Raw genomic sequence first — 228,317 nt, forward strand, 5'->3', positions numbered from 1 at the left:
CCCAACACCGGTCTTGGCGCCGGCTCGATGATCTACATGGTCGAAACCCAGATCGAATACATCCGCGGCGCGCTCGAATACCTCTTCGAAAGCGGCAAGATCATCGAACCCGACCGCGAGGCACAGGAGGCCTACGTGAAATCCATCCATGACCGCGCCGAGCGCACGGTCTGGATCACGGGCGGCTGCCAAAGCTGGTACCTCCACCCCCGCAGCGGCAAGCTCACCGCCATCTGGCCTGACTACATGTCGCAATTCCGCAAGGAAAACGGCACCTTCGCCACCAAGGGTTACATGGTTCGCGACGTCACGGTCCCGGCCTGAACGGCACTTAACAACGCGCACATATTACCGGGGGGCCGCCGATCATGTTCAGCTTTCAGAAGGGCACCGTTGTCGTCACCGGCGGCGGCTCCGGCATCGGGCAGTCCACCGCCATCGCCCTGGCTTCCAGCGGTGTTCCCGTCTGTGTCGCCGATATCGACGAGGCGGGCATCGAGACCACCGTGGCCGCCATCACCGGGGTAGGGGGGCAGGCGCTCGGCCTCGCGCTCGACGTCACCGACGAAACCTCTGTCGACACGGCCTTCGACATGGCCGAGAAATGGGCCGGCCAGGTCACCGGCCTCGTCAACAGCGCCGGTATCCTGCAAGTCGCGCCGATGGCCGAGCTGTCCGCCGACACCTTTTCGAAAGTGCTCGACGTCAACGTCCGGGGCAGCTTCCTGTGCGGCCGCCGCGCCGCCGTGGCGATGAGCGCCAACCGCTACGGCCGCATCGTCAGCCTTTCTTCCGTCTCGGGCTATCGCGCGGGCATCGGCCGGGGCGCCTACGGCACCTCCAAGGCGGCCATCATCGGCCTCACCCGCCAGCTCGCCCTCGAGTTCGGCCGCGCCGGCATCACCGCCAACGCCGTGGCCCCGGGCCCGACCGTCACCGCCATGACCGAAGAGCTCTACACCGAAGCCACGCGCGCCTCCGTCCTGCCGATGATCCCGGCGGGCACACTGGCCGGCGTCGAAGACATCACGCCCGCCATCCTGTTCCTGCTCTCCGAAGAGGCGCGCTACATCAACGGCATCACCCTGCCGGTCGACGGCGGCTACCTCGCTTCCGGCATGCTCCAGACCGGCGACCTCGCCGGGTGAGGCCCAGCCATCCGCACTCCGGCGACCCCGGGTCCGCGCGGTTGACAGCCACCGCCGGGGATGGTCTCGTTTCATGACACTTCACAAGACGCGTGGCCGCCGCAGCATGACCATCCGCAAACTGCCCGACCAGCCCGGCTTCATGATCCGCCGCCTGCAACAGGTCGCCATCTCGCTGTTTCACGAAACCCTCGAAACGGCCGAGATCACGCCGGTGCAATACACCATCCTGCAGATTCTCGCCCAGAACCGGCAGCTCGACCAGACGGCCATCGCCGCGCTCGCCTATCTCGACGCCTCCACCACCGGCGACGTGCTGCGCCGGCTGGAAAAGCGCGGGCTCGTCTGCCGCACCGTCAAGGAAACCGATCGCCGCTCCAAGGCCGTCGACATCACCGAAGACGGCAACAGCCTGCTCTCGCGCATCCGCGACCGCATCGTCGAAAGCCAGAACTACCTGCTCAAACCGCTCGACGAGGGCGAGAAATCCAACTTCCTCGACTACATTTCACGAATTCTCGCCTTCCACGAACCCCAGGGCGAGGCCGATTACCCCACCAGCCCTTGGCAGCGCGGCGCCTGACCGGCGATCAGGCCACCGCCTTCTGCACCCGCAGCGATTCCCGCCACCGCGCCAGCGCGTACTGCACCGCCAGCCCGCCGAAGATCAGCACCACATCCTGCAAAAGGCCCGCCGGGTGCAGCGTCTTCACAAGCTGCCCGCCGATCGAAAGCACCGTGCCCGTCGCGAACACCCAAAGCCCGTACTTGCCCAAAAGCCGGATCGGCGCGGCCACCCATGACCCCGTCACCCAGGGTATGAAGCGCGGCCAAGACAGCAGATAGGCCAGCGCCACGAAATGCAGCAACCGCGGCGCCGCCACGAAGCTCTTGTCGAACGACACGAACAGGAACATCGCCCCTTCTTCCCGCAGCGCCGCCAGCACCGAGCGCGAGAACGCCTTGACCGCGTCCACCTGCACCCAAAGCACGCAATAGGCCAGCCACACCACCACGATCGCCAGCAGCACGCGCGAGGCCGGTACGAACCGCCGCCCCTCCCGCAGGCCCAGCCCGGTCAGGATTCCCAGCGTGAACAGCAACTGCCACGAGAACGGGTTGAAGAACCACCCGCCCGGCAGGGGGTAGTTCGGCAGGTTGATCCGGAAATTCGCGGCCAGCACCCATATCCCGATCGACACGGCCAAAAGCGCCAGCGGCTTTCTCCGGCCCAGCCAGATCAGGCCCGGCGCCACCAGCATCAGCGCCATGTACATCGGCAGGATGTTCATATAGCCGAACTGGTGCCCCAGCGTGACGATCCCGATCGAGACGGTCCGCGGGTCCTCCCACAGCATCTCGAACGTGTTGTTCGACAGAACCTCCGGATCGCCGGTGTAAAGCACGGCGGCGCCCACCATCACGATCGCCAGCAGCGTCGTCAGGATATGCACCTGGTACAGCGTCCAGGCCCGCGCGGTCGTGCGCCGCGCCGTCTCCAGCACGGTCCCCGAACTGAAGGCCAGCGCCGCGGCACAGCCCGACATGAAGACAAAGCCCTCCGCCGCATCCGACAGCCCGAAATTGCGCGAGGTGACATGTTCGAAAATCGTGCCCGGCACGTGGTTGATGTAGATCATCACCAGGCACAGGCCCCGGAAGAAATCGAGCCGCGGGTCGCGCGGCCGCTTGGGCTTGGGCGGCGGCGCGGTGCCGGCCTCGTCCGTGCCCCCTGCCGCCGGAACGGCCCTCTCTACCAATGTGCCCATCTCAGACTTTCACCCCGACATTGGGCACGGTCGTCACGCTCTGAATGGAGGTCGGCCGCGGCCGGGCGCCCCACCGGGCCAGGACGATGTCGCAAAGCTGCACGACGCGCGGCGTCGCGGCATCGGCCGGCACGCGCATCAGCCGCCGGCGCGAGGGCAGGGAGGTCAGGCGCAGCAACGCCGGCGCCCCGATCATCGGCACCCCGATCGGCAGCAGCCACAGGAACAGTTCGGGCGTCAGGTACCACGCCGCCAGCATCCCGGCACAGCCCGTCAGCGTGATCCACCACGCCGCCGACACCGCCTCCGACCAGCTCAGAATTCCGTCGCCCCGGTTGTTCGTGGGCCAGCCCCCGTCGCGCCGCATCAGCACCTGCGACACCGAGCGCACGGCGAACATCATCAGCACCGGCGCGGTCAGTGACGACAGCGCCAGCTCCGCCAGCGTCGACAGGAACACCCGTCCGATACCGCCAAACCGCTTCGCCTCGCCAGTCACGGCCGAGCGCAGCGCGATCAGCAGCTTGGGCAGGAACAGCAGCCCGAAAATCCCGATCGCCAGCCCGATCGCCATCGACGCCTCCGAGGGCGGGAAATACGGAAACGGCCAGCCCGGCACCGGGAAATAGTTGGGCGGCGTCACCAGAAGCGGCGCCGCGATCGACGCCAGGATGAACCCCATCCAGAACAGCGGCGCGATATACGCCATGATCCCCTGCGCGAAAACGAAGCGCGACCAGGGCTTCAGCCCGGGCGCCCCGATGATCCGCATGTGCTGCAGGTTCCCCTGGCACCAGCGACGGTCGCGCTTGGCATGATCCACAAGGTTCTCGGGGCCTTCCTCATAGGATCCCTCGAGATCGTCATCCAGCCGCACGGTCCAGCCGGCCCGCGCCAGAAGCGCCGCCTCGACATAGTCGTGACTCATCACGTGACCGCCGAAAGGCGGCTTGCCCTTCAGCACCGGCAGCCCGCAGGATTGTGCAAAGGCCCTGACGCGGATGATGGCATTATGCCCCCAGAACGGCCCGGTGCGGCCCTGCACCATGGCCAGCCCGCGCGCAAAGACCGGCGAGAAAAAACTCGCCGAGAACTGCATCGCCCGCCCGAAATGCGATTGCGCCCGGATGATCTTGGGCAGCGTCTGCAACAACCCCAGCCCGGGCTCCGCCTCCATCCGCCGGATCATCCGCAGGATCGTCTCGCCTTCCATCAGCGAATCCGCATCCAGCACCAGGGCGTAATCATAGGCCGCCCCCGACCGGGTGATGAAATCCTCGATGTTTCCGGCCTTCTTGCCGACGTTGTTCTCGCGGCGGCGATAGAAGAACCGGCCGGCACCGCCGCACTCCCGCACCATCCGCTCGAAGACCTCGCGCTCCTGCTTGGCGATCGCCTCGTCGCGCGTGTCCGACAGGATGGCGAAATGAATATCCGCCGGGTCGCCCGTCTCCCGCAGCGAGGCCTCCATCGCGGCCACCCGCGACAGGCTCTCGACCGGGTCCTCGTTGTAGACAGGCATCAGGATGCAGGTCCGGCCCTTGATCGGCGCGACATTCTCCCCCTCCGGCGGCCGCGCGCGCGTGGTCATCCCCACGAACGCCGTCACCGCCCCCCACGCCAGCCACAGCGTCGAGATCAGGATTAGCACGGCGCGGAACACGTCGAGCCATGTCAGCCCGTCGGCATCGCCAAACTCAAGGAAAAGAAAAAACGCCCCGATCCCGGCAATCAGGCTGAGGGCGATCATTGCCGTTCTCAGAACGAACAGAACGGCAAAGGAACGGCGGTTCAGGACCATCGACCGATCAGGCGCTCACATCCACGGAACTCGCGGCGCGGCCGCTCATCCTCAGCCGCCGCCACAAACGGCGGACAGGTCCGCCATCCGTTTCGATGTCCTGGGTCGGCATCGCCAGCGGCGCCGTGGGAAGGCCATCGACCTCCCCCGCGCTCTGGGCAGGGCCATAAACAGATGTGCCGTCGCGGGCCATCATGATGGAATGGGCGATCTCGTCGCCAGTTGTTATTGTTCCGTCAGCCATTGAAAGAGCCATGTCTCCGTGAGCTTCTGACCATAACCTTCTATGCGCGCTGAAAGCTCGATCACGTTTCCCTGTGCGACCACGTCCAGGATCAGACGCCAGACATTGCTTTCAGGGACGTAATGCAGAACCTGTGTCGTTATGCTTCCGCCAACCGCCGACGCCACGATTGACAGGTCTTCAACGGCGTCCGCCGGCAAATGTTCCATCGGGCCACCGAAAAAATCGATGACGAACTTGCGCGATCCGTCCTCGTTCTCCACGCCCGACACGCCGCCGACCCCGGCGCGCGACGCGATCACATAGGCCACGTCGCCATCCTCTTCGGGGGGCAGATCACCCCAGTGCAGCCGATAGCTCAGCGTCATCTCGCTGCCCGCCTCGGCGGGTACTTCCGGGATCCAGAAGGCCACGATGTTGTCGTTCACCTCCAGCTCCGATGGGATCTCCACCAGCCGTATCGTGCCCCGGCCCCACTCCCCGATCGGCTCCACCATGCAGGACGGGCGCCGCTCATAGATCGCGGCGGCATCCTGGTAATGGTCGAAGTCGCGGTTGCGCTGGCACAGGCCGAACTTCAGCGGCGTCTCTTCCTTGAGATAGCTCGACGCCAGCCGCGGCGGGTTCGACAGCGGCCGCCAGATCCGGTCGCCGTTCCGCCGCTCGATCGCCAGCCCGTCATTGTCATGCACCGCCGGGCGGAAATCGTCGAACCTCGCCCGGTTCCGGTCGCCGTATAGGAACATCGAGGTCAGCGGCGCCACCCCGACCTGCCGCACATCCTCGCGGAAGAACAGCGTCGCGGTCACCTCGAACACCGTGTCCTTTCCCGGCAGGATCACGAACTGGTAGGCGCCCGTGACCGACGCGCTCTCCATCGCGGCCCAGACGGTGATCCGGTCGCTTCCCGGCGCGGGCCGTTCGATCCAGAACCGGGTGAAGCGCGGAAACTCCTCCTTCACGTCCATCGCCGTGTTCAGCGCCAGCCCCCGCGCAGAAAGCCCATAGCCCGACCCGCGCCCCAGCGCCCGGAAATACGACGCGCCCTGGAACGCCACCAGCTCGTCCATGATATCGGGGCGGTTCAGCGGCGTGTGCAGCCGGAACCCGGCCACCCCCGGCAGCGGCGCATGCTCGGGCACCTTGTCCCGCGACTCGCGCTCATAGATGAAATCGTCGGTGTCGAAATTCATCGGCGCCGCCCGGCCGTCGGCCACCTCGAAAAGATGCACCGGCGCCTTGAACAGCCACCCCATGTGGAACGCCTGAAGCTCGAACCGTGTGTTGTCCACCTCGCCGAACCGGGCCCGCTCCGGGTCGAACCGGATCAGCCGGTAATCGTCGTAATTCAGGTCGTTGAGGAAGCTGTCCTCGATCAGTTCGGGCTCATACTCGCGGCCAGCCGCCGCGCGCATGTCCTCGACGAGCCGCTCGAAACTGAAGGGCTGGCCGGCCTCGCCTTCGGCGTCGGAATCGATGGTCACCACGTCTTGCGCCACCGCACCACCGGCGCCCAGCATCAGAAGGGCGGAAGACGTAAGAAGAACCCCGCGGCGCGTAAGGCAGACAGTCTTTGATCTCATCGGGAACAGCATCCGTATCTTGTGCATTTCGCCAGCGAGATCGGCTCGCGCGGGCATTCGAGTCGCGTTTGGTTTACACAAAGTTGTGTAGTTAAAAACCGGGAATCGTTGGCTTTCCCCGGAAACTGTCCGAAATGCGCAAAACGGCGCGCATTGTGGCGTATACCTGCCAATCTACGAGGCACATATCGGCAGGTCGCCGCCAAACAGACCTCTCATACAGCCCTCCGGGCGATTCGATTGATCCCTGTGCAACCGAGCTGCCGGCCGCATGTGCCGGCCGGCGCCGTGCCCCGACACGTCCTTTCAAAAATGTTGACAGATGACAGAATTTTTGAAAGTTTGAGGCGACTGAACAAAGAGGAAGACAATGCGCGTAGCGGTACTGGACGACTATCAGGGCGTCGCCCTCAAGCTGGTGGACTGGGGCACGCTGCCCGGTGTCACCGTGGTTCCCTTCCGCGATCACGTGCATGACCCCGACCTCCTTGTCGCCCGGCTTCAGGGCTACGACGCGGTGATGCGGATCAGGGAGCGGACAGAGTTTCCGCGCTCCGTGCTGGAGCGCCTTCCCGACCTCAAACTCTTCCTTGCCACCGGCATGCGCAATGCACGTTCGCTTGATCTCGAGGCCGCCGACGACCTCGGTATCACCGTCTGCACAACGAATGCGCTTCACCAGACCACGGTCGAGGTCACCTGGGCCCTGATCTTCGAGCTGATGCGCAACCTGCCCGCCGAAACCGAATCGCTGCGCGCCGGCGGCTGGCAGGTGGGTCTGGGCCGCGGTCTTGCCGGCAAGACGCTCGGCATCGTGGGCCTGGGCAACATGGGCATTCCCGTCGCGAAGATCGGCCAGGTCCTCGGCATGAACGTCGTCGCCTGGAGCGCCAACCTCACGCCCGAACGCACCGCACCCCATGACGTCACCTGCGTCACCAAGGACGAGCTTTTCGCCACCTCCGACGTCATCACCCTGCACCTGCCGCACAGTGACACCACCGAAGGCACCGTCGGCGCCCGCGAACTCGGCCTGATGAAACCTCGCTCGGTCATCGTCAACACCGCCCGCCCGGCCCTCTGGGACGAGGCCGCACTCTACGCCGCGCTCCGCGAAGAACGCATCGGGGGCGCCGGCATGGATGTCTACATGGTCGAACCGCTCCCCGACGATCACCCGTTCCGCCATCTGCGCAACGTCGTGGCCACCCCGCATATCGGTTTCGTCACCGAAGAGAATTTCGAGATCTTCTACCGCCAGACACACGAGAACCTGCGCGCCTATCTCGACGGCTCGCCCATCAACGTCATCAGCGGCAGCCGCCCCTTCCTGCCCGACTCGCAGGTCGCCCAACAGATGCACGCGCAGAAGCTGGCAAGCTCGAAACGCGCCTGAACACGGCGGCGGCGCCCCGACGCGCCCCGCATCACCCGAACACGGATACCAAGGAAAGAAGGACGTCATGGAGGACTACGAACTGTTCATCGGCGGCGAATTCGTCAAAACCGCCGATCAGGAATACTTCCCCGCCATCAACCCCTACACAAGCAAGGCCTGGGCCAACATCCCGCAGGCCAGCGACGCGCAGGTGGCCGACGCCATCGCCGCCGCCCGCCAGACCTTCGAAGGGGCCTGGTCGAAAGTTTCCGGCGCCGAACGCGCCCGCCTCATGCACCGCCTCGCCGACCTGCTGCAGGAAAACGGCGACCGCATGGGCCTTCTCGAAAGCACCGATAACGGCAAGGTCATCCGCGAAACCCGCAGCCAGATGAACTTCGCCGCCCGGCAATACCGCTTCTTCGCGGGTTACGCCGACAAGCTCTGGGGCAAGGTCATCCCGCTCGATCAGCCCCAGATCTTCGACTACGCCACCCGTGAACCCATCGGCGTCGCGGTGCTCATCACCGCCTGGAACTCGCCCATGGGCCTCCTGTCGAACAAGCTCGCCCCGGCCCTGGCCGCGGGCAACTGCGTCGTCATCAAACCCTCCGAACACGCCTCCGCCACCACGCTCGAATTCGCCCGCTTCGTGGAACAGGCCGGCTTTCCGCCAGGCGTGGTCAACGTCGTCACCGGCGACGCCCGCGTCGGCAAGGCACTCCTGACCAGCGGCCGCATCGATCGGGTCAGCTTCACCGGCAGCCCGGGCGTCGGCCGCGAGATCGCCGCCAATGCCGGCCGCGCGCTGGTGCCCTCGACGATGGAACTGGGCGGCAAGTCCCCCAACATCATTTTCGAGGACGCCGATGTCGACAAGGCCATCATCGGCGCGCTCGCCGGCATCTTCGCCGCCACCGGCCAGACCTGCATCGCCGGCTCCCGCCTTCTGGTGCAGCGCGGCGTCTATGACCGCGTCTCCGAGGAACTCGTCCGCCGCGCCCAGCAGATCAAGATGGGCGACCCCACCGACAAGGCCACCGAGATGGGCACCGCGGCCAACGAACCACAGTTCAACCGCATCCTCGGCTCGATCAAGGGCGCCGTGGACGAGGGCGCCGAGCTTGCTGTCGGCGGCAAGCGCGCCGAAGGGGCCGACCTCGAAAACGGCTTCTTCGTCGAGCCCACCATCTTCACCGGCGTCAGCAACGACATGACCATCGCGCAGGAAGAGGTGTTCGGCCCGGTCCTCTCGATCCTCCCCTTCGACACCGAGGAAGAGGCCATCGCCATCGGCAACGACACCAAGTACGGCCTCGCCTCCGGCATCTGGACGACCGACCTCAACCGCGCCATGCGCGTGTCGAAATCGATCATGGCCGGCACCGTCTGGGTCAACACCTACCGCTCGGTCGCCGTCCAGGCCCCCTTCGGCGGCTTCAAGGATAGCGGCTTCGGCCGCGAACGCGGCGAATACGCGCTCGACGAGTTCACCAACACCAAGAACGTGATGATCGACTTTTCCGACGAAGAGCGGGACCCGTTCGCGATCAAGGCATGACCTCCGGGTCGGACACTGTGCTGAAGGAGGCTGCATAGATGGCAGAAGTAATGAAAATCGTCGTGGCCGGCTGTGGGATAGCCGGCCTCTCGGCCGCCGTTTCCGCGGCCGAGCAGGGGGCGTCGGTCACCGTGCTCGAACGCGCGGTCAAGGAGGAGCGCGGCGGCAACACCCGCTGGACCGAAGCCTTCATGCGCATGAAATCCGAGGAGGAAGTGGCCGACGATTTCGTCGATCACTTCATGGACAATGCCGGCTGGCACCTCGACCCCTCGCTCATGAACGAAACCGCCCGCGACTATGCCGAATGGCCGGCCATCGTGAAGGCGCTCTCCTTCACCGACCCCGAGATCATCGGCACCCTCGCCGCCGAAGCCGGCCCGACGCTTTCGTGGCTCAAGGAACACGGCATCCGCTTCTCCGACATGCCCACCTACCTGCTGACCCAGTCGACCACCCGCATCTGCCCCGTGGGCGGCGGTCAGGCACTGGTCGACGCGCTGGCCGCCCGCGCCGAAGAGCTCGGCGTCGACTTCCGCTACGAGACCACGGCCGTCGAATTCCTCCGCGACGACAGCGGCCAGGTCACCGGCCTCCGCGCCCGTACTGCCGACAACGGTGCCCTCATCGACCTCCCCGGCAAGGTCATCCTCGCCTGCGGCGGCTTCGAGGGGAACGCCGAGATGCAGTCGCAATATTACGGCGAACGCGCCCGCTACATCCGCCCCGTCGCCCGCGGCGGCTATTACAACCGGGGCGAGGGCGTGCGCATGGCACTGGCGCTGGGCGCCGCCACCTGCGGCGACTTCTCCGAATACCACGCCGAACCGATCGACCCGCGCTCCGGCGTCTCCGAGCCGATCGTCTTCAACTTCCCCTACGGCATCCTCGTCGACCAGTCGGGCAACCGCTTCATCGACGAGGCCTCCGCCACCGTCGACGCGATCTACGAAAACGTCGCCCGCACCATCAACAAGCTGCCGGGCGGCGTGGCCTACCTGATCTGCGACGAACGCCTGGATGAGGTCGAAAACTGGCAGCGCAGCGTGCGCAGCGACCAGAAGCCCGTGACCGCCGACACCCTGCCGGAACTCGCCCAGAAACTCGGCATCGAACCAACCGCCCTCGACCAGACGGTCACCGCCTACAACGCCGCCACCACCGAAGGCACCTTCCGCCCCTTCGAACTCGACGGTCTCGGCACCACCGGCCTCACCCCGCCGAAATCGAACTGGGCGCTGCCCATCGCCAAGGGCCCGTTCCGGGCCTGGCCCATCAGCTCGGCCAACTGCTTCACCTTCGGCGGCCTGCGCTGCAATTCCAGCGCCCAGGTCCTCGACGGCGAAGGCCGGGTCATCCCCAACATCTACGCCGCGGGCGAGACGATGGGCCTCTACTACAAGCGCTACACCGGGGCGACCTCGGTGCTGCGCGGCGCCGTCTTCGGGCGGATCGCCGGACAACATGCCAGCGGCGCGAGGGCCTGACCCTCGCGCCCCGCGCGCAACGCAAAAAACAGACAGGGAACCATAAGAAATGACGATCAAGCACCCCACGCCCGACACCGTCCGCGATCTCTCCGACCGGCTGGGCCTCAACCTCGCCGAAAAGGATCACCCCCTCTACGCCGAGCTGATGCAGGGCATGGTGGAAAGCTATGAACGTCTCGACGCGATGGAGGCTCCGGGTCCCGACCGGCCCGGCCGTGGCAAGGTGGGGCAGGCGCCCGACGAGGCCCAAAACCCCCACGCTGCCTGGACATGGATGGGTCCGATCGAACCCACCGGCAAGGGCGTGCTCGACGGCTACGAGGTGGGCGTCAAGGACGCGATCTGCGTCGCCGGCATGCCCGCCCCCAACGGCTCGGCCCTGCTGAAGGATTTCATCCCCGATTTCGACGCCACCGTCGTCACCCGCGTTCTCGCCGCCGGCGGCACCATCAAGGGCAAGACCGCCTGCGAAAACCTCTCCTTCTCGGGCCACAGCCACACCAGCAATCCGCCCGTCCAGAACCCCAACGCCCCGGGTTTCGCCGCCGGCGGCTCCTCCAGCGGCAGCGCCGCGGCCATTGCGGCGGGCGACATCTCCATGGCGCTCGGCTGTGACCAGGGCGGCTCCGTCCGCATCCCCGCCGCGTGGTCCGGCATCGTCGGCCTCAAGCCCACCCACGGCCTCGTGCCCTACACCGGCGCCTATGCCATGGACGCCACCATCGACCACTGCGGCCCGATGGGCGCCACCGTCGAAGACATCGCCCGCCTCCTGACCGCCATCGCCGGCCCCGACGGGCTCGACGTCCGGCAGGCGAACGTGCCCGACACGCCGGTGAACTACCTCGACGCCCTCTCCGACACCACCGCGCCCAAGCGCATCGGCCTCGTCAAGCAGGGCTTTGGCCGCCCCGAAAGCGAAGCCGACTCCGACGCGCTCGTCCGCGAGGCCGCCGACACCTTCCGCGCCGCCGGCGCCGTGGTCGAGGAAATCGACCTGCCCACCCACATGGACTGCTTCGACGTCTGGAGCGCCATCGTCGTCGGCGGCACCTCCGAACTGATGTTCAAGCAGAACGGCATGGCCACCTTCGAGGAAAACTTCACCGACCCTGCCATGCTCGAGGCCATCTCCGGCTGGCGCGCCAACCCCGAAGGCATCTCCCCCACCGCCATCCCGCCCTTCCTGATGGGCAGCTACATGGCGGAAAATTACCAGAACCGCTTCTACGCCAAGGCGCAGTCGCTCCTGAAATGGATGCGCGCGGGCTATGACAAGGCGCTGGACCAATACGACATGCTCGTCATGCCCACGATCCCCTTCCGCGCCACCGCCATGCCCGGCCCCGACGCCACCCTGCGCGAACGCATCGAACTGGCCCTGCCCATGGTCGGCAACACCGCGCCCTTCAACGCCGCGGGTCACCCCTGCCTCTCGATCGCCTGCGGCACGGTCGAAGGCCGCCCCGTCGGCATGATGCTGGTCGGCAAGCATTTCGGCGAGGCGGGCCTCATCTCTGCCGCCGCGCAGTACGAAAAAGCCCGGGGAGCCTGAGCATGACCGACCTGACAAAGCTGAGCGCCGTGGAAGCCGGCCGCAAGATCGCCGCCGGCCAGTTCAAATCCGTCGACCTTGTCGCGGCCGCGCTGGTCCGCGCCGAAACCCTCGACGACCGCTTGCACGCCTTCGCCCTGCGCCTCGACGAAGACGCGCTGGCCGAAGCCAAGGCGCTCGACGCCGAAACCGCCGAGGGCAAAAGCCGCGGGCCCCTCCACGGTGTGCCCGTCGCGGTGAAAGACCTCTGCGACATGGCGGGCCACCCCACCGCCGCCGGCCTGCCCATGTTCCGCGACCGCACCGCAAAGGCCGACGCCACCGTCGTCGAACGCCTCCGCGCCGCCGGCTGCGTCATCATCGGCAAGACCGAGCTCTCCGAAGGTGCCCTCGCGCTCCACCACCCCGACGTCACCAAGCCGGTGAACCCGTGGCGTGACGACCTCTGGACAGGCTCCTCCTCCTCCGGCTCCGGCGTTTCCGTGGCCGCCGGCATCGTCCCCGCCGCCATCGGCAGCGACACCGGCGGCTCCATCCGCTTTCCGGCGCTCTGCAACGGCATCGTCGGCCTCAAACCCACTTGGGGCCGGGTCAGCCGCCACGGCGTCTTCCCCCTTTCCTGGACCCTCGACCATGTCGGCCCGCTCGCCCGCACGGTCGAAGACGCCGCCGCCATGCTGCAGGCCATCGCCGGCCGCGACGACAACGACAGCACCACCATCCCCGCGCCGGTCCCCGACTACCTCGCCGCCACCGGGGCAGGGGTGAAGGGCCTGCGCATCGGCTTCGACGAGGGCTACGCCACCGACGGCGTCATCCCCGAAACCGTCGCCGCGATGAAAAAGGCGCTCGCCAGCCTCGAAGGGCAGGGCGCCACCATCTGCGACTACACCATGCCCGACACGTCAGCGGCCAACGCCGCCTGGACCCCCATCTGCCTCTCCGAGGCCTGGAGCGTCCATGAAGAGCTCGCGGTCGACACGCCCGAGGGCTATTCCGAAGGCTTCCGCGAGGCGCTTGCCGCCGGCAAGGCCTTCACCGGCGCCGACTATGCCCGCGCCAACCTTGCCCGCCGTGAATTCGTGGGCGCGCTCGACCGCGTCTTCGCCGAGGTCGACCTGCTCCTCGTCCCGGTCACCCCCAACCCGGTGCCCACGGTCGAGGAATTCGCCCGCATCTGCCCCGACCCCGAAGGGCTCGAACGGCTGATCCGCTTCACCTGCCTCTACGACGTCTCGGGCAACCCCACCATCACGCTCCCCGCGGGCCTGTCGGAAACCGGCGAACCGCTGGCCTTCCAACTCGTCGCCCCCCGCCTCGAGGAAGCCCGCCTCTTCCAGGCCGGCAAGGTAGTGGAAGAGGCCTTCGGCTTCGACAACCTCGCCCCGCTCGACTGACGGGGGCGACCGCACGATCGGGCAAACCGACCTCAGTGCCGGTTTGCCGACCCTACGCGACTGCGCGGAACAAGGGCGCGCCCCGCCACCCATCGGCGGGATGAATGACCGCGTCTTCCCGCTTGAAAGGCTCTGTCTCAAATATCGATTCACCTGTGCTCGTAACCGCGATTGTCGTGGTCCGCTGGCTGTCGCCTTTGCCTGATGCGACCACGCACTTGCCCGACGTTAACCTCTGCACTAACTGCACGGCGTACCAAATCGATACCAAGTTACGAGACCTTCAATGCGTAGTTTTCCAATTCCCTTTAATGAGCCTGAACGTCTGGCCGCAGTACAAGCTCTTTCCGTAAGTCCCGACGAGGAGCCAATTCTCAACGAGATTGTCGACATGGTTCGAAAGGAGCTCGACGTCCCGACAGCCCTGGTAAGCATCGTCGATCAAGACAAGCAATGGTTCGCCGCGCGGGATGGGTTCCCCCTTTGCGAAACGTCGAGAGATTACTCGATCTGCTCCCACGCAATCCTCCGCAGTGACCCGCTCGTGCTGTGCGATACGCTCGCCGACCCGCGATTCCGTGACCATCCCGTCGTGGTCAATCCTCCGCATGTCCGGTTCTACGCAGGCGCGCCCATTGTGCTGTCGTCCGGCCTCAGGGTCGGCAGCCTCTGCGCTCTCGACTACGTGCCCCGTGAACAGCCTTCAGCCTCATCGCTGGCAACGCTGATCGGGCTGTCTCACGTGGTCGCAAGGGCGCTGGAGCGCCCCGGCCGAAACGCCACGAACACCGAGGCAAGACAGGAAAACGCGGGCCGCGTGGCAAAATCCGAATTCATCTCGCTGATCGGTCATGAATTGCGCACGCCCCTGACGATAGCATTGGGCAGCCTGAAGCTGCTGGAGGGCACCGACAAGGCCTCTTCCGCCAATTCGCTGTTCACGTCGGCCTTGAAAGCGACCGAACACCTGCAAGACCTCGTCGAAAGGATCATTGAATTCGCCGATGCTTCAACCGGTGAGCTTCGGCTCAACGAGCAGGTATGCGATCTGACTGACATCGTCGCGTCGATTGCCGAACTGAAACTGCCGGGCGCAGACGGCGAAGCAAAATCGATAAGGCGAAGCGATCAGGAAACTTCGCTGAAAGCGCGCGTGGATTCCGACCAGATCAGACTGGCGCTTGACGCGTTGGTCATCAATGCCGTTCAGCACGGCGGGTCGGAAATCCTTGTGGGTATCGGCAGAGACGGTGACGGAAACATCGAACTGAATGTCTCGGACGATGGCGAGATGAACGACAACGTTGACCTGTCTTTCCTCGATGAACCGTTTGTTGTCGGTGGCAGTCTCGACAACCGGTCTACCGAAGGCGGTCTGGGCCTCGGTCTTCCCCTGACGCGGAAACTGGTCGAACTCCATGGCGGGGAATTGCAGATTTCCTCGTCCCCGGGCCGCACATCCGCCGTGATCCGCCTGCCTGCGTGGAGAGAGGAACTGGTCGGCTCCGGCCCATAAGCCGACCATGTCGACCGATCCGGAACGGGCCGGACAGCCGAGCAAGCTTTGCCCCGAACGTTCAAAGAAACGCGGGCATGGGGCCTGCAACCGTCAGGAGTGCCTCCCTGCCTGACCGCTGCGGCTTAAACCTCTTCCACCCGCACCGGAAAAACCTCTTCCGGCGCCGCGATATCCATCAGGTGAAACACCGTCAGTTCGTACACACGCCCCGCGTAGATCTCCGGAGGAGTGAACGGAAATGCCAGGTTCCCGGCCGTCGACTTCCGCCCCGGGAACCCGAAATGCAGCAGGTATTGCTTCGCCGTCCGCAACACCTCCGTCGCCCGCGCCTCTGTGGGTGCAAGGCATTCCACCACCACCCCGATCTCGCCGGGCTCCACATGCGGCACCACCGGCTTTCGCACCCCGTCCTTGCCGTAGAAGCGAAAGATCAGCCGGTAATCCTTTTCCTGCCCCTCGCAGACAAGGCTCTCCACCAGCGCTTCCAAGCCCTCGGCAATCTCGTCCGTGTTGGCGATGAAGGAGGGGTCCGCACTCGCCGCCAGCAGGATCGACCGATGCCCCAGCGCCGCGGCGCCCTCGAGCTTGATGCAATACCGATCCGTCGGCACGAACCGCGCGCCCTCGGCCCGCGTGCGCCGCGCATCGAGCGCCGCATAGGTCACCTCCGACAAATCCACCCGGCCCGCGGGTTCCAATATCGAAAACGGATCGGACTGTTCGTACAAGCTGTGCGCCGCCACCGAAGAGGGCGTCGCCGCCCGGTCCGGGTTCATGCTTTCCAGCTCGAACCCCTCGTCATCCAGCGTCGCCAGGATCGGGTCGCGCCCCCCCGGCACACAGCAGACCGACGCGCATTCCACGATCTTCGCCAGGTGAATCGCCAAACCTTCCGGAAACCCCAGCAGGATCGGCATCGCCGCGAAAATCCCCGTATCGCACGCCCGGCCCGCCACGATCACGTCGGCCCCGGCCTCGAATGCCCGCTGGAACGCTTCCATCCCCATCTGCGCCACCAAATGCGTGACGCCCCGCACCGTCTCGGCCGTCAGTTCCGGCATTCCGTCCAGCGACCGAACGCCACCGGCCTCGATCGCGGCAATACAGGCCTCCCGGTCGATATCCGCCGGAATGCTCGCCAGCCGGAACGACAACCCGTCCTCTGCCGCGATCTCGCGGATCAGCTCCAGCACGCCGTCCAGGTGCGGCGCCGCCCCGGCCGACCCGGCCGAACCGATGACCAGCGGAATATCCAGCCGCCTTGCCGCCAACAGCACCTTGCGCAGATCGCGCCGCGCACTGGCCCGCGACACCGCCATTTCCCCGCTGCCAAGGTAATAGGGCCCGATATCGAGCGATCCCATGTCACAGCCGATCATGTCCGGATCGCGCGCCAGCGCCGCCTCGAACGCGGCGGTCGGCACGCCATAGCCCAGCTGGCCAGAGGCGCCCACGATCCGGATCGGCCGCCGCCTGCCTTCGGCAAACGCGGCCCGAAGCGTGGCAAACCGGCTCATAGTTCGAAATCGAGCAGGGGGCGGTGCTGCTGCGCGCCGTAAACGTCCCGGTCGCCGAAACTGCCCGACACCGTCTCGCGCGGCATGGTCAGCTTTATCGCGCGCGCGGGCGCGAAGGAAAACATCCGCAGGTCGCCATCGGCCACGCCGTACTGCTCCCGCAGATAGCCGCGCAGGTCATCCTCGCGCGCGGCCACGCGCTCATAGCTTTCCGTATCCGGAAACAGCAGGTCTATCGTCAGGACGCACGGCCCCGCATTCTTGGATCTCACCGCCGTGGCAAGCTCGGAAAGTCGCATGTTTCCACCTTTTCTGCTCCGGTTCAAATAAGTTGGAAAACTGCTATCTGTCAACAGTTGACTGATTGGCGCGACTTCGTCTAATCTCGACCCGAGCCTAAGATGGAGACCTCATGGACACCGAGACCACGCCCCCGGACCGATCCTCGCTGACACGCCGTCAGCGCCTGCGCGCGCTGATCGACAGCAACGAGGCCTTCATCGTGCCCGGCGTCGCCAACGCGCTCGGCGCGCGGCTGGTCGAACAGGCGGGTTTCGGCGCCACCTACATCACCGGGGCAGGGGTGGCCAACAGCCATCTCGGCATGCCCGATCTCGGCCTGCTCACCCTCACCGAACTGGCCGAAACCACCGCCCGCATCGCCGATGCCTGCACCCTGCCGCTTCTGGTCGATATCGACACCGGCTTCGGCAACGCGGTGAACGTCAACCGCACCATCAAGGTGCTGGAACGCGCCGGCGCCTCCGCCGTCCAGATCGAGGATCAGGTCTTTCCCAAGAAATGCGGCCATTTCGACGGCAAGCAGGTCATCCCGCTGCCCGAGATGCTGGGCAAGGTCAAAGCCGCGCTCGACGCCCGTGTCGACCCCGACCTGCTGGTCGTCGCCCGCACCGACGCCGCCGCCGTCACCAGCATGGACGACGCGCTCGACCGCGCCCACGCCTTCATCGAAACCGGCGCCGACATCGTCTTCGTCGAGGCCCCCCGCAGCCGCGCCGATATCGAGCGCATCGCCGCCCTGCCGGTGCCCACGGTCATGAACATCGTCATCGGCGGCCGCACCCCGATGCTGTCGATGGAAGAACTCGGCGAACTGGGCTTCTCCATCGTGCTCTACGCCAATGCCCTGCTCCAGATCACCATCGCCTCCAACCGCGAACTGCTCGGCGTGCTGGGCCAGCAGGGCTCGCTGATCGGCTTCGAAGACCGGCTTGCCTCTTTCGACGAAAGACAGAAAGTTCTGGGCATGGACGACTTCACCGCGATGGAAAAACGCTACGCCGAGGGGTAACCACACGATGACATCCGGGGCCCGGCGCCTGCCGGCTGTCTACATGCGCGGCGGCACCTCCCGCGGCATCATGCTGAACCGCAAGGACCTGCCGCAAGACCGCGCCGAATGGGCGCCGCTCTTCCTCGCCATCATGGGCTCCCCCGACCCCAACCGCCGCCAGCTCGACGGCATGGGGGGCGGCATCTCCTCCCTCTCCAAGATCTGCGTCGTCGGCCCCTCCACCCGTGCCGGGGCCGATATAGACTACACCTTCGCCCAGGTCGACGTCACCTCGCCAACGGTCGAATTCGCCGGCGCCTGCGGAAACATGTCCTCCGCCGTCGGCCCCTTCGCCGCCCAGCAGGGGCTCGTCGACACCCCCGCCGACGGCCCCGTCACCCTCACCGTGCACGACACCAACACCGGCAAGCTGATTCGCACCCGCTTCGCCATGTCCGGCGGCTGGCCCGCCACCACCGGCGACACGGCCATCGACGGCATCGCCGGCACCGGCGCGCCCGTCTGGCTCGACTTCCAGGATCCCGCCGGCACCCGCACCGGCGCGCTTTTCCCCACAGGGTTGCGCAGCGAGCTTCTGGGGCAGGGCGCCGACACCGTCCGCGCCTCGCTGATGGACGTGGCCAGCCCCTGCGTCTTCCTGTCGATGAACGACCTCGGGTTGAAATCCCTGCCCACCCCCGACGCCCTCACCGCCGACGCGCAGCTCCTCGACCGCCTCGAAACCCTGCGCCGCGAGGCCTCGCAGCGCATGGGCCTCACCGCCACCGAAACCGAGGCCGCCGCCCTCCGCAGCGTCCCCCGCATCGGCGTCGTCGGCCCGCCCGCACAGCAAACCACCCTCTCGGGCGAAAGCCTCACCCCCGACGACATGACCATCGCCATCCGGATGATCTCGATGGGCGACCCGCACCGCGCCGTTCCCGTCACCGCCGCGCTCTGCCTCGCCGCCGCCGTGGGCATCGAGGGCACCGTGCCGGCCGATGTCGCCCGCCCGGGCGACGCGCCGCTGCGCGTCGGCCATCCGTCCGGCGTCACCGAAGTCGCCGCCGAGGTCGCCACCGGCCCCGACGGCACCCCGCATGTCGCCTCCGCCAGCGTGGTGCGCACGTCGCGCATCCTCTTCCGCGGCGAGGTTTTTTACTGAACACGGTAGACACGAGGCCGTAAACTGCTGACATTACGCAAATACGCGGGGAGGCGTCGGGCGACATGAGCAGACGGTCGCACCGCCCACAGATCCAAACGAAGCCTGCAGAGGAGAGCAAGGCGCAATGCTGAAACCAGTACAGGCGGAAAATCTCGGGCAGCTGGCCTTCGAGCGGCTGGAACATCTCATCCTGACCGGCGAGGTCGAACCGGGCGACAAGCTGAGCGAGGCCGACCTCGCCCGCCAGCTCGGCATCAGCCGCGGCCCCCTGCGCGAAGCCATCGGCCGGCTCGAGGGGCTGGGCCTCGTCACCCGCAAGGCCAACCAGCGGCCCCGCGTCACCGCGCTCTCCAAGGTACAGCTCATCGAGCTTTTCGTCTTCCGCGAGGCGGTCGAGGGCATGGCCGCCCGCTACGCCGCAATGAACGCCAAGCCGGCCGAGCTCAAGCGCCTCCGCAAACTGCTCGAATCGCACGGCGAAGACCCCGACCTGCGCCGTGGCGTCGGCTACTTCCAGGGCAGCGGCAACACCGACTTCCACCTCCAGATCGCCCAGGCGTCGCGCAACTCCCGGCTGCACGACTACCTCGCCGGCCCGATCTACTCGATCCTCCGCCTCTACCGCCGCCGGTTGAGCGAGGTGCCCGGCCGCGCCGGCGAGGCGCTGTCGGAACATATCGGCATCCTCGAGGCGATCGAGGCCGGAAACGCCGACCTCGCCGAAAGCCGCATGCGCGCCCATATCGGCGCCAGCCGCCAGAATGTGCACGACTTCATGCAGGACCCCGACTAGCCGCCCCGCGGCAGCGATTCCCTGCATCTTTCCCCGACATAAGGGCATCCGCCCGCCTGCAAATTGATCGCCCGCATGCGAACCGGGCGGCGTGACGCGCCGTCTGTCTGGTTCTTGTGCAAACGTCAGCAAAGATGGCTGTCGCGGCGATGCAAAACTGCCATCTGTTGACAGATTACATTTTATCGGCAACAGTTATCCCAGGCCCGGGGGAGTACCGGGTCTCCGCGGATGCGGGCCCAACAGAAAAACGCATTGAAACAGGGGAAACGAAATGACTCAGATCTCACGTCGCAGCTTGCTTAGAATGACCGGTGCCGCTGCCACCGCGCTGGCGGCGCCGGCGATCCTGCCCCGCCGGGCCTTCGCCTCGGACATGATCGAGGTGGGCGCCCTGCACGACAGCTCGGGCAGCCACAGCATCTACGGCAAGGAAATGGACGACGCCATGAAACTGGCCGTCGAAGAGATCAACGAGGCCGGCGGCGTCATGGGCCGCCAGATCAACCTCACCGCCTTCGACACGGGCTCGAACATGCAGAACTACGCCCAGTTCGCCCAGCGTCTCGTCACCTCGCAAGAGGCCGACGTGGTCTTCGGCGGCGTCAGCAGCGCCTCGCGCGAAATCATCCGCCCGATCTTCAACCGCTCGAACACGCTCTATTTCTACGACACGTTCTACGAGGGCGGCGTCTGCGACAAGAACGCCTTCGTGATGGCCGAAACCCCCGCCCAGATGATCGGGCCGGCCCTTGAAAAGCTGGTGAAAGACGGCGGCGTCAAGACGATCTACACCATGTGGGCCGACTACAATTACGGCTACATCTGCTCGACCTGGCTGGAAAACTTCGCCAAGCAATACGGCGCCGAGGTGATCGCCAAGGAATTCTTCCCGCTCGACGTGACAGACTTCTCGGCCACCATCACCAAGATCCAGAACGAAAGCCCCGACCTCGTGGTCTCGGGCCTCGTCGGCGGCAACCATATCGGCTTCTACCGGCAATGGCCGGCGGCCGGCATGCTGGGCCAGATCCCGCTGCACTGCACCGTCTTCGGGCCTTGGGAAAAGAACCTCCTCCAGCCGGAAGAGATCGAGGGGCTCACCACCTCCTACCACTACTACGAAACCATCGACACGCCGGAAAACGCCGCCTTCCTCGACAAGTGGCACGGCCGCTTCGGCGACGACTACCCCGAGATCGGCACGCTGGCGGTCTGCACCTACAACGCCGTCAACATCTGGAAACAGGCCGTCGAACAGGCGGGCTCGCTCGACCGTGACGCGGTCGTCGCGGCCATGGAAACCGGCATCAGCTTCGACGGTCCCGGCGGCACCATGCAGGTCGACCCCGAAACCCACCACGCGATCATGTCGACCGTGGTGGCCGAGGTGCAGAACGGCAAGTTCGAGATCATCGGCAAGAGCGAGAATGTCGAACCTCTCGACACCTCCGCCGTCTGCGACCTGATCGCCGACCCGAACCAGTCCACCCAGTACCAGCCGTAAAGGCAACACGACCCCGGCCCGCCGCGATCACAGGCGCGCGGGCCGGCCATACCGACCGGCAGGGAGTTAAGCGCATCATGGCGATCGCAACCATCCAGATTCTCAATACCATCGCCAGTCTCGCGCTCATCAGCGTCGGGCTGGCGATCATCTTCGGCATGATGAAAGTGATGAACTTCGCCCATGGCGAACTGCTCATGCTCGGCGCCTACAGCGTCCAGACCGCCTATTCCAACGGCGTGAACATCTGGATCGCCATGTTCGTCATCGCCCCGCTCTTCGTCGGGCTCGTCGGCATCCTCATAGAACTGCTGGTGATAAGGCACTTATACGGCCGGATGATGGATACGCTCCTCGCCACGTGGGGCATATCACTCTTCATCACCGGGCTGATCACCATGATCTTCGGCAACGTGACGCAGGGCATCTCCACCCCCCTCGGCTTCTACGAGATCGGCGGCATCCGCGACAGTGCCTACAAGTTCCTCATCATCGGCGTCACAATCGTGGTCTTCGGCGGCATCTACCTCGTGCTCAAGAAAACCCGCCTCGGCCTCATCGCCCGCGCCACCATGAACAACCCGGGCCAGGTCGCCGTGCTGGGCGTGAACCCCCGCATCGTCTACACCGTCACCTTCGCCGCCGGCGCCGCCATCAGCGGGCTCGCCGGTGCGGTGCTCGCCCCGGTCACCGGCGTCGTCCCCACCATGGGCGCGGCCTATATCGGCAAGGCCTTCATCACCGTGATCTGCGGCGGCGACGCGATCTTCGCCGGCACGGCCATCGCCTCCATCCTCTTCGGCTCGATCAACCAGGTGACCACCATCGTCTCCACCGCCGAGTTCGGCGAGGTCGCCCTCCTGATCGGCGCGCTCCTGATGCTCCGGCTCCTGCCCAAGGGCATCTCCAGCCTCGTCTCCAACCGGGCGGTGTGACCATGACCAGATCCCTGACGATACAACTCGGCCTCGTGGCGGTCATCGGCGCGGTCCTCGTGATGGTGCTGCCCCAGCTCATCGGCATCGACCGCGTGCTGCAGCTCACCCTCAACTTCGCCTTCTCGATCCTCGCCCTCAGCCTCGCCTTCATCTGGGGCTACGCCGGCATCTTCAGCTTCGGGCAGGCGGCCTTCTTCGGCGTCGGCGCCTATGCCTACGCGGCGGCCGCCATCAATTTCGGCGAAAGCACCTGGGCCATCCCGATGGCCATCATCGTGCCGGTCATCCTCGCGGTGCTGCTTGGCTACTTCATGTTCTATGCCCGCCTCACGGCCATCTACGTGGCGGTCATCACCCTCGTCGTCACCCTCATCATCTACAAGTTTATGGGCCAGACGGCGAAGCCCAGCTACATGATCGGCAACGCCTCCCTCGGCGGCTACAACGGCATCCCGGCCATCCCGCCGCTCAACGTCCCCGGCCGCCCCGATCTCTGGGCCGGCCCGACCGAAATGTTCCGCATCGCGGGCTTCGCCCTCATCGCGGTCTATATCGGCCTGCGCCTCCTCCTGGTCTCGCGCCTCGGCCGCGTCCTCGTCGGCATGCGCGAAAACGAGCTCCGGATGGAACTCCTCGGCTTCGATCCCCGCCTCCTCAAGGTCATCGCCTTCGCCATCAGCGCCGGCATCGCCGGGCTCGGCGGCATCCTCTTCGCCAACTGGAACGCCTTCATCGATCCGCATGTCTTCAACCTCGCCTTCGCGGCCCAGCCGATCATCTGGGTCATCATCGGCGGCGTCGGCACGCTATCCGGGCCGATCCTGGGCACCTTCATCCTCTCCACGCTCTCGCTGGAACTCGGCACCCAGAAAGCCCTCGACGTGAACCTCGTCCTCGGCGCGATCTTCACCATCTTCGTGCTGCTCGTGCCCCAGGGCATCATCCCCAGCATCCGCACCTTCCTCGAAAACCGCGGCATCGGCACGGGCGCCAGGAAAGAGGTGCCAGCCCATGACTGACACCATGACCGACACCGCCACCCCGATCCTCTCGACCACCAATATCGGCAAGCAGTTCGGTGGCGTGAAAGCCCTCGAAGGCATCGACTTCGCGCTGGCCGAGGGCGAGCTGCGCTGCCTCATCGGGCCCAACGGCGCAGGCAAGAGCACCTTCTTCCGCTGCCTCACCAAGCAATACCAGCCCACCACCGGCAAGGTCTTCTTCCGCGGCCGCAATGTCAGCCGCCTCAAGACCCACGAGATCGCCCGCCTCGGCATCGGCATCAAGACCCAGGTGCCCAACGTCTTCGACGGGCTCACCGTCCGCGAAAACCTCCACCTCGCCGCCTCCGCCCGGATGAGCGGCCACGAGGCCAGCACCGCCTGCGACGAGGCGATCGAGCGCATGGCGCTGCAACGCATCGTCCACGAACGGCTCGACCGTCTCTCCCACGGGCAACGCCAATGGGTCGAACTGGCGATGATCATCACCAGCCGCCCCTTCCTCATCCTGCTCGACGAACCCACCGCAGGCATGACCAGCGAGGAGGTCGGCAAGACCGTCGAGTTGATCCACGAGATCAACCGCGACACCGCCCTCGTCATCGTCGAACACGACATGAATTTCGTCCGCGCCATCGCCCGCAAGGTCACCGTCTTCCACCAAGGCAAGATCTTCGCCGAGGAATCCGCCGACGAAATCATGCGCGACCCGAAAGTCGGCGAAATCTACCTCGGCAAAAGGAACACGGTGCAATGACCCTGTTGGCGATCGAAGGCCTTCACGCCGGCTATGGCCGCATCCCGATCCTGCAAGGCATCGACATGGCCGTCGCACGGGGCAGCTTCACCGGCGTGCTGGGCCATAACGGCATGGGCAAGACCACCCTGATGCGCACCATCATGGGCCAAATCACCCCCACCGCCGGCCGCATCACCCTCGACGGGCAGGACATCACCCGCCTCTCGACCCATGGCCGCGCCGCCAAGGGGCTGGCCTATGTCCCGCAGGGGCGCGAGATCTTCTCGAACCTCACGGTCGAGGAGAACCTGCAGATGGGCCTCCTGGGCCTGCCCTCCCGCGCCGAACAGAAAACCGAGATGGCGCGCATCCTCGAAGACCTGCCGCGCCTCAAGCCCATCCTCACCCGCAGCGGCGGCGTGCTCTCGGGCGGCGAACAGCAGATCCTCGCCATCGCCCGCAGCCTCTGCACCAACCCGACGCTCCTGATCCTCGATGAACCCACCGAGGGCATTCAGCCCTCCATCGTCGAAGAAATCATCGACATCCTGCACGCGCTGCGCAAATCGCGCGACCTGACGGTGCTGCTCGTCGAACAGAAGCTGGATTTCATCGAGGCGCTGGCCGACACCACCTTCGTCATCCAGCGTGGCACGATCACCGGCACGCTCTCCCCCAAGGAAATGAGCGACCCCGACACCGTGCGCGAATTCGTCGGCCTCAGCTGACGAAGAAACGGGGCGCTCGGGTCTTCTCCCGCTCCGCGCGCCCCGCCAAAACTTCTCAGCAGATCTCGAACAACGCCGCGGCGCCTTGGCCGCCGCCCACGCACATCGTCACGACCGCGTATTTCACCCCGCGGCGCCGCCCCTCGATCAGCGCGTGCCCGGTCAGCCGTGCGCCCGTCATCCCGAACGGGTGCCCGATGGCAATCGCCCCGCCATTGACGTTCAGCCGCTCGCCCGGAATCCCCAGCTTGTCGCGGCAATAGATCACCTGCACGGCAAACGCTTCGTTCAGTTCCCAAAGCCCGATATCGTCGACCGACAGCCCGTGCCGCTCCAACAGCCGCGGAATGGCGTAGACCGGCCCGATCCCCATCTCGTCAGGCTCCAGCCCCGCCACGGCCATCCCGCGATAGACCCCCAGCGGCTCCAGCCCGCGCCTTTCCGCATCGGCCCGATCCATCACCACACAGGCCGACGCCCCGTCCGACAACTGGCTCGCATTGCCCGCCGTGATGAACTTCTCCGGCCCCATCACAGGCGCCAGCTTCGCCAGACCCTCCAGCGTGGTCGACGGCCTGTTGCCCTCGTCCTGCGCCAGCGTCACCTCCTCCTGCGTGACCTCGCCGGTCTCCTTGTTCTTGACGTCCTTCACCGTCGGCAGCGGCACGATCTCGTCATCGAACCGGCCCGCCTCCTGCGCCGCCGCGGTGCGCTGCTGGCTCTGAAGCGAGTACTCATCCTGCGCCTCGCGGCTCACGCCATATCGCGCGGCCACCACGTCGGCGGTGTCGATCATCGGCATGAACAGGTCGGGCTTGTTGGCCATCATCCAGGGCTCGTCCTTGAAGCCCTGCCGGCGGTTATGCGTCACCAGCGAGACATGCTCGATCCCGCCCGCCACGATCGGCCCCGTGCCCTCCATCGCCACCATCCTTGCGGCCACGGCAATCGCCTGCAGGCCGGAGGCGCAATGCCGCGACACCACCATGCCGCCCGCCGTCACCGGAACCCCGGCCCGAATGGCCGAGGCCCGCGCGATGTTGAACCCCGCCGGCCCCTCGGCCACGCCACAGCCAAAGACCACGTCCTCGATCTCCCCCGGCTCGATCCCCGCCCGCTCCACGGCATGCTTCACCACGTGGCTGCCCATCACCTGCGGATGCGTCGCGTTGAACGCCCCCCGGAACGCCTTGCCGATCGGCGTGCGTGCGGTCGATACGATCACGGCATCTCTACTCATTCTGAGGTCTCCTCTCCCATCCGGCCCTGCGCCTGCCCGAACCGGCCGGCACCGCGTGCGAAGGGGCCGGACATGCGGCTCTTCTCCCACCGGGCTGCATCTGCGCGGCAGACTTCCCCATCGGTCGGGGGATGTCGAGTCCCGCCACGCCTGTTGCCTGGCCGGCGCCACCGCGCGCTGCGTTAACCCGGGCCATGTCGGAAAACCGCACCGACAAAATACCGACGTTATACCGACGTGATACCGACGTCGCCCAAACGGAACTTTTCCCTTGTTAACCAGCCCTTTGCCCCCCGATTCGCCCCGGCGGACGATTTCGCTTTCCTTCCCCCCGTTTTCAGGCGACCAAAGGCCATGTCCTTATTCCATTTTCTCCGTGAAAACGCCCCCTGGCTGACGGCCGGGGTGCTGCTCACCTTTCTTTCCAGCTTCGGCCAGACCTTCTTCATTTCCATCTTCGCCGGTCACATCCGCGAGGCGTTCGACCTCACCCATGGCCAATGGGGCGGCATCTACACCCTCGGCACCACCACCTCGGCCCTGGTGATGGTCTGGGCCGGCGGCCTGACCGACCATTTCCGCGTCCGCGCGCTCGCCCCGATCATCCTGCTGATGTCCGTCGGCGCCTGCCTCGCCATGGCGCTCAACCCGGTCTGGTGGGGACTGTTCTTCGTCATCTTCGCCCTGCGTTTCGCGGGGCAGGGGATGCTCGGCCACATCGCCGTCGTCGCCATGTCCCGCTGGTTCGTCGCCATGCGGGGCAGGGCGCTCTCCATCGCCACGCTGGGTTTCGCCATCGGCGAATCCATCCTGCCGCTGCTCTTCGTCTCGCTGATGACGGTGATCGACTGGCGCTTCCTCTGGGGCGTCGCGGCCTTCCTCGCCTTCCTCGGCATCCCGGCTCTCATGCTCCTCCTGCGCACCGAGCGCACGCCCCAATCCTGGGCCGCCTCCGACCAGTCGCTCGGCATGCTCGGCCGCCACTGGACCCGCAACCAGACCCTCCGGCATTTCCTCTTCTGGTTCATGATCCCGGCACTTCTCGGCCCCGCCGCCTTCAACACCGCCTTCTTCTTCCACCAGGTCCACTTCGCCGAGGTGAAGGCCATCCCCCATGTCGAGCTCGTCGCCATGTTCCCCTTCTACACGGCGGTCGGCATCGGCTCGATGGTGCTGTCGGGCTGGGCGCTCGACCGGTTCGGCACGCCCCGGCTGATCCCCTTCATGCAGGTGCCGATGGTCGCGGCCTTCCTGATCTTCGCCGCCGCCGAAACGCCGATGGGCCTGCTCGCGGGCTTCTTCTTCCTCGCCCTGACCACCGGCGCCAACTCCACCCTGCCCAACGCCTTCTGGGCGGAATTCTACGGCACCGCCCGCATCGGCTCGATCAAGGCGATGGCGGCGGCGGTCATGGTCTTCGGCTCGGCCATCGGCCCGGGGCTTACAGGTCTCGGCATCGACCTCGGCCTGGGGATCGAGGCGCAATATGTCATCATAGCCGGCTACTTCGTCTTCGCCACGGTCATGATGATGATCGGCGTCGCCCGCGCCCGCCCGTTGCTGGAACAGACGGCCTAGGCGTCAGGCGCCGGCGTCCAGCCCCCGCCACTGCGTCGCCATCCAGTGGCGGGCCCCATCGAGCACGGCCGTGTAAACCGCCCGCCCGGCCGCCTCACCGATATCCGTGTGCAGCCCGGCATAGCGCTCCCGCCCCTCGAACGCGGCCACGGCCACGCAATCCGTGCCGGTGCCCGTCGCCCGCCCGGGGCCAAGCGGCATGTCCACGTCCATCACCGCCGCCGTCCGCGCCTCCACGGCGATACTCATGACCTCCAGCAAGGCCGCCTCGGTCAGGCTCCGGTTCAGCCGCAGCGCCACGTTGATCGTGCCCCAGTCATGACCGGTACGGTCGACCCGGCGCCCGACCCGCTCGGCATTGGAAAGACCCACCGTCGCCACCGCCTGCGCCTCGGTCGCGCCGGCCGTGGCGGTGGCGCGGGTAAACGCCCGGATATCCCGCGACGTCAGAAAGGTCACCGCATCGCCCGCCCCGCGCGCCGCAAGCTCCCCCGCAAGCCACGCCTCCACGTCCAGCTCTTCCGACAGGTCCGCATTGCGCACCTCCCGCCACAGGATCCGCCGCGCCCTGACCAGCCCCGGCCGATGCACCGCCCAGCTCAGCACCTGCATCTCCCGCCCGAGGTCGAACTCCAGCCACGGCCGGTCAAGCGTGACCGTGCTCACCGGATCACCTCCAGCGGCTGGTAGATCGGCCCGTCCTCGGTGTCGCGGTACCAGGCCGTGATGTGAAACACATGCGCCAGCCGCTCGGGCGTCAGCACCTCGGCCGGGGTGCCATCGGCCACCAGCCCGCCATCCCCCAGCATCACGATCCGGGTGCAATGCCGCGCCGCAAGGCTCAGGTCATGCAGCGAGACCAGCGTCGACTTGCCAGACCGGGCCAGCGTCGCAAACGTCTGCATGGTCGCGATCTGGTGCGCCGGGTCCAGCCCGGCCACCGGCTCGTCGGCCATCAGAAGCGGCGTATCCTGCGCCAGCGCCCGGGCAATCAGCACGCGCGCCTGCTCGCCCCCCGACAGCCGCGTCGCGGCCCGGTGGCGCATCCCGGTCAACTCCATCCACGCCAGCGCCTCTTCCGTGCGCTCGCGGTCCACCGCCGAGGGCCGGCGCCCGGTCATGTGCGGCATCCGCCCCAGCATCACCACGTCTTCCACGCTGACAGGCCAGGCAATCTCGCGCGCCTGCGGCATCCACGCCACCTGTCGCGCCCGTTCGGCCTGCGACAGGGCCGCCAGCGAGCTTTCCCCGGCAAACGGCAGCAACCCCAGCGCCGCCCGCATCAGCGTGGTCTTGCCCGCGCCGTTGGGCCCGATCAGCCCGACAAGCTCCCCCTCGCCGATCGACAGCGAAACATCGCGGATCACGTCGCGCCCGCGCAACGAAACCGACAGGTTCGACAGGCTCAGCACGCTCATATCCGTTCCCGCCGCAGCTTGAGGATCAGGTGCAGGAACAGCGGCGCCCCCACCAGCGCGGTCAGCACGCCAAGCTTCAGGTCCTGCGTCGGCAGGATCAGCCGCACGGCGATATCCGCCGCCAGAACCATCGCCGCGCCACCCAGCGCCGAGGCCCACAAAAGCCGCGAGGGCCGCGCCCCCACCAACGGCCGCAGGATATGCGGCACCACCAGTCCGACGAACCCGATCGCGCCCGCCACCGCCGTGCCGGCGCCCACCACGCAGGCCGTGCCCAGCACCAGTTGCAGCCGCAGGCGGGTCAGGCTCACGCCCATCGCCTCCGCCGCATCCTCGCCCAGCGTCAGCGCATCCAGCCCCCGGCCCAGCCCGGCCAGAAGCGCCAGCCCTACCACCATGAAGGGCAGCGTCAGCCACACGTGCGTCATCGACCGGTCGGCCAGCGAGCCCATCATCCAGAAGACAATCTCGCTGGCGGCAAACGGGTTGGGCGACAGGTTCAGCACCAGCGAGGTCAGCGCGCCGGCCAGCGCCGACACCGCGATCCCCGCAAGGATCAGCGTCAGCGATCCGCCCCGCGGCCCCGCCAGAAGCATCACCAGCGTGACACCCCCCAGCGCTCCGCCGAGCGCCATCAGCGGCAGGGCCAGCGCAACGACCGCCGACAGCCCCGTCTGAAGCGCCAGCACCGCCCCCAGCGCAGCCGACCCCGACACCCCGATCAGCCCTGGCTCGGCCAGCGGGTTGCGCAGGTAGCCCTGCATCGCGGCCCCTGCCAGCCCCAGCGATCCGCCGATCATCACCGCCAAAATCATCCGTGGCAGCCGGATCTCGCGCATCACCAGCGTCAGCGGCCCGCCATCGCCCGCAACCAGCGCCGACAGGCTTTCGCCCACGCCCAGCCCCGCCGGCCCGATCAGCAGCGAGGCCAGCGCCAGCGCCGCCACCAGCAGCCCGAGGGGGATCATCACGCGGCTCACTCCGCCGCCCCGGTGATCTCGCGCCGCGCCCCGGCCAGCCGGTCTATCGCGTCCAGCACATGCGGCGTGCCGCACACCCAGTCGGGGCCGGTCATCGCCGCCGCCGCGCCGCTCTCGCGAAAAGCCCGCACGGCAGGGTGATCCATGATCTCCTCCGAGCGCGACGCACCGGGATAGGCCTGCGAGGTGATCACCACGTCCGGGTCGATCATCGCCAGCATTTCCAGCGGCAGCTTCGCCCCCGCGCCATACCCGGCCTGCTCCGCCGCATTCTCGAACCCGGCCGCCAGCAGGATCTGCCCCGCCAGCGCCGTCGCCCCCGACGTATAGCCATTGGCATAGTAAAGCACCGCCGACGGCCGCGCCGCCACCTCGGCCCGCACCGCCGCCAGCCGCGTCTCGAACGCGGCCGCCATGTCCTTGGCCGCCGCCTCCCGATGCAGCACCTCGCCCATCCGCCTGATCCGGTCGGGAATGTCGTCCAGCGACGTCGCCGCCGGGATCACCGCCACCGGAATGCCCAGCCGTTTCAGCATCGCCGTCGTCGCCTGCGCGGCATAGGGCCCCGCCACCACAAGGTCGGGCCGCATCAGGTAGATTTCCTCCGCCAGCCCGTGATTGGCGACATACCCCGCCGCTTTATCGGCCATGGCCGACACCCGCCGGTCGGTCGCGATATGGCTGACCGAATGAAGCTGGCCGTCACCCGCCAGCATCATCGCCAGCTGATCGGTGCAAAGGTTGATCGACACCACCCGCGCCGGCGCCTCCGCCCGTGCCAGGCCCGCCCCGGCGACCACGGCCGCCAGGGCAACAGGCGCAAGCCGACATATCCAGCCCGCGCCCTTCACCTCAATACGTGCTCGTCACGCCAAAGAACACCGTCCGCCCCTGCGTCGCATAGCCATCAAGCTCCTCGTAACGCTCATCGGTCAGGTTGTGAATGCCGGCGCTCAGCCGCACGCTGTCGGTCACGTCATGGCTCATCCCGAGATTGACCAGCGTGTAATCCGACAGCCGCACCACGCTGGCCCCCATCGACGCCGCCGTGAAATCGGTATCGTAATTCCCCGACACGTGCCGCACATCCAGGTTGAACCGCGTCCGGTCATTCGCCATCAGGTAGCCCAGCTGCAACAGTGCCTCATGCTCCGGCCGCCGCACCTCGACCGAGCCGTTGGGGTTCGTCGCGTCAAGCCACGTATAGCTCAGCCCGACATCGAACCGGTCCGTCACCGCCACGTCCGCCGACACCTCGACCCCGCGCCGGTCGCTCTTGCCGGGCTGGTTCACCGGCGTCGAAATCCCCGTCGCCGGGTTGAAGACCGAGGTGATCTCGTTCGTCAGCTCGTCGTCGAAATAGGTCACGTCGACAAGGCCCCGCCCGCCAAGGAACTGCTGCTCAATGCCGATATCCCACCCCTCGCTCTGCTCCGGCTGAAGGTTCGGGTTGCCGGCAAAGTTGGCGAAGAAACCGAACTGCTCGATCAGCGTCGGGTTCTGCACCCCGGTGCCATAGGAGGCATGCACCCGCGTCATCTGGTTCGGCAGGGTATAGGAGGCGCCCACCGCATAGGTGGTGAAATCCTCGAACTTGTCGTTGAAATCATGCCGCACGCTGCCCTGCAGGTCGAACCCGTTGCCAAAGCTGCCCTGGTATTCGATCACCAGCGCGCTCTGCTCGCGCGTCCGCTTGATCAGCTCGCCGGGGCCAAAGAACGCCTGGTTGCCCTTGTAGGTCAGGTATTCCCATTCCGCGGCAAAGGTCAGCGTATGATCGGCCGTATCCACGCTGTCGGAATCCAGCGCCACCGTGCCCCGATAGCTCGCCTTGGCGCGAGTCGCGGTATTGTCCTGGTTGCGCAGGCCGGTGCCGCCGCGCCCCTGCTGGTCGATATTGGCGAAAGACAGGTCCACCCGGTTCTGCAGGCGGCCATCCAACATCCCAAGCTCGGCATAGACCGAGCCGAAGGTCTCCTGCATCTCGATATTCGAGGCATCGTCAACCACCAGCCCCGCCCGCGTCGGCGCGCCGAACACGAAGCCGTCCGTGTCCGACACCCGGTCGACATGGCGCAGCGACCCACCGACGGTCAGCGCGTCGCTGACGAAGAACCGCCCCGTCAGGTTGTAGGTCCGGTTCAGGTCGCCGTCATCCTCGCCCCCGGGCGTTCCGGATATGTCGAACCCGTCGGTCTCGCGCCGCGCGGCCGAAAAGCTCAGCTGCCCCCGTACCGATTGTTGGCGAACGGCGATCCGGCCTTCATAGGTGCCGTCCGAGCCCACCTCGAACCCGACCTCGCCGCTGATCCCCGGTTCCGTCGGCCGCTTGGTGGTGATCGAGATCACCCCGCCGATGGCGTTCGACCCGTACAGCGCCGATTGCGGCCCGCGGATGATCTCGATCCGTGCGATATCCGCCGTCAGCAGCCCGGCGAAATCGTATTCGCCCTGGTCCGGCGCCGCCACCTCGACCCCGTCGATCAGCACCAGCGTATGGTTGCTTTCATGCCCCCGCAGCCGCACCTGCGTGCGCCCGCCGAACCCGCCGGTGCGCGACACCGCCACGCCCGGAAGCGAGCGCAGCACATCGGCCACGTACTGCTCGCCGCTCTCCTCTATTTCTTCCTCCGTCAGCACGGTGGCGGCGCGGCCGTACTCCCGCGCCTCCACGGGGGTCAGCCCCCCGGAAATGACCAGCGTGCCGAGGTCATAGGTCTCCTCGGCCGTGGCAGGTGTGGCAAGAATGGTGGTGGCCAGCAGGCCAAGACGCGCGTGGCGTTTCATGTCGGTCCCTCCGATCGCACCGCATCGCGGCGCAAATCAACGTGTTTGGTCTCGGAGGAAAGGCCCCCGCAGACGGTGAAACGTCACCTCTACGGATAGCTCCGTTGCCCATGCGCGCCCCGCGCCCGGACAGGGTGATCACCTCGGCAGGTCTCCTGACTTGCGGGTCATCGCTTGGCCGGGTCTTCCCACCGCGCTGACGCACGGCAGTGACATGTTCCGGCTTCGCTCGCCGCCTACAGTTGCGGGGGCAGTCACGGAATTGGCGCCATATGGCGAAACCTCACCGTGTTCCCTTTTCACCGGGCGGCGCACCGCCCGGACCGAAGCAAGTTCTGCCTAGCGCGGATCGCGCGCGGTGAAAAGGCGATTTCTTAACGGTCTGACCCTAGACAACCGTTTCGCGCGCCGGCGGGCGGGCAAGCGATCAGCCCACCCGAAACCCACGCCGGGGTTCCGTCCCCGTGTTAATCAATTGTTAACCGTTGCGGGGGAACGCACGCCGTCTGGCAGCCCCGTCAGTCATCCGCCTTCGCCTACTGGATCCGGGCGCGCAGCTTGTCGGTGCAGATCTCCATTACCAGCACGATCAGGAAAATGGCCAGAATGATCATCGAGGCATTGCGATACTGAAAGAGGTCGAAAGCCACCTTCAGCTCCTGCCCGATCCCGCCCGCACCGACCAGCCCCAGCACCACCGAAGACCGCACGGCCTTCTCCAGCGCGAACAGCGACGAGTTGATCAGCGACGGCATGATGTCGGGCAAGATCGCCCCCACCAGGATCGAGCCCTTGCCCGCCCCGATCGCCGACAGCGCCTCCTGCGGTTCCTTCTCGGCGTCTTCCATGGCCTCCGCGAAGAACCGGCCGCAAAAGCCGATCGTGTCGACCACGATGGTCATGGTGCCGGCCACGGCGCCAAGCCCGATGGAGGCCACGAACAGAAGCGCCCAGACAAGGTCGGGCACCGTCCGCAGGAACGACACGAACGCCTTCACCAGGAAGCTGCCTCGCCCCAGCGGCGAAACGCCCCTCGCGCCGCACCACGCGATGGGCAGGCTCAGGACAATACCGATCGCCGCGCCCACCAGCGCGATCTGGAAGGTCTCGAGAATGCGCATCCCGATCCGGGCAAGAAAGGCGGGCTCGGTATTGGGCGGCAGCATCCGCTGCACCAGGTTGGCCATGCCCGGCACACCCTCGGCCAGTTGCTGGGGCGAGGGGGCGACCTTGCCCATCGAGGCGATGATCACCGCCCCGAGCGCCACCAGAAGCGCAAAGTTCAGGGCCGAGAACCCCTCGAAGCGGCCGGGGGGCATATGGGCGCGATCAGCCATCGAAAACATCCTGAAGATTGGCGCGGGTGACCTTTTCGGCGGGCCGGTCGAAATGCACCCGCCCGCCCTTCAGCGCGACCACCCGGTCGGCATAAGCGGTGGCATGGGCCATGTCGTGCGAGGTGTAGATCAGCGTGATCTCCTGTTCGCGGCACAGCGTCGAGAACAGCTCCATCACGTTGCGCCCCGACACCGGGTCGAGGCTGGCGGCCGGTTCGTCCGCGATCAGCAGCCGCGGCTTGCGCACCAGCGCGCGGGCCACGGCCACGCGCTGCTGTTGCCCGCCCGACAGCGTATCGGCGCGCAGCATCGCCTTGTCGGCAAGGTCCACCGCGTCGAGCGCGTCCATGGCCCGGGCCCGCCAGTCCTCCGGCGCCAGGCTGTGACAGAAGGCCCGCCAGCTGCCCGCCTCGCCAAAGAGCCCGTGAATGACGTTCGACAGCACCGACCGCCGCCGCACCAGGCAATGCTTCTGGAAGACGAACCCGGTCTGCCGCCGCATCCGAAGCCGCTGCGCGCGGCTCGCCTCCGGGCCGACGGGTTCTCCGAAACAGGAAAGTTCGCCACCGGAGATGGGATGCAGGCCGATGAGGCTTTTCAGAAGCGTCGACTTGCCGCTTCCGTTCGAGCCGATAAGCGCCACCCGCTCGCCCGCCTCGACGCGCAGGTCGACGCCGTCAAGCACCACGGCGCGGCGGGTATAGGCCTTGCACAGGCCCCGCGCCTCGATGAGCGGGGCGTCGGCTGTCCGCGCCGTGCCCCCGGCCGTCCGGGCATCTGTCAGGTGATCGAGCATGTGGCCCCTTCCGTTATGCGCGAAACCGGGGGCATCTGCGCCCCCGGCCTCATGTCATGCTGGCAGGTTCAGTTGCCGACAAAGGCGTTGGTATCGACCCCGATCGTCTTGTACATCGAGCGCACGTAGTCGTACTCGCTGTCCTCGACCTTGGTCAGAAAGAAGCCGCCCTTGTATTTCTGGTTGTCTTCCCCGGTCAGGATCGCATCCATCAGCTCCGCGCCATGATCGACAAAGGCCGCCTTGACGTCGGCGATGGTGGCATCGTCAAGATCCGACCGCGCGACGAGGATGTCATTCGGTAGGTCGCGGCCACGCGCCACCACGGTGAACGACGTGTCGGGAAACGCCTCGCGAATGCGCGACAGGTGCCCTTCGTTCATGCCAACGGCCTGAACGTCACCGCGGATAAGCGCCTCGACGGCCACGTTGCGGGCGATGATCTGCGGCTGGTAGTCGGTGTTGTAGGCCAGCCCGAAATCGGCCAGAACCTGTGCCGGCCCGAGGTGCTGCGAGGTGGACCCGACCGAACCGAAGGTCACGGTCTTGCCCTTCAGGTCCTGCACCGACTTGATCGGCCCGTCCGACAGCGTCACGATCTGCGCAAAGTAGTTGGGCCGCTGCCAGGCGGTCACGATCTTCGCCTGGGTCAATTCGTTGATCACCACGTATTCGGCCGGGCCGGTCAGCACCAGGTCGACCTTGTCCTGGTTCAGCGCCTCGACGGCGGCGGTGCGCGAGCTGACCGGGAACAGGTCGATCTCGTGGCCGGTCAGCTCTTCGAGCTTGGCCTCGAAGGCGCCGAATTCCTGTTGCAGCGCTTCGAGACCCTCGATGTCGGTCACGGCGAACTTCAGGCTTTCGGCAGTGGCGGGGAAGGAGGCCGCAACGGTCACGGCGGCGGCGGCGAGCAGGGAACGGATCATGGTCCTCTCCTATCTAATCCAGAGTTGTGTATACAGGAACGTCACACAGCAATGGCATAGGGGATTCGATTGAAGCTTTGATGACATGTGGATGGTGAGACGAAGATGACGTGTGAATGGACGATCAGCGGCGGCACCGTGCTGGGGCCCGAGGGGCTCGCACCGGCAGAGCTGCATTTGGAAGACGGGCGCATCGCCGATGCAAGGCCCTCGGGGGGCGGCACCCTGGATGCCACCGGCGCCTGGGTGCTGCCGGGCATCGTCGACCTGCATGGCGACGGGTTCGAGGCGATCGTGCAGCCCCGCCCGGGGGTGCACATGCCCTATGGGCTGGGCTTTGCCGAGGCGGACACCCAGATGATCGCCAACGGCATCACCACCGCCTATCACGGCCTCACCGTCTCGTGGGAGCCGGGCCTGCGCGACATCGCCGTGACCCGCCGCCTGGTCGAGGCGCTCGAAGCCGCCGAGCCGGGCCTCGCCTGCGACACCCGGTTCAACATCCGCTGGGAAACCTTCGCCCTCGATCACGTCGACGAGGTGCTGGGCTGGCTCGAACGCCGCCCGGGCGACATCCTGTCGATCAACGACCACACCACCGCCAACCACAGGCTCGGCGCCGAAAGCAACAAGCTCAAGCGCATGGCGGCCCGCATGGGGCTCTCCCCCGAGGACGCGATGACCGAAATCCACCGCATATGGGACAGGCGCAGCGAGGTGCCCGCCGCGACCGACCGGATCTGTCGCGTGGCGGTCGCGCTGGGCCGCACGGTCATGTCCCATGACGACGCCACGCCCGAGGACCGCGAGACGGGCCGCGCGCGGGGCGTCACCGTGGCCGAGTTTCCCACCACCGAAGCCGCCGCCCGCGCCGCGCGCGAGGCGGGCGAGCCGGTCATCCTCGGCGGCCCGAACGCGCTCCGGGGCGAAAGCCATAACGGGGCGCTCTGCGCCACCGCCGCCATTCGCCAGGGGCTCTGCACCGTTCTGGCGTCCGACTATTATTACCCCTCGCCCCTGCACGCCGTCTTCCGCCTGCACGACGCGGGCATCCTGCCGCTGGACAGGGGCTGGAACCTCGTTTCCGCCAACCCCGCCGCCGCCGTCGGCCTTACCGATCGCGGCACGCTCGCGCCCGGCCAGCGGGCCGACCTGCTTGTGATCGACCGGAAATCACGCAAGATCAGGGCGGTCTTCGTGAACGGACGGAAAGTGCTGGCCCGTGATTGATCTCTCGCCCGACCGCGCCGACGAATTCGGCCTCAACGCGCTGGCCGCGGAGGAATACGCCCCCCGCGCCACGCGCGCCATCTGGCTGCAGATCTACGACCGGCTGGCCCGTGCCATCGACCAGCGGCTCGTCGCCCCCGGCAGCCGCCTGCCCGGCGAGGTCCAGCTGGCCGAGATGTTCCGGGTCAACCGCGTGACCATGCGCCGGGCGCTGGCCCTGCTTCAGGTCGAAGGCCGGCTTCAGGCGCGCAAGGGCGTCGGCATCATCGTCCGGCAATTGCCCCGCACCTTCGTGATCCGCAACGACATGCGGTTTTCCGACTCCCTCGTCGGCGCGACCGAAGAGGTCAGCTCGCGCGTCCTCTATCTCGCCCGCACCGCTCCCAGCCCCGAGGCGGCCCAGCTTTTCGGGCTCGGCCCGGGCGATCAGGTGATCGCGCTGCACCGGGTGCGGCTTCTCGATGGCGGGCCGATCTACTTCACCCGCAAGGAACTGCCCGCCGCCCGGTTTCCCGACTTCGAACAGGTTTTCGAAGAGACCCAGTCGGTCAGCGCCGTCTACAAGGCGGCGGGCATCCCGTGGTTCCGCCGGGCCGAAACGCGGGTGCAGGGCGGGCTCGCCCAGCCGGACGAGGCAGAGATCCTCGGCATCAACGCCAACACCCCGGTGCAATACGTCACCGCCATCAACCGCGCGCCCGATGGCGGGCCCATCGAGCTGGGCCGCGGCTGCTGGCCGATGACAAGCGTCGAGTTCGTGTTCAGCGAGTCGGGCGGTTAGGGCGGCGGTCACGGGGGCCTGGCAACGCCATCGCCGGCCCTGCCGCGATCTTGGCGCTAACCGGGCGTTTACCTTTCTTTGAAAAGACGGACGCCGGCAAAGGGTCAGCCCCACGCCTCGAACGCGCGGCCGCCCCATCGTTAACCTTTTCGAAAGGTTTACCCGACCCGCAGGACGCTGCTCATCACGCTCGTGCCGGCAAAGATCAGCGCCGCAACGCAGACGATGGACGGGCCGGCCGGCGTGTCGAAGACATAGGCCGCCCGCAGGCCGATGACAGCCGAAGCCGCCCCTATGACCGCGGCGGTCAGGGCCATGCCTTCCGGTGTCCGCGAAAGCGGCCGCGCGGCCGCGGCCGGTATGATCAGCATCGCCGCGATCAGAAGCACGCCCACCACCTTGATGGCCACCGCCACGGTGATGGCCAGCGCCAGCGTCAGGATCAGTTTCTCGCGCCTCGGGTCGATGCCGCTGGCATAGGCCAGGTCCTCGTTGAGCGTCGATGTCAGCAGCCCCGACCAGCGCCAGCCGATCAGTCCGACGACCACCGCCGCGCCGCCCCAGATGACCGCCAGGTCGGTGCGAGACACGGCAAGGATATCGCCGAAAAGATAGGCCATCAGGTCGATGCGAATACCCGACAGGAACGACACCGCCACAAGCCCGAAAGCCAGTGCCGAATGGGCCAGCACACCCAGGAGCGTATCCATCGCATAGCCGCGCCCGCTCAGCAGCGTGACCGTCAGCGCCATGGCCAGCGCCACCGCCATCGCCCCGGCGAAGACCGAGATCTGCAGCGCCAGCGACAGGGCCACACCCAATACCGCGGCGTGGGCCGTGGCATCGCCGAAATAGGCCATCCGGCGCCAGACAACGAAGCTGCCCAGCGGCGCCGCGGCACAGGCGACGCCAAGGCCGGCAAGGGTGGCGCGCATCATGAAATCGTCCAGCATCACTCGGCCGCCTCCGTATGATCGTGGTCATGCCCATGCCCATGCCCATGATCGTGGTCGCACGCGCCATCATGGGCATGGTCGTGATCGTGCCGGTACAGCGCCAATGCACCCCCCGTGCCAGAGCCGAAAAGGGCCCGGTACTCCGGCGCGGAGGACACCTTTTCCGGCGTCCCCTCACAACAGACATGCCCGTTGAGGCAGATCACCCGGTCCGACGCGCTCATCACCACGTGCAGCTCGTGGCTGATCATCAGCACGGCACAGCCGGTCTCTCTCCGCACCTCCTCGATCCGGCGATAGAACGCGGCCGAGCCGGGCTGGTCGAGCCCCTGCGTCGCCTCGTCCAGCAGGATGATGTCAGGCCGGTTGATGAGGGCGCGGGCCAGCAACACACGCTGAAACTGCCCGCCCGACAGGCCCGACATCTGCCGCTTGGCAAGGTCGGGCACCCCGGCGGTTTCAAGCGCCGTGGCGCAGTCCTCCTTGGCGACCTTGCCCGACAGCCGCAGGAACCGCTCGACCGTCATCGGCAGGGTCGGATCGATATGCAGCTTCTGCGGCACGTAGCCGATGCGCAGGCCGGCCTTCTTGCGAAGCTGGCCCTGTGTCGGGGTCACGGCCCCGATGATCGCACGCAGCAGGCTCGTCTTGCCCGAGCCGTTGGGCCCGACGATGGTGACGATCTCGCCCGGTTCGATCTGAAGCGTGACGTCGCGCAGCACGGTATTCGCGCCATAGCTGACGCTCAGGTTCTGAACCGAGATAAGGCTCATGCGTCGGCCTTTTCGGCGCAGGCGGGGCAGACCCCTTCGGCCTCGACGACGGTGCGCTCGATGCGAAAGCCCGCGTCGCGCGCGGCCTGCCCGAGGGCGCCGCGCGTGGGGGTGGCGCTGGCCTCGGCCACCGAATCGCAAACCCTGCAGATCATGAACGCGGGCGAATGGGTCGTGCCGGGATGCGCGCAGGCAATGAAGGCGTTGAGCCGCTCGATCTTGTGCGCAAACCCGTTGGCGACAAGAAAGTCGAGCGCACGGTAGGCAACCGGCGGCTGCGAGCCGAAACCGGCGCTACGCAGACGGTTAAGCACCTCGTACGCCCCCAGCGCACGGTGTTCCTGAAGCAGGATTTCCAGCGCCTTCCGCCGCACGGGCGTGAATTGCAGACCCTTGGCGGCGCAGTGCTCTTCCGCCACCGCTATGCCGGCTTCCACGCAATGACCGTGATCATGCGCAGCGAACCCGAGCGCATCGGGCGGGGTGTCAGCTTTCGAATGTCCGGGGCTTGTCATGTTATCTCATATCATGTACGTCGTCATCGATGTTATAAAATCACATGGAGGCCCGGATGTCCAGAAACCTCATTTCGCTGTCGCTGACCGCGTCGCTTTTCGCCGGAACGGCGCTGGCCGATGTGCCGGCGGTCGCGGCCGATATCGGGCCGGTGCACTCGCTCGTGGCGCGGGTGATGGCAAATGTGGGCGAGCCGGACCTGATCGTGGCGCCGGGGGCCAGCCCCCACGAATACAGCCTCCGCCCGTCCGAGGCTCAGGCACTTCAGGACGCGGAATTCGTGTTTTGGACAGGGCCCGAATTGACGCCCTGGCTTGGCGATGCGGTCAAGACGCTGGCAAGCGGCGCCGAGGTGATCACGCTGTCCGATCTGGACGCGACGAAGACGCTGCCGACTCGCGAAAGCGCGCTGTTCGAGGCGCATGACCATGGCGAACACGATCCTGATCACGAGGAGGGGCACGATCACGACGAGCACGCGGAGTCCGAGCGCGACCAACACGACCACGACCACGATCATGATCATGATCACGCCGGCGACCATGATCACGCTGGAACCGATCCTCACATCTGGCTCTCGCCGGCGAACGCGTCGGCCTGGCTGACTGTCATCGCCGACACGCTGTCGGCCGCCGATCCGGCCAATGCCGAGGCCTATGCCGCCAATGCCGCGGCGGGGCGCGAGGAACTCGCCGCTCTGTCGCAGGAAATCGAGGGCATTCTCGACCCTGTGCGGGGGAAGAACTTCATCGTCTTCCACGACGCCTACCAGTATTTCGAAGACAGTTTCGGGGTCCCGGCATCTGGTGCCATCTCACTGTCCGACGCGTCCGATCCGAGCCCCGCGCGCATTGCCGAGATCCAGGCCCGCGTCGCCGAGTTGGACGTCACCTGCGTCCTGTCGGAACCGCAATACAGCCCGGGCGTCGTGGCGGCTGTCATGGAAGGCTCCGACACGCAAACGGGCGTACTCGACCCGCTCGGCTCGGATCTCGCGCCCGGTCCGGCGCTCTACCCGCAGGTCCTTCGCAACCTCGCCAGCGCACTGGCGGATTGCCTGAGAGCGCCGCAGTGACAGTGGGCTAGGGGGGCACTCCGGGCGACCCGACCAGGCGTCGCCGCCCTTTGCTTGGTGCTGTGGCTAGGGTCGCACGCCTGCCTAGCGCCAAGAACCACGGCATCGCATCCGCAAACGCATACCAGTCTTTTTGGGCCGGGCGGGTTTCTTTGAAAAGTCGTTTGACCTTCCAACGCTTCGATCTCTAAGATTATGGCGCGTGCCACTCGAACCTATGGTCGGTTTGCCATTGGAATTGGGCCCGCAGGGGAGGTTCAGGTATGTCAGCAAAACACGATGCCGGGATGGCGGTGCGTCGCCGGGTATTGGGCGAGGCGCATGTGGACCGGGCGGAGGCGGCGAAGACGCCGCTGGACGCGCCGTTTCAAGAGATGATCACCGAAGGTGCCTGGGGCACCGTCTGGGCCAGCGACGCGATCAGCCTGCGGGAGCGGTCGATGCTGACGCTGGCATTGCTGGCGGCGACGGGGAATTTCGAGGAGATCCCGATGCATATCCGCGCGACCGCCCGCACCGGGGCGAGCGCGCGCGACGTGGCGGAGGCGTTTCAGCACGTGGCGGTCTATGCGGGTGTGCCGAAGGCGAACCACGCGCTGAAGATCGCCAAGTCAGTATTTGCCGAGATGGAGGCGGAGGAGAGCCGATGACCAAGCCAGCCGAATATTACCAGCGCGACCGGGAGTGGCATCCGCCGGCGCTGGCGCAGGGGTACAAGACATCCGTGGCGCGCTCGCCGCGCTATTCGTTGATCAGCCTCGAGCAATCGGCGAGCGAGATCACCGGGCCTGTCTTTGGCCACAACGATATCGACCCGGGCGACAACGACCTGCTGACCAACTACGCCCAGGCCGGAGAAAGCCCGATCGGCGAGCGGATCATCGTTCACGGGCGGGTTCTGGACGAGAATGCGCGGCCGGTGCCGAACACGCTGGTCGAGATCTGGCAGGCCAATGCGGGCGGGCGGTACCGGCACAAGAAGGACATGTACCTTGCCCCGGTCGACCCCAATTTCGGGGGCTGCGGGCGGACGCTGAGCGACGAGAACGGGTATTACTTCTTTCGCACGGTGAAGCCCGGGGCCTACCCCTGGCGGAACTGGGTGAACAACTGGCGGCCGGCGCATATTCACATCTCGGTTTTCGGCAGCTCGTTTTCGCAAAGGCTGATCACGCAGATGTATTTCGAGGGGGATCCGCTGATCGCGAAATGCCCGATCGTGCAGACCATCCCCGACCCGGCGGCGATCGACCAGCTGATCGCGCCGCTCGACCTGAACGCGACGATCCCGCTCGACACGATCGCCTACAAGTTCGACATCGTGCTGCGCGGGCGGCGGTCGACGCTGTTCGAAAACCGGCTGGAGGGGAACTGATGCCGCAAAAGCTTGATTATCTTAAGGAAACCGCGTCGCAGACGGCCGGGCCATACGTCCATATCGGGCTGGCGCCGGGGGCGGCGGGGTTCGATATCTACGAGCGGGAGCTGGGTTGGGACATCGCCGGGCCGAATGCCGGGGGGGAGCGGATCCGGGTCGAGGGGGTTGTGATCGACGGCACCGGGAGCCCGGTCAAGGACGTGCTGCTGGAGGCGTGGCAGGCGAATGCCGAGGGCGTCTATGCGCATCCGGAGCATCCCGGCGAGGTCGAGGAGGGGTTTCGTGGCTGGGGCCGGGTGATCACGGATTTCGAGACGGGCGAGTGGGGGTTCGACACCGTCAAGCCCGGGCCGGTGATGGGGCGGAACGGAAAGATGATGGCGCCGCATATCAACCTGTGGATCGTGGCGCGGGGGGTGAATGTTGGTTTGAATACAAGGATTTACTTCTCGGACGAGGCGGAGGCCAATGCCGCGGACCCGGTGATGGGGCTGGTGGAATGGGAAGTGCGGCGGCAGACCCTCGTGGCCCAGCGGGCGGAGCGGGACGGGAAGGTCGTCTACCGGTTCGATATCCGGCTGCAGGGGGATGGCGAGACGGTGTTCTTCGATATTTGAGGGCGTTGGGGCGGTGGGTTTTACCCACCCTTGTCTCTTTGATCTGTGCGATATTGTGTATCGGCAGGCGAGACCCCGTCCCACCCTTGGTCCTTGAGACCGTCGCGTAGCCCGGGGCTCGTCTGCCGACCGTTGTCAAACCTGAACAGTTGCCAGGGAGGGCTGTGCAACCAGCCGATCCCGCAGATCAAGGACAGGCCCCATGACTTTGCCACAAGATGTCATCGGCGTCGATATCGCCAAGGACTGGATCGACGTCTTCTTTCTTTCCACCGGTCGGGCGGAGCGGGTGCCGATGGCGACCGCCGAGCTTCGGGCTTTCGCCGCCCGGGCCCGGGGGGCGCTGGTGGTGTTCGAGGCCTCGGGCGGGTACGAGCACCCGCTGGCCGAGGCGCTCGGCGCGGCGGATGTCACCTACGCCCGGGTCAACCCGCGGCAGGCGCGGGAGTTCGCCCGCGCCACGGGCCGGCTGGCCAAGACCGACCGGGTCGATGCCCGGGTGCTGGCGGAGATGGGTCGGGCGCTGGCTTTGCGCCCGACGCCGCCGGCCGATCCCGGGCGGGCGCGGCTGGCCGGCCTGATGGGCCGCCGGGACGATCTCGGCGCGATGCTGCGGGCCGAGATGGCGCGCCTGCGTCAGGCCCGCGATGCCTCTGTCCGCCGCGATATCGGCAGCATGATCGCGCTGCTGCGCCGCCGGATCGGCAAGCTCGAGGCCGAGATCGCCGCGGTGATCGGGGCGGATGAGGCGCTGTCGGACCGGTCGCGCCTCTTGCGGACGATGCCGGGGGTGGGGCCGCTGCTGGCGGCAAGCCTGCTGGCCCGGCTGCCCGAGCTGGGCCGTCTCGACCGCCGGGCGATCGCCAGCCTCGCCGGTCTGGCGCCGCATGCCTGCGACAGCGGCCGGTTCCGGGGGAAGCGGCGGATCTGGGGCGGCCGCGCGGAGGTGCGGCGCACGCTCTACCTCGCGGGGTTCATCGCCAGCCGGTATGACCCGGCGCTAAGGGCCTTCCGGCGCAAGCTGCAGGAGGCGGGAAAACCGGTCAAACTCGCCATCGTCGCCTGCGCCCGCAAGCTGCTCACCGTCCTCAACGCAATGCTGCGGGATCAAAGAGAGCACCGGCCAGCGGCAGGATAAGAAAGACAGTTGCTACGGTGCGTCGGAGAGAGGTGGGTTTCACCCACCCTACGGCGTCCGGCGGGCGAAGGTTAACGGGGCGAACGGGCCGGTTTTCCGACGTCGGTATAACGTCGGTATTTTGTCGGTATTGCGTCGGTGCGGGGCATCGGCGGGGGCGGACGCTTGAGATCGTTAACGTGGCGGGGAGACCGGCGCGAGGCCCCGGCTCGGGGGCCGAGGCGGGTTGAGGTTGAGGCCCGCGGAGCGACCGGTCAGCCGCCGGTTTCGGTCATGCCGTCGGACATGGCCTTGGCGTATTCCGGGGCGACGCGGGCGTCGATGAGGACCGGTTTGCCGGACTTGCAGAGGGTGATGGCCTCGCGGATCGCGGCGGCGAGGCTGGACTGGTCGGAGACCGGGCCGATGGCCGAGAGGCCCTGCGCTTCGGCCATCTGGCGGAAGTCGATGTCGGGGCCGGTGATGGCCTGCCCGATGGCCTTGTTGCCGACCGGGCGGTCACGCATCTTCGCGACCTTTTCCTGGTGGACCTCGTCGTTGAAGAAGGAGCGGTTGTTGCAGACGATGCAGATGAAGGGGATCTGGTAGCGCGCCGCCGTCCAGAGGGCCGAGGCGCCCATCATCACATCGCCGTCGCCGAGTACGGCCACGGGCAGGCGGCCGGTGTCTTCGAGCGCGAGCGCCGCGCCGGTGAGCATGCCGGGGCCCGAGCCGATGCCGGCGCCGCCGTCATAGCCCAGATAGTCGAGCGGGTGGCCGAAGTTCCAGCTGCCGCCATCCCAGCCGAGGGGCAGGCGGACGAGGCAGGCGAGCTCTCCGTCGAGACCGTGGGAGAGGGCGACAGAGAAATGCTCCATCGACATCTGGTCTCCGTCCTCGAGCGTGCCGCGCTTGGCGATCGGCATGGGCGCGGGCAGGGCGGAGGTGTCGAGACCCAGACGGGTGGCCAGCGCGGTGATGACCGTGTCGGGCGGGCTGGCGATGTGGAGCTCTGCGGGCAGGGCCGCCATGTGGTCGAGGCTCCAGCCATTCGCGAGCTGGTGGTCGAGCGTGACGTTGACACAGGGCGCGGTCGCGCCAGCCTCGCGCAGGGCGCCGGCCGGGTCGACCCAGTCGAAGGAGATGATGAGATCGGCCTCGCGCAGGGCTTCGGCCGGCGGGCCTGCCACGAAGAAGGCGGGCGGGCCGACATGGAGGGGGTGCGCGGTGGGGAAGACCGCGCCGGTCTTGATGTCAGTTACGACGCGGGCGTCGAACCGTTCGGCCAGCGCCACGCGGGCGGCCCAGTCGGCCTCGGAGCGGGACATGCGGCCCATGAGGAAGACGGGGCGCTTGGCGCGGGACAGCATCTCTTCGAGTTGCGAGAGTTGCCGGTCGGAGGGGCCGGGCGCTTCGGGAACGGGGTAGAGGGCCGGGTCGGGTTTCTGGAGGTCGTCCGGAACGGGGCCTTCCTGCACACTGACATCGAAACAGACATAGGTGGGCGCGCAGGGGGCGGTGCGGGTGATGGTGGTGCCGCGGACCATGGAGGCGAGGGAGGCGGGCAGCGAGGCCGGCTGATCATCCCACTTGACGTAGTCTCGCACGATCGAGGCCTGGTCGCGGGAGGTGTGAATCCAGTCGATCCAGGGGCGGCGCTTGTCGGCGTCGACCGGCCCCGTGGCGCCGAAGATCGCCATCGGCACGCGATCGCACCAGGCGTTGTAGATCGCCATCGAGCCGTGCATCAGCCCGACATTGGAATGCAGGATGACCGCCATCGGCTCGCCGGTGACCTTGGCCCAGCCATGGGCGATGGCAACCGCGTGCTCTTCGTGCAGGCAGAGCAGCATGGTCGGGTCGGTGTTGCCCAGGTGGTTGACGAGGCTGTCATGCAGGCCCCGGAAACTGGAGCCCGGATTGAGCGCGACATGGCGGAAGCCGAGGTCGCGCAGCATCTCTGCGATCAGGTCGCTGCCCCAGGTTTCGCCGCCCTCATGGGGTTCGGGTTTCTCGATATCGCTGCGATCTCTGGGCATGGCGGGTCCGGGCTTGTCTCGATTCACAATAAAGTTCGATTTCTAAGTACCATCTAACATTATGAAAATCCACCGATATATTCCGAGAGGCCGCACCTTTTGACGTATGTCAAGTCTGCGGATACCTTAGCATGATAAGACAGCCAGGATTGCCGAGCGAAGCAGTTAGTCCGAAAAGAGGCTCCAGACATGAACCGCGCCGTCCGAGACGCCAAGACGCCCGAGCAGATGGGGCATGCCATCAGGGATTCCTATGCGGAGGAACGGATCGCGCATTTGCTGCGGCTCTGTGCGCGGGGGTTCAACCGGACGCTGGCGCGGCAGCTGGCCGAGCATGACATTTCGTTCGGTCAATGGGTGTTCCTGCGGCTGTTGTGGAAGCAGGAGGGGCTGACGCAGCGGGAGCTGAGCGAGCAGGCCAACCTGACGGAGCCGACGGTGCATACGGCGCTGGCGAAGCTCGAGAAGCTGAATATCGTGACCCGCCGGACGCAGGACGGGAACCGGCGCAAGCAGCATGTCTACCTGACGGAACGGGGCCGGTCGCTTCAGAAGGTGCTGGAGCCCTTGGCCGTGGAGGCCAACGAGTCGGGTCTGGCCGGGCTTGACGCCGAGGACCGGCGGCGTCTGCAGGACATGCTTCTGACCATTCTCGGGAACCTCACGCGGGAAGAGGCCGAGGCCGAGGCGCTGGGGCTGAAGGTGCCGCCGACGCGGGGCTTCGGGGTCTGATCCGGCTAGAGCTCTGACAGGCGGGCGCGCAGGGTTTCCATCGGGACGATCTCGCGCAGGGGCATGTCGGCATCGGTTGCCGGCGGGGCGACCGAGAGGCCCTCGCCATCCCATGTCCACCAGTAGACGATGTCACCCGCCTTGTTGCGGATCGGCACGCGGAAGGTCGGGTAGTCGCGGCAGCCCTCGGGGATGTCGGCGCGGCCGATGACCGAGGTGGTTTCCGGGTTTTCGGCGAGGCTGCGGGACAGCTCGACCATGGCGGCGAAGGCGGTCTTTCCGGCGGCGATGGTGTCGGGGTCGGTGCCGTCGCCCGGGTGGATGGCGCGGATCACGTCGGGGTAGGGCGCGCGGGCGTGGGTGACCTGCAGGTGGCGGGTGCCCGAGGGGGTTTCGATGGCGACGATATCCCCGGGGGCGAGCTTGACGGTCGGGGGTGTCTCGGCGGTCTGATCGGTCATGGTGTCCTCACAGGGAATAGGCTTCGAAGGTCGCCGGGTGGAAGAGTTCCTCGACGCTCAGGCGGCGGGGGGAAAGGCCCTGGCGGTGGTGGATGTCGACGAAGGCTTCGAGCACCTTCTCGTTGCCCGGGACGCCGTAGGTCCAGATCTGGGGGCCGATGAGGCGGCGGGCGGCGGAGAGGGTGTCTTCGACGAAGGGCATGGTGACCTTGGTGGCCGAGGTGTCGGCCAGCGCGGTTTCGGCCATGCGCTTCGACTCGGTGAAGGCCTTGAGCAGGGCGCCGGGGAGCCAGGGGTGGGTGTCGGCGAGGTGGCGGCGGATGCCCAGCACGTGCATGATCGGGAAGATGCCGGTGCGCTCGAAATGCTCGGAGGCGGCGGTGATGCCGTCTGCGAAGAGGCGGCCGACCTGGGGGTGGCCCTCGTCGAAGCAGTTGAGGGCGCGGGGGCCGATATAGCCGTCGATCTCGCCGGCGCGGAGCATGCCGTCGAGGGTCTTGTCCTCGGGGGCGGCGGTGATGGTGACGTCGTCGGGGACGTTGACCTTGATCTTCTCGGGGCGGCCGGGGGCGTGCATGCCGCCGCGGACCCATTCGATTTCCGACTGGTGGACGCCGTAGCCTTCGAGGATGCCGCGGGCCCAGACATTGGCGGTGAGCTGCCATTCGGCGATGCCGATGCGCTTGCCCTTGAGGTCTTGCGGTTTCTCGATGCCCTTGTCGGTGCGGATGTAGATGGAGGAGTGGCGGAAGGCGCGCGACAGGAACACCGGCACGGCGATGTAGGGCGCGTCGCCCTGGGCCACCTTCACGCAGTAGGAGGAGAAGGAAAGCTCTGAGATGTCGAAGGCTTGATGGCGGAAGGCGCGGAAGAACATCTCTTCCGGCGAGAGAAGCTGGGTGACCGGCGAGACGCCGTCGATCTTGACGCGGCCGTCGTGGATCGGGCGGGTGCGGTCGTAGTCTCCCATGGCGATGGACAGGGTCAAATCAGGCAACGGGCTCTTCCTTGCTTTGGTGTTGGGTCTGGCTTTTCAGGCCGACGAAGGCGCCGGTTTCGGCGCTTTCGAGGATGGCGTGGCAGATCTCGAGGCTGGCGCGGCCCCAGCCGCCGCTTTGGGCGGGGGGCTGGCCGCTGCGGATCGCGTGATAGAGCCCTTCGAGCACCGCCGCGCGGGGCGAGGGCTCGGGCGGGGCGGGGATGAAGTCTTTCTCGGTATCGCCCCAGATCTCGATCCCCTTGGGGGTGAGGCGCAGGTCGGCGCGGTCGCAGCTGACGATGACGGGGCCGAAATGCTCGGCATGGGGCGCGAGGGGCGGGGCCTCGGAGGCGCCGTAGGTGCGGGTGGATTTGAGGCCCGCTTCTTCCTCGGGTGAGGAGACGGTGGCGAGCGCCTTGCGGGCCTTGCCATAGGCGGCGGGATCCTTGGCGGTGCCAAGCTCGCCAATGTCATCCTGCAGCACGTCGCTGTCGTAATGAGCATAGCCGGAATAGGTGATCGAGGCGAAGGCGCCGCCCTCGAAGCCGATGAGCGCGGAATAGGCGCCCTCGGTGGGGCGGTCGGGATCCCACGCGCCGGTCATGGCGGCGACATGGGTGGCGCGGGTGCCCATCAGCAGGCGGATCACGTCGACCTGGTGGACCGCCTGGCTGAAGATCACGCCGCCACCCTGGGCGGTGTCGAGCTCTTCCGGGCGGCGCGGGCGATAGAGGAAATCGGTGTAGTTCAGCCCGTGGATCATGCGGACCTTGCCGAAGCGGCCGGAGGCGATCATCTCCCGGGCCGCGAGGACCGGTTGGTCGAAGCTGTGGCTGGGGCCGGTGATGAGATGGACGCCGGCGGCATCGCATGCCTCGACGATGGCGTCGGCATCGGCCATCGAGACGGCGAGGGGCTTGTCGATCAGCAGGTGCTTGCCGCCCTTCGCCAGTATGGTGGCGTGGTCGCGGTGCATCTGGTGGGGCGTGGCGATGTAGACCGCCTCGACATCCGGGTCGGCGGCGAGGTCTTCGATGGTCGCATGGGCATTGCCGCCGAACTCGGCGGTAAACGCCGAGCGGCTGGCCTCGCGCGGGGCGGCGCAGGCGGTGACGGCCACGTGCGGATCGACGCGCAGGCTGGGCAGGGTCAGCATGAACCCCCGCCCGAGCCCGGCGATGCCAAGCCGGATGGGATCAGTAATCGACAACGAGATCCCCGCTTTTCGCCCGCGAGACGCATATCATGATGTGATCGTCTTTCTCTTCGTCCATCAGCACGAGGTCGCGGTGGTCGGCCTCGCCCTCGATCAGCTTGCACTTGCAGGTGCCGCAGGTGCCGCTTTCGCAGGAGCTGACCGTGGCCTCGCCCGCGTCGCGCAGGGCCTCGAGGATGGTGCGGTCGGCGGGCACTTCGATGGTGCGGCCGGTGCTGGCGATGGTGACGTTGAAGGCGACATCGTCTTCGCGGACGGCGTCGACGGCGCTGAAATCCTCGAAATGAACGCGGCCTTCCGTCCAGTGGCCGGAGATGGCCTTGATCTCTTCCATCAGGGGGGCGGGGCCGCAGCAATAGACATGCTCGGAGCCCGGCTCTTCGAAGTGATCCCAGAAGTCGTAGAAGTTGTCGAGATCGCCATTGTCGTGATGGATGATCGCGCCCGGGAATTTCTTGCATTCCTGGAGGTAGGCCGTCTCTTCCTCGGAGCGGGTGCAGTAGATCAGCTTGAACGACTTGCCTTCCTCGGAGAGCTTGCGGGCCATCGACAGGATCGGCGTGATGCCGATGCCGCCGCCGATGAGCAGGTACTTGGACGCCTTCACCAGCTCGAATTCGTTTTCGGGCGGGTCGACCTCGAGTTCGGTGCCGACCTGCGCCTTGTCGTGCATGGAAGCGGAACCGCCGCGCGATTCGGCCTCGCGCTTGACGGCGATCACGTATTCCTCGGGCGCTTCGCCGTCGTTCAAAAGCGAGTAGCGGCGCATCGCGCCGTCGGGCGTCTGGACGGTGATGTGCGCGCCCGGCGTGAACGGGGGCAAGTCGCCGCCGTCTTCGCTTTGCAGCGTGAACTCACAAATGTCCTTTGTGAGCTCTTCTCGCGCAACAACCTTCAATTTCATCCGGTCTTCGGGAAGTTTCATTGCTTACCCTCTTGTCATACCCTTGGTCAGTTTGATATTAGATATCTAAGTAGAACGTCAAGCCATTGCGCCCACCTTTCCTTTCGTGCGGCGCCGGTTGGCAAACATGGAGGGCAACTCATGCTGAATGCCGAAGAGAATGATCTGCTGACCCTGGTGGAAAATGATGCGCCCATGGCGAAGCTTATGCGCCAGCACTGGACGCCCGTTTGCCTTTCGGAAGAGGTGGCCGAGCCCGATGGCACGCCGCTTCGGGTGGAGGCGATCGGCCGGAATTACGTGTGTTTCCGCGACACGGACGGGCGAATCGGGTTGCTGGACGAGCTGTGCCCGCACCGGAAAGCCTCGCTGGTCTATGGCCGGAACGAGGATTGCGGGCTGCGCTGCCTGTATCACGGGTGGAAATTCGACGTTGAGGGCAATTGCGTTGCGATGTCGTCGGAGCCCGAGGAATCGCCCCTGCATGGCAAGGTGAAGCACGTGGCCTATCCGGTGCAGGAATGGGGCGGGTTCGTCTGGGCGTTCCTGGACACCGAGCGCGAGGCGCCGGAATTCCAGCCGCCGGCCTTTGCGCCGACCGAGGATACGCCGGTTTCGATTCTGAAGATCCGCATCCCGGCGAACTGGGCGCAGATCACGGAAGGGCAGATCGACAGTGCGCATTCGTCGTCGCTCCATTCGTCGGACATGAAGCCGGCGCGGGTGAAGGGGGCGTCGGCCGACGAGAAATCGTGGTACCGGCCGTCGACAGACAAGTCGCCCCGGATGCAGACGCAGACCACGTCTTACGGGTTTCACTATGCCGCGATCCGGAAGCCGATCAAGAATGCCGGCACGCATAACTACCTGCGGATCACCGAGTATATCGCGCCCTACACGTCGCTCATTCCGCCGAACAACAATTACAACGTGGCGACGGTGATCGTGCCGATCAGCGACGAGGAATCCTATTTCCACTTCATCGCCTGGGGCGGGCAGCAATGCCCCTCGACCGAGGAGTGGAGGAAGTTCGCCCATACGCAGCCGGGGATCGACCTGGACGACAAGTGGCGGTCGAAGCGGACGCTGGAGAACGATTTCCTGCAGGACCGGCAGATGATGAAGCTGGGCAATTTCACCGGCGTTCTGGGCATCCCGAACCAGGATATCGTGATGTGGGTGTCGATGGGCGCCCGGGTCGACCGGTCGTCCGACCTGCTGGGCGCGTCGGACCTGGCGATCGTGGAGTTCCGGCGGCTGATGAGCGATGCCGCGCGGCGTGTGGCCGAGGGCGGTGTGGCGATCGGTACGGAAGAGCCGCGGGTGCCGCATGCGTCGATCTCGTCGAAGGAAGGTGTGTATTCGAAGGAGATCGACTGGCGGAAGCTGGGCACCGAGGACGAGAAGGTGGAAGCCGCGGAGTGACGCGGAAGGCGTCTAAAGTGACTTGACGGAATGTCGCACCGTCTGAATAGATATTAGATATCTAAAAATAGGATCCGGGGCGGGGCAGGAGGGTGTCCCGCAACCCGGACCAAGGGAGGAAATATGCCTAAGGACGATCCAAAGGCAGGCGCCGCCTCGCTTCCGCATGTTCCCACGGAACAGTTCATCGCGGGCGAATGGCGCAAGGGAGGGGGCGCCGAGAGGGCGGTCACGTCGCCGGGCGACGGCCGTCACCTGGCCACCATTCACGATGCAACCGAAGCGGATCTGGACGATGCCGTTGCCGCCGCGGCCAGGGCGCAGGCCGAGTGGGCCGATGCCGGGCCGGTGGCACGGGGCAAGGCGCTGAAGGCGGCGGCGCAGAGGCTCAGGGACAATATCGAGGACCTGGCGCTGATCGATGCGCTGGATTGCGGCAACCCGCTTCAGGGCATGAAGTTCGACGTGGGTCTCGGCACGACGCTGATGGAGTATTTCGCGGGCCTGACCAGCGAGGTGAAGGGCGAGACCATTCCGCAGGTTGCGGGCAAGCTGACCTACGTGACGCCGCAGCCGATTGGCGTGGTGGCGCGGCTGGTGCCTTTCAACCATCCGTTCATGTTCGCCTGTGCCAAGATTGCCGCGCCGCTGGCGGCGGGGAATGCCGTTATTCTGAAGCCGTCGGAAGAGACGCCGCTTGCGGCGCTCAGGATGGCCGAGATCATTGCCGACCTGTTTCCCAAGGGCCTGTTGTCGGTGGTGACCGGTGCGGCCGGGCTGGGGGCGGCGATCTGCGGGCACAAGGGCATCGGTGCGGTGGGCCTGATCGGGTCGGTGACGACGGGCCGGGCCGTGGTGAAGGGCGGGGCGGATACGCTCAAGCGCACCCAGCTGGAGCTTGGCGGGAAGAACGCGCTGGTCATTTGCGAGGATGCCGACGTGGCGCGCGCCGTGCAGGGCGCGGTGAAGGGCATGAACCTTGGCTGGACGGCGGGGCAATCCTGTGGGTCGACCAGCCGGGTGCTGGTGCATGAAAGCCATTACGACCGGGTGGTCGAGGAGATCGCCAAGGCGTTCGACGCGGTGAAGCTTGGCGATCCGGCGCTTGAGACGACGCAGATGGGCTGCATGTCGACCAGCGCGCAATATGACAAGGTCTGCGGCTTCATCGAGCGGGCGAAGGCCTCGGGCGCGCGGATCGCGGCGGGTGGCGCGCCGGAGGGCGTGCCGGAAGAGGGGCTTTTCGTGCGCCCGACGCTGGTTTGCGACGTCGATGCGGATGCCGAGGTGGCCCGCGAGGAGATCTTCGGCCCGGTTCTGACCATTCTGAAATGGCGGGACGAGGCGGAGATGCTGAGCATCGTCAACGGTCTGGACGTGGGGCTGACCGCCTCGATCTGGACGCAGGACCTGAATACCGCGATGCGCCTCTCGGGGCGGATCGAGGCGGGGTATGTCTGGATCAACGATGCCAGCGATCACTATCTTGGCGCGCCGTTCGGCGGCGTGAAGCAATCCGGCATAGGCCGGGAAGAATGCCTGGGCGAAATGCTCGCATATACCGAAAACAAGACGGTAACGGTCGTCGTCCCCCAATAACCAGGCATAGAGGACGGCCGGCAAAAAAGATCTCAAAGGGAGGAAAACATGAGATTCAAATCACTCGCACTTGCGCTTGGCCTGGCTGTGTCCGCCACGGCCGGGCAAGCCCAGAGCGTCGACGTGACGCTGTCGGGCGGCAACCCCGGCGGCCTGTGGTCGCTGCTTGGTGCCGGCATGGACCGGGCGGCCAAGGCCAACGACCCCGATTCCGTGATCACCTACCAGGCGACCGGCGGCGGCTTTGCCAATATCGGCCTGCTGGCCGCGAACCGCACCGACCTTGGGCTCGTGCATGACGCCGAGATCCAGCTGGCCCTTTCGGGGCAGGAGCCGTTCAGCGCGCCGGTCGAGAACATGCAGGCCATCGGCTACATGTATAACTGGGCGCCGATGCATTTCTTCCTCAACAGCAAGATGGCCGAGGAATACGACATCGACAGCCTTGACGACATTGCCAGCTCGGGCGCGCCGATCACCATCGGGATCAATCGCTCGGGCAACATCACCGGCAACGTGGCGCTGTTCATGCTGGAAGCGGCCGGGCTGGACGAGGCGACGCTGGAATCGAATGGCGGCTCCTTCGTGCGGGCCGGGGCGAACGAGCAGGGCGACCTGATGCAGGACGGCCGGATCGACATGGCCACCAACGGTATCTTCATCGGTCACGCGTCGTTCCGGGCGATCGACGAGAACACCGACGTGGTACTGCTGGAAATCCCGCAGGACGTGATCGAGGCGACCAACAAGGAATTCGGTACCTCGGCCTACACGATCCCGGCGGGCAGCTATTCGAACCAGGACGCGGACATCAACACGATGGCGCTGGGTGCGATGGTGGTGACGACCGACCAGATGGAAGACGCGGTGGCCGAGGCGCTGGCGAAGGCCTTCCTCGAGAATATCGACGAGATCCGGGGCGTTCACGGTGCCATGAAGCAGCTGACGCCGGAACTGATGGTCAGCCAGACGGTGCTGCCGTTCCACCCCGGCGCGGAGAAGGTCTACAAGGACGCGGGGCTGATTGAGTGACCTTTTCGCTTGTCGCAACAGGCCGCCGGCGCACTTTTGCAAGTGCGCCGGCAAAAATCCAGACGGTCCTGGCGGCTGCCTTTGCCGTCTGGGTGATCTACGCCAACCTTTTCGTGATCTCGGATCCGCTGGTTCTGGGCATCCTGTTCGTGTCGGGCATCCTGACGCTGCTGTTCCCGTCGATCGGGCATTCGCCCAATGCGTCGAACACTCCGACCATTCTTGACTGGGCGCTGTCGGCGCTGAGCCTTGCGGCGGGTATTTTCTTTTTCTTCAACGCCGAGGTGATCTCGAACCGGATTTCGCTGCTCAATCCGTTCACCGGGCCGCAGTTCTTTTTCGGGACGTCCATCCTTCTGCTGACGCTGGAGGCGACGCGCCGCACGACCGGTGCCGGGCTGACCGGCATCGTGGTTCTGTTCCTGCTGTATAACTGGTTCGGCTACCTGCTGCCGCCGCCTTTCGGGCACGGGATCGACGAGTTTTCCTATCTGCTCGATATCCTTGTCTTCACCACCGATGGCGTGTTCGGCGTGCCGGTGCAGGTGGTGGCGAGTTATGTCTTCCTGTTCGTGATGTTCGGCACGCTGCTGGCCAAGGCCGGGGGCGGGGGGTTCTTCTTCGACCTCGCCTCGGCCGCGACGGGCAACAGCCGGGGCGGGCCGGCCAAGGTGGCTGTCATCTCGTCCGGGCTTTACGGCACGATGTCAGGCAGCCCGACATCGGACGTGGTGGCGACCGGATCGATCACCATTCCGATCATGAAGCGGCTGGGCTATTCCAAGCGGTTTTCGGGCGGTGTGGAGGTTGCGGCCTCGACCGGGGGCAGTGCGATGCCGCCGATCATGGGGTCGGCCGCGTTCATCCTGGCCGAGTATACAGGGACGCCCTATCGCGAGGTGGTCTATGCCGCGCTGGTGCCGGCGATGCTGTATTACGTGGGCGTGTTCCTGCAGGTGCATCTGCGGGCGGTGCGCGAGGATCTGCGGCCCTATTCGGGAGAGATCCCGACGCTGAAGTCGACCTTCGGGTTCGGCTGGCCGTTCCTCATTCCGATCGGGATCATCATCGGTGTGCTGATTGCCGGGTATTCGCCGGTCTTCACCGCTGGGGCCGGGGCGCTGGCCGTGGTGCTGGCGACGCTGCTGTCGAAACGGACGCGGATGAGCCCGTGGGACGTGATCGATGCGCTGGGCGAGACGACGCTGAGGATCCTGCCGGTGGCGGGGGCCTGTGCGGCCGCGGGGCTGGTGATCGGCGGGCTGTCGATGACGGGGCTCGGTATGAAGGCCGCGAACGTGATCATCGAGATTTCCGGCGGCGAGGCGTTCCTGACGCTGTTGCTGGCGGCGGTGGTGACGATCATCCTTGGCCTCGGGATGCCGACGCCCTCGGCCTATATCCTGGCGGCCGTGCTGGTGGGGCCGGCGCTGACGAAGATCGGGTTCCCGATCCTCGAGAGCCACATGTTCCTGCTGTATTACGCGATCCTGTCGGCGCTGACGCCACCCATTGCGGTGGCCGCCCTGGCGGCGGCGGCGATTGCGGACGAGGACCCGTTCTCGATCGCGTTCGAGGCGGTAAGGCTGGCGGCCGTGGGGTTCGTGATGCCGTTCGTGTTCATCTGGAACCCGGCCATCCTTGGGCAGGGCACGGGGCTCGAGATCGCGCTGGTCGCGGTGGGCGGCTTCGTGGGGGCCTGTGCCATCGCGGTGTCGTTCGAGTGGTTCCGGCTGAAGACGAGCGGGCGGTCGTCGCTGCCGATGAAGGTGCTGTTGCCGCTGGGCGGAGCCGCTGCCGTGGCGCCGAACCTTTACGTCTCGGTGGCCGGGATCATCGCCACGGTGGCGATGTTCGTGATCGTGTACATGGCCGCGTCGAAGGGGGTCGGCAAGGAGGCCGAGCCCGGCGAGTAGTGCCTGAGAAGATGACCTCTTCCGCCGGGGTGCCGGCGGGAGAGGATCACGAGGTGAGCCAGCCCTGAAGGCGGCGGGAGAGCCACGGGACGATGAACGCCGTGGTCAGGCCGGTCAGGATGAAGGCCACGATGAACAGCCCGAGCGCCTGTGGCAGCAGGCTGGTGACGGGCTTGAGCAATGCCACCAGAAGGACAAGGGCGGGGTAGACCGCCAGCATGCTGAGCAGCCAGCGCTTCCAGAGCGGCGGGGCTTTCGGCGTGCTGGGCATGGTGCCGATGGGGCGGAACCAGATGTTGGAGCCCGCCGCCTGTTCGCGGGAGATGTCGGTGATGGCGAGCTCTTCGATGCCGCCCAAGAGTTCCTGCCGTTCCTTCGAGGCGCGCCATTTCTCGAGCGCCTCGACACTGTCGAACCGGGCGAGGCTGTAATAGTCGGTGCCCAGCCCGCCATCACGGCGGATGGTGTCGAGGCTGCGGAATCCCTCGGCCTGTTCGAGGCGCTGGTGCAGGGCGTGAAGCTTATCGGCGCAGAGATCGGCATCGGCATGGCGGACACGGAGAGCCACCAGGAGGCAGCCGGCTGGGTCATCTATGACGCGTGCGCTCATCATGCTCCTCGATCCAGTATTCCATTTGGTTTGCGGTGGTTTCGGCTATGGCACGGGTTGAACGGTTTGTATAGGCTCCGGCGGGTTTTATCGGGGGATATCCGTGAGTTCGCCCCTCATTGGCGCGCTTTGTCGCAGGCCGTGGCGGGGTTATGGGCCCATGCGCGACAGGGCGAGGAGGGCGACGCCCGCGAAGGCCAGCAGCGAGGCCAGGATGAACGCCGCGCCGGGGCGCGGTTCGGTCTTGAAGACGAAGGCCGCGAGCCATGCGGCGAAGAACATCTCGATGGAGCCGATGATGGCGACGGCGGTGACGCTGGTGAAGGTCAGGGCAACGAATTGCAGGATCTGTCCGAGCGAGATGGCGGCCGCCGCAAGGACGTGCCAGCGGCCGGGTTTGCGGAAGAGCGAGCGGATGCTGTCGCGGTAGCCGGCGCTGAAGGGGGCGGCGACGGCGTACCAGACCATGCCGGTGACCGCGCCGATGAAGGCGCCGGCCAACGGGTCGGGCAGCCATGTCATGGCGATCTTGCGGGTGACATAGGCGCCGCCATAGCTGGCCGAGGAGGCGACGGAGAGCGCGCGGCCCTTGAGCTGGTCGGCCGGTGTGCGGGGGGTGTGGGGGCTGCTGGCGGCCGCGTGGTTGGGGTTGGCGATGAAGCTGATGGCGACGCCCGAGAAGACGAACAGGAAGGCAAGCAGGATGCCGGCGGTGATGACCTCGCCCAGGAAGAGCACGGCGAGGCCGGCGGCGAAGACCGGGATCAGGCGGCGGGTGAGGCCGACCTCGATGGCGCTGGTCAGTTCGATGGAGCGGAAATAGAACAGCCGCCCCAGCACGGTGGCGAGGATGCCGGCGAGGGCGAAGACGGCGATGCCGGCCCAGAGGCCGGCGCCCGCGGGCGGAAGAGCGGGGCCGATGAAAAGCCAGAGGCCGCCCGAGAAAGCCGCCGTCAGCATGATCGACAGCAGCACGGCGCCGCCGCGCCCGCCGCCCGCGCGGGCGTTCTTGGTGACGGCCACGGAGCTGAAGCCATAGCAGAGCGCCGCCAGCGTGGCGCAGAGTTCACCGATGAGAGGGATCATGCGGCGAGGGTCACGGGCAGAGCTCAGACCTGGGCACGGAGATCCTCGACGAGGTCGCGCAGGTGACCCGCGATCATGTCGGCCTTTTCGGTCATGCGGGGGGTGGGGCCGTGGACGCCGACGCCAAGATAGCGGTGATGCCCCTTGGGCACCGGGATCAGGGTCGAGATCATCGAGGCATTCCAGTGGGCCGTGGGTTCGCGCAAATCCTTGGCGTGCAGCACAGAGATATCTGTGCCGCGATGCCGGTCGAGGGTTTCGGAATATTCGGCCTCGGAGAATTTTTCCTCGGCCAGAAGCCCGGCGGTGATGGTTTTCCGGTAGATCGTCAGGGCATCGGCCAGGGGCGCGCGGCTGAGCATGAGCCAGCCGATGCCGTTCTGGATCATCAGGCGGCGGGAGCCGGTCTTGATGTGGGAATTGGTGCCCTCGTAGCGGTGGAGCGATATGAAGTACTCGATATGCACCCCGTCGGGCGCGGCGAGCACGACCGGTTCCTCGGTCAGTTCGCGCAGTTTGTGCATGGCGTCGAGAACGGTGGTCTGTTCATAGCCGCCGGCCTCCATCCAGTTGGTCAGGCGTGACAGGCGGGTGGCGGGGAAGTAGCGGTGGGTCGCCTGGTCGAAATCCATGTAGCCCATCGCGACGAGGGTGCGCAGGAGCGCCGTCACGCTGGAGGCCGGGTAGCCGAGCGCGGCGGTGAGTTCGGACATGCGCGCGGGTTCGCGATGCTCGGAAAAATACTCGAGAATCTCGATGACGCGCGCGGCGGATTTGACCTTGTCGTGCTGCATGCCGGTGCCTCCCCTGCGGGGAAGCTTAGCCGTTGTGCAGGGTGGGCGGAAGCATGGCTTGCCGCCCCGGGCAAAGGGCGTTTCAGGGGCCGGTATAGGCAAATTCATTCTCGACGAGGGTCCAGATGCGGCGGCCCGATCGGGTTTTCTGTTCCTCGGCGATATGGGCGGTCAGGCCGGCGGCGCGGGAGGTGACGGCGATGGCGCGCATGATCTCGGGCTGGATGCCGACCTCGAGAAGGAGGGCGCCGATGGCACCGGTGGCGTTGATGGTCAGGTGGCGGCCATAGACGGTGTCGACGGCGGTGCCGAACTCTTCGAGAAGGCCGATGGCGTGGCCCGTGGCGCCGGCCTCGCGGGCGACCTGGAAGAGGCGGGGCGTGCGGGGGTCGTCGGGCTTGTGCTGGGGGTGGCCGAAGCCCGGAAGGGGGCGGCGTTCCTGACGGTAGGCGGTGGCGGTGTCGTGGCACCATTGGGCCTTGTCGTCGGCTGCGAGCCCTTCCTGCAGGAGGCGGCCGCAGCCTTCCATCGTGCCGGCGAAGACATCGCCCACGCAGGTGAGGCCCGAGGCCATGGCGATCTGCAACTGGTCGGGGTTCGAATCCGCCACCAGGCGCGAGACGATGGCGTGGGGTGTAAGCCCGTGTTCCATCAGGGTGATGAGGCAGGCGTCGAAGATCTGCCGTTCCCAGGGTTCGGGGAAGCGGCCGGTCATCAGCAGGTACATGGTTTCGGCGAAGTCGCGCTTGCCGAGGATGTCGGTCATGAGGTCCTGCCCGCGCCAGCGGATTTCGGTTTCGGTGGTCTGGGAGATTTCGGTGGTGAGCTTGTCGGACATTGCGGGGCCTGCCTATGGCTTGTCGAGGTAAGTGGAGCGGTCTTCGCCGAGAAGCGGCGGGGCGCGGCGGACGGGAGGGCGCTCTCCGTCAAAGCGGATGGGGGAGTTGATGACGGTGTAATCGTTGCCGTCGCCGGCGTGGGTGCGGGTGAAGGTGCCCATGTGGCGGACCTGTTCGTTTTCCGGCACCTCCTGCGTGGTGAGGGCCGGGGCGAAGGGGACGTCGTTGTCGGAAAGGCGCTGGGACCAGTCGGCGAGGGTTCGGGTCAGGAAGATGTCGGAGAGGGTGTCCTGCAGGGCGGTGTAGTTGTCGTAGCGGTCCTGCCGGGTTTCGAAGCGCGGGTCGGCGGCGAGGGCGGGGTCGCCGATGGCGGTGACCAGCGCCTCCCAGAATTTGACGGCCGAGGAGAGGTGGATGGTGAGGACGCGGTCATCGGCGCAGGTCATGGCATAGCTTTGCGAGGCGCGGACGCGGGTGAGGCGGTCGACCTTGTGGCCGTCATCGGCCATGGCGAAGCTGTCGGGGGTGAAGGCAATGGAGGCCTCGAGCATGTTGACCTCGACCCGGCGGTTGGGTTGGCCGCGTTCACGGCCGAGGAGGGCGCCGAGGATGCCATGGGCCGCCGTCATGCCCGAGACGTTGTCGGATGTGGTGGGGCCCGAGACGCCGGGGGCGTCGGGGTCGACCTTGAGGTGGGCGATGCCGGAGAGGGCGAGCGCGACGGTGTCGTAGGCGGGGCGGGCGGCGTAGGGGCCGTCGGTGCCGAAGCCGGTGATGGAGCAGTAGACGAGTTGCGGATAGTCGCGGGCGATGGTTTCGGCTGAGAGGCCGAGCCTGTCCATCACCCCGGGGCGGAAGTTCTCGACCAGCACGTCGGCGGTTTCGAGAAGGCTGCGGAGGTGTGCCAGGTCGGCCTCGTCGCGGAGGTTGAGGGTCACGCTGGCCTTGCCCTTGTTGTAGGCGCGGAAATGGGGGGCGTAGTTGCCGCCCATGAAGGCGCGGAAGGGGTCGCCCTCGGGACGCTCGACCTTGATGACCTCGGCGCCCATCTCGGCCAGGATCGAGGCGGCGAGGGGGGCGGTGATCATGGTGCCGATCTCGATCACGCGGATTCCGTCGAGGGGAAGGGGCATGGGGTCGGGCATGGTCGGGTGTCCTCCGGTGTTGGCAGGGCCCCCGGGGCGTCTTGTCGCGCGTTTTCTGGCAGGGGCCGAGTAGGCGGAAAGGCTTCCACAGAACCGGGGGTCCGTCAACTTGGCGGGGTAGGCGGAGTGTGGGGTGGCTGCGTTGTCATGGGGGGATTTTATTCATTTGAGGCAGTGATTTAGTGGGTTCCGAGAGATGGTCGGCATGGTTGGGCGAGAGGGTGCCGAGGGGGCAGATTTCACATGGGTGAAAACTCCGGTTCCGGCCACCTGCGATGTTGACAGGGGCCGGTCACCTGCAATGCTCGACCGGGTTGCCGCCCGCCGGAGAGCCGGCGGCACGGACCGGAGAGGGAGGACAGCATGACCGAGACGGGCTTCGATATCGCACCGCCGCCGAAGGGCGGGCGCATCTGTGTCGTGGGCGCGGGCTTCATGGGCTGCGTGATCGCGACGCTTTATGCCCATCACGGCTATGAGGTGGTTCTGTGCGACATGCAGCAAGACTTGCTGGACAGCTTTGCCGAGCGGGCGAGGCCGATTGCGGCGACGTTTACGAAGGAGGCCTCGGAGGTCGAGGCGATGCTTGGGAAGGTGTCGACCGAGGCCGATCTGAAGGCGGCGGTTCAGGGCGCGTTCCTGGTGCATGAGGCGGTGCAGGAGGTTCTGGAGACGAAGCAGGATGTGTTCGGCCAACTGGATGAAATCTGCCCCGACAATGTTGTGCTGGCGTCGAATACCTCGTCGCTGCTGATTTCGGATATTGCCGAGAAGGTCACGCACAAGGGGCGGGTGCTGGGCATTCACTATATCACGCCCGGGCATATCATCCCGGTAATCGAGATCATCCATTCGGATTTCACGCCCGAGGGGCTGGTTGCGTGGGGGCGGGCATTTGTCGAGAGCATCGAGCATGTCGGCGTGGCATGCCCCGAGCGACCGGGGTTCCTGATCAACAAGATCCAGTTCGCGATGCTGACCGAGATCTACCGGCTGGTGGACGAGGGGCTGGCGACAAGGGACGATATCGATGCCGCCGTGCGGCTGAGCATCGGGCCGAGGCTGGCGCTTTGGGGGCCCTTGTTGACGGAAGACCTGATCGTGTCGAAGAAGACGGCGCTGGCGGTGACGGACTCGCTTTACAAGCAGACCGGCGACGAGAATTACAAGGGCCGCCCCGCGTTGCGCGAGCTGGCGGAGGCGGGCCACCTGGGCGCGATGACCGGGCAGGGGTGGTACACCTTCGAGGGCGAATATGACGAGACCGTCGAGGAGCGGGACCGGCAGCTTTCGAACCTGCTGGAATGGTTGCAGGATCGTGACCCGGTGACGCGGCTGAAGGTGCGGTAGGGGCGGGTTTTAGCCCGCGTTCCAGCCGCGCAGCTTCTGGATGACAGTCTCGGTGGCTTCGAGATCGGCGTATTTGGCGCCGAGATCGGCGAGCGACTGGTCGTGGGCGTCCTGCCAGCGGTCGCCCACCGCATCCTCGACCACGATGGGGCGGAAACCGAGCTGGATGGCGTCGACGGCGGTGGCGCGGATGCAGCCGCTGGTGCTGAGCCCGCAGATGACCAGTGTGTCGATGCCCGACGAGGTGAGGCGGCTGGCGAGGTCGGTGCCGAAGAAGCAGGAGGCGTATTTCTTGGTGAGCACCGGGTCGCTGTCGCGGACATCGAGGCGTTTGTCCATCTCGACGCCGTCGCCGCCATCGACGAGATCGCCGAGGCTGCCGATTTTCTTCGACCAGAGCCCGGCATCGGAGAGGTCGGCGTTTTCATAGGCGACACGGGTGAACATCACCGGCAGCTTGCCCGCGCGGGCGGCCTCGATGAGCTTGTTGGCGGCGGTGACGACGGGCGTGGCGTCGCTGCCGAGGGGGCGGTCTGGCTCGGTGAAGGCGCGGGTTATGTCGATCACGAGGAGGAGCGGGTTGCGGCCCCAGCCGAGGCTTTGTCCGAAGGTTTGGGTCATGGCGTGCCTTTGTGCATGGCGGTCAGAGCATCGAGGGGAGAATGGTCGTCAGCCCCGGGAAGAGGGCGAGGATGACCATCCCCAGAAGGTAGAGCAGGACGAAGGGCCAGGCGGCCGAGAAGACCTTGGCGAGGGTGGCTTCGCGCCAGGCGCTTTTGAGGGCGAAGAGCGTGTAGCCGAAGGGGGGAGTCATGCCGCCCACGGTGATGTTGACGAGGAACAGCAGCCAGAACCAGATCGGGTCGAATTGCAGCCGTTCGATGATGGGCAGGTAGATCGGGATGACGATCAGCATCAGGGCGATCTGGTCGATGAACATGCACAGCAGGAACGGCAGGGCCATCAGCAGGAAGAGCATCATCCAGCGCGAGACGTCGAGGCTGACCACCCATTCGGTCATGGCGGTGGCGCCGCCGGTGAAGGCGAGCAGTTGGCTGAAGAGCTTGGAGCAGGCCATGATGAAGAGGATCATGGCGGCGATCTTGGCCGAGGTGGCGACCGCTTCGAGGATCATTCGCAGCGAGAGGTTGCGGTAGATGGCGGCCGTCATCAGCGAGCCGATGACGCCCATCGCGCCGGCCTCTGTCGGGGTGGCGATGCCCATGAGGATCAGGCCCATGACCATCAGGATGATGATCGAGAAGGGCACGATGCGCAGCAGCGCCCAGAGTTTCTCGCGCGCCGAGGGGCGGGTGCCGTCATCGGGTTCCTCGGGGGCGAGCGAGGGATCGAGCCAGGTGCGGGTGAAGCAGTAGATCAGGAAGATCGCGGCGAACATCAGCCCCGGCAGGATGCCGGCGATGAGCAGCCCGGCGATCGAGACGCCCGCCAGCGTGCCGATGATGATGACGAGGACGCTGGGCGGGATGAGGGGCGCGAGGCTCGCGCCGGCGAGGATGGTGCCGGCGGAGAGGCGGGCGTCGTAGCCGCGGGCGATCATGCCGGGCAGGAGCGAGCGGCCGAGCATGGCCGCGACGCCCATTGCCGCGCCCGAAAGGGTGCTGAAGACCGTGGCGAGCAGTATCGAGAGCACGTATTGGCGCCCGCGCACGCGGCCCACCAGCGTGTCGATCGAGCGGAAGAGCACCTCGACCGAGTTGGAGCGGAAGAGGATCTCGCCCATCAGGATGAAGAGCGGGATGGTGACGAGCGATTGGGTGGTCGTGGTCTCGTAGAGGCTGTTGGCGAACATGCCGTAGCCCGCGGGGCCCATGATGATGACCACCGCCGCGAGGTTGATGCAGAGGAAGGCGGCGAAGACGGGTATCCCCAGCGCCATGAGGGTGAGCAGCATGGCGACCCCCACGAGGACAGCGGCAATTCCTTCAGGCATCATGGGCCCCCGGCGTGCCACGCTGGAAGGCGAGGCGCAGGAAGTAGAGGCCCGAGTTCAAGAGCCCGTAGGTGATGAAGGCCGAGAGGGTCCATTTCGGGATGCGGATCGTGGTCAGCGTTTCGGTGCCGCGATTGTAGAGGTAGATGTTCTCGCCCAGGCAGATCCAGCTGGCCCAGAGGCAGACGCCGGCCGCCAGGAGAAAGCCCGCGCGGAGGATCGCGTCGCGGAAGGCCGGCAGCATGTCGGGCACGATGGTGACGGCGACATGGCCGCCTTCGCGGGTCAGCCAGGGGGCGGTGGCGAAGACGGAGATGAGCAGCAGGAAGGAGACGAAATCGCTGGCCCAGAGGGTGGGCGCCCCGAAGACGTAGCGCGAGATCACCTCGAAGGCGTAGATGGCGACGATGGCGCCGAGCGCGGAGGCTCCGAGGATGAAGCCTGCCCAGCTGATCTTGTCCTGAACGCGCAGGATGGGCGTCATGCGTGACCTTTCAAGGATGGGTCACGAGCCCGGCGCGGGGGCGGGGCTCGTGACGGTGTTTTTCAGGGTTCGAGGACCGGTCAGCCGCCGACGCCGGCCTCGGAGGCGAGGCCGCGGATTTCCTCGATCGCCTCGGGGTTCTTGGAGGCCGCGAGGTCGAGCGCGCCCTTGAACCAGGCTTCGCTGATCTTGTCGGCCATCTCCTGGCTGAGCTCGGTGACTTCCATGCCCTCGGATTCGAGTGTCTCGCGTTCCTTGGCCGCAAGATCGTCGAAGAGCTTGTTGGCTTCCAGCTCGAAGCTGGCGGCGGCGGTTTCGATTTCCGACCGGGTCTGTTCGTCGAGGCTGTTCCAGGTATCGAGGTTCATCAGCACCATGTGCGAGACTTGGCCGAAGGTCGGGCGCATCAGGTAGTCGGCGACCTCGTACCATTTGAAGGCCACGGCGCCCACGGTGGGCCAGGCCGCGCCGTCGACGACGCCGCGTTCGAGAGAGGGGTAGATCTCGCCACCCGGCAGAACCACGGGCGAGCCGCCGAGCGCCTCGATCACCGGGTGATAGATCGGGGTGCCGCGGATGCGGCGGCCTTCGAGGGCGTTGTCGCCCACTGGCTCTTTCAGCATGATGTGATAGCCGTTGAGGTCGAAGAGCACGGCGATGAGCTTGAGGCCCATGTCCTGGTAGTGCTTGTCGACGGCCTGCCAGACTCCGGCCTCGCGCAGGGCCTCGGTGTTGCCGGTCATGGCGTCGAGAGACATGCCGACGGCGATGTCGTTGAAGTGATAGGCGCCGTTCGTGTAGAGCATGTCGAAGAGGCCGCGAGAGACCGGGTCGAGCTGTTCGAAGGGCGGGATGGTTTCGGGGCCGACCATGTCGAGCGAGAGATCGCCGGTGGTCTCTGATTCGAGCTTTTCCATGAAGGGCACGAGGACATTGCCGACGGCGGCATAGCTCGGGTCCCAGCTGGAGAGCAGGCGGAGTTCCTGGGCCTGTGACACGGTGGTGGCGCACAGGCTGGTGATCGCTGCGAGGGCAGCGGTTCTGAGTAGTTTCATGGTGGTTCCTCCCTTTGGCTGGCCGGCCTGGTTATCTCCTCGGTTTCGTCTTTCAGGCGGCCTGTTTCGAAAAACATAGCTTTCTAAGAATAACGCATGGGACGGGTTTTGCATAAGCGAACGCCGGGGGGTGCGGAAGATTTCGCATATGTGAAATTCCGGCGGAGGCGGGCATCAAGGCGTTAAAAAACGGAGCTTCTGGCTTAGGCTTCGCATCGGAGGAGGAGCTGTGCGCGGGCCGGGGAGCGGCCTGCGTGGCATGGCGGAGGCTCGCCGGCCCCTTGCGGGGCCGTCTCGCCCCAGGGCCGTCGGGCCGGCCCCTTCATCGAACCGCGACGGGATCGCAAGGAGCGCGCGCATGAAACTTTCGCATGAGGAGGTCAGGGAAATCCTGTCCATCGTCGAGGCCTCGGCCTTCGACTCGATCGAGATCAAGGTGGGGGATATCAGCATCGCCGCCAGCAAGTCGGGGCCGTTGCGGCAGGCGGCTGCGGCGGCGCCGGTGGCGGTGGCTGAACCGGTAGTGGCACCCGCGCCAGTGGCTGCAGCTGCGCCCGAGCCGGCCCCGGTGGCCCCGGCTGCGGAGGCCGGCGAGGAAGAGGGGCTTATCGAGGTAACCGCCCCGATCGTCGGCACCTTCTATGTGGCTCCCGAGCCCGGCGCCGACCCGTTCGTGAAGGAAGGCGACGTGATCGACGCCGACACCACCATCGGGATCATCGAGGTGATGAAGGTGTTCAACAACGTCCGGGCCGAGCAGAAGGGCACGGTGGTGCGCTGCCTGGTGGAAAACGGCGATTTCGTGGAATTCAAGCAGCCGATCCTGCTGATCCGTCCGGAGGGGTGAATGGCGCTGAACCGTATTCTGATCGCCAACAGGGGGGAGATTGCCGTCAGGGTGATCAAGGCCTGCCAGACGCTGGGGCTCGAGACCGTGGCCGCCGTGTCGGAGGCCGACCGCGACAGCATGGCGGCGCAGATCGCCGACCGGGCGGTGTGTATCGGGCCGGCGCGGGCGACCGAGAGTTACCTCAAGATAGACGCGCTGGTGGCCACCGCGCTGGGCACAGGCTGTGACGGGATCCATCCGGGCTATGGGTTCCTGTCGGAGAACACGGAGTTTGCCGCCGCCTGCGACGAGAACGGGATCGTTTTCGTGGGGCCGAGTGCCGAGAATATCCGGCAGATGGGCAACAAGCTGGTGGCGCGTGAGATTGCCGAGACGGTGGGCGTGCCGCTGGCGCCGGGCTCGCCCCGGATATCGGATTTCGGCGCGGCACGGGAGATTGCCGAGGGGATCGGCATGCCGGTGCTGTTCAAGGCCGCCGCCGGGGGTGGCGGGCGCGGGATCAGGATCGTGCATCGGGAAGAGGATCTGAAGGGCGCGTTCGAGACGGCCTCGGCCGAGGCGCTGGCGGCGTTCGGGGATAATGCGTTGTTCTTGGAGCGCTACATCGCCAATGCAAGGCATGTGGAGGTGCAGATCCTGGCCGACCGGCATGGCAATGTCATTCACCTGGGCGAGCGGGATTGTTCGCTTCAGCGGCGCTATCAGAAGGTGCTGGAGGAGGCGCCGGCCTTTGACCTGAGCGATGAGCTCAGGGAGGCGATGCGGGGGGCCGCCGTCGCGCTGGCCCGGCATATCGGGTACGAGAGCGCGGGCACGGTCGAGTTCATCGTCGACGTGGACCGGGGCGAGTTCTTTTTCCTCGAGATGAATACGCGGGTGCAGGTCGAGCATCCGGTGACGGAGATGATTACCGGCGTGGATATCGTGGCCGAGCAGCTGCGGATCGCGGCGGGCGAGAAGTTGTCGGTGTCGCAGGAGGATGTGCGGATGACCGGCCACGCGATCGAATGCCGGATCAACGCCGAGGACCCGGGGCGGGGCTTTGCGCCGGCGCCGGGCAGGATTGTCGCCTGGGCGCCGCCCGAGGGCGAGGGGGTGCGGGTGGATAGCCATGCACGGCAGGGATATGTCGTGCCGCCGTTCTACGATTCGCTGATTGCCAAGCTGATCGTGCATGGGCGCGACCGGGCGGATGCGATCGCGCGGATGGACCGCGCCTTGCAGGGCTTCGCGGTGGCGGGGATCGCCACCACGATACCGTTTCACCAATACATCCTGGCGCAGGGGGATTTCGCCTCTGGCCGGATCAACACCGGCTGGCTGGAAGGCGTGGCCGGGCAGTTCGTGCCGGATGCGGCCGAATAGGGAGGAAGGCACATGGCAGAGACCGTCAGGCTTATCGATACGACCTTGAGGGACGGGCAGCAGAGCCTTTGGGCGATGAACATGCGCACGGGCTGGATGCTTCCTGCGCTGGAGCGGCTGGACGAGGCGGGCTACGAGGCGATGGAGTTCTTCGTGCCGGTGGTGCAGATCAAGAAGATGATCCGCGACCTCGAGGAGGACCCGTTCGAGTGGCTGCGGCGGGGCACGGCACGGGCGAAGAGTACGCCGCTCAGGCTGCATGCGGGGTATCGCAGCGGGCTGGGGAAAGTGCCGGAGTCGGTGTCGAAGCTGATGGTGCAGAAGGTGATCGACTGTGGCATCACCACCGCCCGGATCTCGGATCCGTGGAACGATTTCGAGACCTTGCGGGAAGAGCATGACGAGATGCGGCGGATGGGCATCGAGTCGGTGGTGAACCTCATCTACTCGGTCTCGCCCCGGCACACGACGGAGTATTTCATCCAGCGCACGAAGGATGCCGCGGCGCTGAAACCGTACCGTTTGTGCTTCAAGGATGTGGGCGGATTGCTGACGCCGCGGCGGATCAGGGAGCTGTTGCCGAAGGTGCTGGAGGCGGCGGGGGATGTACCGGTCGAGTTCCACAATCACTGCAATAACGGCTTGGGTGTCTACAACGTTCAGGAGGCGGTGGACCTTGGCATTCGGCATGTGCATTCGGCGGTGCCGCCGCTGTCGGACGGGTCGTCGCAGCCGTCGGTTCTGGATATCGCGCGGAACCTTCAGGCGCTGGGCTATGACGTGCCTCTGGACGAGGCGCCGGTCAGGGTGGTGGCGCAGTACCTGACGCAGATCGCGCAGCGCGAGGGGTTGGCGATCGGCCAGCCGCGCGCCTATGACGAGACGCTTTACGCGCACCAGATCCCGGGCGGGATGATCTCGAACCTCGAATACCAGCTTGCGAAGGTGGGTATGGGCGGGCGGATGGACCTGATCCGGGAAGAGGCCGCGAAGGTGCGGGCGGAGCTGGGCTATCCGATCATGGTGACGCCGCTGTCGCAGTTCGTGGGCACGCAGGCGGCGGTGAACGTCATTACCGGCGAGCGCTACAAGCAGGTGACGGACGAGACGATCCAGTTTGCGCTGGGCCTTTGGGGGCGCGAGGCGCTGGAGCATATGGACGAGAACGCGCGCGACCGGATCCTCGATCGGCCGAGGGCGCGGGAGATTGCCGCGATGGAGGTGCCGCAGCCGAGCCTCGAGGAGGTGCGCAAATCGGTGTCGGCGGATCTGACGGACGAGGAGCTGATCATCCGCGCCTATGTGGACGATGCGGCGGTGCCGTTCGTGCGGGGGCTGCCACCGGTGAAGGAAGAGCCCGTGGGCCGCTCGCCGCTGGTGGCGCTGGTGGCGGGGCTGGCGGCGCAGAGTGCGCAGCACGAGGTTTCGGTCGAGACGGGCGATATGTCGATCCGGCTGTCGAAGGCGTGAGGGCGCGGGCCTGCCGCAACAGGTGAGGCCGGCGAATTCGTTGCGGCAGGGCCATGTCGGCGCGGCGTGTTTTATTGTATCCATTCCTTGCGTTCGGCCCGGGGCCGGACCGATTACGCGCTTGTTCTGACGTGGCGGATCAGGCGATGATCGGGGCCGGGTGGCCCGGCTGGCAACCCGGAACGGCGAAGGAGGGGCAGAGCATGGCAACGCAGGTAGAACGGGCGACCCAGCTTTTGCGGGAAGCCGTGCAGAGCGGGGCCTATGGGGCCGACGAGAAGCTGGCCGAGATGCACCTGGCCGAGGATCTGGGCATGTCGCGGACGGTGATCCGTGCCGCCCTGAGTGCGCTGGAGCTGGAAGGGCTGGTCACGCGGACGCCGAACCGGGGGTTCCGGACCCGTCGGTTCACGCTGGACGAGGTGGCGGATTCGATCATCCTGCGCGGCGAGGTCGAGGCGATCGCGGCAAGGTATGCCTGTGAGCGGGGCCTGTCGGAGGAGGATCTGCAGCGCTTCGAGACCGTGCTGGACGAGATGGCGGCCATTCTAGACTGCGGGTTCTTCGAGGTTGAGCACCGGCTGAAATGGATGGAGCTGGTGGCGAAGTTCCATGACCTGCTGGTGGAATGCTCGGGCAGTTCCGCGATCAGGTATTCCATCGACCACCTGAAGCGCATTCCGCTGGTGGCGCCCTACAGCGTGATGTTCGATCTTTCGTCGGAAGATTACAGCCTTGGCCGGATCCGCACGACCTTCGAGATGCGGCAGCAGATTGTCGAGGCGTTGCGCCTGCGCCAGGCGGGCCGGGCCTCGGCGCTGATGATCGCGTATGCGTACCAGGCGTGCAACAACAAGCGGGAGAGCGTCGAAGCCATGCGGAGCGGCAGGGAGATGTCGCCGACGCCGGGGCTTGGGCTGATCGCGCAGGGCAAGGACGGGCAAGACCCCCGGTGACGCATGGCACTGCGTGTGGCGTTGGCCGGCCGGTTTCGGAGGGAAATCGGGAAAATTGCAAATATGTATGCAATATGCGGATATTTGCCTTTGATATCCGTTTAGAAAGCCGATAATGAATGCAATTGATACGTGGCCGCCTGTGACCTGAAGCTGGTATGTCTTCCGGTGCATGTCTGCCGTCGCAAGGAAAGCAGAGGAGACCCCATGGAAGCGATTTCGCGTTACGGCACCCCGCCGACCCGGCTTATCTCGATGATGAAATCCTTCGAGTACCCGTTTCGCAACGTGAAGGCGGGCGACAAGTTCGCCATCCTGACCGATGACCAGATGGATCCGCTGATCTGGCAGGCGATGATGGGGTCGCTGCATGCGAAGGGGGCCGAGGCGTGCCTGGCCTTGTATCCAAAGCGGGCGCACCATTGTGCCGACCCCTCGCCGATGGCGATCGGGGCGGCGAAGGAGGCGGATGTGGTGATCGCGATGACCACCACCGCGCTGAACAGCGGCACGCCGGGCCTGCGCAAGATCCGCTCGGAGGGCGGGGCCACGGGCAAGACGCCGATCTGGCTTTGGGAGGAAATCAACCAGGAGATCCTGATCGATGGCGGCGGGTCGTGTGGCGAGGCCGATGTGGTCGAGATGTGCCGGATCCAGGGGCGCATGGGCGAGATCTGTGATGCGGGCAAGACGATCCGCGTGACGACGCCTGGCGGCAGCGACCTGACCGCGGATATCACCGGGTACCCGGACGGGGCGCTCGCGCGGCGCTGGGGCGCGATCCCGTTCGAGCGCAACCCCGAGACGGACCGGTTCGGCACGAGCCCGGGCACGTGGCCCTTTGGCGAGTTCCATGTCGAGCCGCTGGCCGGGACGGCGAATGGCCGGATCTTCTGGGATCATACCGGTCAGCACCCGGCGGGGCAGTGGCACGAGCCGGTGACGCTGGAAATCGAGAACGGCAAGGTTGTCGATATCTCGGGCGGGCACGAGGCCGACCAGATCAAGGCATATCTGGATGCCTATGGCGACGAGAATTCGCTGACCGTGGGCGGCGAGATCTCGATCGGGACGAACCCGAAATGTCCGCCCTATACCGGCAACATGCGCAGCGAGAAGAAGCGTTACGGCGCCATGCATTTCGGGATCGGCCACGGGGCCGACCGGGGCGAGGTGGTGAGCCGGCTGCGGCTGGAGGCGATTTCGGACCGGGTGACCATGGTCGTCGATGACGAGCATGTTCTGGCCGAGAACGGGAAGATCCTCGTATGACGGGTGAAGCTTCTGTTGCAGGCGGCGGGCTGGCCGAGGCGGATCTGCGCCGGCTGATCGACGTGTTCCGGGAGACGGGGCGGCGCTCGCTCGATCTGCGGGTCGGGGAGACGCGGCTGAAGCTTGGTGCGCCGGGGGCGGTTGCGGCCGAGGTCGCCGCGCCGGCAGGGCCGGCGGTTTCCGTCGCCTCGCCCGGCGTGGGGCATTTCCAGGCGGCGCAAGACTGGGCGCCGGGGGCGCAGGTGTCCGCCGATACTGTGCTGGGTCGTGTGCGCAGCGTGTGGAAAGAAAAGAACGTCGTGGCCGGGACGGCCGGGGCGATTTCTCGGCAGATCGTTCGGGATGGCGCTTTCGTGGAATATGGCGAGACGATCTTCGAGATCGCGGGCGGTGCGGCATGACGAAGTTCAAACGGGTTTTCATTGCCAATCGCGGCGAGATTGCCGTGCGGGTGATCAAGGCGTGCGAGGAGGCGGGGCTGGAGACGGTCGTGGGCGTGTCGGAGGCCGATACCGACAGTCTTGCGGCCAAGCTGGCGACGCGGGCGGTCTGTATCGGGCCGGCACCGTCGGGGGCAAGCTATCTCGATATCGACACGGTGATCACCGCCGCGCTGGGCACGGGGTGCGAGGCGCTGCATCCGGGCTATGGGTTCCTGGCGGAGAATGCCGACTTGTCGGCGGCCTGCGCCGAGCACAGGATCACCTTCGTCGGCCCCGATGCCGAGACCATCCGCAGCCTTGGCGACAAGGTGAGTGCCCGGTCGCTGGCCGAGAAGGCCGGTGTGCCGGTGGTACCGGGGCGCGACGACCTGTCGAGCTTCGAGGATGCGCTGGCGGCGGCGGAAGAGACCGGGTTTCCGGTTCTTCTGAAGGCAGCGAAAGGCGGCGGCGGGCGCGGGATGCAGGTGGTCGAAGAGGCCGGCAAGCTGAAGAGCGCGTATGACACGGCCAAGGCCGAGGCGCGGGCCGCGTTTGGCGACGACACGCTTTACATGGAACGCTTCGTGCGGCTGGCGCGGCATGTCGAGGTGCAGGTACTGGGCGACCGGCATGGCAATGTCATCCATCTTGGCGAGCGGGATTGCACGCTTCAGCGGCGGCATCAGAAGATCCTCGAGGAAGGGCCGGCGACCGACGTGCCCGCCGAGCGGATCGAGGAGATGCGGGCGGCGGCTGTCGATCTGGCGAAATCCGTGGGATACGAGGGCGCGGGTACGGTGGAGTTCATCTACGACCGCGAATTGGGCACGTTCTATTTCCTCGAGGTGAACACGCGCATCCAGGTGGAGCATCCGGTGACGGAGATGCTGACCGGGGTGGATCTTGTGCTCGAGCAGCTGCGGATCGCGGCGGGCGAGACACTGTCGCTGCGGCAGGAGGATATCACGCTGACGGGGCATGTGATCGAGTGCCGGATCAACGCGGAATCGGCGGCCGAAGGGTTCCGACCCTCGCCTGGCGAGATCACCGAATGGGCCGTGCCGGAGGGCGAGGGCATTCGCCTCGATACCCATTGTTACAAGGGCTACGTGGTGCCGCCACATTACGATTCGATGCTGGCAAAGCTGATCGTGTCGGGCGCTGACCGGGCGGATGCGATCGGGCGGATGCGCGAGGCGCTGGCTGGGTTCGGGCTTGAGGGGGTGGATAACACGATCCCCTTCCTCGAAGCGCTACTGGAGCGGCCCGAGGTACAGTCGGACGAGATCAGCACGCGCTGGGTCGAGACCGTGCTGGAGGACCCGGCGTTCCGGGAAAGACTTGAAGGGGGCCGCCGATGAGCGAGTTGAGCTATTCGGACGTGGTGCGGATTCTCGGTCTGATCGACCGGGCCGAGGATGTGGATATCGAGCTTCAGACCGGGGCGTTGTCGCTCAAGGTGAAGCGGGCGGGGGCCGGGGCGGCGCCGAAGGCGGCTGCACCGGTGAAGCCGGTCGCCGCGGCGCCTGAGCCGGCGGCGGCGCCTGCCGCTGCGGTGGCGTCCGGCGTGGCGGACAGCGCGGCGAAGATGGCGGAGTTTCCCGATGCCACGCCGATCAGGGCGCCGATGAGCGGGATGTTCTATGCCTCGCCCGCGCCGGGCAAGCCGGCCTTCGTGGAGGTCGGGCAGGCGGTGAGCGCCGGCGATCAGCTGGGCATCGTGGAGGTGATGAAGCTGTTCACGCCGCTCACGTCAGAGATGGACGGCACCGTGGTGGCGGTTTTCGTCGAGAACCAGCAGACCGTGAACAAGGACGACGTGCTGATGCTGATCAGCGCAGGCTGAGACACAGGCAGAGCGGCACGCGAAGGGACGTAAGACCAGATGGCCAGGAAAAAGATCAGACTTCTCGACGAAACGCTGCGCAATGCGCAGCAATCGCTTTGGGCGACGCGGATGCGGACCGAAAGCATGCTGCCGATTGCCGACGTGATCGGCCGGGCGGGGTTCGATGCCGTCTGCGTGGCGGCGGGCGTGACCTTCGAGACGGCGGCGATGTACCTTTACGAGGACCCGTGGGCGCGGATGCGCCTGCTTCGGCGGAAGATGCCGGACACGAGCTTTGACGTGCTGATCCGGGCCCGGAACCTGTGGGGCTGGAAGGCGCAGCCGCGGGATGTGCAGACGCTTTTCCTCGAGACGCTGATGCGCAACGGGGTGGACAGCTTCAAGGTGTTCGACAGCCTCGACGACATGCGCAACGTGGAGCACCTGATCTCGGAAGGGCGCAGGCTGGGTTTCCACGTGAAAGGGTTCGTCGGCTATAACGAGAGCCCGGCGCACACGGACGAGTACCTTGCCGGGAAGGCGAAGCAGCTGGTCGAGCGCGGGGTGCATTCCTTCGTGCTGTCGGATTCACCGGGGGTGATGAAGCCCAAGCGGGCGCAGTCGGCCTTTACCGCGATCCGCAAGGCGATTGGCGAGGAGATGGACCTGCATTTCCATTGCCACACGACCTCGGGGCTGGGCCGCGCGTCGGTGCGCGAGGCGATCCGGGCGGGAGTGGACGTGATCTGGACGGCGGCGCGGCCGCTGGCCTGGGGCTCGGCGCTGCCTTCGGCGCTCGATATCGTGGAGATGGCCCGCGAGGAGGGCTGCGAGATCGACGTGGACGAGGACGCGCTGGCGGAAATCAACGACTGGTTCACCTGGGTCGCCTACAAGGAAGGCCGGCCCATTCCGGAGGAGAAGCCGTTCGACCCGGCCGCCTACCAGAGTTACGTGGGCCACCAGATTCCCGGCGGCATGATCTCGAACCTCGTGCAGCAGCTGAAGGACAGGGGGCTGGAAGAGCGGCTTCCCGAGGTGCTGGAAGAGGCTGCGAGGGTGCGCGAGGAGCTGGGTTATCCGCATATGTCGACGCCTTATTCGCAATTCGTGGGCGTGCAGGCGGTGATGAACGTGATCCAGGGCGAGCGCTATGCCAGCCCGCCCGAGGCGCTGCGGCTTTACGCGCGCGGGGCGTTCGGCGACACGATCGCGCCGATGGACCAGAACGTGAAGGATCTTCTGTCGGGCGGCGAGCCGGATATCGACCCGCAGGAGGGGCTGGACGAGCCCGTTTTGCCGAAGATCCGGGCCGAATACGGGCCGTTCGAGTCGGACGAGGACCTGTTGCTGTTCCTGTTCCTGCACCCGGCGGCCTACGAGGATTTCAAGGCGAACCGCAAACCCATCGTGGATCGCCCGCGGCCGCATCCCGTGGCGTGCCTTGCCGAGGAGCTGATGGCGCGGAAGACCGTCGGCTCGGTGGAGGTCAAGAACGGGTCGGACCTGTCGCTGTCGATCTCGAACACCTGAGACGGGTTTGCCGAAGCGCATTTGTCGGAGCGGCCGGGAGCGCAAGGGGGCGGATGATCCGCTGCGCCCCGTCGCCAGACCGCGTTTCGCATGAGTTCGACGTCTTACACGTGCTGTCCGCCGTTGATCTCGATTTCGGTACCGGAGATGTAGGTGCTGCCCTCGGAGCAGAGAAAGTAGATGGTGTTTGCCACTTCCTCGGCCTGGCCCAGACGCCGCAGGGGGATGTCTTCCGCCATCTTTTCCGTTCCGGGGCTGAGGATGTCGGTTTCGATCTCTCCGGGCGCGATGGCGTTGACACGCACCCCGAGCGGGCCGAAATCATGCGCCATCTCGCGGGTGAGGGCCTTGAGGGCGGCCTTTGACGTGGCATAGGCGGCGCCGGCGAAGGGGTGGACGCGGCTGCCGGCAATCGAGGTGACGTTCACGACGGCCCCGCCGGTTTCGGCCAGTTCCTGTTTCAGGCCGCGGGCCAGGACGACCGAGGCGAAGAAATTCACGTGAAAGACATGGCCCCAGGCGCGCAGGTCGGTGTCGATGGTGTTGAGCCTCTCGCCATCCGGGCCTTTCGGAGACACGCCGGCATTGTTGACCAGCGCGTCGAGCCGGCCGCCCAGTTTCCGACGGATCAGCTCGACCTTTTCGATCGTGTCATTGGGGTCTGCGAGGTCGATCTGGACGTGGTTTTCCTCGCCGCCGCCCCATGGGCATTCCTTCGGGAAGGGATGGCGGGAGCAGGTGATCACCCTCCAGCCTTCGGCGCTGAATTTCCTTACGGTGGCGTGGCCGATGCCACGACTTGCCCCGGTCAGCAGGATGGTTCTTGGGTCTGACATTGTCGTACCTCCGAAGGCCGAAGCGCTTGGTTGCAGGGCGAAGAAGATGGCGGATATCTGCTCCGCTGACTCGACGGTCCTGGCAACCGCCTATACCGGTCTTTGGCGCGAGAACAAGCCACGCCTCGGGCCAGAGTGGAGGATAGCACGAATTCTCTGCGTGTCCTGCCCGTGCCGGGCTGGCCGGGTGATCGCGGCGGGCGGCGGGAGGCCGATTACGTGAAAACGCCTCTGGCCGCGGGCGGCGGGAGCCCATATCCTGCAGGACCAACAGGCGCCTTCCTTTCGGGGGCGTCTTGCGACACATCACATCAGGACCTGAATACTCTCCATGGATCAAACCGCCCGTATCGCCCAGACCATCGCCCAGGAAATTGCCGCCAGCCCTGCCCAGGTTGCGGCCGCGGTGACCCTCCTCGACGACGGTGCGACGGTTCCCTTTGTCGCCCGCTACCGGAAAGAGGTTACCGGCGGCCTCGATGACACGCAGCTGCGCAACCTGTCGGAACGGCTGGTCTATCTGCGGGCGATGGATGACCGGCGCGACGCCATCGTCAAGTCGATCCGCGAGCAGGACAAGATGACCGATGCGCTGGCGCGGGCCATTGCGAACGCCACGACCAAGTCCGAGCTTGAAGACATCTACCTGCCGTACAAGCCCAAGCGCCGGACCAAGGCGACGATTGCCCGTGAAAACGGGTTGGGGCCGCTGCGCGACGCCATCCTGTCGGACCACGATGCGGATCCGGCGCAGATTGCCGCGCGGTTCGTGAACGAGGCCGTCCCCAGCGTTGAGGAGGCGCTGAGCGGCGCGCGGGACATCATCGTTGAAGAGCTCGCCGAGACGGCGGAGCTTCGCAAGGATCTGCGCGACTACCTCCGCAAGGAGGCGCTGGTCACGACGAAGGTCATCAAGGGGAAGGAGGAGGACGGCGCCAAGTTCTCAGACTATTTCGACCGCACGGAAAAATGGGCCGACATGCCGGCGCACCGGGCGCTGGCGCTGATGCGCGCCGTGAACGAGGGTGTGATCCGGTTCGATATCGGGCCGGACAAGGAAACCGGGCAGCCGCGCTGCGAGGCCATGGTGGCGAAGGAGCTCAAGCCCGCCGGCACCGGGCCGGGCAATCAATGGCTCAGGGATGTCGCCAGCTATGCCTGGAAGTCGAAGATCTCGATGACGCTCACGACCGACCTGCTTGCCGATCTGCGGGTGCGGGCGCACGAGGAGGCGATCGCGGTCTTTGCCCGCAATCTCAAGGACCTGCTGCTGGCCGCGCCTGCGGGCGCAAAGCCGACGCTCGGGCTTGACCCGGGGATCCGGACCGGGGTGAAGGCCGCCGTGATCGACGCGACCGGGAAGGTGCTGGAGACCGACACGCTGTATCCGTTCCAACCCCGGAAGGATCTGCGCGGGGCACAGGCGAAGATCGTCGAGCTGGTCGGGCGCCACGGCATCGCCTTTATCGCCATCGGCAACGGCACCGCGTCGCGCGAGACCGACAAGATGGTTGCGGATGCGTTGGCAGGCCTGCCGAAGGACACCGCGAAGCCCGTGAAGGTGATCGTCAGCGAGGCCGGGGCCTCGGTCTACTCGGCCTCGGAGATCGCCGCGAAGGAGTTTCCCGAGCTCGACGTGTCGTTGCGGGGGGCTGTTTCCATCGCTCGGCGGCTGCAGGATCCGCTTTCGGAGCTGGTGAAGATCGAGCCCAATGCCATCGGCGTCGGGCAATATCAGCACGATGTCGATCAGAAGCGGCTGGCCCGGGCGCTTGATGCCGTCGTGGAGGATGCGGTGAACGCGGTGGGGGTTGACCTCAATACTGCCTCTGCGCCTTTGCTCGCGCATGTTTCGGGCCTGACGACTGGCCTTGCCGAGGCTATCGTGGCCTATCGGGACGAGAACGGCCCGTTCCGCACGCGTGAGGCGCTTCTGAAGGTTCCGCGGCTGGGACCGAAGGTGTTTGAACAATGCGCAGGTTTCCTGCGTATCCGGGATGGGAAGGAGCCGCTCGATGCCTCCTCCGTTCACCCGGAGGCGTATGACCTTGCGCGAAAGATCGTCATTGCCTGCGGGCGCGACCTGCGGGCCATCCAGTCCAACCCCGAAACGCTGCGGCGTGTGGAGGCCGAGCGCTTCGTCGATGACCGGTTCGGCCTGCCCACCGTCAGGGACATTCTTGGCGAGCTGGAAAAGCCGGGGCGCGACCCGCGGCCGTCGTTCAAGACGGCAAGCTTTGCGGAGGATGTGAACGAAGTCTCCGACCTGAAGCCGGGCATGCGGCTGGAAGGCACCGTCACCAACGTGGCGGCTTTCGGGGCATTCGTGGATATCGGGGTTCACCAGGACGGTCTGGTTCACGTGAGCCAGCTTGCGGACAGGTTCGTCAAGGACCCGCACGAGGTGGTGAAGGCCGGCGATGTCGTTCAGGTGCGCGTGACGGAGGTCGACGTGGCCCGGAACCGTATCGGTCTCAGCATGCGCAAACAGGCCGAACAGCCCAAGGGGCGCCGCGACCAGCCCGGAAACCAGCCTGCCGGGGCGAGGGGAAAGCCTCGGGCCGGTGGGAAGCAGAAACCCCCGAAGAAGGATGCCGGACCCCGCGGGGGCGAGGCGACGACCGGGTCTTTCGGCGCGGCGCTGCGCGAGGCGATGGAGAAGAAGTAGGTTTCGCCGGGGGCGCGGGGCGGTCAGACCGGTTTGACCTCGATTTCCCGAAGGTGGCACCCGAGGACGATTAGGGCGGGCCAGAGCATGTAGGCCTCGATCTCGATGTTCTCGCCGAAGGAGAGGAGCACCATCGTCATCAGGATGCCGAGCGGCAGGCGGCCGCGCGGGTGGTGGACGGCGTCGGCGATGACGACGCAGAGATGGGCCACGAGCGGCACGAGCAGGGCGAGGAAGCCGGTCAGCCCCTTCACGAAGAGAAGGCCGTACCAGGTGTGGTGGCTGCCGATCGGCATGTATTCCACAAGGTGGGGGCCCGGTTTCACCGTGCCGTGGCCGAACCAGACGGCATCCGATTGCCAGCGTTCCCAGGCGATGCGCTGCAGGGTTTCGCGGACGCGGGTGCTGTCGGCGCGGGCCGATTTGAAGCCGTGGATGCCAGCCTTACCCGCCTCGATCGCCGCAACGCCCCAGGTGGCGAAGCTGGCCATGACGCCCGACAGGATAAGCCAGGCCCAGCTTTTGGCTACAAGCGGCAGCATGCGCGGGCCGATGGTGCAGCAGACGAGGCCGACCAGCCCCATGCGGGACTTCGACGCGAGGATCATCAGGATGCCGGCGCAGAGGCCTACCGCCATCCAGCCGCGGTGTTTTTCCTCGAGCGCGAAGAGCACCGCCAGCACGCCGAGCAGGGCCGCGAAGGGCGACCAGGGGGCGTAGAACTGCCAGCGCGGGGTCCAGCTTGCCGGGTCGATGGTGTAGAAATAGACGGTGAAATATTCCGGGCCCGGCCCGCCCACGGCCTTGAGCGGCGAGGTGAAGATGCTTTGCGGCAGGCCGACGTAAGGCGCCGCCAGCATCACAGGCGCGAGGATCAGGGTGCAGAGGCCGACCACGCTTTGCGCCCGGATCAGGAGCGCCCGGCGGATCGGCAGAACGGCGCCTGCGAGGGGGAAGAGCGCCAGCAGCGCCCAGCCCTTGGCCCAGCCGATGCTCGACTTGATGGTCTGCTTGAGGCCGAGGCCCCAGTCGATATGCCCGACCCAGAGTGCCACCAGCATCACCGCCATGCCGCCCATCCAGAGCCAGATGAGCCACGGCACCGGCCCCGTGGGGCGCAGGTCGGCCCGGATGGCCGGCCCGAGGAAGAGCGCGAGCCCCGCAAGGGCCGCCAGCACCCAGGCCAGCACCGGCCCCACGACATAGAGCGCGCCGAAGGCGTAGAAGCCCCATGTGAGTGTCAGCGCCGTCCAGACGATGCGTTCGGCAGGGTTTTGCGGCTTGAGGGTCATGCGGTTTGCGCGCCCGGCATGTGAAGCAGTCGGGAGATAATGGGTTTTCGCACCCAGGCGAGGACCAGCCCCATCAGCAGCATGAAGGTGGCCGCCCCGCCCGCGCCGATGGCCAGCTTGCGCCGGGGCGAGGAGGGATGCTCGGGCAGCGACGGGTTCTCGAGCATCTGGATCAGCGGGTAGGAGGCGTAGACGTCGGTCTTGGTGGACTGGGTGCGCGCGATGGCGGAGGCGAAGACGGCCTCGGCCACGGCGAAATCGCGCTGCCGGTCTTCGAGTTCGGAGGCGAGGGAGGCGAGGCCGGTAAGGCGGTCGTCTTCCGCCTCGATGCGGGCGGCGAGGGTGGCGAGCTGTTTTTGCAGGCCCGCGCGGAGGGCGTTCTCGCGCACAAGCTCGCTCAGCAGGGCCGCGCGCTGGCCTTCGGGGGCGCGGTCGAGCCCATTGAGAGCGTCGGGTGACAGGCCGGTGACTTCGGAGGCGCGGGCCATGGCCGCGGCGCGGGCGGCGTCGGCGGCCTCCTCGGCCTTGATGCGGGCCGGGTGGCGGGGGCCGTAGCTGGCCGCCGCCTGTGCCAGCGTGGCGGCATGGGCGGAGACATCTTCGAGGAGCGCGATATAGGGCGCGTCGGCGTAGAGCTTCAGCGTGGTGGCCGCGGAATCGGGCGGCAGGTTCAGGGCGGCCTCGAGCGCAACCACCTTCTCGGACTGGTGGCCGAGCTCGGCCTCGAGCGTCTGGAATTGCTGTTTCAGGCGGTCGTTGGCGGCGACCTGGTCGTGATACTGGGCGGCGGTGGTCAGGCCGCTGCGCTGTTGCAGTTCGGTGATGGCGGCGCGGGTGTCGCGCACGGACTGGGTGTAATCCTCGATCGCGCCGGCGCCGCTGACCTCGCGGGTGGCAAGCTCGTCGGAGCGCAGCTTGTCGATCTCGTCGAAGAAGGCGGCGATGAGCGCCTCGCCGTAGCGCTGCGCCTCTTCGGCACTGCCGCCCTTCACCTCGATATGGATGAGGCTGGTCTGGTCGACGAGGGTGACGCGGGGTTGACTGAGGGCCGCGCGGGGAAGACCGAGGCTTTCGGCGGCGGCGTCGAGGATGCGGTCGGCCCCGATCAGGCGCTTGTAGGTTTCCGTGGGGCTGACCGAGCCGTTCGAGAAGGCGGAGTTGGCGTAGGACGAGGCCTGCCCGATATCGTTGAGGTTGACTGAGGCCGAGGCGCCGGAGCCGGGCAGGATGAGCGAGGCGCTCGAGGCGAATTTCAGCGGGGCGGTGGCGAGGTAGCCCATGATCGGGGCCCAGAGCGCGCTGGCGCCGAGCAGGAAGATCGCCAGGTAGCGCGGCAGGCGGCCGAGATCGGAGAGGCGCCCGCCGGTCAGGACGCGGCGCCAGCTGAGGGCGCGCAGCGGGCTGCGGCAGATGCTGAGCCAGCGGAGCGGGGCGGTGCGCGGGCGGGCCTGCGGCTGTGCGGTGGTCTGGTCGGTCATGGCAAATCCTCTTGATGGGAGGGATTTACCGTGGTGTCGCGCAAAGCGTCAGGCGGGCGTCGGGATAGCGGGTTGCGCGTTTGGCTGTGGGCCTATCCGAAGGGATAGGCGGTGGCCTAGAACAGCCCGGCTTCGCGGGCGATGAGGGCCGCCTGTGTGCGGTTGCTGGCGCCGACCTTGCGGTAGAGCGTCTTGACGTGAAGCTTGATCGTGGGCTCGGACAGATCGAGGTCGCGGGCGATTTCCTTGTTGGCCTTGCCCTCGGTCAGCCCCTTGAGGACCTGCCGCTCGCGGTCGGTGAGTTTCTGGGCGAGCGGGTGTTTCGACTGGGGCTCTTCGGCGGTCATGAAGCCGGCGGGCAGGTATTGCTCGCCCATAGCCATGAAGCGGATGGCGTTGACGAGGGATTTGGCCGAGAGGGTCTTGGGCACGAAGCCCGCCGCGCCGAGTTCCAGCGCCTGTTCGGCAAGCGCGCGCGAGGCGTCGCCGGTCAGGAGGGCGACCTGTTCGACGCCGTCCATCGCGATGGCGGCCTCGAGCCCCTTGAGGCCGTTCATGCCCGGCATGTTGAGGTCGAGCAGGACGAGATCGAACGGGCCTTCGGCCTTGATCCTGGCCGCGGCCGTGTCGAAATCGGGGGCGGTGACGACCTCTATGCCGCCGGCCGCCTGGATGAAGGCGACAAGGGTGTCGAGCACCAGCTCGTGGTCATCTGCGATCAGTACTTTCAAAATGCGTCTCCGCTTGGCCCCCACGGCGCGAACGCACGTATAACGCGAGAATCTGGCGCAATAAAGGTTAACAATCGGACAGTGAATCCTATCCGAACGGATAGGCGGGAAACCCCCGCGGCATAGGGCGCCGACACCTCCGGGCGGTGGGCGAGCCATCCGCGCCGGGGACTGTCCGAACGCCCGTCTACCGCTATGGGCCGATGCGGGCCAGTGTCCCGGCAGATCGCAAATGCTGACTGCCAGGAGACCCCGACCATGCAATATCAACCCGCCCTTCACTTTTCATCCGGCGCCCACCCCGCCGAGACCCGCAAGCTGCCGCTGTGCCCCGTGCTGGGGCTTCCGCTTGTCAGTGCCGACACCGAGACCGTGATCCGCACGCTGCTGGCGCCGGGGCGGCGGACGGTGTTCTTCCTGAACGCCCATTGCGCGAATATCCGCGCGAGCAACGCTTCCTATGCCGCTGCGCTGGCACGGGCCGACTACGTTCTGCCCGACGGGATCGGGGTGGAGCTGGCGGCGCGGATGCAGGGAAGGCGGCTGGCGGCCAATCTCAACGGGACCGACCTGACGCCGCGCCTGCTTCGCCTGGCGGCACGCTGGGGGATGTCGGTGTTCCTGATCGGGGGCACGCCGGGCACGGCGGATGCGGCGGCGCAGCGGCTGTGCCTGGATATTCCGGGTCTGCGGATCGCGGGCACTCGGGACGGGTTTGCAGGCGCCGCACGGCCTGAGGAGGCAATTGACGAGATCAACGCCTCGGGCGCCGATATCTTGCTGGTCGCGATGGGTGTGCCGCAGCAGGAGCTGTGGATCGACGAGCACCGGCACCTGATCGATGCGCCGCTGGTTCTGGGCGTGGGCGCGCTGTTCGACTTCCTGGCCGGCAATGTGCGGCGGGCGCCCGCATGGGTGCGGCGGCGGCGGATGGAGTGGGCGTGGCGGCTGGCGATGGAGCCGCGCCGGCTGGCGAAGCGCTACCTGGTGGGCAATGCCACCTTCCTGGCCCGCGCGGCCACCCATGCCGTGCGTCAGACCGACGCGCAGCGGGTGCTGGATATCGCGATTTCCGGCAGTGCGCTGGCGGTGCTGGGGCTGCCCATGCTGGCCGTCGCCGCGCTGGTGCGACTCGACAGCAAGGGGCCTGCGCTTTTCAAGCAGGTCCGCGTGGGCAAGGATGGCACGCCCTTCGGTGTCTACAAGTTCCGGTCGATGCATGTGGATGCCGAGGCGCGGCGCGCCGCGCTGCTGGCGACATCCGACCGCGAGGGCGTGTGCTTCAAGTCGCGCAACGACCCGCGGATCACCCGGATCGGCAAATACCTGCGCCGACTGTCGATCGACGAGTTGCCGCAGATCATCAACGTGCTGAAGGGCGAGATGTCGATCGTCGGGCCGAGACCGGCCCTGCCCGAGGAGGTTGCCAATTATCCGCAGCGCGCGATGGGGCGGCTTGACGTGAAACCGGGCATCACCGGTCTCTGGCAGGTCGCCGGCCGAGCGAATATCGGCTTCGACAAGATGATCGACCTCGACCTGGCCTATGTGCGGTCGCGCTCGACCCTGCTCAACCTCATTCTCATCATGCTGACCTTCCGCGCCGTGCTGTCCGGCCGCGGCGCTTACTGACCTCTACCCCTGAAAGGACCATAACCCATGAAACCCGTTCGCAAGGCCGTCTTCCCCGTTGCCGGGCTCGGCACCCGCTTTCTTCCCGCCACCAAGGCCGTGCCGAAGGAGATGCTTCCGCTGGTCGACCGCCCGCTCATCCAATACGCGGTCGACGAGGCGCGCGCTGCCGGGATCGAGGAGTTCATCTTCATCACCTCGGCCGGCAAGACGGCGCTGGAGAATTACTTCGGTGCAGTGCCCGCGCTGGAGCGGAGCCTGTCGGAGGCCGGCAAGACCGGCGCGCTCGATGCGCTGCGCCCGTCACAGATGACCGAGGGCACCGCCAGCTTCATCCGGCAGGACAGCCCGCGGGGGCTGGGCCATGCCGTTTCACTGGCGCGGCGGCTGGTGGGGGACGAGCCCTTTGCCGTGATCCTGCCCGACGACATCATCCGCGCGCAGACCCCGGCGCTGGCGCAGATGGTTGCGGCCCATGCCCGGCAGGGCGGCCACATGATCGCGACTGAGGCGGTGCCGACGGCGCGGATAAGCTCTTACGGGGTGGTCGATATCGAAAGCAGCGAGGGCCCGGTACAGAGCCTGCGCGGGCTGGTGGAAAAGCCGCGTGCCGAGGAGGCGCCGTCGGGGTTCGGCGTGGTCGGCCGCTATATCCTCGAGCCGTCGATCTTTGAGCGGCTGGCGCAGCAGGCGCCGGGGTCTGGCGGGGAGATCCAGCTGACCGATGCGATTGCGGCCGATCTGGGTAGCGCCGGTGTCAGCGGCTTTGCCTTTGCGGGCGAACGGTTCGACTGTGGCTCGATCGCCGGGTTCCTGGAGGCGACGGCGGCCTTCGCGCTTGATCGTCCGGAGTTGCGCGAGGGGTTGAGCCGATTCCTTGGCCGGCGCCTTGGCCCGGCTCTGCAGGCGGCCTGAGCATTCCGTTAACCCTTGGCGCCTATCCTTTCGGATAGGGGCCTATCCCCATGCCCGTATGGCGTGGCGGACGCAGCTCGGCCATAACAGGCTTACACCACTCACGGAGCACCAACATGCGCAAGCTTATTTCCATCCTCGCCACCGTTGCCGGCCTTTTTGCCGCGCCGGTTCTGGCCGAGCCGCTGGCCACGCCGCAGGGCGATGTCGTTCTGACGGTATCGGGCGCCATCGGCGAGACCAACAAAGGCGAGACAGCCAGCTTCGACATGGACATGCTCAAGGCGATGCCTGCGACGAGTTTCGAGACCACGACGCTCTGGACCGAGGGCAAGAGCGCCTTTGCCGGCGTGGCGCTGGCCGAGATCCTCGACCGGCTCGGTGTCACCGAGGGCACCGTCGTTGCCAGTGCGATCAACGATTACTCGATCGAAATCCCCGTCGAGAGCATAACCCCTTCTGCGCCGATTGTTGCGTATGAGTTGGACGGGGCGTCGATGTCCCGGCGTCAGAAGGGGCCGCTCTGGATCGTTTACCCTTACGACAGCGATGCCGCGTTCCGCACCGAGGTGATCTATGCGCGCAGCATCTGGCAACTCGACAGGATCGAGATCGTCCAATAGACGTGGCGGACGGGGAGCGAGACACGGGCGAACGCGCAGATGCCTGACGACAGCAGATCCGAAAGCGGATTCCAGCGTCAAAGCCGATGGGTCATGTGGCTCATCGGCTTTGGCATGTCGGCGATCTTCATTCTGACGCTGAGCCTGTCCAGCGAGGTGATTTCGGACCTGGAGCGGCAGCGGTCGGCCAGTTCGGACAACGTGCAGTGGACCCTGACGCAGGTCGAGGTGGAGCACCTGAGCCTGATGAACGCGCTGGAGCATCACCTGCGCGAGCCCGACGGGCCCCTGCCACTATCGGCGGACCTGGGCGAGGTGCGGCGGCAGTTCGACATTTTCTACAGCCGGGTCGACACGCTGCAAAGTTCGCGGCTTTTCGACGAGTTGCGGGCCGATCCGGAGTTTGCCCGGCCGCTGGAGACGGTGATGGATTTCCTGAACCGGACGGTGCCGCGCATCGACGGGACGGACGAGGCGCTGGAGACCCAGATCGGCATGATCTGGGAGGATGCCCGCGCCATCAGGGGGGATGTACGCGCGCTTGCGATCGGGGGGCTGGCGTATTTCGCGCAGACCGCGGATGCGCGGCGCGACGACACGGCCCGCACGCTGGCGCACCTGGCGGCGCTGTCGGCGGGGCTGTTCCTGGCGCTGGGGCTGGTCAGCCTGTACCTGCTTTACGTCAACAGCGTCACCCGGCGGCGGGGTGACGAATTGGTGCAGACGAACCACCGGATGAACACGATCCTGTCGACCTCGCTCGACGGGGTGATCGTGTCGGATGCCGAAGGCCGGGTGCTGGAGTTCAACCCGGCGGCGGAGGCGATCTTCGGGCACAGCCTGGACGAGGCAAGGGGCAGATATATTGGCGAGCTGATCGTGCCGCCGCATATGCGCGAGGCGCATGAGGCGGGCATGACGCGGATGCGTGAGGGCGGCGAGCGACGCATCGTGGGCCACGGGCGCATTCAGCTCGAGGCGATGCGCGCCAATGGCGAGGTCTTTCCGGCCGAGCTGGCGCTGCAGTCGGCCTTCGACGGGGACGAGGAGATCGTGATCGGCTTCGTGCGCGATATCTCGAAGCGGGTCGCCAACGAGGAAGAACTGATTTCGGCCCGCGACCGGGCGCTGGCGGGGGAGAAGGCCAAGGCCGACTTTCTGACGGTGATGAGCCACGAGATCCGCACGCCGCTCAACGGGTTGCTGGGCAACCTTTCGTTGCTCAAGAATGCGCGGCCGACCCATGAGCAGGCGCGCTTCATCCAGAATATGGAGGTGTCGGGGCAGGTGTTGCTGAACCATGTCGACAGTGTGCTCGATATTGCCCGGTTCGAGGCGGGCAAGCTGAGCGTGAAGCGCGAGACGGTCGACCTTGGCGCGCTCATGCAGGAGATCGTCGACGGGCAGAGCGGCAACGCGGCCTCGCGCGGGAATGTGATCGAGTGGCAATGGACCGGGACGGCAAGGCCCTGGGTCAAGACCGACACGCAGCGCCTGCGGCAGATCCTGCTGAACCTCGTGGGCAACGCGATCAAGTTCACCGAGAATGGACGGGTCTCGCTGGAGCTGGAAGTGGCCGAACCCGGCGGCGAGGGGCAGCCGCCCGTCTACGAGTTCCGCGTCATCGACACCGGCATTGGCATCGCCGAGGACGATCTCGACCGCGTGTTCGAGGACTTCCATACCCGCGATGCCTCGATCGGGCGGTCGGCGTCGGGCACCGGGCTGGGGCTTGGCATTGCGAGCCGCTTCGCCAAGGCCATGGGCGGTGAGATCGGCGTCGAGAGTACACCGGGCGACGGCAGTGTCTTCTGGGTCAGGCTGCCGCTGAAACCGGCCGCCGCCGCCGCTGAAGACGCCCGTGAAACGCATGTCGTCGGGCCCGTGACCGGGCTCGACCTGTTGGTGGTCGAGGACAACGAGATGAACCTCGAAGTCATCCGGAACATGCTGAGGATCGACGGCCACAGCGTGACCGAGGCCTTGGATGGCAAATCCGGGGTCGATGCGGCCATGGACCGCCGGTTCGATGCGATCCTGATGGATATCAGCATGCCGGTGATGGACGGCCCCACCGCCGCGCGGCAGATCCGGGCAGGCGGCGGGGCCTCCTCCGACGTGCCGATCCTCGCCGTTTCGGCCAACGTGTTGCCCCACGCCGTGGAGGAATTTCGCGAAGCGGGGATGAACGCCTTCCTTGGCAAGCCCATCAGCCTTGCGGCGCTGCGCGATGCGCTGGCGGCGGTCACCGGCGATGACGGGGCCGGCGAGACCGGGGCGGCCGCCCCTGGCGAGGCGCAACTCGCCTCGATCCGTTCCGACCTGGGCGAGGCCGCTTTTGCCCGTTTCGTCGCGCAGCTGATCGAGGAGGGCGACGCCCTGCTCCCGCGGCTTGCCCGCCCCGGACGCACGCAGGAGGCGCTGAACGAGCTTGCCGCCGAGTGCCACAAGTTCGCGGGCTCCGCCGCCATGTTCGGCGCTTTGGATATGCGCGATGTCCTGGTCGAGTTCGAGACCGCCGCCAAGGCCGGCGAGACCGAGGAGTTGGCCACTTTGGCGCATCAGGCCAAGGGGGTCTGGTCACGCACCCGTAAGCGCCTGACCAGACCGGCCTGAGCCTTACTGCCCCAGCAGGATGGCCCCGCCGACGATGCCCAGCACCCGGCCGATCTCGGCCACGCCGGTGACGGAGCTGTCGTAACAGGCCAGCGAGTCGCCCGGCAGCACGTAGGGGTCGTAGTCGTCGCGGTCGCCCCGGCGGAGGAGGTCTTCGATGTCGCGCTCGATGACGACCGAAACGCCGGTGACGGGGTTGCGCGAGAACAGCACGGCGCTGCGGTTGGCGTTCGAGGTTTTCGCGCCGCCCATGCAGTTGCTGTTCACCACCGCCTGCATGAAGCGTGTGCCGTAGGGCATTTCGCGCACGTCGCGGCCGATGGCCGAAATGGCGTTGCCGGTGGCGGGCTGGGTGAGATTGGACAGGAACATCGACACGCCCGGCGGGCTGATCGGGCTGGGGCGCATCAGGTCGTCCTGGAAGCACTGGCGGCTTTTGACGACGATCCGGTCGCCGGTCAGCATCATGATGTCGGTGGGGTCGGTGCCATCGAAGACGCCGCGCAGGTCCATCCGGTAGACGCGGCCCTGGCGGTGCAGCTCGACCGCCGAGAGGTCGGCATCGGGGCGCACGCCACCGGCGGCACGCAGGGCGGCGGAGAGGTTGCGGCCCTCGGTCGAGGCGCCGAGCGCCTGCTGCCGGCCGGTATCCATCGCATCGCCCTGGACGCCGCCGATCTCGACCGCGTGCGGCTCGAACACGGCGCCGACAACGCCGATGGCGACCGAGGCGAAATCGGTGATCCGTACCGCAAGGCGCGGGGTGGTGGTGTAGAACTCGGCCGCGACGAGCGCGTCGGCGAGGGCGGCCTCGACCTCGGCGGTGGAGCGGCCCTGTGCCGGGACGGGCGGCAGGTAGGGCAGTTTCAGGTCGCCGTCGCGCGAGACGACATAGGTGCCGCTGAGCACCTCGTCGCCGTCGATGGTGATCTGCACCATGTCGTTGCGCGACAGTTTTTCGCCCAGCAGGTCGGTCAGGGCCGGGCCGTGCCACTTGCCGAAGGAGGCCTCGCGCGCGCCGCCGATCTCGGGGCGGCAGTCGGAGGTGTTCATGCCTTCCGATTGCAGGAAGGCGGTGTCGCCCCGCGTGCTGGCCAGCGCGCGGTATTGCGCCTGGTAGCCATCGCCCAGCGCGACGGGTTCGAGGTTTTCGGGTGTTTTCATGCTGCTGCAGGCAGACAGGGCGGCGCAGCTGACGGCGCCGAGCAGGCATTTCTTGAGGAAGGGTTTCATTGTGGGGGCTCCTTGTTCCGTTGCCCACTGAGTACGCCGGGCCGCGATTCTGCATAAGACCGGCATCGGGATGGGGGATTGATCCATTCGGATAGGAGCCTGTCCATCCGCCCTTCCCGGCTGTCCTGCCGGGCGCGGGACAGGGGCGGTGGGCGAGGCTTAGAAGGGGGTCAGACACGTTCAAACCCCGGGAAAGACCCCATGACCGACATCACGCATCAGACCCGCTTTACCGGACAGCTTCTGGCTTATGCCGCCTCGGAAGCGGCGGCCAAGGCCTCGCGCCTGCTGGTCGTGGTGGCGGTGGCGCGGATGCTGGATGCCGAGGCGATCGGGATTGCCGCGGCCGCGCTGGCGGCCGGCGATATCCTCAAGGCGCTGACCGAGAACGGCGTGGGCCAGCGGATCATCTCGGCCCCGGCGGCGGAGCTTGCCGAACGGTGCAACACCGCGCGGCGGATCTTTTGGCTGTGGTGCGGGGGGCTGTTCGCGGCACAGCTGGGGATCGCCGGAGCGCTGCTGGCTTTCGGCAATGTGCAGATGGCGGGGCTGCTGGCGCTGCTGGCGGTTGAGTATCTCTTCATGCCTGCCGGGCTGGTGCAGGCCGCGCTGGCCATGCGCGAAGGCAAGCTGCGCCAGACCGCCGCCATCGCCGGCGGGCAGGTGGTGGGAGCCAACGTGATGACGGCGCTGCTGGCGCTAGTCTGGGCCTCGCCTCTGGCGCTGATCCTGCCGCGGGTTCTGTCGGCGCCGATCTGGCTGGTGCTGATGCGCCGCCTGCGGCCGTGGACGCCCGACCTGACCGCGGGGCGCGCGCCGCTGCGCCCGTTCCTGGCCTATGGCTGGGCCGTGCTGGGCGTCGAGGTTGTCAAGGTGATGCGGATGCAGGCCGACAAGCTGGTGGTCGGCGCGCTGCTGGGTGCCGAGACGCTGGGCATCTACTTCATGGCCTTCAACGCGGGGCTAGGCCTTGCCACCTCCTTCACGCAGGCATTCTCGGTGGTGCTCTTCCCGCATCTGTGCGCGGCGGGCGACCGGATGGGCGCGCTGCGGCACGGGTTGTCGGTATCGCTGGCGGTGCTTGGGCCGCTGGTGGTGGTGCAGGCATGTCTGGCGCCGTTCTACGTGCCGCTTCTGTTCGGCCCGGGCTGGGAGGGCACGTCGCACGTGGTGTCGATCCTGTGCCTTGCGGCGCTGCCCACCGTGATCTGGTCGGCCACCGCCGGGTGGCTTCGCGCCGAGGGGCGCCCGCAGCAGGAGCTTGGTGTGAGCGTCATCCTGGCGGCGGCGCTGGTACTCAACTCGGCGGTGCTTGCGCCCTTCGGTCTGACGGCGATTGCCGTGGGATACCTCGCCCTGTCCGCCCTCATCATGCTCTCCGCCACGGCGCTTTTGCTGCCGTCCCGTTCCGCCACCACGAAAGCCCTGTTCTGATATGCCACGTTTTTCCATCATCCTGCCGTTCCACGCCTCGGCGGCGACCATTGCCGCGACGCTTGACAGCCTGCGCGTGCAGAGCTTCACCGAGTGGGAAGCGATCTGTGTCAATGACCGTTCGCCCGATGGGGCCGACCGCATCGTCGCCGACTACGCCGCGCGCGACAGCCGCATCCGGCTTGTGACGAACCCGGGGCGCGGCCCGAGCGCTGCGCGCAACCACGCGGCGGGGCTGGCAGCGGGAGAGTATCTCGCCTTCTGCGATGCCGACGACCTCTGGACGCCGGGCAAGCTGGCCGAGACTATCCAGGGCTTCACCCCGGGTGTCGCCGGCCTTTACGGGCAGATCGGGTTCTTCACGGCCACGCCCGAGGATTGCCGCACGCGCTCGACCGTTCCGGCAGGCGCGCTCACCATCTCCGGCCTTCTGGCCGAGAATCCGGTCTGCACCATGTCGAACCTCACCGTTCGGCGTGACGTGTTTCTCGGCGTTGGCGGGCTCGACCCCGACGCGGTGCATAACGAGGATCTCGAACTGCTCATCCGACTGGTCGGCGAAGGTCACCGGATTGCCGGGCTCGACAGCCTGCAGGTCTGGTATCGGACCACGCCCACCGGCCTGTCTTCCGACCTTCTTGCCATGCGGATCGGGCGCCAGCGGGCGCTGCGCACGGCGGCACGCTATGGCGTCACGCCAACACCCGCGAACGAGGCGGTCTATTTCCGCTACCTCGCCCGCCGCGCCCTGCGGCTCGATACCGGGCCGGCCGAGGCGTGGCGCTTCACCCGTGCAGGTCTTCGCCAGAGTGCGGCCGGCTTCCTGTCGCCGCCGCGCCGCGGGCTGGCCACGGCCCTGGCCTCGGCGCTCTCCCTCATCCTCACGCGGCGCCTCCGGCACGCGCTTTTCTCGCATTGACCCATTCACCGAAGGACCCCTGCAATGCCCACCGCCTCCATCATCGTTCCTGCCTACAACGCCGCGGCCACCCTGCCTGACACGCTCGACTCGCTGCTGGCCCAGAGCTTTCGCGACTTCGAGATCATCATCGTCGATGACGGCTCGACCGATGCGACCGCCGACGTGGCCTATGGCTACACGCGCGACCCCCGCGTCAGCATCGTGAGCCAGGCCAACCGCGGCCTCGCCGGCGCCCGCAACTCCGGCATTGCCGCCGCGCGCGGCCTCTACGTGGGGTTCTGCGACGCCGATGACCTCTGGGCGCCCGGCAAGCTGGCGGCGCACGTGATGCATCTCGACATGAACCCGGATGTGGGCCTCAGCTACTCGGGCTCGGCGCTGATCGATGGCACCGGCCGGCGCCTCGGCGTCAACCAGCGGCCGAGGCTTCTCGGGGTGCTTGCTGCGCATATCTTCAAGCGCAATCCGGTTGGCAACGGTTCGGCGGCGGTCATGCGGCGCTCGGCGCTTGACGACCTTGCCTATCGCCCGGCTTTCGAAACCCGCCGCGACTGGGTTTTCGACGAAACCTTCCGCCAGTCGGAAGACATCGAATGCTGGCTGCGCCTGGCCCTGTCGACCGACTGGGAGATCGAGGGCGTGCCGGGGCTTCTGACGCTCTACCGGGTCAACGGCGGCGGCCTTTCGGCCAATACCGACCGCCAGTTTGCCGCGTGGGAGCGGATGGTCGAGAAGCTTCGCCCGATCAACCCCGATTTCTTCGAACGCCACGAGGGTGCCGCCCGGGCCTATCAGCTGCGCTACCTGGCGCGGCGCGCCGTCAGCGCGCATGACGGTGATGCCGCCTGGTCGCTTGTCCGGCGGGCGATGGAGCACTCCCTTCTGCCGCTGCTCGAAGAGCCGGTGAAGACCGCTGTCACCCTTTGCGCCGCAGCCGCGCTGAAGCTGCTTGGCCCCACCCCCGTGCGACATGCCGCCCGCCTGAGGGCGCGCGGCGCAGCCCGCTGAGAAAGGAACCCGAAATGACCACTCGAAAGATCGTTCACCTTGTCGATGACACCACTGCCGGCGGCGTGATGCGGATGCTCGACCACCTCATGAGCCAGCCGGGCCTCGGCCACCAGTCGCTGCGCAAACTCTCTCGCGGCAGCCTGTCGCCGGGCCGGATCGACGCCGACGTCATCGTCTCGCACCTGACCATCAGCTGGCGCGGCTTGCCCGGGCTGATTGCCTTGCGGGCGATGAACCCGGGCGCGCGCATCATCCATGTCGAACACAGCTACACCCGCGGCTTCACGGCGCTGAACGTGGCGCGGAAGGCGCGGTTCTTCGCTCTCCTGCGCGTGGCCTACTCGCTTTTCGACAGGGTCGTCGCCGTCAGCCGGGCCCAGGCCGCATGGCTGGAGGAACGCCGCCTCGTCGACGCTGGGGCCCTCGCCGTGATCCAGCCGGACGTGCCGCTCGGCGCTCTTGCTGGCCTGCCCCGACCGACCGGCCTGCCGCGAGTTGTCGGCGCCATCGGCCGCCTGGAACGGCAGAAGGGCTTCGACGTGCTGATCGAGGCGTTTCGCCTCTGTCCCCGGCCCGATGCCCGTCTGCTGATCTTTGGCGAGGGCAGCGAGCGGGCCCATCTCGAGATGCTGGCGGCCGGCGATGACCGGATCGAGTTTCGCGGCCACGCCGAAGACCCGGCCGCTGCTTATGGCGAGGTCGATCTGGTCGCGATGCCGTCGCGGTGGGAGGCCTTCGGGCTGGTCGCCAGGGAGGCCCGGGCGGCCGGCCGCCCGGTCATTCAATCCGCGGTCGATGGTCTGGCCGACCAGATCGACGAGGCCACGCGGGTTGTGCGGTCCTGCGACCCCAAAAGCTGGGCCAACGCCCTGGACCTGGCGTTTTCCGGTCAAGATGCCGAAACGGTGCGGTGCGGCCGGATCATGCCAACCGGAAACGAGGATTTCGTGGCGAAATGGCGTGAGGTCATGGGCACCGGGACCAAGGCCGAAAGCGTGCAGGCTTCGGCGTCGGCGATGCCCCGCAATGTTTCGACCATCCTTATGAGCGAATGACGGCCTCGTGCTGTTCACCGGCGGGCGAATGCCAACGTCCGCCGCTCAACCCCCTTGTGAGGAAGGGAGCTATGGGCCGTTCTCGACAACGCACTTGCCCCTTTCGTCTGCATGGAACACTTGTCTCAGCGTTGAGCGAGCGTTGTGTCATGGTGGGATATGAGCCCCCAAGACAATTGGCGCAATTGCATTTCGGGGCGTACTGTCGTCATTCTTGGCGGGGTATTGTCAGCGTGGGCCGCTGACAGGAAACGAGGGAGAGGTCGCCATGGAATTTGACAGTGTCATTGTAATGCTGCTGGTGGGGGCTTTGGCCGGATGGCTGTCAGGGCGCCTCATGCGGGGGCGCGGCTTCGGCGTCATCGGAAATATCATCGTTGGCATTGTCGGCGCTTTTCTTGCCGGGACGATCTTTCCGGGGTTGGGATTTTCGGTTGGCGGCAGTTTTTTGGCCTCCGTCATACACGCCACAATTGGGTCTGTCGTTTTGTTGTTCATTATTGGGCTGATCAAACGCGCCTGATTGACAGTCGTGCTTGTTTTGGAGTGATAGAGCCTTAGCTGCGTTTGTAAGGAGCGTACCATCCACCGCAATAGGAGCCTGTGAAGAATGTTCTTGTCGCGCCGTCAGTTCGGTCTTGGGGCCGCAGTTCTCAGCCTTTCCGCATGTACGGGCGTCAGTGGCACGCGTTCCGAGTACACGCGCGGGGCCGAGTCGCTGCCCGCCGATCTTCAGCCTGTACGCAATGAAGGGTATGACACCTGGGTCGCTTCCTTCCGGAGTCGGGCCGTTCGACAGGGTATAAGCGAAACCACGCTCAACGCCGGGTTCCGCGGAACAGGCTATCTGCCCGGCGTGATCAAACGGGATCGCAACCAGACCGAATTCGACCGCACCCTCGAGGACTATCTCTCGATTGCCGCCTCGGACGAGCGCGTGATGAAGGGCCGGGCCGCTCTGCAACGGCACAGGGCCACGCTCAGCGCTATTGAAAGCCAATACGGCGTGGACGCCGAGATCGTGACCGCCATCTGGGGTCTGGAAAGTTTCTACGGTGAGCGTCGGGGCAATGTTCCCGTCGTCTCTGCCACGTCGACGCTGGCCTATGACGGGCGTCGCGGGACGTTTTTCGAGAAGCAGTTGCTTGCCGCGTTGCGCATTCTGCAGAATGGCGACGTGACCCCGGGCCGGATGACCGGGAGCTGGGCCGGGGCCATGGGGCACACGCAGTTCATCCCGACCTCCTACCAGGCCTTTGCCGTGGATTTCACGGGCGACGGGCGGCGGGATATCTGGTCGGAGGATCCCTCCGATGCGCTTGCGTCTGCGGCGGCCTATCTTTCGCGCAACGGCTGGACCCGCGGTCAGGGCTGGGGGCGCGAGGTGTCCTCGGGCACGTCCGGAAATGTGCTGCAACCCCAGGCGGGAGGGCCACGGTTTGCGGTCACCGGGAATTTCCGGGTGATCAAGAGGTACAACAACTCCGACGCCTACGCGATCGGGGTCGGGCATCTGGCAGATCGGATCGGCGGGGCCGGCCCGCTGCGCACGTCCTTTCCGCCAGACGCCAACGGCTTGACGAAGGATGATCGCATTGCCCTGCAGCAAGGTCTGACCAGACGCGGGTTTGACACGGGCGGCGCAGATGGCGTCATCGGCCCCGACACGCGCGAGGCCTTGCGCGCCTACCAGTCAAGCCGGGGGCTGCCGGTGACAGGCGAGCCGTCGACCGAACTCCTGGCTGGTCTCAGATGACGCCTCTTTGACTGATCCCGCGTTTTGCGGTGTTGGTCAGTTTCTCAAGAAGGCTCAGATGTTCCCTTCCTGGTAGCGTGTTAGGGTCGGTTATGGAGATTGCCTGTCGAGATGTTGAATGGCCGTCGGGTCACTCTCGTCTCGCTGGTCAGTAACCGTCCTTCCGTCGCGCGCCGGAGAGGGGGTGCTTGTGGGTTCGGTGTGAGCTGAAATCAGGATTGCTGTTGTTTTCGGCTAAGTGGAAGATGAACGAAGGCAGTCACCTGCATGCGCAGCGATGAGTTCGTCTTGGGTTTTCGTAGCCGCCTCTTTCAGCCGTTGAACAAGTTCATTCGAAAGTCGTGACCTTGTTCTGGTCAAGGGGCGGATCAACGCGATGTCGAAGGAAAGCTCAGGCTCGAATGGCCTCCATTCAAGTCCCCGTGCTTGATATTCTATCGCGGTTAACAGATCGACCACAGTGACACCTGAACCACGCGCGGCCAATTCGCAGGCAATCTGCGTTGTAAAGGTGTCGACCCGCCGCGTTGGACGAATGCCGGCCGCTTCCAGCTCCGTCTCGACCGTGAGGCGCCACTGGTCGAAATTCGACAAGGTTATCAATGTTTCACCAGACAAGTCGGACACCGAGATGCGATCGCGCCCGTTGAAGGGATGTCCGCTTTGAAAGGCGCAGACGAGAGGTATGCGCAAAAGCCGCTCACGATGCGTATCAATGTCTTCGCCAGTATCGAGTACGAGGCCGATATCGATCTTGCCGGAGGCTGTGGCCTCCATGATCCAGTGCGAGCTTCGCACTGGCAAAGCAATCGAGGCACCCGCGTGTTCTTGCAGGAAAGGTGAGACAACGTCAGGTAGCCATCTTCTCGCAAGCAGCGGCATCGCGGCTGCGGATGTTTCGCCTGAAGGATGGTTCTTGAGGCTTTCCGCGAAGCGGGACAGGTGGGAGAGCCCCTGGTAGGTCCGCTCGATCTTGTGAAAGAGCGCCTCTGCTTCCGTGGTGGCGGTCAGCCGGTTGCCGAAGCGTTCGAACAGGTCGAAGCCCAGGTCGGCTTCCAGTAATCGCAGATGCTTGCTGACGGAGGGCTGAGACACCCGCAGTGCGGCCGCGGCGCCCGTGACGGAGCCGGCTTCCATTACGGCGTGGAAGACTTCGATCTGACGGATGTTCACGTTCGGGTTTCCAATGCCACTAAGCCCGGTTCTTTCCAAGCATAACTTATTTTTGGTCTTGGTGAAGATTTTTGTATTTTCCTTATGCTTGGATGCTTTGCAATATCCCACGAGATCAAGGCAACGTTTCAGTCCCGTGGGGCAGGCAGAATGGCAGAACCAAAACTACAAATTGACAGCGACCCATGGGATCTCTTGCCGGCAGGGCAAAGCGTCTACGACGACAGGCTGGCCGACCTCCAGCAGACCATCAAGGAGCGGGGCCTGAATGGCGTACTGATCTTTGACCCCGAGAACCTGTTCTGGCTGACGGGCTATCAGACGATTGGCTATTTTACCTTTCACGCCACGTTTGTGGGCCAGACTGGCCGCCCGACAATCATCGCACGGATCGTGAACCGAGATCTGGCGATGGCGCACCCGACCATCGGCGCGTTCGAGGCGGTTCGCGATACCGAGGAGCCGGTCGCGGTGCTCGCGGGCTTTCTCGATCAACTCGGTGCCGGGGCGCGGATCGGCGTGGAAACCAACACCCGGCATCTGTCTGTCGCCGATTTCCAGCAGCTGGCGGTCTTGTCGGAATGCCAGCTGGAAAGCTGGGGCGGCGAGATCGAGGCTCGGCGCGTGGTGAAATCAGATTGGGAGCTGGACTGCATGCAAAGGGCGGCGCGCGCGGCGGAAGCAGGCTTGCGGGCGGCGATCGACGCAGTGCGGCCCGGTTGCACGGAAAACGATATCGCGGCGGCCATGTTCGAGGCCAACATACGCGCCGGAAGCGAGTATCTGGGGCATCCTCCGTTGGTGGTGAGCGGGCCGGCCACCTCGCTTTGCTTCGCGATGTGGCGCCGGCGTGAAGTTCGGCGCGGCGACGTTGTTCTGCTCGAAGGTGCGGGGTGCGTGAACCGGCTGCACGCGATGCTATCCCGCCCCGTGGTGGTGGGCCCACCGACGGATGAACAGCTGGAGGCTGCCGATGCGCTCAAGGGCGTGCTGGAAGCTGCCATAGGGGCGATGAAACCGGGCCTGACCGCCGGAGAGGTCGACCAGACCTGCCGAGAGGTGGTCGAACGACGCGGTCTGGGCGCCTATTTCCGACACCGCTCGGCCTATGGCATCGGAATCGGATTCCCGCCGAACTGGTCGGAAGGCCACATATACGCCATCCGTCCCGACGACCCGCTCGTCTTGCAGCCCGGCATGACGTTTCACGTCATACCGACACTTTTCAAGAAAGACTTCGGCATGTGCTTCAGCGACAGCGTGCGCATTACCGAAACCGGTTGCGACCTGCTTACCGATTTCCCGCGTGAGCTGGTCTCGGTTGATCCATAAGCAATAATGAAACCTCAAGGGAGCCAAGATATGACCAACCTGAACCTATCGCGTCGTCAGAGCCTGAAACTCGGGCTGCTTGGCGGCCTCGCCACCGTTCTGACGCCGCGGATGACGCTTGCGGCCCAGAATTGGGACATGCCGGCGGCCTATAGTGCCGGGAATTTCATCTCGAAATCCTATGTTTCCTTTGCCGAGAAGATCGCCGACAAGACAGGCGGTGAACTTTCGATCACGGTGCATCCCGGCGGCTCGCTTTACGGAGGGTCGGACATCCTGCGAGCCGTGCGTGAAGGGCAGGTGCCCATCGGTGCGCGTTTCCTGGCGCCACATGCGGCCGAGGCCCCGGTCATGGGGGTCGATACGGTGCCGTTCCTCGCCACCAACCGCGAAGAGGCACGGCGGCTTTACGACGCCTCACGCCCCTATGTGGAAGCTGCACTGGAAGAGCGCGGACTGAAGCTGCTCTTCGCTCCGATCTGGCCGCCTCAGGGGCTGTTCTCGGCCAAGCCGGTAAGCTCGGTCGCGGACATGGAAGGTGTGCGCTTCCGTGCCTATGACGGCTCAACGACCAGGCTTGCGGAACTGATGGGTGCCATCCCGACCAAGACCGAGGCCAGCGGCATCGCTCAGGCTTTCTCGACCGGGCAGGCAGAAGCGATGACCGCGTCGGGCGCCATCGGGGTGTTCCAGAAAATCTGGGATTATGTAGACCATTTTTATACGATCAACGCCTGGATGCCGAAGTCGGGGGTTATCGTGAACCTGGAGTCCTGGAACAGCCTGGGGGACGATACCCGTTCCGTCGTGCTCGACGTATCGGCTGAGACCGAGGCCGCCGTGTGGGACGAGATGGAAGTGCAGAACGAAGGTTACATCAAGACGATGGAAGAGAACGGCATGATCGTCGAGGCGCCCTCTGACGAGCTGATCGGCGGGCTGCGCGAGATCGGCGCTACCATGGCCGAGGAATGGGCCGAAAGCGCCGGCGAGGTCGGTGAAAAGGTGTTGGCGGCCTATCGTGGCTGACCCCGACCGCCACAACGGTATCGGGGGCGCGGTTTGGTATGTCGAAACCGCGCTCGACCGGCTGTACCGGTTCTGCGGGGCGTTGGCGGCGGTCGCGGTCGTTCTTATTGCCGTCTTTGTCGGGGCCAGCGTCGTGACGCGGCTGATGGGCGTCTATGTCGGCGGCCTTACGGAGGGGGCGGGCTATGCCATGGCCGCCGCCGGGTCGTTGGGCTGTGCCTATGCCTTCGGCGCAGGCGCGCATATCCGTGTCGATCTGGGGCTCAATGCCTGCCCGCCAGGCCTGCGCCGGAGGCTCGACCAGTTCGCGACCGCCGCAGCCTCGGTGGCGGTCTGTTTCCTGGCTTTCTATTTCCTGCGAATGGTCCGCATATCCTGGATCTACGGCGATATCAGCGACGGTTCCGATGGGCTGCCGCTCTGGCTGCCGCAGCTTCCGGCGGCCATCGGTCTTGTTGTTTTCGCCATCGCTCTTGTCCATGCCGCATTGCACTACGCACTGACCGGCGAAAGTCGCATTCGTGACAATGACGAGGCCCTGCTCGTCGAACCCGGGAAGGAGTAGGGATGGATCCGATTACCATGGGGCTGATCTTCGCGGCGATCCTTATCGCGGTGTTGGCAACCGGTGTCTGGGTCGGTGCAGCGCTGATGATCGTCGGCGCGCTGGCGATGTCGCTGTTTACCAGCCGGCCCATTGGTCCGGCGATGGCGACGGTCGTATGGTCGCATATCTCTCTCTGGGGGCTCGCGTCGCTTCCGCTTTTCATTTGGATGGGCGAGATCCTGTTCCGCACGCGCCTGTCTCGAAGCCTGTTTGAAGGGCTCTCTCCGCTGCTGAGGAACTGGCCCGGCGGACTTTTGCACGTGAATGTGGCGGGCTGCACCGCCTTCGCGGCGATCTCGGGATCGTCGGCGGCGACGCTGCTGACGGTGGGCAAGATCACCATGCCGGAGCTGAAGAAGCGGGGCTATCCGGATTCGATGGTCGCGGGCACACTGGCCGGGGCCGGCACGCTCGGCCTGCTGATCCCGCCGTCGATCACGATGATCATCTACGGCATCATGGTGCAGGAATCGATCGCCCGGCTGTTCATGGCAGGGCTCTTGCCCGGTTTGATGTTGGCGGGGCTCTTCCTTGCCTACAATGTCGGCTGGGGGCTCTTCACGCGCGATGGCCGGGCGATGCGAGAGAACCCGTCAAACTGGCATGAGAAGCTCTACGCGCTGCCCAAGTTGCTACCTGTGGTTGGACTGATCGTTGTGGTGGTTGGATCGATCTACACCGGCATTGCCGCCCCGACGGAAGCGGCGGTGCTGGGCGTGGTGGGCGCGCTGGCACTGTCGGCGGCGCAGGGATCGCTTACGGTGGCGTCGCTGCGAGAGTCGCTGATGGGAACGGTGCGCACCACCTCGATGATCACGCTGCTCCTGGCTGGCTCGGCCTTCCTCACACTGGCGATGGGCTTCACTGGCCTGCCCCGTGCTCTGGCGGAATGGGTGGTGGAGATGGAGCTTTCGCGCACGTCGCTGATCCTGTCGCTGATGCTGCTCTACATGGTTTTGGGTTGCTTTCTTGACGGAATATCGATGATCGTTCTGACGATCGCCGTGGTCGAGCCGCTGACACGCAGCGCCGGTATCGACATGGTCTGGTTCGGCATCTTCATCGTGCTGGTCGGCGAGATGGCATTGATCACGCCGCCGATAGGTTTCAACCTGTTCCTCGTGCAGAACATGACCGGGCGCGGCCTTGGCTTCGTCTCGCGCGCGGCCGCGCCTCTGTTCGGGATCATGCTGATTTCGGTGCTGCTGCTTGTGGCGTTCCCCGACATTGCACTGTGGCTGCCTCATGCATTGACGTCGAGGAATTGAGGCCGGGGAGTAAGGGAAGGAGTGCGGATGCGCGACGACATTCAATCGATCGACACTATCGCCTTCGATGACGGGCCTTATCCGCGCGGCCGCATCGGGTTCATCTGCGTGGCCAATGCCGGACTGACCGAGGGCGAAATGGCACGCATGGCGCCGCCTGGGGTGGGGCTTAGTTTCACCCATATGCCAATGCGCACCGAATGCACGGTGGAAAGCCTTGCCGGGATGGAGGCCGACCTCGATGCTACACTTGCGGCCTTCCTGCCGGCGCGATCCGATATCGACGTGCTCTGCTACAACTGCACCGCCGGAAGTTTCGTGATCGGGGAAGGCAGGATTTCTGCGAAGTTGTCCGCCCATGCCTCCGGGGCGACGGCGACAACGCTGCTGAGCGGAGTGCGTGCGGCGCTTGATGCGCTGGGCGCGGAAACCATCAGCCTTGGCACCGCATACACCGCCGACATCAACGACCTGGAACGTCGTTACTTCGAGACGGCGGGCATCGGCATCGCGGCGCTATCCGGCTTGGGCCTGATGACCGATGTCGAGATGAATCGTGTCTCGCCCGGCTATCTGCGCGACTTTGCCATATCGCTCGACCGACCTGAAGCCGACGCGATTTTCCTCAGTTGCGGGGCGCTTCGTTCGCTCGACATTGTCGAGGAGGTCGAGGCGGCCACGGGCAAGCCGGTGATCTGCAGCAATCAGGCGAGCTTCTGGCATTGCCTGAGGCTTGCGGGGATAGAAGATCGGATCGGTGGCTTCGGACAGTTGTTCCGATGCGCCTGACCAGGAGGATGAATGAGTAGCGTGCGACCGATCACGACCGGCGGGACGGGTGCGGTTTCTGCGGCGCATCCACTTGCCGCCGGGGCCGGGCTGATGGTGCTGGGACATGGCGGCAATGCCTGCGACGCGATGATCGCGGCGCAGGCGGCGCTCGCGGTCGTTGCCCCGGCCAGTTGCGGACTGGGCGGTGATATGCTGGCGCTTGTCCACGATCCGGCGAAGGGCACCCGGGCGGTGAACGGCACCGGCGCGGCGCCGATGGACCCGTCTTTCCACGAAGTCACCTCTCCGGCTTTGTCTGTCACTGTGCCGGGCCTTGTCGCCGGGTGGTGCGACGCCAATAGGTTATTTGGAAGGTTGCCGCTTGCCGCGTGCCTTGCACCGGCAATAGAGATGGCGCGACATGGCTGCACGTTATCTGCCGGCGACCGCGCGTCGATCGCCGAACAGCGCGAGCGTTTGACGAGCGGCGGTGCGTCAGGCTGGTCGGTCGTGCGCGATGGCGCCGGTGATGCGCCGGTAACCCAGCCTGAACTCGCCACGCTGCTGGAACGCGTCGGCACTGACGGCGAAGCGGCGTTCTACGACGGCACCATAGCCGCCGCCATCGCTCGGGTAGTGCAAAAACGCGGTGGGTTGCTGACAGAACGCGATATGAGGCGGCATCGCAGTTTCGTAGGCGAGCCGGTTACCGTTGATTGGCAAGGCGGCAAGGTCGAGGTGCAGCCCCCCATGACCCAGGGTGTCCTGTTGGCTCTGAGCCTGAAGACCCTGCAGAGCCTCTCGATCGCTGATGCCGCCTCACTCGACCATCTGTGCGTTGAACTCACCGAAGCGAGTTTCCAGTTTCGCGCGAGAGTGGCCGAGGGCGAAGCGCTGCTCGGCCAGTCATTGGATATCGACATGAACCGGGCTTCCGGTCGGGGTGGGCCCCGCGCCTATTTGCACACTGCGGGCGTTGCCACGGCGGATGCGGAGGGGCAGGTCTGCTCTTCCCTGATCAGCGTTTTCGATAGCTTCGGCTCTTGCATCTTTGTCCCAGAAGGGGGGTTCGTGCTTAATAACCGGGCCGAGGGGTTTACCGCCGCCCCGAACGATGCGGGCCCCGGAAAACGTCCGGTGCACACTCTGGCACCAATGATCTTTCGGGAAGGGAAGAAGGTTACCGCGATGGCCACCCCAGGTGCGGATGGACAGGTGCAGACGCTGTTGCAGATCCTGGCCAAGATCGGGGCAGGTGGCACTGATCTTGCCGCCGCAATCCACGCGCCGCGTTGGCGAAGCGAGGACGGCGTTCTATTGGTTGCGCAGGGACATCCTGAGGCGGAGCATTTGAATTCTCTGGGACATGAGGTCGTTATGCGGCCCGATGGCGACCTGTGCTTCGGTGGCGTGGTCTGTGCCGGTTTCGGGGCCGGTCGACCTTTTGCGGGGTCTGATTGGCGGCGGGAGGTGTGGCACGCTGTGCTCTGAGGGGTCCGCTTAGCTTCTAAACGGACCGTGCCGATACATCGAATTGCATGGGTTACAAGGTTGGAACGTCAGGGCGCTAGGGCGCTCGACACTAGTTTCTCAAAGTGTGGCGCAAACGATTTGGTCTGCTCAAGCCATGTCGAAGGCAGGCCAAGGAAGATCAGGTCTTGCAGATGTTTCCTCATTTCGCTGCATCCCGGCATCGACTATGCCAACCGGGCCAGCACGACGGAATTGGCGCTGTGGGACCTGCTGGGCTAATCTACGGGCCGGGCGCTTCACGCCTTGCTTGGCGGGGCTCTGATCGACCAGGTAGCCTGTCGAGGCCAACGCTTGGGATCCGCTGGTGCAAGCGCCCGATGTTGTCGCTGAACGCTTCGTGATGATGTGCGCGCAGGGGTGTGGCAGCGTGAAGATCTAACCTCTTTGACGGGAGACATTGGCCGGCGGCGACTTCGCCTAAATGGCCGAGTTCCAAGCTGTCGCTGGAGCCCGCATCACCACCGACAATCGGCAGGCGGGATTGTGGCATTACCGCGGTGCGCTACTTGCTCGCGGCTTTGGCGCTCGGAACGATATCTCAGGCATGACCTAAGATTGCGGCGGGCTGCAGAGCGCGGCTCGGGTCGGGCAGGATCAAGACCAAGGTCCCCGATTGTTCCCGCGCCGCGTATTGGGAATGCGGCTTTCCGAGATCGGCTGAGCGGCCGTTCGCGGCGCATTCCGGGTTCGTCCTGCCATGGCGCGCAGAGCGGACACGCGGTTCTCGGTCGCGGGGTGGGTCGCAAAGAGATTGTCCCGCTTGTGGGCGTGAAGGGGGTTGATGATGAACATATGCGCCGTGGCCGGGTTGCGCTCGGCCGCGTCGTTGTCGATCCGGGCTGCTCCTGCGGCAATCTTCTCGAGCGCAGAAGCCAGCCAGAGCGGTTCGCCGCAAATCTCTGCACCGGACTTGTCGGCGGCATACTCCCGTGTCCGGCTGATGGCCATCTGCACCAGCGCGGCGGCAAGCGGTGCGAGGATCATGATCAGGATCGTGCCGACCAGCCCGAGCCGTTCTCGCGAGCCGCCGAAAAACAGTGCGAAGTTGGCCAACATCGAAATTGCACCTGCGAAGGTTGCCGTGACGGTCATGATCGCGGTGTCATGGTTGCGAATATGGGCCAGCTCGTGCGCGATCACGCCCGCCAGCTCCTCGCGGCTCAGGCTGCGCATCAGGCCCGACGTCACCGCCACCGCGGCATTCGCCGGGTTGCGCCCCGTGGCAAAGGCGTTGGGCTGCGGTGTGTCGATCAGATAAACCTTGGGTTCCGGCAGGCCCGCCTTGTTCGCGAGGTCGACGGTCATCTCATATAACCCTGTCCGGTCGCCCCGGGTAACCGGTTGGGCGTTATGCATGCGAAGGACCATGCGGTCCGAGTTCCACCAGGTGAAGGCGTTCATGGCAGCCGCGACGACGAAAGCGATCGTCGCGCCGCCCAAGCCACCGAGCAGGTAGCCGATGCCCATGAAAAGCGCGGTCATGGCCGCCATCAGTATCGCAGTCTTCACATAGCCCATGGCTGCCCCCGGGGAGTTACGCTTCGGCAAACAGGGAAGATATGTATGGGATTCCGGAGAGTACAAGCATGCGCGTCGGGCATGTACGTCAAATCACGTGGATTCATATCGCTGTCAGCTTTCTGATGTCGGTGCTTGATATGTTATCTCATATCATGTAAATCGATATAAATGTTATAAGATAACATCGAGACATGGATGCCCCCGGATAGCTGTACCCGCCCTTTTAACCCCATCTCGACTTGGCGATTCAGTGGAGGCCGGAGTGTCGGAAATAACACCTTATCAATAGGTTGCGTCGTTCTTTCATGATGCCTTCGAAGAAACCGATAGATACCCGCCTTCCCGTGACCCTGATCACGGGCTTTCTCGGCGCCGGCAAGACGACCGTCCTGAACAGGCTACTCGCCAGTCCTGACGAGGAACGGATTGCGGTCATCGTTAACGAGTTTGGTGAAGCCGGGCTCGACCACGACCTGATCGAAGCGGTGGACGAAGAGATCGTGCTGATGCAATCGGGTTGCCTGTGCTGTTCGGTGCGCGGCGACCTCAGCCGGGTGATCGGCGATCTTCTGGCGCGGCGCGCGGCCGGGTCGCTTGAATTTACGCGGGTGGTGACCGAGACGACCGGGCTTGCCGACCCGGGGCCGATCCTGCAGACGTTTCTTGTCGACCCGGACCTTGCCCAAAACGTGCGGATGGACGGTGTTGTAACCGTTGCGGATGCCGCGACGGGGCAGGGGACGCTCGACCGCCAGTTCGAAGCCGTGTCGCAGATCGCGATGGCCGATCTTGTCATTCTCAGCAAGGCCGACCTCGTGACGACCGAAGCCGCTGCGCTTTTCGAAGCGCGGATTGCCGGGCTCAACCCGGCCGCCCAGATCCTGCGGGCGGAGCGGGGAAAGGTGCCGCAAGGCTCGCTTTGGGGGCTGTCGGCCCTGAGGCTGGGCGCGAGGCCTGAAGACGCGCGGGCCTGGCTATCACGGTCGCAACCCGTGGCGGACCCGCTGGCCAACCTGTCGGGCCTGACCCGCCGAAAGGAAAGCAAGCCACAACCCTCGCCGCATGATGCCCGGATCGGCTCGGCCTCGATCGTGCTCGAAAAGCCCGTACCGGATGTCGTCTTCGACCTCTGGCTCGAAAGCCTCGTCGCACTGCGCGGGCCGGACATCCTGCGGATCAAGGGCATCGTTCATATCGAGGATCTGCCGAAACCGTTCGTGTTTCACGGGGTTCAGCATGTCTTCGACCCGCCTGTGCCTGTCGAGGACTGGCCTGGCGACGATACGCAATCCCGGATCGTGGTGATCGCCCGCGACATCACCCGGCCGGAACTTCAGCAAAGCCTCGATATCCTGCGCTCGCGTCTGCCGCGTGCCGCCGAATTCGAAACCAAAGAAGAGGACCCCATGCCATGACCGATACCAGACTTCCCGTGACCGTGCTTTCCGGATTCCTCGGTGCCGGCAAGACGACGCTGCTGAACCGCGTGCTCAACAACCGCGAGGGGCGTCGCGTTGCCGTGATCGTCAACGACATGTCGGAGGTGAACATCGACGCCGATCTCGTGCGTGCCGATACCGAGCTGTCACGCACCGACGAAACGCTGGTGGAGATGTCAAACGGCTGTATCTGCTGCACTTTGCGCGACGACCTGCTCGACGAGGTGCGTCGGCTTTCCGCCGCCGGGCGGTTCGATTACCTGCTCATCGAGTCCACCGGCATTTCCGAACCGTTGCCCGTGGCTGCGACCTTCGAGTTTCGCGACGAGTTCGGGGACAGCCTTTCGGATGTCGCCCGGCTCGACACGATGGTCACGGTGGTCGATGCGGTAAACCTGCTGAATGACTATGCCAGCCACGATTTCCTGCGCGACCGGGGCGAGATCATGGGCGAGGCCGACGAGCGCACGCTGGTGCACCTGCTGACCGACCAGATCGAGTTCGCCGACGTGGTGATTCTCAACAAGGTGGCCGATGCCGGACCGGAGAAGACCGACGCGGCGCGTAAGATCATCCGCAGCCTCAACGCCGATGCGCGCATCATCGAAACCAACCACGCCAACGTCCCGGCCGGCGAGATTCTCGATACCGGGCTTTTCGATTTCGAGAAGGCGCATGAGCACCCGATGTGGGCCAAGGAGCTCTATGGCTTCGCCGAACATGTGCCCGAAACCGAGGAATACGGGGTGAGTTCCCATGTCTTCCGGGCGCGGCGCCCGTTCGATCCGCAGGGGATCCACGACGTGTTGAACGGACCTTTGCCGGGGGTGATCCGTGCCAAGGGGCATTTCTGGATCGCCACGCGGCCCGACTGGGTGGCGGAGTTCTCACTGGCGGGCAGCCTGTCGACGGTGGCGCCGCTGGGCACGTGGTGGGCGTCGGTTCCGGGGGACCGCTGGCCCGATCACCCGCAGGCGCGCACCTACCTGGCGAACCACTGGCAGGAGCCCTGGGGTGACCGGCGGCAGGAGATCGTCTTTATCGGTGCGGGTATCGACTGGCCGGCGCTTCGGGAGAGGCTGGAGTCGGTGCTGGTGCCGGAAAAGCAAGCATCGGGCCCCGACGCGCTGCCCGACCTGCCTGATCCATTCCCGCAATGGCGCCGGTCGGAGGCGGCATGAAAACCAACCTCGGCGCGACCGGCGTGCGCCGTTATCGGCGCTCCTGCGACCCGATGCGCGACTACGACATGCTACCCGCGCATCTGAGGCAGTGGCTCGCGCAGGCGGCGCTGCCGTGGTCGCCAGCCTCCTGCCGTCGTATCTGGCGCGCGGCACAGGCTGAGGGGGCAAGCCCCGAGGAGTTGCTCGCACGGCTCGACCATGCCGAGCGTCGTGCACTGGCCCGTGACAGTACGTCTCATCCTGCCTGACCGGTCAGGCAAACATCTGCAATGATCATGTTTCATTAAGATACGTATGGTTACCAAATGACGAGATGACGAAGAACACGCAGCTAGGACCGGCAATGGCAGGTTTTGAATGCCCTCCGGAACCATGGCCGCCGGTTGTCGGCCCAAGAGATCGTGAACGCCATGAAAGGTGGCAGGGCCAGGCTTGCACCGCCCACGGTCTACCGGGTCCTTTCGGCTCTGATGGATGCCGGCCGCGCCCACAAACTCTTGTCGATGAATGCCTTAGTGCCGTGCCAGTGCGACATGATGTGGGGACGGGTGTGGGTTCTATTGGCGCCTCTCGGCAAAGCCCTGACGACACAGATCGCCGATGTCGGTCAAGCGCTTTCGGCAGAACACATCGGACTGTATCAGCGCTGAACTGCCGCGGTCATTAACGATACGAGCCGATTGCCCGTTCGCCCATGTTGAAAAGCTTACATGGGCTGTAATGTTGGACACGTCTTCTCCCTCGTAACCGCCTCCGACGCCCTGGAAAATGTAGGACGGCCTTCATTCTTACCGCTTCGAAGGTCGGGGCAGAGACAAATGTGCCAGGTGGCAAAGCAAGGGGAAATGTACTTACATCTCGGCTCTCCAGCCTGCGGGTGTTTGATCCGACGAATTGCGAATGCATGCTTCAGAATGAAGACGTTCGGGCGATGTAATCAGCTCCCAGGTGTTTCTTTCGATACGGGCGAGTAGGGGGCATTATGTTATCGGTGTTTTAGTTCTTGAAGCTCCCGTTCGCCCCGCACAGCACGAGAGTCTACAATGTGGGGCAAATCGGGCTCATGTGATCAGCCAGCTGCAAGGCGAGGTCCGCCAGAAATGGAACAGTCGCGACCTGACCGCGCGGTTCACCGAGACCCAGCATCGGCGTAAACTCATCATCTCGGGCTATTCCAAGGGGGCCAAGCCGCGCTGGAACCTTGACGAGAATGAGCATGACAAGGTGCTGTGGTATCGCGGCGAGGGCAGCTACAACAACTGGGCGTTTGCCTATCTGCCGGCCGAGCCTGTCGGAGCGGCAGTTGTGCGAAAAGGTACATCTCCGGAAGCTGGCCAAAATATTTCCTGCACTTCAGCAAACGCGAAAAGCCAGACGGGAAAGCCGCTGCACCAGTTACGAACCCCAATCTTCTGCACGCGCGATCGGGCGTTATTCCACAAAATCGGCGGCAAGCGGTCATTCGCTGCAAACTTTGCTGAAGTGCACTCTGCGGGACCAAGCGGACATCTTTTGCTCCGCGCCTCTGAGCCCAATCAGTTGGCCGTTTCGGACGAATGAAGTCAGGGCTCCCGACAGGAAATCGTGCTGACTCTCGAAGTGGATGAAGTCGACGCTCTTACCGTCGCGGAAGGTGTAGACGGCGACGAACTTGCCCCCGGCTTTCGTTCCATCCCGGAATCGGATTTCGTCCACCCGTTCATGAGTGACGACGGGTCCACGTGCCCAGGTCGTTCCGGGCTTTATGGCCATGTCGACGCTGGTCGTATCATGGCAGCAAAGTCCGGCTGGTGGAAATCCGTCATTCTTCCGATCTTGCCGAAGGTGAACCTGAAGTCAGCGGCCTGACGGGAAACCGCCCGGGCTGTGTCTTTTGCATTCCAGGCGGTGACGAAGCCGTCGATTGTCGCGATGTTGGCCTTTTTTTTCGGTGGTTAGCGACAGCATGTCATGCCATCTCGACCTCGTAGAGGTCGAGTCTGCTGAAAGCTCCGCCGACTTCCATTAACAGACCTGCCGCCGCAAGCGGCCCGGCCGCGACGGGGTGAAAGCCGATCTGCCCAATCAGGTCCGACACGGTCGATACGGCGTCCGGATCGTCACCGGCCACGAATAGAACACGCCTGAAACCCGATGGCACGGGCGCGAACATGGTCTCAAAGGGCAGCGTATTGAAGGCTTTGACGGCGCGGGCACGGGGCGCCAGGCGTGCCACGACCTCGCTTCCGGTGTCGTCCGCGAGACCGTCGGTCTGGATGTCGGGGGTGATACTCAGGATGATGTTCGTGGCATCGACGAGAATATGCCGTGCCAGTCGATGTCGCGATCCAGCGCATCGCGCACGTTGCGCCAAGGCATGGCGAGGGCGATCGTCTGGGCCTGATCGAGCAACTGATCTATCGTGGCCGGGATGAGAGGCTGATCCAGCCTGCCTACCTTTTCGGCAAGGGTTTCCGTCGCCCGGCCATTCGCGATCAGGACCTGGTGCCCCTCCGCTGAAAGGTGCCTGCCAAGGGTGGTGCCGACCGTGCCGACGCCAAGGATGCCGATTTTCTTGGTGTGTCTCCTGTTCCGGTACGGGCGCCGTTGGCGGGCCCAAGATGTCTCGGGCGGGGGACTGCGCCTACGGTTTAAGGAAGATGAAGCCGTCGCGCCGCGGTGCTTCCGCCGCCGCAACGGCATTCCGAATATCGGCCAGAGGGTAGACGCCGCTGGCCCTGAACAGCGAAGGCAGATCCGTGGCGAGCTGGATCGCGGAGCGGATAGCCTGTTTCACCGTTTGCGACCCAGTCCGGCGTTAGTCTGATGGGATATGCACTCTATCGATCATAGTCTTGTTGGCTGTGCGGAAGTGCCGACGCACCTTACGGTATTGTCAAACTCGGTATTTCCGTATCGAAGCCTGATAGGGTCGTATTTTCGAGCGCGCTACCATCCTGCTTAGGGATCTAGGCGAACTAGGGTTCCAGTGCGTTCTTGATCACGACAGCCGCCTCCATAAGGTCTCCTGTCAGTCCTTCGACTCCAAGGTCCGGATTGCCGATACGAACTGCCCGAATGATCTTTTCGTGGTGATCATGCTTGGCAAAGTTGAGACTGTTGTTCCTGAGGAGGTTGAGCAGGGGCCCGTATCTTAGCCACAGGATTTCGATGATACTGGTAAGGTCCGGGTTTCCGCTTCGCTCATATATGCTGAAATGAAACTCGTGATTGATGGCCAAGTAGTTCTTAATGCTTGGCTTCGTCCTGGCTGCTTCCTTGTCCATGGTCGAGTTGATGGCTTCAAGGTCATCTGCGAGTGGCTGGTTCGGTTCGGACGCGACAAGGCGAAGCGCTTTGCACTCAAGGTCAATGCGGATGCTGATAAGGTCTTCCAGCCGTTTTGCGTCGACTTGCGGGACCGTCACAGATTTTCTGGGCGCGGCCTCCAGAACGTGGGAAACGACAAGGCGACTCAAGGCTTCTCGTACGGGCATCTGGCTGGTGTCGAATACCTCGGCCAATTCCTTGAGCTTGAGTTTCTGTCCTGGAACGAATTCTCCCATCATGATGGACCGGCTCAGTTGCGAGTAGACGTGATCCAGATCGGACATACGCCGGCGCGGCTGGAAGTCGGGGAGAGTGGCGCCTGTTTTCCGGTCATTCATGTGAGAGCCTTTTTCTTTTCATCGCGAAGGAATGTATAGCGAGGTATAAAATTGATCAAGAATCAATGATCACCGAATCGCATCATCGCTTGTGATGACACCTGCAATAGCCGCTTCGACGACCTCTGCATAAGTGCTGAGAAATGAAATTTCGCTTATATTTAGATATTTTATAACAATTTTCCATCTCGAAAACTCGCGCGCCTCCGTCAGTTGACAGAAAAAGGCCATGTGTTATCTTTGATCACAAATCACAAAAGGAGAGATGGAAAGTGTGGAGAGTTGGTATCGACGTGGGCGGCACATTCACGGATCTTTATGCCGTTGATTCCGGAACTGGCGCCGCATGCACGGGCAAGGTGCTCACCACGCCCCAGAATCGCGTTCTCGGTGTAATCTCTGCGATTTCCCAGGCCGGACTTTCGCCGGAAGACATCGATCTTCTGGTCCACGGAACCACGACCGGCACCAATGCCCTGATCGAGCGGAGCTTCCCGCCCGCGGCGATGATCACGACCGAAGGGTTTCGCGACGTGCTCGAAATCGGCCGCATGCACAGGGAGCATCTTTACCGCCCGTACCAGACCAAGCCCGAGCCTCTTATCCGTCGCCGAAACCGTTTCGTGCTTGAGGAGCGCGTCAATGCGCGGGGCGCTGTCGAGATCCCGGTCGACCCGGTAGAGCTTGAGCCGATCATTGACGTTCTGAGGAAGCGGGACATCCAGAGCGTCGCCGTCTGCCTGATCAACTCTTATGCCAATCCGGCGAATGAAAAGGCTGTCGCGGAGCTGCTTCGCAAGGCGTTGCCCGACATCTCCATCACTATGTCATCGGACGTGAAGCCCGTCTTTCGGGAGCATTCCAGATTTTCGACGACAGCGGTGCGCGCCGTGCTTCTGCCGGTGATGGCGACTTATTTCGAGCGCCTCGAGATCGCGTTGCGCGAGAAGGGGTTCAAAGGGCGGCTCATGATCCTGAAAAGCAATGGCGGCATGATGTCGGTCGAGCAGGCGAGGACGCGGGTCGAGGAGTTGGTCGAATCTGGTCCCGCGGGCGGTATCGGTTATGCAAGCCGAATTTCCGACATGACCGGGCAGACGAAGATTATTCACACGGACGTCGGCGGCACGAGTTTCGACACATCCGTCGTCGAAGACGGGCAAGGTTTGATCACGAGAGAATACGAGATCGAGTTCGACATTCCGGTCGCGGTTCCGATGCTTGATATCCGTTCGGTTGGCGCTGGCGGTGGGTCGATCGGCTGGATCGATGAAGGCGGATCGCTCCGCGTCGGGCCGATGTCGGCCGGGTCGGAGCCGGGGCCGGCCTGTTACGGCCGGGGTGGCAATTGCCCGACAGTAACAGATGCGAACCTTGTGCTAGGGCGCCTCAGCAGCGACCTCAGCGGGAAGTTTCGGCTTGATGTGGATGCCGCAAGGCAGGCCGTTGGGACGATCGCCGAACAACTGGGCATTTCGATCGAAGACTGTGCCGAAGGCATGGTGCGTATTGCGACGGAGGCGATGGCACAGGCGGTCAAGATCGTGCTGGCCTCTCGCGGGCGCGATCCGCGAGACTATGCCCTCGCAAGTTTCGGCGGTGCCGGACCGATGCACGCCTGTGCAGTCGCCTCGGCCTTGCAGACGCCAAAGGTAATTGTGCCGCATTACTCCGGCGTCGCCTCGGCGCATGGCGCGACGTATCTGAACCTCAAGCACGATGAAGAGATGTTCTACTTCACGGTTCTGAGCGAGGCCGCCCTTGATCAGGTTGCCAAGCAGTTCGAACAGCTGAAGGCACGAGCATCGACCGCGTTGCTGGACCAGGGGGCGGCGAACCGGGATGTGTCGATCAGTCATGTGATGCGCATGCGGTATGCCGGACAAACCTTCGAAGTGGATGTGAGCGTTCCGGAACGTACAATTACCGCCAAGGAGCTTGGTGCGATCGCCGAGGCGTTTCACCAGACCCACAAACAGGAATTCGGTGTTCGGTCAGAGGATTTCCCGATCGAGATCGTTGCGCTGGGCGTGACGGCCGAGGCGCCGATTGTTGATGCAGCAGAAAACAGCGCGGCACCTGTGCCTGAAGGGCAGGGCGACCCGTCGGAGCGGGATGTCTATTTCGCCGGCGATTGGTCGAAAGCCCTTGTCTACGGGCCGAATACCATTCTTCCGGGGCAGGCAATCGCCGGGCCCGCGGTCGTGGAAGATGCACATAGCTGCATCATCCTGCCGCCCGGCTGGACGGCGCGGGCCGACGATTTTCGCAACATCATAATGGAGGAGCAGGCATGAGCGGCGCCATGGACCAAAAGTTCGGTGATCTTGACCCGGTGACCTTCGAAGTGCTTCGTAACACGTTCGAATACGTGTGCCGGCGCATGACCGTCATACTGCAGAAATCCTCGTTCTCGCCGATCCTGTCGGAAAACCTGGATTTCTCGAATGCGATCTACGATCCCGAACTCCGGCTGATCGGTCAGACCGCGAACTGCCCCGTTCATCTTGCGGCCATGCATTTCAGCGTTCAGGCCGTCGACAGGAAGTTCGGGATAGACACGCTCAAGCCTGGTGATGTCGTTGTTCTGAACGACCCGTATGAGGGCGGAACCCACCTGAACGACGTCACCCTGACCATGCCTGTGTTTTACGACGAAGAGCTGATCGGTTTCGCCGTGAGCCGGGGACACTGGATGGATCTCGGCGGTGGAGGCCCGGGTGGGCAAGGCTTCGGAACCCATGTGGCGGGTGAAGGGCTGCGGCTTCCGCCGATGAAGCTTTACGAGAATTACGAGGTCAATGCCGACCTTCTGGAGATCCTGCTGCGCAACACCCGCACGCCCCACTATATCAAAGGCGATCTCCAGGCGCATATGGGGGCCCTTCTGGCAGCCGAGGAAGAATTGCAGGCCACGGCCGGAAAGTATGGCAAGGATGTCCTGCTCAACGGCATGTCGCAGATGATCGGCTATACCGAACGCATCGTTCGCGCCGCCATCGAGGCCATTCCGGACGGAACCTACGAAGGCGCCGATTATGCCGACAGCGACGGCATTTCCGATGACAAGATCTGGGTGCGGCTGAAGCTGACCGTGAATGGAGACGCGATCCATGTCGATTTCGACGGTTCGGATCCGCAATGCGCCGGTGCAATCAACTCTCCCTACGCCAACACGGCTGCCGCAATCTATACCGCGTTGCAGTTCTTCCTGGCGCCGGACGCGCCGCCGAACGCAGGGATGTTCGCGCCGATTTCCTTTTCGCTGCCGGAGGATTGCTGGTTGAACGCGAAATGGCCGGCGCCCGTCGTTGGCTGCACCACGATCACGTCGGGCAAGGTGCAAAGCGCGATCTGGCAGGCCGTAGCAAAGGCCCTTCCCGACCTTGCCATTGCGCCCACATGCGCGGACGCCAACTGGTTCGTGGCGGCAGTCAGGGGCAAGGATGGCCGGATCGACGTGTTCTCGGATATCCCGGCCGGGGGCTGGGGCGGCACGCCTTACAACGATGGCCTCAACGTCACTTTGGACCCGTTGGGCAATTGCACCAACATGCCGGCGGAAGCGGCAGAGCTGCTGTATCCCATCGAGGTCGAGGCCTTTGATCTGCGCAGCGACAGTGGCGGGCCCGGCGAGAACAGGGGCGGCCTTGGGGCGCGTTTCCGGTTCCGGTTCATCGAGGGCGGCGAGCTGTCGATCGAGACCTCCCGGACGCTTGAGGGGAGCCCGGGTGTCAACGGCGGAGGTTTTAGTCCCGTGCAGGTGCTGGTCAAGGAGCGTCCGGACGGCGTGCGCAAGGTTATCGGGGGCACTTCGGAGGACGGCTCTTGGACCTCGCCCTTGCTGTCTTCGCACAAGTTCGGGCCGGGGGAGTCGTTCGAATTTCTCAGTACCGGTGGCGGCGGCTGGGGCGCGATCAGATCGAGAGATCCCGAGCGTGTGCTCGATGACGTGCTCGACGAGTACATCACCATGGAAGCCGCGGAGCGAGATTACCTCGTGGTCATCGATCGCGACACGATGACCGTGGACGAAGCGGCCACGAGACGGCTGCGCAGCTAAGACATTCGAGGAAGGCAGACATGAAGCAAGATGTATTCATTACGTGCGCCGTCACCGGCGCCGGAGATGGTCCGAAAAAGAACCCAAACGTACCGGTGACGCCGGAGCAGATCGCGGCGGACGTGGTTGCCGTGGCCGAGGCGGGGGCGGCGATCGCGCATATTCACGTGCGCGACACGGTTACCACCGAGGGCAGCCGGGATACCGCCCTTTATGCCGAGGTGATGGAGCGGGTGCGGGACGCGGGCACGGATATCATCATCAATTTCACGGCTGGCATGGGCGGTGACCTGGAAGTCGGAACAGAGGATCCCAAGCAATTCGGGGCGGCGACCGACCTGGTGTCGCAGGCCGAAAGGGTCGTTCATATCGATGCGCTTCGACCAGATGTCTGCACCCTCGATTGCGGGACCTACAACATGGCGGACGGCAACGTGATCTATGTCTCCACGCCCGACCAGATCAGGGAGGGTGCGAGAATGATCAGGGGCTTCGGGGTCAAACCGGAACTCGAGGTGTTCGACCTTGGACACCTGGGTCTCGTGCTTCGCCTGATAGACGAGGGCGCATTCGAGGGCCCTGCGATGGTGCAATTTTGCCTCGGCGTGGGCAGCGGCGCACCGGCGACACCCGGTGCGTTGAAAGCGATGAGCGACGCGCTTGGGGGTCGCGATGTCGTCTGGTCGGCTTTCGGCGTGGGGCGAATGCAGCTGCCCATGGTCGCTCAGGCAGCCCTTCTGGGCGGCAACGTGCGTGTCGGGCTGGAAGACAATATCTGGCTTTCGAAAGGTGTACCGGCCACCAATGTGGACCTGGTCAACCGGGCTCGGACAATCGTCGAAAGCATGGGCGGTCGGGTGCAATCGGTTCAGGCGACGCGTGATGAACTTGGTCTCGGGGGCCGGCAGTGATTGAACAGAAGCTTCGGGACAAGCGCGCTATCGTCACCGCCGGAGCCTCCGGTATCGGCAGGGTCATCGCCGAGCGTTTGCGTGCGGCCGGTGCCAGGGTCGCCGTCTGCGACATCGAGGAGGCAGCATTGCGCGCCGTGAAGGACGCCTGGCCGGACGTCATTGCCGTTCGCTGCGACGTCTCGGATCCGGAGGCGGTCGAGACCGCCATGGACGAGATGCTGGCAAGGCTGGGTGGTGTCGACATCCTTGTCAACAATGCCGGATCCGCGGGGCCGACGGCCTGTGTCGAAGACATCGACGTGACGGAATGGGATCAGGCGATCCGGGTCAATCTCAACTCTCAGTTCCTGTTCACGCGCGGCGTGGTGCCCGCGATGAAGCGGCAGGAAAGCGGCGTGATTTTCAACATGTCCTCTGCCGCCGGTCGGCTGGGAATGCCTATGCGTAGCCCCTATGTGGCCGCCAAATGGGCTGTCATCGGACTGACCCAGACGCTGGCGATGGAGCTTGGCCCGAGCAATATCCGTGTGAACGCGATCCTGCCCGGTTCGGTCCGTGGCGATCGGATGACTCGTGTCATGCAGGCAAAGGCGGAGGCTACGGGCCAATCCGTCAGGGACATCGAAGCCGAAGAAACCGCTGCGATGTCTCTCGGGCGCATGATCGAGCCCGACGAGATCGCCGATCTGGTGGTCTACGTGGCGTCGGACAGCGGCCGTTCGATTTCCGGTCAGTCACTGGGTGTCTGCGGGAATACGGAAATACTCAGGTAACAGAAAACTCAAGAACCAAAACAGGGAGCAAAGATAATGCAACGTAGGATTTCCATTCTGGCAGGCGCCGTGGCGCTTGTGGCTGCGTCGGCGTCGGTCGCGCAGGAGTCGGTGATCAAGGTCGGTGTTGTTCAGCCTCAATCCGGGGAATGTGCGCAGTGGGGCGTGCCCATCACGCGCGGTGTCGAGCTTTGGGCGAAAGAGTTCAACGAGGCCGGCGGGATCACGGATGCGAGTGGAAATTCGCACCAGATCGAGGTCACCGGTTATGACAACGCCTGCTACACCGCCGGCGAGGAGTTGACGGCGTTCCGGCGCGCGATCCTGGATGACGGTGTCGAGTTCATCCTGCAGACATTCACGCCGGCCTCCCGCAAGGCGATTGCGCCGCTCGCGACGGAAAACAAGGTCCTGACAACGAGCTATGGGGCAGGGTATCTGAGCGCGGACTATCCCTATCTGATCGGCTCTGTGACCGGCTCTCCGGCGTCTTACATGTATCTCGTCAGCTACCTGATCGAGAAACACCCGGACATCGAAAAGGTGGCAATCGTGACCGCGGACCATTCTTTCGGCGAAGCCGCGCGGGCGTTCTACAAGGCTGGTATCGCGCCCTACGCCGATCGCGTGGAGATCGTTTTCTCGGATCCTTACGATCCTGCGATGGCGGGTGACATGTTCTCGATCGCCGGGCCGATCGCGTCGGCGGAACCGGATCTGATCGTGGAGCTTGGGTTCACGCCGGGCCAGCAGGCGAGTTTCGTGGAGACGATGCAGCAGCTGGGATATTCCGGTCTGTTCGCCAGCGAGGGCTGGACGATGAATTTCCTGACCGACCGACTGCAGGACGATTACCTCGATGGTCGCATCTACAGCGCCTATGTCGTCGACGCTTCGGAGCAAAGCTTCAGCCCGCGCGTGGCGCAGTTCTATGACACCTATGTGGAGACCTACGGGCAGGCGGAATGGTCGGTGTTCGCCTCTGTGGCCTATGCCGCGATGACAACGATCGAGGCCGGCATCCAAATGGCCGACGAGCCGACGGGCGAGGCCGTTCAGGCGGCGCTCTTCGCCGGGGAAACGGTCGACAATCCGCTGTTCGGCGCATCCAGCTGGGCCGGCTCGGAAATCTACGGGGCGGACACGCACCTTCTTACGCCATTGCCAGTCTATGTCACCGATGCGGACGGGAAGGTGACGCTGGATGGTGTCGTCGATGTCAGCGCCTGGTGGCAGGAAAACTCGCAAGCGGCACTGACCGAACTGGAAGCCGGCGGGCAGGTTACGGCCCAGTGACGCAGGCGGCGGGGATCGTGTTTCTCCCATGCGATCCCCGCCAAACATCGAAGAAGATATCATGCAAATAGCACTCAACATACTCTCGCTGACCTCCTTCTACATGTGCTTCGCGCTGGGCCTTGCACTTGTCTTCGGGGTCATGCGGGTCATCAATTTCGCGCATGGCGAATTCTACATGATCGGCGCCTACAGTGCGTTCCTGTGTGTCTCTCTGATCGGGCCGACTACAGGGGCCCTGCCGGCCTATGTCATGAGCTTCTTTGCGGCGGCGATCGTCACGGGCGTGCTGGGTGTGTTGCTATACCTCGTCGTTGTCCGGAAACTGATCGACAAGCCCCTGACCATCTTCATCGCGACGCTGGCCCTGTCCTATATGCTGCAGGTCGTCGTCGTGGAATTGTTCGGGCCGGTCGGCCGCAGTCTGCCGTCACCGATCCCGGGGATCGTGCGGATCGGCGGAGCCATCCTGCCGTGGTCGCGGGTCTTCGTTATTGTCGCGATATCGGCGTTGACTGTCGGGCTTTGGTTTCTGTTGATGCGGTCCGATATCGGGCGACGGGTCAGGGCCGTCGCCCAAAACCCAAGGGGGGCCGTTCTGCAAGGGGTCAGCGTAGACCGGGTCGGCATGATGACCCTTGTCCTTGGGTCGATGATCGCCGGAGTGTCGGGCGCCATCATGGCGCCGATTGGCGGGATAACCCCGTTCATGGGGGCCGCGGCGCTCTGGAAAGCGTTCATCATCATCATCGTAGGGGGGATCGGCAGTATCTGGGGCGCGGTTGCGGCGGCGTTGCTGTTTGGGGCCATCGACACCTTCATGACGGTCGCAGGGGCCGGGCGTTACCTTGCCCTGACCAACGCGGTGATCATGCTGGGCGTTCTCAGCGTCATGCCTTCCGGCCTGTTTGGCGAGAAGGAGTAAGCCGATGCAGCTTTTCGCAAAACTGGATTCGCCCCGCACAGTGGTGTTGGATCTCGTCACGGTGTTGGCCGTCATTGCAGGCGTCTCGGTGTTGGCAGCCGTCGGGTCGTCGTACCTGCAAGGAGCGCTGGTCATCTTTTCGATCAATGCAATTCTCGTCATCTCCTATCGCACCATCACGACGATGGGAGGCTGGTCGTTTGCGCATGTGGCCATCATGGGGGTCGGGGGCTATGCGGTGGCGGTGCTGTCCAAGCCGCCGCTGGAGATCCCCGTAGCTCTGACATTCATTGTGGGCGGTCTTGCCGCCGGCGTGGTGTCGGCATTGCTGGCCTATCCGGTGCTGCGGACCCGTCAGTACTATTTCTTCCTGTCGACCTTCGCGGCCGGAGAGGCCCTGCGGCAGTGTTTTATCCAGTTCCGGCAACTGACCGGGGGCACGTCGGGGATTGCGTTCATCGAGTATCCGGCTTTCATCCAGTCGGGAGATACGGCGCAGTTCCTGGCTCTGGTTCTGGGGGCATTCTTTCTGCTGGGGCTGTTGTATCTGATGTTCGATGCCTCGGAGATCGGCATGAAGATCCGGGCTGTCGGATTGGACGAGACGCTATCCCAGTCGCTCGGCATGAACCCCTGGCGCTTGCGCGCGCTGGCCTTCGTGCTTGGTTCTGTCGGGGCGGGTGTCGCCGGAGGTTTGCTCGTCAGCTACAATGGCATCGTTGCACCGGCCGATTTCAGCCCCGAACTGATGTTCAAGATCGTCGCCGCCTGCATCGTTGGCGGAACCAAGCGGCTGTACGGGCCGATCCTTGGGCTTGTTTTTCTGACCTTTGTCGAGGAGGCCTTCCGCGGCGTGCCCGAGTATGTGCCGTTCGTCTGGGGCGGGTTGGTTCTGGCTGCCACGCTCTATGCTCCCAGTGGGTTGGAGGGCTTGGTCGATAGGTTGCGGTCACTTCTTGTGCGGAGGAACCGTCATGCTTGAGGCGAAGGGATTGTCGCGCAGTTTCGGCAGGTTGGTTGCCGTGGACCAGCTTGACCTGTCGGTGGGGCGCGGAACCATACACGGGCTTATCGGGCCCAACGGGTCGGGCAAATCAACGACCATGAACCTCATCAGCGGATCGCTGAAGCCCAGTGCCGGACAGGTGTTCCTCAATGATGGCCGTATCGACGGCAGGCACCAGGACGCGCTGGCACAGGAAGGTCTGATACGTACGTTTCAGCTAACGCGGGTCTATGCGGAGCTTACCGTATTTGAAGCAGTGCGCCTTGGGGCGCTGGCCAGGAACCGCGGGACCCTGGACTGGCGCGCAGTGTTGCCATTTCCCAAGCGTGGCCCCAGCGCGGATCGCACAATGCAGGCGATCGAGAAGATGGGCCTCGGAGATGTCGCGAACCAGATGGCCGGGAGCCTGCCGGGTGGGCGGCAACGCGTGCTTTCAATTGCGACCGCACTGGCTGCTTCCCCTCAATGTCTTCTTCTGGATGAACCGCTGGCGGGGTTGAACGCCACCGAAAAGGCCGATGTAGCGACGCGCATCGAGCTGCTGCGCGACGAGGGCATCACGATATTGCTGGTGGAGCACGATATGAAATCGGTCATGCGTTTGTGCGACCGCGTCACGGTCATCAATTTTGGCCAGCGCATCGCGGAAGGTGCGCCGGCGGAGATCGGCAGGAACGAGGCCGTTATCAAAGCCTATCTCGGGGAAAAGGGGGCGCGTCATGCTGCGGGTTGATGGCCTCACACTCGGATATGGGGGCATTCGGGCATTGGAGAACGCTTCGATTGACGTGCGCGAAAACACCGTCACGACGCTGGTCGGAAGTAACGGCGCGGGCAAGTCGACCCTGATGAAGGGCATCATGGGCCTCATGGCCCCTTTGGCGGGCGAGGTGCGTCTGGACGGGGAGCGGCTATCGGGGCTGTCGACCAGTCAGATCGTGGCGCAAGGTGTCGTCCTCGTGCCGGAAGGGAGAGAGCTGTTCCCGAGGATGACGGTTCTGGAAAACCTGCAAGTCGGCGCCAGCCTTGGTGGGGACGGAACCCGGAAAAAAAGAAATCTCGATACCGTCACGGAGCTGTTTCCCGTGCTGGGCCGGAAACTGTCGATGGCGGCCAGGAACCTCAGCGGTGGCGAGCAGCAGATGCTTGCGGTTGGGCGGGCGCTGATGGCGTCACCTCGGTTCCTGTTACTTGATGAGCCGTCGATCGGGCTGGCGCCTCTGGTCGAAGAACAGCTCATGGCCTCTATACGGCAGGTCTCTAACGAGCTGGGTCTTGGGGTTCTGCTGGTGGAACAGAACGCGATGCTGGCGCTCGAGAATTCCTACTGGGCCTATGTCATCGAACTTGGCCGTATTACGAAGTCGGCTGCTTCTGCGGATCTGGTGGAAGATCCGAGTATCGTCGATGCCTATCTCGGTGGCTGATCAACGAGCGGTTCCCCAGAACATGAACCCAAACATCAGGAGAATGAATTGAGGATATTCGAGGAGGCCGATCGCGCACTTCTGCCCGCCTTCAAACGGGAGTTCGTCGAGGTCGAAGGCGTTGCCATCCTGGCGCTTGTCGCCGGTCAGGGCGAGCCGCTACTGATGCTGCACGGCGACCCGCAGACGCATTTATGCTGGCACAAGATCGCGCCGTATCTGGCGCGCGACTTTACGGTCGTGCTGCCGGATCTTCGCGGCCGCGGAGAGGGAAACATCGCGGAGCCGACTGAAGATCACCGCAACTACACCAAGCGCGCGATGGCGCAGGAGCAGTTGCAGTTGATGAAGGCCCTGGGCTTCGAAAGCTTTTACCTTGTGGGGCACGATCGTGGCGCCCGTACGGCCCGGCGCATGGCGCTGGATCATCCGCACGCAGTTCGCAAGCTTGCGGTTCTTGATATCATCCCGGAGCTGAATTTTTACGATCGGCTCGATGCGGAACTTGCGCAGGATTACTTCTACTTCAATTTCCTGACGCAACCCGCCCCCATCCCTGAGAAGATGATTGCCGGAGACCCCGAGACCTTCATGCGCACGATGATGCTGGGTTTGTCGGAGGACGTCGTCGACTACGACCCCTTGGCCATGGCAGCCTACCTCGCGTCTTCGACACGCCCTGACGCGATTGTCGCGATGTGTGAATGTTTCCGGGCCGGGTTTCACGTCGATCGCGACCACGACCGGCAGGACATCGAAGCGGGTCGTCGGATCACGTGTCCGACCTTGGTCGGGTGGGGCGAAAAAGGAGTGATCGGGAAGCATTTCGATATGCAGAACGTGTGGAACTCATGGTGCGATGATACACGGTTTGTGCCGTTGCCGAGTGGTCATTTCATCCCGGAAGAAGCCCCGATGGAGACGCTTGCCGCAATACGCGCATTCCTGAAGTAGACTTGTTGCCGGGGCGTTCCAACCTTTCCGCCATGCCTTGAGGCGCTCGTAAACTATGTCGAGCTCGCCCTTCGTTTCGCGGAGGGAGCGAGACAGAACGGCGTGCGCCGGCATCCCGGCTCAATTTTCATGTGTTCGAGAACGCAGCGCACTTGACCTTCCGCGATCAGTTTCGATAAATGAGAAAAATAACGAAAAATGAAAAGGGCTATCATGTCTTACCCGTCGAAAGCCATCCAGCGTTTCTACCTCCCGAACGGGGCGTCTTCCTTGCCGGAAGTGTCTCATGGGGATGGGATATACCTTTGGGACACAAATGGTGCGCGTTACATGGACGCCTCTTCCGGTCCGGTGGTGAACAACATCGGCCACGCCAACAAGCGCGTCATTTCCGCGATGACTCGGCAGGCCGGGCGCGTTGCTTATGCAAGCAGAGCACATTTCGAGAATGCGCCGAACCGTGAACTGGCTGAAAAGGTAACAGCGCTTGCCGGGGATGGTTTCGACCAGGCTTATGTGGTGTCAGGAGGGTCGGAAGCCATCGAGGCCGCAATCAAGCTCGCCAAACAATACGTGGAAGCCATCGGTCAGTCAGAACGATCCATCGTTCTGGCGAGGAACCCGAGTTATCATGGCGCAACCCTGGGGGCGGCCGCGGTCACCGGAGATGCGATGTCGCGCAAGCTATTTGCCGACCTGATGAACCCCCAACCTCTTGTTCCGACGCCTTTTACTTACAGGGTTCCGGATAACTTCTCGTCGGAAAGCCATGCCCGTCACTGTGCGCAAGCCCTCGCCGACGAGATCGAAAGGGTCGGGGCAGACAAAGTGCTGGCCTTCCTGATGGAGCCGGTAGGCGGTCTGGCGACCGGGGCACTTGTCGCGCCTGACATCTATTACACGGAGGTCAGAAAGATCTGTGACCGTTACGGCATTCTCCTGATCTTCGACGAGGTGATGAGCGGGGCAGGCCGGACCGGGGCATTTCTGGCGGCGCATCACTGGCCTGATTGCCGCCCGGATATCGTTGTTTTGGCAAAGGGCGTCGCGGCGGGATACACACCCTTGGGTATCGTGCTGGCGCCCGATCAAATCGTCGAGCCGGTCGCCAACGGCGGAGGGTTCAGCCACGGACATACATATGCTGCCAATCCGCTGTCCTGTGCGGTGGCGTCCGAAGTCATTTCCGTTCTCGAAGAAGATGAGCTCATTGCCAATGCCGACGTCGTGGGAGAGTTCTTGAAAGCCGGTCTTTGGGGGGTGGCAGAGGAATGCCCCATCATTGGCGACGTACGGGGGAAGGGGTTGCTCATGGCGGTGGAGCTGGTCCGGGATCGAGAGACCAAATCCATTTTTCCGGCGGATGCCAACGTGATCGGCCGCACGGTTGCAGTCGGTATGGAAGAGGGCCTTGCCCTTTACGCGCGCCGGACTTCCGGCGGGGTCTTTGGGGAATGGCTGATGATTTCTCCGCCTCTGATTACGTCCAAGTCGCAGGCCGAGGAATTGTGCGACCGGTTGAGTCGCACATTGAAACGGGTTTCCGAGGAAATGGTTCCTTATCTGTGATCTCAGGCTGGGCGCCTGAGAAACAGCCTTCCATATCCGGGTACGGCATCATGAATGTCTGCATAGTGCAGGGCGCGCCAGAATGTCGCCTGGTTGCCTGTCACCGCTGGCCGGTCAAGAGTTTGTTCGATGGCATCGATCGCCCCGATAGAGCGGAAGCCGGCGCCGCCGAGAACCACCGCCTGGGCGGCGTCACAGGTCTGTTCGGTGCACCATGTGTACACATCCTGGGACTTGGCATCGCAGAATTCGCTTTCGATTTTCGCAACTCCATGTTGAACGACATCAAGGCCGAGGGACTGGAAGTACTCAACACCGAGCGCGTCGACATCTTCCTGGTACCAGGGCGGGTGGAAGAGAGCGATCCTGGAGGCGCCCAGTGCCTTGAGCGCGTCGACAATGGCCAACGCCTGAATGACGATCGGTATGCCACCGCCGGCGTCCGTCAGCCGGTCCCGCAGGGCGAGATCGGCCTCCTTGCCGAGAAGATAGCTGCTTGACGTGAACGCGTGAACGATCGCGTTGGGTCGAAGCGCGGCCAACAGCCCCACCGCTTCATCGATTTTCGGCGGCGCGACATAGGATTCCGCGCTTTCCCGGTCGACCGTTTCCGAGGAACCCCCGTTCAGGCCGTACGGAACCCGGGTGGTGTGGATGGACACGCCGGGAGGTGTGAGCATGCGCATTTCCGACTCTGGCACCGGATCGAGATGTGCCTCCAAAATTCCGATACGTGCCCTGCGACCATTTCCATCCGGCTTGAACATTTTTTCGCTCATTTTTCGAGTTTTATCTCGAAAAATGATATCATCAGGAGGGGCGTCGAACAACCTTGGTGGTTCTATTGGAGGACGGATTCGGGGTTCAGTTCACCGCGCAGCCGGATTTCGAGCATGGCGGACAGACTTGCTGCGCCGCTTTGCGCCATGGCTTCCAGTTCCTGCCGTGCGTCACCGAGAATGCGTCTTCGCGTGCCGGTGACACAGATCGCGAACTTCACCGGGTAATTGTCGGTTACAAGCGCGGATGCGATCGCGGCGAAACCCTCAAGGTCTTCCTCGTCACAGATCGCGAGGTTCCTTCGGCGGACCTCTTCGAGGTGGCGGTCAAGCTCTGCTTTCTCGACAATCGTTGCGTCGGTTAGTCGGGTCAAACGGGCGCCGAGCAGGGATTTACGCTCTGCCGGGGAGAGATGCGCGAGAATGGCTTTGCCGCTGGCACCGGCGTGAGGCACGACAGGGGCACCCGGGATGACGTAGGCTTGCACCTCGGTATTCGGGGCGGCGAAGCAGATGCTCTGGATCTTTCCGTCTTTCAGTTCAGCCACGAACCAGGCGGCGCCGCTTTGGGCCGCAAACTTTTCCAATATCGGCTTGCTCATGCTGCTGAGCCAGGATGCCGTGGCGCCCGCATGGAGGAGGCCCAGTATGCGGCGCCCAAGCACGTATTTGAGCGGTGCCTCTTCTGACAGTTTCAAAGCGCCAGACGCGGTCAGTGCGCGCACCAGTCGGTGCACGGTTGGTTTCGGAAGATTCAGGTGCGTGGCGATTTCATTCGCGGTTGCACCGTCAGAAAGCCCCGATACAAACTCGAGCACCCGGAGGTAACGTTCCAGTGGTTTGTCGCCAGATGTTTCTTCGGGTGCGTCACTGCTCACAAAATTCCTCGCGCGATCAACCAATCCTTCACGTCCAGATAAGTCATCACAATTCTGACGCCGCCGCAACGACGAACGGGTAGGGGAAAGCGGGGCATCCTGGTCGTGGCGAAGATCGAATCCACCGCTTTCCCGGTTGCCACGGCATCGGCAACCTTCTTGCCAAAGAGCGCGCCGATCGGCGTACCTGCAAAGTTGTAGCCGGATGCGAAGAACAGCCCATTTCTTTCTCCCACATGGGGCATCAGGTCATACGTGCCTGCACATTTGCCGGACCATAGGCGACTGACCCTGACATCTTCGAGTTCGGGAAAAACCCGGCACATTCTTCGGTGCAGATACCAGGCCATGTCCAAGGGGTTTTCCGGGTTCGCACCGGTTCGGCCGCCGAACAACAGCCGGTTCTCGCCCGGCGCCAGGTGAAAGTAATCGAGATTGGTGTTGCTGTCGGTGCATCCTCTGTTCGTCGGCAGCAGGCGCTGGAGGAGTTGCGGCGAAAGTTCTTCGGTGGCGAGCATGTGGCCGCTGAAAGGCGCCAGGCGCGGCTTCAACCATGGCATTTCGGTGTCGTTATAGCCATTGGTTGCGATGAGCACTCGGCGCGCCCGAATGGTTCCACGCGTTGTGTGGGCCATGAAACCGTTCCCGGTTTGCTTCAGGCTTTCCAGCTTCGTATGGGCGTGAAACCGCGCCCCGGCGCTTCGGGCACGAGCGACGAAACCGGAATGAAATAGACCGGGGTGAAACTTGGTGAGGCCGGGGATCAATACGGCACCGTGGTAATGGCTCGTGCCGACCTCGCGGTGGATGTCGGCTTCCGGGATCACCTCGTATGGTGTTCCGAATTGGCGATGCAGATCGTCGAATGTGCCGATCATCTTGCCCAGGTGAGCGGGGGAGGTCGCCATGACCAGACGACCCGAGGGTTCCAAGGCACAGTCGATCCCCAGTTCCTGGATCAATGAGGTTACGAAATCAAAGGCATGATTGACCTCCTTGAAGGCGGCGTCCGCGAAACCTGCGCCGTGGGATTTGGCGAGGGTCGTGAATGTCTTCTTCAACGTTCGACTGAGAAATCCGGCGTTGCGCCTTACTGCTCCGCTGCCGATCAAGTTTGCGTCGATGACGTCGGACTGGTGCCCAAGCCGCGCCAAGTGATAGGCGGCACTTGTTCCGGTTACGCCGCTTCCGACGATCAGAACATCCGTGGAGTCGGGAAAGCCATCTGAATGGTCCTCTGGTGGGGCGGACGTCCACCAGTAGGGTTCCTGCAGGAAGTCGCTGCTCAACAGGCGTCTGGCCGCAGAGGTTATCGACACGTTCTTAACTTCGATATCTTGGCCTAGCATTCCAACCTCAACGATCGATTTGGCAGTTGCCGGGCTTCAAAGCCCATGCGCGGAGCTTTCTGCGAACCGTGCAACGGGCGGGCCGACCTCGCGGGACACCTTCACGTCCAGGATGGCGGCGCGGCCGGAATCCTTTGACCTTTCGATGGCGGGCTGGAGGTCCGACAGGTCGGTTACCGTTTCGCCATGCGCGCCGAACCCCCTGGCAATTGCGCAGAAGTCGTTATCCTCGAAGTCGGTGATCTCGGGCAGGCATGCGTTGCCAATGGATCCTTGCCGCTGTGCGTCATAGGAAAAACCGAACCCGGCATTGTTCATCACGATGGTCACCGTCGGGAGGTTCAGCCGGCAGGCCGTTTCGAGGTCGGCGAGGTGGTACCCGAGGCCGCCGTCGCCGGTTATGCAAACCACGTGACGGTCATTGCAAGTTGCCAGCTTGGCCCCCATCGCGCCGGGAAAAGCCCAGCCAAGCGACCCTGCGGCGCGCAGGTGCTGGCGGCCGGGCGTGTGCTGGTCCATCAATGTCGCCGCCCATGCCGCCATGTACCCGGTATCGGAGACGATGACGTCATCTTTAAGCGTCGCATCGAGGACCTGCATGACAGACACCGGGTTCAGGCGGCCGCCAAGCGTCGGGGTGTCGGCGAATGCCTTGTACTTCCGGCGCCAGTTTTCCATGGCGCCTCTGACGGCTTCCAGCCATGATGTTCGATCCTTCTGGGGCTCGTCCTCAATCGCGCTTTGAAGGGCCTCCAGACCGGCGTTTGCGTCGGCCAGCAAGGGAACCGTATTGGGGTAGGTTCGGCCGAAATTCGTCGGTTCGATATCGATATGAACGATACGGCAATCGCGTGCGGGGCAGGCGAAGCTGTCTGTTCCCATGGACCCCATGCGTGTTCCGATTGCCAAAACACAATCGCTTTCGGCGATGATTGAATTGGCGGCGCTACGCCCGTACCGCCCGGACACGCCGAGGGAAAGGGAGTCGGTTTCCGGAAATGCCCCCTTACCGGACATGGTGGTGGCAACGGGGATGTCGAAGCGCCGCGCGAAATCTGTCAAACGATCCCAGGCATGTGCGGCGAGAATTCCGCCGCCCGCGAGAATGACCGGGCGCTCAGCGGACGCCAGATGTTGCGCCGCTCGGCAGGCATCATCCGGATTGGCGGGGCAAGCGCGGGACTGAAGGGAGCTGAGTGCGAATTCCTGCAGCCAGCTGCCTTTCACGTCGCGCGTATACCAGTCCATCGGAATGCCAAGGTAGCTGGGGCCGGCATTTCCCGAAAGAGCGGCGCGGATGGCCATGGGCAGGACGTCGAAGATCCGGTCCGGAGATGGCAGCATTTCGCACCATTTGGTCACCGGCCGAATCGAGGGGATCTGGTCGAGCTCCTGGTAGTCGTGGCTTAGCGCCGTCGAGGAATTGGCCGCGCTGTTGATGGCGATGACCGGGCTGTTGGCCCAAAAGGCATCGACCATGCCAAATGGCAAGGCTGAGGTGCCACAACCCGCCTGAGCCGTGCCGAACGTCGGCTTGCCCGTCATTCGGGCATAGGCGTCTGCCATCGCGAAGGCGGATCGTTCGGACCGGGCAAGGATTGGCTTGATGCCATGCCGCCGGTTTGCTTCGATCAGTGGCTCCTGCGGGCCGCCGGTCAGAGTGAAGATGTACTTGGCGCCGCTTATGGCCATGATGTCGGCGATCGCTTGTGAAAGATTCATCGAGGGGACATCGGTGGTCATTTTGCGATCCAAGTGGTTTTGAGGTCGGTGTATTTCGAAAGGGCGTGCAGGGATTTGTCGCGCCCGAAGCCGGACTGCTTGAACCCGCCGAAGGGTACCGTGACGTTTGCATCGTCGAAATTGTTGATCCAGACGGTACCGGCATGCAGCCGCTTAGAGGCCGTCAACGCCTCGTCCAGATCGTCAGTCCAGATGCCGGCACCGAGGCCGTAGATGCTGTCGTTGGCGATCGCGATAGCTTCGTCCAACGTGTCGAAGGAGATGGTTGCGAGGACGGGGCCGAAGATTTCGTCCCGGGCTATCGTCATGTCATTCGAGACGTTGTCGAAAATTGTCGGTTCGACGAAATAGCCGCCGCTATCCTTGCGGACCTGTTTGCCACCCATTACGAGGTCTGCACCCTCGCTGCGACCGGCTTCGATGTAAGACAACACGCGTTCCATTTGCGGGCGGCTGACAATCGCGCCAAGCTTGGTTGTGGTCAGGAACGGGTCATCGGGTATCAGGTCTGAAGAGGCCTCGCGGACGAGGGCGAGGAATTCCTGCTTGATCTGACGGTCTACCAGCAGACGTGACCCGGCATTGCACACCTGACCCTGATTGAAGAAGATGCCGGTTGCCACGGCCGCGGCCGCCTTTTTCAGGTCTTTGCAATTCCTGGTGACGATGTGAGGCGACTTCCCCCCGCATTCGGGCCAGATGCGCTTCATGTTGCTCTGACCCGAGTAGGTGAGGAAGAGCTTGCCAACCTCGGCCGATCCGGTGAAGCCGATGGCGTCGACGCCGGGATGAAGGCCGAGCGCCTTCCCGACGGTTTCCCCGTACCCCGGCACGATGTTCAGCACGCCTTCCGGGATGCCCGCTTCCAGCGCCAGCTGACCGAGCCGAAGCGCCGACAAGGGGGACTGTTCCGCCGGCTTCAGGATGACGCTGTTTCCGGTCGCCAGTGCTGGGCCGATTTTCCAGACGGTCATCAGCAAGGGCAGATTCCATGGGACGACGGCGCCGATGACACCGAGCGGTTCATGCTCGACAAAGCCGAGGGAGTTGTCATCGGAGGGCGCGACTTCGCCGTAAACCTTGTCGGCTGCTTCGGCAAACCAGGCCAGTGTGTTGCAGGACGCGGGGATATCTACGTTGCGCGCATCGTTTATGGGTTTGCCGACGCAGAGTGTTTCCAGCAATGCCAGTTCTTCAGCATGATCGCGCATGAGGCCGGCGAGGCGCATCAGGGTGGTTTTGCGTTCCGTCGCCGAGATCCGGGACCATGCACCCGCCTCGAACGCCCGGCGCGCAGACTTTTCAGCCAGATCGACATCTTCCGGCCCGCAGTGGGTTATGTCGACATGGGTCTTCCCCGTCGAAGGGTCGATCACGTTGAACGACTCGCCCGAGAGTGATTGGCACAGATCTCCTCCGACTATTGCCTTGTCCTGTATCGTCAGGTCGTCGAGCAGGTGCCGGTGGTTTGTCATTGATTTCGTCATTTTCCCTTGCCTTTGATTCCAAAAAACGCAACTAATCTCGATTAGTGATACTTGCTCGCGGTGATGTCAATCGGTGCTTGCGGGTTAAGTGCAAGGTAAATGAACGTTGACAATATGTGATCAAGGACAAATGATGTTTGATCAAGAATCACAAAACAGGGAGAGCTTCGGATATGAACGGTAAAATCAGAACATCGTCGATGATCGGCGGAGCACGGAATTTTGGTCGGCGTGACCTTCTGAAATGTGCTGGTGGATTTGGCGCTTTCGCCGCCGTGCAAGGCATTCTGCCGGGGTCGGCCAGGGCTGCGTCACCAAAGTCGGGCGGGCATCTGCGCGTCGGAACCGGGTTTGGGTCAACCACTGACTCGCTGGATCCGGCGACGACGGAACATGGCATGACCATCAACATCAATTACACCTATGCCAACAACCTCATGGAAGTTGGCAACGATGGCTCGCTGGTGAATGAACTGGCCGAGCAACATGAAACAGAGGACGGCAAGACCTGGTATTTCCGTCTTCGCAAAGGTGTCGAGTTTCATAACGGGAAAACGTTGACGCCGGACGATGTCGTCGCCAGCTTCGAGCATCACATCCGCGAAGGGTCACGTTCCGCCGCCAAGGGGCTTTTGTCCTCGGTCGAAAGCGTGCGCCGTGATGGAAAAGACGGTGTCGTATTCGAACTTTCGGAACCGAACGCCGACTTCGCCTTTCTGACCAGCGATTTCCACCTGATCATTCTGCCGTCTGAAGATGGAATGATCGACGCCACCGGCGGTGTCGGGACAGGGGCTTACAAGCTTGATCGCTTCGATCCGGGTGTTCGTGCGGAGTTTTCACGAAATCCGAACTACTGGAAGGAAGGACGCGGGCATTTCGATTCCGTAACCATCGTTTCGCTTGTTGACGTGACTGCACGGCAAAATGCGGTTCTGAATGGCGATGCCGATGTCATTGATCGCGTCGACCCCAAGACGGTCAGCATCATGAGCCGGGCTCCCAACCTCAGTATTCTCGAAGTTACCGGCACTCAGCATTACACGTTCCCGATGCGTCTCGACTCGTCGCCATTCAATAATCTCGATATGCGGCTGGCCATGAAATACGCGATCAATCGGCAGGAAATGCTGGACAAGATACTGCTTGGTCATGGTGTCTTGGGTAACGATCACCCCATTGCCGTAGCCAATACCTATCATGCCGACGGTCTGGAGCAGCGCAGTTATGACCCCGATCTTGCGCGGCACCATTTCGAAAAATCGGGCCACGTCGGGCCGGTGCAGTTGCACGTATCGGATGCCGCCTTTGCCGGCGCAGTCGATGCCGCGCAGCTCTTGTCCGCCTCGGCGTCTGCAGCCGGGATCGAGATCGAAGTCGTTCGCGAGCCGACAGATGGCTATTGGTCCAACGTATGGAACAAGAAACCCTGGTGCGCCTGCTATTGGGGCGGACGGCCTACCGAGGACTGGATGTTCTCAACAGCTTATACGGCCGATACCGAGTGGAACGATACCGCGTGGCGGGATACGCCTGCGGCTGACAAATTTAACTCGATTGTCAAGCAGGCGAGGGCAGAGCTCGACACCGGCAAGCGGCAACAGCTTTACACGGAGGCTCAGACACTCGTGCGGGATGACGGCGGGACGATCGTGCCGATGTTTGCCAATTACATCATGGCCGCGAGCAACAAGCTGGAGCATGACGAGCAAGTGGCAGCGAACTGGGATCTCGACGGCAACAAGATCGCCGAACGCTGGTGGTTCGCATAGGGCTAGCGCCGACCCGGCGCTGTGAACCGGCGCCGGGCACTAAATCGCCGTTGAAACCACAAACTGAAGCTGAGTCATGATCGCGCTTTCCAAAATTGTCGCCGGGCGGCTGTTGCTTGGCATCGTAACCTTGCTCATCACGTCCATGGTGATCTTCGGCGCAATGGAATTATTGCCCGGTGACTTTGCCCAAGCCGTGCTTGGCCAATCTGCCACCGAAGAGACCGTGCGTGCATTTCGAACTGAACTTCAACTCGACCAGTCGGTCTTCGTGCGTTATTTCGACTGGCTTGCCAATGCGCTTCAAGGCGATTTTGGCCAGTCCTTTTCCGGCCGGGCCTCGTCGGGCTACGACCGGTCACGAGCCGTCGTCGACCTGGTGGCACCGAGAATGAGCAACACGATACTGCTTGCGGGTCTCACTGCCGTGATAAGCGTGCCGCTTGCGCTTGGTCTGGGTGTCGCGGCGGTTCTTTATCGCGGGTCATGGTTTGACCGAGCCCTGAACTGGGCGGTCCTGGGGGCGATATCGTTCCCGGAATTCCTTATCGCGTATGCGCTGATACTCCTCTTTGCGTCGCTCTTTCCGGTTTTTCCGGCACTTGCGAACGTGTCGCCGGACATGGCCTGGGACGAACGCCTGAGCCGCATGGCCCTGCCGGCGATATCTCTGACGATCGTGATCATGGCGCATATGATGCGCATGACACGGGCGGCACTGAATGACCTGATGTCCCGGCCCTATGTCGAAACTGCAAAGCTCAAGGGGCTCTCTCGCTGGCGCATCGTGCTGATGCATGTCCTTCCCAACGCGTGGGCTCCGATCGCTACGGTCATCGCGTTCAACCTGGCTTACCTCATTGTCGGGGTGGTCGTGGTGGAAGTGGTGTTTGCATACCCGGGTATTGGCCAGTTGATGGTCGATGCAGTGACGTCGCGCGATATTCCCGTTGTTCAGACCTGTGCCCTGGTCTTTGCGGGAACGTATATCGTCCTGAACCTTCTGGCGGATGTCATTGCGATCATGACCAATCCGCGACTGTTGCACCCGAAATGAGCGCTGTCGTGAAAACCATTGCACTTGCATTCAATCATGGTCGCCTGACCGTCATCTGTACTCTGTTGGGGGTGCTGGTGCTTACATCCGTGTTTGCGCCATGGATCGCCCCCTATGGCGAGGCACAGGTCTTTTCCGAACCTTTCGCCCCGTGGAGCCCAGAGCACTGGCTCGGGACCGATCAGATTGGGAGGGACATACTCACCCGACTTCTATATGGAACACGAAATTCGATCCTGATCGCGCTGCTCGCGACGTTGCTGGCATTCGTGATCGGGGGGATTTTTGGGCTGATAGCAGCGATCCTTGGCGGTTTTCTGGATCAGCTTCTGGCACGCCTTACAGATGTGCTAATGGCCATCCCCAGCCTGATCTTCGCGCTTATGCTGTTGTCTATTTTCGGGTCCACAATCTGGAATCTGATCGTGGTCATCGCAGTATTGGAATCCACCCGGGTGTTTCGATTGACCCGCTCGGTTTCCTACGGCGTTGTCGTTCAGGACTATGTGGAAGTCGCCCGGTTGCGCGGCGAGCGCCTGCCGTGGATCATGCTGCGCGAAGTGGCGCCGAACATCACGGCCCCCATGCTTTCGGAATTCGGCCTTCGCTTTTGTTTCGTTTTTCTGACGATCGCTGCTCTGTCGTTCCTTGGGGTGGGCGTTCAGCCGCCCACCGCCGATCTTGGGTCAATGGTTCGCGAGAATGCCAACCTTATCCAATTTGCACAGTTCGACTTGCGCGCCGGTATCACACCCCTTGTGCCTGCCATCGTCATCGCGCTGATTACTGTTTCGGTAAACGCGCTTGTCGACTGGTTCCTGTTGTCTAGTGGAGATTCCCCAAATGGATAATCATGCTGCCGACCAGAACGACGTAGCGCCGCTCGTGGATATGCAAGGTGTAGTCATCGAGGGCTTCAGCAATGATCGATGGACCACTATCGTCGACAGGGTGGATCTCAAAGTCTATCCTGGTGAAGTTCTCGGACTCATCGGTGAATCCGGGGCAGGAAAATCGAGTCTGGGCCTGGCTGCCATGGGGTATGCGCGGGCTGGCTGTCGGATATCGGGCGGGTCCATCCTGTTTGACGGGCATGACCTGAGGACTGCAAGCAGTGCGATGTTGAATCGCCTTCGCGGCAATCGCATGACCTATGTTGCACAGTCGGCGGCCGCGGCTTTCAATCCTGCGCATCGCTTGATCCGTCAAACGATTGAAACCTCTTTGGTAAAGCGTGGCTGGAACGGTGCCGAGGCGCGTCGCCATGCGATCAAGCTTTTCAGCACGCTGCGCCTGCCCGGAGCTGAAACCATCGGCTCGAGGTTTCCCCATCAGGTCTCAGGCGGTCAACTTCAAAGGGTGATGACGGCGATGGCGATGGTGCCCGAGCCGGGTCTCATTGTTTTCGACGAACCGACAACGGCACTTGATGTTACCACGCAAGTCGACGTGCTTCTTTCGATCAAGGACGCGATGCGCACGCTGGGTAGCAGCGCCATATACATCAGTCATGATCTTGCCGTGGTTTCCCAGATGGCAGACCGGATCAAGGTCTTGCGCCATGGCAAGGAGGTTGAAGAGGCTGAAACGCGAGAGATGATCAACGCGCCTAAAGAAGAGTACACCAGATCTCTCTGGGCCGTCAGGAACATTGAACGAAATGCGAAGATCTGCGCGGAGCCGAGGCTGACCATAGAGAACCTCACGGCCTATTACGGGAAGTTCAAGGCGCTCGATAATGTCAGTCTTACGGTTCCAGTGGGGAGAACCGTCTCGATACTGGGAGAATCCGGTTCTGGCAAATCTACCTTGGCACGATGTATTTCGGGAGTGGTCAAAGATGTGGAGGGACAGGTTAAGCTGGCCGGAAAGCAACTCCCACTGCACTTGAAAAACAGGAACAAGGATCAGCTTCGCCGCGTGCAGATGATTTTTCAGATGGCGGACACGGCCCTCAATCCGCAGCAGACGGTCGGTCAGATCATACTGCGTCCCCTGCGTTGGTTCACAGGTCTGTCGCGAGAAAAGGCGCGTCACAGGGTGGAAGAACTGCTCTCGATGGTCGAACTGGACCCGTCGCTTGCCTCGCGCTATCCGGAGGAATTGTCAGGAGGACAAAAGCAAAGAGTCTGCATTGCACGTGCTTTGGCGCCCGAGCCAGAAGTCGTAATATGCGATGAAGTTACTTCGGCTCTGGACCAGCTTGTTCAGGAGGATATCATCCGTCTGCTGAACCGTGTACAGGAAGAAATGGGAACCAGTTACATCTTCATCACCCATGACGTTTTGGCGGCCAAGGCAATATCCGATGAGGTCATCGTGATGAGTAAGGGTAAGATCGTCGATCAAGGTCCACGAGACTTCGTATTCAGCCCGCCATTCGAGCCCTACACGGAAAAGCTTGTCAAATCCGTCCCGGAAATAGCCACAGGTTGGCTGGAACAGTTTTGCAATTCCTGACGTGACGCAGAACTCCCTACTATCCGATGTCTGGCATTGAAATAGCTTGTTGCCTGAATGTGAAAGGTCCTATCCACGAGTCGCGTAAATTGTAACCTGAATCTTCTACGGGGCGTTTACACATTAACTCGACCGTGAGTGTGATGTCCCGTATTTGTCCTTGAATGAGCAAGATTTCCTACGCCCGCCCCCGATTTCCATCGTCGATAATCCAACGGGCGGTCTGGCTCTGTTTTCGCTTTCCGTTGAGCTTTCGGGATGTCGAGGAAATGCTTGCCGAGCGCGGGATCGATGTCAGCTATGAAGCCATCCGCCGCTGGATACTGAAATTCGGGCCGGCGATCGCGGCAAAGGTCAGGTCTCGCAGAGTTCAGCATTCGGGAACCTGGCATCTTGATGAGGTTTTTGTCCGTATCCGTGGTAAGCGGGTTTACCTGTGGCGCGCCGTTGACGGTTAAGGCGAGGTTCTTGAAATCCTCGCCCAATCCCACCGAAAAAAAGCGCAGCCCTGAAACTTAAGCGCAAACTCCTGAAAAAGCAGGGCTACGTCCCGGACAGGATCGTTTCCGACAAGCTGGGGTCATATTCCGCGGCGCTTCGAGACCTTGACCTGATCCACCTTCATGTCACAGGCGATCGATCGAACAATCGGGCTGAAGTTAACCATCAGCCAACACGCCGATGAGAACGGCGAATGGGTCGGTTCAAATCACCCTGCTCGATGCAGCGTTTTGTGTCCGTTCACGACGCCATCTACAATCAATTCAACCTACAACGCCACCTGATCTCCTGTCGAACCCTCCGTCAGGCGCGCGCCAAAGCGATGGCCGGGTGGCATCAAATCGTTGCCGCTTGAATGCGGACTGAAGCAATTTCTCGGGCAACCTGAAGTTACCGTGGCAACGCCGGGCTGCCTTTGATGTAGCATGGGTGGCGCCGGCAAATGGATGGACACGATGCCCACGTCTGACGTGCGCACCGACATATTGACATCCAGGCTGTCCGCTTTCCCGGTGCGCTTAAGTATTAAAACAATTAAGTATATGTTTTATTGCCGCTTTAAATAACTGAATGAAAAATTTTGAATACAATTTATCGATATTAAAGTGGAATAAATAAATATATTAGAATAGTTTTGCATTTTTCAAAAAGAATATTGCCGGATTCGTTCCGTCGTGGGAACAACCAGATATGGAAGCGGTGATGGAAGACAGCAGTTTGGCCCAAGTTGCATATGAGCACATCAAGGTGCGCATTTGCGATGGGCAGTTTCCAATGGGCCACAAGATGTCGGAGACGCAGCTTGCGAAGGACACACAGGTTTCCCGAACGCCCGTTCGGATCGCGCTGGCCAGGCTCGAGGCGGAGGGTTTCCTGACGTGGGAGGCGAACCGGGGCTACCGTGTCACGGTATTCTCGATCGAGGATGTCCGGGCAATTTACGGTGTGCGGGCGATCCTCGAGGCAGAGGCTGTCCGGCTGAGCGGTCGTCGTGGCCTGTCTGCGACGCTTCTCAAGGACCTCACCGGGATGACCCGGCGCATGGAGGAAATTGTATCCATTCCTGACCATACCGCCGAGCAGCGGGCTTGGTTTCTGAAGATGAATCACAGCTTCCACCGTAAGATCTATGACAATTGCGGCAACGAGTTCCTGCTCCGCCAGATCGCGTCGACAGCGGACCTGCCTTTGGCGCTGAGAAACTTCTTCAGCTTCTCGGCAGAGCAATTGACCGAAAGCCACACCGCCCATGTGAACATTTTGGCCGCTTTGGCCTCGGGGGAGGCGGACCGCGCCGCAGGGCTCATGCGTGAGCATATCTGGGCGGCGCGCGACCGGATGTCCGTGAAGAAGACAAAGCGGGCCCGCAGCGAGGCGCCGCGCGTCCCGATGTCGAGAGGAAAGCGCATCCTCGTTCCCGGAAAGGAGCGCGCCCGCGCCAGAAAGGAAAGCCAGGGATGACCGAGCGGCCGAACCTGAATGCAATTCCCGTGTCAGACGCAAATCATGTGCCGCTGACGCCCCTGTCATTTCTTTCGAGGACGGCAGACGTTCATCCGGACCACCCTGCGATCATCTACGGTGAGCTGAGGCACAGTTACCGCGACATGCAGACGCGCTGTTTTCGGCTGGCAAGCGCGCTGGCACGGCGCGGCATAGGGAGCGGTGACTGCGTCGCCGTGATGGCCCCCAACGTTCCGGCGCTTCTGGAATGTCATTTTGGCGTGCCGCATGTCGGGGCCGTCCTCAACGCGATCAACACGCGGCTCGACCCGGCGACAATCGAGTATATCCTGACCCATTCCGGTGCCCGCGTGCTGCTTGTCGACAGGGAATTGGGCCAGCCGCTCAAGGACGTTCTTTCACGCCTGTCCGACCGCCTGACCGTGTTCGAGATCAATGACCCGGCCACTGCGGACTTTCCGGCGCTGGGCGTGCCCTCCTACGAGGATCTTCTGGCAGAAGGCTCCGATGCCCCGCTGCCCGACGCGGTCGAGGATGAATGGCAAACCATCGCGCTCAACTATACCTCCGGCACGACCGGGCGGCCCAAGGGCGTGCTTTATCACCATCGTGGTGCCTATCTGAACGCGTTGGGCAACCAGCAAACCTGGTGCCTGCCTCGCCACCCCGTCTATCTTTGGACATTGCCGATGTTCCATTGCAACGGGTGGTGTTTCCCGTGGACGATCACCGCCAATGCGGGCACGCATGTCTGCCTGCGCAAGGTCGAGCCAGAGGCGATCTTCGAGGCGATCAATGGATGTGGCGTCACGCATTTCTGCGGTGCGCCCGTGGTCCTGAACATGCTGGCCAACGCGCCGGATACCGTGCGCCGCCCACTTGCGCAGAAGGTGCAGGCCTTCACCGCCGGAGCAGCCCCCGCGCCAAGCGTGATCGGCAATGTCGAGAAGCTCGGCATAGAGATCACGCATGTCTACGGGCTGACCGAGGTTTACGGCCCCTGCGTGGTCTGCGAGCCGCAGACCGACTGGCCGTCGCTCGGGGCGGACGAACTGGCAGGGCGCAAGGCCCGACAGGGCGTGCGTTATGCCACGCAGCAGGGCATGGAGGTTGTCGATCCTCACACCCGGGAACCCGTTCCGGCGGATGGCCAGACGATGGGAGAAATCGTTCTGCGCGGGAATGCCGTCATGAAGGGCTATCTCGAGGACGAGGAAGCGACGGCCAAGGCCTTCGAGGGCGGCTGGTTCTCGACCGGCGATCTCGCGGTGCGCCACGCCGACGGTTATGTGCAGATCCGCGATCGGCTGAAGGACATCATCATATCGGGCGGGGAAAATGTCTCGACCATCGAGGTCGAGAGCGTGCTTTACCAACATGACGACGTGCTCGATGTGGCGGTCGTGGCAGAACCGTCGGAAAAATGGGGCGAAACCGTCTGTGCCTTTGTCGAAGCCAAACCCGGCCGCATGCCTTCGGAAGAAGAATTGATTGCGTTCTGCCGGGACCGGCTTGCCGGGTACAAGCGTCCGCGCCGCGTGGTGTTCGGGGCTTTGCCGAAAACCTCGACAGGGAAGATCCAGAAATTCGTACTGCGCCAGAAAGCCAAGGATCTGGCCAGCCAACCGGCCTGAGGAGAGGCCAAAACTTCAAGGGAGGAAACATCAATGAGACTCAATATTCTGGCCGCCGCCGTTGCGGTGGCCCTGGCAGGCTCGTCCGCGAGTGCCCAGGAAAGCATCGTTCAGGGCGCGTCGAGCTCCGGTCATACGACCTTTCAGATCATGACCGGCTGGTCCTCGGTCATCAATCGCGAGGTGCCCGAAGTCTCCATGACCGTGCAGGCATCGGGCCCCAGCGTACCGACGACGCAGCTTGTTCAGCAAGGCCGCATTCAGGCCGGTCCCGCCGGCAACAGTGCGCCTTACGAGGCCGTCCGCGGTATCGCCAATTTCGAAGGTCAGCCCAAGGCCGACAAGGTTCGCACCTGGATGCCGATTTACGTCTACGGCGCACAGCTTGTGGTGCCGGCCGAGAGCGACGTGCAGGACTGGACAGATCTCGAAGGCCTGCGCGTCGGTGTCGGCTCGGTGGGGTCTGTCGGGGAACAAACCAACAAGGCGATCCTTGAAACGCTCGGCGTCGGCTATGACAAGATCGATGAATACCAGATCGGCCATGGCGAAATGGTGGCCGGGCTGAAGAACGGCACACTTGACGCAATCATCGAGACCACCGGCATTCCCACCGCCGGTGTGCTGGAGCTTGAAGCGACGCGCGACATCCGTGTCGTCGGCCTGACGGAAGAGCAGATCGAGGCGGTGGATGCGGCGAGCGACCTGCTGTCCGGCGGTGTCGTGCCCGCCGAAAGCTACCAGAGCACGGACGCCGATGTGCCGATCATCGTCGGCTACACCATCAACATCATCAACGCTGATGTGGATGAAGATCTGGTCTACAAGATGACCAAGGCGCTGTGGGAGAACCTCGACGAGCTCGAGAACGTCCACCCCTCGCAGAAATACCTGACGCCGGATTGGCTGCAGGCGTCTTTGCTGCCGATCGCGCCGCTGCATCCGGGGGCCGAGCGTTACTACAACGAACAGGGCTGGCTCGACTGATTGTCCGGGCTGGGAGGGCTGAACCGTGCACGAAGATTTCGAAGACACCGGCACTGGCAAGGGTAGCGCGCTCTGGCGCAACGGTCTTGCCGTCTTTGCCGCAGGTATTTCGGTCTTCGTCCTGTCGGCGAACTACTACGGCCTGCTTCAGCCCATGTGGCAGACGGCCATGACCATGGCCCTGATCCTGCCCTTTGCATTTCTTCATACGTCCCGGCGCGGCCGGGGCGTATGGCTCCATCCTGCACTCAACATCGTTTTCGCCATCGCCGTTTCCGCGGCCTTCCTGAACGTCGTGTTCAACTACATGGCTATCCAGATGCGTCAGGTCATTCCCAGCATATGGGACCAGATCGCCTGTGTCGTCGCGGTCCTGTCGGTGCTCGAAGTCACACGGCGCTATTTCGGTTGGGCCCTGCCCATCATCGCGACGGTAATGATCGGGTATGCGTTTCTTGGAAACATGCTGCCCCCCGCGTGGCGGCACGCCGGCTGGGACATGTCCTTCATGACGTTCTCGCTCTACACGCAGAGCGCGGGCCTGTTCGGCGTGGCGCCAAAAGTCGCGGTAACGCTGATCTTCGTGTTCGTCTCGCTCGGGGCATTTCTGGCGCGCATGGGCACAATGGACCGCGTGCTCGACCTCAGCCGGGCATTCACCCGTGGCTCCTATGGCGGGTCGGCCAAAGTGGCCGTCTTCTCCTCGGCCATCATGGGCACGATTTCCGGCAGTTCGGTGGCCAACGTGGTCGGCACCGGGCGTTTTACCATCCCGCTCATGAAGGCTGCCGGGTTCCGCGCCTATTTCGCCGCCGCGATCGAAGCCGTGGCTTCCACCGGGGGGCTCCTGATGCCGCCTGTAATGGGGGCCGGTGCCTTCATCATGGCAGAGCTTCTGCAAGTTCCCTACGGCAACATCATCCTCGCCGCGATCTTTCCCGCCATTCTGTATTTCGTCGTGGTGTTCCTGTCGGTCCATTTCGAATCCCGCAAGCTCGATATCCGCTCCGATACCGAGGGCGAGGCCCGGTCCGCCGCGCTGCTGCGCTGTGGCCCCTATCTCATCCCGGTGCTGCTTCTGCTCGGCCTCATCGCGATCGACATCCCGCCTGTGCGCGCCGCGCTCTACACGGTCGGCTTCTGCGTTGTCCTGTCCTGGGTTCTGCAGCCCATGGGGCTGCGCGCCATCTTCGCGGCGTTGGTCGACAGCACCGAACAGGCCACGCCGATACTCTGCGCCTGTGCCTGCGCCGGCATCATCATCGGTGGCATGGACGGCACGGGGCTTGCCATCAAGTTCTCGCAATTCCTGATCGAGTTCGCCCAGGAAAGCCGTATCCTTGCGCTGATCCTCGGCATGATCGTGGTGATCATCCTGGGGATGGGCCTGCCGGCCACGGCGGCCTATATCCTTGCCGCGGCTGTTGTTGCGCCCACGCTGATCAAGCTTGGCTACATGCCAATCGCGGTGCATCTTTTCGTCTTCTATTACGCGAACCTGTCGCACATCACGCCGCCGGTGGACCTTGCCACCTACGCGGCCTCGGGCATCGCGCAATCGAACCCGATCCGGACGTCGATGCGGGCGATATCGCTTGGCGCGGTCGCCTTCATCCTGCCGATGATCTTCATCCACGACCCCGTGCTGCTTCTGCAGTCGGCCGATCCTCTCCGGCTGGTCATTTCCGTGGCCACGGCCGTCGCCGGCACCGCCGTGATTGCGGGCGGGCTGACGGGCTGGCTGTTCACGCACGTAACCGGGCTGGGCCGGCTCATCCTGATCGCCAGCGGCGGCGCGCTTCTGGTGCCTGTCTGGTACATCTCGATCCTTGGCGTGCTGATCTTTGGCCTCTTCTGGATCAGCACCCGCACCAATTTCCAACCAATCGTGAAACTTCCTCAGGAAAGGACCTGATATGACCGTCCTCGATCCGGACACGGACGCGCAGCGCGTTTACGAAACGATGAAAGATGGCGGTGTCGCTGTTATCCCCCTGGACGTGGCCTATGCGGTCTTCGGCATGACCGCCGAGGCGATCCAGCGCATCTACACCGCGAAGGGGCGCAGCTTTTCCAAGCCCAACGGAACGCTGGCCAATCGCGACATCTTCCGCGAGGTCCATGACGTGGACACACGCGCGCGAGAGGTGGTCGCGGCCATTACGGAGGATTACGACCTGCCGCTGTCCATTGTCGGCAAGCACCGTGAGGGCAACGCCTTTACCGGGGCGCTGGACCCGTTCTGCTTCGAGCGGTCGACCAAGTCCGGCACGATCGATCTGTTGCTGAATGCAGGGCCCCTGCACCGGGCGTTGACGGCCATCTCATGGCAGAACGGAACGCCGGTCATGGGCTCTTCGGCCAATGTCTCGCTCGGCGGATCGAAGTTCCGCCTGCAAGATGTCGAGGCCCCGGTTCTTGATGCTGCCGCCATCAAGGTGGATTACGGCCTGTGCCGCTATAACAACCCGATGGCAATCTCCTCGACCATCATCGACGTGGACAGCTTCGAGGTGCACCGGTTCGGCGTTTGCTACGAACAGATCCGCGACATCCTGAACCGCCATTTCTCTATCGAGATTCCGCCGATGCCGGATCGCGACCTGGTGCGCGGGGCGGCCGTGGGCGAGGCTCAAGATGCCTGAGGCAAGGACCTTTCTGGACAAGGTTTGGGACAACCACGAGGTCGAGAGACTGGACAATGGCCAGTCGCTTCTATTCATCGACCGGCTGCTGTTACACGAACTGTCAACGCCGCGGGCGTTCGAGGAGTTGCGGAAACGCGGTCTGAAGGTGGCCAATCCCGACCTTGTCATCGGGTTTTCGGACCATATCGTGTCAACCGAACCGGGGCGTGCGACGGGCAATGTGCCGGGCGGTCCGGAAATGCTCGAAATGTTCCGCAGGAATGCCCGCGACTTTGGCATACGGCACTTCGACGTGGACGACGATCACCAGGGTATTGTCCATGTGGTCGCCCCGGAGCTCGGCCTGATCCTTCCCGGTATGACGGTTGTCTGCGGCGACAGTCATACCTGCACCATGGGCGGGGTGTCGGCCATGGGCTGGGGCATCGGCACCTCTGAAATTGCACAGGTCCTGGCGACCCAGACGCTGGCGATCCGCAAACCCGGGACGATGCGCGTCGAGCTGACGGGGGCCTTGCCAAAGGGGGTGTCGGCCAAGGATATCGTCCTCGGGCTGATCGCGGAATTCGGCGTGTCGGCGGGTGTCGGCCACATGGTCGAATTCACCGGCGAGGCGCTTGCCGGCATGACGGTCGAGGCGCGGATGACCCTGTGCAACATGGCGATCGAGATGGGCGCGCGCATCGGCATGACAGCCCCGGATGAGGCAACGTTCGACTATATCGCCAAGCGGCCGCTGGCGCCTTCGCCGGACGTGCTCGAAACCCTGCGCCGCGCCTGCGAGGACGTCGCGACCGATCCGGGGGCGACATGGGACAAGACGCTCACATTCGATGTCTCGCGTCTTCGGCCCCAGATCACCTGGGGGACCACCCCGGGCGAGGCCATGGCAATTTGCGGCACGATCCCCGCCGCCGCTGACGCCCGGGCGCTGGACTACATGCAGCTCGACGCGGGCGCGTCGCTTCTGGGGACGCCGGTCAACCGGGTGTTCATCGGGTCCTGCACGAACGGGCGGCTGTCCGACCTGCGCGAGGCAGCAGCCATATTGCAGGGGCGGAAGGTGGCTGCGACTGTCCGGGCGCTCGTGGTGCCCGGCTCCATGTCCGTCAAGCGCGCGGCCGAGGCCGAGGGGCTCGACCTCATATTCAAGGAGGCCGGCTTCGAATGGCGCGACAGCGGCTGTTCCATGTGCCCGGGCCTCAACGGCGACAAGGCCGGCGCGGGAGAGCGTATCGTCTCAACCACCAACCGGAATTTCGAGAACCGGCAGGGGACAGGTGCCAGAACGCATCTGGCAAGCCCCGCATCGGCCGCCGCTGCCGCGATCACCGGTGTCATTACCGATCCCGGCGCATTGGCGGGGGCAGGGACATGATCGCGAAATCGTCGATAATCGGGCGCGCGATGCCGCTCTTACTTGATGACGTGGACACCGATGCGCTCTACCCCGCGCGGTTCTACACGTTGCCCGGCGGGTTCGACCAGGCGCTCTTCGCCGACTGGCGGTGTCACGCGGATGGAACGCCGAAACCCGGCTTCCCGACGAACGACCCGCGCTATGACAAGGCCAACATTCTGATTGCCGGGCGAAATTTCGGCTGCGGCTCTTCGCGGGAGAACGCGGTCTGGGCGCTTCAGGATGCCGGGTTCGAAGCCATCATCGCCGCCAGCTTCGGAGAGATATTCGCCGGCAACGCGGCAACGTGCGGGCTGGCCTGTCTGACGGCACCGCTTGACGATATCGCCGCCCTTGCCGTGCGCCCCGATATCACGGCCGGAACCGCGAGCTTACACATAGATATCACGACCGGTACGCTGATGACCGACGGCAGGCCCGCACTTGTCCTGTCGATGGAAGAGACCGCGCGCAGGGCCATCCTCGATGGTGACATGCCGCTCGACCGGGCGATCCGCCGCGCCGAAACCTCCCGGCGCAAGATCAACGCTTATCTTGGCGGCCAGGCGTGGGCGCCAAAAGACATCCTCGCCGTTTCAGGAGATCACTCATGACAGGCCAAAATCTTCATTTCCGCACACGGCTGGCAGAGAGTATCCGGGCCCCGGGCCTGACCTCCATTCCCGGCGTGTTCGACATGATCTCTGCGCGCATTGCCGACCAGATCGGCTTTGACGCGCTGTATATGACGGGCTATGGCACGACGGCCTCGCACCTGGGCATTCCGGATGCGGGCCTGATCAGCTATGCCGAGATGCTCTCTCGCGTCACCGCGATCGCCGGGGGCACCCGGACCCCGCTCATCGCCGATGCCGATACCGGGTTCGGCGGATTGCTGAACCTCGAGCGCACGGTGCGGGGATACGAAGCGGCGGGCGCCGCCGCAATCCAGATCGAAGACCAGGAGTTTCCGAAGAAATGCGGCCACACGCTTGGCCGCAAGGTGATACCGGCCGAGGACATGGCCCAGAAGATCCGCGTGGCGATCGACACCCGCGATGATCCGGAACTGCTGATCGTTGCGCGAACCGATGCGCGCACCGTCCATGGCTTGGACGAAGCCCTGCGCCGGGGCGAAGTCTATGCCGAAGCGGGCGCCGATATCCTGTTCATCGAAAGCCCGGAAAGCGAAGAGGAAATGGAACGCATCTGTCAGAGTTTCGACACGCCGCTCGTGGCCAATATCGTGGAAGGGGGGCGCACGCCGGTGCTTTCCGCGCCCGCGCTCGCCAAGTTGGGTTACAGCGCAGCGATTTTCCCGGCCTTCGGCTTTCTCGCCGCGGGGGCCGCCCTTCGCGAAGCCTATACCACCTTGCGCGAAACCGGCTCCAGCCATGGTGGCAACCAGCCGCTTTTCGATTTCTCCGACTTCAACCGCCTTATGGGTTTCGAGGACGTCTGGGCCTTCGAAGCCAAGTGGTTCCAACAGAACGACAAAGGATAAGACCATGGCAAGAACCGATATCCAAGCCGACGCGCGCCGGGCTTTCGATGTACTCAAGTCCGGAGGCAGTGCGATCCTGCCGATGGATGTAGGTTATTCCCTGATCGGGGGATCGACGCCCTCACTGATCAGGATTTTCGATGCCAAGCAACGGGCCGAACACAAGCTGAACGCCATGATCGGCGACAACACCATGTCAGAGGACTTGCACGACCTGACACCGGAACAGCGCGACGTGGTGAACTGCCTCACCAAGGAACGAGGCTTGCCGCTCGGCATCATTGCACCGGCACATCCGGACCATCCTCTGATCGAGGCGCTTGACGAGGAGGGGCTGCGCCGGTCGACCCGGGATGGCACGGTCTGCATGCTTCTCAATGCCGGAGCGTTTCATGCAGAAATTTCCCGGCTGAGCCGCGAAGAATGCCATCCGCTCTTCGGGTCATCCGCGAACCGTACGATGCAGGGCACAAAGTTCCGCGTCGAGGATATCGAACCCGAGATCCGCGATGTTGCTGACGTCATCGTGGATTACGGACTGCGCAAATATCACCTGTACGAAAAGAGTTCGACCCTTCTGGACCTCAGCGAAATGAAGGTCGTACGGATCGGGTCATGCTACGAACTCATCACCGACGCTCTTGAGCTCGAATTCGGGATCAGTTTGAAACAGGCAGCCTAATGGTCGCGGGGATGTCATTATCGAACACCTCGGCTATCGCATGTCTATTTTGTTGGGGTCTTAGGTGGACTGGGTCTATTCTCGTCGGCCTGCCAACTAGGCGATCATCGTGTAGGATAACCATCGCGTCTTGACCAACGGTTCCTATGAGTGCACCCTCCCTTTCGTTTTTCGTTCTGGGTACTTTGTCGGCCGAAGTAAGGCGCCTCTCGAAAGGTTTTCCATGCAAGACCGGCAGATCATGGGGCTGATCGCGACATTCGTGGCCGTGGCCGATCTCGGAAGCTTCAAACGGGCGGCGGAACGGGTCGGCAGATCGCCTGCCGCGGTCAGTGGTCAGATCGCCCAATTGGAAGAGATCGTGGGCGTCCGGCTTCTGGTCCGGACAACGCGGTCTGTTCGGCTTTCCGATGCGGGGGAAGAGTTCCTGATCCGCGGGCGCCGTATTCTCAACGAGACCGACAGGCTGTTGCGCGACTTCAAGGCGAACACCGCGGCCTTTTCGGGCAGTGTCGAGCTGTCGGTCTCTCCGACCATCGCGGTCAGCATCATCCCCGAGGCGATCAAGCGGATCGAGGCAGAGCAGCCTGACGTGAAGGTATCGCTGCTAGAGGCACTGCGCACGGACATGCTCAACTCGGTTGAAAGCGGGGCGGTCGATTTTGGCATGGGGCCCTATTCGGACGTGCCCGAGGTGCTGGAATTCTCGCCGCTCTTCGAGCAGGAATTCAAACTCATTCTGCCCGAGACGCACCCGATTGCGCGGCGTGGCTTTGCCGAAGCGGGGGACTTGGACCATCTTCACCTGATGTGCCCCAGCAAGGGCAGCACAGCGCGCGGTGTTCTGGACGAGCTGGCGCGGCGGGCGGATATCACGATTTTACCCCGGCATGAGAGCATGCAATATCCGACGCTCTACGCGCTTGTCGCGGCCGGGCTCGGGGCCACCGTCATGCCCGTGGTCGACCCGCGCCTGCTTGTCGCGTCAAGGCTGGTGGCGCTGTCCTTCAAGGATCAGCGCGCCTCGCGAACGATCGGAAAGATTTCGCGCAGGGGCGAGAAACTGTCGCCGGTCGCCGACCTTCTGCTGGAGACAGTCGTGAACACGGCCGCGAAGAATGCCGACCGGCTGGGCCTGGCCATCTGATTGTTCAAAATTTCTGTCTTATTATTCGGGTATTTTAGTTTTTGTTAATGAATGACTTTGGATAGCCTTTCCCTTGCGCGAACAGGGAGGACCCTAGTGAAACTGTTTATGTCGGGCAATTCGCCCTACGCACGAAAAGTGCGCGTCATGCTGCGCGAGCTTGGAAAGGCCGACAGCGTGGAGGAGGTACCCGTGAACCCTCGCGATCCCGCGACGGGCTTCTGGGATCTCAACCCGGTCGGGCGAATCCCGGCCTTGTCGCTCGACTCTGGCGTGACGATCGTCGAATCCGATCTTGTCTGCCGGTATCTCGATGGTCTTTTGGCCCACGGGAAACTGCACAGCCCGGTGGATGGCGACCCCGACCGTTTGCGCATTCTCGGGCTTGCGCAGGGCGTTCTCGACAAGGGCATGATCGCCCGTGTCGAAAAGCAGCGCCCCGGCGGGCCCGATCAGGACGAGTTTGTCGACACCCATCAAAAGGCGGTCTGCCGTGCTCTTGATGTGCTCGACGATGTCGCGCCAGATACGGTCGACGTGCCCGACATGGCCGACATTGCCGCCGTCTGCGCGGCCGACTGGGTCGGCTTTCGTCATCCAGAACTGAATATTCTCGAGACCCGCTCGCGCCTGGCGAACTGGGTGTCGGTGTTGAACGCGCGGCCCGCCTTCGCCGCCACACGCCCCGGCTGAGGCCGGGTCGTCAGCAAAGCTTGAAGGTCAAACCTGGGAGGAAACCATGAAAAGACGCGAACTTCTCAAGATGAGCGCCGCCGCGGGCGGCCTGGTGGCCATGCCGGCCGTTCTGCGCGCGGCAAGTGCCGTGGAACTGACCGTGGTGCACGGCAGCCCCAACAAACACGTGATCTCTGCCGGCGGCGTCGAGCCCTGGATGAACAAGCTCAAGGAGCTGGTCGGCGACGCCGTGTCGTACAATTATTTCCCGGCCGGACAGCTGGCGAACCTCAAGGGCCTTATGAACGCGGTTCAGACCGGCGTGGCCGACGCCGTGCCGGTGCCGATCGGCTATGTCAGCGACAAGATGCCCCTGAACGGTGTTTCGACGCTGCCCGGGCTGGGCTCGTCGGCGCGCACGAATATCGACACCTACGCCGCCGCGATCCAGACGCCCGAGCTGATGGGCGAGTTCGACGAGAACGGGATCGTACCGATCTGGAACATGGCGTACCCGCCTTACCAGCTGTTCTCGTCCAAGGGCGCCATTCCCAGCCTTGCCGAGTTCGAGGGCCGCGTCATCCGCTCGGCCGGTGGCAGCATGAACCTTGCCATCGAGTCGCTGGGCGCCGCGCCGGCCGAGATTTCCGCCAGCGACATCTACGTCGCGATGGAACGGGGCACGGTCAACGCGACGCTTTCGGCCTTCAGCAGCGTGAAGGGCTACGGCGTGCAGGAGCTCTGTGACGCCGCCAGCACCAACGGCTCGTTCGGGACGTTCACCAACGTCTTCTCGATCCGGCAAGAAAAGTGGGACACGATCCCGGCCGAGATCCAGGATGCGATCATGGAAGCCGGCAAATTCACCGAACAGCATGTCGGCGACCTGATGGATTCCGACACCGAGACGCTGGGCAAGGAATTCTCCGAGCTCGGCATGGATCTTTACGAGTTCCCGCCCGAGGAGCTGGACAAGATCAACGGCGCGCTGGAATCCGTCCACGACAGCTGGGTCGAACGCCTTGCGGGCCGGGGTCTTCCGGCCGAGGCGGCGCTTGAGAAATACCGCAAGGCCGCAAAACAGGCATGACATCGGGCGCCTTCAAAAGAACGGTGGGGGCAGCCGACCACGCCTTGCGCGCGGTCGAGAATGTCCTCATCGTCGTGGGCGGGGCGGCCATCGCCCTTGCGATGGTGTTCGTCAGTTCAGATGCCGTGATGCGGCATCTGTTCTCTGCCCCGCTCACGTTTCAATACACGCTGACTGAAAGCTACCTGATGGTGATGGGCTTTTCCCTGGCACTTCCCTGGGGATACCGGACAGGCGGGCGTATCCGCATCCAGCTATTGCTCAACACCATTCCCAAGGGGCCGCGCATCCTGCTTTTGCGGGCCGGGAATATCCTGGCAGCCATCTACCTGACGTTCATCTGCTGGCAGGCCCTGGGAAAGACAACCGACGCCTTCGTCAAGAACGACCTGATGATGGGCGTGATCGACTGGCCGGTTGGATGGTCATGGGTATGGATTCCGATCGGGATGTTCATGCTCGTCCTTCGGCTTCTCGTCGATGCTTTCAGCGACTTCGACCCAGACGCGCCCGCGGCGCACTAACCCGACAGGCCCGTTCATGACCATACTCGCCGGCACTCTGCTGCTGATCCTGTTTCTTTTGCTTGGTCTGCCCGTTGGCTTCGCCCTTGGCGTGGCGGGTAGCATCAGCCTGCTGTTCGTGGCCCCGCAGGCCACCGTTCTGGGCCTGATGACAGAGGTCGTGCACCACACCTTTGCCAATTACGTGATCCTGACGATCCCGGCCTTCGTGATGATGTCGGAGTTTCTCAGCGCGGGCGGCATCGCCGACGACATGATGATCGCGTGCAACCGGCTGATGCGAAAGGTCAAGGGCGGGCTGGCCATGGCCTGTGTTCTGGCCGGCGCCGTTCTGGCGGCCACGTCCGGCTCAAGCACGGCCTCGGTGGCCACCATCGCCCGGGCCGCCTACCCGACGATGAGCCGGCTGGGCTACAACCCCGGCCTCGCGATCGGCACGATCTCGATCGCGGGCACGCTGGCCATCATGATCCCGCCGTCGATCGCGCTTGTCGTCTACGGCATCCTGACCGAGGAATCGATCGGCAAACTGTTCATCGCCGGCATCGGCCCGGGGGTGGTGACGGGGCTGGGCTACATGGTCGCGATCCGCCTGGTGCTCTGGCGCAACCCTGACTGGGCGCCGTCGCATGACGATGCCCTGACCGATGCCGAAGGCCACCGGCTCGAACAGAAGGGGCGGGTCTGGCCGGTAGTGTTGCTGGTCGTGCTCGTGCTGGGCAGTCTCTATTCCGGGCTGGCGACGCCAACCGAAGTGGGCGCCATCGGGGCGGTCGGGGCCTTCCTGCTGTCGCTCTCGCTTGGCCGGCTGCGCGCCGGCACCGCGGCCACCGCCATCGGCAACACGCTGCGGACCAGCGCGATGATCGTGACGATCATATTCGGCGCGCTGATGTTCGGGTATTTCATGACCTACACCCAGGTCACCAACCGGCTGCTCGATTTCATCGCCGCATCCGATATCTCGCCGCATCTCGTGCTGGTGCTGATCCTTCTGATGTATCTCCTGCTGGGCATGCTGATGGATCAGTTCGCGATCCTCGTGCTGACGGTGCCGGTCAGCTACTCGATCGTCACGGGCCTCGGCTTCGACCCGATCTGGTTCGGCATCCTGATCGTCAAGACCGCCGAGATCGGGCTGGTGACGCCGCCTGTGGGCCTGAACGTCTTCATTGCCTCAGCTGCCACCCAGACCCCCACCAAGGTCGGGTTCAAGGGCGTCGCCCCCTTCGTCGCGGTCGAGCTGGTGCTGCTGGCGCTGCTCGTGTCCTTCCCGGAAATCTCTCTGTTTCTCGTGAACTAGCCCGGAGGCCAGAATGAAACTTTTCACCTACAGCCTTCAGAGCGACAGACCCCGCGCCGGGTTTGCCCTGAACGGGGACTACTTCGATCTGGGCGCCGCCCTTGTCGCACGCGGCAAGACGGATCAGGCCGATCTCGTTCAGAACGGCGGCCTTCGCGCCATGCTCGAACACGGGCTGCTCGACGATCCAACCCTTCGCGACGTGACCGCCGCCGCGGGGCCGGAGAAACTTGACCCTGACGCTATCCGGTTCCTTCCACCCACGGGCCGGCCCGCCAACGTGATCGGCGTCGGGCGCAACTACGGGGCCCACGCGCTGGAAGGCGGTCTGCAGGCTCAGGAAGAGCCCCGGCTTTTCGCAAAGCTGACCTCCTCCGTCATCGGCCACCGCGAACCGATCCGCCGACCCGCAGGCGTGACCAAGCTCGATTGGGAAGGCGAGATCGGCGTCGTCATCGGCAAGACCGTACGGGGCGTGGATGAAGCCGGCGCGCTGGGCGCGATCGCGGGCTACATCCCCCTCAATGACGTGACGGCCCGGGAATTCCAGTTCGACAGAAGCCCCGGTCAGACGACCTTTGCGAAAAGCCTCGACACGTTCTGCCCGGCCGGGCCGGTCATGCTGGCCGCCGGTGACAAGGTCGACCCCGGGGGGCTGTCGCTGCGCACCTTCCTGAACGACGACCTCGTTCAGGAAGGCAAGACAGACGACCTGATCTTTCCGATCCCCTACCTGGTCAGCTTCATCAGCCGGTACGTGACCCTGTCGCCGGGCGACATCATCGCCTCTGGCACGCCCGCCGGCGTGGGCCATTTCCGGGAGCCGCCCGCGTACCTGCAGCCGGGCGACGAGGTGCGGGTCGAGGTCGAGGGGCTGCCGGCCCTCGTCAATCCGGTCGTGGATGAAAGCTGAGGAGCCAACGAAAGAATGAGCGAAGACAAACAAGACACCCTTTATGACGCCCAATCCGTTCGCAGGCAGGCGGCCGAGGTTCTGTCCGCGTGGGGCATGGGGCCCGAGAACGTCGCGCTGACCGCCGAGGCGATGCTCGATTGCGACCTGCGCGGGATCGGCACGCACGGGATATCCCTGCTTGCGCTGTACGAAAAGTGGCGTGAGGGCGGCAACTTCAACCTCGGTGCCGATGATCGCGTGCTGAACGACGGCCTCGGCTACGCCAGCATCGACGCCCAGGGCGGGCTTGGCTTCCCGGTCTCGGTGCGCGCCGTCGACCTGGCCTGCGAAAAGGCACGAGAGGTCGGCGTGGCCGCCGTCACCGTCAACAACTCGCGTCACTTCGGGGCCGCCGGCTATTACGCCCGGCGCGGGGCAGAGCAGGGCATGATCGTGCTCGTCGCCTCCTCCACCAAGGTGGTGTGCGTCGTGCCGCCGGGCGCGGGCGAGTCCGTTCTGGGCACCAACCCGCTGGCTTACGGCGTGCCGCGACAGGGCACGCACCCGATCGTGTTCGACATGGCCACCTCGACGGCCGCCGGCAACAAGATCCGTCTGTTCCAGCTGACGGGCGACCCCGTGCCCGAAGGCTGGGTCGTCGATGGCGAGGGCGCCACCGTGACCGACCCCGAGGTTGCCGCCGAAATCGTGTACGGCAATCGGGCCGGGGGGCTGACCCCGCTGGGCTCGACCCCGCAGATGGGCGCCTTCAAGGGCTACGGGCTCGCCCTGCTGGGGCATTTCCTTGGCGGTACGCTGGCGGGTGGCGCGTTTACCGGCGCGCGCGGCGACGCGGCGCCCAAGGGCGACAATATCGGCCATTTCTTCCTGGCGCTCGACCCCGAGAAATTCCGCGGCCTGACAGAGTTTCACACGGACCTCGACATCGTCGACGACACCCTTCGCGCGACACCGCCGGTCGATCCCGACCGCCCGGTTCTGCTGCCCGGGGATGTCGAAAAGGCGTTGTCCGACCGGCGCCTCGTCGAAGGCGTGCCCTTGTCATCCGAGCTTGTGGCGCATCTGCGGCGCATCGCCCAGTCGGCGGGGGCCGAGTTCGTGCTGTCGCCCGTCACCCAATCCACAGAATCAGCCTAGGAGGTATCGAAATGGTTAATGTCGTTCCCAATGATGACATCATGGGCGCACGGGTCGAAGGCCTCGACCTGTCCAAGCCCATGGACAGGGAAGTCTACGAGACGATCATGCATGCGGTGGGCACCCACGGGGTCGTCTGTTTTCCCGACCAGCATCTCGAAGCGGGAGAGCTGAAAGCCTTTGCCCAGAACTTCGGCGGGCTCGAGGTCAACGTCGCCAATTCCTTCATGGATGACGAGCACCCCGAGGTGATGATCCTGTCGAACATCAAGGAAGACGGCAAGCCCATCGGGCTGGCCGATGCCGGGCAGGACTGGCACACCGACATGTCCTATTCCAAGGATATCGCCTTCGCCAACGTGCTTTACGGCATCAAGATTCCGCGGCGGAACGGCGTGCCGCTCGGCTGCACGGAATTCGCCAACATGCACAAGGCCTACGAGGACCTGCCCGACGATATCAAGCAGAAGATCGAAGACCGCACCGCGACGCACGACTTCAACAAATTCTGGGAAAAGATGCGCCGCGAAAAGGGAAGCACGCGCCCGCCGCTGACGCCGGAACAGCGCGCCAAGAAGCCGCCGGTCTCGCACCCGATGGTGATGACGCACCCGATCACCGGCAAGAAGGTGCTCTATGCCAACCCGGGCTACACCGTGAAGATCGACGGCATGGACCCCGAGGAAAGCGACGAAATCCTGAAATTCCTGTTCGAGCACCAGCTGCAGGACAAGTATCGCTACAAGCACCTGTGGTCCGAGAACGACGTCATCATGTGGGACAATATCGGCACGCTGCACAATGCCGTCGCCGATTACGGCCCGGATGAGCCGCGCCTCATCAAGCGGTGCCAGGTGATGGCCGACAAGGTGTTCGACTTCGAGTTCAAGGCCACGGCCTGAGCCATGCCGGCCCGGCCAAGAGGCCGGGCCGACGCCCCAGACAGCCGCACAACAGACAGCAGGACCCAATGCAGTATACCAGCGAAGAGGGCTACGATCCGCTGCCGTTCGACCCGTTCAAGGCCATCATTGCGCCGCGGCCGATCGGCTGGATCTCGACCCTCGACACAGAAGGGCGCCCGAACCTCGCCCCCTACAGTTTCTTCAATGCCGTCTCGAGCCGGCCGAACATGATCGGGTTTTCCAGCGACGGCTACAAGCACTCGCCGCGCAACGCCCGGGACACCGGCGAATTCGTCTTCAACCTGTCCACCAGGCCGCTGCTCGACCAGATGAACCGCACATCGGAAGAACTCGAAGACGGCGTCAACGAATTCGACTTTGCCGGGCTTGGCATGACGCCCTCGAAACTGGTGGCGCCCCCGCGCGTGACAGAGGCGCCCGCCGCCCTCGAATGCAAGGTGGTGTCCTGTGACGAGTTGACGGACGTGCACGGCGCATCGACCGGCCGCTGGTGGGTCGTGGGGCAGGTCGTGGCCGTCTATATCGACGATGACTTCATCCGCGACGGCCGCTTCGATACCGCCACGGCGCAACCGCTGGGGCGCTGCGGCTATCGCGATTATGCGGCGGCCGACACCCTTTTCGAGCTGCTGCGCCCCACCGATCCGGGGCGCGTGATCAGATGAAACTCTATCGCTTGGTCGGCCCCGGCGGCGACGACCGCCTTCAGCTTCACGAAGAGCCGAAGCCCCGGGTCGGCCCGAAAGACCTTCTTGTGCGCATCGGGGCGGTCTCGCTGAATTACCGCGACCTGATGGTTCTCGAAAACCGCTACGCGCATGGCGCCCTGCCCGATGGTCTCATCCCCTGTTCCGACGGCGCGGGCAAGGTGGTGGCCACCGGCGATCAGGTGGACCGCGCCGCCGTGGGCGACCGGGTTGCCGGGCTCTTCATGCCGCGCTGGCTTGGCGGCGCCTTTGAAGAGAGGTTCCGGTACGATGCGCTGGGCGGCGACCGTGATGGCGTGCTGGCGGAATACGCCGTGTTCGATCAGGAAGCGGTGGTTCACATCCCCGATCACTTGAGCTTTGCCGAGGCCGCCACCCTTCCCTGCGCGGCCCTGACCGCGTGGCACGCCCTTTTCGGCCCGCGCCCGGTCTTGCCGGGGGAAGACGTGCTGTTGAAGGGTACGGGCGGCGTCAGCCTCTTTGCGCTGGCGTTTGCCAAGATGGCGGGCGCGCGCTGCATCCTGACCACGACGCATGCGGAAAAACGCGACCGCGCGCGCGACCTCGGGGCTGATGAGGTGATCGTTCTGTCCGAAACCGACGACTGGCCGAAGGCCTTGCGCGACGCGACGGCGGGCCGTGGCGTGGATCATATCGTCGAGGTCGTGGGCGGCGAGACGCTGTCACAGTCGATCCATGCCGCGCGCAACGGCGGGCAGATCCATTACATCGGCGCCCAAAGCAAGGGCTCGATCGACCCCGTCGATCTACGGCGGAAAAACATCGAGCTTCGCGGCGTCTATGTCGGCTCCCGCGCACAGTTTATGGCGATGAACCGGGCCATCGGATATGCGGGCTATCGCCCGGTCGTTGACACCGTCTTCCCCTTCCCCGACGCGCTGAAGGCGTACCAGTATCTTCGCCTTCAAAAGCATATCGGGAAGGTCGTGATCGCGATGGATTCGCCCTGACATGATCGCTAACCGCTTCGGCAAAAGCGGCGCGAGGGGTCTCGTGCTCGTGCTGCTGTGCGTGCTCGGTGCCGAAGTCGCCACGCTGCAGGGGGTGCCGATGGCGTGGATGATCGGGCCGATGCTCGTGTCGACCGTGTTCGCCGTGTCGGGGTGGCATGTGCCTCTTCCGCGCCAGACCCGGATCACCGGCCAGTCGATCGTGGCAACGGCGGTCGGCCTGCAACTGACCTGGGCGGGCGTGGTGGCCGTCTCGGACCTCGTGGTCGAAATCCTGATCGTGGCGCTGGGAAGCGGGTTTCTGGCGATCGGGCTGGCGCCCCTGCTTCATCGCCTCTCCCGCGTGGACCGGGCCAGTTCGTTCTTCGCCTGCGTGCCCTGCGGACCCGCCGAAATGGCAGAGCTTGCCGAGAAAGGCGGCGGAAACGGCCCGCTGGTGGGGCTCGTGCAGGGCCTTCGCATCGCCATGGTCGTGCTGATCGTGCCAAGCGCGCTTCGGCTTGCCGGTGTGCCGCTCGTGGAAGACAGCCGCATTGCCGGCGACCTGTTCGCCTTCGGCGTCCTGACGGTTCCGGCGTTGTGCCTGGCGTTGCTCACCGCCCTGGCGTTCAAGCGCCTCGGCATGGTCAGCCCCTTTTTCCTCGGCCCGCTTGCCCTGGCCTCGATCCTTGCGGTCATGGTCGAGGGCCCCGTGGCGTGGCCCCGCGGGCTGACCTATGCGGGGCAGTTCCTGTTGGGCGTGTCGCTGGGGCTTAGCTTCAACCGCGATCTGCTGCGACTGGCCCCCCGCTTCGTGGCGGCCTCCGCGCTGACCACGCTCCTGACCATCTTGGGGTGCACGGCCTTGGCCCTGTGCATCGCCAGTATCGATGGTTTGCCGTTCGCGACACTCACACTGGCCGCCGCCCCGGGCAGCGTAACGGAGATGTCACTCACCGCGAACGTCATGGGCCTTGATGTTGCCATGGTAACTGGCTTTCATATCGTCCGCCTGTTTATTTTGATGCCGCTTGCGCCCTTGGCACTGATTTTGGTTTCCAAGAGCGCGGCTCACGCTGGATCAAATGAATAGATTGAAGTTCGCCCGGTGGAGTTTTCAGACGACGTCGAACTCATCTCAACTTGGACAGAGACGCTGTCCTATTGGCGGCGCGTAGGTTGCGCGGTCTTAAATGTATTTATGGCTTGGGGGCTAGATAAGCGCTCTTAAACTGCATTCTTCTGACATGGTCATCCCTCCGACACTTCCCCCCTCAAGCAGGACTGGAATGCGCCTGTTGGCGTGGACCATTTTCCGGTTCGTTGCCGCGTTCAGGTGTTTCTCAATAAACCGGCTTGTGCCATATCGCGAACGTTGTTCTACGCCCTTCGAACGTCTCACGTAAGGCCCAATATGTGAGGTGCCCCTAGTTTCCTAGACACCTGCCTGGTTCAGTTTCTGCTGTCTGATTTCGAAGTCAACGGGCGACAGCATGCCATTGTTCGTGTGCTTTCGTTTCGGGTTGTAGAATAGCTCGATGTATTCGAACACGTCCTGCCTAGCGGCTTCTCGGGTTGGGTAGGTCCGGCGCCGGATGCGTTCTCGCTTTAGGAGCTGGAAGAAGCTCTCGGCGACGGCGTTGTCGTGGCAATTCCCGCGCCGGCTCATGCTGGGCTCCAAGCCATGCTGCCTCAGGAAAGCCTGCCATTCGCGGCTGGTGAACTGAGAGCCTTGGTCTGAATGTAGGATCACCCGTTCCGTCGGCTTTCGTCGCCATACGGCCATCAGAAGGGCCTGGAGCGCCAGGTCTGTCGTCATGCGGGATTGGGCGGCCCAACCGACCACACGACGCGAAAAGAGGTCGATGACGACGCACAGGTACAGCCAGCCCTCATGGGTCTTGATGTAGGTGATGTCGGTGACCCAAAGCTGATCGGGGCGAGATGCCTCGAACCTCTGTTCCAGCTTGTTCTCGGCTACCATCGCCGGCTTGCCAACATGACGGCCGGGACGGCGTCGGTAGCCCACTTGCGCAGCGATCCCGGCCTGAGATGCCAGTCGCGCAACGCGGTTCTCGGAGATGATCTCGCCTTGGTCGCGTAGATCATCCGTTAGCTTGCGGTAGCCATAGACCTTACCGCTGTCCGCCCGGGCCTGGCGGATCAGCTCGGTTTGACGTGCATCCTCCTGCGCGCGGTGGCTTAACGGTTCCTTAAGCCATGCGTAGAAGCCGGAGAAATGAACCCGCAGCACCCGGCACATGGCACGGACGCCAAACTCTGCGCGATGCGCCCGGATGAAGGCGTACTTCATTGGGACTCGCGCGCGAAGTACGCCGTTGCCTTTTTTAGGATGTCGCGCTCCTCGGTGACCCTGGCCAGTTCGCGCTTCAGCCGCCGGTTCTCGGCCTCGTGGTCCACGCCCGGCTTCGGGACAGGCTCCCCGAACAGCTTCAGCCACTTGTAAAGGGAATGCGTGCTGACGCCCAACCGCCGGGACACCTCGCGCACCGGATACCCCCGCACCGTGATCTGATGCACCGCATCGCGCTTGAACTCGTCGCTGTAATTGCTTGTCCCCATATCGGCCTCCTTGCCTCAAAGTTAGGGTGCAAGGTGTCTACAAATCTAGGGGCACCTCAAACGAGCTAACGGCCGCGGGAGCGATTATAGAAGCTAAGTTGGGGACTTTTTGTTGACTGTACCTGTGAGGCAGCCGTCCCTAGCAGGGAAATGATCGTTCAATGACGCCCATTGTCTCATATAAATTTAGGTGATTGCATCTGCGGAAAAGCGGAGAGCCGCGACCCGTAGGCGTTGGTTTTGGTTTGATAGAAGCCAAGGCCGTAGACCTCTGATGAACGCTGGGCGATGCCTCCATTTGTGAAGCGTTGAGAGCTGTGCGCGAAGCGCGAAAAATATTCTCACCAACGGACATTTGGCGCTGGAAATTTGGTACGGCTTTACAACTGAATTTTTCCTATTCGCTAATAGAAAGTCGCACGGTCCTATTGCATGAATTCAAGCGACAGTTGTCGACTGGTTCGCTCCGACTGAAAACTCCAGATGCCCGCATCGAATTCACGTCGAGAGATGGATAACAAGTCCGCCGCAAAACTAAATACTTCGCGAAGATAATCGTAGTTATCGTCCTCCAATCCCACGAGCTCAGCAAAGTCGCGGATGTGGCGATCTACAGCGATGCAATCCACTCCCACTAAACAGGCCATGTAATCGACGGTTTTTGGGCCGACACCTCTCACTCGCCGAATACCCACCCGAAAGCTCTTGTCCCGTAGGGCACTGCTTAACTCGGACGTGCTGTCAATTTCCGCCTCGGTCAGGAAGCTGACCAGATTGTCAAAGCGTGATATCTTCTCCCGATGCTCCCATTGCAAGAACTTTGGGCTTCCCTCTTGCTCGATCACCTCCATCAAGATGTTCATGGTCGTGGCGTGCGGGAAGGTTCTAAGAATATTGGCAATCCGAGGCTTAACAACTTTCGCATAGTTAAGCCCAGCTTGTAAGACCGAGTCAGCAAGTACCGCGCCCATATGGTGATAAACGGGTCTGCAAGAGACGCGCGATCCCAGAATGCCGTTCCGAACAGCATGGTTGGCAACGCGCCGGGCGGCATGCAGAGCGTCTGAAGTGTTTAGGTTTTCTGCCACTTCTATTCTTCCTGTTTACGCGAGGCCGGCTCCCACCAAGGCATTCAGCCTCTCTACGCAGTTTGGACAGGCCCCGCAAGGAAACGAACTTGACGCCTGACAAGAGAAGGTGCGGCCGATAGGTACCCCAAGGTCCAGCGCTCGTCGGACGACGTCGACCTTGGCTTTTTCGCGGAAGGGCGCATGGAAGCGTACGGCGCCGACACCACGTGAGAGCTCTTCAAGGCCGTTCATGAACTCGGTGCTGCAGTCTATTTCCTTGGCATGATTGCTGTTGATGAAGCCCGAATACACGTCGAGGATTCGAAGCGTCTGGGCGCGAGCTGCGGCCACAGCGAAGAACAGCATCGTCCGGTACGGGAGGTACAGGTCATCATCTGAGATGGCTTCTTTCCAAAGGTCTGCTTCCACGATCATCCGTGATGGCGAGCCCTTGAAGACGTCCGAGATATTCAGCCGTTCTGGCGGCATCGCCTCTTGCGGGAGGACTTCCTGCACTTTCGCCCATTCTGTCTCGGCACAGTGTTGGCCGTAATCGAAGAAGATGGGATGAACTTCTGTCCCTTCGTTGATCAGCAGATAGCAGACCGTTGTTGAATCAAGTCCGCCAGAGACCATGACGACAGCCTTCTTCATGAACGCGTCGCCCTTAGTCTCGAAATAACTTCGAAGAGGCCGTTTAGGCAGATATCCAGCTTGTCCGAATAGACCGCGCTCCCCGCCATCACCATGGTGTTGGTATTCTCTTTGAGTGGATCGAAGGTGATCACTGGCTTTTTCAGGGCAAGAGCCAGGCCAATTTCAACGAGTGTGCCTGGATCGCGCTCCAGCGGCAGTGCGAAAACCAGATCACACTCCTCGAGCAGACCAAAATCACCCATATATGCGGCTCGCATTTCATGCATCGAGCTTTGCGGGTTTAGCTCTCCGTTCTCTTGTACCGGGCGGCGAATCCGAAAATTATGATAGGCGAGCGCCCGAAGTGCTTCTTCGAGGTGCGTGCGGTCGACGTAGGAAAAGTCGGGAGCGGCGAAGTATATCTGAAAGTCCGGCCGTGCATGCCAGGGCAGAAATGTTCCGCCCAAGCCGCGCATTTGGTCGATGGAGAGCGCGAGGCTGCGCTGGACATCTCTTTTGAAGTCGTCCGGGTAGGTTGTGTGGGCATAGCACGTAGCAGCGCGCGCTGCCTTCCATCCGGCATCAAAGACGGCGCCATCCAGCATGGACGCGAAAACCGCTGAATACACGTCACCGACGCCGACTGAGTTGACGGTTTCGCCGAGGAGCGCCGGAATCTCGTCGACTTTGTCACCGCGAAGATCGAACACACGGCTGCCGCCGCGATTTTCCTTCAGAAGAATGGCTTGCGGCGACAGATCGCGCAAATCAGCCAGCAAGCTGGACATATCCTCCGACGCGTTCTCCAGGAACATTGGAGACGATGTAGAAGTCACTACGGCGGCAATGTTCCCCTTGAACGATGAGAGCGATCGAAGGTCCGGGAGATCATAGGCGATATCGAAGCTTGCCTGAACATCCTCGGCAAGTAGGGATCTCAGGACCGTGAGGTCGTACTTTCCAGGGAAAATCAGACAGGTTTTGAAGGTCTTTAGTGCGTCAACTTCTCCGCGGTATTCGACAGATTTTTCGTCCCTCAGAATGTCTTGATATGCTTGGTCGGCGAGTTCGGTCGGATCGCCAATCGCCATGAGGTTCGGCGCGCCCTTGACCTCTGCCAGCCAGATAAATTCGCTGCATCCCAAGCTCTCGAGGTAGGCTCGCGCCTGATCGACCAGATAGCCGGGGCATGCAGCGGCCACGGAAAAGTTCGCGTCTATCGCCCACAGCCCGCGGGCCGCGTGAATGATGCCGCCGAGCCGTAGCTTACTTTCAGCACCTGCCTTCGGTAGGGTGAAATCTACGTAGACCTCGCCGACCAGCAGAAGGTCTTGGCTAGGACTCATGGCGTCCGAGGCGCGAAGTCCACGCTGACCGATGCAACTGGAGCCGATGCCGAGGAGTTGACGCGCCCTTCATAGGTGAATCCCTCAGCCATGCAGTCTGCGAGATAGTTCAAGCTGGTTGGTAGCGCTCCCACGGTTTGGCCGCTTGCGTCGACGGCGAACAATCGGCCACTGTGCTCGATAGTTAGCGCCGTGTTGGCCGGAGGAACCCCGCCGCTAGCGGCGAAGTAGTCACACTGCTCGACCTCTTCGAGGACGCAGGAGAACGCCCGGGCACAGCGATCCTCCCCACTTGCGCCGCCACTCCCGGCTCCTTCGCCGCCCTCTTTGGGGCGCGAGCCGGGGTAGTCCGAGAAGCTTCCAGAGCCAGTGCTACCCATATCAACCCTCAAATCAGCATTCCATGTTCATGTGAGGGTCTTTCAATTCAAGCGATATTTCAAGCCAAAGAAGTAGACTTCGACGAGCGTGAAAATTGAGGCATTATCGATGACTACTCAGGCAAGAAGACGCCGCGAACGGCACCTTTCGCTCGCCGCGCTGCAGTGATCCATGCCGGGGCTAAAGGTCGGCTTCGGGCCGTTCACGCCGGTTCGACAAACGGGCGGATTCCGGAAGTTCGCCGCAGGCGCGAGCACGTCCCAAGCTCACCGAGGGAACAGACATTCAGCCTGTATCCAAAGAAGGCTCGGTTTCACTCGCGGGGCGGATCGGGACTAAGCGTTATGGAGAAACTAAACCTGAGCTTAAGTCGTTGCAAAGATGCTCATGCATTATAGTCTGATCTGAAGAGGGTTTCAAAAATGTCTTCAGTACTGAAACTTTTCCGCCTTACATTCTTTCTGGTTCTCTACTTCTTTATATGCATGTTTGCGGTGATCACTCTGCTTCAGGATTGGTCTGATGGTGCACAGATGCTGTTTTCGTTCGGTGTTCCTGTCGTTCTGGTCTGGTGGCAAGAAAAACGGAAATCGCGGAAAGTCGCTGCAAAAGCGCCAGCCGGGGGAAGTTACGAAACTCGAACATCGCGACCTGAGCCGGTGCCGCGCCCAAGTGCCTACGAGAAGCGTATAGAGCGTGAGCGCGAACGAACTCGCGGAGCCATTGCGTCCAAAGCGCCAGCTGCCGTTCAAGCCTATTCCCCACCAAAGCAGGACTACGCTGAAATCGTTCTGCCTGGAAAGTCTGCGGCGCCGGAACTTGCAGCGGCCGCTGAACGAAACCAGCCCTCGCGAGTGACATCGCGCGCATCGACCCGATCAACGAAAAGCGGGTGGGTTCCGTCAAGCGAAGCTGCTAGCGTGGCCGGCCGCAACATCGGCGGGATGGTCTATGTCGGCACGCCTCCCTTGTTGAACACCTACGGGTATCGTGACAAATGCCGAGCCTATATCGATCCGTCCCTGTCGGTCGCGCGCTCTGGCGCCGACAAAGCTGGTGAAGGTATGCCCTACTGGCCAGGGTACTCGGATATCTCACCTCAGTGCCGGGCGACCTACCTCGATTGGCTGGCCAGCGGGCGAAACGATGCCTCATATAACCCCGGGTACATGTTCCTGTACTTTTATGGGCTGGAGCGTCGCTTCTTCGTCGATCAGTCCAACGAAGATGCCAAGGATATCGTCCAGGAAGTCCGGCGGCTGCAGTCACTTTACCCTGACAACCACTCCGTCAGGCGCTATTTGGGCGAGTTCCTCGACATTGCGATGCTTGCCGAAACCGACCTCGACGCTATCGAGCCGATTTTCGAGAAGCAGGGCTGGGAACTTCCGTTCTCACTCAAATACGCAATCGGAGCCCGGATCGACAAAGGAGAAAACCTGACAGCTGATTGGTTGCTGAGTTGGTTCATCTGCCATCCGGAAACAAATCTGAGAACTCCTGCGACGCGGTGTCGTGACGAGTTCGTCGCTCTTTTCCGCATGCGGTTTGATCGGCGTTTTCCTAGTGGGCTCAAGGTGACCAAACCCCGGAAATCACTCACGGCATCCTATCGAGCCGCTTCCAGCGAATTTCAGGGGGCCGCCAACCCAACCGTGGACGGGAAGCCAGTCCCGGATATTTCCGGCCTGCGCAAACCGGTCGAGATTGCCCAGGAGTTGGCTGATGAGGTGATGAACGATCTCGAAAAGCTCAGTCGCGTCTTGGGCCGAAATCCTGATGGCCGCGGAAGCCTGGAAGCGCATGCCTTGCTACCCTCTGAACTGTGGGATGTCTTCCCATCAGAGGAAATGGACCGCTTGAAATCTTGGGCAAGCACTATAGTCGATCGGGGAGTATTGGTGCCGCTTGAAGAGGTGATCGGACGTTTGGAGGGAGAAACGAGCGAGAAGATCGGGAAACGGCAGATGACAGGAGCGGCAGACGCGCTCGCCCGCCTCGGTTTCGGTCTGGCGCCCGACCCTCGGTTTGCACTCCGGTCGCCCAAGGCGGAGGAGCCTGTTGTTCTGTTTCGTCTGGGCGAACCCATCGAAAGACTGGAGGAAGTTTCCGACAGCTATCGAAGCGCCCTGATTGAATTGGCACTTGGGACGTTCGTTGCTCATGCGGATGGTCGCATCGCGGAGCCTGAGCGCAGGGCGCTGGAGGATCAGGTTTCCGCCGCGGACCTAAGCGATCAGGAAAGCCGCAGGCTGCGCGCAAACCTTGAATGGTTCCTCGCGGTACCACCGGACATGACGCTCTTGCGCCGCAAACTGAAGGAAGTGGGCCAAGACGGCCAGGCCGCTATGCGGGCAGCGCTGGTTGGTGCAGCACATGCCGATGGCATTATTCACTCCGACGAAGTTGCAAGTATCGAGAAAATCTACAAGGCTTTGGGTCTTGACCCTGCGCTTGCCTACTCGGACCTGCATGCCGGCGAAGTTGCGGATGGACCTCGCACTGTTCGTGCCTCGCAGCCGGGTCGCCCTGGCGAAGCGATACCTGATCTTGAGAAGGCCAGCGGACCCAAACTCGATGCTACGCGGATCGCGGCGATCCGTTCCGACACCGAGCGTGTTTCGTCCGTCCTCGGTAAGATTTTCGACGTCGAGGAAGAAGAGACCGGTGTCTTCGCGCCTGCCAACCAAAGCCAGTTGGCAGGGCTTGACCCGAAACACGGCGCCCTCGTGCTTGAACTGATTGTTCGCGAGCATTGGTCTGAGACCGAATTCGGGAAGATCTGCGCCTCGCATGGTTTGATGGCATCCGGGGCTTTGGAAGTCGTGAATGAATGGGCTTTTGAGACCTACGATGAAGCGCTGCTCGACGAGTATGATGGATATGACGTGTCTCCGGAGATTGCCGAGGCGGTAAAAGAAAAGATGAGTGCGGAGGGCAGGGATGTCGAAGTTGAAACCACGTGAACGCGATGCAATCGTACAGGCGCTTCGGGCCGGGGTCGTGCCCAAGCTCGGTTTGCGTCATATCCAGGTCGGCCGCGTCCGGGAGATTGAAGAGCTCGTCAAGGACATGGACCGGATATCCGATGGCGGATCGGCGATCCGGTTCATCATCGGGGAATACGGATCGGGCAAGACGTTCTTCATGAACCTGATCCGTCTTGTCGCGCTTGAAAAGGGTCTGGTGGTGATGTTCGCGGACCTGGCGCCCGACCGGCGCATTCACGCGACCGGTGGTCAAGCTCGAGGCCTCTATGCAGAGATGGCCCGAAACCTGTCGACACGGACAAAGCCAGATGGCGGGGCCTTGGCCAGCGTGGTGGAGCGTTTTGTCAGCCAGGCTCACCGAGACGCTGAAGAACGGGATTTGCCAACAGGGTCTGTCATCCGTGAACGCCTTGGCCACTTCGAAGAACTTACCGGGGGGTTTGAGTTCGCTGAAGTCATCCGTCGCTATTGGGAAGGCCATGAAACAGGCGACGACGAGCTGAAATCCGCAGCCCTGCGGTGGCTCCGCGGTGAATTCGCGACACGCACCGACGCGCGCAAAGCACTTGGTGTGCGAACGATCATCGACGACGCTAGTGTCTATGACCATCTGAAGCTAATGTCGGCATTCGTGTGCGAGGCCGGATATAAAGGATTGCTGGTCGGCCTCGACGAGATGGTGAACCTCTACAAGCTCACCTCAACGCAGGCCCGCAATGCAAACTACGAACAGATCCTCCGGATCCTGAATGATGTGCTGCAAGGCAGTGCCGAGAACCTCGGATTTCTCATGGGCGGGACTCCGGAGTTTCTGATGAACACCCGTCGTGGGCTCTATAGCTACGAAGCCCTTCAGTCACGTTTGGCCGAAAATACCTTCGCGCGAGACGGATTGGTCGACCTTTCAGGACCCGTTGTCCGGCTGGCCAGCCTGACCCCTGAAGACCTCTTCGTTCTTTTGGCCAACGTTCGGCGGATCATGCAGGACGACGCCGGTGCTTTGCCGGACACCGCGCTCGAGGCCTTCATGGCACATTGTTCGGATCGGATCGGTGAAGCTTACTTCCGCACCCCGCGCAATACAGTGACCGCATTCGTGAACTTGCTTTCCGTGCTTGAGCAAAACCCCGGTGTCGAGTGGAACGATTTGATCGAAAAGATCGAAGTCTCCGAAGACTTAGGCGAAGACATGACCGAGGTAGACGAGTCGACTGGCGCCCAAGACCCCGGTGACGATGACCTGATCAGCTTCAAGCTCTGACTCCGATGAGCAGTGCGTTCGACAAACTGGCGAGGCCTGTGCAGAAATGGATACGCCAGCAAGGATGGCGCGAGCTTCGCGACATCCAGGCGCGGTCCATCCGGACGATCTGCGAGACCGATGCCGATTTGATCGTTGCGGCTTCCACGGCGGGCGGAAAGACCGAGGCAGCGTTCCTGCCTTTGATTTCGCAGGTGTTTGACGACCCGTTCGACGGCACCGGATTCGATTTGCTCTACATAGGTCCGCTCAAGGCGCTGATCACGGATCAGGCCATACGGCTGGCGAGCATCTGCCCGGAAGCAGAGCTGCCGGTTGTTCCCTGGCACGGGGATGTTTCGCAATCGATCAAGACGCGTGCGTTGAAATCTCCAAAAGGGATCCTGCTGATAACCCCCGAGTCCCTTGAGGCACTTTTCATTCGTCGCGGTTTGGAAATTAGCCGCCTGTTTGGGGCCACGCGCGCGGTCGTTATCGATGAGTTGCACACGGTTCTAGATAGCGAACGCGGTGTCCAGCTCCGTTCGTTGCTCACAAGGCTCGAGCTCACGATAAAGCGCCCAATCCGTCGGATAGGTCTGTCAGCTACGCTGGGCGACATGGACCTCGCCAAGGCCTATCTTCGCCCTGACGCTGCAAACGCTGTCCAGCTCATAGAAGCAGATGGCGGCGAGGCTGAATTGAGGCTCCAGCTTCGCGGCTACGTATCAGGCGATGAGGGCGAAAACAGCCCATCCGCAACGGATGCCATCGCAGCCCATCTGTTCAAGCACCTTCGAGGCAGCGACAACCTCGTCTTCGCTGGGGCGAGGCAACGAGTTGAGATCTATGCAGATCGGCTGCGGGAACTCTGCGAGAGGGAACATCTGCCGCAGGAATTCTATCCTCACCACGCTAGCCTCTCCCGCGAACACCGAGACTTCGTGGAACACCGCTTAAAGGACGCCGCAAAGCCGACAACTGCCGTCTGCACGTCGACGCTCGAGCTTGGAATCGACATCGGTGATGTGACCTGCGTGGCCCAAATCGGCGCGCCATTCAGCGTCGCCGCGTTGCGACAACGTCTCGGCCGGTCCGGCCGACGCGAGGGGCAGCCAGCCGTCTTGCGGCAGTATGCCGTCGAGACTCAGTTGACGCCAGAAAGCAGCTTCGTTGATCGACTTCGCCTTGGATTGATCCGGTCTATCGCGATGATAGACCTGTTGCTTGAGGGCTGGTGCGAACCGGCAAGACCGCAGGCGCTTCATCTTTCGACGCTCGTCCATCAGATACTGTCGGTCATAGCACAACGCGGCGGTGCTTCTGCCAGTGTGGTCTACAGTATCCTGTGTCGCGAGGGCCCCTTTCGCAAGGTCACAACCGAAGTGTTCGCAGATGTGTTGCGTTCGATCGGTCATACCGAAACCGGTTTGATCGAACAGTCCGGAAGCGGACTGCTACTCTTGGGACCTGCAGGCGAAAAGCTGGTCGAACACTACAGCTTCTACGCAGTGTTTCAGACGCCTGAGGAATTCCGCTTGGTAGCAGAAGGGAAGGATCTTGGGACCCTGCCGATCGACAATGTTCTTGCCCCAGGGATGCTTCTGATTTTCTCTGGGCGGCGGTGGGTGGTTCAGGAAATCCATGACCGCGAGAAGGTGATCATGGTCAAGCCCGCGAAAGCGGGCGTGCCTCCCGTCTTTGGCGGTGATCCAGGTGACATTCATGACAAGGTGATTGATCGAATGTTCGCAGTGCTCGAAGGAGGTACCCAACCGGCATACATGGACGCGGCTTCTCTAAAGATGCTGGCCGAAGCGCGTGCACATTATGACCAACTTGGGTTTCGAGCCACGAATATCCAGGCTCTCGGCGAGGGTACATCGATCATCGCGACGAGAGTGGGGACGGTCAAGACGTCAACCCTGGCGCTCGCACTCAGAAGTGAGGGATTTTCAGTAGAGCGGCATGACGGGTTTCTGCTGGTGGAGGTCGGCCATGAAACACCCAATCTTCAAACGGTACTGGCAGATATTCGATCCGGCGAACCTGTCGATCTGTTCTTGGAAGCAGGAAATCTGATGTCAGAAAAATTCCATAAATATTTATCGGCGAAAATTCTACATTTGGATGCTGTTTCATCCAAGCTGGCTCCAGAAATTCTGCCACAATTGGCGAATGCGATCATGCGAAAAGGTCCCGCCAATTGATGCCACTATCGATAACAGTGTACGACCGCCGCCTGCTGATGCTGTTGAAAAATTCCTGCTGCTACTCGACAGCGGACTGAAGTTGAAACTTTGTTCCTCTCCATGCCAAGCTAGGATGCTCTCGCGGGTTCCATCTTCGGAAGGCAAAGTTTTTTTCCTGCACACGCAGCCGTGCTGACGAGTTTTCAACATTATCTGCTCACCGCTGACCTTGGCCTGCTCAACCATGCTTCATGATGCCCTAAGTGCTGTTTCGGGGTAGCCGCACCGCAGCGTTGACCCTTCTATCGAAGGTCTGCTTCGGGCCGTTTCTACGTAGCACTTGACCCTTTGCTTCGCATGAAATATCCGTCTGAGGTGCTAAGCGGGCGTTGTGTAATGGTAAGACCTCAGCCTTCCAAGCTGATGATACGGGTTCGATTCCCGTCGCCCGCTCCAGAGTTTTCCTCGCTTCGAGAGACCCGTCAGGCCGCGATATTGCAGGTTGGTACGTGCCGTGGGTGCGGCGGAGTGGCTTGGCATGGGAACAAGCCTTGACGCATTGACGTCGCGGGGCCAAGAAGCCCGGACAACAATAGACGAGGGCGAACCATGGTGCGCAGGGCCGAGAACGGCGCGGATCAGATAGAACGGGATAAATCCAAAAGCGTCGGCGCACTGGCCGAGCTCTGGCCCTTCATCACGCCCTACAAGCTGCTTGCGGCTGCCGCGGTGCTTGCGCTGATCCTGACGGCGACAGTTTCATTGATCCTGCCGATGGCCGTGCGCCGGGTGGTGGACAATTTTCGCACCGAAGACGGCGCGCTGCTCGACAAGTACTTCATGGCCGCGATCGTCATCGCCGGTCTTCTGGCGATTGGTACGGGCCTGCGATACGCGCTGGTCACCCGGCTTGGCGAGCGCGTCGTGGCCGACATCCGCAAAGCTGTTTTCGGCCGGGTGATCGGCATGAGCCCCGCCTTCTTTGAGAACATCATGACCGGCGAGGTCCTCAGCCGAATCACGACCGACACGACGCTTATCCTTTCAGTGATCGGCTCGTCGATTTCCATTGCATTGCGCAACCTGCTGATTTTCGTGGGTGGGCTGGCGCTGATGCTGGTGACCTCGACCAAGCTCACGCTGATGGTGCTGCTGATCGTGCCGGTGATAATCGTGCCGATCCTTACGCTGGGCCGCCGCCTGCGCAAGCTCAGCCGCGAGAACCAGGACTGGATTGCAAAGAGCTCGGGCAATGCCTCGGAGGCGCTGACCAGTGTCCAGACGGTGCAGGCCTTCACCCATGAAGGGGCAAGCCGCGCCCGGTTCGGCGAGGTGACGGAAGAAAGCTACGCCTCGGCGCGCCGGCGCATCTCGACCCGGGCGCTGATGACGATCATCGTCATCTTCCTGGTCTTCACCGGCGTGGTCTGCGTGCTGTGGATCGGGGCGCGCGACGTGCGCGCGGGGGGCATGAGCGTCGGCACGCTGGTGCAGTTCGTGATCTACTCGATCATGGTGGCCGGGGCCGTGGCCGCACTATCTGAGATCTGGGGCGAATTGCAGCGGGCCGCCGGGGCGACCGAGAGGCTGATCGAATTGCTGAACGCCGAAGACAAGGTCAAGGACCCGGCCCAGCCGCGGCCGCTGCCCGATACCGTGAAGGGTGCCATCGGCTTCCATGATGTCAGCTTCACCTATCCGTCGCGACCGCAGGTTCCGGCGCTTGACGGTCTGAACCTTACGATCGAGCCGGGCGAGACGGTCGCCATTGTCGGTCCTTCGGGCGCGGGCAAGACGACGATCATTCAGATGATCCTGCGCTTCTACGATCCGGCGTCCGGCAAGGTCACGCTCGACGGCGTGCCGGTCGACGAGATGTCCCGGCCTGAATTCCGGAAGGCGCTCGCGCTGGTGCCGCAGGACCCGGTGATCTTCGCGGCGTCGGCGCGCGAGAACATCCGCTTCGGTCGGCTGGATGCCTCCGATGCCGAGGTCGAGGCCGCCGCGAAGGCCGCTGCGGCGCATGTTTTCATAGAGGCCCTGCCGGAGGGTTACGACACCTATGTCGGCGAGCGCGGGGTCATGTTGTCGGGCGGGCAGAAGCAGCGTATCGCCATTGCGCGGGCGATCCTGCGCGACGCGCCGGTTCTGCTGCTCGATGAGGCAACCAGCGCGCTTGATGCCGAAAGCGAACGGGCGGTGCAGGAGGCGGTCGACAAGATGGCCCGCCGCTGCACCACCATCATCGTCGCCCATCGGCTTGCCACGGTGAAGAAGGCCGACCGGATCATCGTCATGGATCAGGGCCGCATCGCCGCCGAGGGGACCCATGACAGCCTTGTGGCCGAGGACGGTCTTTATGCCCGGCTGGCGCGACTGCAATTTACCGACGGGCAGGCGGCCTAAGCGCCGCTCACGCGGGGTCACGTTCACGTAGCGGAGCTTTCGCCGAGCGGCCTCTTGGGCTTGAATGACGCATCCTTGATGCCCTGTCCCGGAGCCCCGCGATGCCGTCTCGCCGTTTCTTCATGATTTCCACCGCCGCCGCGCTGCTGCTCGCCCCGCGTTTCGCCAAGGCTTCCGAACCCGACATCCTGTCCTACGACGGGGCGGCGATCGGTGGCTATGATCCGGTCGCCTACTTCTCCGAAGGCGAACCGGTGAAGGGCAAGGCGGCCCATGCCGTGACATGGCAGGGGGCCGAATGGCACTTTGCTACCGCCGCCAATCGCGAGACGTTCGAAGCAAACCCGGAAGCCTATGCGCCGCAATATGGCGGATACTGTGCCTATGCCGCGTCGAAAGGCGCCGTCGCGCCCACGGCGCCGGATGCGTGGACGGTCCATTACGGCAAGCTCTACCTCAACTTCAGCCAGACCGTCCGGGGTATCTGGTCCGAGGATATCCACGGCAACATCGCCAAAGCCGACGCCAACTGGCCTGCGCCCTTGTCGAAGTAAGGCCGGTATACCGTCAGCCCAGGCCTGAAAAGGCCCGGTCAAGTCCCTCGGCCACCTCGTCGACATCGTCGAGCGACAGGCACATCGGCGGTACCATCCGAAGCACCGACTGGTTCGGTCCCGATTTCGAGAGGATCAGCCGGCTTTCCCGGCAGGCCTCGAAAACGGCCGCGGTCGTCTCGCGGTCGGGTTCCTTGGTCTTGTGATCCTTGACCATCTCGATCGCGAGCATCAGGCCCCGGCCGCGTACGTCGCCGATGGCCTTGTGCTTCGATTTCAGGTCTTCGAGCCGTTTCAGAAGCTCCGCACCGACGATGCGGGCATTTTCCTGCACGTTGTCTTCGCGAATGACCTGAAGCACCGCCCGGCCTGCCGCACAGCAGGTGGGGTTGGCGCCGTAGGTGTGGAACAGGAACTTCTCGGCCATCGGTTCGGCGATCTCGCGTTTCGTCACAACGGCGGCAAGGGGGAAGCCGTTGCCGATACCCTTGGCCATGACGATGATATCGGGAATGACGCCGTCGGCCTCGAAGCCCCACATGTGGTCGCCGGTCCGGCCGAAGCCCGACTGAACCTCGTCGGCGATGTAGAGACCGCCCGCGGCTCGCACCCGTTCGGCTGCGCCGGACATATAGCCCTCGGGCATGGCCACGATACCGCCATAGCCCTGCACCGATTCCACCAGCATGCCGGCGACGCGGCCGGTTGTGGCCGTGGCGATGGTGCGCTCGATTTCGTCGAGATAGGGCGCGGCGCCGGCATTCTCGCCGAAGATCCCGCGATACTGGTTGGGTTCGGGAATGATCGCCACGTTGCCCGGCATACCCGGATGCCGCCAGCCGGAAATGCCTGTCACCGACTGCGCCGCAGCGGTCGGCCCGTGATAGGCCGTGCGCAGTGCGAGAAGGTCGAGATTGCCGGTGTGTGTCCGCGCGATGGTCATGGCGAGGTCGATCGCCTCGGACCCCGAATTGCAGAAATGCACGACCCATTCAGGTCCCTTCGGCAGGGTGGCGGCCAGTTCCTCGGCCAGATGCGCGGGGACCGGGTGATAGAACATGGTGGTGCAATGTGTCAGGTCCGCGGCCTGGGCCTGTGCCGCTTTCACGACCGTGGGATGGGAATGGCCGACCGAGATGCAGACATTCATGCCCAGCAGATCGATGTACTTGTTGTCCTCGGCGTCCCACAGGTACTGCATGGAGCCCTTTTTGAAGACGATCGGGTCACGGAATGGCACGAACTTCTTCAGCGTGGCGGCGTAATAGGTGTCGCGGCGGCGGGCGGTGCCGTCCGTACTCCAATCGGTTGCAAGCTCGGTCATGGCGGGTCTCCTTCAGGATCGCAGTCGGGTATTGTCGGGGTCGAATGGCGGGCGGTCGAGGACCGTGGCGTCGAAACGCTGGCCGAGGATATCGACGGTCAGCCCCTCGCGCAGGCCGCGCGTGCGCAGGTAGGCCAAGGCGAGCGTCAGCCCGGTGCGGTGGCCGTATGCGCCGGACGTGACGATGCCGACGGGTTGTCCCTCGTGCCGTACGGTGTGGGCGTAGAACGGGTCGAGCGTACCGCTGTCGAGGCTGAGCAGCACCATTTCCCAGCGGTCGGGCTTGTCCATCCGCTGCAACAGTGCATCGCGACCCGGGAAGTCACGGCCATCGGTGCGGATCAGGTAGCCAAGGCCCGCTTCATCGGGGGTGCGCTCGCTTGTCAGGTCGCCGCCCCACCCCCGGTATCCTTTTTCGAGGCGCATGGAGCCGGCGGCGTAGGCGCCGTAAAACCCAATGCCGTGCGGCTTGCCTGCCTCCTCCAGCGCATCGAACAACCCGGGCAGGTCGGCGGCGCGGGCGTGAAGCTCCCAGCCCAGCTCGCCGACATAGGAGACCCGCATGGCCCGCAAGGTGACGCCGGCAACGGTAATCTCCCGCACCGACAGCCAAGGGAAGCCGGTGCCTAGGTCAGCATCGCTGAGCGACGCCAGAACCGATCGGGATTGCGGCCCCATAAGGCCAATCACGCCGATCTCTTCGGTGACGTTTCGGAGGCGGACATCGTGCTTTGCGGCATGGGCCGTGAGCAGGTCGTGATCCATCTCCTCGGCCGCGGCCGCACTGTTGAGATAAGCGGCGTCATCGGCCAGCCGAGCGACCGAAAATTCCGACACCACACCGCCCGCGGGTGTCAGGGCATGGATCAGCCCCACACGACCCCGGGCAGGGGGGCGGTTGGCGCCAAGCGTTTCGAGGAAATCTGCAGTGCCCGGCCCGGTCACCTCGAATTTGGAGAACACCGAAAGGTCGGCCAACGCCACCCGGTTGGTCACGCACTCGACCTCGCGTGCCACCGGGTCGAACCAGTTGGTGCGCTGGAAGCTTTCATGGGCCACGTCGCCGGGCTTGTCGGAGAACCAGTTGGGCCGTTCCCACCCGTGCGCTGCGCCCATGATGGCGCCTCGGGCCAGCATCCGGTCGTGCAGTGGCGACAGGCGCAGGCCGCGCCCGGCCGGGCGTTCCTCGAACGGGTAATGCACGCCGAATTGCAGGCCGAAGCACTCGATGGCCTTGGCGACGCGGTAGTCACGATCGGCCCAGGACCCGAAGCGGCGGGAGTCGACCGCCAGCGCATCCATCGGCGGAGCGCCGTGGGTCATCCAATGAGCCAGGAACCAGCCCGCGCCGCCGCCTTCCATCACGCCCATCGACGAGCCGGTGAGCAGCCAGCCGTTCTCGATACCGTGTGCGGGTCCGATCAGCGGATTGGCGTCGGGCGTGAAGGTGATCGGCCCGTTGATGACAGATTTGACCCCGCCGGTTTCAAGCGCCGGAACACGCGCCATCGCCGCCTCGATGATATGCTCGACCCGGTCGAGATCGGGCGGCATCAGTTCGGCGCCGAAATCGGGGGGTACACCGTCGACCGACCAGACCTGTGCTTCCTTCTCATACGGGCCCAGGATCAGCCCGTCGCGCTCCTGCCGCAGATACCAGCTTTCCTCGGGGTCGCGGATCATGGGCAGCTCGGGCAGTCCTTGCGCGATACGGTCGGCGACGGCTGGAACCGTGTCGGTCACGAGATACTGGTGCAGGACCGGGACAGACGGGATGTTGAGCCCCATCATGTGCCCAATCTCCCAGCCCCATGTGCCGGCGGCGTTGACGAGATGGCGGGCGCGGAAGGTTTCTTTCGGCGTTTCCACGCGCCAGATCCCGTCTTCCCGGGTGATCGACGTGACGGGGTTCTGCCGGAAAAAACTGACGCCGCGTGCCTTCGCGCCCGTGGCCATGGCCTGAGTGGCGAGCGTCGGATCTACATGGCCATCGTCGGGTTCATAGATCCCGCCCAGAAGCCCCTCGAGGGAGGCCAGGGGGTACAATTCCGCGATGCGCTTGGGCGTCAGGATTTCCAGTGGGTAGCCGGTGAAATCCGAAAGGCCTGCCACATGGCGGAACTCGTCCATCCTGTCGGGGTTGCGGGTGACGCGCATGGCGCCGGAAGGGTGAAAGCCGCAGCCTTGACCTGTCTCCTCTGGCAGAATGTCGCGGTAGAGGCGAACGGAGGTGGCGCGGAACTCCTGAATGGTCGCGTTGTGCGCGAAATGGGTGCAAAGCCCGGCCGCATGCCAAGTCGAGCCGTGGGTGAGATCGTTCTTTTCGGTCAGCACCACGTCGGACCAGCCGGCCTTGCCCAGGTGATAGGCCAGCGAAACGCCCATAGCGCCGCCGCCGATGATGAGAACCTGCACATCGCTCATGCGCGCATCCTTTTGCCTTTGGGGTCGTAGGGCGGCTGGGTCAGAGGCGTGGCCCTGTACCATTCGCCCGCGATTTCGATCTCGAAGTGCCTGTCTTTCATCGGGGTTTTCGTCACCTCGACCAGCGTGAACGCCAACGTCAAGCCAGTGCGCGGGCCCCGCGCGCCCGAGGTTGTGAGGCCGACAACGCGGCCGTTTTCCCAGACGGGTTCGTCGTGCAGGACAAGCGGACTGCCCTCGACCTCGCAAAGCACGAGGCGTCGGGAAAGACCCTCACGCTGCGCCTCGAGCGCCGCCTTGCCAGTGAAGTCCTTCGACCAGTCGATGTTGAACCCCAGGCCCGCCTCGAGCGGAGTGATCTCGGGGCCAATGTCGTGCCCCCAGTGCACGAAGCCCTTTTCAATCCGGCATCCGTCAAGCGCGTAATGACCCATAGGTTTTGCGCCGGTGCCCGTCAGGGCGTCGAAAAGCGCCGGGGCGTCTTCGTTGCGCACGCGCAGTTCCCAACCGAGTTCGCCGACGAAGCTCAGTCTGGTGGCGATGGTTTCGACGCCGGCCACGGTTACGGTGCGCGTATGACCGAAAGGCATATCTGGCCAATCCTGCGCAATGCCACGCAGAGTGTCACGGCTTCCGGCGCCCATCACGCCGACCACGCAGAATTCCTCTGTAATGTCGGTCAGCGCGACGCCGTCCAGCGCACGCCGAAAGAACGCATGGTCACGCCAGCGGGTCGCGGCGCCTGTGGTGATCTCGACCATCTCGGGGCCCGGGCGGGTGACGGTGGCTTCGACCTCGATCCCGCCCTTGGCGTTGAGGAATTGGGTGTAGACGGCGCGGTCCTCGTTCACATTCAACTGTGCCGGGCAGAGGCTGTTGAGCTGTTTCAGCGCGTCGCGGCCTTCGACCCTGAGCTTGGTAAATGGCGAAAGGTCCAGCAGGACCGTTCCGGTTTCCATACGCGCCGCTTCGCGGGTTGCGATGGGCCACCATGGTTGATCTCCGATGGAGTAGGGCAGGGCGCGTTCCTGCTCGCTCTCGGCATACCATAGCCCGCGTTCCCATCCGGCCGTCAGGCCGAACACCGCGCCTTGCGCCTGCCAGTGGTCATGCAGGGCCGAACGGCGCAGATCGCGACCGGCCTTTGGCTGCTTGTAGGGCCAGTGCAGGGTGAAGAGGTCGGCCACGGCCTCTTTCATCCGCGTCGCCATGTGCGCCGGATCTGCGGAAAGGGGATCGACGCGAGCGATGTCGACCTCCCAGGCATCCATGGGCGGCTGGCCGTCTTGCATCCAACCTGCGAGAAGGCGGCCGACCCCGGCCGATGACATCACGCCGACCGAATTCATGCCTGCCGCAACGTAGAGGCCATCCACCCCGGGCGCGGCACCGATCAACGGCCGCGTGTCGGCGGTGAAGCTCTCGGGGCCGTTCATGAAATGCTGAATGCCGGTGTCTTCCAGTGAGGGGATCAGGTCAAGGGCAGCTTCCATGAACGGTGTGAACTGATCCCAGTCTTCGGGCAGTTCGAGAAAGGGGCGGTTGCCCTCGGGGCCATCGGGATTCCAGCATTTCGCATCCGGTTCGAAGCCACCGATCACCAGCTTGCCGGTATCGCCCTTGATGTAGACACCGGAGTCGAGATCGCGCAGCACGGGGAAACCTTCGAACTCGGGGCGCGGCTCGGTGACGACATACATGTGCTCGACCGGCTGCAAGGGCAGGGCGACGTTTGCCGTTTCGGCCAGCCGCTTGGACCAGGCGCCGCAGCAGAGGGCGACCTGGCCGGCGCGGATCTCAGTATCGTCCTCCAAGCCCACGCCATATACGCGTCCGCCTTCCGTCAAAAGCCGGGCAACGCCATTGTTCTCGCGGATTTCAACGCCCATCGATCTGGCCGCCCGGGCATAGGCCATGCACAGATCGACCGGATTTACGCTGGCGTCCTCGGCGACGGCCATGGCGCCATGCAGGTTTTTCGTGGACAGGCACGGCAGGGCCGATCCGAGCTCGTCGGTCGTCATCATCTCGGGTGAAAGGCCGAAATGCCGCCCGAGTGCCGCGATGCGGTGCAGCTCGTCCATCCGCTCTGGGAGCTTTGCCAGCCAATACCCACCGGTGACACGATACCCGGTGGAGAGGCCGGTTTCCTGCTCCAGTCGCGGGAAGAGTTCTCCGGCATACATCGCCAGCCGTGTCATGTTGGGCGTTGCCCTCAGCGGCCCGACGATGCCGGCGGCATGCCAGCTCGTGCCGGACGTCAGCTGGTTGCGTTCGAGCAGCAGTACGTCCTCGGCCCCCAGCCGGGCGAGGTGGTAGGCCAGCGAAAGACCGACCGCACCGCCGCCGATGATGACGATTCCACGCGTCTCAGAAGTAGTCGGCATCGGCGACCTCCAGTTTGCGCTGCGCGATGTAGTCCTTCAGCGCGTCGTCGATCGCCGGATCGAGGCCGGGGTCTTCGTAGGTGTCGAGCCGCGACTTCCAGAGCGCGTTGGCGCGCTGGGCCATGTCGAGGCTTCCGGCCGCCTGCCATTGTTCGAAAGAGTTGTTGTCGGGCAGGTCCGGTCGGAAGAGCGCCGATAGGAAGTTGGCTTGCGTGTGCTCGGAGCCAAGGAAATGCTGGCCCGGTCCCGTTGCGGCGATGGCCGCCATAGCTTGTGCGTTCTCGGACAGGTCGATTCCAGCGAAGAACCGCATCATCTTGCCGCAAAGATCGGCGTCGATCATCGTCTTCTCGAAACCGGTGACAAGCCCGCCTTCCAGCCAGCCGGTTGCGTGGTTGATGACGTTGACCCCGGCGAACAGCGCCATCATCAAGCCCCAAGTCGCTTCTTGCTGGCTTTGCGCATCGGGCAGTTTCGAGGCTGAAAGCGTACCGACCGAATGAAGCGGCACGCCCAGCCGGCGGGCCAGCTGCCCGGCTGCCAGGATCATCTGGCCGGCTTCCGGTGTGCCGAACGTGGGGGCGCCGGACTGCATCGACATGGTCGAGGCAAAGGAGCCCATGAGGCAGGGTGCGCCTGGGTTGACGAGTTGCACCAGCGTGAGGCTTGCAAGCGCCTCGGCCAGCACCTGCGCCAGTGTTCCCGCCACGGTCGAGGGGCTCATCGCGCCGGCCAGGGTCCACGGTGTGCAGGCGACGGGCTGGCCCGCGCGGGCATATGTCTTGAGCGCGCCGGACATGTGGGAATCCATCACGAGCGGCGCGTTGGTATTGGAAACGCAGTATAGTACCGGATTTTCGGCCACGTAGGCCTCGCCGAAGAGAATCCGTGCCATGTCGATTGCGTGTCCTGCGCGCTCGGCCCCGAGGAAGGCGCCCATGAAGGGCCGGTCGGACCACCGGATATGGGCATAGAGCATGTCCAGATGCCGTTTGTTTGCCGGCAGATCGACCGGTTCGCAGACGACCCCGCCGGAATGGTGCAGCCACGGGATCGTCTGGTGCAGCTTCACGAGGTTTGTGAAATCGTCATAGGTCGCGTAGCGCCGCCCCATGTCGAGGTCATGCACGAAGGGTGGGCCCCAGGACGGGCAGAACACCGAGGCGCTGCCGCCGATCCGAACGGTGTTTTCCGGGTTGCGCGCGTGCTGAGTGAATTGCGAAGGCGCGGTGGCCTGAATGATCTTGCGGCAGAAGCCGGAGGCGAAGCGGACGCGCTCTCCATCGACATCGCAGCCGGCCTCGGCAAAGATCTGAAGGATTTCGGGGTCGTCGCGAAACTCCATGCCCGTTTCGGCCAGGATACAGTCGGCATTGGCCTCGATGATCTGAAGACCTTCCTCCGACAGGATCGGGAGCGGTCCGACATGGCGGTCGAGATACGGCGCGCGCGGTGACCCCGCCCTGGCCTCCTCGCTACGCCGCTTGCCTCTCCGTGTCACGACAACCTCCATTGATGTTGGAGGAAGGATGGACAAAATCCCTCGTGTGCGGCAATGAAAACGCGACACTATTAGGAACTCTAATGAAGTCGCCGAAACTCACCACCCGGCTTGCGTCGGACAAGAACCTTCTGACGGCGCTGGAAGTCTTTGTCGCAATTGCGGAAACCCGTCAGTTCACCCAGGCAGCGCGGCTGATGGGAATGACGCAATCGGCCGCCTCGCAACAGCTTGCCTCGCTCGAGGATGCCTGTGACGCAAGGCTCATCGACCGTACGGTGCGGCCGGTGCGGTTGACACAGGCGGGCGAACTTTGCCTGCGTCATGCGCAGCGCATCCTCAACTCGGTCGAAGACCTCGCCACCTCCATGCGTCACGAGGGTCCGCAGCCGATCAGCGTGCTGCGCATCGGGATGCTGGCGTCGATCGCCACGACGCTGACGCCGCCCCTGGTCAGGCTGTTGAAGTCGGAAGTCTCTGTCGAAGACCTGACGTTGCATGCAGGACAGAGCGGTGACCATGAAACCCTTTTGCGCACGAAGCGGGCCGACCTGGTGATTACCTCGAACCCGTTCTATGACATGGACGGGCTGGAGCGGCATGACGTGCTGACCGAGAATTTCCTGCTTGTCCTGCCGCAAAGCTATGACGGGCCGGCACGTCGCCTGCAGGACATACTTGCACACTTGCCGCTGGTGCGATTTGCGGCCACGACAAGCGTCGGGCGGCGAACGGAACAGCATCTTCGCCGGCTCAAGCTGACGGCGCCGCGGGTGATCCAGGCGGACCGGTCGAGCATGGTGACCGCCTGCGTGGCCGAAGGTCTGGGCTTTACCATCCTCACCCCCAGTCTCCTGATCGACGGGTTCGTCGAGCGGATGCCGCTGATCGTGCGGCCGTTGCCGGGGCCGGGGTTCTCGCGCTCCATCAAGGTCGTTGCGCGGTCCGGAGATCTCGATGCCCTGCCGGCCCGGCTTGCGGCGTTGGCATCGCGTGAATTGGCGGCGCAGATCGACCAGCAGATGGGGCAGGTCGGCCGCGAGGCGGTGAGCCTGGAAGAGTTTGATTGAGCGATCTGCCGCGCCTTTTCCCGGCCCAGAAAAGGCGGTTTCAGGGCTGTTGCGGTCAGGAGGCTTCGGTGTCAGTTATCAGCTTTGACAGGTCTCTGGCCGCTGCCTTCAGAGGTTCGAGATACTCCAGCGCCCGGGCGATGTCGAAGCGCTGGGTCGGTGCGTGGAACGATAGCGTAGCCATTAGGCGCTGATTGGTGTCCTGTACGGGCACGGCGAGGGCAATCATGTCTTCCATGAATTCTTCGCGATCAAGCGCGTAGCCAACCTCGCGCACCTCGCGGATCTCTTCGAAGAGCGTGTCGGGGTCGGTTATCGTGTTCGGTGTCCGACGTTCCAGCCTGGTCGCCGCGAGATATGTCTTCAGGTGGTTCTCTGCCAACGATCCCAGGTACATCTTGCCGCTGGCGGTGCAGTAGAACGGCACCCGGGTGCCTATGGGCAACTGGATGCGCAGGGGCCATTCCGTTTCGACCCGCTCGAGATAGGTCATGGAATCCCGGTCGGGGAGGGCGATGTTGCAGGTCTCGCCGATTTCCCGGCTTACCTGTTTGAGCACGGCCTGCCGCGCGGTGCGGATACGCAGTGAGGACAGGATGCCACCCGCCATGTCTCTCAGGCGCGGGCCGGGCGAATAGGTGCGACCGTCCAAGTCCCGTTGAAGAAAACCTTCTTCCTCCAGCGTGCTGAACAGCCGGTGGATCGTGGGTTTCGGCAGGCCGATCTGAGCGTTTACCTCGGTCGGCGTTACCGGAACCCCGGCCCTGGCGATCTGTTCGATCACCATCAGCAATCTCAGGTTGGTCGGGATCGAGCCGGTTTTTTCCCCATCCATCGGTTCGTCTACTTCATCGTTGCGGCAACAGCGCAGTCGAGAGCACCGGCACCAACGCCACGATGATCCAGACCGCGATCAGGGCAATAAGATAGACGAGGGAATATCGCAACAACCGGAAGTACGGCACTCCGGTCACGCCCGAGGCCACGTAGAGGTTGAGCCCATAGGGTGGCGTGATGAAGCCGATCGAGGCGCCCACCAGGAACACGACCGCGAACTGCACCGGCTCAACCCCCACCGAGTGCGCGACGGGTGCGAGGATAGGAGCCAGGATGATCGTCACCGGAAGGCTTTCCAGCACCATCCCGAGCACGAAGACGATCGCCATCGAGGTGAAGAGCACGGCGTGATAGCCGCCCATGGATGTCACGAACCCCCCGATCACTTCCTGTGCGCCGAGGACCGAAAGGATTTGCTGCATGACAACCGACACGGCGATCAGCGGCGCGAGAATTCCGGTGATCTGAGCCGAACGCATGGTGATCGACGGAAGCTCCAGCGGCCCGAACCCGCGCACCACCAGCATCTGCGAGATCGACTTTTCGGCTACGTCCTTGTCCCGGTCATCCTTCCCGACGATGAGCCGGTGCAGTGGCAGGCAGAGGAAGCCCACAATCACGCAGAATCCCACTGTGACCCCTGCCGCCTCGGTAGGGGAGAACTTGCCGGTGTAGATGCCCCAGAGCACAAGGCCGATGGCGAAGAAGCCCAACCACGCACCGACAGCCGTCTTGATCACGCGCAGTGGGCTCAGTGCGATCAGGTAACCCCAGCCGTTCTTCCAGCACACGAGGAAGCAGGCGACCATCATCCCGCCCACCATCATGGTGCCGGGAATGATGCCGGCGACGAAGAGGTCGGAGATCGGCAGGTTGAGAAGGAAGCCGTAAACAATGAAAATGATCGAGGGCGGGATGATGATACCGACCGTGCCGCCCGCCGCGGCGGTGGCGGCCGAGAAGCGTTCGTCATAGCCGCCTTTCACCATCTCGGGATGCAACATCGAGCCGATCGTCGCGGTCGTGGCCGAGTTGGAGCCGGAAATCGCGGCGAAAAGCCCGCAGGCGCCCAGCGACGCCATCGCCAGCCCGCCCCGGATCCAGCCGAGGCACGAATAGGCGAAATCGCTGAGCCTTCGGGCAATGCCGGAACGATTGATCAGGTCACCGGTCAGAATGAAAAGCGGCATGGCCAGCAGGGCAAAGCCGTCGGTGAACACATCCGCCAGAGCGGCCCCGATATTGTCGAGCGGCATCTCTAGAAGAAACGACATGCCGAGTACCCAGTAACCGATGACGAGGAAGACGGGCACGCCCAGCATGAAGAGGAAGGTGACCCCGAGGGAGATGAGCGTGATGATGGCCGGATCGCTCATGTCAGTCTCCGCCGATGACGGCTTGTCTGAGAAGCGGTTCCCCGCTTCGGAAGTTGGCGATATCCTCGAGCAGGTTTTCCAGCACCCGCGCCACGAGGACGGTAAAGGCCAGCGGTACCGAGATCAGGAACCACCACTGCATGATGTTGTCGGTGCCCAGCATGATCTGGAAGTTCGAGGCGGAGTTGGCCACCACCCGAGTCGACGTGACGACCACGACCCATGAAAACACGATCCACAGCACCGTATCGAGCAACAGGCAGGCCATCTGGCCGGCGCGGGGCATGGCCGTGCGGAATTCGGCAAAGGCAAGGTGCGTGCGAAGCTTGACGTTATAGCTGCAGCCGAACCACGTCATGATGAGAAACAGGAACGGCGGCAGCGTGGTCGACCAAGGCGCCTGTTGAGACAGTACGAAGCGGCGAAAGACCTCGACAAAGATGATGCCGCCGATGGCGAGGTAGGAGACGACCATCACGGTCGACTCGAAATTGCGCTCGAACCACGGGCTCACCCGGTACACGATCAGGATCAGAACCGCCGCTGCCAGCATCGCGACCAGGCCCATCGGCCAGATTGCCGGGTTGCGCATTGCCTCGCTCAGCATCCATGAATCGCCTGCGGCGAGGGCGCTCAGAATTTCTCCCGCCCCATCGAACAAGCCGGACATCCCTGTTCCTCCCTTTGGGCTGTCATTAGTCTCCGCGGTCTTTTGCGCCGCGTGAGGTACGCCGGGCCGCCCGTTATTCGAGCGGCCCGGATCTAAGCTTTACGGTAGCAACTTATGCCGAACGCCACCAGCGCCGCGGCTCGACGTTCTCGGGCTTGGTATCCTGCGGGATCTGCCGCGCCACGTCGTAGATCTCCTGGTAGGTGTCGAGGCCGCCGGCCCAGTTGTTGAGACGCTCGCGCCACTGCGCCCAGGGCTCGGGGTTGAACTCGGGCGAGCACATTTCCTCGGCCATCTTGATCTGGTCTTCCGGAAGGAAGGCCGGGCGCACGTTGTCGCGCACGAAGATGGTGTCGGGCAATTGAGGATCCGAGAAGCCGACGGTCTTGACCAGCGCAGCCTCGTTCGCCGCCTGCACATGGGCCTGTGCCCAGTACGAGGATTCCATGATAGCGTCCTGCAAGTGCGGCTCCATCTCGTCGAAGACCTTCGCCGACATCGAGGTATGTTCGGTGCCGCAGAAGAACTTCAAGTCGACCGACTGGCTGACCACCGGCGACATGTTGGCATAGGCCACGGCCGAGGCCCAAGTCTCCGCACCATCGATCAGGCCTTGCTTGAGCCCGTCGAGCGTCTCCTCCCACGCGACAGGCACCGGGTTGAGGTTCAGAAGCTGCATCGCGATGCGGCCCAACTGCGTACCGGTCACCCGGTTCTTGGTGCCGAACAGTTCTTCAAGCTTGGTCACCGTAGGCTTGTCGGCGAACGACTGACCCATCTGAAGCCCGCGCAGCTCACAGTGGCTGAACAGGAATTTCAATCCGTGGCGCTTTTCCAGCGGCTCGCGCAGGAGCTTCATGGATTCCGGGCTGTAGAGGAAATGGTACTGCGATGCCCGGGTCGGGAACATGTAGGCGTAGTCGAGTACGTTAAGGTAGGGCGCGCCGCCCGCAGAGTTCTGGGTCGAGGCCGCGTACATGTCGACCACGCCCAGCTGGGTTTTCTCGACACAGGAGAGCTGGCCGCAGATCTGGTTGTCGCCGATGAATTCGACGCGGATTTCCCCCTCGGTGCGTTCTTCCAGGTCGCGGCAGAATTCCAGCGCGCCCATCCGTTCGATCAGCAGGTTCCGCGAGTTGAACCCCGAGGCGCCCATCTTGAGCGTGTGCTTGGGCTCGTTCTTGAATCGTTTTTCGTATGTGCTCTCTGCCGCTTTGGCCAGCGACGGCAGGCTGGCCGCCCCCGCGAACGCTCCCGCGCCCAACAGCACCGACGACATGCCGAACTGTCCCGATAAGCGGAACAGGTCCCGGCGGGTGATCCCGCTCAGGGCATTGGATACTTTCATGGTCTCCTCCCAAATCGTATTTTTTGATACTTGCAGTCTCAATATTGGTCGACCTATGTTCGATCTGGCAAGAAAAATCTTTTCGCTGCGTAATGTTTGGAAGAGGACGCCCGTAAATGCCCGAATTGTCAGCAGATTACGTGATCGTCGGCGCGGGCTCGGCGGGCTGCGTTCTGGCGAATCGTCTCTCCAAAGACCCTTCGATCAAGGTCGTGCTGATGGAGGCGGGCGGGCGAGACTGGAATCCCTGGATCCATATTCCGGTCGGTTATTTCAAGACGATGCACAACCCCTCGGTCGACTGGTGCTACCGAACGGAACCCGATCCAGGGCTCAACGGCCGCCGGCTCGACTGGCCCCGGGGCAAGGTGCTTGGCGGCTCATCCTCTCTGAACGGATTGCTCTATGTTCGCGGCCAACCGCAGGATTACGACCGCTGGCAGCAGATGGGGAACGCCGGCTGGGGGTGGGACCACGTGCTGCCCCTCTTCAAGCGCTCCGAGAACCAGGAGCGCGGAGCCGACGAGTTTCATGGTGACCAGGGCCCGCTTTCGGTGTCGAACATGCGGCTGCAACGGCCGATCTGCGATGCCTGGGTCGCCGCTGCGCAGGAGGCTGGCTACCCGTTCAACAGCGACTACAACGGCGCGGCGCAGGAAGGGGTGGGCTATTTCCAGCTTACGGCGCGCAACGGTCGCCGTTGTTCCGCCGCGGTTGCGTTTCTGAACCCGATCCGCAATCGCCCTAACCTGACAATCCTTACCCGCGCGCAGGCCAGCCGGATCTTGTTCGATGGTACCCGCGCCACCGGCGTTGCCTACCGCGACGGTGCCGGGACCGAGCAGATCGTGCGCGCCGGCGTCGAAGTCATCGTGTCATCGGGCGCCATCGGGTCGCCGCAGCTTCTCATGGTTTCCGGCATTGGTGAAGCCGCGCAGCTCAAGGAGCACGGGATAGACGTTCTTCGCGATCTCCCTGCCGTGGGCAAGAACATGCAGGACCATCTGCAGGCCCGGCTTGTCTTCAAATGCAACGAGCCCACGTTGAATGACGAGGTGCGCAGCCTGACCAACAAGGCCCGGATTGCGCTCAAATACGCCATGTTCCGATCTGGCCCGATGGCCATGGCCGCCAGCCTGGCAACCGGGTTCATGCGGACCGGCGATCATGTGGAGACCCCGGATATCCAGTTTCACGTCCAGCCCTGGTCTGCGGACAGTCCGGGGGCGGGTGTTCATCCGTTTTCCGCCTTCACCATGTCCGTCTGCCAGTTGCGGCCAGAAAGTCGCGGCGAAATTCGGCTGGCGAGTGCCGATCCGTCGACGCACCCGAGAATCCACCCGAATTATCTGTCGACCGAAGCCGACTGCCGCACGATCGTCGAAGGCATCAACATTGCCCGGCGCATTGCCCGATGCGAACCGCTCAGCCACAAGATTTCCGAAGAGTTTCGTCCGGACGACACGCTCGACATGGACGATTACGAGGGCACGCTCGACTGGGCGCGCAATAACTCGACGACGATCTATCACCCCACCGGCACCTGTAAGATGGGCCTTGGCAGCGATGCCGTCGTCGATTCACGCTTGCGGGTTCATGGCATCGCCGGGCTTCGTGTCGCCGATTGTTCGATCATGCCGGAAATCGTGTCCGGCAACACGAACGCACCAGCCATCATGATTGGCGAAAAAGCCTCCGATATGATCCTGGACGACCGCAAGCAGGGTATCGCTTCGGCTTGACCCCCGGCTTCGCGATCACCCCTCCAGTTCGCTGATCTGGTATTCCGCCCGGTCCAGCCAGTCGGGGGAGATCTCCACGCCCCAGCCCGGTGCATCCGTCACCGTCACCTGGCCCCCTGACACCTCGTAAGGGTCATTCAGGTACAGTCCGTACTGCCAAGGATAGTAATCCTCCTCCTCGATCGAAAACTCGAGGTATTTCCCGGCGTTGGGGATCGCCCGCAGCAGGTGCATCGTGAACAAAGTGACCAGCGACATGTTCGCAGCATGAGGCGTCACCGGCATCCCCGCCGCCTCGGCCATTCGAGCCACCCGTAGCGTCCGGGCGATACCGCCGAGGTAAAGCACATCCGGCTGCAGCACGTCGACGATCCGTCCGTCTATCATGCCTTTCCAGTTGGCCATCATGCAATCCTGCTCGCCGCCGCAGACATCGATTTCCAGCGCATCCGTGACCTGCTTGGTTTGCTCGAACTCCCAATAGGGGCAGGGCTCTTCGTAGTGGGAAATTCCGTTATCCTGTAGCAACTTGCCGACTTCGATGGCTTTCGCCGGCGAATAGCAGGAATTGGCGTCGACAAGCAGCGCCGGCGCGTCGCCAAGGGCCTCCCGGATCGCTGGTACGATTTCTTCTGTTCGGCCCTCCCATTCATCCGTGTCGCGGCCGACCTCTGCGCCAATACGGAACTTGAAGGCGTCGAACCCGTGGGCGTCGCGCAGCCGAAGGAACCGCTCGGCTTCGTCCTTCGGCGTGATGTCCCGCTTCATCGACGAGGCATAGGCCCTGATCTCGCCGGGCGTCCCGCCGATCAGCTCGCAGACGGGTTTGCCCTCCTGTTTGCCGCGCATGTCCCAAATCGCCGTGTCGACCCCGCCCATCGCGCGACGCACGTAGGAGCCGGGAAATTTGTGTTCGCGGTCGCGCACGATGTCGAGCATCTCGTCGATATTGCCGCAATCCATCCCCAGCGCATGTGGGGCGACCTGCCGGTGCAGCACCTGTGCGGTGATATCTGCGCAATAGGGCGCAACCTGTCCCCAGCCTTCGGCCCCGTCTTCTGCGGTGGCCCGCACGAAACAAATAAAGCTGTCGGTGAATGTCTCGAGTTTTTTCAGTTTCATCGGGTCAGACCGGGCCTTGAGGGTATGTATCGGATTGCAGGCTGGATAATAATTGGCCGGTTCTGTATATCCATTTCGGCAAGTTGGTCAGACCAATTGGTTTGGAGACCCATGAAACACGCTGCCGGGGCGCTGCTATCGTCCATCCATATCGATCGCAATTCGCGCAAATCCGTCAGCGTGCAGCTTTACATGTCGCTTCGGGACATCTTGCTTACAGGGGGCCTTCCGCCCGGCGAGCGTTTGCCGGCGACCCGCACGCTGGCCAAGGAGGCGGGCGTCTCGCGGACCACGGTGATCGACGCCATCGACCGGCTGGTTTCGGAGGGCATGCTCGTGTCCCGCGTGGGCGCGGGCACCTTCGTCAGCGAAACGCTGGAACACCAGCGCCCGCCGGTCGCCCCGCCCGACGCCCCCCATACCGGCCCCAACCCGCGCTTGTCATATGCTATCAGCCACGCCGAAAAAAATTATGCCAATCGCACGTGGCTGCCGCACGAACCGCGTGCGTTCGTGACCGCCCTGCCGGCGCTCGACGCCTTTCCAATTGCGCACTGGTCACGCCTTTCCGCCCGCCATCTGCGCGGAGCGCGCAGCGATGTCATGGGCTACGGCCAACCCAAGGGGCTGGAAGCGCTGCGCCGCGCCATCGCCACCCATCTCAGCGCTCTCAAGGGGATACGATGCCATCACGAACAGATCTTCATTACCTGTGGCGCACAACACGCGTTTTCGCTGATCGGAAGGCTTCTGCTCAACCCGGGTGACAGGGTGTGGATGGAGAACCCCGGGGCCTCCGGCGCGCGGAACGCACTTTTGTCGGAAGGTGCGGAGCTTGTGCCTGTCGACGTGGATGAAGAGGGGTTGGTCGTCTCCGACGGCCTTGCCAAGGCCCCGCATTTCCGTCTTGCCTTCGTAACCCCCTCTCACCAGCAGCCTCTGGGGCATGTCATGTCTTTGACCCGGCGGTTCGAGCTTCTCCAGGCTGCCGAGGAGGCGCAGGCGCTTATCATCGAAGACGACTATGATGGCGAATTCTATTACGGCAGCGCTGCGCAGCCTGCCCTGCGCGGTACCGACAATTTCGGTCGTGTGCTCTATGTCGGCACGTTTTCGAAATCATTGTTCCCGTCACTTCGACTGGGCTTCGTGTTGGTCCCGGAACGGATGACGGATGTCTTCGACAAGATGTTCCAGTTCTGGGCCAGTGGCCCGCCGACGGCGACCCAGGCGATCGTGGCCGACTTCATGGATGAAGGTCATTTCGCCACGCATATCCGGCTGATGCGACGTCTTTACAAGGCGCGGCACGATGCGCTGGTTGAAGCGTCGCAATCGCTGCCGGACTGCGTTTCGCTTCAGCAAACCGCCAGCGGGTTTCATACCCCCGCCTTCATCACCGGCAACGTCGATGAGCAGGCACTCGTGGCCCAGGCTGCCGAAAAAGGCGTCACCCTTGCGCCGCTGTCGCGCTACTGCCTTGACCCAATCAGGGAAACCGGGCTTGTCTTTGGCTTCGGCAGCGTCGCGCCCGAAGATATCCATCGTGGCATCGAGGCAATTCGCGACCTGCCAGCCTGGCGTGGGAAATTGGTCTGACCAATTTGTCAAATTGGATATGAAGTAAGGGCCAATCGTGGCCTAGCGTTTTTGCTGATAACCCGCGCAAGGCGGCTCTCGCCCTATCTTTGCGTGCCTGGAGGAAGCCGATGGTCCGCACGACATCGCATGCACCGAACCATCAAGTCTACTGGCTCGACGATGTCGGGCCAGCGCCCGAATTTTCGGGCGACCTGCCCGCATCCACGGACGTGCTGATCGTCGGCTCCGGTTATACCGGCCTGAATGCGGCCATCGAAACGGCTAGGGGCGGGCGGTCGACGCTCGTGCTCGACGCTGATGACCCCGGATATGGCTGCAGCACCCGAAACGGCGGGCAGATCAGTACCAGCATCAAACCAACTCTGGAAAAGCTCACGGCGAAATTCGGCGAGCAGAAGGCCCGCGCTATCCGCGGCGAGGGGAGTTCTGCACTATCGTGGATCGAGGATTTCGTGCGCGGTGAAGAGATAGATTGCGACTTCCGCAACGTGGGCCGGTTTCATGCCGCCCATACGCCTGAGAGCTACGAGACCCTCGCCCGAGACACCGAAAAGCTCCGGTCACAGGAGGGCATCGAGAGCTTTGTCGTTCCGCGCGACGAGCAGAAGAAGGAGCTGGGCACGAATACCTATCATGGCGGCGTCGTCTTTACGAAGCATTGCTCGTTGCATCCCGCCAAGTACCATCGCGGCCTGCTCCGAATTGCGGACGAGGCAGGCGCCCGGATCCTCGGGAACTGCCGTGTCACCGCCATTGAGCGCACGGTTAAGGGCTTCAACGTCATCACGGAGAAGGGGCGGGTCGAAGCACGTGACGTTATCGTTGCCACCAACGGCTACACCACGAACCTAACCCCCTGGCAGCAACGCCGGGTGATCCCCATTGGCAGTTACATCATCGCGACCGAAGAACTGCCCGAAGCACTGGTGGACGAGTTGTTCCCGACCGACCGGATCGCCAGCGATACCTTCAAGGTGCTGTATTATTATCGTGCTTCCCCCGATCGCAGGCGCATCCTCTTCGGGGGGCGCGTCTCGGCGGCCGAGACCGACCCGAAGATCAGCGGCCCGCTGCTCTACGAAAGCATGTGCCGCATTTTCCCGCAGCTGAAAGGCCGTGAGGTCACCCATTCATGGGCCGGCACAGTTGCCTACAGTTTCGATGAACTTCCGCATGCGGGAACTCATGACGGCGTTCACTACGCGATGGGCTATTGCGGCTCGGGTGTTTCGATGGCCAGCTACCTTGGCATGCGCACCGGACAAAAGGTTCTGGGCAAAGCCGAAGGCAAGACCGCCTTCGAAGATCTGCCGTTTCCTACGCGCCCCCTCTACACCGGCAAACCCTGGTTTCTGCCCGCAGCGGTTGCCTGGTACAGGTGGATGGACACCCGTCAATATCGGAGGGCCGTGAACGGCTGACAAGAGATTTTCGCCGGTGCGCGCCGAGCCTGCGAAAGACAAAAACAACCGGCAAAGGCCGCCTCGAACGCGGCAGATCAATATCTGACAGGAGGACCAAAAATGAAACGTTCAATCGCCGCGCCCCTCGCGGTTTCGCTGCTGGCAACGACCAGCGCGTTCGCCCAGGACAAGGAAATCACCGTGGCCTCATGGGGCGGGTCGTATCAGGAAGCGCAGAGCAAGGCGCTTTTCGAGCCCGCGTCCGAGGCGATGGGCATCACCGTGAAACAGGAAACCTATGGCGGCATGGCTGATGTGCGCCTTCAGGTCTCTACCGGTCAGGTCACCTATGACCTCGTGGCCAGCGGGTCGGGGTCGGCCGCACGTGCCGGGGCGGAAGGCCTTCTGGAACCGCTCGACTACGACGTGATCGACGTGTCGAACTTCTACGAGTCGCTCTATTCCGAATATTGCGTCGGTGGCGACGTGTTCTCGGTCGTGGCAGCGTGGAACACCGACACCTATGGCGAGGATGGCCCGCAAAGCTGGGCGGATTTCTTCGACACCGAGAAGTTTCCCGGCACCCGGGCCTATCGCAACACCGTTTCCGGCGCGCTCGAACCAGCCCTGATGGCGGACGGCGTCGCGCCCGAGGATGTCTACGAGGTCCTCTCCTCCGAGGAAGGCATCGAGCGCGCGCTCGACAAGATCCGCGAGTTGCGCCCCAACATCGCGGTCTACTGGTCGTCAGGCGCGCAGCACGCGCAGCTGATGAAGGATGGCGAGGTCGACATGACCACTGGCTGGAACGGCCGTTTCGACAACGCGGCCAAGGATGGCGGCAAGGTCTCCTACACCTTCAACCAGGCGCTGCTCGACTATGACTGCTTCGCCATTCCAAAGGGCGCGCCGAACAAGGATCTCGCGATGGAATTCCTCGCCGAGATCTCGAAGCCGGAATACCAGGACGACCTGCCGAAGTACATCACCTATGGCCCGACCAACAAGGCAGCCTATGAGACCGGGGAAATCTCCGACGAGGTGGCCGCAAGCCTGCCGTCCTCTCCGGAAAACGCCGCCAAGCAGCTGCCGATCTCGCTTGAATGGTATGCCGAGTGGGAGCAGGTCGCTGCCGAGATGTACCAGGAAATGCTGACCGAGTAAGGGTTTCGCCGAAAACCCGAGTGACGGGCGCCGCAAGCGGCGCCCGTCCGCACCAGCCAACCCTAACTTCGAGGGGTAATCGCCTTGACGACCAAAGCCACGGAAGCACTCCCGATTTCGGTGCAGAACGTCACCAAGACCTACGGGCCCGTTAACGCGCTCGACGACGTCTCGCTCGAGGTGAAGAGCGGCGAGTTCCTTACGCTGCTCGGCCCGTCCGGCTCGGGCAAGACGACGCTGCTGATGGTTTTGGCAGGCTTCACGCGGCCCGACTGCGGCAGCCTTAAATTCGGCGATGACGAGGTGATCCGTAAACCGCCGCACCTGCGCGACGTGGGCATGACCTTCCAGAGCTACGCGCTTTTCCCGCACATGACCGTGGCGGGCAACGTGGGTTACCCTCTCCGCCTGCGCAAACGTCCAAAGGACGAAATCGCCGACCGCGTCGAACGCGCCCTCGAAACCGTCCAGCTTGGCGGCTACGGAGACCGGCGCATAGACCAGCTCTCCGGCGGCCAGAAACAGCGGGTGGCCGTGGCCCGCGCCATCGTGTTCGAGCCGCGAATCCTGTTGATGGACGAACCCCTATCGGCCCTCGACAAGAAGCTGCGCGACCAGATGCAGATCGAATTGCGCCACCTGCACGAACAGCTTGGCATGACGACCGTTTACGTCACACACGACCAGCGCGAGGCGCTGACAATGTCTGACCGCATCGCCGTGGTGAACCACGGACGTATCATGCAGCTTTCCACCCCGCGCGACCTTTATGAACGCCCGGCCAACCGCTTCGTGGCCGACTTCATCGGCGAATCCACCTTCCTGCCGGTCACTCGCGACGGCAAAGAGGTGCGCTATGGTGAAAAGGCCCTGCGATATAGCGGCGACTTGCCCGAGACGCCCGACCTCCAGCTTATGATCCGTCCCGAGCGTGTCCTGCTGTCAGAGGACGGTCCGGTGGAGGGTGCCAACAACTTCTCCGCCACCGCCAGCGATGTTGTCTACCAGGGCGACAGCTTCCTGCTACACGCCCGCCTTCAGGATGGTCAGCAGATCGTCATGCGCGGTGCGGTGCGCGGCAACCGGGCGACGTCGCTGCCCGCTGTCGGAGATCAGGTGACACTGACAATGGCCACCGAAGACACGGTACTCATCGACGGGCGCGAGGTGTAAGCATGTCAACCGCTGCCCTCCGCCCCAACGAATCTGGCCTGCGCACCGACGGCCGGCTTGAACGGCTCCGCCTCTTCGGGCTCAGCTCGCCGGCGATGCTGCTGATCCTCGTCATCCTTGTCATCCCCGTGGGCTGGCTTTTCTACGTGTCGTTCATCGGCGCCAATGGTGAATTCTCGCTCGAGAACTACGAGCGGATGATCCGTCGCAAGTCTTACGTCCGGATCTTCATCACCACTTTCCAGGTCAGCGTGCTGACCACCGGCCTCTGTATCCTGATCGGCTATCCGCTGGCCTATTTCATGTCGCAACTGCCCAACCGGCTGGCCAACCTTTGCCTGATCACGGTGCTCCTGCCGTTCTGGACCTCTTTGCTCGTACGCACCTATGCTTGGCTCGTGCTGCTTCAGAAACAGGGTCTGGTGAACCAGTGGGCCATATCGCTGGGCTTGTGGGAAGAGCCGCTCAAGATCGTGCATAACATGACGGGCACGCTGATCGGCATGGTGCATATCATGCTGCCTTTCCTGATCCTGCCGGTCTATGGTGCGATGAAGGCGATCGACCGTGATTACCTGAAAGCCGCATCGAACCTCGGAGCAAGCCCGCGCACTGCGTTCTGGACGGTGTTCTTTCCATTGACCACGCCGGGGCTGTTTGCAGGCTCGCTCATGGTGTTCATCCTTTGCCTTGGTTTCTTCGTGACCCCGGCTGTGCTGGGCGGCGGCAAGGTCATCATGGTTTCGATGAAGATCGTCTCAAACATCGAGCTTTTCGTGAACTGGGGGGCGGCCAGTGCCATGGGCGTGGTTCTTCTGGTGATGACGCTCGCGATCCTGTGGGTTGCCTCGCGTTTCCTCAAGCTCGAACAGATCACGTCGGGAGGTCACTGATGGCCAGTTGGTTCAAATCCCCCGCGACGGAAACGCAGGTCACCCATGGCCAACGCATCTGGCTCTACGTTTTCGCGGTCATCACCATGATCCTTCTGGTGACGCCGACGCTTATCGTCATCCCGATGTCCTTTTCCGACAGCCAGTATCTCGAATTTCCGCCGCAGGAATGGTCGTCGCGCTGGTACGACAATTTCTTCGGGTCGGAGGAGTGGATGCAGGCGGCCCGAACCTCGATCCAGACGGCAATCCTGACCATGCTGGTGGCCACGCCGGTGGGTGTGGCGGCGGCCTACGGGTTGCATACGTCGAACGTGCCCTTCGTGCGCATGGCCTTCGTGATGATGATCACGCCGATGATGGTGCCGCTCGTTCTGGTCGCCATCGGCGCCTTTTACGCCTATGTGCAACTCAACATTCTCTATACCGTCACCGGCCTTGTGATGGCGCATACCGTGCTTGCGCTTCCGCTGGTGGTCATCGTCACCGGCTCGGCGCTCAAGGGCTACGACATGAGCCAGGAACAGGCCGCCCGAAGCCTTGGCGCCCCACGCTGGATAGCCTTCTTCACCGTCACCCTGCCGCAGATCCGCTTTGCCGTCGTGACAAGCGCGCTCTTGGCTTTCCTCACCTCCTTCGACGAGGTGGTCGTGGCGATGTTCATCTCCGGCGGCGACAACCCGACGCTCACCCGCAACATGTTCAATGCCCTGCGCGACCAGATTGACCCGACCATCGCGGCGATCTCGACACTGATGATTTTCGTCACCACCGTGATGATGGTACTGGCGCAGGTGTTCGGCCAGCAGAAGAAGCCTTAAACGCAAATGACCAAACATCGGGCGGGGGCGGTCACCGTGTCCCTGCCCGTTTCGAATCCCAGATAACCGGAGGACCGGATGATCGACCTGAAGACCTTTGAGAATCTCGCCGGCCAGCCGGTCGGCGATTTTGCCGCCAAACCCACCACCCTGACCGAAGGGCAGGAAGAGGCCTCCAGCCTGCTCTGGACCTCGGAAGACGGCCGCACCAAGATCGGCGTCTGGGAGTGTACCCCAGGCCATTTCACTGCCGACCGTACAGCGGCGGGCGAGTATTGCCACATCATCTCGGGCCGGGCGACGGTCAGCGGTCCGGACGGCGAGGGCGAGACCCGCGATGTTGGCCCGGGCGACCTGCTGGTGCTGCCTCAGGGCTGGACGGGCAAATGGGTCATTCATGAACACATGCGCAAGCTGTTCGTAATCAGCGCATCGCCGGACGCCTGAGACCGGGACAAGATCTGACATGGCGGACTATGATTTTATCGTCGTCGGCGCCGGCTCGGCCGGTTGCGTGCTGGCCAATCGGTTGAGCGAAAGCGGGAAATACAGCGTTCTCCTGCTCGAAGCGGGCGGGAGCGACCTCAACTTCTGGATCTGGATGCCAATCGGCTACGGCAAGACGTTCTACAAGAAGAGCGTCAACTGGATGTACCAGACCGAACCCGACCCGGGCATTGCCGGGCGCGTCTCCTACTGGCCGCGCGGCAAGGTGATGGGCGGGTCGAGCTCGATCAACGCCATGGTCTATGTCCGCGGCCAGCCCGAGGATTTCGACGAATGGCGCGAGATGGGCAATACCGGCTGGGGCTGGGAAGATGTCCTGCCCTATTTCCGAAAGGCAGAAACCAACGACCGCGGTGCAGACGACTGGCGCGGCGGCGATGGCCCTCTGCATGTCTGCACGATGGACCGCGACCTACATCCCCTTTGTGCAGATTTCATCCAGGCGGGGCAGGAATTGCAATTCCCTCATAACCCGGATTTCAACGGCGAGAGGCAGGAAGGGGTCGGCACCTACCAGAACACCGCCCGCGACGGAATGCGCATGTCGACGGCCCGCGCCTATATTCGCCCCGCCCGCAGCCGGCCCAATCTTCGGGTCGAAACCCATGCCCATGCCACGAAGCTTCTCTTCGACGGCACCCGCGCCACCGGCATCGCTTACAGCCAGCGCGGCACGATGAAAGAGGCCCGCGCCCGGCGCGAGATCATCGTCTCCGCCGGCGCGGTCAATTCGCCACAACTGCTTCAGCTCTCCGGTATCGGTCCCGGCGCGGCGTTGCGCGAGCACGGTATCGAGGTTGTGCAGGACAGCCCCGGCGTTGGCCAGCACCTGCAGGACCATCTCGGCATCGACTACCTTTTCCGATCGCGAGTCCCCACGCTCAACCAACAACTTCGCCCGTGGTACGGCAAGCTCTGGCATGGCATGCGTTACGTGCTGACCCGCCGCGGACCGCTCTCCCTCGGTGTGAACCAGGCGGGCGGCTTCGTCCGTACCCGGCCGGGGCTGAACAAGCCCAACATGCAGCTCTTCTTCTCGCCGGTCAGCTATACAAAGGCCCCGCCGGGCAAACGCCCGTTGATGAATCCGGATGCCTTCCCGGGCTTCCTGCTCGGCGCCCAGCCGACCCGACCGACAAGCCGTGGCCATATCGCCCTGCGGTCGGCCGACCCGTTCGCCGCCCCGATGATCCACCCCAACTACCTGTCCACCGATATCGACATGCAGGACATGCTGGAGGGGTCGAAACTGATGCGCCGATTTGCCGAAACGCCGGCATTCTCGAAGCTGATCGAGGCGGAAATCGCTCCTGGGCCACAGGTTCAGACCGACGAGGAATTGGTTGCCGACATTCGGAACCGCGCCGGCACCGTATTTCATCCGGTCAGCACCTGTCGGATGGGACCGGACAGATCGACCGACGTGGTCGACCAGCGCCTGCGCGTCTACGGGATCGATGGCCTGCGGGTGGCCGATGCCTCGGTCTTCCCGACGCTCACCTCCGGCAACACCAACGCCCCTGTCGTCATGCTGGGGGAAAAGGCCGCCGACCTGATCCTCAAGGATCAGGCCAGCTAACATACATCACGGAAGGATGCCCCGCACCCGTTTCACCGGGCGGCGGGGCAGGGCGCTTCAGCCGCCGTATTCATCGTCGGTGACTTTCTCCATCCACGTGACGGTTGACCCGTCGATGCTTTCCTGAAGGGCAATGTGGCTCATGGCTGTTTCGGGCGCAGCGCCATGCCAATGCTTTTCGTCTGCCGGGAACCAAACGACATCACCCTGCGATATTTCTTCGATCGGGCCTCCCTCGCGCTGGACGAGACCGCGCCCGAAGGTGACGATCAGGGTCTGGCCAGCCGGGTGCGTGTGCCAGGCGGTGCGTGCGCCGGGTTCGAACGTGACATGCGCGCCGCGAACACGGCCGGGCTCCTCTGCTGCCAGAAGCGGGTCGATCCGGACCGTGCCTGTGAAATATTCCTCCGGTCCCGGGGTCGACGGGTTGGCACCTGAACGGGTGATCTTCATGGGGCTCCTTTCCCTGCGCGCTGGGCGCAGTTTCTTCACTCTTACCTGAGATTGGGGCAGTCGGCCTGGCAGGCATGCCGCCCACCGCTCTCTGTCTCTTCACTTAGGCGTTGCCACCCTGCATAGAAAGGTGGCGCACAATACTAGCGGTTATGAGCCGGGGTCATGAATTGTGCTGTTCTATCCCGTCAGAACAGTCGTGAGCCATGGGAACCGGCTGAGGATGACCAGGATGATCGCAACTGCCAGCAGGAACGGCCAAAGTGACTTCAGGATGCGCCCCGGCTTCACGCCGCTCATCGATGAAGTAATGTAGAGCCCCACGCCCACCGGCGGTGTCAGCAGCCCCAAGACGAGGTTGAGACACATCACGACACCGAACTGGTAAGGGCTGATGTCATAGTCGTTCATGGCGATGGGCAGCAGGATCGGCGAGATCAGGATCACCGCCGCGATGCCGTCGATCAACATGCCGACGAAGAGCAGGATCAGATTGACGATCAGTAGGAACAGGAACGGATCACTGGTGACTGACGTGATCAGCGCGGCCAGTTTCTGCGGCAGCGCTTCATAAATGATGACCCAGCCGAACACGTTGGCGGCAGCGATCATGAAGATGATCATCGAGGCGTTCACGGCGGTGCGGCGGAACATCTCGAAAAGCGCCTGGGGTTTCAACTCGCCATAGATGAGCCAACCAATCAGGAACGCGATGAGAGACGCGATGGCGGCGCTCTCGGTCGGGGTGGCGATGCCGAGAAGAATTCCCCCGATGATCGCGATGGGGATAAGCGCGGCGGGCAGGCAGTAGAAGAGGGCGGAGAGGGCCTCGCTCTTGGTGAACCATTCGCCTTTCGGAAAGCCCGAGACCATCCCGATGGCAAAAATGACGGCCGCAAAGGATGCGGCCAGCAACAGCCCCGGCAGGATACCAGCCAGGAACATGTCGCCGATCGGTATCTGTGCCAGAACCCCGTAGATCACGAACATCATTGAGGGTGGGATCACCGGCGCAAGCAGGCCACCCGCAGCCGTCGTGGCGGCGGCAAAACCCTTGTCGTAGCCTTCGGCCTCCATCTCGGGCGTCATGGCCCGGGCCATGACGGCGATCTGCGCAGTGGCCGAGCCAATGATCGCGGCCATGAACATGTTGGCAACGAGGTTGATATAGGCCAGCCCGCCCCTGAACCCGCCGACAAAGACACGCGCGGCATTGATAAGCCGCCGGGTCATGCCGCCCTCGTTCATCATCTCGCCCGTCAACATGAAGAGGGGAATGGCCAGCAGCCCGTAATTTTCCAGCCCCGAGAACATCTTCTGTGCGAAGCTGTCGAACAGAACCGCGTTGCCGCTTTCCCAGATGTACCAGATCGCCGTCAGCGCCAGAACCAGCGCGACTGGCACGCCCAGCAACAGCTTGAAGGCAAAGATGAGCGGCGTCATGCGATCTTCTCTTGCGGTTTTTGGCCTTGGCCAATCAGGTTGGCAATGCCGTGGAGCGTGGCGCCGAGCGCGAAGATCCACATGACCATCCAGATCCAGAATTTCGGGATGCCGAGCGTTGTGGTCGGCTCGGCGTAAATGAAATTGAACGTCGCACCCTGGAACGCTTCGATGTCAAAGCCGAACTTGGCCAGTTCCAGCGGCGCGTACCAGCGCCAGCAGAACCACAGCATGAACAAGGCGAAGGCGAGGACGATCACATCGACCAGTTTGGCCGCGATCTTGGCCATGGCGGGCGGGAGTGGATCTGTCAGGGCGGTGACAACAACGGTCTGACCGTGGTGCAAGGCTGCGGATGCGCCCAGAAACGTCATCCACGCCATCGCGTAGATGGCCAGCTCATCGACCCAGTAAAGGGCGGCGCCCATGCTGCGCGTCACGACGTTGAGCAGAATGAGCAGCGTGATCGAGACAGCCAGGAAGGCGGCCAGCGTCAGTTCCAACCGCGCCCATACTGCCGAAATACGCCCGATCATGCAGACCCTCCAAAGAAAAGCCGGGGGCGCCGTCATGACGCCCCCGGCCACTCGGTAACCTTACTGCTCTGCAGTAGACTTGGAAACCTCGCGGAGCTCTTCCAGAACCGAGGATTTCTCCGACCAGATCGTGTTCCATTCCTCGACCGCGTCGCCGAAGAAGTCTTCATCGACCTCGACATAATTGGTGCCCGTCTCGCGCACCTGGTCGAGCCAGCCCTGCTCCATCTCGATATAGGTGTCGATGGTGCTGTCGACATGCTTGGCCATCAGCTCGCCGATCATGGCGCGGTCCTCTTCCGAGAGTTGCGACCAGACCTTGGCGGATACCAGGCCGACCATCGGGAACATCATGTGGTCCGATTGCACGACCACGTCGGCATGCTCGTAGTACTTCAGTTTCCAGATCAGCTCGGCATCCATGTCGATGGCGTCGACCTGCCCGTTGGCCAGCGCGTCATAGACGTCGGGCAGGGGCATCGGCGTCGGGGCCGCGCCGAGCGCGTTGTAGAAGTCGAGGATCGGATCGAACGGCGTGATCCGCAGTTTCAGGCCGGAGAGGTCGTCGGCCGTTTCGACTTCGCCGCGACTGACGATCTGGCGCAGGCCGGCCATGCCATAACCGGTGCCGACGACGCCGGTCTTCGCGGGCAGCTGTTCCAGCATTCCCTTGGCGGTGTCGCTGCGCAGGATGCGGCCGGCATGGGCCACGTCATCGGCCAGGAACGGCGCGTAAAGCGCGCCGAAATCGGGCGCCCGGTTCGACACCTCGGCGACGGTCATGAAGGCCATGTCCAACGCGCCGGTCTGCAACTGCTGCAGCATCTGCGCCTCGTTGCCAAGCTGGCGCGCCGGGAAGACGGTGACGCTGTGTTCGCCGTCGCTCGCCTCGGCCAGTTCCGCGCCGAACGTCTCGGCGGCCTTGGTCCAGATATGCGGCGGCGGCGTGATGAGGCCAAGACGGAATTCCTCGGCAAAGGAGGGCACGGCGACCGTCAGCGCAAGCGCGGCCCCGGAGAATGCCTTGATCATCGTGTTCATTGGTGAACTCCCTGTTCTGTTTTTCATCTGGTCAGAGTTGAACCCAGCCCTCGGGCGGCTTGCCCTTGCCGGGGTGAAGTTCGCCACAGCTCGGGCAGGTGCGGGCCTCGGTACTGGTGTGGAATTTCTCGTAGATCTTGGGCAGCGCGGTCACGATGCCCTCGGCCCCGTCAAGCGCCACCTCTTCGCGATGCACGAGGGCTTCGCAGTTGAAGCAGTACCATTCGAAACCTTCCTTCATCCCCGGCTGGCGGGGCGCCTCGACGACGATGCCGATCGAGCCCTCCTGCGGGCGCTGCGGCGCGTGGCGCACATGCGGCGGCAGCAGGAACACTTCGCCTTCACGCACCGGCACGTCGTAGATCTTCCCGCCATCGGCGATCTTCAGCATCATGTCGCCCTTCTGCTGAAAGAACCATTCCTCGACCGGGTCGTCATGGAAATCGACGCGGGTGTTGGGTCCGCCGACGACCATGACGATCATGTCGCCTTCCTTGTGCAAAAGCTGGTTGCCGACCGGCGGGCGCAGCTTGTCGGCGTTTTCTTCCGTCCATTTCTTGAAATTGAACGGCTTGAGGGTCGGATGTTCGCTCATCGGTGTCTCCCGCTGTCAGGTTTCGCGCGGTTTCTTTCCGTCAAAGCGTAGGAGAAAAGGAAACAAACAAATATTTATTTCTGGGAAAGTAGGTATCCGTATTCATGATATCCAATTGCTTACAGAACCAGCAGCGCCGTACCCGCCATCGCCATCACCGACGCGACAAGAAGCCGAGTGATTGCAATGGGTTCGCTTCGCGTGATGAGCCAGACGAACAGCGCCGAAAACAGCACCTCCAGCGTGCCCAGCACCGAAACCGACAGCACCGTCGCGTGTTTGAGGGCAAAGAACTGAAGCAACTGCCCGGCGGTCAGCGCCAGCGCCGCCTGAAGGTGATGCGGGCTGCGGTCGGCGGTGATGTGGCGCCAACCGTGACGCACGCCCTTGCCACCGACCGCGCGCACGAGAATCCAGACCCCGCCAACGAGCGCCCCGATACACGTGCCGAGCGCCGCGTCCGGCGCGATGTCGAGGCCCAGACCCCGGAACGTATAGGCCAGCGCATAGGCCACCGCCGAGAGAACCCCAAGCGCCAGCCCGAGCCCCGCCCCGGGTGCCGACGGCGCCATCCTCTTCGGCATCCGCATGTAGATCAGCACCCCCGTCAGCACGATCCCCCCGCCCAGAAGCGTCACCGGATCGGGAATGTCCCCAAGGATCACGAAGGCGCAGGGGACCACGAAAAGCGGCGTCAGCCGCCGCAGCAGCCCGGCGCGCACTGCCCCGATCATCTCGGTCGCGCGGTACATCGACTGCCGCCCGAAAACGTTCGCCAACACACCGGCCAGCGCGAAGATACCCACCGCCCGAAGGCCCTCGGCCGTCACGACATCGCCAACCGCCACCGTTCCCCAACCGAGCCACAACAGGCCCGACATCACCGCCGTCATCACGACCGACAGGAACGCGCCGTTGTCGCCCCGTGCCGTGGCCTTGCCGCGCACGATCAGCACGCCCGCCAGCCCATAGGCCAGCGCCGCGCACACGGCCAACGTTTCGCCGATCATGCGGCCACGCTCAAAGCTGCAGCCCGCAATCCTCGAACGCCGCGCAGGTGGTGGCCTTCTCGGCCTCCGTCAGTTCCAGCATCGGGTGACGCACCCGCCCGCCGACCTGACCCAGCAATTCCTGCCAATACTTGCCGTGCGCCGTCGGCTTGCCGCCCGGCTTCGTTTCGGCAATCGCCTTGCGCACCGGGTCGAGGCTGTCGCGCACCCGGCGGGCCTCGGCGAATTTGCCGGCAAAGGCCAGCCGGGTGTATTCATGCATCCGCCGGTCGTTCTTCGTCTGAAGCTGGTAGGGCGGCGAGGAACACAGGTACAATTGCCAGCCCAGCTCCTCGATATTGTCGAGCCAGTCCGCCTCGGCCGAGGTCGACACGAGGATCTTGTCGCCCACCAGCCTGGTCAGCCGCGCATACATTTCGCGCGGCACCGAGTACTTGATCGCCATGATGTTGGGCAGTTCGGCAATGCGGGCACAGGTCTCGGGCTCCATCAGGTAGCCGCTGTCCGGGTGGCTCCACATCGCGATGCCGATATCCAGCCGGTCGCACAGGTACTTGTAATAGTTGTACAAAACCTCGTCCCGGTCATGGCAGAAGCTCAGCATAGGCGCGTGGACGACCACGTAATCCGCCCCGCATTCCTGCGCGTGATATCCAAGGTCCAGCACCGTGTCGACGTTCTGATCCGAGATCGACATGATCGTCCCGGCCGTCTCGCCACATTCCTCGACGGCGATGGTCATGTTCCGCTTGCGCTCTTCGATCGACATCGACCAGAACTCGCCCTGCTTGCCGGCGATGAACAGTCCCTGGATCTCGAGATCGTCGATCCAGTGCCGGATGTTGCGGCGCAGGCCGTCCTCGTTCAGCGCCAGCGTGTCGTCGAAAGGGTTCAGCGCCGCCGCCCAGATGCCTCGCATCGTTTCGCGGGCGTGGGCTTTGGCTTCGGTCTTCTGGTATTTCATCGGCCTGGCTCCGTTGCGAAGAGGGGGCATGGCGCGCAGATGGGCGCCGGTCTTGGGCTGCACTAAGGCGACGTTGCCCCGTAAAACCAACCACATTGACAGAAACTGGGTATCCAATATTTTGATACCAAAGCCCCGCCACTTTCCGATACCTTCGCGCCGCATTAGGAGGCCTCCATGAAAATCGGCATTATCGGAGAGGGCGCCATCGGGCGCTACGTCGCGGACAGTCTGCAGGTCAGGGGGCTCGGCCCCCACGCCATCCTCACCCGCTCGGGCGGCGGCACGTCGGACGGCCTATCGCGCGTCAGGTCGGTGGCCGACATGCCCGACGACATATCCCTGATGGTCGATTGCGCCGGTCACGCGGCGCTGGTTCAGCACGGGCCGGCGATCCTCGAGCGGGGCATCGACCTCGTTACCGTCTCGCTCGGCGCACTGGCCGACCCGGAGCTCGAATTCACCCTCACCGACGCCGCCCGCCGCGGCAACGCACAGCTTCACCTCGCCAGCGGCGCCATCGGCGCGCTCGATGCCCTCCGCGCCGCCAAGGTCGGCGGGCTGGAGGAGGTCACCTACACTGGCCGCAAACCCCCGCGCGGCTGGAAAGGCTCTCCCGCCGAAGACCGGCTCGACCTCGACACGCTCACCGCCGCCGCCACCCATTTCGACGGCACCGCCCGCGATGCCGCGACGACCTACCCGAAAAACGCCAATGTCGCCGCCGCGGTCGCCCTGGCCGGCGCGGGGTTCGATGCCACGCAGGTCAGGCTGATCGCCGACCCGGATGTCATCGCCAACATCCACGAGATCCACGCCACCGGCGCCTTCGGCCAGTTCCACTTCCGCATCGAGGGCCACGCCCTTCCCGACAACCCGCGCAGTTCCGCCCTTGCCGCCATGAGCGCTGTCGCCGCCATCGAACGGCAGCTCGCCCCGATCACCACCTGAGGATACCCCATGGCCACACGCCACACCCGCATCGTCGAACGCGCCCTCACGCGGCTCAAGTTGCGGCAGCTGCGCCTTCTGGTGGCGGTCGGCCAGCATGGCAGCATCCAGAACGCCGCGCAGGACCTCAACATTTCCCAGCCGGCAGCCACCAAGATGATCCAGGACCTCGAATACGACTTCGAGGTCAAGCTCTTCGACCGCACCAATCGCGGCGTCGTGCCCACCGTCTTCGGCGAAACGCTCATCCGCCACGGCAAGCTGATCTTCGGCCAGGTCTCGAACGCCGCGCAGGAGCTTGATGACCTGAACGAGGGCAACGCCGGCCGCGTCGTGGTCGGCACGCTGCTCGCGGCCTCCCCCTCGCTTCTGCCGCTGGCCATCGAACGGCTGCTGAAGGACCGACCGAAAGTCGCCATCAAGATCGTCGAGGGTACGCACGAGGTGCTGATGCCCGCCCTCCTGTCGGGTGAGATCGACATGGTCGTGGGCCGCCTTCCGAGCCACCGCCACCGCGAGAACATCACGCAAGAGAAGTTCTTCGACGAACGCGTCCTCGCCGTCACCGGCACTCAGCACGCCTTGGCCCAAAGGGCCAACGTCACCTTCGACGAGCTGAAACCCTATGGCTGGATCCTCCCCCCGGTCGAGACCACCCTGCGCCGCCAGACCGATCAGTTCTTCATCCGACAGGGCCAATACGTCCCCCCAACGGCGATCGAATCCGTCTCCTACCTCGCGAACCGTTCCCTGCTGCGAACCCACGACCTCATCGGCATCATGCCCGCCCATGTGGCCGCGCTCGATATCCAGAACGGGCTGCTGGCCGAGATCGACTGGGCGGCCCCTTTTGGCGCCGGTCCGGTGGGCGTGTCCTACCGCGGCAAGCAAAGCCTCTCGCCCGCCGGCAGTGCCTTCCTCGACGCCCTGCACGCCGCAGCGCCGGGCGTGGGCGGGATCAATCCAGTGTCCTGATATCCATCTTTCTGATACCAATATTTGTTCAATTCGATTGTAGTAATGCCCCGCTCGCGGGACACTTTGCGCAAGCCACACGCAAAGACGAGGTCCGAATGAGCACCTATCCCGAACTGAAACTCTTCATCGGCGGTGAATGGCGCAAGACGCCCGAGGATCTCCCGGTTCTGAACCCGGCCACGGAAGAGGAGCTTGGCCGTCTCCCCCATGCGCGTGTCTCCGACCTCGAAGACGCCTTGGGCGCGGCCCAGGACGGCTTCGAGATCTGGCGCAAGACCCCGCCGCGCACCCGATCCGACATCATCCTGAAAGCGGCGGCGATCATGCGCGCCCGGCAGGAGGAGATCGCCCAATCAATTACCGCCGAGCACGGCAAGCCGCTTAAGCAGGCCCGGCTCGAGGTCATCCGCGGCGCCGAGTTCTTCGAGTGGGACGCGGCCGAGGCGATGCGCGTCTATGGCCGTGTGATCCCCTCGGCCCCGGGCACCAAGATCGCCGTGCATCATCACCCGATCGGCGTGGTCGCGGCCTTCTCCCCCTGGAACTTCCCGATGAGCCAGCCCGCCCGCAAGATCGCCGGCGCGCTGGCCTCAGGCTGCGCCATCATCCTCAAGGCCGCCGAGGAAACCCCCGCCGGCGCCATCCACATCGTCCGCGCCTTCGAGGAGGCGGGCCTGCCGAAGGGCGTGCTGAACCTCGTCTTCGGAACCCCTTCCGAAATCTCGGAATACCTCATCCCCCAACCCTCCGTTCGCCTCGTCGCCCTGACGGGTTCGACCATCGTCGGCCGGCAACTGACGGCGCTCGCGGCCCAAAGCGACACACCCGTCCTGATGGAACTCGGCGGCCACGCCCCGGTGATCGTCTGCGAGGACACCGACGTGAAACGGGCAGCCCTCAGCGGCGCGGTCCGCAAGATGCGCAACGCGGGCCAGGTCTGCACCTCGCCGACCCGCTTCTTCGTGCATGAAAGCATCTACGACAGCTTCGCCGACACGTTCACCGAACGCGCCGCGGCGACCGTCGTCGGCAACGGTATCGACGACGGTGTCGAAATGGGCCCCACCGCCAACGACCGCCGCGTGCCCGTACTCACCGACCTCGTCGAGGACGCCGTTGCCAAGGGCGCGGAGCTGCGAACCGGCGGCGCCCGGCGCGGCAACAAGGGATACTTCTTCGAACCCACCGTTCTGGCCAACGTCCCGGACACGGCACAGATCATGCAGACGGAGCCCTTCGGCCCCATCGCCGTGCTCAACCCGGTTCGGGATCTCGACGAAGCCATCGCCAAGGCAAACTCTGTGCCCTACGGTCTCGCCGGCTATGCCTTTACGAACCGTGCCGACTATATCGACCGGATGATTGACGGTGTCGAAGTGGGCAACTTCTCTATCAACACGCTCGAGGCTTCGCTGCCTGAAACTCCGTTTGGCGGCGTGAAATCGAGCGGCTACGGTCGCGAGGGCGGCACGGAAGGCCTCGAAAGCTACCTGACGAAGCGGAATGTCTGGTACTCCTCAGAAATCGCTTGACCCGGAATGAACGGCTGCAAATGCAGGCTCGGGCAACGAGTGGAAACAACGGAATCCTTTTTTCTTTCCAACGCAATAGCCAAGCTTTCGTCCCGAGGGGTTGAAACCAAAACTTAGATTTGCCAAGTATCGCACCAATGGGTTCGGCCCAGCGATAACGGCGTCATCCGGCCGATCGGCCGCAAGAAATGTGGCGCTTTGGAAGGTCCCGCCAAACCGGCGGTCTTCCACACGGAAAATCAATGTCTAAAGGCTTTTCCCGCCGTCACGGGCAACCGTGAGCGCTGTGGGAATCGGAAAGGAAGGATCATGAAGAAACTATCCACTATACTCGCCGCCGGTGTGTTGGCAGCGCCTGTCGCCGCACATGCACAATCCGACGAGTGCGGAGAAGTTTCGATTACTGAAATGAATTGGGCCTCGGCTCAGGTGGTCACGAGCGTTGCCTCGTTCATCATGGAACAGGGCTATGGCTGCGACGTCAGTGTCGTGTCCTCGGATACGATCCCTGCCGTGACCTCGGTTGCCGAGAACGGCGAGCCGGATATCGTGACCGAGCTGTGGCTGAACTCGACCGGCGACACCTATGACGAACTGCGCGACGCAGGCAAGGTCGTCGAAGCCGGCGACGTGCTGGATCCGGGCGGTGTCGAAGGCTGGTGGATTCCGACCTATCTCGCCGAGGAACACCCCGAGTTGAAGACCATCGAGGGCATTCTCGAGAACCCCGAGCTGGTCGATGCCCGCTTCCACAACTGCCCCGAAGGCTGGGGCTGCCGCGTGGTCAGCGACAACCTTGCAGAGGCGCTTGACCTCGAAGGCAATGGCATCGAAGTCTTCAACTCCGGTTCGGGTCAGGTTCTTGCCACGTCGATGGCCGACGCCGTGCTCGAGGAAGAGCCATGGTTCGGCTACTACTGGGGCCCGACAGTGCCGCTTGGCAAATACGACATGACCAAGGTCGACCTCGGCGAAGTCAAGGATGACGTGCACGCACGGAACCAGAATGCGGATACCGACAATCCGGGCGTTTCGGATTTCCCCGCAGCGCCGATCGTCACCGCGACCACAGCGAGCTTTCAGGAAGAGAACCCGCAAGTGTTCGCCCTGATGGAGAACATGACCTTCAAGACGGACAACATGTCGAAGGTCCTCGCGTGGAAGGACGAGAACAACGCGTCGGCTGAAGAAGCGGCTGTCTATTACCTGACCAACTTCCAGGACCAATGGAGCAATTGGCTGGATGACAGCGCTCGCGAGAACCTGAAATCGGTTCTGCAAGACAGCTAAACCCGTTTCGTCAAGGCAGGGCTGACTCTGAGTCAGCCCTGCTTTTTTGTGCGTCCGCCACCCTCTGGTGCGACGGCGCAGAGGAGATATACTACGATGGCTACTTACGATTTTGTATTTGATGCCCTGGGCCTGCAGGATTGGTGCGAGGCCAGTGGTGACGGCTCGGCGCCAATGTCCATGGACGCGCTGGTTGCGAAAAGCTCGGGCGAGGAAGCCTCGACCTCGATCTGGGACTTGCCGTTCCCCTCAATGGACGCCCTGAACGAGGCCTGCCCGTCCTTCCCCCAGTCACGCGAACTTACCCTCGGACTCGAAAACGGGTTCCTCAACGTGAAGGACTCGATGAGTGTCGTGCTCGACCCGATCACTCAGCCGCTGTCATGGATGCTGGACGGTGCGCTTTACGGCGTTCTCAACACGCCGTGGTGGATCGTCATTCCGATCATCCTGCTCGTCGTCTGGCTGGTGTCACGCTCGTGGCAGCTTCTGACCTTTGTCGGGCTCAGCATCGGCGGACTCGCCTTCATCGACTACTATGATTATGCGATGCAGACGCTGGCGATCATCATGGTCTGCGCGTTCCTTTGTGTGTTGCTTGGGGTGCCAATAGGCATCGCCATGTCACGCTCCGACAAGATGCGCACGGCAACGATCCCGGTTCTGGACATGCTGCAGACGCTGCCGCCCTTCGTCTACCTCATTCCGCTCATCTTCCTGTTCTCGGTCACCGAGCCGAAACTCTACGGCATCGCCATCATTCTCTATGCGATCGTACCGGTGATCCGCTTGACCGACCTCGGGATCCGCATGGTGGACGACACCGTGATCGAGGCCGCAGACGCGTTCGGCATGACGGACCGGCAAAAACTCTTCGGCGTACAGGTACCGCTGGCGCTGCCCAACATCATGGCAGGCGTCAACCAGACCATCATGATGAGCCTCGCGATGGTCGTCATCGCCTCGTTGGTCTCGGCCCCCGGCCTGGGTGTTCTGGTGCTGCGCGGGATCAACAACCTCGAGCTGGGTGTCGGCCTCGTATCTGGCCTCGGTATCGTGATCCTCGCGGTGATCCTCGACCGTGTCACAAAGGCCGCCCTCAACCGTATCAACGCCGCACAGAAAGGCTGAGACATGACCTCTGATCGTGAGAAGAAGACCAAGATCGCCATCCGCGACCTCTACAAGATTTTCGGCGAAGAGCCTGAAAGCGTTCTGCCCGCGGTCAAGGATGGCACCAGCAAGAATGATCTGTTGGAACACCACAATCACGTGCTCGGGCTCAACGACATCAATGTCGACGTCAAAGAGGGCGAGATCACGGTGATGATGGGCTTGTCCGGTTCGGGCAAGTCCACGCTAATCCGCCACCTCAACCGCCTGATCGAGCCTACGGCCGGCACGGTCGAACTCGACGGCACCAACATCGTCGACCTTAGCCAGGAAGACCTGCGCCGTGTCCGGCGCGAGGAGATGTCGATGGTGTTCCAGAACTTCGCGCTGCTGCCGCATCGCACCGTTCTGGAAAACGCCGGCATGGCGCTCGACGTGCGGGGCGAGTCGAAAGAGGACTATGAATCAGAGGCCCGCAAGTGGCTCGAACGGGTCGGCTTACAGGGGGTCGAAGACCAGTTTCCCCATCAGCTTTCCGGCGGCATGCAGCAACGCGTGGGGATCGCCCGCGCGCTCTGCTCCAACGCGCCCGTCATGCTGATGGACGAGGCCTTCTCGGCCCTCGACCCGTTGATCCGGACCGACATGCAGGACCTGCTGCTCGAACTTCAGGAAGAGCTGCACAAGACCGTGGTCTTCATTTCCCACGACCTCGACGAAGCGCTGAAACTGGCCGACCACCTCGTGATCCTCAAGGACGGCTTTGTCGTCCAGCAGGGCGAGCCGCAAGAAATCCTGATGAAGCCGAACGATCCCTACATCGTCGACTTCATTTCCGACATCAACCGCGCCCGGGTGCTGCGCGCCCGTTCGGTGATGGAGGAAACCACCGAAGCTCCCGCTGATCCTGCGGGCGAGGTCGACCACGAGGCCACGCTCGAGTCACTGATCGCAAGGGCCAAGGGCGAGACCGACCTGACCTATATCGTGACCCGCGACGGCAATCAGGTCGGCGTTCTGAAGATGACCGATCTGTTTAAGGCTCTGGTGCCCATCGAGGCTTCGGATGACGGTATTCGCGCGAATGCCGCGTGATCCCTTCGGCCAGGCGCTCCGCTGCTCAAACGTGAGTGGAAGAGCCCATATCCTTATGAACTGTCAGAGCCGTCGCATATGCGGCCTGACAGGTCAAATCCGCTTGAGAACCGCCCAAACGCCCAGCAAGACCACCATGAGGCCGATCAGGTCGGCCAGCACGAGATTGAGCAAAAGCCCGGTTTCGTTCGGAAGGTCGAAAGCAAAATCGCCGATCACAACTATGCCGAAGCTGTTGTAGACAGAGGCCAGCCCTCCGACAAGCATCAGCCGGCGCCAATGGATTGTCATGTCAGAGCCAGCGTAGAGGTCGAGGCGGGTCGCACGAAACGTTTCGAATGCCAGATAGGCTGTCGTCGCAGAGACGATGGCGAAGGCCAAAGTCTGACCCAAAGTCAACCCGAAGTGAAGCTGCAGGTACCCGGCATGGAGCAGAGCTGCTGGAAGAAGAGCCGGAATCGAGCGCCACCGGAGGAGCCAGGCTGAGATGAGCTTTACCCCATGCGGCAGAAAGGGGCACAGGAATGCCCCGGCGCCGGTTCGCAGCTCATCGATGCTGGGTGATCCGTGAACCAAGTGCCAGAAGGCATAGAGCGCAATATAGGTGGCGCTCGCGAATGCGGTTTCCTTTAACAAACAAGTCCATTCTTAAATTGGCGATGCGGCTTCGTATTCTGCGGGATAACCGAAAAATTGATGGCCGTGCCCCTCCGCCGGATCGTCTCGTTTCCTCTCTCTTCCAGATATTATCAATATGATTGAAGATAGTTGTCAATGATGACGGAGAGACAACTTGACCAAATTTCAGGCGGTAAAAAACCTTTCGTTAACTTATATTTAAGAAAAGCTTCGCGATCAGGGTCGTGGGTGGAATCGGAATTGCGAACCGCCCGGGGAAACAGCGAGCTCACCATTGAGTGTCAAATAGATAAAATTTGGGGAGGTTGGCCTACGTGAAAAATCGGTCTCGCAGGCCAATCATTCGATCAGGCTCGGGATTGTGTCTCGTTGCCCATCGGTCCGAGCTTGGAGATATGCAGGCTGTAAGTTCCCGTCTTACGAGAGCCCGCCCGCGACACGTAACCCTTGTCGAGCAGGGTGCGAAGCGCCCGATAAAAGGTCGGATGGCTGAGGTTCTGGCACAGCGGATGCTTTTTCATGTCTTCGGTCCGCAGGTTCTCGTGCCCGTCGGATGACAGGGCAGACATGGTATAGATCAGATTGCGTTCGTCCCCGGAAAGCTTGTCCAGTCCGAGGTCGTTTTCCATAGTCGTGATCAGCACGCGCAGCATCGCAACGTGAGACAGTTCCGAGGGTTCCACGACTTACACTCCTTTTCGGCCTGCTCTTGAATTGATCATGGTCTTCCCAATCTGCTTCCCCGGCGGAATGAAGCCTCTTCCCGCCGAGATCAAGTCTGCTCTGCTCAACTGATAGTGAGCTTGAACCCAAATTCTGTCAACAGAAGGCCCTTTGCAGTGGCGGGCCCCCGCTTGGTTTCAATCCGATATCAGTGCTTTTGCTCTCCAGGACGGCGCGCGTTTACCGGTTTTTGGGCGAAGCGTCTGAATTTAAGTCACATCGATATCGTGCGCACTGGCGTCGTGCCCGGCCTGACAGAAGTGGGTGTTCCGGATTGAGATAAATAGCACGGTGTGATGAGCCGGGCGTCGGACCGCTCCGCGGTTTAACGGTCCAAGGCCTCATGCGCGCGGTCCGGCGTGGGGTTTTCTGACACTTTTGGGGCTCGACGGATCAAGCCTGGAGCAGTGGATTGGCAACGGATCAGTCCGGATGCCGCGCCGGCATCCTTTTCGCACGGGCAGCCTTAATTTGGCGCTGTGTTCGGACGATTTGTGATAAACTCGGCGCAATACCCGAATTTATTACAGGGACAAGTGAATTGCGGCACACAGTCATCACGGCATCCATGCTGTTCTGCACATTCATCGCAGCCGACCGGAACTTCGCGTCCGCGGACGAGGCGGTGGACATAGAAACCGGCAATAGGCTCGCTTCCGTGCTCCGGGCCGGCCGCGGCGTGATCTCCAACAATCAGGAGCTGATCAACGACGCCAGCATCGGCGACAAGGGGTTTACAGGCGAGGTATTCTTCAGTGCCGCGATCGAAGCCTACCTGAAAAAGAACGGTGAACACCCGCTTGACGAGGGCCTCGACCCGGAAAGCCGAAGCATGACCGAAACCCAGATCAATGCGATGGTCGAGGTTGTCGACGAAAGTCAGGAGATCATTAATGCCGACGGGTTGGCGTTCAAGGGTTTCATTCCGGCCGTCTTCGCACGACTTGCGAACGAGAAGTTCGGAGAAGAAATGGCAGACCGGGCATCAATAAAGGTAACGGCCCCCAAGGAATTGGTGCGCAATCGGAAGGCGCGGCCGGACGAGTGGGAAAACGAGGTCATCGTGACCAAATTCCAGGCCGCAGACTGGCCCGTTGGCGAGGCCTTTTTTGAAGAAACGGCAGTTGACGGAAAACCGGCGTTCCGGATGCTGATCCCGGAATATTATTCCGAGTCATGCCTTGCCTGCCACGGCTCACCAAAAGGGGAAACCGATGTGACGGGGTTCCCGAAAGAGGGTGGCAGCGTCGGTGACCTGGCCGGCGCCATCAGCATCACCTTGTATAAATGAGCCGTGACACGGAGGCCCCTGCGCGCGGGGGCTGGATCTTTGAGAACACGATCCCTTTGCGCATCGGCGCACTGTCCGCCGTACTGCTGGCAGCACTGATCCTGAGCACCGGCGTCATCGCATGGGAGTTGATCCGCAGTCAGGAGCGTATTGCGGAGTCAAACGAGGGCTTCCACCGGCTCGCCATCGCCGGAGAGGCCGACCGAGAGTTCAGCGAGATGCGCTACTGGATGACCGACCTCTCTGTCAGCCAGCTTACCCTGTCTGAACGACGTGCAAACGAGGCGCTCGACCGGCTCGATGAAAGTCTTGAGCGGATCAGAGGTTTCGCCCCGGAGGCGGCCGAGACCATAGGCACCCAGACAGAAACCTACTATGCCACGGCTTTGCGGGCGGCAGATGCCTACACGGACGGGAACCGGGTGTTGGGCAATACGCTTCTCTCGCAGGCTCGTGCCGCCAGCGACACTGTCGATGAAACCCTTGAGCAGCTGGTCGGTGACCTCTCCGCTCGGGCCGACAGGACGAGCAAGGAAGCCCGGGCAGCCGCCGATGCGGCGCTTAAGCGCTCGATCATCGCCTGCATCGTCATATGCATTGCCGGTGTGTTCCTTACCTGGCGCGCCCTGCGGTCCATTCTGAGGCCAATGCATCGCATCACGGATGCGATTTCGGGGCTGATCCGGGGCGAGAGAGACGTGCAACTGCCGCCGGAAGGTCGCGACGAGTTCGGGCGCATGTCTCAGGCGCTGCGTGCTCTGCAAGACAGCCAGGAAAAGCGTCGGGCCCTTGAAGATGAGGCCCGGGCTCAGCGCAACACGATCATGACGGCGATCGAGACGATCCCGGACGGGTTCGCGCTCTACGACAGCGATGATCGGCTGTTGCTGTTCAATGAGCGATTTCGCAGCATTTTCGGACATGTCGACGACATCCTGACGCCAGGCGCACGGTTCGAGGATATCCTAAGGCTTCAGCTTGAACGGGACGCGGTCGAGACGCATGACTTGTCGCCGGAAGACTGGATCAACGAGCGCATGAACCATCACCGAACTCCCGGTGACGGCCGGCGCGAGGTGATGATGGGGGGTGCCTGGATACAGGTGGCGAAACGGCGAACGCCCGACGGGGGTACGGTTGCCGTCTACAGCGATATCTCCGACCTCAAGCAGAAACAGGCCCAGCTCGAAACGGCGAACGAGAAGGCCGTCGCCGCGAACTCTGCCAAGAGCCAGTTCCTTGCCTCCATGAGCCACGAACTACGAACGCCCCTGAACGCGATCATCGGCTACAGCGAGATGCTTTCCGAAGATGCCGAGGACATGGGGTTCGATAGCGCCATCGAAGACCTAGAAAAGATCATGTCGTCGGGTCGTCACCTGCTCTCGCTGATCAATGATGTGCTCGATCTCTCGAAGATCGAGGCGGGCAAGATGGAGGTGTATGTCGAAACCTTCCAGCTGAAATCCCTCTTGGAAGAGGTGGCGGACACCGTCGCGCCGCTGATCGCGCGCAACGACAACACGCTTGTTCTCGACCTCGAGGTTGGGGACGACGAGATCGAAACCGACAAGACGAAGCTGCGGCAGAACCTGTTCAACCTCCTTTCCAATGCCGCGAAATTCACAAAGAACGGGAAAATCGAGCTTAGCGCCGCGCGCGGCCAAAAGAATGGCGCGCCTACCTTCCGCTTCGCCGTTCGCGATGAGGGCATTGGCATGACGCCCGAGCAGCAGGCGAAGCTTTTCCAGGCTTTCGTGCAGGCCGATCAGTCAACGACGCGAAACTTCGGCGGTACCGGTCTTGGGTTGGCAATCGCGCAGCAGTTCACACAGATGATGGGCGGCGAGATTACCGTCGAGAGCGAGACCGGTGTCGGCTCTGTCTTTTCTTTCGAGATACCGGCCCGGTTCAGCGATGGCGGCGCGCCTGAAGAGCTTGAGCCTGTCGAAGGAACATCGGTGCTGGGACGCGTCTTGATCGTCGACGACGAGGAAGAGGCGCGCGCGGCAGCCGCCCGGATTGTGCGCGAAAAGGGGTACGAGGTGCTGATGGCGAGCGATGCAAAAACGGGGTTGCGCATCGCTCGCGAGCAGGCCCCCGACGCCGTCATCCTTGATGTCATCATGCCGGAGCGTGACGGATGGTCGATGCTGCGAGAGATGAAGGCCGACCCCGTTCTTTGCGAAATGCCGGTGATCCTTGCAACCATCGTGGCCGATCGCGAGATGGGCCTGGCCTTCGGGGCCGTCGAGCACCTGATCAAGCCGGTTGACCCCGACCAGCTTGTCTCGACGCTTGAGGCCATCGCTGACGGGCGCGAAAAGGATGTGCTGATCGTCGATGACGATGTCGCGACGCGCAACCTGTTTCGCCGCATCCTCACACGAGAGGGTTGGTATGTGCGCGAGGCCTCGGATGGGAGCCGCGCGCTAACCCTGCTGGACAACCACAAGCCGACGCTTATGGTTCTGGATATAATGATGCCGAACCTGGATGGCTTCGAGGTTCTGAAGACCGTCCGGACGAGGCAAGATCTTGCGGATCTGCCGGTGATCGTGGCCACGTCGAAAGATCTGACGCGGGCCGAACTTGATTGGCTGAAGGCAAACGCAGGACAGGTGATACGCAAGGGCGAGACTGGACGCAGCGACCTTGTCGCCGCGTTGAGCCGCCACCTTGATCGTTAAAGGGATACGAAGAGGCAACCGAATGTCACTGATCCTTATCGTGGAAGACAACGACATGAACCTCGACATGCTTTCAAGGCGGCTGCAGCGGAAAGGGTATGAAATCCTGTCTGCCCGCGACGGCAGGGCCGGCGTCGAGCGGGCGCTTTCGGCAAGGCCAGACCTTATCCTCATGGATATGAGCCTCCCCGTGATCGACGGCTGGGAGGCCACGCGCCAGATCAAGGCCAACCCAGAGACGGCTTCGATTCCGGTTGTCGCGCTTACGGCTCACGCGATGGCCAGCGACCGCGACAAGGCACTCGAGGCCGGATGCGACGAGTTCTACACGAAGCCGATCGAACTGCCCGGCTTGCTAGAGATCATGACCCGCCTGCTTGGAGATTAGTCCCTGATGACAGGCAAGGAGCGCAAGGAAGAGTTGGCCTTCGCCGCGCGGGTCGCCCAGAAGCTCAACGGGCCGTCAGAGGCCATCCTCGGCTATCATGGCCTTCTTATGGAAGAGGTGCGCCGCTCCGGCCCGGCAGGGGCGATTGAGGATCTCGAGAAGATCGCGCTCGCCGCGGCACAACTCAGCCGTATGATTCTCGACCTCGCTGCAGGGCGACGTGCCCCTTCCGATGATGCCGGGGCGCAGGCGATCCTGCGCCACGACCTTCGCTCTCCGATCAACGCGATCATCGGATATTCGGAAATGGTGCTTGAGGATTTCGAGGCCGATCTGCAAAGCTCGGCCGTTCGCGACATCGGCGCCATACTGGGTGAAGCCCGTCGGTTCGCTGGCCAGATCGACGCCGCCCTCGACGGATCCGATGAAGCCGGCACGAACCACCTACCCGATTCCGAGGAACAGCTTGCCGCCGGTCTCGTGCGTAGCCTTTCTGCCATGAGTGCCGAAAAGGCCAGCTTGACGGGCCATATCCTCGTGATTGACGACGAGGCGGCCAATCGTGAAATCCTTTCCCGCTATCTCGAACGCAGAGGGCATACGGTGCGCGCCGTCGGGTCCGCGGTTGAAACTTTCAGGGCGCTGGGAGAAGAGGCATTCGACCTCGTTCTGCTCGACATTCTGATGCCCGACACGAACGGCATAGAAGTTCTGTTGCAGATCAAGGCCGACGCCGCGCTAAGGGAAATCCCCGTTGTCATGGTCTCGGGTCTGAAGGAAACCGGCGCGGTGGCGAGATGCGTGATCGCCGGCGCTGAGGATTATCTTCCCAAACCGATCGACCCCGTCCTGCTGCACGCGCGTGTCGATGCCTGCCTAGATCGGGCACAATGGCGGGCACGGGAAAAGGCATACACAAGGGAAATCCAGTACGAACGCGACAGGGCGGATGCGCTCCTGCACGCCATGCTGCCCGCACCGGTCATTCACCGGCTCAACAATGGCGAAACACAGATCGCCGACCGCTTCGGAAACGCGACAATTGTCTTCGCTGACATTGTCGGGTTCACACCTCTCGTGGCGCGGCTTGATGCCGGCGATCTGGTCGATCGGCTTTCGGCGCTGTTCTCGGCGTTCGACGAGCTCGTTTCGCGGCATCGCATTGAGAAGATCAAGACCATCGGTGATGCATACATGGCCGCCTCGGGAATCCCCGCCGAGCGCGAGGACCACGCTCACGCCGCCGTTGATTTCGCGCGCGACCTGATCCGGGCGACGGCCGAGACGAATGGCGGCGCGGTCGATATGAATGTCCGCGTGGGCATCAATTCAGGGCCGGTCATTGCCGGGCTGATCGGGCGCAAGCGCTCGGTCTATGACGTTTGGGGCGAGACCGTGAACCTGGCGAGCAGGCTGGAATCAACCGGAATGCCCGGCCGAATCCAGATATCCGAAGCAACCCGAGATGCACTAGGCGATTACCTCGACATCGTCGAAGCGCGCCAGCACGACGTAAAAGGCATCGGACTGATAACGTCGTATTTCATCGATTGACCGGCCGAGCCTTCTGCGCGGCATTCTGATGATCTCGAAAAGGCAGGGGCCGGTTCTCGCGTCGATGCGATGGTCTGGCGGGCGAGTTTCGCTTAACGTTTTCAGAAGGCGCTCGCAACGTGCGCCGGCCGATGGCCACCTTATTCACCCGTGGGGACCCGAAGCGCCATGCCACAGCTCAGGCTATTGCTGGTAACACAGGAAAACGACGCGGCGGGTGCAAACGCGGCCATCGCATTGGAGCAGGCGCGCCTCGCCTTCGATCACCACGTAGCCGAGATCGGGGCGTTGCCGAAACTCGACAGCTATGCGGCAGTTCTTCTGGCGATCGAATACCTGCCCTCGACCGAATTGGAGCGGCTGGCGGCCTTCGTTCGCGCCGGTGGCGGGCTTGTCAGCGCCTTTCGCATTCCGGCCGAGGGATGGTGGGATTTGTTCGGAATCGCCCCGCCACGCGGTGGGGCGGAGGACATCTATTCCGAACACCACAGCGAAGGGCTGGTTTTCCGGGGCAGCCTGTTCCCGTCCTTTGCCGGGATCGACCTGTCGACGGGATATGCACTGAGCCACTCCGCACTCGATATTCACCCCCTTCCAGAGGCAGAAATCGTGGCGCGCACGGGCGTCGGGCGGCCGCTGGCATGGCGGGTCAGGCGTGGCGAGGGGAGGGTTCTTTATTGGAACAGTCATATGTTGTCCCGGAAGCAGTGGCGCGGTCTGATCGTTGAATCGATCACCGCGGTGATGGCGGTTTCAGCCGTTCCGAGGGCGAACGTCGCGGTCTTTCAGGCAGACGATTTTCCAGCACCGCTGGGCGTTCCATCTGAACGTCGGCGGTGGTGGCCAGATCCCGGACCACTGCCCAGGGACTTCTACGCTGCGCGTTGGTTCCCCGACGTCCTTGCCCTGTCGCGCCGGTCCGGCTTCCCGATGACCTGTTTTGCCGTGTTCTGCTATACTTGGAAAGGAGAGGACATCGTGCCGCCCGTCACGGATAACACGCGCAAGGATTGCTTTGCAGCGTTCAGGGCCGAGCGCGGGGAGGTGGGCTTGCATGGGCTGAACCACCAGCCGCTTATGTCGTCGGTCTGGGGGGATCGTAAACGCATGGCCGACGGTCTGCATAAGGCGATGGGCTTGTGGCAGGAACAAGAACTGGGGCCGCCTCCCACGTCCTATGTTCCGGCCAACAACGAGTATGACAGTGACGGAGTAGCCGCACTTGTCGAAGCCGTGCCGTCGATTAACGCCATCTGTGGAAGTTACCTTTTGCCGGACGTGGGCACCGGGGGCGCTCGGGAATACGGGCCGGAACCTTACAACAAGAAGCTTTTCGCCTTACCTCGAGCGACATGGGGCTATGGCGGGGCCATCGGTGTTCTGGCCACCGCGGTGTCGCAGGTGGCGGCAACAGGGGTATGGTCACATTTCCTCCATCCAGACGATCTGGAAGACAAGCCCTTGCCCGGCGAGCTGGGCATAGGCCGGCGCAACCGGTCCGGCCAGTCCTGGCGGGGGATGCGACATGACCTGTCGCGTTACCTGTCCGAGATGCGCAGGCGGCATCCATGGCTTCGCGGTTGCACGACCTCCGAAGGCGCCGCCCGGCTGAAGGCGCACCTTTCAAGCGAGTGGCGCACCGATATTGGCGAAAAGAGCGTCACGGTCACCGGGCCGGTAGGCGGAACGATCGAACTGCGGATCAACGGCGAACCGGTGTCAGGCTTCGGCGCAATCCGTGGAGCGAAAACATTGCACGCAGACGAAGGCCCGGGGTTCCGCCGGCGCGTGATAGAGTTGGAGGAAATGGTGGCCGAGATCGAACTCCGGCAAATGGAACGAGTTTCCTAACCCGGGGCACGGGAGAGCATGTCGGCAAACCCTGCCGCTTCGGCGGCACTCGCAAGTTCGGTGTAGTTCAGGACGTCTTCCGACAGATCGTCGGATGTGGCCTTGCGGTGTGGCAGGTCCTCGGTTTCGGGCTGGTCAAGGCCGGTCCAGTCGCAAATGCGCCCGATCACGGACTTTGGGCTTGCCGCGAGCTCGGCATACTCGACGGAAAGCCAGTCATCGCCGTAGACCCTGCGCACGGCCTTCAGGGTTTCGGCATGCAGGCGCTCGAAGAGCTTGGCCAACCGGACAGTCTCTGCCGGGTCGATTTCGACAGGGCCGGGCTTCGGCTCCTGCGCGCGAACCGCCCAGGGACTTTGCCAAGCGGTGCTTAATGCCCCGGCCCTGACACGCGCGCGAAGCTGTGAAACCGCGCATTTGAGGTGGTTTTTTCGGGTCATCAGAACCAGCGGAACGGCGGCCGCACGAAGGCGGGCAAGATAGACCCGAGGTTCGATCAGCGACCTGTAAGACAGTTTCAGGCCGGCCGCCCGCATGTCGTCAGGGTCTTCGGCGAGAAACGTCTCGAGTTCGGCCAGTTGTTGTTGCGCCTGGTCTTCCTTGGGCACCCCGTCACGTTCGCCGAATGTGCGGATGCGTGTCGTGGGTTCGTTATCGATGCGAATATCGCGGCTGCGGGCAAGGGTTGCGGCCACGAGGTTGCTGCCGACCCGCCCCCAGGGCATCAACAGCACGAACCGGCGCCCGTTGTTGCTCACCGCCATCCCCGCAGACGATTGTAAAATGCCTGGCGCCCGGGCGATCGGGTGATCCAGTCCGATATGGCCTGACGTGTACGCCCTCGCTGAAGGGTTGCCGGGGTCGCAGCGACATCCTGCCAGAGATCCTTGTATTTGACGTTGTCGGCATACCACGCGAGATATCGCTCTCGCAGAAAGTATTGCTTCAGGGGTCCGCGCTGGCCATCCTTGTGGCGGGCCATGGCGGCCTTCCAGAAGTCGGGCCAGCCCCTGGCCGTTTCGCTCCAATCCCACAATGGCGCACGCTCAAGGTTTTCGGCTGAAAGCTCGGCAAGCGTCGAGCGGTTCAGGGCAAGGTCCCTGAGCGCAGCTGCCATCGCCTTGGGCGAGCGTTCGGCCAGGATGAAGCGGCTTTGTTTGGGCCCAAGCGCGTCTGGCACGATCCCCACACGGGTCGAGACGATGGGCACGCCCGACGCCAGCGCCTCGAGCACCGGGTTCGGCGTGCCCTCGATCTCGGAGGAACAGACGAGCACGTCTATCTCTCCATAATACTCGGCCATCTCGTCGCGGTTGCGCTTGCGCACAGTGGTGTCTGCGTAATGTGTCTCGATCTCGCAACCTTCGGCGACGAGTGTCTCGACTGCCGGAGTGAGGATGGTCCGCAAGCCTTTCGGATCGCGAACCGGGTCATTGCCCCAGTTCGGGTTGCCGACCCAGCCCACGCGCAGCGGACGGTCTTCGGTCAGCCGCTCGAGGTTGCGTGGTTTGAAACGCGCGGTGTCGGTGCCATCGGGCAGCATGGCAAGCGGGTCGGGAAACGCGTCGATGCCCGCGTATATATCGCGGAGAATTCCGGAGGAGACGGAATAGCCATCGGCATACCAGAAGGCCCTCGAACGCCATGGGAAATGCTGCGGTTCCAGATGCAGGTGATCGTAAACCGAGCAGGTGATCACCGGGCGCGCCATCGCGTCGATCAGGGTTTCCGCACCGCGAGAGAAGCGGGACGCCGCCTTGTAGATGGCCTCCGGGTTCATCAGGTGCTGGACATCGTCGCGCCAGAAAAAATGAAGGATGTCGAAGTCTTTCATAATCCCGAAGACCTGGTTCAGGAACACCTCCGGATAGCCCATGACGCCGCCCATGTAGTACCGCTCGAAGGTGAAGCGGTCGGAATGGTTGGCGATGATGTGGTCACAGATGTTGTCATAGGCCCAATCGGGCACATCCGGAAGAAGAAGAACACGAGGCTTCATCAGGCGATCCGCTGCGTCGCGGTCGTGGCCAGCATCGGGAACAGGCCTTCCTCGAGGCCAAGAAAGTCACGCTGGCCGAGCAGGTGGCCCATCAGCGCCGTGCTGCCACGGCTGTGCCGGATCTCTCCACGGCGTGCAGGGGCATGCTTGCAAGCGATGGAACGACCGGCGATGCGGTCGATGAGTTGCGCGGCCTCGGTCACCGAGGTCGAGACGCCGGTACAGACGTTGACGATATGCGCGCTGCGATCGGCGACGATCAGGTCCATCGCCCGGCTCATGACCTGCACGACGTCGGACACATGGATGAAATCGCGGGTCTGTTCGCCGTCGCCGAAGATTGTGTGCAGGGTGTCGTTTTCGGCATCGGAAATGAAGCGGGCGAGTACCCCGGCATAGGCGGAATCTGCCCTTTGCCGTGGCCCGTAGACATTGAAGAACCTCAGCCCTGCGGATGGCAGCCCGTGAATGGCGGCAAAGGCACGTGCATGATGCTCGCAGGCTAGCTTGTCGGCGCCGTAGGGGGAAAGGGGGCGTTCTGCCAGGTCTTCATGGCAGATCTCGTCTGAGCGATCACCGTAGACGGCTGCCGACGAAGCGTAGACCACCGGCACGGCCCCGTTCTGGCTGGCCTCGGACATCAGGGTCAAAGTCATCGTCGCATTGGCCCGGTGGCTGCCCAGCCAGTCGCGAATGCAGTCCTGCACGTGCACGGTGGCGGCAAGATGAAAGATGCCGTCGGTCGTGGCGCGCATGGCCTGCCGCAGCACCTGCGGATCGCCGGCATCGCCATCGATCACGGTCAACCCGTGCCAGGCAGAAATCCCGGAGAGGTTTTCCCGCCGCCCGGTCGAGAAATTGTCGATGACGGTGACTTCGTGGCCTGCGCAGAGCAGCGCACGGACGAGATGACTGCCTATGAAACCAGCGCCTCCGGTGACTATCCACGTCTTCATGGAGTGTGCCTTTCGATCAACCGTTTTGTCCTGCGCACAAGGCCTGGGAACCGCCTGATCGCAGTCTCGTAGGCGCGGAAGGCAAGGCGGTTGCCGGCGACGGTGCGGCGCAGGCGCTCCAGTCGGGTCCGGCGGCGAGAGCGGAACTTGCGAAGGTTTTCCGTTACGGTCGCGCCGTATGCCGTCATACGTGCGGCGCGCGCTTCGTCGAAAAGCGCCTGCCATGCCGGCCACCGGCTCTCCCAAGAGATCGCGGGGCGCGCGGCAAGGTTTTCAGCGCGCAGCCGGGCAAGGGTTGTCGGGTCGCCCGAGAGAGTTTCAAGCGCTTCAGCGAGCGCTTCAGGGCTGCGTTCCGAAAGGATGAAGCGGCGCTGCTCCGGTCCGAAAACGTCGCGCACGATGCCGACGTCGGTGCTGATCACGGCCGTGCCGGACGCCATCGCCTCGAGCACCGGGTTGGGTGTGCCCTCGATCGCGGCAGAGCAGACCAGCACGTCGATCCCGCGGTAGAAGGCCGGCATCTCGCTGCGGGGCAGGCGCCGCTCCGCCTTGTCGGCGAGGTGGAGTTCGAACCGGACGCCACGCGCTCTCAATATCTGGATCGCGGGCTCGAGGATTGTGCGGCGCCCCTTGAAATCCTCGCCCTCGGTGATGCCCCAGGCGCTGTTGCCGACCCAGCCGATCCGCAACGGGCCGGTTGGTTCTCGATCGTCGGGTAAAAAGAATGCTGTGTCCACACCGTCGGGCACCACATGCGCGGGCACCGGCAGATGTGGGGCCGACTTGTAGATATCACGCAGCCGTGCAGAGCAGGCGCCGCAGACATCAGATAGAGCGAACGGATTGCCGTAGTAATCCAAGTCTTCCGGATCGGTGTAGAGGTGATCGTAGATCATCGCGACCAGTGCCGGACGATCGGGTGCGAGCAGCCTTGCCCAACCGGCCTCGGACAGCGTGTCGAGATAGGCCAGCAGATCGAAACGCCACAGGAAGACAACGATATCGGATTTTGCGACGGCGGCCTCTGCGGCGCGGGTGCGGCCGAACCATTCATCGCGGCTCAGCGCAAGAAAAGAGAAGCCCGGCGGTGCAATACGCGCAAGATTGGCGGCGATGTTGTGAAACGCCCAATCCGGCTCGTCATAAAAAATCGTCACAACACCATGCATATGTTCCGGTCCGACAACCCCACCGGCCGCAACGCAGACGTTAAAATTGTACTTGAAATGACTGGGCGCCCGCCGCGTTCCGACACCGGGAATCGTTAACAGGTCCGAAGCCTGTTTTCCAACATTATCAGACTCTCCCGCGCCCTGAGTGCCGAACCGCCGATTGAACCGATGACAGAAGGCCCCTCATGAACACTTTTCCACGGCTCATTCCCGTTCCTCCACACCGGGCCCGGCGCCCGATTGGGTCGCACGGGCGTCGCGCCGGAGTGATACGCGTCAAACGCGACCGTGCTGGCGCGCATGATGCAACGCTGCGACAGCGCAGGAAGCCAGCCGCGCTTCGTCGTCATCGGACCGGGAGGTCAGAATGATCGGCACCCGTGCCCCGAGCACAAGCCCGGCGGCTTCGGCATGGCTGATGTAAGTCAACTGCTTGGCCAGCATGTTTCCCGCGTCGATATCAGGCACGACAAGCACGTCGGCATGTCCGGCCACGCGAGAATTCAGTCCCTTGGTGCGGGCGGCGGCTATATCGACGGCGTTGTCCATCGCCAGTGGTCCGTCGACCAGCCCGCCGTGGATCTGGCCGCGTTCCGCCATTTTGGACAAGAGAGCCGCATCGACCGAGGAGGGGATATCTGGGTTGACCGTCTCGACAGCCGAAAGCACACCCACCTTGGGCTCCTCGAAGCCGAGGCTGCGAGCAAGGTCGATGGCGTTCTGTACAATATCCACCTTGGTCTTGAGATCCGGCGCAATGTTGATCGCCGCGTCTGTCACCAGCAACGGGGTCGGCAGGCCGGGCACGTCCATTACGAAGACATGCGTGAACCGGCGACCGGCGCGCAGGCCCTTTTCCTTGTCAAGCGCCGCCCGGAGTACCTGATCGGTGTGAAGGTACCCCTTCATCAGGGCTCCGGCGCGCCCTTCGTGAACCAGTGCCACGGCACGATGTGCTGCGGCATCGTGGTCCGTCTCCGCAACGATCTCTATATCGGACAGGTCTTCGTTCAACGCACCGGCCGCCTCGGCGATCTTGTCAGGGTCGCCAACAAGTATCGGCTCGATCAGCGTATGGCGCCGCGCCAGCAATGCGCCGCCCAAAGAGTTCACCTCTTCGGGGCAGATCACGGCGGTCACCAGTGCGGGCAACGGCTCGGCCAATTTCTGAAGTTTCTCGAAATGCCGGTGCCGTTGAACGATCAGCCCGGGCAGGTCGTGGCTGGAATAGCTCACCTTCTTCCGGGGCGCCTCCACGATGGCCTCGCCCGCGACGATAAGCGCGCCGTCCTTGACGCGTCTCACCTCGGTGTCGAGCGTAACTGTGAAATCGGCGTCGTTCTTGCCGGTGACGGTGACCGTGCTCTCCAATTCCTCGCCCGCATGCGCGCGATCGTGGAATACAAAATTCTGCGCCCGGTAAAGCGTGCCGGCCCCGGGAAGCAGGTTCCCCAATACCGCTGTGATCAGCGAGCCAACGAACAGCCCGGGCGCGACCGCCTCGTTGTGACCATCGCCATCGCCGTCAGCGTCGAAGATGTGCATCGGGTTGTGGTTGCCGGAGACATTGGCAAAGACGATCATGTCGTCCTGTGTGCACAGGCGCCGCAGGGACTCCGTGCTGCCGATTTCAAGTTCGTCGAAAGTTCGGTTCTCGATTTTCACGGTGGCGCATCCGTTCTTGGGCAAGAGACCCGGGTTTAGTCGGAAATTCGAAAGGATATGTCCACACGGAATACCCATGAAGTACCAGACATGTGACACGTCAGGTGCACTCTCGTGACGTCATCGACGCAGGTCGCGGCTTTTCCGTGCATGCTCCGCTCTCGTGTCGAACAAGTCTCCGCGATGGACCGCCACCCGCTCTTGCACTTACACTCGAGCCGGACCACATAGCTGGGATCGGTCAGGACCGATCCGGCCTGAAACGGATGCTTTGACGATTGGCGTTGCGCGTATGACCATTGCGGCGAAATCACTGCAAGCCTTGGCCGCCATGCCGGGGCGGGCGCTTCGTGTCGTGCGTTTTGGCAAGATGACGACCGATTTGCCCGGGTGCATGGCGTCTTGATTTACCGGCGTTCCCTGCTTGCGGCCCTGGCAGCCGTGGTGCTGTCACTGCTGCTTCACGGGGTGGTCCTGAACGTCGCTTCGCGCGACGTGGCACCGGAACCGGATGGGGCCGAGGCGCCACCACCCGAGGCCGGCGGCACCTTCGAGGACTTCGCCGACGTGGCGCCGGAAATGCCCGAGCCCGAGACGACCGAGCCAGCCGAACCGCCCGAGGTCACGTCGCCAGAACCAGTCGAGGACATGACCCCCAGCACTGAAGCATTGGTTGCCACGGACACTCCTCAATACGACAGGGCACCGGATAGCGGGTCGGCCGAGGTGGTGTCTCCGGATGCGGCCGAGCCGTCCGAAAGCCCGGTGCCCGAAGCCGCCCCGCCGCCCGAGGGTGAGGCCGACTCGGCCGAGCCGGTCGAGCCGGTCGAGCCCGATGCTGCGACGGAAACAGCCGAGGTCGAGGCCGAAACCAACCCGGAAGAGGCCGAAGCGCCTGAAGAGACCCAGGAGGAAGCGCCCGAGGAAACAGTGCAGCCGGACGAGCCCGAGATGGTCATCGCGTCCTTGCCCGACGAGGCCGAAATTCCAATCGAGACCGGCGATGAGACGACAGAAGGCGCGGCGGTCACCCGCTCGCTGCGTCCGCCGAAGGTGCGCCCTTCGGAAGAGGCCTTGGCCGCTCGTTCCGCCACGCAGGATGGCGGGTCGGAAAACGGCTCTGAGAGAACCACCATACGTAGTAGCGGACTCGAACTCCTGGCACAGGAAGGCAGTATCTCGTCAACCGGAGCGTCGCCCTTTGACGCGTCGAGGGCCACGGGAAATGCGGGAGAGACAAACTATGCCGGGCGCGTTTTGATGCAGCTCAACCGAGCGCCACGCATCGCTACCTCCTCCAAGGGCACGGCACGTGTGCAGTTTCAGATCAATGCCGACGGCTCGGTTGGCTGGGTTCGGGTTCTCGGCAGCTCGGGTTCGGAGGGAATCGAGCGGGCCGCCGCCGCACAGGTGCGCCGGGCAGCCCCCTTTCCGCCGCCCCCGGCCGGAACGATCCGGCGGCTTGTCTTCGTGTACCACAGCAATTGACGGGTCGGCTTGACGGATAAAAAGTACCGGCCTAGCGCCGGTGACGGGATCGGAACACAACTGAAAGGGCACGCGCAAACACGGTGCCTAGAAATAGGGAAGATGCAGATGAGACTCATCCGGAATACGAGCGCAGCCTGCGCGGCCAGCCTGATCGCAGCCTTCGGAGGTATCGCGCAGGCGCAGGAGGTGCAGGAGGCGAGGAAGGCCGTGTCGATTGAGCTGAACGCGATCAAACCCACCGACGGGGGCTGTACTCTCACCTTCCTCGCGCAGAATGGACACGACAGTGCGATCGACAAGGTCGTCTACGAAACGGTGCTCTTCGACACCTCCGGTCAGGTCGATCGACTGACCCTCTTCGATTTCGGTACGTTGCCTGCCGGCCGCCCCCGCGTGCGTCAGTTCACCGTATCGGGCATCACATGCGAGGGCCTCGGCCAGATCCTGATCAACGGCGCCCATACCTGCGATGCGGCGAGCCTTGATGACAATGCCTGCGAGGCCGGGCTGATCCTTGAAACCCGCACCGAGATTGAGGTGATCGGATGAACCAGATGATTGAAAGCCTGCGCCAGATCATCGACCTCGGTGGGCCGGTGGTCGCCATCTTGCTGGCGGTGTCTGTCGTGACGCTGGCCACCATCCTTTTCAAGGTCTGGCAGTTCGCCGCGGCCGGTGTTGGCCGGCACAAGTCGCTTCGCGATGCGGTGGCGGCTTGGGACCGCGGTGACCGCACAGGGGCCACCTTCGCCCTCAATGCTTCAAAAAGCTACCTCGTGCCGGTGATCGAAATGGCCTTCGCCGCCGATCCTGAAGACACCAAGCGCCTCATCGCCGAGGCTGAAGTGCGCTTTGCCCGGCTGGAACGCGGCTTCCGCCTGCTCGACAGCGTGGCGCAACTGGCGCCACTTCTTGGCCTCTTCGGCACCGTGCTGGGCATGATCGACGCCTTCCAGTCGCTGCAGGATGCGGGTGCACAGGTCGATCCCTCTCTGCTTGCAGGCGGCATCTGGGTGGCGCTGCTGACAACCGCCGTGGGGCTCGCCGTGGCCATGCCCACCGCCATGGTCCTGAGCTGGCTCGAAGGCCGAATGGACACCGAGCGCGTGATCGCCGAGCGGGCCATCACCACGGTTCTGCATCCGCAATGGCATCACCAGGCTCACGGTCAGGAAGAGGCGGACCCCTCCTATGCGTAACCCCGCCCGACGGCGGCGGCTGTCGATGACGTCGCTGATCGACGTCATCTTCCTGCTGCTGCTGTTCTTCATGCTGTCCTCGACCTTCTCCCGCTTTTCCGAGGTGGAAATCTCGGCGGCCGGGTCGGGCGGTGCGACCGAAAGTGAAACGCAGATGAGCTTCCTGCAGCTCGGCGAGAACAGCCTTCGCATGAATGGCGAGGACATCGACCTGACCAACCTGTCGCAAGAGTTTTCCGAAATTGCGCCCGACGCGGAAACGCTCCGCGTCCTCGTCAGCCTTCGCGACGAGGTCACGGCCCAAAGGCTGACCGACGTTCTGGTAGTGCTGCGCGGCATCGACCGGCTCAACATCAACGTGCTGGGGTCGTGATGCGAAAACGGCGGCAAGGCACTCGGCGCGAACCCACCATCGCCCTGATCAACATCGTCTTCCTGATGCTGGTCTTCTTCATGGTGGCGGGCACGCTTTCGACGCCGCTCGACAAGGACGTGACCCTCGTGCGCACGGCCGAGTTGGAAGGCCGGGCACCGCCCGATACCCTTGTCGTGCACGAAAACGGCCGGATGACCTATCGCGGCAACGATATTGCCTCGGCCGAAGCGTTCCTGCAGGCCCGTCCCGAAGACGGGCGCGAGGTGGTCCGGATCGTACCCGACGCGGCCCTGTCGGCCACCGTCCTGGTGGACTTGGCCCGCGCCTTGCGCGCGGCCGGGGCCCAACGGGTCGTCCTGGTCACGGAGCGCGGGTTGGAATGACCCGTCAGGAAAACGCGCGAAATGCCTCTAACGCCTTCCCGGCATAAACCGTGCCCGGTCCACCGGACAGCTCGACCGCAACCATCAACGCCTCTACCGCTTCAGCTTCGCTGGCGCCGTGCCGGGCGGCGGCGCGGGCATGAACCGCGATGCACCCCTCGCAGCGGATCGCGACCGAAATCGATAGCGCCATCAACTCCTTGGTCTTCTTGTCGATCGCCCCGTCGGCCGAGGCCGCCTTGTAGAGCGCCGCAAAGGCCCCCATCGTCTCCGGCGCGGCCTCCATCAACATCTT

205 protein-coding genes, 1 tRNA gene, 1 pseudogene and 1 riboswitch (2 of these 208 cut by a window edge) are annotated in these 228,317 nt (G+C 63.5%); of the genes and pseudogenes, 131 read left to right on the forward strand and 76 right to left on the reverse strand.

Annotated elements, in window-relative coordinates:
- The 3 genes from RIdsm_RS04240 to RIdsm_RS04250 all read left to right on the forward strand — a co-directional run.
- On the forward strand, window positions 1-324 hold the 3' end of the coding sequence (locus tag RIdsm_RS04240) for a flavin-containing monooxygenase (RefSeq protein ID WP_057820567.1). 1,173 nt of this gene lie to the left of the window's left edge; only the last 324 of its 1,497 coding nucleotides appear in the window; its start codon lies off the left edge, out of view; it ends in the stop codon at window positions 322-324.
- A gap of 44 nt (window positions 325-368) precedes the next feature.
- Window positions 369-1,148 carry an SDR family NAD(P)-dependent oxidoreductase gene (locus tag RIdsm_RS04245; RefSeq protein ID WP_057820565.1) on the forward strand — a complete coding sequence of 260 codons (780 nt, stop codon included), beginning with the start codon at window positions 369-371 and terminating at the stop codon, window positions 1,146-1,148.
- Window positions 1,149-1,221: 73 nt separating this feature from the next.
- Entirely contained in the window at window positions 1,222-1,731 is a 510-nt protein-coding gene (locus RIdsm_RS04250) for a MarR family winged helix-turn-helix transcriptional regulator (protein ID WP_057820563.1), read from the forward strand.
- A 7-nt stretch (window positions 1,732-1,738) separates the two neighbouring features.
- Here the strand turns inward: RIdsm_RS04250 and RIdsm_RS04255 are convergent, their stop codons facing one another.
- From RIdsm_RS04255 to RIdsm_RS04270, 4 genes are read right to left on the reverse strand one after another with little or no spacing between them, the layout of a single operon-like run.
- Window positions 1,739-2,917 (reverse strand): OpgC family protein, encoded by a 1,179-nt coding sequence (locus tag RIdsm_RS04255; protein WP_082647525.1) that lies wholly within the window; start codon window positions 2,915-2,917, stop codon window positions 1,739-1,741.
- A 1-nt stretch (window position 2,918) separates the two neighbouring features.
- On the reverse strand, window positions 2,919-4,718 hold the full coding sequence (mdoH, locus tag RIdsm_RS04260) for a glucans biosynthesis glucosyltransferase MdoH (RefSeq protein ID WP_074940468.1): 1,800 nt from the start codon (window positions 4,716-4,718) through the stop codon (window positions 2,919-2,921).
- A 7-nt stretch (window positions 4,719-4,725) separates the two neighbouring features.
- Window positions 4,726-4,962 carry a hypothetical protein gene (locus RIdsm_RS04265; protein ID WP_057820559.1) on the reverse strand — a complete coding sequence of 79 codons (237 nt, stop codon included), beginning with the start codon at window positions 4,960-4,962 and terminating at the stop codon, window positions 4,726-4,728.
- Window positions 4,944-6,545 (reverse strand): OpgD/OpgG family glucan biosynthesis protein, encoded by a 1,602-nt coding sequence (locus RIdsm_RS04270; protein WP_143100505.1) that lies wholly within the window; start codon window positions 6,543-6,545, stop codon window positions 4,944-4,946. Before RIdsm_RS04270 ends, RIdsm_RS04265 begins: the two co-directional genes overlap by 19 nt.
- A 370-nt stretch (window positions 6,546-6,915) precedes the next feature.
- Here RIdsm_RS04270 and RIdsm_RS04275 point away from each other — a divergent pair, with 370 nt between their 5' ends.
- From RIdsm_RS04275 to RIdsm_RS04300, 6 genes are all read left to right on the forward strand, one after another.
- Complete coding sequence (locus tag RIdsm_RS04275; protein ID WP_074940465.1) at window positions 6,916-7,941, forward strand: D-2-hydroxyacid dehydrogenase family protein; 1,026 nt, start codon at window positions 6,916-6,918, stop codon at window positions 7,939-7,941.
- Window positions 7,942-8,008: 67 nt separating this feature from the next.
- Window positions 8,009-9,484, forward strand: a complete 1,476-nt coding sequence (locus tag RIdsm_RS04280) for an aldehyde dehydrogenase (RefSeq protein WP_057820557.1) — start codon at window positions 8,009-8,011, stop codon at window positions 9,482-9,484.
- Between the two features lie 38 nt (window positions 9,485-9,522).
- Window positions 9,523-10,971 (forward strand): FAD-dependent oxidoreductase, encoded by a 1,449-nt coding sequence (locus RIdsm_RS04285; protein WP_057820554.1) that lies wholly within the window; start codon window positions 9,523-9,525, stop codon window positions 10,969-10,971.
- 49 nt (window positions 10,972-11,020) lie between these two features.
- Entirely contained in the window at window positions 11,021-12,529 is a 1,509-nt protein-coding gene (locus RIdsm_RS04290) for an amidase (RefSeq protein ID WP_057820552.1), read from the forward strand.
- A gap of 2 nt (window positions 12,530-12,531) precedes the next feature.
- On the forward strand, window positions 12,532-13,926 hold the full coding sequence (locus RIdsm_RS04295) for an amidase (protein ID WP_057820550.1): 1,395 nt from the start codon (window positions 12,532-12,534) through the stop codon (window positions 13,924-13,926).
- Between the two features lie 286 nt (window positions 13,927-14,212).
- Entirely contained in the window at window positions 14,213-15,442 is a 1,230-nt protein-coding gene (locus RIdsm_RS04300) for a GAF domain-containing sensor histidine kinase (protein WP_074940461.1), read from the forward strand.
- 125 nt (window positions 15,443-15,567) lie between these two features.
- Here RIdsm_RS04300 and RIdsm_RS04305 read toward each other — a convergent pair whose 3' ends face one another.
- Together RIdsm_RS04305 and RIdsm_RS04310 are read right to left on the reverse strand one after the other, a co-directional pair.
- Complete coding sequence (locus tag RIdsm_RS04305) at window positions 15,568-16,962, reverse strand: acyclic terpene utilization AtuA family protein (protein ID WP_057820541.1); 1,395 nt, start codon at window positions 16,960-16,962, stop codon at window positions 15,568-15,570.
- Entirely contained in the window at window positions 16,959-17,261 is a 303-nt protein-coding gene (locus RIdsm_RS04310) for a DUF4387 domain-containing protein (protein WP_057820538.1), read from the reverse strand. The genes RIdsm_RS04305 and RIdsm_RS04310 overlap by 4 nt, the downstream gene beginning before the upstream one ends.
- 113 nt (window positions 17,262-17,374) lie before the next feature.
- On the opposite strand from RIdsm_RS04310, the gene RIdsm_RS04315 reads away from it, so the two are divergent.
- From RIdsm_RS04315 to RIdsm_RS04350, 8 genes are all read left to right on the forward strand, one after another.
- Complete coding sequence (locus RIdsm_RS04315) at window positions 17,375-18,274, forward strand: isocitrate lyase/PEP mutase family protein (protein ID WP_057820536.1); 900 nt, start codon at window positions 17,375-17,377, stop codon at window positions 18,272-18,274.
- A gap of 7 nt (window positions 18,275-18,281) precedes the next feature.
- A complete protein-coding gene (locus RIdsm_RS04320; RefSeq protein WP_057820534.1) occupies window positions 18,282-19,421 on the forward strand; it encodes a PrpF domain-containing protein in 1,140 nt (379 codons plus the stop codon).
- Between the two features lie 127 nt (window positions 19,422-19,548).
- On the forward strand, window positions 19,549-20,217 hold the full coding sequence (locus RIdsm_RS04325; protein WP_057820532.1) for a GntR family transcriptional regulator: 669 nt from the start codon (window positions 19,549-19,551) through the stop codon (window positions 20,215-20,217).
- A 307-nt stretch (window positions 20,218-20,524) separates the two neighbouring features.
- The gene (locus tag RIdsm_RS04330) at window positions 20,525-21,724 is read left to right on the forward strand and encodes an urea ABC transporter substrate-binding protein (protein ID WP_057820531.1); all 1,200 of its coding nucleotides are present in this window, start codon (window positions 20,525-20,527) and stop codon (window positions 21,722-21,724) included.
- 77 nt (window positions 21,725-21,801) lie between these two features.
- Window positions 21,802-22,659 (forward strand): branched-chain amino acid ABC transporter permease, encoded by an 858-nt coding sequence (locus RIdsm_RS04335; RefSeq protein WP_057820530.1) that lies wholly within the window; start codon window positions 21,802-21,804, stop codon window positions 22,657-22,659.
- Window positions 22,660-22,661: 2 nt separating this feature from the next.
- Entirely contained in the window at window positions 22,662-23,681 is a 1,020-nt protein-coding gene (locus RIdsm_RS04340) for an ABC transporter permease subunit (protein WP_057820529.1), read from the forward strand.
- Window positions 23,674-24,420 (forward strand): ABC transporter ATP-binding protein, encoded by a 747-nt coding sequence (locus RIdsm_RS04345; RefSeq protein WP_235607832.1) that lies wholly within the window; start codon window positions 23,674-23,676, stop codon window positions 24,418-24,420. Before RIdsm_RS04340 ends, RIdsm_RS04345 begins: the two co-directional genes overlap by 8 nt.
- Entirely contained in the window at window positions 24,417-25,130 is a 714-nt protein-coding gene (locus RIdsm_RS04350) for an ABC transporter ATP-binding protein (protein WP_057820527.1), read from the forward strand. The genes RIdsm_RS04345 and RIdsm_RS04350 overlap by 4 nt, the downstream gene beginning before the upstream one ends.
- A 55-nt stretch (window positions 25,131-25,185) precedes the next feature.
- Here RIdsm_RS04350 and RIdsm_RS04355 read toward each other — a convergent pair whose 3' ends face one another.
- The gene (locus RIdsm_RS04355; protein WP_074940458.1) at window positions 25,186-26,370 is read right to left on the reverse strand and encodes an acetyl-CoA C-acyltransferase; all 1,185 of its coding nucleotides are present in this window, start codon (window positions 26,368-26,370) and stop codon (window positions 25,186-25,188) included.
- Window positions 26,371-26,724: 354 nt separating this feature from the next.
- Here RIdsm_RS04355 and RIdsm_RS04360 point away from each other — a divergent pair, with 354 nt between their 5' ends.
- The gene (locus RIdsm_RS04360; RefSeq protein WP_057821811.1) at window positions 26,725-27,948 is read left to right on the forward strand and encodes an MFS transporter; all 1,224 of its coding nucleotides are present in this window, start codon (window positions 26,725-26,727) and stop codon (window positions 27,946-27,948) included.
- A 3-nt stretch (window positions 27,949-27,951) separates the two neighbouring features.
- Here RIdsm_RS04360 and RIdsm_RS04365 read toward each other — a convergent pair whose 3' ends face one another.
- The 8 genes from RIdsm_RS04365 to RIdsm_RS04400 all read right to left on the reverse strand — a co-directional run bounded on the left by RIdsm_RS04365 (window position 27,952) and on the right by RIdsm_RS04400 (window position 36,192).
- A complete protein-coding gene (locus tag RIdsm_RS04365) occupies window positions 27,952-28,614 on the reverse strand; it encodes an adenosylcobinamide amidohydrolase (RefSeq protein ID WP_143100504.1) in 663 nt (220 codons plus the stop codon).
- On the reverse strand, window positions 28,611-29,366 hold the full coding sequence (locus tag RIdsm_RS04370) for an ABC transporter ATP-binding protein (RefSeq protein ID WP_057821813.1): 756 nt from the start codon (window positions 29,364-29,366) through the stop codon (window positions 28,611-28,613). The genes RIdsm_RS04365 and RIdsm_RS04370 overlap by 4 nt, the downstream gene beginning before the upstream one ends.
- Window positions 29,363-30,334 carry a FecCD family ABC transporter permease gene (locus RIdsm_RS04375; RefSeq protein ID WP_057821815.1) on the reverse strand — a complete coding sequence of 324 codons (972 nt, stop codon included), beginning with the start codon at window positions 30,332-30,334 and terminating at the stop codon, window positions 29,363-29,365. Before RIdsm_RS04375 ends, RIdsm_RS04370 begins: the two co-directional genes overlap by 4 nt.
- Window positions 30,335-30,342: 8 nt before the next feature.
- Complete coding sequence (locus RIdsm_RS04380; RefSeq protein ID WP_143100503.1) at window positions 30,343-31,197, reverse strand: ABC transporter substrate-binding protein; 855 nt, start codon at window positions 31,195-31,197, stop codon at window positions 30,343-30,345.
- A 1-nt stretch (window position 31,198) separates the two neighbouring features.
- Window positions 31,199-33,133, reverse strand: coding sequence for a TonB-dependent receptor plug domain-containing protein (locus RIdsm_RS04385; RefSeq protein WP_057821817.1), 1,935 nt, complete (start codon window positions 33,131-33,133; stop codon window positions 31,199-31,201).
- 128 nt (window positions 33,134-33,261) lie between these two features.
- Window positions 33,262-33,476: riboswitch (cobalamin riboswitch) on the reverse strand.
- A gap of 193 nt (window positions 33,477-33,669) precedes the next feature.
- Window positions 33,670-34,470, reverse strand: coding sequence for a phosphonate ABC transporter, permease protein PhnE (gene phnE / locus RIdsm_RS04390; RefSeq protein ID WP_057821819.1), 801 nt, complete (start codon window positions 34,468-34,470; stop codon window positions 33,670-33,672).
- Window positions 34,463-35,266 carry a phosphonate ABC transporter ATP-binding protein gene (locus tag RIdsm_RS04395; RefSeq protein ID WP_057821821.1) on the reverse strand — a complete coding sequence of 268 codons (804 nt, stop codon included), beginning with the start codon at window positions 35,264-35,266 and terminating at the stop codon, window positions 34,463-34,465. The genes phnE and RIdsm_RS04395 overlap by 8 nt, the downstream gene beginning before the upstream one ends.
- Before the next feature lie 68 nt (window positions 35,267-35,334).
- Window positions 35,335-36,192 carry a PhnD/SsuA/transferrin family substrate-binding protein gene (locus tag RIdsm_RS04400; protein WP_057821823.1) on the reverse strand — a complete coding sequence of 286 codons (858 nt, stop codon included), beginning with the start codon at window positions 36,190-36,192 and terminating at the stop codon, window positions 35,335-35,337.
- A 105-nt stretch (window positions 36,193-36,297) separates the two neighbouring features.
- Here RIdsm_RS04400 and RIdsm_RS04405 point away from each other — a divergent pair, with 105 nt between their 5' ends.
- Together RIdsm_RS04405 and phnF are read left to right on the forward strand one after the other, a co-directional pair.
- The gene (locus RIdsm_RS04405) at window positions 36,298-37,422 is read left to right on the forward strand and encodes an alpha-D-ribose 1-methylphosphonate 5-triphosphate diphosphatase (protein WP_057821825.1); all 1,125 of its coding nucleotides are present in this window, start codon (window positions 36,298-36,300) and stop codon (window positions 37,420-37,422) included.
- Entirely contained in the window at window positions 37,415-38,203 is a 789-nt protein-coding gene (gene phnF, locus RIdsm_RS04410; RefSeq protein WP_057821827.1) for a phosphonate metabolism transcriptional regulator PhnF, read from the forward strand. Before RIdsm_RS04405 ends, phnF begins: the two co-directional genes overlap by 8 nt.
- Window positions 38,204-38,361: 158 nt before the next feature.
- Here phnF and RIdsm_RS04415 read toward each other — a convergent pair whose 3' ends face one another.
- The 3 genes from RIdsm_RS04415 to RIdsm_RS04425 are packed head-to-tail and all read right to left on the reverse strand — an operon-like array spanning window position 38,362 to window position 40,447.
- Complete coding sequence (locus RIdsm_RS04415; RefSeq protein ID WP_057821829.1) at window positions 38,362-39,156, reverse strand: metal ABC transporter permease; 795 nt, start codon at window positions 39,154-39,156, stop codon at window positions 38,362-38,364.
- Complete coding sequence (locus RIdsm_RS04420; protein ID WP_057821831.1) at window positions 39,156-39,932, reverse strand: ATP-binding cassette domain-containing protein; 777 nt, start codon at window positions 39,930-39,932, stop codon at window positions 39,156-39,158. Before RIdsm_RS04420 ends, RIdsm_RS04415 begins: the two co-directional genes overlap by 1 nt.
- Window positions 39,929-40,447, reverse strand: a complete 519-nt coding sequence (locus RIdsm_RS04425; protein WP_057821832.1) for a helix-turn-helix domain-containing protein — start codon at window positions 40,445-40,447, stop codon at window positions 39,929-39,931. The genes RIdsm_RS04420 and RIdsm_RS04425 overlap by 4 nt, the downstream gene beginning before the upstream one ends.
- A 56-nt stretch (window positions 40,448-40,503) precedes the next feature.
- Here RIdsm_RS04425 and RIdsm_RS04430 point away from each other — a divergent pair, with 56 nt between their 5' ends.
- The 5 genes from RIdsm_RS04430 to RIdsm_RS04450 all read left to right on the forward strand — a co-directional run bounded on the left by RIdsm_RS04430 (window position 40,504) and on the right by RIdsm_RS04450 (window position 44,656).
- Window positions 40,504-41,523 (forward strand): zinc ABC transporter substrate-binding protein, encoded by a 1,020-nt coding sequence (locus RIdsm_RS04430; protein WP_057821838.1) that lies wholly within the window; start codon window positions 40,504-40,506, stop codon window positions 41,521-41,523.
- A gap of 263 nt (window positions 41,524-41,786) precedes the next feature.
- Window positions 41,787-42,173, forward strand: coding sequence for a 4-carboxymuconolactone decarboxylase (gene pcaC, locus RIdsm_RS04435; RefSeq protein ID WP_057822111.1), 387 nt, complete (start codon window positions 41,787-41,789; stop codon window positions 42,171-42,173).
- Window positions 42,170-42,898, forward strand: coding sequence for a protocatechuate 3,4-dioxygenase subunit beta (gene pcaH, locus RIdsm_RS04440; RefSeq protein WP_057822108.1), 729 nt, complete (start codon window positions 42,170-42,172; stop codon window positions 42,896-42,898). The genes pcaC and pcaH overlap by 4 nt, the downstream gene beginning before the upstream one ends.
- Window positions 42,898-43,518: a protocatechuate 3,4-dioxygenase subunit alpha gene (gene pcaG / locus RIdsm_RS04445; RefSeq protein WP_151175215.1), complete on the forward strand. Its 621-nt coding sequence runs from the start codon at window positions 42,898-42,900 to the stop codon at window positions 43,516-43,518. The genes pcaH and pcaG overlap by 1 nt, the downstream gene beginning before the upstream one ends.
- A 208-nt stretch (window positions 43,519-43,726) precedes the next feature.
- On the forward strand, window positions 43,727-44,656 hold the full coding sequence (locus tag RIdsm_RS04450; protein ID WP_151175234.1) for an IS110 family RNA-guided transposase: 930 nt from the start codon (window positions 43,727-43,729) through the stop codon (window positions 44,654-44,656).
- A gap of 254 nt (window positions 44,657-44,910) precedes the next feature.
- Here the strand turns inward: RIdsm_RS04450 and RIdsm_RS04455 are convergent, their stop codons facing one another.
- The gene (locus RIdsm_RS04455; protein ID WP_057819546.1) at window positions 44,911-46,674 is read right to left on the reverse strand and encodes a thiamine pyrophosphate-binding protein; all 1,764 of its coding nucleotides are present in this window, start codon (window positions 46,672-46,674) and stop codon (window positions 44,911-44,913) included.
- A gap of 189 nt (window positions 46,675-46,863) precedes the next feature.
- Here RIdsm_RS04455 and RIdsm_RS04460 point away from each other — a divergent pair, with 189 nt between their 5' ends.
- Entirely contained in the window at window positions 46,864-47,406 is a 543-nt protein-coding gene (locus RIdsm_RS04460) for a MarR family winged helix-turn-helix transcriptional regulator (protein WP_236553373.1), read from the forward strand.
- A gap of 5 nt (window positions 47,407-47,411) precedes the next feature.
- On the opposite strand, the gene RIdsm_RS04465 is transcribed toward RIdsm_RS04460, so the two are convergent.
- Genes RIdsm_RS04465 through RIdsm_RS04480 form a run of 4 tightly spaced genes read right to left on the reverse strand, consistent with a single transcriptional unit; the run spans window position 47,412 to window position 50,987 of the window.
- Window positions 47,412-47,867 carry a hypothetical protein gene (locus RIdsm_RS04465; protein ID WP_057819548.1) on the reverse strand — a complete coding sequence of 152 codons (456 nt, stop codon included), beginning with the start codon at window positions 47,865-47,867 and terminating at the stop codon, window positions 47,412-47,414.
- Window positions 47,868-47,874: 7 nt separating this feature from the next.
- A complete protein-coding gene (locus RIdsm_RS04470; RefSeq protein WP_177228426.1) occupies window positions 47,875-48,864 on the reverse strand; it encodes an ABC transporter substrate-binding protein in 990 nt (329 codons plus the stop codon).
- Window positions 48,857-50,056, reverse strand: a complete 1,200-nt coding sequence (locus tag RIdsm_RS04475; RefSeq protein WP_236553374.1) for a Gfo/Idh/MocA family protein — start codon at window positions 50,054-50,056, stop codon at window positions 48,857-48,859. Before RIdsm_RS04475 ends, RIdsm_RS04470 begins: the two co-directional genes overlap by 8 nt.
- On the reverse strand, window positions 50,043-50,987 hold the full coding sequence (locus RIdsm_RS04480; RefSeq protein WP_057819550.1) for a PDR/VanB family oxidoreductase: 945 nt from the start codon (window positions 50,985-50,987) through the stop codon (window positions 50,043-50,045). Before RIdsm_RS04480 ends, RIdsm_RS04475 begins: the two co-directional genes overlap by 14 nt.
- A 120-nt stretch (window positions 50,988-51,107) precedes the next feature.
- Between RIdsm_RS04480 and RIdsm_RS04485 the strand changes: the two genes are divergently transcribed.
- From RIdsm_RS04485 to RIdsm_RS04500, 4 genes are all read left to right on the forward strand, one after another.
- Window positions 51,108-52,391 (forward strand): Rieske 2Fe-2S domain-containing protein, encoded by a 1,284-nt coding sequence (locus RIdsm_RS04485; RefSeq protein WP_057819552.1) that lies wholly within the window; start codon window positions 51,108-51,110, stop codon window positions 52,389-52,391.
- 123 nt (window positions 52,392-52,514) lie between these two features.
- Window positions 52,515-53,990 (forward strand): aldehyde dehydrogenase family protein, encoded by a 1,476-nt coding sequence (locus tag RIdsm_RS04490; protein WP_057819555.1) that lies wholly within the window; start codon window positions 52,515-52,517, stop codon window positions 53,988-53,990.
- Between the two features lie 48 nt (window positions 53,991-54,038).
- A complete protein-coding gene (locus tag RIdsm_RS04495) occupies window positions 54,039-55,022 on the forward strand; it encodes a TAXI family TRAP transporter solute-binding subunit (RefSeq protein WP_057819557.1) in 984 nt (327 codons plus the stop codon).
- Window positions 55,019-56,938 carry a TRAP transporter permease gene (locus tag RIdsm_RS04500; protein ID WP_143100475.1) on the forward strand — a complete coding sequence of 640 codons (1,920 nt, stop codon included), beginning with the start codon at window positions 55,019-55,021 and terminating at the stop codon, window positions 56,936-56,938. The genes RIdsm_RS04495 and RIdsm_RS04500 overlap by 4 nt, the downstream gene beginning before the upstream one ends.
- A gap of 46 nt (window positions 56,939-56,984) precedes the next feature.
- Here RIdsm_RS04500 and RIdsm_RS04505 read toward each other — a convergent pair whose 3' ends face one another.
- From RIdsm_RS04505 to RIdsm_RS04525, 5 genes are all read right to left on the reverse strand, one after another.
- A complete protein-coding gene (locus RIdsm_RS04505; protein WP_143100476.1) occupies window positions 56,985-57,548 on the reverse strand; it encodes an antibiotic biosynthesis monooxygenase in 564 nt (187 codons plus the stop codon).
- A 150-nt stretch (window positions 57,549-57,698) separates the two neighbouring features.
- Window positions 57,699-58,634: a DMT family transporter gene (locus RIdsm_RS04510; protein WP_057819562.1), complete on the reverse strand. Its 936-nt coding sequence runs from the start codon at window positions 58,632-58,634 to the stop codon at window positions 57,699-57,701.
- Window positions 58,635-58,657: 23 nt separating this feature from the next.
- Window positions 58,658-59,428, reverse strand: coding sequence for an IclR family transcriptional regulator (locus RIdsm_RS04515; RefSeq protein ID WP_057819564.1), 771 nt, complete (start codon window positions 59,426-59,428; stop codon window positions 58,658-58,660).
- Between the two features lie 82 nt (window positions 59,429-59,510).
- Window positions 59,511-60,266, reverse strand: a complete 756-nt coding sequence (locus RIdsm_RS04520; protein WP_057819566.1) for a citryl-CoA lyase — start codon at window positions 60,264-60,266, stop codon at window positions 59,511-59,513.
- 12 nt (window positions 60,267-60,278) lie between these two features.
- Complete coding sequence (locus tag RIdsm_RS04525) at window positions 60,279-61,412, reverse strand: CaiB/BaiF CoA transferase family protein (protein ID WP_201455587.1); 1,134 nt, start codon at window positions 61,410-61,412, stop codon at window positions 60,279-60,281.
- A gap of 363 nt (window positions 61,413-61,775) precedes the next feature.
- Here RIdsm_RS04525 and RIdsm_RS04530 point away from each other — a divergent pair, with 363 nt between their 5' ends.
- A complete protein-coding gene (locus tag RIdsm_RS04530; RefSeq protein WP_074940285.1) occupies window positions 61,776-62,762 on the forward strand; it encodes a 3-hydroxyacyl-CoA dehydrogenase family protein in 987 nt (328 codons plus the stop codon).
- 9 nt (window positions 62,763-62,771) lie between these two features.
- Here RIdsm_RS04530 and RIdsm_RS04535 read toward each other — a convergent pair whose 3' ends face one another.
- From RIdsm_RS04535 to dctP, 4 genes are all read right to left on the reverse strand, one after another.
- Complete coding sequence (locus tag RIdsm_RS04535) at window positions 62,772-63,383, reverse strand: isochorismatase family protein (protein ID WP_057819567.1); 612 nt, start codon at window positions 63,381-63,383, stop codon at window positions 62,772-62,774.
- A 22-nt stretch (window positions 63,384-63,405) separates the two neighbouring features.
- A complete protein-coding gene (locus tag RIdsm_RS04540) occupies window positions 63,406-64,716 on the reverse strand; it encodes a TRAP transporter large permease (RefSeq protein ID WP_057819744.1) in 1,311 nt (436 codons plus the stop codon).
- A complete protein-coding gene (locus RIdsm_RS04545; protein ID WP_057819570.1) occupies window positions 64,709-65,200 on the reverse strand; it encodes a TRAP transporter small permease in 492 nt (163 codons plus the stop codon). Before RIdsm_RS04545 ends, RIdsm_RS04540 begins: the two co-directional genes overlap by 8 nt.
- 80 nt (window positions 65,201-65,280) lie before the next feature.
- A complete protein-coding gene (dctP, locus tag RIdsm_RS04550; RefSeq protein ID WP_057819573.1) occupies window positions 65,281-66,255 on the reverse strand; it encodes a TRAP transporter substrate-binding protein DctP in 975 nt (324 codons plus the stop codon).
- Between the two features lie 358 nt (window positions 66,256-66,613).
- Between dctP and accB the strand changes: the two genes are divergently transcribed.
- From accB to RIdsm_RS04595, 9 genes are all read left to right on the forward strand, one after another.
- Window positions 66,614-67,102 carry an acetyl-CoA carboxylase biotin carboxyl carrier protein gene (gene accB, locus RIdsm_RS04555; RefSeq protein WP_057819575.1) on the forward strand — a complete coding sequence of 163 codons (489 nt, stop codon included), beginning with the start codon at window positions 66,614-66,616 and terminating at the stop codon, window positions 67,100-67,102.
- Window positions 67,103-68,470 carry an acetyl-CoA carboxylase biotin carboxylase subunit gene (gene accC, locus RIdsm_RS04560; protein WP_057819577.1) on the forward strand — a complete coding sequence of 456 codons (1,368 nt, stop codon included), beginning with the start codon at window positions 67,103-67,105 and terminating at the stop codon, window positions 68,468-68,470.
- 12 nt (window positions 68,471-68,482) lie between these two features.
- A complete protein-coding gene (locus tag RIdsm_RS04565; protein ID WP_057819579.1) occupies window positions 68,483-69,940 on the forward strand; it encodes a hypothetical protein in 1,458 nt (485 codons plus the stop codon).
- A gap of 203 nt (window positions 69,941-70,143) precedes the next feature.
- Window positions 70,144-70,896, forward strand: a complete 753-nt coding sequence (locus RIdsm_RS04570) for a GntR family transcriptional regulator (RefSeq protein WP_160325875.1) — start codon at window positions 70,144-70,146, stop codon at window positions 70,894-70,896.
- Window positions 70,897-71,103: 207 nt separating this feature from the next.
- Window positions 71,104-72,168 (forward strand): 2,5-dihydroxypyridine 5,6-dioxygenase NicX family protein, encoded by a 1,065-nt coding sequence (locus RIdsm_RS04575; RefSeq protein ID WP_057819583.1) that lies wholly within the window; start codon window positions 71,104-71,106, stop codon window positions 72,166-72,168.
- The gene (locus RIdsm_RS04580) at window positions 72,165-72,569 is read left to right on the forward strand and encodes a hypothetical protein (RefSeq protein WP_057819584.1); all 405 of its coding nucleotides are present in this window, start codon (window positions 72,165-72,167) and stop codon (window positions 72,567-72,569) included. Before RIdsm_RS04575 ends, RIdsm_RS04580 begins: the two co-directional genes overlap by 4 nt.
- Complete coding sequence (locus tag RIdsm_RS04585; protein ID WP_057819586.1) at window positions 72,566-73,951, forward strand: acetyl-CoA carboxylase biotin carboxylase subunit; 1,386 nt, start codon at window positions 72,566-72,568, stop codon at window positions 73,949-73,951. The genes RIdsm_RS04580 and RIdsm_RS04585 overlap by 4 nt, the downstream gene beginning before the upstream one ends.
- A complete protein-coding gene (locus RIdsm_RS30025; protein WP_057819588.1) occupies window positions 73,948-74,436 on the forward strand; it encodes an acetyl-CoA carboxylase biotin carboxyl carrier protein in 489 nt (162 codons plus the stop codon). Before RIdsm_RS04585 ends, RIdsm_RS30025 begins: the two co-directional genes overlap by 4 nt.
- A 39-nt stretch (window positions 74,437-74,475) precedes the next feature.
- Window positions 74,476-75,951 carry a hypothetical protein gene (locus RIdsm_RS04595; protein WP_057819590.1) on the forward strand — a complete coding sequence of 492 codons (1,476 nt, stop codon included), beginning with the start codon at window positions 74,476-74,478 and terminating at the stop codon, window positions 75,949-75,951.
- Window positions 75,952-76,055: 104 nt separating this feature from the next.
- On the opposite strand, the gene RIdsm_RS04600 is transcribed toward RIdsm_RS04595, so the two are convergent.
- Window positions 76,056-76,787 (reverse strand): SDR family NAD(P)-dependent oxidoreductase, encoded by a 732-nt coding sequence (locus tag RIdsm_RS04600; RefSeq protein ID WP_057819592.1) that lies wholly within the window; start codon window positions 76,785-76,787, stop codon window positions 76,056-76,058.
- Window positions 76,788-77,118: 331 nt separating this feature from the next.
- Here RIdsm_RS04600 and RIdsm_RS04605 point away from each other — a divergent pair, with 331 nt between their 5' ends.
- The gene (locus tag RIdsm_RS04605) at window positions 77,119-79,455 is read left to right on the forward strand and encodes a Tex family protein (RefSeq protein WP_057819594.1); all 2,337 of its coding nucleotides are present in this window, start codon (window positions 77,119-77,121) and stop codon (window positions 79,453-79,455) included.
- Window positions 79,456-79,478: 23 nt separating this feature from the next.
- Here the strand turns inward: RIdsm_RS04605 and RIdsm_RS04610 are convergent, their stop codons facing one another.
- The 3 genes from RIdsm_RS04610 to RIdsm_RS04620 all read right to left on the reverse strand — a co-directional run bounded on the left by RIdsm_RS04610 (window position 79,479) and on the right by RIdsm_RS04620 (window position 82,956).
- A complete protein-coding gene (locus tag RIdsm_RS04610) occupies window positions 79,479-80,747 on the reverse strand; it encodes a capsular biosynthesis protein (protein WP_057819596.1) in 1,269 nt (422 codons plus the stop codon).
- Window positions 80,744-82,225, reverse strand: a complete 1,482-nt coding sequence (locus RIdsm_RS04615; RefSeq protein WP_236553375.1) for a GumC family protein — start codon at window positions 82,223-82,225, stop codon at window positions 80,744-80,746. Before RIdsm_RS04615 ends, RIdsm_RS04610 begins: the two co-directional genes overlap by 4 nt.
- Window positions 82,226-82,341: 116 nt before the next feature.
- A complete protein-coding gene (locus RIdsm_RS04620) occupies window positions 82,342-82,956 on the reverse strand; it encodes a response regulator transcription factor (RefSeq protein ID WP_057819599.1) in 615 nt (204 codons plus the stop codon).
- A 258-nt stretch (window positions 82,957-83,214) separates the two neighbouring features.
- Between RIdsm_RS04620 and RIdsm_RS04625 the strand changes: the two genes are divergently transcribed.
- The 4 genes from RIdsm_RS04625 to RIdsm_RS04640 all read left to right on the forward strand — a co-directional run bounded on the left by RIdsm_RS04625 (window position 83,215) and on the right by RIdsm_RS04640 (window position 88,742).
- Entirely contained in the window at window positions 83,215-84,588 is a 1,374-nt protein-coding gene (locus RIdsm_RS04625; protein WP_057819601.1) for a WecB/TagA/CpsF family glycosyltransferase, read from the forward strand.
- A gap of 27 nt (window positions 84,589-84,615) precedes the next feature.
- Window positions 84,616-85,503, forward strand: coding sequence for a UTP--glucose-1-phosphate uridylyltransferase (locus RIdsm_RS04630; protein WP_057819603.1), 888 nt, complete (start codon window positions 84,616-84,618; stop codon window positions 85,501-85,503).
- Window positions 85,504-85,619: 116 nt separating this feature from the next.
- The gene (locus RIdsm_RS04635; RefSeq protein ID WP_057819605.1) at window positions 85,620-86,126 is read left to right on the forward strand and encodes a putative pterin-binding protein; all 507 of its coding nucleotides are present in this window, start codon (window positions 85,620-85,622) and stop codon (window positions 86,124-86,126) included.
- A gap of 93 nt (window positions 86,127-86,219) precedes the next feature.
- A complete protein-coding gene (locus tag RIdsm_RS04640) occupies window positions 86,220-88,742 on the forward strand; it encodes a hybrid sensor histidine kinase/response regulator (protein ID WP_057819607.1) in 2,523 nt (840 codons plus the stop codon).
- Between the two features lie 3 nt (window positions 88,743-88,745).
- Here RIdsm_RS04640 and RIdsm_RS04645 read toward each other — a convergent pair whose 3' ends face one another.
- Window positions 88,746-89,975 (reverse strand): polysaccharide biosynthesis/export family protein, encoded by a 1,230-nt coding sequence (locus tag RIdsm_RS04645; protein ID WP_057819608.1) that lies wholly within the window; start codon window positions 89,973-89,975, stop codon window positions 88,746-88,748.
- Window positions 89,976-90,176: 201 nt separating this feature from the next.
- On the opposite strand from RIdsm_RS04645, the gene RIdsm_RS04650 reads away from it, so the two are divergent.
- The 6 genes from RIdsm_RS04650 to RIdsm_RS04675 all read left to right on the forward strand — a co-directional run bounded on the left by RIdsm_RS04650 (window position 90,177) and on the right by RIdsm_RS04675 (window position 96,153).
- Window positions 90,177-91,409 carry an oligosaccharide flippase family protein gene (locus tag RIdsm_RS04650; RefSeq protein WP_057819611.1) on the forward strand — a complete coding sequence of 411 codons (1,233 nt, stop codon included), beginning with the start codon at window positions 90,177-90,179 and terminating at the stop codon, window positions 91,407-91,409.
- 1 nt (window position 91,410) lies between these two features.
- Window positions 91,411-92,328: a glycosyltransferase family 2 protein gene (locus RIdsm_RS04655; protein WP_057819613.1), complete on the forward strand. Its 918-nt coding sequence runs from the start codon at window positions 91,411-91,413 to the stop codon at window positions 92,326-92,328.
- 24 nt (window positions 92,329-92,352) lie between these two features.
- On the forward strand, window positions 92,353-93,339 hold the full coding sequence (locus tag RIdsm_RS04660) for a glycosyltransferase family 2 protein (RefSeq protein WP_057819615.1): 987 nt from the start codon (window positions 92,353-92,355) through the stop codon (window positions 93,337-93,339).
- Window positions 93,340-93,353: 14 nt separating this feature from the next.
- Window positions 93,354-94,397 carry a glycosyltransferase family 4 protein gene (locus RIdsm_RS04665; RefSeq protein ID WP_057819617.1) on the forward strand — a complete coding sequence of 348 codons (1,044 nt, stop codon included), beginning with the start codon at window positions 93,354-93,356 and terminating at the stop codon, window positions 94,395-94,397.
- Window positions 94,398-94,665: 268 nt separating this feature from the next.
- On the forward strand, window positions 94,666-94,920 hold the full coding sequence (locus RIdsm_RS04670) for a GlsB/YeaQ/YmgE family stress response membrane protein (protein ID WP_057819619.1): 255 nt from the start codon (window positions 94,666-94,668) through the stop codon (window positions 94,918-94,920).
- Window positions 94,921-95,007: 87 nt separating this feature from the next.
- A complete protein-coding gene (locus RIdsm_RS04675) occupies window positions 95,008-96,153 on the forward strand; it encodes a lytic murein transglycosylase (RefSeq protein ID WP_057819620.1) in 1,146 nt (381 codons plus the stop codon).
- Between the two features lie 234 nt (window positions 96,154-96,387).
- On the opposite strand, the gene RIdsm_RS04680 is transcribed toward RIdsm_RS04675, so the two are convergent.
- Window positions 96,388-97,326, reverse strand: a complete 939-nt coding sequence (locus tag RIdsm_RS04680; RefSeq protein WP_057819622.1) for a LysR substrate-binding domain-containing protein — start codon at window positions 97,324-97,326, stop codon at window positions 96,388-96,390.
- Between the two features lie 195 nt (window positions 97,327-97,521).
- Here RIdsm_RS04680 and RIdsm_RS04685 point away from each other — a divergent pair, with 195 nt between their 5' ends.
- From RIdsm_RS04685 to RIdsm_RS04710, 6 genes are read left to right on the forward strand one after another with little or no spacing between them, the layout of a single operon-like run.
- A complete protein-coding gene (locus RIdsm_RS04685) occupies window positions 97,522-98,658 on the forward strand; it encodes a M24 family metallopeptidase (RefSeq protein ID WP_057819623.1) in 1,137 nt (378 codons plus the stop codon).
- A gap of 30 nt (window positions 98,659-98,688) precedes the next feature.
- The gene (locus RIdsm_RS04690) at window positions 98,689-99,687 is read left to right on the forward strand and encodes a TRAP transporter substrate-binding protein (RefSeq protein ID WP_057819625.1); all 999 of its coding nucleotides are present in this window, start codon (window positions 98,689-98,691) and stop codon (window positions 99,685-99,687) included.
- The gene (locus RIdsm_RS04695) at window positions 99,680-100,252 is read left to right on the forward strand and encodes a TRAP transporter small permease (protein WP_057819627.1); all 573 of its coding nucleotides are present in this window, start codon (window positions 99,680-99,682) and stop codon (window positions 100,250-100,252) included. The genes RIdsm_RS04690 and RIdsm_RS04695 overlap by 8 nt, the downstream gene beginning before the upstream one ends.
- A gap of 2 nt (window positions 100,253-100,254) precedes the next feature.
- Window positions 100,255-101,562, forward strand: a complete 1,308-nt coding sequence (locus RIdsm_RS04700) for a TRAP transporter large permease (protein ID WP_057819629.1) — start codon at window positions 100,255-100,257, stop codon at window positions 101,560-101,562.
- Window positions 101,563-101,589: 27 nt separating this feature from the next.
- The gene (locus RIdsm_RS04705; RefSeq protein WP_057819632.1) at window positions 101,590-102,351 is read left to right on the forward strand and encodes a maleate cis-trans isomerase family protein; all 762 of its coding nucleotides are present in this window, start codon (window positions 101,590-101,592) and stop codon (window positions 102,349-102,351) included.
- Window positions 102,352-102,363: 12 nt separating this feature from the next.
- A complete protein-coding gene (locus tag RIdsm_RS04710) occupies window positions 102,364-103,824 on the forward strand; it encodes a gamma-glutamyltransferase (protein ID WP_057819634.1) in 1,461 nt (486 codons plus the stop codon).
- Window positions 103,825-104,460: 636 nt separating this feature from the next.
- Here the strand turns inward: RIdsm_RS04710 and htpX are convergent.
- On the reverse strand, window positions 104,461-105,384 hold the full coding sequence (gene htpX / locus RIdsm_RS04715) for a zinc metalloprotease HtpX (protein WP_057819636.1): 924 nt from the start codon (window positions 105,382-105,384) through the stop codon (window positions 104,461-104,463).
- A 347-nt stretch (window positions 105,385-105,731) separates the two neighbouring features.
- Between htpX and RIdsm_RS04720 the strand changes: the two genes are divergently transcribed.
- From RIdsm_RS04720 to RIdsm_RS04740, 6 genes are all read left to right on the forward strand, one after another.
- Complete coding sequence (locus tag RIdsm_RS04720; RefSeq protein ID WP_236553376.1) at window positions 105,732-106,802, forward strand: CobW family GTP-binding protein; 1,071 nt, start codon at window positions 105,732-105,734, stop codon at window positions 106,800-106,802.
- Window positions 106,799-108,007 carry a GTP-binding protein gene (locus tag RIdsm_RS04725; protein ID WP_057819641.1) on the forward strand — a complete coding sequence of 403 codons (1,209 nt, stop codon included), beginning with the start codon at window positions 106,799-106,801 and terminating at the stop codon, window positions 108,005-108,007. Before RIdsm_RS04720 ends, RIdsm_RS04725 begins: the two co-directional genes overlap by 4 nt.
- The gene (locus RIdsm_RS04730; protein ID WP_074940288.1) at window positions 108,004-108,258 is read left to right on the forward strand and encodes a DUF6525 family protein; all 255 of its coding nucleotides are present in this window, start codon (window positions 108,004-108,006) and stop codon (window positions 108,256-108,258) included. Before RIdsm_RS04725 ends, RIdsm_RS04730 begins: the two co-directional genes overlap by 4 nt.
- A 153-nt stretch (window positions 108,259-108,411) precedes the next feature.
- Window positions 108,412-108,660 carry a hypothetical protein gene (locus tag RIdsm_RS30335; protein ID WP_160325877.1) on the forward strand — a complete coding sequence of 83 codons (249 nt, stop codon included), beginning with the start codon at window positions 108,412-108,414 and terminating at the stop codon, window positions 108,658-108,660.
- Window positions 108,661-109,075: 415 nt separating this feature from the next.
- Window positions 109,076-109,570, forward strand: coding sequence for a hypothetical protein (locus tag RIdsm_RS04735; protein ID WP_074940292.1), 495 nt, complete (start codon window positions 109,076-109,078; stop codon window positions 109,568-109,570).
- 24 nt (window positions 109,571-109,594) lie between these two features.
- Window positions 109,595-109,858 (forward strand): hypothetical protein, encoded by a 264-nt coding sequence (locus RIdsm_RS04740; protein WP_074940294.1) that lies wholly within the window; start codon window positions 109,595-109,597, stop codon window positions 109,856-109,858.
- 100 nt (window positions 109,859-109,958) lie between these two features.
- Here RIdsm_RS04740 and RIdsm_RS04745 read toward each other — a convergent pair whose 3' ends face one another.
- From RIdsm_RS04745 to RIdsm_RS04755, 4 genes are all read right to left on the reverse strand, one after another.
- Window positions 109,959-110,225 carry an NAD(P)-binding domain-containing protein gene (locus RIdsm_RS04745; RefSeq protein ID WP_057819647.1) on the reverse strand — a complete coding sequence of 89 codons (267 nt, stop codon included), beginning with the start codon at window positions 110,223-110,225 and terminating at the stop codon, window positions 109,959-109,961.
- 56 nt (window positions 110,226-110,281) lie between these two features.
- Window positions 110,282-110,692: an NAD(P)-binding domain-containing protein gene (locus RIdsm_RS30880; RefSeq protein ID WP_082647495.1), complete on the reverse strand. Its 411-nt coding sequence runs from the start codon at window positions 110,690-110,692 to the stop codon at window positions 110,282-110,284.
- Entirely contained in the window at window positions 110,634-110,786 is a 153-nt protein-coding gene (locus RIdsm_RS30030) for a hypothetical protein (RefSeq protein ID WP_177228425.1), read from the reverse strand. Before RIdsm_RS30030 ends, RIdsm_RS30880 begins: the two co-directional genes overlap by 59 nt.
- Before the next feature lie 181 nt (window positions 110,787-110,967).
- A complete protein-coding gene (locus tag RIdsm_RS04755) occupies window positions 110,968-111,657 on the reverse strand; it encodes a GntR family transcriptional regulator (protein ID WP_057819652.1) in 690 nt (229 codons plus the stop codon).
- Window positions 111,658-111,929: 272 nt separating this feature from the next.
- On the opposite strand from RIdsm_RS04755, the gene RIdsm_RS04760 reads away from it, so the two are divergent.
- From RIdsm_RS04760 to RIdsm_RS04810, 11 genes are all read left to right on the forward strand, one after another.
- Window positions 111,930-113,954, forward strand: coding sequence for a hydantoinase/oxoprolinase family protein (locus RIdsm_RS04760; RefSeq protein ID WP_074940296.1), 2,025 nt, complete (start codon window positions 111,930-111,932; stop codon window positions 113,952-113,954).
- Window positions 113,951-115,720 (forward strand): hydantoinase B/oxoprolinase family protein, encoded by a 1,770-nt coding sequence (locus RIdsm_RS04765; RefSeq protein WP_217625283.1) that lies wholly within the window; start codon window positions 113,951-113,953, stop codon window positions 115,718-115,720. The genes RIdsm_RS04760 and RIdsm_RS04765 overlap by 4 nt, the downstream gene beginning before the upstream one ends.
- A gap of 20 nt (window positions 115,721-115,740) precedes the next feature.
- Entirely contained in the window at window positions 115,741-116,631 is an 891-nt protein-coding gene (locus tag RIdsm_RS04770) for a beta-keto acid cleavage family enzyme (RefSeq protein ID WP_057819656.1), read from the forward strand.
- Window positions 116,628-117,407 carry an SDR family oxidoreductase gene (locus RIdsm_RS04775; protein ID WP_236553377.1) on the forward strand — a complete coding sequence of 260 codons (780 nt, stop codon included), beginning with the start codon at window positions 116,628-116,630 and terminating at the stop codon, window positions 117,405-117,407. The genes RIdsm_RS04770 and RIdsm_RS04775 overlap by 4 nt, the downstream gene beginning before the upstream one ends.
- 36 nt (window positions 117,408-117,443) lie before the next feature.
- Window positions 117,444-118,703: an ABC transporter substrate-binding protein gene (locus RIdsm_RS04780; RefSeq protein WP_074940300.1), complete on the forward strand. Its 1,260-nt coding sequence runs from the start codon at window positions 117,444-117,446 to the stop codon at window positions 118,701-118,703.
- Window positions 118,704-118,764: 61 nt separating this feature from the next.
- Window positions 118,765-119,628: a branched-chain amino acid ABC transporter permease gene (locus tag RIdsm_RS04785; RefSeq protein ID WP_201455588.1), complete on the forward strand. Its 864-nt coding sequence runs from the start codon at window positions 118,765-118,767 to the stop codon at window positions 119,626-119,628.
- A gap of 4 nt (window positions 119,629-119,632) precedes the next feature.
- Window positions 119,633-120,610: a branched-chain amino acid ABC transporter permease gene (locus tag RIdsm_RS04790; RefSeq protein WP_057819662.1), complete on the forward strand. Its 978-nt coding sequence runs from the start codon at window positions 119,633-119,635 to the stop codon at window positions 120,608-120,610.
- Window positions 120,603-121,367, forward strand: coding sequence for an ABC transporter ATP-binding protein (locus tag RIdsm_RS04795; protein ID WP_057819664.1), 765 nt, complete (start codon window positions 120,603-120,605; stop codon window positions 121,365-121,367). Before RIdsm_RS04790 ends, RIdsm_RS04795 begins: the two co-directional genes overlap by 8 nt.
- The gene (locus tag RIdsm_RS04800) at window positions 121,354-122,061 is read left to right on the forward strand and encodes an ABC transporter ATP-binding protein (protein ID WP_057819666.1); all 708 of its coding nucleotides are present in this window, start codon (window positions 121,354-121,356) and stop codon (window positions 122,059-122,061) included. Before RIdsm_RS04795 ends, RIdsm_RS04800 begins: the two co-directional genes overlap by 14 nt.
- Window positions 122,062-122,109: 48 nt before the next feature.
- Complete coding sequence (locus tag RIdsm_RS04805) at window positions 122,110-123,015, forward strand: alpha/beta fold hydrolase (RefSeq protein ID WP_082647496.1); 906 nt, start codon at window positions 122,110-122,112, stop codon at window positions 123,013-123,015.
- A gap of 213 nt (window positions 123,016-123,228) precedes the next feature.
- Window positions 123,229-124,584 carry an aminotransferase family protein gene (locus RIdsm_RS04810; protein WP_201455589.1) on the forward strand — a complete coding sequence of 452 codons (1,356 nt, stop codon included), beginning with the start codon at window positions 123,229-123,231 and terminating at the stop codon, window positions 124,582-124,584.
- 2 nt (window positions 124,585-124,586) lie between these two features.
- Here the strand turns inward: RIdsm_RS04810 and RIdsm_RS04815 are convergent, their stop codons facing one another.
- The 5 genes from RIdsm_RS04815 to RIdsm_RS04835 form a co-directional block, all read right to left on the reverse strand.
- Entirely contained in the window at window positions 124,587-125,363 is a 777-nt protein-coding gene (locus RIdsm_RS04815; RefSeq protein ID WP_143100479.1) for a maleate cis-trans isomerase family protein, read from the reverse strand.
- Window positions 125,364-125,425: 62 nt separating this feature from the next.
- Window positions 125,426-126,241, reverse strand: a complete 816-nt coding sequence (locus RIdsm_RS04820) for an IclR family transcriptional regulator (RefSeq protein WP_057819671.1) — start codon at window positions 126,239-126,241, stop codon at window positions 125,426-125,428.
- Window positions 126,238-127,530 (reverse strand): NAD(P)/FAD-dependent oxidoreductase, encoded by a 1,293-nt coding sequence (locus tag RIdsm_RS04825; RefSeq protein WP_160325878.1) that lies wholly within the window; start codon window positions 127,528-127,530, stop codon window positions 126,238-126,240. Before RIdsm_RS04825 ends, RIdsm_RS04820 begins: the two co-directional genes overlap by 4 nt.
- 96 nt (window positions 127,531-127,626) lie before the next feature.
- Window positions 127,627-129,333 carry a thiamine pyrophosphate-binding protein gene (locus RIdsm_RS04830; protein ID WP_057819674.1) on the reverse strand — a complete coding sequence of 569 codons (1,707 nt, stop codon included), beginning with the start codon at window positions 129,331-129,333 and terminating at the stop codon, window positions 127,627-127,629.
- The gene (locus RIdsm_RS04835; protein WP_236553378.1) at window positions 129,330-130,808 is read right to left on the reverse strand and encodes an aldehyde dehydrogenase; all 1,479 of its coding nucleotides are present in this window, start codon (window positions 130,806-130,808) and stop codon (window positions 129,330-129,332) included. Before RIdsm_RS04835 ends, RIdsm_RS04830 begins: the two co-directional genes overlap by 4 nt.
- Before the next feature lie 185 nt (window positions 130,809-130,993).
- On the opposite strand from RIdsm_RS04835, the gene RIdsm_RS04840 reads away from it, so the two are divergent.
- The 25 genes and pseudogenes from RIdsm_RS04840 to RIdsm_RS04960 all read left to right on the forward strand — a co-directional run bounded on the left by RIdsm_RS04840 (window position 130,994) and on the right by RIdsm_RS04960 (window position 157,396).
- The gene (locus tag RIdsm_RS04840; protein ID WP_057819678.1) at window positions 130,994-132,592 is read left to right on the forward strand and encodes an ABC transporter substrate-binding protein; all 1,599 of its coding nucleotides are present in this window, start codon (window positions 130,994-130,996) and stop codon (window positions 132,590-132,592) included.
- A gap of 76 nt (window positions 132,593-132,668) precedes the next feature.
- Complete coding sequence (locus tag RIdsm_RS04845; RefSeq protein WP_057819680.1) at window positions 132,669-133,649, forward strand: ABC transporter permease; 981 nt, start codon at window positions 132,669-132,671, stop codon at window positions 133,647-133,649.
- Window positions 133,646-134,500, forward strand: a complete 855-nt coding sequence (locus RIdsm_RS04850) for an ABC transporter permease (RefSeq protein ID WP_057819682.1) — start codon at window positions 133,646-133,648, stop codon at window positions 134,498-134,500. The genes RIdsm_RS04845 and RIdsm_RS04850 overlap by 4 nt, the downstream gene beginning before the upstream one ends.
- Window positions 134,493-136,109 (forward strand): ABC transporter ATP-binding protein, encoded by a 1,617-nt coding sequence (locus RIdsm_RS04855; protein WP_057819684.1) that lies wholly within the window; start codon window positions 134,493-134,495, stop codon window positions 136,107-136,109. Before RIdsm_RS04850 ends, RIdsm_RS04855 begins: the two co-directional genes overlap by 8 nt.
- 164 nt (window positions 136,110-136,273) lie before the next feature.
- Window positions 136,274-136,965, forward strand: a pseudogene (locus RIdsm_RS04860) (IS6 family transposase).
- Window positions 136,966-137,300: 335 nt separating this feature from the next.
- Window positions 137,301-138,071 carry a GntR family transcriptional regulator gene (locus RIdsm_RS04865; protein ID WP_057819686.1) on the forward strand — a complete coding sequence of 257 codons (771 nt, stop codon included), beginning with the start codon at window positions 137,301-137,303 and terminating at the stop codon, window positions 138,069-138,071.
- Between the two features lie 29 nt (window positions 138,072-138,100).
- Complete coding sequence (locus RIdsm_RS04870) at window positions 138,101-139,708, forward strand: AMP-binding protein (RefSeq protein ID WP_236553380.1); 1,608 nt, start codon at window positions 138,101-138,103, stop codon at window positions 139,706-139,708.
- 33 nt (window positions 139,709-139,741) lie between these two features.
- On the forward strand, window positions 139,742-140,695 hold the full coding sequence (locus RIdsm_RS04875; protein WP_057819690.1) for a TAXI family TRAP transporter solute-binding subunit: 954 nt from the start codon (window positions 139,742-139,744) through the stop codon (window positions 140,693-140,695).
- 25 nt (window positions 140,696-140,720) lie between these two features.
- Complete coding sequence (locus RIdsm_RS04880; RefSeq protein ID WP_057819692.1) at window positions 140,721-142,610, forward strand: TRAP transporter permease; 1,890 nt, start codon at window positions 140,721-140,723, stop codon at window positions 142,608-142,610.
- A gap of 1 nt (window position 142,611) precedes the next feature.
- A complete protein-coding gene (locus RIdsm_RS04885; protein ID WP_057819695.1) occupies window positions 142,612-143,340 on the forward strand; it encodes a Sua5/YciO/YrdC/YwlC family protein in 729 nt (242 codons plus the stop codon).
- Window positions 143,333-144,721, forward strand: coding sequence for a 3-isopropylmalate dehydratase large subunit (locus RIdsm_RS04890; protein WP_057819697.1), 1,389 nt, complete (start codon window positions 143,333-143,335; stop codon window positions 144,719-144,721). The genes RIdsm_RS04885 and RIdsm_RS04890 overlap by 8 nt, the downstream gene beginning before the upstream one ends.
- Entirely contained in the window at window positions 144,718-145,356 is a 639-nt protein-coding gene (locus RIdsm_RS04895; protein WP_057819699.1) for a 3-isopropylmalate dehydratase small subunit, read from the forward strand. The genes RIdsm_RS04890 and RIdsm_RS04895 overlap by 4 nt, the downstream gene beginning before the upstream one ends.
- The gene (locus RIdsm_RS04900; RefSeq protein WP_057819701.1) at window positions 145,353-146,246 is read left to right on the forward strand and encodes an isocitrate lyase/PEP mutase family protein; all 894 of its coding nucleotides are present in this window, start codon (window positions 145,353-145,355) and stop codon (window positions 146,244-146,246) included. The genes RIdsm_RS04895 and RIdsm_RS04900 overlap by 4 nt, the downstream gene beginning before the upstream one ends.
- A 4-nt stretch (window positions 146,247-146,250) precedes the next feature.
- Entirely contained in the window at window positions 146,251-146,928 is a 678-nt protein-coding gene (locus RIdsm_RS04905; RefSeq protein WP_057819702.1) for a Sua5/YciO/YrdC/YwlC family protein, read from the forward strand.
- Between the two features lie 223 nt (window positions 146,929-147,151).
- A complete protein-coding gene (locus RIdsm_RS04910) occupies window positions 147,152-148,075 on the forward strand; it encodes a LysR family transcriptional regulator (protein ID WP_057819704.1) in 924 nt (307 codons plus the stop codon).
- A 96-nt stretch (window positions 148,076-148,171) separates the two neighbouring features.
- Entirely contained in the window at window positions 148,172-148,768 is a 597-nt protein-coding gene (locus tag RIdsm_RS04915) for a glutathione S-transferase family protein (RefSeq protein WP_244955848.1), read from the forward strand.
- Window positions 148,769-148,814: 46 nt separating this feature from the next.
- Window positions 148,815-149,840: a TRAP transporter substrate-binding protein gene (locus RIdsm_RS04920; RefSeq protein WP_057819708.1), complete on the forward strand. Its 1,026-nt coding sequence runs from the start codon at window positions 148,815-148,817 to the stop codon at window positions 149,838-149,840.
- Entirely contained in the window at window positions 149,837-150,364 is a 528-nt protein-coding gene (locus tag RIdsm_RS04925) for a TRAP transporter small permease (protein ID WP_057819709.1), read from the forward strand. The genes RIdsm_RS04920 and RIdsm_RS04925 overlap by 4 nt, the downstream gene beginning before the upstream one ends.
- 16 nt (window positions 150,365-150,380) lie before the next feature.
- Entirely contained in the window at window positions 150,381-151,667 is a 1,287-nt protein-coding gene (locus tag RIdsm_RS04930) for a TRAP transporter large permease (protein WP_057819711.1), read from the forward strand.
- A 13-nt stretch (window positions 151,668-151,680) separates the two neighbouring features.
- Window positions 151,681-152,580 carry a fumarylacetoacetate hydrolase family protein gene (locus RIdsm_RS04935; RefSeq protein ID WP_057819713.1) on the forward strand — a complete coding sequence of 300 codons (900 nt, stop codon included), beginning with the start codon at window positions 151,681-151,683 and terminating at the stop codon, window positions 152,578-152,580.
- Window positions 152,581-152,595: 15 nt separating this feature from the next.
- Window positions 152,596-153,720 (forward strand): Ldh family oxidoreductase, encoded by a 1,125-nt coding sequence (locus tag RIdsm_RS04940; protein WP_057819715.1) that lies wholly within the window; start codon window positions 152,596-152,598, stop codon window positions 153,718-153,720.
- Window positions 153,721-153,731: 11 nt separating this feature from the next.
- Complete coding sequence (locus tag RIdsm_RS04945) at window positions 153,732-154,622, forward strand: TauD/TfdA dioxygenase family protein (RefSeq protein ID WP_057819717.1); 891 nt, start codon at window positions 153,732-153,734, stop codon at window positions 154,620-154,622.
- Window positions 154,623-154,690: 68 nt separating this feature from the next.
- Complete coding sequence (locus tag RIdsm_RS04950; RefSeq protein WP_057819718.1) at window positions 154,691-155,311, forward strand: flavin reductase family protein; 621 nt, start codon at window positions 154,691-154,693, stop codon at window positions 155,309-155,311.
- Window positions 155,308-156,324, forward strand: a complete 1,017-nt coding sequence (locus tag RIdsm_RS04955) for a zinc-dependent alcohol dehydrogenase family protein (RefSeq protein WP_057819720.1) — start codon at window positions 155,308-155,310, stop codon at window positions 156,322-156,324. The genes RIdsm_RS04950 and RIdsm_RS04955 overlap by 4 nt, the downstream gene beginning before the upstream one ends.
- A gap of 1 nt (window position 156,325) precedes the next feature.
- Entirely contained in the window at window positions 156,326-157,396 is a 1,071-nt protein-coding gene (locus tag RIdsm_RS04960; protein WP_057819722.1) for an AbrB family transcriptional regulator, read from the forward strand.
- 342 nt (window positions 157,397-157,738) lie between these two features.
- Here the strand turns inward: RIdsm_RS04960 and RIdsm_RS04965 are convergent.
- The 4 genes from RIdsm_RS04965 to RIdsm_RS04980 form a co-directional block, all read right to left on the reverse strand.
- A protein-coding gene (locus RIdsm_RS04965; protein ID WP_143100480.1) for an IS3 family transposase occupies window positions 157,739-158,886 on the reverse strand; the annotation gives its coding sequence in 2 pieces (ribosomal slippage) (window positions 157,739-158,643 and window positions 158,643-158,886; 1,149 coding nt in all).
- 425 nt (window positions 158,887-159,311) lie between these two features.
- Entirely contained in the window at window positions 159,312-159,974 is a 663-nt protein-coding gene (locus RIdsm_RS04970) for an HhH-GDP family DNA glycosylase (protein ID WP_057819729.1), read from the reverse strand.
- Between the two features lie 15 nt (window positions 159,975-159,989).
- Window positions 159,990-160,610 (reverse strand): 7-cyano-7-deazaguanine synthase, encoded by a 621-nt coding sequence (locus tag RIdsm_RS04975; RefSeq protein WP_057819731.1) that lies wholly within the window; start codon window positions 160,608-160,610, stop codon window positions 159,990-159,992.
- Window positions 160,607-161,938, reverse strand: coding sequence for a nucleoside 2-deoxyribosyltransferase (locus RIdsm_RS04980; protein WP_057819733.1), 1,332 nt, complete (start codon window positions 161,936-161,938; stop codon window positions 160,607-160,609). The genes RIdsm_RS04975 and RIdsm_RS04980 overlap by 4 nt, the downstream gene beginning before the upstream one ends.
- Before the next feature lie 803 nt (window positions 161,939-162,741).
- Here RIdsm_RS04980 and RIdsm_RS04990 point away from each other — a divergent pair.
- The 6 genes from RIdsm_RS04990 to RIdsm_RS05015 all read left to right on the forward strand — a co-directional run bounded on the left by RIdsm_RS04990 (window position 162,742) and on the right by RIdsm_RS05015 (window position 171,701).
- Window positions 162,742-165,285, forward strand: a complete 2,544-nt coding sequence (locus tag RIdsm_RS04990) for a tellurite resistance TerB family protein (RefSeq protein ID WP_074940310.1) — start codon at window positions 162,742-162,744, stop codon at window positions 165,283-165,285.
- Window positions 165,263-166,570: an ATP-binding protein gene (locus tag RIdsm_RS04995; RefSeq protein ID WP_074940313.1), complete on the forward strand. Its 1,308-nt coding sequence runs from the start codon at window positions 165,263-165,265 to the stop codon at window positions 166,568-166,570. Before RIdsm_RS04990 ends, RIdsm_RS04995 begins: the two co-directional genes overlap by 23 nt.
- A gap of 5 nt (window positions 166,571-166,575) precedes the next feature.
- Window positions 166,576-168,759 (forward strand): DEAD/DEAH box helicase, encoded by a 2,184-nt coding sequence (locus RIdsm_RS05000; RefSeq protein WP_057820168.1) that lies wholly within the window; start codon window positions 166,576-166,578, stop codon window positions 168,757-168,759.
- A 364-nt stretch (window positions 168,760-169,123) separates the two neighbouring features.
- Window positions 169,124-169,197, forward strand: a tRNA-Gly gene (locus RIdsm_RS05005).
- Between the two features lie 153 nt (window positions 169,198-169,350).
- Entirely contained in the window at window positions 169,351-171,147 is a 1,797-nt protein-coding gene (locus RIdsm_RS05010) for an ABC transporter transmembrane domain-containing protein (RefSeq protein WP_057820166.1), read from the forward strand.
- Between the two features lie 101 nt (window positions 171,148-171,248).
- Complete coding sequence (locus tag RIdsm_RS05015; protein WP_057820164.1) at window positions 171,249-171,701, forward strand: YHS domain-containing (seleno)protein; 453 nt, start codon at window positions 171,249-171,251, stop codon at window positions 171,699-171,701.
- 13 nt (window positions 171,702-171,714) lie between these two features.
- Here the strand turns inward: RIdsm_RS05015 and RIdsm_RS05020 are convergent, their stop codons facing one another.
- Genes RIdsm_RS05020 through RIdsm_RS05035 form a run of 4 tightly spaced genes read right to left on the reverse strand, consistent with a single transcriptional unit; the run spans window position 171,715 to window position 179,349 of the window.
- A complete protein-coding gene (locus RIdsm_RS05020) occupies window positions 171,715-173,025 on the reverse strand; it encodes an aspartate aminotransferase family protein (RefSeq protein WP_057820163.1) in 1,311 nt (436 codons plus the stop codon).
- A 12-nt stretch (window positions 173,026-173,037) separates the two neighbouring features.
- Window positions 173,038-175,449 (reverse strand): GcvT family protein, encoded by a 2,412-nt coding sequence (locus RIdsm_RS05025; protein WP_057820161.1) that lies wholly within the window; start codon window positions 175,447-175,449, stop codon window positions 173,038-173,040.
- Window positions 175,446-177,836, reverse strand: coding sequence for a GcvT family protein (locus RIdsm_RS05030; RefSeq protein ID WP_057820159.1), 2,391 nt, complete (start codon window positions 177,834-177,836; stop codon window positions 175,446-175,448). The genes RIdsm_RS05025 and RIdsm_RS05030 overlap by 4 nt, the downstream gene beginning before the upstream one ends.
- Window positions 177,820-179,349, reverse strand: a complete 1,530-nt coding sequence (locus RIdsm_RS05035; protein WP_057820157.1) for a trimethylamine methyltransferase family protein — start codon at window positions 179,347-179,349, stop codon at window positions 177,820-177,822. The genes RIdsm_RS05030 and RIdsm_RS05035 overlap by 17 nt, the downstream gene beginning before the upstream one ends.
- Before the next feature lie 71 nt (window positions 179,350-179,420).
- Here RIdsm_RS05035 and RIdsm_RS05040 point away from each other — a divergent pair, with 71 nt between their 5' ends.
- On the forward strand, window positions 179,421-180,407 hold the full coding sequence (locus tag RIdsm_RS05040; RefSeq protein ID WP_082647514.1) for a LysR family transcriptional regulator: 987 nt from the start codon (window positions 179,421-179,423) through the stop codon (window positions 180,405-180,407).
- A gap of 55 nt (window positions 180,408-180,462) precedes the next feature.
- Here the strand turns inward: RIdsm_RS05040 and RIdsm_RS05045 are convergent, their stop codons facing one another.
- From RIdsm_RS05045 to RIdsm_RS05060, 4 genes are all read right to left on the reverse strand, one after another.
- Window positions 180,463-181,242, reverse strand: a complete 780-nt coding sequence (locus tag RIdsm_RS05045) for an IclR family transcriptional regulator (RefSeq protein WP_057820155.1) — start codon at window positions 181,240-181,242, stop codon at window positions 180,463-180,465.
- 13 nt (window positions 181,243-181,255) lie between these two features.
- Window positions 181,256-182,620 (reverse strand): TRAP transporter large permease, encoded by a 1,365-nt coding sequence (locus RIdsm_RS05050; protein WP_057820153.1) that lies wholly within the window; start codon window positions 182,618-182,620, stop codon window positions 181,256-181,258.
- Between the two features lies 1 nt (window position 182,621).
- Window positions 182,622-183,290 carry a TRAP transporter small permease gene (locus RIdsm_RS05055; protein WP_057820151.1) on the reverse strand — a complete coding sequence of 223 codons (669 nt, stop codon included), beginning with the start codon at window positions 183,288-183,290 and terminating at the stop codon, window positions 182,622-182,624.
- Window positions 183,291-183,402: 112 nt separating this feature from the next.
- A complete protein-coding gene (locus tag RIdsm_RS05060) occupies window positions 183,403-184,638 on the reverse strand; it encodes a TRAP transporter substrate-binding protein (protein WP_057820149.1) in 1,236 nt (411 codons plus the stop codon).
- 116 nt (window positions 184,639-184,754) lie between these two features.
- On the opposite strand from RIdsm_RS05060, the gene RIdsm_RS05065 reads away from it, so the two are divergent.
- Complete coding sequence (locus RIdsm_RS05065; RefSeq protein WP_057820147.1) at window positions 184,755-186,380, forward strand: GMC family oxidoreductase; 1,626 nt, start codon at window positions 184,755-184,757, stop codon at window positions 186,378-186,380.
- A gap of 15 nt (window positions 186,381-186,395) precedes the next feature.
- On the opposite strand, the gene RIdsm_RS05070 is transcribed toward RIdsm_RS05065, so the two are convergent.
- A complete protein-coding gene (locus tag RIdsm_RS05070) occupies window positions 186,396-187,502 on the reverse strand; it encodes a mandelate racemase/muconate lactonizing enzyme family protein (protein ID WP_057820145.1) in 1,107 nt (368 codons plus the stop codon).
- Window positions 187,503-187,613: 111 nt separating this feature from the next.
- On the opposite strand from RIdsm_RS05070, the gene pdxR reads away from it, so the two are divergent.
- The 8 genes from pdxR (at window position 187,614) to RIdsm_RS05110 (ending at window position 196,644) form a co-directional block, all read left to right on the forward strand.
- On the forward strand, window positions 187,614-189,101 hold the full coding sequence (gene pdxR / locus RIdsm_RS05075) for a MocR-like pyridoxine biosynthesis transcription factor PdxR (RefSeq protein WP_057820143.1): 1,488 nt from the start codon (window positions 187,614-187,616) through the stop codon (window positions 189,099-189,101).
- A 110-nt stretch (window positions 189,102-189,211) separates the two neighbouring features.
- Window positions 189,212-190,525 (forward strand): NAD(P)/FAD-dependent oxidoreductase, encoded by a 1,314-nt coding sequence (locus RIdsm_RS05080; RefSeq protein ID WP_057820141.1) that lies wholly within the window; start codon window positions 189,212-189,214, stop codon window positions 190,523-190,525.
- Between the two features lie 102 nt (window positions 190,526-190,627).
- On the forward strand, window positions 190,628-191,671 hold the full coding sequence (locus tag RIdsm_RS05085; RefSeq protein ID WP_057820138.1) for an ABC transporter substrate-binding protein: 1,044 nt from the start codon (window positions 190,628-190,630) through the stop codon (window positions 191,669-191,671).
- Window positions 191,672-191,755: 84 nt separating this feature from the next.
- Entirely contained in the window at window positions 191,756-192,844 is a 1,089-nt protein-coding gene (locus tag RIdsm_RS05090) for an ABC transporter ATP-binding protein (RefSeq protein WP_057820136.1), read from the forward strand.
- Window positions 192,845-192,846: 2 nt separating this feature from the next.
- Window positions 192,847-193,737 carry an ABC transporter permease gene (locus RIdsm_RS05095; RefSeq protein ID WP_057820134.1) on the forward strand — a complete coding sequence of 297 codons (891 nt, stop codon included), beginning with the start codon at window positions 192,847-192,849 and terminating at the stop codon, window positions 193,735-193,737.
- Window positions 193,737-194,558, forward strand: a complete 822-nt coding sequence (locus RIdsm_RS05100) for an ABC transporter permease (RefSeq protein ID WP_057820132.1) — start codon at window positions 193,737-193,739, stop codon at window positions 194,556-194,558. The genes RIdsm_RS05095 and RIdsm_RS05100 overlap by 1 nt, the downstream gene beginning before the upstream one ends.
- A gap of 78 nt (window positions 194,559-194,636) precedes the next feature.
- Complete coding sequence (locus RIdsm_RS05105; RefSeq protein ID WP_057820130.1) at window positions 194,637-195,005, forward strand: cupin domain-containing protein; 369 nt, start codon at window positions 194,637-194,639, stop codon at window positions 195,003-195,005.
- Between the two features lie 19 nt (window positions 195,006-195,024).
- On the forward strand, window positions 195,025-196,644 hold the full coding sequence (locus RIdsm_RS05110; protein WP_057820128.1) for a GMC family oxidoreductase: 1,620 nt from the start codon (window positions 195,025-195,027) through the stop codon (window positions 196,642-196,644).
- Between the two features lie 57 nt (window positions 196,645-196,701).
- Here the strand turns inward: RIdsm_RS05110 and RIdsm_RS05115 are convergent, their stop codons facing one another.
- The 7 genes from RIdsm_RS05115 to RIdsm_RS05145 all read right to left on the reverse strand — a co-directional run bounded on the left by RIdsm_RS05115 (window position 196,702) and on the right by RIdsm_RS05145 (window position 202,686).
- Window positions 196,702-197,097 (reverse strand): (R)-mandelonitrile lyase, encoded by a 396-nt coding sequence (locus tag RIdsm_RS05115; RefSeq protein ID WP_057820126.1) that lies wholly within the window; start codon window positions 197,095-197,097, stop codon window positions 196,702-196,704.
- Window positions 197,098-197,277: 180 nt separating this feature from the next.
- Window positions 197,278-198,540, reverse strand: coding sequence for a TRAP transporter large permease (locus RIdsm_RS05120; protein WP_057820124.1), 1,263 nt, complete (start codon window positions 198,538-198,540; stop codon window positions 197,278-197,280).
- Complete coding sequence (locus tag RIdsm_RS05125; RefSeq protein ID WP_057820121.1) at window positions 198,537-199,076, reverse strand: TRAP transporter small permease; 540 nt, start codon at window positions 199,074-199,076, stop codon at window positions 198,537-198,539. The genes RIdsm_RS05120 and RIdsm_RS05125 overlap by 4 nt, the downstream gene beginning before the upstream one ends.
- 60 nt (window positions 199,077-199,136) lie before the next feature.
- Complete coding sequence (locus RIdsm_RS05130; protein ID WP_057820119.1) at window positions 199,137-200,117, reverse strand: TRAP transporter substrate-binding protein; 981 nt, start codon at window positions 200,115-200,117, stop codon at window positions 199,137-199,139.
- A 31-nt stretch (window positions 200,118-200,148) separates the two neighbouring features.
- On the reverse strand, window positions 200,149-200,712 hold the full coding sequence (locus tag RIdsm_RS05135) for a 3-hydroxyanthranilate 3,4-dioxygenase (RefSeq protein WP_057820117.1): 564 nt from the start codon (window positions 200,710-200,712) through the stop codon (window positions 200,149-200,151).
- Between the two features lie 119 nt (window positions 200,713-200,831).
- A complete protein-coding gene (locus RIdsm_RS05140; RefSeq protein ID WP_057820115.1) occupies window positions 200,832-201,722 on the reverse strand; it encodes an EamA family transporter in 891 nt (296 codons plus the stop codon).
- A gap of 10 nt (window positions 201,723-201,732) precedes the next feature.
- On the reverse strand, window positions 201,733-202,686 hold the full coding sequence (locus RIdsm_RS05145; protein WP_057820113.1) for a dihydrodipicolinate synthase family protein: 954 nt from the start codon (window positions 202,684-202,686) through the stop codon (window positions 201,733-201,735).
- Window positions 202,687-202,863: 177 nt separating this feature from the next.
- Here RIdsm_RS05145 and RIdsm_RS05150 point away from each other — a divergent pair, with 177 nt between their 5' ends.
- The 6 genes from RIdsm_RS05150 to RIdsm_RS05175 all read left to right on the forward strand — a co-directional run bounded on the left by RIdsm_RS05150 (window position 202,864) and on the right by RIdsm_RS05175 (window position 209,645).
- Complete coding sequence (locus RIdsm_RS05150; protein ID WP_057820111.1) at window positions 202,864-203,637, forward strand: aspartate dehydrogenase; 774 nt, start codon at window positions 202,864-202,866, stop codon at window positions 203,635-203,637.
- A 9-nt stretch (window positions 203,638-203,646) separates the two neighbouring features.
- Complete coding sequence (locus RIdsm_RS05155) at window positions 203,647-204,612, forward strand: LysR family transcriptional regulator (protein ID WP_057820109.1); 966 nt, start codon at window positions 203,647-203,649, stop codon at window positions 204,610-204,612.
- A 98-nt stretch (window positions 204,613-204,710) separates the two neighbouring features.
- Complete coding sequence (locus RIdsm_RS05160; protein WP_057820107.1) at window positions 204,711-206,147, forward strand: NAD-dependent succinate-semialdehyde dehydrogenase; 1,437 nt, start codon at window positions 204,711-204,713, stop codon at window positions 206,145-206,147.
- Window positions 206,148-206,456: 309 nt separating this feature from the next.
- Window positions 206,457-207,437 carry an ABC transporter substrate-binding protein gene (locus RIdsm_RS05165; protein WP_057820104.1) on the forward strand — a complete coding sequence of 327 codons (981 nt, stop codon included), beginning with the start codon at window positions 206,457-206,459 and terminating at the stop codon, window positions 207,435-207,437.
- A gap of 96 nt (window positions 207,438-207,533) precedes the next feature.
- Entirely contained in the window at window positions 207,534-208,568 is a 1,035-nt protein-coding gene (locus RIdsm_RS05170; protein ID WP_057820102.1) for an ABC transporter permease, read from the forward strand.
- A 3-nt stretch (window positions 208,569-208,571) separates the two neighbouring features.
- Window positions 208,572-209,645, forward strand: a complete 1,074-nt coding sequence (locus RIdsm_RS05175; protein ID WP_057820100.1) for a quaternary amine ABC transporter ATP-binding protein — start codon at window positions 208,572-208,574, stop codon at window positions 209,643-209,645.
- Between the two features lie 93 nt (window positions 209,646-209,738).
- On the opposite strand, the gene RIdsm_RS05180 is transcribed toward RIdsm_RS05175, so the two are convergent.
- Both RIdsm_RS05180 and RIdsm_RS05185 read right to left on the reverse strand, forming a co-directional pair.
- The gene (locus tag RIdsm_RS05180) at window positions 209,739-210,281 is read right to left on the reverse strand and encodes a hypothetical protein (protein ID WP_057820098.1); all 543 of its coding nucleotides are present in this window, start codon (window positions 210,279-210,281) and stop codon (window positions 209,739-209,741) included.
- Window positions 210,282-210,631: 350 nt separating this feature from the next.
- Window positions 210,632-210,967, reverse strand: coding sequence for a hypothetical protein (locus tag RIdsm_RS05185; RefSeq protein WP_057820096.1), 336 nt, complete (start codon window positions 210,965-210,967; stop codon window positions 210,632-210,634).
- A 452-nt stretch (window positions 210,968-211,419) separates the two neighbouring features.
- On the opposite strand from RIdsm_RS05185, the gene RIdsm_RS05190 reads away from it, so the two are divergent.
- The 5 genes from RIdsm_RS05190 (at window position 211,420) to RIdsm_RS05210 (ending at window position 218,781) form a co-directional block, all read left to right on the forward strand.
- Window positions 211,420-212,298, forward strand: a complete 879-nt coding sequence (locus tag RIdsm_RS05190; RefSeq protein ID WP_201455596.1) for a Tll0287-like domain-containing protein — start codon at window positions 211,420-211,422, stop codon at window positions 212,296-212,298.
- Window positions 212,295-214,988: a response regulator gene (locus tag RIdsm_RS05195; RefSeq protein WP_057820094.1), complete on the forward strand. Its 2,694-nt coding sequence runs from the start codon at window positions 212,295-212,297 to the stop codon at window positions 214,986-214,988. The genes RIdsm_RS05190 and RIdsm_RS05195 overlap by 4 nt, the downstream gene beginning before the upstream one ends.
- Window positions 214,989-215,010: 22 nt before the next feature.
- Window positions 215,011-215,376: a response regulator gene (locus RIdsm_RS05200; RefSeq protein WP_057820092.1), complete on the forward strand. Its 366-nt coding sequence runs from the start codon at window positions 215,011-215,013 to the stop codon at window positions 215,374-215,376.
- Window positions 215,377-215,409: 33 nt separating this feature from the next.
- Window positions 215,410-216,930 (forward strand): adenylate/guanylate cyclase domain-containing protein, encoded by a 1,521-nt coding sequence (locus RIdsm_RS05205; protein WP_160325887.1) that lies wholly within the window; start codon window positions 215,410-215,412, stop codon window positions 216,928-216,930.
- A gap of 168 nt (window positions 216,931-217,098) precedes the next feature.
- On the forward strand, window positions 217,099-218,781 hold the full coding sequence (locus RIdsm_RS05210; protein WP_057820088.1) for a DUF2194 domain-containing protein: 1,683 nt from the start codon (window positions 217,099-217,101) through the stop codon (window positions 218,779-218,781).
- On the opposite strand, the gene RIdsm_RS05215 is transcribed toward RIdsm_RS05210, so the two are convergent.
- From RIdsm_RS05215 to RIdsm_RS05235, 5 genes are all read right to left on the reverse strand, one after another.
- The gene (locus RIdsm_RS05215) at window positions 218,778-219,545 is read right to left on the reverse strand and encodes a hypothetical protein (protein WP_057820086.1); all 768 of its coding nucleotides are present in this window, start codon (window positions 219,543-219,545) and stop codon (window positions 218,778-218,780) included. The two genes, RIdsm_RS05210 and RIdsm_RS05215, sit on opposite strands and share 4 nt — an antisense overlap.
- The gene (locus RIdsm_RS05220) at window positions 219,536-220,780 is read right to left on the reverse strand and encodes a glycosyltransferase family 4 protein (protein ID WP_057820084.1); all 1,245 of its coding nucleotides are present in this window, start codon (window positions 220,778-220,780) and stop codon (window positions 219,536-219,538) included. Before RIdsm_RS05220 ends, RIdsm_RS05215 begins: the two co-directional genes overlap by 10 nt.
- Complete coding sequence (locus RIdsm_RS05225; protein ID WP_057820082.1) at window positions 220,780-221,736, reverse strand: NAD-dependent epimerase/dehydratase family protein; 957 nt, start codon at window positions 221,734-221,736, stop codon at window positions 220,780-220,782. Before RIdsm_RS05225 ends, RIdsm_RS05220 begins: the two co-directional genes overlap by 1 nt.
- A complete protein-coding gene (locus RIdsm_RS05230; RefSeq protein WP_057820080.1) occupies window positions 221,733-222,905 on the reverse strand; it encodes a glycosyltransferase family 4 protein in 1,173 nt (390 codons plus the stop codon). The genes RIdsm_RS05225 and RIdsm_RS05230 overlap by 4 nt, the downstream gene beginning before the upstream one ends.
- Before the next feature lie 279 nt (window positions 222,906-223,184).
- Window positions 223,185-224,573 (reverse strand): bifunctional enoyl-CoA hydratase/phosphate acetyltransferase, encoded by a 1,389-nt coding sequence (locus tag RIdsm_RS05235; protein ID WP_057820177.1) that lies wholly within the window; start codon window positions 224,571-224,573, stop codon window positions 223,185-223,187.
- A 402-nt stretch (window positions 224,574-224,975) separates the two neighbouring features.
- Here RIdsm_RS05235 and RIdsm_RS05240 point away from each other — a divergent pair, with 402 nt between their 5' ends.
- The 5 genes from RIdsm_RS05240 to RIdsm_RS05260 all read left to right on the forward strand — a co-directional run bounded on the left by RIdsm_RS05240 (window position 224,976) and on the right by RIdsm_RS05260 (window position 228,022).
- Window positions 224,976-226,061 carry an energy transducer TonB gene (locus RIdsm_RS05240; protein WP_143100482.1) on the forward strand — a complete coding sequence of 362 codons (1,086 nt, stop codon included), beginning with the start codon at window positions 224,976-224,978 and terminating at the stop codon, window positions 226,059-226,061.
- Window positions 226,062-226,163: 102 nt separating this feature from the next.
- Window positions 226,164-226,613: a hypothetical protein gene (locus RIdsm_RS05245; RefSeq protein ID WP_236553382.1), complete on the forward strand. Its 450-nt coding sequence runs from the start codon at window positions 226,164-226,166 to the stop codon at window positions 226,611-226,613.
- 5 nt (window positions 226,614-226,618) lie between these two features.
- On the forward strand, window positions 226,619-227,263 hold the full coding sequence (locus RIdsm_RS05250; RefSeq protein ID WP_057820175.1) for a MotA/TolQ/ExbB proton channel family protein: 645 nt from the start codon (window positions 226,619-226,621) through the stop codon (window positions 227,261-227,263).
- Entirely contained in the window at window positions 227,256-227,636 is a 381-nt protein-coding gene (locus RIdsm_RS05255) for an ExbD/TolR family protein (protein WP_235607849.1), read from the forward strand. The genes RIdsm_RS05250 and RIdsm_RS05255 overlap by 8 nt, the downstream gene beginning before the upstream one ends.
- Window positions 227,636-228,022 (forward strand): ExbD/TolR family protein, encoded by a 387-nt coding sequence (locus tag RIdsm_RS05260; protein ID WP_057820073.1) that lies wholly within the window; start codon window positions 227,636-227,638, stop codon window positions 228,020-228,022. The genes RIdsm_RS05255 and RIdsm_RS05260 overlap by 1 nt, the downstream gene beginning before the upstream one ends.
- 4 nt (window positions 228,023-228,026) lie before the next feature.
- Here RIdsm_RS05260 and RIdsm_RS05265 read toward each other — a convergent pair whose 3' ends face one another.
- A protein-coding gene (locus RIdsm_RS05265; protein ID WP_244955849.1) for a carboxymuconolactone decarboxylase family protein crosses the window boundary here: on the reverse strand, window positions 228,027-228,317 show its 3' portion. Its footprint extends 60 nt past the window's final position; the window shows 291 of its 351 coding nt (coding positions 61-351); its start codon lies beyond the right edge, outside the window — the gene reads right to left on this strand; the stop codon is at window positions 228,027-228,029.

The sequence above is a fragment of the Roseovarius indicus genome, assembly GCF_008728195.1.
GTDB lineage: Bacteria > Pseudomonadota > Alphaproteobacteria > Rhodobacterales > Rhodobacteraceae > Roseovarius > Roseovarius indicus.

What these genes read in the sequence shown, in the direction of transcription:
- RIdsm_RS04835 (WP_236553378.1), bottom strand. Translation starts at nt 130,808, where the DNA reads ATGACAAACCACCGGCACCTGCTCGACGACCTGACGATACAGGACAAG.
- RIdsm_RS04530 (WP_074940285.1), top strand. Translation starts at nt 61,776, where the DNA reads ATGACCGAGACGGGCTTCGATATCGCACCGCCGCCGAAGGGCGGGCGC.
- RIdsm_RS05070 (WP_057820145.1), bottom strand. Translation starts at nt 187,502, where the DNA reads ATGAAACTGAAAAAACTCGAGACATTCACCGACAGCTTTATTTGTTTC.
- RIdsm_RS04345 (WP_235607832.1), top strand. Translation starts at nt 23,674, where the DNA reads ATGACTGACACCATGACCGACACCGCCACCCCGATCCTCTCGACCACC.
- RIdsm_RS04280 (WP_057820557.1), top strand. Translation starts at nt 8,009, where the DNA reads ATGGAGGACTACGAACTGTTCATCGGCGGCGAATTCGTCAAAACCGCC.
- RIdsm_RS05020 (WP_057820163.1), bottom strand. Translation starts at nt 173,025, where the DNA reads ATGACCGAGCTTGCAACCGATTGGAGTACGGACGGCACCGCCCGCCGC.
- RIdsm_RS04980 (WP_057819733.1), bottom strand. Translation starts at nt 161,938, where the DNA reads ATGAGTCCTAGCCAAGACCTTCTGCTGGTCGGCGAGGTCTACGTAGAT.
- RIdsm_RS05025 (WP_057820161.1), bottom strand. Translation starts at nt 175,449, where the DNA reads ATGAGCGATGTGCAGGTTCTCATCATCGGCGGCGGCGCTATGGGCGTT.
- RIdsm_RS05135 (WP_057820117.1), bottom strand. Translation starts at nt 200,712, where the DNA reads ATGAGCGAACATCCGACCCTCAAGCCGTTCAATTTCAAGAAATGGACG.
- RIdsm_RS04250 (WP_057820563.1), top strand. Translation starts at nt 1,222, where the DNA reads ATGACACTTCACAAGACGCGTGGCCGCCGCAGCATGACCATCCGCAAA.
- RIdsm_RS04930 (WP_057819711.1), top strand. Translation starts at nt 150,381, where the DNA reads ATGACCATACTCGCCGGCACTCTGCTGCTGATCCTGTTTCTTTTGCTT.
- RIdsm_RS04575 (WP_057819583.1), top strand. Translation starts at nt 71,104, where the DNA reads ATGGAAGCGATTTCGCGTTACGGCACCCCGCCGACCCGGCTTATCTCG.
- pdxR (WP_057820143.1), top strand. Translation starts at nt 187,614, where the DNA reads ATGAAACACGCTGCCGGGGCGCTGCTATCGTCCATCCATATCGATCGC.
- RIdsm_RS04765 (WP_217625283.1), top strand. Translation starts at nt 113,951, where the DNA reads ATGAGCGGCGCCATGGACCAAAAGTTCGGTGATCTTGACCCGGTGACC.
- RIdsm_RS05210 (WP_057820088.1), top strand. Translation starts at nt 217,099, where the DNA reads ATGCCACAGCTCAGGCTATTGCTGGTAACACAGGAAAACGACGCGGCG.
- RIdsm_RS05000 (WP_057820168.1), top strand. Translation starts at nt 166,576, where the DNA reads ATGAGCAGTGCGTTCGACAAACTGGCGAGGCCTGTGCAGAAATGGATA.
- RIdsm_RS04935 (WP_057819713.1), top strand. Translation starts at nt 151,681, where the DNA reads ATGAAACTTTTCACCTACAGCCTTCAGAGCGACAGACCCCGCGCCGGG.
- RIdsm_RS04635 (WP_057819605.1), top strand. Translation starts at nt 85,620, where the DNA reads ATGCGCAAGCTTATTTCCATCCTCGCCACCGTTGCCGGCCTTTTTGCC.
- RIdsm_RS04925 (WP_057819709.1), top strand. Translation starts at nt 149,837, where the DNA reads ATGACATCGGGCGCCTTCAAAAGAACGGTGGGGGCAGCCGACCACGCC.
- RIdsm_RS04565 (WP_057819579.1), top strand. Translation starts at nt 68,483, where the DNA reads ATGGCAGAGACCGTCAGGCTTATCGATACGACCTTGAGGGACGGGCAG.
- RIdsm_RS05085 (WP_057820138.1), top strand. Translation starts at nt 190,628, where the DNA reads ATGAAACGTTCAATCGCCGCGCCCCTCGCGGTTTCGCTGCTGGCAACG.
- RIdsm_RS04690 (WP_057819625.1), top strand. Translation starts at nt 98,689, where the DNA reads ATGACCAACCTGAACCTATCGCGTCGTCAGAGCCTGAAACTCGGGCTG.
- RIdsm_RS04705 (WP_057819632.1), top strand. Translation starts at nt 101,590, where the DNA reads ATGCGCGACGACATTCAATCGATCGACACTATCGCCTTCGATGACGGG.
- RIdsm_RS04800 (WP_057819666.1), top strand. Translation starts at nt 121,354, where the DNA reads ATGCTGCGGGTTGATGGCCTCACACTCGGATATGGGGGCATTCGGGCA.
- RIdsm_RS05220 (WP_057820084.1), bottom strand. Translation starts at nt 220,780, where the DNA reads ATGAAGCCTCGTGTTCTTCTTCTTCCGGATGTGCCCGATTGGGCCTAT.
- RIdsm_RS04845 (WP_057819680.1), top strand. Translation starts at nt 132,669, where the DNA reads ATGATCGCGCTTTCCAAAATTGTCGCCGGGCGGCTGTTGCTTGGCATC.
- RIdsm_RS04270 (WP_143100505.1), bottom strand. Translation starts at nt 6,545, where the DNA reads ATGAGATCAAAGACTGTCTGCCTTACGCGCCGCGGGGTTCTTCTTACG.
- RIdsm_RS04295 (WP_057820550.1), top strand. Translation starts at nt 12,532, where the DNA reads ATGACCGACCTGACAAAGCTGAGCGCCGTGGAAGCCGGCCGCAAGATC.
- mdoH (WP_074940468.1), bottom strand. Translation starts at nt 4,718, where the DNA reads ATGGTCCTGAACCGCCGTTCCTTTGCCGTTCTGTTCGTTCTGAGAACG.
- RIdsm_RS04330 (WP_057820531.1), top strand. Translation starts at nt 20,525, where the DNA reads ATGACCGGTGCCGCTGCCACCGCGCTGGCGGCGCCGGCGATCCTGCCC.
- RIdsm_RS04515 (WP_057819564.1), bottom strand. Translation starts at nt 59,428, where the DNA reads ATGCAGCACGACAAGGTCAAATCCGCCGCGCGCGTCATCGAGATTCTC.
- RIdsm_RS04595 (WP_057819590.1), top strand. Translation starts at nt 74,476, where the DNA reads ATGGCCAGGAAAAAGATCAGACTTCTCGACGAAACGCTGCGCAATGCG.
- RIdsm_RS04315 (WP_057820536.1), top strand. Translation starts at nt 17,375, where the DNA reads ATGGACACCGAGACCACGCCCCCGGACCGATCCTCGCTGACACGCCGT.
- RIdsm_RS04890 (WP_057819697.1), top strand. Translation starts at nt 143,333, where the DNA reads ATGCCTGAGGCAAGGACCTTTCTGGACAAGGTTTGGGACAACCACGAG.
- RIdsm_RS04535 (WP_057819567.1), bottom strand. Translation starts at nt 63,383, where the DNA reads ATGACCCAAACCTTCGGACAAAGCCTCGGCTGGGGCCGCAACCCGCTC.
- RIdsm_RS04660 (WP_057819615.1), top strand. Translation starts at nt 92,353, where the DNA reads ATGCCCACCGCCTCCATCATCGTTCCTGCCTACAACGCCGCGGCCACC.
- RIdsm_RS04785 (WP_201455588.1), top strand. Translation starts at nt 118,765, where the DNA reads ATGCAAATAGCACTCAACATACTCTCGCTGACCTCCTTCTACATGTGC.
- RIdsm_RS04630 (WP_057819603.1), top strand. Translation starts at nt 84,616, where the DNA reads ATGAAACCCGTTCGCAAGGCCGTCTTCCCCGTTGCCGGGCTCGGCACC.
- RIdsm_RS04545 (WP_057819570.1), bottom strand. Translation starts at nt 65,200, where the DNA reads ATGACGCCCATCCTGCGCGTTCAGGACAAGATCAGCTGGGCAGGCTTC.
- RIdsm_RS05160 (WP_057820107.1), top strand. Translation starts at nt 204,711, where the DNA reads ATGAGCACCTATCCCGAACTGAAACTCTTCATCGGCGGTGAATGGCGC.
- htpX (WP_057819636.1), bottom strand. Translation starts at nt 105,384, where the DNA reads ATGGGCTATGTGAAGACTGCGATACTGATGGCGGCCATGACCGCGCTT.
- RIdsm_RS04465 (WP_057819548.1), bottom strand. Translation starts at nt 47,867, where the DNA reads ATGACCGATCAGACCGCCGAGACACCCCCGACCGTCAAGCTCGCCCCC.
- RIdsm_RS04945 (WP_057819717.1), top strand. Translation starts at nt 153,732, where the DNA reads ATGGTTAATGTCGTTCCCAATGATGACATCATGGGCGCACGGGTCGAA.
- RIdsm_RS05115 (WP_057820126.1), bottom strand. Translation starts at nt 197,097, where the DNA reads ATGAAGATCACCCGTTCAGGTGCCAACCCGTCGACCCCGGGACCGGAG.
- RIdsm_RS04585 (WP_057819586.1), top strand. Translation starts at nt 72,566, where the DNA reads ATGACGAAGTTCAAACGGGTTTTCATTGCCAATCGCGGCGAGATTGCC.
- RIdsm_RS04490 (WP_057819555.1), top strand. Translation starts at nt 52,515, where the DNA reads ATGCCTAAGGACGATCCAAAGGCAGGCGCCGCCTCGCTTCCGCATGTT.
- RIdsm_RS04395 (WP_057821821.1), bottom strand. Translation starts at nt 35,266, where the DNA reads ATGCTCGATCACCTGACAGATGCCCGGACGGCCGGGGGCACGGCGCGG.
- RIdsm_RS04975 (WP_057819731.1), bottom strand. Translation starts at nt 160,610, where the DNA reads ATGAAGAAGGCTGTCGTCATGGTCTCTGGCGGACTTGATTCAACAACG.
- RIdsm_RS05230 (WP_057820080.1), bottom strand. Translation starts at nt 222,905, where the DNA reads ATGCATGGTGTTGTGACGATTTTTTATGACGAGCCGGATTGGGCGTTT.
- RIdsm_RS04325 (WP_057820532.1), top strand. Translation starts at nt 19,549, where the DNA reads ATGCTGAAACCAGTACAGGCGGAAAATCTCGGGCAGCTGGCCTTCGAG.
- RIdsm_RS04485 (WP_057819552.1), top strand. Translation starts at nt 51,108, where the DNA reads ATGCTGAATGCCGAAGAGAATGATCTGCTGACCCTGGTGGAAAATGAT.
- RIdsm_RS04875 (WP_057819690.1), top strand. Translation starts at nt 139,742, where the DNA reads ATGAGACTCAATATTCTGGCCGCCGCCGTTGCGGTGGCCCTGGCAGGC.
- dctP (WP_057819573.1), bottom strand. Translation starts at nt 66,255, where the DNA reads ATGAAACTACTCAGAACCGCTGCCCTCGCAGCGATCACCAGCCTGTGC.
- RIdsm_RS04665 (WP_057819617.1), top strand. Translation starts at nt 93,354, where the DNA reads ATGACCACTCGAAAGATCGTTCACCTTGTCGATGACACCACTGCCGGC.
- RIdsm_RS05100 (WP_057820132.1), top strand. Translation starts at nt 193,737, where the DNA reads ATGGCCAGTTGGTTCAAATCCCCCGCGACGGAAACGCAGGTCACCCAT.
- RIdsm_RS04600 (WP_057819592.1), bottom strand. Translation starts at nt 76,787, where the DNA reads ATGTCAGACCCAAGAACCATCCTGCTGACCGGGGCAAGTCGTGGCATC.
- RIdsm_RS05010 (WP_057820166.1), top strand. Translation starts at nt 169,351, where the DNA reads ATGGTGCGCAGGGCCGAGAACGGCGCGGATCAGATAGAACGGGATAAA.
- RIdsm_RS04905 (WP_057819702.1), top strand. Translation starts at nt 146,251, where the DNA reads ATGGCAAGAACCGATATCCAAGCCGACGCGCGCCGGGCTTTCGATGTA.
- RIdsm_RS04420 (WP_057821831.1), bottom strand. Translation starts at nt 39,932, where the DNA reads ATGAGCCTTATCTCGGTTCAGAACCTGAGCGTCAGCTATGGCGCGAAT.
- RIdsm_RS05050 (WP_057820153.1), bottom strand. Translation starts at nt 182,620, where the DNA reads ATGAGCGATCCGGCCATCATCACGCTCATCTCCCTCGGGGTCACCTTC.
- RIdsm_RS05015 (WP_057820164.1), top strand. Translation starts at nt 171,249, where the DNA reads ATGCCGTCTCGCCGTTTCTTCATGATTTCCACCGCCGCCGCGCTGCTG.
- RIdsm_RS05155 (WP_057820109.1), top strand. Translation starts at nt 203,647, where the DNA reads ATGGCCACACGCCACACCCGCATCGTCGAACGCGCCCTCACGCGGCTC.
- RIdsm_RS04795 (WP_057819664.1), top strand. Translation starts at nt 120,603, where the DNA reads ATGCTTGAGGCGAAGGGATTGTCGCGCAGTTTCGGCAGGTTGGTTGCC.
- RIdsm_RS04275 (WP_074940465.1), top strand. Translation starts at nt 6,916, where the DNA reads ATGCGCGTAGCGGTACTGGACGACTATCAGGGCGTCGCCCTCAAGCTG.
- RIdsm_RS04840 (WP_057819678.1), top strand. Translation starts at nt 130,994, where the DNA reads ATGAACGGTAAAATCAGAACATCGTCGATGATCGGCGGAGCACGGAAT.
- RIdsm_RS04290 (WP_057820552.1), top strand. Translation starts at nt 11,021, where the DNA reads ATGACGATCAAGCACCCCACGCCCGACACCGTCCGCGATCTCTCCGAC.
- RIdsm_RS05120 (WP_057820124.1), bottom strand. Translation starts at nt 198,540, where the DNA reads ATGACGCCGCTCATCTTTGCCTTCAAGCTGTTGCTGGGCGTGCCAGTC.
- RIdsm_RS04900 (WP_057819701.1), top strand. Translation starts at nt 145,353, where the DNA reads ATGACAGGCCAAAATCTTCATTTCCGCACACGGCTGGCAGAGAGTATC.
- RIdsm_RS04400 (WP_057821823.1), bottom strand. Translation starts at nt 36,192, where the DNA reads ATGATCCGTTCCCTGCTCGCCGCCGCCGCCGTGACCGTTGCGGCCTCC.
- RIdsm_RS04335 (WP_057820530.1), top strand. Translation starts at nt 21,802, where the DNA reads ATGGCGATCGCAACCATCCAGATTCTCAATACCATCGCCAGTCTCGCG.
- RIdsm_RS04340 (WP_057820529.1), top strand. Translation starts at nt 22,662, where the DNA reads ATGACCAGATCCCTGACGATACAACTCGGCCTCGTGGCGGTCATCGGC.
- RIdsm_RS04350 (WP_057820527.1), top strand. Translation starts at nt 24,417, where the DNA reads ATGACCCTGTTGGCGATCGAAGGCCTTCACGCCGGCTATGGCCGCATC.
- RIdsm_RS04895 (WP_057819699.1), top strand. Translation starts at nt 144,718, where the DNA reads ATGATCGCGAAATCGTCGATAATCGGGCGCGCGATGCCGCTCTTACTT.
- phnE (WP_057821819.1), bottom strand. Translation starts at nt 34,470, where the DNA reads ATGGCTGATCGCGCCCATATGCCCCCCGGCCGCTTCGAGGGGTTCTCG.
- RIdsm_RS05255 (WP_235607849.1), top strand. Translation starts at nt 227,256, where the DNA reads ATGCGTAACCCCGCCCGACGGCGGCGGCTGTCGATGACGTCGCTGATC.
- RIdsm_RS04495 (WP_057819557.1), top strand. Translation starts at nt 54,039, where the DNA reads ATGAGATTCAAATCACTCGCACTTGCGCTTGGCCTGGCTGTGTCCGCC.
- RIdsm_RS04990 (WP_074940310.1), top strand. Translation starts at nt 162,742, where the DNA reads ATGTCTTCAGTACTGAAACTTTTCCGCCTTACATTCTTTCTGGTTCTC.
- RIdsm_RS05040 (WP_082647514.1), top strand. Translation starts at nt 179,421, where the DNA reads ATGAAGTCGCCGAAACTCACCACCCGGCTTGCGTCGGACAAGAACCTT.
- RIdsm_RS05200 (WP_057820092.1), top strand. Translation starts at nt 215,011, where the DNA reads ATGTCACTGATCCTTATCGTGGAAGACAACGACATGAACCTCGACATG.
- RIdsm_RS04355 (WP_074940458.1), bottom strand. Translation starts at nt 26,370, where the DNA reads ATGAGTAGAGATGCCGTGATCGTATCGACCGCACGCACGCCGATCGGC.
- RIdsm_RS04910 (WP_057819704.1), top strand. Translation starts at nt 147,152, where the DNA reads ATGCAAGACCGGCAGATCATGGGGCTGATCGCGACATTCGTGGCCGTG.
- RIdsm_RS04670 (WP_057819619.1), top strand. Translation starts at nt 94,666, where the DNA reads ATGGAATTTGACAGTGTCATTGTAATGCTGCTGGTGGGGGCTTTGGCC.
- RIdsm_RS05165 (WP_057820104.1), top strand. Translation starts at nt 206,457, where the DNA reads ATGAAGAAACTATCCACTATACTCGCCGCCGGTGTGTTGGCAGCGCCT.
- RIdsm_RS04510 (WP_057819562.1), bottom strand. Translation starts at nt 58,634, where the DNA reads ATGATCCCTCTCATCGGTGAACTCTGCGCCACGCTGGCGGCGCTCTGC.
- RIdsm_RS04810 (WP_201455589.1), top strand. Translation starts at nt 123,229, where the DNA reads ATGTCTTACCCGTCGAAAGCCATCCAGCGTTTCTACCTCCCGAACGGG.
- RIdsm_RS04940 (WP_057819715.1), top strand. Translation starts at nt 152,596, where the DNA reads ATGAGCGAAGACAAACAAGACACCCTTTATGACGCCCAATCCGTTCGC.
- RIdsm_RS04540 (WP_057819744.1), bottom strand. Translation starts at nt 64,716, where the DNA reads ATGCCTGAAGGAATTGCCGCTGTCCTCGTGGGGGTCGCCATGCTGCTC.
- RIdsm_RS04405 (WP_057821825.1), top strand. Translation starts at nt 36,298, where the DNA reads ATGACGTGTGAATGGACGATCAGCGGCGGCACCGTGCTGGGGCCCGAG.
- RIdsm_RS05175 (WP_057820100.1), top strand. Translation starts at nt 208,572, where the DNA reads ATGACCTCTGATCGTGAGAAGAAGACCAAGATCGCCATCCGCGACCTC.
- RIdsm_RS04815 (WP_143100479.1), bottom strand. Translation starts at nt 125,363, where the DNA reads ATGAGCGAAAAAATGTTCAAGCCGGATGGAAATGGTCGCAGGGCACGT.
- RIdsm_RS05225 (WP_057820082.1), bottom strand. Translation starts at nt 221,736, where the DNA reads ATGAAGACGTGGATAGTCACCGGAGGCGCTGGTTTCATAGGCAGTCAT.
- RIdsm_RS05145 (WP_057820113.1), bottom strand. Translation starts at nt 202,686, where the DNA reads ATGAAATACCAGAAGACCGAAGCCAAAGCCCACGCCCGCGAAACGATG.
- RIdsm_RS04255 (WP_082647525.1), bottom strand. Translation starts at nt 2,917, where the DNA reads ATGGGCACATTGGTAGAGAGGGCCGTTCCGGCGGCAGGGGGCACGGAC.
- RIdsm_RS04385 (WP_057821817.1), bottom strand. Translation starts at nt 33,133, where the DNA reads ATGAAACGCCACGCGCGTCTTGGCCTGCTGGCCACCACCATTCTTGCC.
- RIdsm_RS04780 (WP_074940300.1), top strand. Translation starts at nt 117,444, where the DNA reads ATGCAACGTAGGATTTCCATTCTGGCAGGCGCCGTGGCGCTTGTGGCT.
- RIdsm_RS05140 (WP_057820115.1), bottom strand. Translation starts at nt 201,722, where the DNA reads ATGATCGGCGAAACGTTGGCCGTGTGCGCGGCGCTGGCCTATGGGCTG.
- RIdsm_RS04730 (WP_074940288.1), top strand. Translation starts at nt 108,004, where the DNA reads ATGAAAACCAACCTCGGCGCGACCGGCGTGCGCCGTTATCGGCGCTCC.
- RIdsm_RS05045 (WP_057820155.1), bottom strand. Translation starts at nt 181,242, where the DNA reads ATGGATGGGGAAAAAACCGGCTCGATCCCGACCAACCTGAGATTGCTG.
- RIdsm_RS04455 (WP_057819546.1), bottom strand. Translation starts at nt 46,674, where the DNA reads ATGCCCAGAGATCGCAGCGATATCGAGAAACCCGAACCCCATGAGGGC.
- RIdsm_RS05030 (WP_057820159.1), bottom strand. Translation starts at nt 177,836, where the DNA reads ATGCCGACTACTTCTGAGACGCGTGGAATCGTCATCATCGGCGGCGGT.
- RIdsm_RS04830 (WP_057819674.1), bottom strand. Translation starts at nt 129,333, where the DNA reads ATGACCACCGATGTCCCCTCGATGAATCTTTCACAAGCGATCGCCGAC.
- RIdsm_RS04725 (WP_057819641.1), top strand. Translation starts at nt 106,799, where the DNA reads ATGACCGATACCAGACTTCCCGTGACCGTGCTTTCCGGATTCCTCGGT.
- RIdsm_RS04995 (WP_074940313.1), top strand. Translation starts at nt 165,263, where the DNA reads ATGTCGAAGTTGAAACCACGTGAACGCGATGCAATCGTACAGGCGCTT.
- RIdsm_RS30025 (WP_057819588.1), top strand. Translation starts at nt 73,948, where the DNA reads ATGAGCGAGTTGAGCTATTCGGACGTGGTGCGGATTCTCGGTCTGATC.
- RIdsm_RS04480 (WP_057819550.1), bottom strand. Translation starts at nt 50,987, where the DNA reads ATGAAACTTCCCGAAGACCGGATGAAATTGAAGGTTGTTGCGCGAGAA.
- RIdsm_RS04305 (WP_057820541.1), bottom strand. Translation starts at nt 16,962, where the DNA reads ATGAGCCGGTTTGCCACGCTTCGGGCCGCGTTTGCCGAAGGCAGGCGG.
- RIdsm_RS04645 (WP_057819608.1), bottom strand. Translation starts at nt 89,975, where the DNA reads ATGAAACCCTTCCTCAAGAAATGCCTGCTCGGCGCCGTCAGCTGCGCC.
- RIdsm_RS04605 (WP_057819594.1), top strand. Translation starts at nt 77,119, where the DNA reads ATGGATCAAACCGCCCGTATCGCCCAGACCATCGCCCAGGAAATTGCC.
- RIdsm_RS05130 (WP_057820119.1), bottom strand. Translation starts at nt 200,117, where the DNA reads ATGAACACGATGATCAAGGCATTCTCCGGGGCCGCGCTTGCGCTGACG.
- RIdsm_RS04675 (WP_057819620.1), top strand. Translation starts at nt 95,008, where the DNA reads ATGTTCTTGTCGCGCCGTCAGTTCGGTCTTGGGGCCGCAGTTCTCAGC.
- RIdsm_RS05260 (WP_057820073.1), top strand. Translation starts at nt 227,636, where the DNA reads ATGCGAAAACGGCGGCAAGGCACTCGGCGCGAACCCACCATCGCCCTG.
- RIdsm_RS04430 (WP_057821838.1), top strand. Translation starts at nt 40,504, where the DNA reads ATGTCCAGAAACCTCATTTCGCTGTCGCTGACCGCGTCGCTTTTCGCC.
- RIdsm_RS04855 (WP_057819684.1), top strand. Translation starts at nt 134,493, where the DNA reads ATGGATAATCATGCTGCCGACCAGAACGACGTAGCGCCGCTCGTGGAT.
- RIdsm_RS04950 (WP_057819718.1), top strand. Translation starts at nt 154,691, where the DNA reads ATGCAGTATACCAGCGAAGAGGGCTACGATCCGCTGCCGTTCGACCCG.
- RIdsm_RS04415 (WP_057821829.1), bottom strand. Translation starts at nt 39,156, where the DNA reads ATGCTGGACGATTTCATGATGCGCGCCACCCTTGCCGGCCTTGGCGTC.
- RIdsm_RS04615 (WP_236553375.1), bottom strand. Translation starts at nt 82,225, where the DNA reads ATGACCGACCAGACCACCGCACAGCCGCAGGCCCGCCCGCGCACCGCC.
- RIdsm_RS05110 (WP_057820128.1), top strand. Translation starts at nt 195,025, where the DNA reads ATGGCGGACTATGATTTTATCGTCGTCGGCGCCGGCTCGGCCGGTTGC.
- RIdsm_RS05080 (WP_057820141.1), top strand. Translation starts at nt 189,212, where the DNA reads ATGGTCCGCACGACATCGCATGCACCGAACCATCAAGTCTACTGGCTC.
- RIdsm_RS04580 (WP_057819584.1), top strand. Translation starts at nt 72,165, where the DNA reads ATGACGGGTGAAGCTTCTGTTGCAGGCGGCGGGCTGGCCGAGGCGGAT.
- RIdsm_RS05195 (WP_057820094.1), top strand. Translation starts at nt 212,295, where the DNA reads ATGAGCCGTGACACGGAGGCCCCTGCGCGCGGGGGCTGGATCTTTGAG.
- RIdsm_RS05125 (WP_057820121.1), bottom strand. Translation starts at nt 199,076, where the DNA reads ATGATCGGGCGTATTTCGGCAGTATGGGCGCGGTTGGAACTGACGCTG.
- RIdsm_RS04610 (WP_057819596.1), bottom strand. Translation starts at nt 80,747, where the DNA reads ATGACCCTCAAGCCGCAAAACCCTGCCGAACGCATCGTCTGGACGGCG.
- RIdsm_RS04375 (WP_057821815.1), bottom strand. Translation starts at nt 30,334, where the DNA reads ATGATCCCCCTCGGGCTGCTGGTGGCGGCGCTGGCGCTGGCCTCGCTG.
- RIdsm_RS05170 (WP_057820102.1), top strand. Translation starts at nt 207,534, where the DNA reads ATGGCTACTTACGATTTTGTATTTGATGCCCTGGGCCTGCAGGATTGG.
- RIdsm_RS04640 (WP_057819607.1), top strand. Translation starts at nt 86,220, where the DNA reads ATGTGGCTCATCGGCTTTGGCATGTCGGCGATCTTCATTCTGACGCTG.
- RIdsm_RS30880 (WP_082647495.1), bottom strand. Translation starts at nt 110,692, where the DNA reads ATGCCGTTGCGGCGGCGGAAGCACCGCGGCGCGACGGCTTCATCTTCC.
- RIdsm_RS05060 (WP_057820149.1), bottom strand. Translation starts at nt 184,638, where the DNA reads ATGAAAGTATCCAATGCCCTGAGCGGGATCACCCGCCGGGACCTGTTC.
- RIdsm_RS05215 (WP_057820086.1), bottom strand. Translation starts at nt 219,545, where the DNA reads ATGGCGGTGAGCAACAACGGGCGCCGGTTCGTGCTGTTGATGCCCTGG.
- RIdsm_RS04505 (WP_143100476.1), bottom strand. Translation starts at nt 57,548, where the DNA reads ATGAGCGCACGCGTCATAGATGACCCAGCCGGCTGCCTCCTGGTGGCT.
- RIdsm_RS04655 (WP_057819613.1), top strand. Translation starts at nt 91,411, where the DNA reads ATGCCACGTTTTTCCATCATCCTGCCGTTCCACGCCTCGGCGGCGACC.
- RIdsm_RS05105 (WP_057820130.1), top strand. Translation starts at nt 194,637, where the DNA reads ATGATCGACCTGAAGACCTTTGAGAATCTCGCCGGCCAGCCGGTCGGC.
- RIdsm_RS04850 (WP_057819682.1), top strand. Translation starts at nt 133,646, where the DNA reads ATGAGCGCTGTCGTGAAAACCATTGCACTTGCATTCAATCATGGTCGC.
- RIdsm_RS05250 (WP_057820175.1), top strand. Translation starts at nt 226,619, where the DNA reads ATGATTGAAAGCCTGCGCCAGATCATCGACCTCGGTGGGCCGGTGGTC.
- RIdsm_RS04865 (WP_057819686.1), top strand. Translation starts at nt 137,301, where the DNA reads ATGGAAGCGGTGATGGAAGACAGCAGTTTGGCCCAAGTTGCATATGAG.
- RIdsm_RS04955 (WP_057819720.1), top strand. Translation starts at nt 155,308, where the DNA reads ATGAAACTCTATCGCTTGGTCGGCCCCGGCGGCGACGACCGCCTTCAG.
- RIdsm_RS05095 (WP_057820134.1), top strand. Translation starts at nt 192,847, where the DNA reads ATGTCAACCGCTGCCCTCCGCCCCAACGAATCTGGCCTGCGCACCGAC.
- RIdsm_RS04650 (WP_057819611.1), top strand. Translation starts at nt 90,177, where the DNA reads ATGACCGACATCACGCATCAGACCCGCTTTACCGGACAGCTTCTGGCT.
- RIdsm_RS04885 (WP_057819695.1), top strand. Translation starts at nt 142,612, where the DNA reads ATGACCGTCCTCGATCCGGACACGGACGCGCAGCGCGTTTACGAAACG.
- RIdsm_RS04960 (WP_057819722.1), top strand. Translation starts at nt 156,326, where the DNA reads ATGATCGCTAACCGCTTCGGCAAAAGCGGCGCGAGGGGTCTCGTGCTC.
- RIdsm_RS04790 (WP_057819662.1), top strand. Translation starts at nt 119,633, where the DNA reads ATGCAGCTTTTCGCAAAACTGGATTCGCCCCGCACAGTGGTGTTGGAT.
- pcaC (WP_057822111.1), top strand. Translation starts at nt 41,787, where the DNA reads ATGTCAGCAAAACACGATGCCGGGATGGCGGTGCGTCGCCGGGTATTG.
- RIdsm_RS04625 (WP_057819601.1), top strand. Translation starts at nt 83,215, where the DNA reads ATGCAATATCAACCCGCCCTTCACTTTTCATCCGGCGCCCACCCCGCC.
- RIdsm_RS04570 (WP_160325875.1), top strand. Translation starts at nt 70,144, where the DNA reads ATGGCAACGCAGGTAGAACGGGCGACCCAGCTTTTGCGGGAAGCCGTG.
- RIdsm_RS05035 (WP_057820157.1), bottom strand. Translation starts at nt 179,349, where the DNA reads ATGGAGGTTGTCGTGACACGGAGAGGCAAGCGGCGTAGCGAGGAGGCC.
- RIdsm_RS05150 (WP_057820111.1), top strand. Translation starts at nt 202,864, where the DNA reads ATGAAAATCGGCATTATCGGAGAGGGCGCCATCGGGCGCTACGTCGCG.
- RIdsm_RS04700 (WP_057819629.1), top strand. Translation starts at nt 100,255, where the DNA reads ATGGATCCGATTACCATGGGGCTGATCTTCGCGGCGATCCTTATCGCG.
- pcaG (WP_151175215.1), top strand. Translation starts at nt 42,898, where the DNA reads ATGCCGCAAAAGCTTGATTATCTTAAGGAAACCGCGTCGCAGACGGCC.
- RIdsm_RS04245 (WP_057820565.1), top strand. Translation starts at nt 369, where the DNA reads ATGTTCAGCTTTCAGAAGGGCACCGTTGTCGTCACCGGCGGCGGCTCC.
- RIdsm_RS04370 (WP_057821813.1), bottom strand. Translation starts at nt 29,366, where the DNA reads ATGAGCGTGCTGAGCCTGTCGAACCTGTCGGTTTCGTTGCGCGGGCGC.
- RIdsm_RS05065 (WP_057820147.1), top strand. Translation starts at nt 184,755, where the DNA reads ATGCCCGAATTGTCAGCAGATTACGTGATCGTCGGCGCGGGCTCGGCG.
- RIdsm_RS04525 (WP_201455587.1), bottom strand. Translation starts at nt 61,412, where the DNA reads ATGCCCGACCCCATGCCCCTTCCCCTCGACGGAATCCGCGTGATCGAG.
- pcaH (WP_057822108.1), top strand. Translation starts at nt 42,170, where the DNA reads ATGACCAAGCCAGCCGAATATTACCAGCGCGACCGGGAGTGGCATCCG.
- RIdsm_RS04520 (WP_057819566.1), bottom strand. Translation starts at nt 60,266, where the DNA reads ATGTCCGACAAGCTCACCACCGAAATCTCCCAGACCACCGAAACCGAA.
- RIdsm_RS04310 (WP_057820538.1), bottom strand. Translation starts at nt 17,261, where the DNA reads ATGCGACTTTCCGAGCTTGCCACGGCGGTGAGATCCAAGAATGCGGGG.
- RIdsm_RS04920 (WP_057819708.1), top strand. Translation starts at nt 148,815, where the DNA reads ATGAAAAGACGCGAACTTCTCAAGATGAGCGCCGCCGCGGGCGGCCTG.
- RIdsm_RS05055 (WP_057820151.1), bottom strand. Translation starts at nt 183,290, where the DNA reads ATGTCCGGCTTGTTCGATGGGGCGGGAGAAATTCTGAGCGCCCTCGCC.
- RIdsm_RS04770 (WP_057819656.1), top strand. Translation starts at nt 115,741, where the DNA reads ATGAAGCAAGATGTATTCATTACGTGCGCCGTCACCGGCGCCGGAGAT.
- RIdsm_RS04265 (WP_057820559.1), bottom strand. Translation starts at nt 4,962, where the DNA reads ATGGCTGACGGAACAATAACAACTGGCGACGAGATCGCCCATTCCATC.
- RIdsm_RS04460 (WP_236553373.1), top strand. Translation starts at nt 46,864, where the DNA reads ATGAACCGCGCCGTCCGAGACGCCAAGACGCCCGAGCAGATGGGGCAT.
- accB (WP_057819575.1), top strand. Translation starts at nt 66,614, where the DNA reads ATGAAACTTTCGCATGAGGAGGTCAGGGAAATCCTGTCCATCGTCGAG.
- RIdsm_RS05245 (WP_236553382.1), top strand. Translation starts at nt 226,164, where the DNA reads ATGCAGATGAGACTCATCCGGAATACGAGCGCAGCCTGCGCGGCCAGC.
- RIdsm_RS04425 (WP_057821832.1), bottom strand. Translation starts at nt 40,447, where the DNA reads ATGACAAGCCCCGGACATTCGAAAGCTGACACCCCGCCCGATGCGCTC.
- accC (WP_057819577.1), top strand. Translation starts at nt 67,103, where the DNA reads ATGGCGCTGAACCGTATTCTGATCGCCAACAGGGGGGAGATTGCCGTC.
- RIdsm_RS04360 (WP_057821811.1), top strand. Translation starts at nt 26,725, where the DNA reads ATGTCCTTATTCCATTTTCTCCGTGAAAACGCCCCCTGGCTGACGGCC.
- RIdsm_RS04755 (WP_057819652.1), bottom strand. Translation starts at nt 111,657, where the DNA reads ATGAATGACCGGAAAACAGGCGCCACTCTCCCCGACTTCCAGCCGCGC.
- RIdsm_RS04300 (WP_074940461.1), top strand. Translation starts at nt 14,213, where the DNA reads ATGCGTAGTTTTCCAATTCCCTTTAATGAGCCTGAACGTCTGGCCGCA.
- RIdsm_RS04320 (WP_057820534.1), top strand. Translation starts at nt 18,282, where the DNA reads ATGACATCCGGGGCCCGGCGCCTGCCGGCTGTCTACATGCGCGGCGGC.
- RIdsm_RS04285 (WP_057820554.1), top strand. Translation starts at nt 9,523, where the DNA reads ATGGCAGAAGTAATGAAAATCGTCGTGGCCGGCTGTGGGATAGCCGGC.
- RIdsm_RS04710 (WP_057819634.1), top strand. Translation starts at nt 102,364, where the DNA reads ATGAGTAGCGTGCGACCGATCACGACCGGCGGGACGGGTGCGGTTTCT.